Origin of the sequence: Aerococcus suis (assembly GCF_900176325.1) — a bacterium.
Classification (GTDB): Bacteria; Bacillota; Bacilli; order Lactobacillales; family Aerococcaceae; genus Aerococcus; species Aerococcus suis.
The window spans coordinates 93,770-324,455 of the sequence record NZ_FWXK01000001.1; the positions used below are offsets into that span (position 1 = coordinate 93,770).

At 36.7% G+C, this 230,686-nt stretch carries 216 protein-coding genes, 1 tRNA gene, 1 pseudogene, 1 riboswitch and 1 other annotated feature (1 of these 220 only partly in view); of the genes and pseudogenes, 48 read left to right on the forward strand and 170 right to left on the reverse strand.

Features of this window, described 5'->3' with window-relative positions; translation table 11 throughout:
- The coding region (locus B8955_RS00475; protein WP_143238335.1) for a glucosaminidase domain-containing protein at nucleotides 1-875 on the reverse strand (875 nt) is incomplete at its 3' end.
- Nucleotides 876-1,045: 170 nt separating this feature from the next.
- On the opposite strand from B8955_RS00475, the gene B8955_RS00480 reads away from it, so the two are divergent.
- Both B8955_RS00480 and B8955_RS00485 read left to right on the forward strand, forming a co-directional pair.
- Nucleotides 1,046-1,606 carry a tRNA 5-(aminomethyl)-2-thiouridylate-methyltransferase MnmM gene (locus tag B8955_RS00480; RefSeq protein ID WP_084097713.1) on the forward strand — a complete coding sequence of 187 codons (561 nt, stop codon included), beginning with the start codon at nucleotides 1,046-1,048 and terminating at the stop codon, nucleotides 1,604-1,606.
- Entirely contained in the window at nucleotides 1,606-2,292 is a 687-nt protein-coding gene (locus tag B8955_RS00485) for a hypothetical protein (RefSeq protein ID WP_084097714.1), read from the forward strand. Before B8955_RS00480 ends, B8955_RS00485 begins: the two co-directional genes overlap by 1 nt.
- A gap of 58 nt (nucleotides 2,293-2,350) precedes the next feature.
- On the opposite strand, the gene B8955_RS00490 is transcribed toward B8955_RS00485, so the two are convergent.
- The 11 genes from B8955_RS00490 to B8955_RS00540 form a co-directional block, all read right to left on the reverse strand.
- The gene (locus B8955_RS00490; RefSeq protein ID WP_084097715.1) at nucleotides 2,351-2,551 is read right to left on the reverse strand and encodes a cold-shock protein; all 201 of its coding nucleotides are present in this window, start codon (nucleotides 2,549-2,551) and stop codon (nucleotides 2,351-2,353) included.
- Between the two features lie 172 nt (nucleotides 2,552-2,723).
- Complete coding sequence (gene radC / locus B8955_RS00495; protein WP_084097716.1) at nucleotides 2,724-3,416, reverse strand: RadC family protein; 693 nt, start codon at nucleotides 3,414-3,416, stop codon at nucleotides 2,724-2,726.
- A gap of 45 nt (nucleotides 3,417-3,461) precedes the next feature.
- Nucleotides 3,462-4,697, reverse strand: coding sequence for a peptidoglycan bridge formation glycyltransferase FemA/FemB family protein (locus tag B8955_RS00500; protein WP_084097717.1), 1,236 nt, complete (start codon nucleotides 4,695-4,697; stop codon nucleotides 3,462-3,464).
- A gap of 40 nt (nucleotides 4,698-4,737) precedes the next feature.
- Nucleotides 4,738-5,382 carry an HAD family hydrolase gene (locus B8955_RS00505; protein ID WP_084097718.1) on the reverse strand — a complete coding sequence of 215 codons (645 nt, stop codon included), beginning with the start codon at nucleotides 5,380-5,382 and terminating at the stop codon, nucleotides 4,738-4,740.
- 141 nt (nucleotides 5,383-5,523) lie between these two features.
- Nucleotides 5,524-8,163 (reverse strand): valine--tRNA ligase, encoded by a 2,640-nt coding sequence (locus B8955_RS00510; protein WP_084097719.1) that lies wholly within the window; start codon nucleotides 8,161-8,163, stop codon nucleotides 5,524-5,526.
- 310 nt (nucleotides 8,164-8,473) lie between these two features.
- Complete coding sequence (locus B8955_RS00515; RefSeq protein WP_084097720.1) at nucleotides 8,474-8,887, reverse strand: rhodanese-like domain-containing protein; 414 nt, start codon at nucleotides 8,885-8,887, stop codon at nucleotides 8,474-8,476.
- Between the two features lie 17 nt (nucleotides 8,888-8,904).
- A complete protein-coding gene (locus B8955_RS00520) occupies nucleotides 8,905-9,870 on the reverse strand; it encodes an ROK family glucokinase (protein WP_084097721.1) in 966 nt (321 codons plus the stop codon).
- A gap of 21 nt (nucleotides 9,871-9,891) precedes the next feature.
- A complete protein-coding gene (locus B8955_RS00525) occupies nucleotides 9,892-10,455 on the reverse strand; it encodes a 5-formyltetrahydrofolate cyclo-ligase (RefSeq protein WP_084097722.1) in 564 nt (187 codons plus the stop codon).
- 12 nt (nucleotides 10,456-10,467) lie between these two features.
- Nucleotides 10,468-11,130, reverse strand: coding sequence for a rhomboid family intramembrane serine protease (locus B8955_RS00530; protein WP_084097723.1), 663 nt, complete (start codon nucleotides 11,128-11,130; stop codon nucleotides 10,468-10,470).
- Between the two features lie 87 nt (nucleotides 11,131-11,217).
- Nucleotides 11,218-11,370 carry a 50S ribosomal protein L33 gene (gene rpmG, locus B8955_RS00535; protein WP_084097724.1) on the reverse strand — a complete coding sequence of 51 codons (153 nt, stop codon included), beginning with the start codon at nucleotides 11,368-11,370 and terminating at the stop codon, nucleotides 11,218-11,220.
- A 126-nt stretch (nucleotides 11,371-11,496) separates the two neighbouring features.
- On the reverse strand, nucleotides 11,497-13,602 hold the full coding sequence (locus tag B8955_RS00540) for a penicillin-binding transpeptidase domain-containing protein (RefSeq protein ID WP_084097725.1): 2,106 nt from the start codon (nucleotides 13,600-13,602) through the stop codon (nucleotides 11,497-11,499).
- 180 nt (nucleotides 13,603-13,782) lie between these two features.
- Here B8955_RS00540 and B8955_RS00545 point away from each other — a divergent pair, with 180 nt between their 5' ends.
- Entirely contained in the window at nucleotides 13,783-16,476 is a 2,694-nt protein-coding gene (locus tag B8955_RS00545) for a YfhO family protein (protein ID WP_143238313.1), read from the forward strand.
- A gap of 14 nt (nucleotides 16,477-16,490) precedes the next feature.
- On the opposite strand, the gene B8955_RS00550 is transcribed toward B8955_RS00545, so the two are convergent.
- The 5 genes from B8955_RS00550 to B8955_RS00570 all read right to left on the reverse strand — a co-directional run bounded on the left by B8955_RS00550 (nucleotide 16,491) and on the right by B8955_RS00570 (nucleotide 20,651).
- Nucleotides 16,491-17,495 (reverse strand): LLM class flavin-dependent oxidoreductase, encoded by a 1,005-nt coding sequence (locus B8955_RS00550; protein ID WP_084097727.1) that lies wholly within the window; start codon nucleotides 17,493-17,495, stop codon nucleotides 16,491-16,493.
- A gap of 2 nt (nucleotides 17,496-17,497) precedes the next feature.
- Nucleotides 17,498-18,553, reverse strand: coding sequence for a lipoate--protein ligase (locus B8955_RS00555; protein ID WP_084097728.1), 1,056 nt, complete (start codon nucleotides 18,551-18,553; stop codon nucleotides 17,498-17,500).
- 2 nt (nucleotides 18,554-18,555) lie between these two features.
- Nucleotides 18,556-19,440, reverse strand: a complete 885-nt coding sequence (locus tag B8955_RS00560) for an SIR2 family NAD-dependent protein deacylase (RefSeq protein WP_084097729.1) — start codon at nucleotides 19,438-19,440, stop codon at nucleotides 18,556-18,558.
- 9 nt (nucleotides 19,441-19,449) lie between these two features.
- Entirely contained in the window at nucleotides 19,450-20,247 is a 798-nt protein-coding gene (locus B8955_RS00565; protein ID WP_084097730.1) for a protein-ADP-ribose hydrolase, read from the reverse strand.
- Between the two features lie 71 nt (nucleotides 20,248-20,318).
- The gene (locus tag B8955_RS00570; RefSeq protein WP_084097731.1) at nucleotides 20,319-20,651 is read right to left on the reverse strand and encodes a glycine cleavage system H family protein; all 333 of its coding nucleotides are present in this window, start codon (nucleotides 20,649-20,651) and stop codon (nucleotides 20,319-20,321) included.
- 130 nt (nucleotides 20,652-20,781) lie between these two features.
- On the opposite strand from B8955_RS00570, the gene B8955_RS00575 reads away from it, so the two are divergent.
- On the forward strand, nucleotides 20,782-22,002 hold the full coding sequence (locus B8955_RS00575; protein ID WP_084097732.1) for an NADH-dependent flavin oxidoreductase: 1,221 nt from the start codon (nucleotides 20,782-20,784) through the stop codon (nucleotides 22,000-22,002).
- Between the two features lie 32 nt (nucleotides 22,003-22,034).
- Here B8955_RS00575 and B8955_RS00580 read toward each other — a convergent pair whose 3' ends face one another.
- Nucleotides 22,035-22,637: a superoxide dismutase gene (locus B8955_RS00580; protein ID WP_084097733.1), complete on the reverse strand. Its 603-nt coding sequence runs from the start codon at nucleotides 22,635-22,637 to the stop codon at nucleotides 22,035-22,037.
- Between the two features lie 157 nt (nucleotides 22,638-22,794).
- Between B8955_RS00580 and B8955_RS00585 the strand changes: the two genes are divergently transcribed.
- Nucleotides 22,795-23,556 (forward strand): DUF1189 family protein, encoded by a 762-nt coding sequence (locus B8955_RS00585; protein ID WP_084097734.1) that lies wholly within the window; start codon nucleotides 22,795-22,797, stop codon nucleotides 23,554-23,556.
- A gap of 293 nt (nucleotides 23,557-23,849) precedes the next feature.
- Here the strand turns inward: B8955_RS00585 and B8955_RS00590 are convergent, their stop codons facing one another.
- A complete protein-coding gene (locus tag B8955_RS00590) occupies nucleotides 23,850-25,202 on the reverse strand; it encodes a DEAD/DEAH box helicase (protein ID WP_084097735.1) in 1,353 nt (450 codons plus the stop codon).
- A gap of 169 nt (nucleotides 25,203-25,371) precedes the next feature.
- Between B8955_RS00590 and zwf the strand changes: the two genes are divergently transcribed.
- On the forward strand, nucleotides 25,372-26,841 hold the full coding sequence (gene zwf / locus B8955_RS00595; protein WP_234983491.1) for a glucose-6-phosphate dehydrogenase: 1,470 nt from the start codon (nucleotides 25,372-25,374) through the stop codon (nucleotides 26,839-26,841).
- Between the two features lie 52 nt (nucleotides 26,842-26,893).
- Here zwf and B8955_RS00600 read toward each other — a convergent pair whose 3' ends face one another.
- The 11 genes from B8955_RS00600 to nagA form a co-directional block, all read right to left on the reverse strand.
- Complete coding sequence (locus B8955_RS00600; RefSeq protein ID WP_084097737.1) at nucleotides 26,894-27,829, reverse strand: DHH family phosphoesterase; 936 nt, start codon at nucleotides 27,827-27,829, stop codon at nucleotides 26,894-26,896.
- 11 nt (nucleotides 27,830-27,840) lie between these two features.
- Nucleotides 27,841-29,163, reverse strand: coding sequence for a DRTGG domain-containing protein (locus B8955_RS00605; RefSeq protein ID WP_084097738.1), 1,323 nt, complete (start codon nucleotides 29,161-29,163; stop codon nucleotides 27,841-27,843).
- Nucleotides 29,153-30,313 carry a DNA polymerase IV gene (gene dinB, locus B8955_RS00610; RefSeq protein WP_084097739.1) on the reverse strand — a complete coding sequence of 387 codons (1,161 nt, stop codon included), beginning with the start codon at nucleotides 30,311-30,313 and terminating at the stop codon, nucleotides 29,153-29,155. The genes B8955_RS00605 and dinB overlap by 11 nt, the downstream gene beginning before the upstream one ends.
- An 11-nt stretch (nucleotides 30,314-30,324) precedes the next feature.
- Nucleotides 30,325-30,972, reverse strand: a complete 648-nt coding sequence (locus B8955_RS00615) for a metal-dependent transcriptional regulator (RefSeq protein WP_084097740.1) — start codon at nucleotides 30,970-30,972, stop codon at nucleotides 30,325-30,327.
- A gap of 113 nt (nucleotides 30,973-31,085) precedes the next feature.
- Entirely contained in the window at nucleotides 31,086-31,364 is a 279-nt protein-coding gene (locus tag B8955_RS00620) for a post-transcriptional regulator (RefSeq protein WP_084097741.1), read from the reverse strand.
- A 25-nt stretch (nucleotides 31,365-31,389) separates the two neighbouring features.
- Complete coding sequence (gene yajC, locus B8955_RS00625; protein WP_084097742.1) at nucleotides 31,390-31,809, reverse strand: preprotein translocase subunit YajC; 420 nt, start codon at nucleotides 31,807-31,809, stop codon at nucleotides 31,390-31,392.
- 59 nt (nucleotides 31,810-31,868) lie between these two features.
- A complete protein-coding gene (gene tgt, locus B8955_RS00630) occupies nucleotides 31,869-33,014 on the reverse strand; it encodes a tRNA guanosine(34) transglycosylase Tgt (protein ID WP_084097743.1) in 1,146 nt (381 codons plus the stop codon).
- A 145-nt stretch (nucleotides 33,015-33,159) separates the two neighbouring features.
- Nucleotides 33,160-33,744 carry a hypothetical protein gene (locus B8955_RS00635; protein ID WP_084097744.1) on the reverse strand — a complete coding sequence of 195 codons (585 nt, stop codon included), beginning with the start codon at nucleotides 33,742-33,744 and terminating at the stop codon, nucleotides 33,160-33,162.
- Nucleotides 33,737-34,711, reverse strand: coding sequence for a flotillin-like protein FloA (gene floA / locus B8955_RS00640; RefSeq protein WP_084097745.1), 975 nt, complete (start codon nucleotides 34,709-34,711; stop codon nucleotides 33,737-33,739). The genes B8955_RS00635 and floA overlap by 8 nt, the downstream gene beginning before the upstream one ends.
- 3 nt (nucleotides 34,712-34,714) lie before the next feature.
- Nucleotides 34,715-35,314, reverse strand: coding sequence for an NfeD family protein (locus tag B8955_RS00645; protein WP_084097746.1), 600 nt, complete (start codon nucleotides 35,312-35,314; stop codon nucleotides 34,715-34,717).
- 142 nt (nucleotides 35,315-35,456) lie between these two features.
- Nucleotides 35,457-36,602 (reverse strand): N-acetylglucosamine-6-phosphate deacetylase, encoded by a 1,146-nt coding sequence (gene nagA / locus B8955_RS00650; protein WP_084097747.1) that lies wholly within the window; start codon nucleotides 36,600-36,602, stop codon nucleotides 35,457-35,459.
- 204 nt (nucleotides 36,603-36,806) lie between these two features.
- Between nagA and B8955_RS00655 the strand changes: the two genes are divergently transcribed.
- Both B8955_RS00655 and B8955_RS00660 read left to right on the forward strand, forming a co-directional pair.
- Nucleotides 36,807-37,070, forward strand: coding sequence for an ACT domain-containing protein (locus B8955_RS00655; RefSeq protein ID WP_084097748.1), 264 nt, complete (start codon nucleotides 36,807-36,809; stop codon nucleotides 37,068-37,070).
- A 12-nt stretch (nucleotides 37,071-37,082) separates the two neighbouring features.
- A complete protein-coding gene (locus tag B8955_RS00660; protein WP_407639088.1) occupies nucleotides 37,083-38,438 on the forward strand; it encodes a PFL family protein in 1,356 nt (451 codons plus the stop codon).
- 352 nt (nucleotides 38,439-38,790) lie between these two features.
- Here the strand turns inward: B8955_RS00660 and clpB are convergent, their stop codons facing one another.
- The 18 genes from clpB to B8955_RS00750 all read right to left on the reverse strand — a co-directional run bounded on the left by clpB (nucleotide 38,791) and on the right by B8955_RS00750 (nucleotide 54,878).
- Nucleotides 38,791-41,406, reverse strand: a complete 2,616-nt coding sequence (gene clpB, locus B8955_RS00665; protein WP_084097750.1) for an ATP-dependent chaperone ClpB — start codon at nucleotides 41,404-41,406, stop codon at nucleotides 38,791-38,793.
- Between the two features lie 164 nt (nucleotides 41,407-41,570).
- Entirely contained in the window at nucleotides 41,571-41,825 is a 255-nt protein-coding gene (locus B8955_RS00670; RefSeq protein ID WP_084097751.1) for a SemiSWEET transporter, read from the reverse strand.
- A 94-nt stretch (nucleotides 41,826-41,919) separates the two neighbouring features.
- On the reverse strand, nucleotides 41,920-42,318 hold the full coding sequence (locus B8955_RS00675; RefSeq protein ID WP_159444402.1) for a hypothetical protein: 399 nt from the start codon (nucleotides 42,316-42,318) through the stop codon (nucleotides 41,920-41,922).
- Nucleotides 42,311-43,669, reverse strand: coding sequence for a Y-family DNA polymerase (locus tag B8955_RS00680; protein WP_084097753.1), 1,359 nt, complete (start codon nucleotides 43,667-43,669; stop codon nucleotides 42,311-42,313). The genes B8955_RS00675 and B8955_RS00680 overlap by 8 nt, the downstream gene beginning before the upstream one ends.
- Nucleotides 43,670-43,805: 136 nt before the next feature.
- Nucleotides 43,806-44,405 (reverse strand): nitroreductase family protein, encoded by a 600-nt coding sequence (locus B8955_RS00685; protein ID WP_084097754.1) that lies wholly within the window; start codon nucleotides 44,403-44,405, stop codon nucleotides 43,806-43,808.
- Between the two features lie 143 nt (nucleotides 44,406-44,548).
- Complete coding sequence (locus B8955_RS00690) at nucleotides 44,549-45,022, reverse strand: hypothetical protein (protein WP_084097755.1); 474 nt, start codon at nucleotides 45,020-45,022, stop codon at nucleotides 44,549-44,551.
- Nucleotides 45,023-45,158: 136 nt separating this feature from the next.
- On the reverse strand, nucleotides 45,159-45,509 hold the full coding sequence (gene rplS / locus B8955_RS00695; protein ID WP_084097756.1) for a 50S ribosomal protein L19: 351 nt from the start codon (nucleotides 45,507-45,509) through the stop codon (nucleotides 45,159-45,161).
- Nucleotides 45,510-45,638: 129 nt separating this feature from the next.
- Complete coding sequence (locus B8955_RS00700; RefSeq protein ID WP_084097757.1) at nucleotides 45,639-46,838, reverse strand: hypothetical protein; 1,200 nt, start codon at nucleotides 46,836-46,838, stop codon at nucleotides 45,639-45,641.
- Between the two features lie 38 nt (nucleotides 46,839-46,876).
- Nucleotides 46,877-47,620: a tRNA (guanosine(37)-N1)-methyltransferase TrmD gene (gene trmD / locus B8955_RS00705; protein WP_084097758.1), complete on the reverse strand. Its 744-nt coding sequence runs from the start codon at nucleotides 47,618-47,620 to the stop codon at nucleotides 46,877-46,879.
- Nucleotides 47,620-48,147: a ribosome maturation factor RimM gene (gene rimM / locus B8955_RS00710; RefSeq protein WP_084097759.1), complete on the reverse strand. Its 528-nt coding sequence runs from the start codon at nucleotides 48,145-48,147 to the stop codon at nucleotides 47,620-47,622. Before rimM ends, trmD begins: the two co-directional genes overlap by 1 nt.
- Nucleotides 48,148-48,283: 136 nt before the next feature.
- Nucleotides 48,284-48,535 carry a KH domain-containing protein gene (locus B8955_RS00715; protein WP_084097953.1) on the reverse strand — a complete coding sequence of 84 codons (252 nt, stop codon included), beginning with the start codon at nucleotides 48,533-48,535 and terminating at the stop codon, nucleotides 48,284-48,286.
- Nucleotides 48,536-48,551: 16 nt separating this feature from the next.
- The gene (gene rpsP, locus B8955_RS00720; RefSeq protein WP_084097760.1) at nucleotides 48,552-48,824 is read right to left on the reverse strand and encodes a 30S ribosomal protein S16; all 273 of its coding nucleotides are present in this window, start codon (nucleotides 48,822-48,824) and stop codon (nucleotides 48,552-48,554) included.
- Nucleotides 48,825-48,932: 108 nt separating this feature from the next.
- Complete coding sequence (gene ffh, locus B8955_RS00725; protein ID WP_084097761.1) at nucleotides 48,933-50,375, reverse strand: signal recognition particle protein; 1,443 nt, start codon at nucleotides 50,373-50,375, stop codon at nucleotides 48,933-48,935.
- A 3-nt stretch (nucleotides 50,376-50,378) separates the two neighbouring features.
- Nucleotides 50,379-50,741: a putative DNA-binding protein gene (locus tag B8955_RS00730; protein WP_084097762.1), complete on the reverse strand. Its 363-nt coding sequence runs from the start codon at nucleotides 50,739-50,741 to the stop codon at nucleotides 50,379-50,381.
- A 135-nt stretch (nucleotides 50,742-50,876) separates the two neighbouring features.
- Nucleotides 50,877-51,917, reverse strand: a complete 1,041-nt coding sequence (locus B8955_RS00735; RefSeq protein ID WP_084097763.1) for a hypothetical protein — start codon at nucleotides 51,915-51,917, stop codon at nucleotides 50,877-50,879.
- 160 nt (nucleotides 51,918-52,077) lie between these two features.
- The gene (locus B8955_RS00740) at nucleotides 52,078-53,337 is read right to left on the reverse strand and encodes an NAD(P)H-dependent oxidoreductase (RefSeq protein ID WP_084097764.1); all 1,260 of its coding nucleotides are present in this window, start codon (nucleotides 53,335-53,337) and stop codon (nucleotides 52,078-52,080) included.
- A 12-nt stretch (nucleotides 53,338-53,349) separates the two neighbouring features.
- A complete protein-coding gene (locus tag B8955_RS00745; protein WP_084097765.1) occupies nucleotides 53,350-53,964 on the reverse strand; it encodes an NADPH-dependent FMN reductase in 615 nt (204 codons plus the stop codon).
- A gap of 14 nt (nucleotides 53,965-53,978) precedes the next feature.
- Nucleotides 53,979-54,878: an FAD:protein FMN transferase gene (locus B8955_RS00750; RefSeq protein WP_084097954.1), complete on the reverse strand. Its 900-nt coding sequence runs from the start codon at nucleotides 54,876-54,878 to the stop codon at nucleotides 53,979-53,981.
- A 440-nt stretch (nucleotides 54,879-55,318) separates the two neighbouring features.
- Between B8955_RS00750 and pyrB the strand changes: the two genes are divergently transcribed.
- Genes pyrB through B8955_RS00770 form a run of 4 tightly spaced genes read left to right on the forward strand, consistent with a single transcriptional unit; the run spans nucleotide 55,319 to nucleotide 58,793 of the window.
- Nucleotides 55,319-56,242: an aspartate carbamoyltransferase gene (gene pyrB, locus B8955_RS00755; RefSeq protein WP_084097766.1), complete on the forward strand. Its 924-nt coding sequence runs from the start codon at nucleotides 55,319-55,321 to the stop codon at nucleotides 56,240-56,242.
- 1 nt (nucleotide 56,243) lies between these two features.
- Nucleotides 56,244-56,675, forward strand: coding sequence for an aspartate carbamoyltransferase regulatory subunit (locus tag B8955_RS00760; protein WP_084097767.1), 432 nt, complete (start codon nucleotides 56,244-56,246; stop codon nucleotides 56,673-56,675).
- Complete coding sequence (locus B8955_RS00765; protein WP_084097768.1) at nucleotides 56,675-57,880, forward strand: dihydroorotase; 1,206 nt, start codon at nucleotides 56,675-56,677, stop codon at nucleotides 57,878-57,880. Before B8955_RS00760 ends, B8955_RS00765 begins: the two co-directional genes overlap by 1 nt.
- A complete protein-coding gene (locus tag B8955_RS00770) occupies nucleotides 57,861-58,793 on the forward strand; it encodes a dihydroorotate oxidase (RefSeq protein ID WP_084097769.1) in 933 nt (310 codons plus the stop codon). The genes B8955_RS00765 and B8955_RS00770 overlap by 20 nt, the downstream gene beginning before the upstream one ends.
- A gap of 96 nt (nucleotides 58,794-58,889) precedes the next feature.
- Here B8955_RS00770 and efp read toward each other — a convergent pair whose 3' ends face one another.
- From efp to B8955_RS00835, 13 genes are all read right to left on the reverse strand, one after another.
- Complete coding sequence (gene efp, locus B8955_RS00775) at nucleotides 58,890-59,453, reverse strand: elongation factor P (protein WP_084097770.1); 564 nt, start codon at nucleotides 59,451-59,453, stop codon at nucleotides 58,890-58,892.
- A gap of 78 nt (nucleotides 59,454-59,531) precedes the next feature.
- Nucleotides 59,532-60,230 carry an HAD family hydrolase gene (locus B8955_RS00780; protein ID WP_084097771.1) on the reverse strand — a complete coding sequence of 233 codons (699 nt, stop codon included), beginning with the start codon at nucleotides 60,228-60,230 and terminating at the stop codon, nucleotides 59,532-59,534.
- 20 nt (nucleotides 60,231-60,250) lie between these two features.
- Nucleotides 60,251-61,279, reverse strand: coding sequence for a signal recognition particle-docking protein FtsY (gene ftsY, locus B8955_RS00785; RefSeq protein ID WP_084097772.1), 1,029 nt, complete (start codon nucleotides 61,277-61,279; stop codon nucleotides 60,251-60,253).
- 15 nt (nucleotides 61,280-61,294) lie between these two features.
- Nucleotides 61,295-62,104: a Cof-type HAD-IIB family hydrolase gene (locus tag B8955_RS00790; RefSeq protein WP_084097773.1), complete on the reverse strand. Its 810-nt coding sequence runs from the start codon at nucleotides 62,102-62,104 to the stop codon at nucleotides 61,295-61,297.
- Nucleotides 62,105-62,128: 24 nt separating this feature from the next.
- Entirely contained in the window at nucleotides 62,129-65,704 is a 3,576-nt protein-coding gene (smc, locus tag B8955_RS00795) for a chromosome segregation protein SMC (protein WP_084097774.1), read from the reverse strand.
- A gap of 14 nt (nucleotides 65,705-65,718) precedes the next feature.
- Complete coding sequence (gene rnc, locus B8955_RS00800) at nucleotides 65,719-66,435, reverse strand: ribonuclease III (RefSeq protein WP_084097775.1); 717 nt, start codon at nucleotides 66,433-66,435, stop codon at nucleotides 65,719-65,721.
- 117 nt (nucleotides 66,436-66,552) lie between these two features.
- Nucleotides 66,553-66,792, reverse strand: coding sequence for an acyl carrier protein (acpP, locus tag B8955_RS00805; RefSeq protein WP_084097776.1), 240 nt, complete (start codon nucleotides 66,790-66,792; stop codon nucleotides 66,553-66,555).
- A gap of 140 nt (nucleotides 66,793-66,932) precedes the next feature.
- Nucleotides 66,933-67,970: a phosphate acyltransferase PlsX gene (gene plsX / locus B8955_RS00810; protein WP_084097955.1), complete on the reverse strand. Its 1,038-nt coding sequence runs from the start codon at nucleotides 67,968-67,970 to the stop codon at nucleotides 66,933-66,935.
- 101 nt (nucleotides 67,971-68,071) lie between these two features.
- Complete coding sequence (recG, locus tag B8955_RS00815) at nucleotides 68,072-70,108, reverse strand: ATP-dependent DNA helicase RecG (protein ID WP_084097777.1); 2,037 nt, start codon at nucleotides 70,106-70,108, stop codon at nucleotides 68,072-68,074.
- Nucleotides 70,109-70,225: 117 nt separating this feature from the next.
- On the reverse strand, nucleotides 70,226-71,236 hold the full coding sequence (locus tag B8955_RS00820) for an MsnO8 family LLM class oxidoreductase (protein WP_084097778.1): 1,011 nt from the start codon (nucleotides 71,234-71,236) through the stop codon (nucleotides 70,226-70,228).
- Nucleotides 71,237-71,688: 452 nt separating this feature from the next.
- On the reverse strand, nucleotides 71,689-74,097 hold the full coding sequence (locus B8955_RS00825) for a metallophosphoesterase (protein ID WP_084097779.1): 2,409 nt from the start codon (nucleotides 74,095-74,097) through the stop codon (nucleotides 71,689-71,691).
- A gap of 151 nt (nucleotides 74,098-74,248) precedes the next feature.
- Nucleotides 74,249-74,812: an N-acetylmuramoyl-L-alanine amidase gene (locus B8955_RS00830; RefSeq protein ID WP_084097780.1), complete on the reverse strand. Its 564-nt coding sequence runs from the start codon at nucleotides 74,810-74,812 to the stop codon at nucleotides 74,249-74,251.
- On the reverse strand, nucleotides 74,806-75,351 hold the full coding sequence (locus B8955_RS00835) for a sigma factor (RefSeq protein ID WP_084097781.1): 546 nt from the start codon (nucleotides 75,349-75,351) through the stop codon (nucleotides 74,806-74,808). Before B8955_RS00835 ends, B8955_RS00830 begins: the two co-directional genes overlap by 7 nt.
- A gap of 304 nt (nucleotides 75,352-75,655) precedes the next feature.
- On the opposite strand from B8955_RS00835, the gene B8955_RS00840 reads away from it, so the two are divergent.
- The gene (locus B8955_RS00840; protein WP_143238315.1) at nucleotides 75,656-76,390 is read left to right on the forward strand and encodes a competence protein ComK; all 735 of its coding nucleotides are present in this window, start codon (nucleotides 75,656-75,658) and stop codon (nucleotides 76,388-76,390) included.
- Nucleotides 76,391-76,436: 46 nt separating this feature from the next.
- On the opposite strand, the gene B8955_RS00845 is transcribed toward B8955_RS00840, so the two are convergent.
- The 3 genes from B8955_RS00845 to B8955_RS00855 form a co-directional block, all read right to left on the reverse strand.
- Nucleotides 76,437-77,021, reverse strand: coding sequence for a YdcF family protein (locus tag B8955_RS00845; protein ID WP_084097783.1), 585 nt, complete (start codon nucleotides 77,019-77,021; stop codon nucleotides 76,437-76,439).
- 336 nt (nucleotides 77,022-77,357) lie between these two features.
- Nucleotides 77,358-79,052: a DAK2 domain-containing protein gene (locus B8955_RS00850; protein ID WP_084097784.1), complete on the reverse strand. Its 1,695-nt coding sequence runs from the start codon at nucleotides 79,050-79,052 to the stop codon at nucleotides 77,358-77,360.
- Nucleotides 79,053-79,085: 33 nt separating this feature from the next.
- Nucleotides 79,086-79,451, reverse strand: a complete 366-nt coding sequence (locus B8955_RS00855; RefSeq protein WP_084097785.1) for an Asp23/Gls24 family envelope stress response protein — start codon at nucleotides 79,449-79,451, stop codon at nucleotides 79,086-79,088.
- 356 nt (nucleotides 79,452-79,807) lie between these two features.
- Between B8955_RS00855 and nrdI the strand changes: the two genes are divergently transcribed.
- Nucleotides 79,808-80,185, forward strand: a complete 378-nt coding sequence (gene nrdI, locus B8955_RS00860) for a class Ib ribonucleoside-diphosphate reductase assembly flavoprotein NrdI (RefSeq protein WP_084097786.1) — start codon at nucleotides 79,808-79,810, stop codon at nucleotides 80,183-80,185.
- Nucleotides 80,166-82,352, forward strand: coding sequence for a class 1b ribonucleoside-diphosphate reductase subunit alpha (gene nrdE, locus B8955_RS00865; protein ID WP_084097787.1), 2,187 nt, complete (start codon nucleotides 80,166-80,168; stop codon nucleotides 82,350-82,352). The genes nrdI and nrdE overlap by 20 nt, the downstream gene beginning before the upstream one ends.
- Before the next feature lie 135 nt (nucleotides 82,353-82,487).
- Here the strand turns inward: nrdE and B8955_RS00870 are convergent, their stop codons facing one another.
- From B8955_RS00870 to gmk, 16 genes are all read right to left on the reverse strand, one after another.
- On the reverse strand, nucleotides 82,488-85,298 hold the full coding sequence (locus B8955_RS00870) for an LPXTG cell wall anchor domain-containing protein (RefSeq protein ID WP_084097956.1): 2,811 nt from the start codon (nucleotides 85,296-85,298) through the stop codon (nucleotides 82,488-82,490).
- A gap of 229 nt (nucleotides 85,299-85,527) precedes the next feature.
- Nucleotides 85,528-87,885: a CAMP factor family pore-forming toxin gene (locus B8955_RS00875; RefSeq protein ID WP_084097788.1), complete on the reverse strand. Its 2,358-nt coding sequence runs from the start codon at nucleotides 87,883-87,885 to the stop codon at nucleotides 85,528-85,530.
- Between the two features lie 554 nt (nucleotides 87,886-88,439).
- Nucleotides 88,440-89,450 carry a class 1b ribonucleoside-diphosphate reductase subunit beta gene (nrdF, locus tag B8955_RS00880; RefSeq protein WP_084097789.1) on the reverse strand — a complete coding sequence of 337 codons (1,011 nt, stop codon included), beginning with the start codon at nucleotides 89,448-89,450 and terminating at the stop codon, nucleotides 88,440-88,442.
- Between the two features lie 220 nt (nucleotides 89,451-89,670).
- Nucleotides 89,671-89,988, reverse strand: a complete 318-nt coding sequence (locus B8955_RS00885) for a hypothetical protein (protein WP_084097790.1) — start codon at nucleotides 89,986-89,988, stop codon at nucleotides 89,671-89,673.
- Between the two features lie 345 nt (nucleotides 89,989-90,333).
- Nucleotides 90,334-90,522, reverse strand: a complete 189-nt coding sequence (rpmB, locus tag B8955_RS00890) for a 50S ribosomal protein L28 (protein ID WP_084097791.1) — start codon at nucleotides 90,520-90,522, stop codon at nucleotides 90,334-90,336.
- Between the two features lie 78 nt (nucleotides 90,523-90,600).
- The gene (locus B8955_RS00895) at nucleotides 90,601-91,269 is read right to left on the reverse strand and encodes a thiamine diphosphokinase (RefSeq protein WP_084097792.1); all 669 of its coding nucleotides are present in this window, start codon (nucleotides 91,267-91,269) and stop codon (nucleotides 90,601-90,603) included.
- Between the two features lie 9 nt (nucleotides 91,270-91,278).
- Entirely contained in the window at nucleotides 91,279-91,929 is a 651-nt protein-coding gene (gene rpe, locus B8955_RS00900; protein ID WP_084097793.1) for a ribulose-phosphate 3-epimerase, read from the reverse strand.
- A 94-nt stretch (nucleotides 91,930-92,023) separates the two neighbouring features.
- The gene (rsgA, locus tag B8955_RS00905; protein ID WP_084097794.1) at nucleotides 92,024-92,926 is read right to left on the reverse strand and encodes a ribosome small subunit-dependent GTPase A; all 903 of its coding nucleotides are present in this window, start codon (nucleotides 92,924-92,926) and stop codon (nucleotides 92,024-92,026) included.
- Nucleotides 92,926-95,025, reverse strand: a complete 2,100-nt coding sequence (gene pknB / locus B8955_RS00910) for a Stk1 family PASTA domain-containing Ser/Thr kinase (RefSeq protein WP_084097795.1) — start codon at nucleotides 95,023-95,025, stop codon at nucleotides 92,926-92,928. Before pknB ends, rsgA begins: the two co-directional genes overlap by 1 nt.
- Nucleotides 95,022-95,768: a Stp1/IreP family PP2C-type Ser/Thr phosphatase gene (locus tag B8955_RS00915; protein WP_084097796.1), complete on the reverse strand. Its 747-nt coding sequence runs from the start codon at nucleotides 95,766-95,768 to the stop codon at nucleotides 95,022-95,024. The genes pknB and B8955_RS00915 overlap by 4 nt, the downstream gene beginning before the upstream one ends.
- Before the next feature lie 12 nt (nucleotides 95,769-95,780).
- Entirely contained in the window at nucleotides 95,781-97,184 is a 1,404-nt protein-coding gene (rsmB, locus tag B8955_RS00920; RefSeq protein ID WP_159444403.1) for a 16S rRNA (cytosine(967)-C(5))-methyltransferase RsmB, read from the reverse strand.
- Nucleotides 97,147-98,112 (reverse strand): methionyl-tRNA formyltransferase, encoded by a 966-nt coding sequence (fmt, locus tag B8955_RS00925; RefSeq protein WP_084097798.1) that lies wholly within the window; start codon nucleotides 98,110-98,112, stop codon nucleotides 97,147-97,149. The genes rsmB and fmt overlap by 38 nt, the downstream gene beginning before the upstream one ends.
- A gap of 53 nt (nucleotides 98,113-98,165) precedes the next feature.
- On the reverse strand, nucleotides 98,166-100,583 hold the full coding sequence (priA, locus tag B8955_RS00930; protein WP_084097799.1) for a primosomal protein N': 2,418 nt from the start codon (nucleotides 100,581-100,583) through the stop codon (nucleotides 98,166-98,168).
- A 130-nt stretch (nucleotides 100,584-100,713) separates the two neighbouring features.
- Nucleotides 100,714-101,154: a hypothetical protein gene (locus B8955_RS00935; protein ID WP_084097800.1), complete on the reverse strand. Its 441-nt coding sequence runs from the start codon at nucleotides 101,152-101,154 to the stop codon at nucleotides 100,714-100,716.
- A gap of 124 nt (nucleotides 101,155-101,278) precedes the next feature.
- Nucleotides 101,279-101,488: a DNA-directed RNA polymerase subunit omega gene (gene rpoZ, locus B8955_RS00940; RefSeq protein ID WP_084097801.1), complete on the reverse strand. Its 210-nt coding sequence runs from the start codon at nucleotides 101,486-101,488 to the stop codon at nucleotides 101,279-101,281.
- A gap of 2 nt (nucleotides 101,489-101,490) precedes the next feature.
- A complete protein-coding gene (gmk, locus tag B8955_RS00945) occupies nucleotides 101,491-102,120 on the reverse strand; it encodes a guanylate kinase (protein ID WP_084097802.1) in 630 nt (209 codons plus the stop codon).
- A gap of 261 nt (nucleotides 102,121-102,381) precedes the next feature.
- On the opposite strand from gmk, the gene B8955_RS00950 reads away from it, so the two are divergent.
- Entirely contained in the window at nucleotides 102,382-102,735 is a 354-nt protein-coding gene (locus tag B8955_RS00950; protein ID WP_084097803.1) for a hypothetical protein, read from the forward strand.
- 60 nt (nucleotides 102,736-102,795) lie between these two features.
- On the opposite strand, the gene cls is transcribed toward B8955_RS00950, so the two are convergent.
- The 9 genes from cls to rpsO all read right to left on the reverse strand — a co-directional run bounded on the left by cls (nucleotide 102,796) and on the right by rpsO (nucleotide 112,452).
- Complete coding sequence (gene cls, locus B8955_RS00955; RefSeq protein WP_084097804.1) at nucleotides 102,796-104,241, reverse strand: cardiolipin synthase; 1,446 nt, start codon at nucleotides 104,239-104,241, stop codon at nucleotides 102,796-102,798.
- A 75-nt stretch (nucleotides 104,242-104,316) separates the two neighbouring features.
- Complete coding sequence (locus B8955_RS00960) at nucleotides 104,317-104,922, reverse strand: energy-coupled thiamine transporter ThiT (RefSeq protein ID WP_084097805.1); 606 nt, start codon at nucleotides 104,920-104,922, stop codon at nucleotides 104,317-104,319.
- A 12-nt stretch (nucleotides 104,923-104,934) separates the two neighbouring features.
- Entirely contained in the window at nucleotides 104,935-106,620 is a 1,686-nt protein-coding gene (locus tag B8955_RS00965) for a ribonuclease J (protein ID WP_084097806.1), read from the reverse strand.
- Nucleotides 106,621-106,897: 277 nt separating this feature from the next.
- Complete coding sequence (locus tag B8955_RS06865; RefSeq protein WP_159444404.1) at nucleotides 106,898-107,071, reverse strand: hypothetical protein; 174 nt, start codon at nucleotides 107,069-107,071, stop codon at nucleotides 106,898-106,900.
- 1 nt (nucleotide 107,072) lies between these two features.
- Nucleotides 107,073-107,903: a Cof-type HAD-IIB family hydrolase gene (locus B8955_RS00970; RefSeq protein ID WP_084097807.1), complete on the reverse strand. Its 831-nt coding sequence runs from the start codon at nucleotides 107,901-107,903 to the stop codon at nucleotides 107,073-107,075.
- Between the two features lie 209 nt (nucleotides 107,904-108,112).
- Nucleotides 108,113-109,516, reverse strand: coding sequence for an aldehyde dehydrogenase family protein (locus B8955_RS00975; protein WP_084097808.1), 1,404 nt, complete (start codon nucleotides 109,514-109,516; stop codon nucleotides 108,113-108,115).
- A 139-nt stretch (nucleotides 109,517-109,655) separates the two neighbouring features.
- Nucleotides 109,656-109,847, reverse strand: coding sequence for a hypothetical protein (locus B8955_RS00980; RefSeq protein WP_084097809.1), 192 nt, complete (start codon nucleotides 109,845-109,847; stop codon nucleotides 109,656-109,658).
- 19 nt (nucleotides 109,848-109,866) lie between these two features.
- Nucleotides 109,867-111,981 carry a polyribonucleotide nucleotidyltransferase gene (gene pnp / locus B8955_RS00985; protein WP_234983492.1) on the reverse strand — a complete coding sequence of 705 codons (2,115 nt, stop codon included), beginning with the start codon at nucleotides 111,979-111,981 and terminating at the stop codon, nucleotides 109,867-109,869.
- Nucleotides 111,982-112,182: 201 nt separating this feature from the next.
- Nucleotides 112,183-112,452: a 30S ribosomal protein S15 gene (gene rpsO, locus B8955_RS00990; RefSeq protein WP_084097810.1), complete on the reverse strand. Its 270-nt coding sequence runs from the start codon at nucleotides 112,450-112,452 to the stop codon at nucleotides 112,183-112,185.
- Between the two features lie 233 nt (nucleotides 112,453-112,685).
- Here rpsO and B8955_RS00995 point away from each other — a divergent pair, with 233 nt between their 5' ends.
- Complete coding sequence (locus B8955_RS00995; RefSeq protein ID WP_084097811.1) at nucleotides 112,686-113,384, forward strand: phosphatase PAP2 family protein; 699 nt, start codon at nucleotides 112,686-112,688, stop codon at nucleotides 113,382-113,384.
- Nucleotides 113,385-113,440: 56 nt separating this feature from the next.
- The gene (locus B8955_RS01000; protein WP_084097812.1) at nucleotides 113,441-114,046 is read left to right on the forward strand and encodes a CadD family cadmium resistance transporter; all 606 of its coding nucleotides are present in this window, start codon (nucleotides 113,441-113,443) and stop codon (nucleotides 114,044-114,046) included.
- A 42-nt stretch (nucleotides 114,047-114,088) separates the two neighbouring features.
- On the opposite strand, the gene uvrB is transcribed toward B8955_RS01000, so the two are convergent.
- A complete protein-coding gene (uvrB, locus tag B8955_RS01005; RefSeq protein ID WP_084097813.1) occupies nucleotides 114,089-116,104 on the reverse strand; it encodes an excinuclease ABC subunit UvrB in 2,016 nt (671 codons plus the stop codon).
- A gap of 185 nt (nucleotides 116,105-116,289) precedes the next feature.
- Between uvrB and rpsT the strand changes: the two genes are divergently transcribed.
- Complete coding sequence (gene rpsT, locus B8955_RS01010) at nucleotides 116,290-116,544, forward strand: 30S ribosomal protein S20 (RefSeq protein ID WP_084097814.1); 255 nt, start codon at nucleotides 116,290-116,292, stop codon at nucleotides 116,542-116,544.
- 56 nt (nucleotides 116,545-116,600) lie between these two features.
- Here rpsT and holA read toward each other — a convergent pair whose 3' ends face one another.
- The 17 genes from holA to pdhA form a co-directional block, all read right to left on the reverse strand.
- Complete coding sequence (gene holA / locus B8955_RS01015; protein ID WP_084097815.1) at nucleotides 116,601-117,629, reverse strand: DNA polymerase III subunit delta; 1,029 nt, start codon at nucleotides 117,627-117,629, stop codon at nucleotides 116,601-116,603.
- 7 nt (nucleotides 117,630-117,636) lie between these two features.
- Entirely contained in the window at nucleotides 117,637-119,961 is a 2,325-nt protein-coding gene (locus B8955_RS01020; protein WP_084097816.1) for a DNA internalization-related competence protein ComEC/Rec2, read from the reverse strand.
- Nucleotides 119,962-119,973: 12 nt separating this feature from the next.
- Entirely contained in the window at nucleotides 119,974-120,720 is a 747-nt protein-coding gene (locus B8955_RS01025; protein ID WP_084097817.1) for a helix-hairpin-helix domain-containing protein, read from the reverse strand.
- Nucleotides 120,721-120,798: 78 nt separating this feature from the next.
- On the reverse strand, nucleotides 120,799-121,281 hold the full coding sequence (coaD, locus tag B8955_RS01030) for a pantetheine-phosphate adenylyltransferase (protein WP_084097818.1): 483 nt from the start codon (nucleotides 121,279-121,281) through the stop codon (nucleotides 120,799-120,801).
- On the reverse strand, nucleotides 121,282-121,854 hold the full coding sequence (gene rsmD, locus B8955_RS01035) for a 16S rRNA (guanine(966)-N(2))-methyltransferase RsmD (protein WP_084097819.1): 573 nt from the start codon (nucleotides 121,852-121,854) through the stop codon (nucleotides 121,282-121,284). It lies immediately after the preceding gene.
- Between the two features lie 34 nt (nucleotides 121,855-121,888).
- On the reverse strand, nucleotides 121,889-123,484 hold the full coding sequence (locus B8955_RS01040; protein ID WP_084097820.1) for a hypothetical protein: 1,596 nt from the start codon (nucleotides 123,482-123,484) through the stop codon (nucleotides 121,889-121,891).
- Complete coding sequence (locus tag B8955_RS01045) at nucleotides 123,481-124,257, reverse strand: ABC transporter ATP-binding protein (protein ID WP_084097821.1); 777 nt, start codon at nucleotides 124,255-124,257, stop codon at nucleotides 123,481-123,483. Before B8955_RS01045 ends, B8955_RS01040 begins: the two co-directional genes overlap by 4 nt.
- Before the next feature lie 168 nt (nucleotides 124,258-124,425).
- The gene (locus B8955_RS01050; protein ID WP_084097822.1) at nucleotides 124,426-124,716 is read right to left on the reverse strand and encodes a YlbG family protein; all 291 of its coding nucleotides are present in this window, start codon (nucleotides 124,714-124,716) and stop codon (nucleotides 124,426-124,428) included.
- 15 nt (nucleotides 124,717-124,731) lie between these two features.
- Complete coding sequence (locus B8955_RS01055) at nucleotides 124,732-128,166, reverse strand: pyruvate carboxylase (RefSeq protein ID WP_084097958.1); 3,435 nt, start codon at nucleotides 128,164-128,166, stop codon at nucleotides 124,732-124,734.
- A 157-nt stretch (nucleotides 128,167-128,323) separates the two neighbouring features.
- Nucleotides 128,324-129,583 carry an FtsW/RodA/SpoVE family cell cycle protein gene (locus tag B8955_RS01060; RefSeq protein WP_084097823.1) on the reverse strand — a complete coding sequence of 420 codons (1,260 nt, stop codon included), beginning with the start codon at nucleotides 129,581-129,583 and terminating at the stop codon, nucleotides 128,324-128,326.
- 141 nt (nucleotides 129,584-129,724) lie between these two features.
- Nucleotides 129,725-131,557: a translational GTPase TypA gene (gene typA, locus B8955_RS01065; RefSeq protein WP_084097824.1), complete on the reverse strand. Its 1,833-nt coding sequence runs from the start codon at nucleotides 131,555-131,557 to the stop codon at nucleotides 129,725-129,727.
- A gap of 103 nt (nucleotides 131,558-131,660) precedes the next feature.
- Nucleotides 131,661-132,452, reverse strand: coding sequence for an inositol monophosphatase family protein (locus B8955_RS01070; protein ID WP_084097825.1), 792 nt, complete (start codon nucleotides 132,450-132,452; stop codon nucleotides 131,661-131,663).
- A gap of 16 nt (nucleotides 132,453-132,468) precedes the next feature.
- Nucleotides 132,469-132,744: a UPF0223 family protein gene (locus B8955_RS01075; protein WP_084097826.1), complete on the reverse strand. Its 276-nt coding sequence runs from the start codon at nucleotides 132,742-132,744 to the stop codon at nucleotides 132,469-132,471.
- Nucleotides 132,745-132,885: 141 nt separating this feature from the next.
- The gene (lpdA, locus tag B8955_RS01080) at nucleotides 132,886-134,298 is read right to left on the reverse strand and encodes a dihydrolipoyl dehydrogenase (RefSeq protein WP_084097827.1); all 1,413 of its coding nucleotides are present in this window, start codon (nucleotides 134,296-134,298) and stop codon (nucleotides 132,886-132,888) included.
- Nucleotides 134,299-134,305: 7 nt separating this feature from the next.
- On the reverse strand, nucleotides 134,306-135,907 hold the full coding sequence (locus B8955_RS01085) for a 2-oxo acid dehydrogenase subunit E2 (protein ID WP_084097828.1): 1,602 nt from the start codon (nucleotides 135,905-135,907) through the stop codon (nucleotides 134,306-134,308).
- A gap of 104 nt (nucleotides 135,908-136,011) precedes the next feature.
- Entirely contained in the window at nucleotides 136,012-136,983 is a 972-nt protein-coding gene (locus B8955_RS01090; RefSeq protein ID WP_084097829.1) for an alpha-ketoacid dehydrogenase subunit beta, read from the reverse strand.
- Nucleotides 136,984-136,985: 2 nt separating this feature from the next.
- Complete coding sequence (gene pdhA, locus B8955_RS01095; protein ID WP_084097830.1) at nucleotides 136,986-138,089, reverse strand: pyruvate dehydrogenase (acetyl-transferring) E1 component subunit alpha; 1,104 nt, start codon at nucleotides 138,087-138,089, stop codon at nucleotides 136,986-136,988.
- A gap of 367 nt (nucleotides 138,090-138,456) precedes the next feature.
- On the opposite strand from pdhA, the gene def reads away from it, so the two are divergent.
- The gene (gene def / locus B8955_RS01100) at nucleotides 138,457-139,014 is read left to right on the forward strand and encodes a peptide deformylase (protein ID WP_084097831.1); all 558 of its coding nucleotides are present in this window, start codon (nucleotides 138,457-138,459) and stop codon (nucleotides 139,012-139,014) included.
- 41 nt (nucleotides 139,015-139,055) lie between these two features.
- On the opposite strand, the gene coaBC is transcribed toward def, so the two are convergent.
- The gene (coaBC, locus tag B8955_RS01105; RefSeq protein WP_084097832.1) at nucleotides 139,056-140,270 is read right to left on the reverse strand and encodes a bifunctional phosphopantothenoylcysteine decarboxylase/phosphopantothenate--cysteine ligase CoaBC; all 1,215 of its coding nucleotides are present in this window, start codon (nucleotides 140,268-140,270) and stop codon (nucleotides 139,056-139,058) included.
- 215 nt (nucleotides 140,271-140,485) lie between these two features.
- Between coaBC and B8955_RS01110 the strand changes: the two genes are divergently transcribed.
- On the forward strand, nucleotides 140,486-141,121 hold the full coding sequence (locus tag B8955_RS01110) for a 50S ribosomal protein L25 (RefSeq protein WP_084097833.1): 636 nt from the start codon (nucleotides 140,486-140,488) through the stop codon (nucleotides 141,119-141,121).
- An 88-nt stretch (nucleotides 141,122-141,209) separates the two neighbouring features.
- Here the strand turns inward: B8955_RS01110 and thiT are convergent, their stop codons facing one another.
- Together thiT and pyrR are read right to left on the reverse strand one after the other, a co-directional pair.
- Nucleotides 141,210-141,776 (reverse strand): energy-coupled thiamine transporter ThiT, encoded by a 567-nt coding sequence (gene thiT / locus B8955_RS01115; protein WP_084097834.1) that lies wholly within the window; start codon nucleotides 141,774-141,776, stop codon nucleotides 141,210-141,212.
- Nucleotides 141,777-141,927: 151 nt separating this feature from the next.
- Nucleotides 141,928-142,026, reverse strand: a riboswitch (TPP riboswitch).
- Nucleotides 142,027-142,089: 63 nt separating this feature from the next.
- Entirely contained in the window at nucleotides 142,090-142,623 is a 534-nt protein-coding gene (gene pyrR / locus B8955_RS01120) for a bifunctional pyr operon transcriptional regulator/uracil phosphoribosyltransferase PyrR (RefSeq protein ID WP_084097835.1), read from the reverse strand.
- Between the two features lie 101 nt (nucleotides 142,624-142,724).
- Here pyrR and B8955_RS01125 point away from each other — a divergent pair, with 101 nt between their 5' ends.
- Both B8955_RS01125 and B8955_RS01130 read left to right on the forward strand, forming a co-directional pair.
- Nucleotides 142,725-143,063: an iron-sulfur cluster biosynthesis family protein gene (locus tag B8955_RS01125; RefSeq protein ID WP_159444406.1), complete on the forward strand. Its 339-nt coding sequence runs from the start codon at nucleotides 142,725-142,727 to the stop codon at nucleotides 143,061-143,063.
- Nucleotides 143,064-143,090: 27 nt separating this feature from the next.
- On the forward strand, nucleotides 143,091-144,413 hold the full coding sequence (locus tag B8955_RS01130) for a hydroxymethylglutaryl-CoA reductase, degradative (protein ID WP_084097837.1): 1,323 nt from the start codon (nucleotides 143,091-143,093) through the stop codon (nucleotides 144,411-144,413).
- Between the two features lie 41 nt (nucleotides 144,414-144,454).
- Here the strand turns inward: B8955_RS01130 and B8955_RS01135 are convergent, their stop codons facing one another.
- The gene (locus B8955_RS01135; RefSeq protein WP_084097838.1) at nucleotides 144,455-145,621 is read right to left on the reverse strand and encodes a hydroxymethylglutaryl-CoA synthase; all 1,167 of its coding nucleotides are present in this window, start codon (nucleotides 145,619-145,621) and stop codon (nucleotides 144,455-144,457) included.
- Between the two features lie 255 nt (nucleotides 145,622-145,876).
- On the opposite strand from B8955_RS01135, the gene B8955_RS01140 reads away from it, so the two are divergent.
- Nucleotides 145,877-146,554 carry an RluA family pseudouridine synthase gene (locus B8955_RS01140; RefSeq protein ID WP_084097839.1) on the forward strand — a complete coding sequence of 226 codons (678 nt, stop codon included), beginning with the start codon at nucleotides 145,877-145,879 and terminating at the stop codon, nucleotides 146,552-146,554.
- A gap of 35 nt (nucleotides 146,555-146,589) precedes the next feature.
- Here B8955_RS01140 and rpiA read toward each other — a convergent pair whose 3' ends face one another.
- On the reverse strand, nucleotides 146,590-147,264 hold the full coding sequence (gene rpiA / locus B8955_RS01145; protein WP_084097840.1) for a ribose-5-phosphate isomerase RpiA: 675 nt from the start codon (nucleotides 147,262-147,264) through the stop codon (nucleotides 146,590-146,592).
- Nucleotides 147,265-147,458: 194 nt separating this feature from the next.
- On the opposite strand from rpiA, the gene B8955_RS01150 reads away from it, so the two are divergent.
- Together B8955_RS01150 and B8955_RS01155 are read left to right on the forward strand one after the other, a co-directional pair.
- Nucleotides 147,459-148,214: a beta/alpha barrel domain-containing protein gene (locus B8955_RS01150; protein ID WP_084097841.1), complete on the forward strand. Its 756-nt coding sequence runs from the start codon at nucleotides 147,459-147,461 to the stop codon at nucleotides 148,212-148,214.
- A gap of 21 nt (nucleotides 148,215-148,235) precedes the next feature.
- A complete protein-coding gene (locus B8955_RS01155; RefSeq protein WP_084097842.1) occupies nucleotides 148,236-149,351 on the forward strand; it encodes a M24 family metallopeptidase in 1,116 nt (371 codons plus the stop codon).
- A 44-nt stretch (nucleotides 149,352-149,395) separates the two neighbouring features.
- Here B8955_RS01155 and B8955_RS01160 read toward each other — a convergent pair whose 3' ends face one another.
- The 3 genes from B8955_RS01160 to B8955_RS01170 form a co-directional block, all read right to left on the reverse strand.
- Nucleotides 149,396-150,337, reverse strand: a complete 942-nt coding sequence (locus tag B8955_RS01160) for an ABC transporter ATP-binding protein (protein ID WP_143238321.1) — start codon at nucleotides 150,335-150,337, stop codon at nucleotides 149,396-149,398.
- 2 nt (nucleotides 150,338-150,339) lie between these two features.
- Nucleotides 150,340-151,878 (reverse strand): ABC transporter permease/substrate-binding protein, encoded by a 1,539-nt coding sequence (locus tag B8955_RS01165; protein ID WP_084097843.1) that lies wholly within the window; start codon nucleotides 151,876-151,878, stop codon nucleotides 150,340-150,342.
- 154 nt (nucleotides 151,879-152,032) lie between these two features.
- Complete coding sequence (locus tag B8955_RS01170; protein WP_084097844.1) at nucleotides 152,033-152,344, reverse strand: hypothetical protein; 312 nt, start codon at nucleotides 152,342-152,344, stop codon at nucleotides 152,033-152,035.
- 244 nt (nucleotides 152,345-152,588) lie between these two features.
- On the opposite strand from B8955_RS01170, the gene metK reads away from it, so the two are divergent.
- From metK to B8955_RS01185, 3 genes are all read left to right on the forward strand, one after another.
- Nucleotides 152,589-153,797, forward strand: coding sequence for a methionine adenosyltransferase (gene metK / locus B8955_RS01175; protein ID WP_084097845.1), 1,209 nt, complete (start codon nucleotides 152,589-152,591; stop codon nucleotides 153,795-153,797).
- A 132-nt stretch (nucleotides 153,798-153,929) separates the two neighbouring features.
- Nucleotides 153,930-155,069 (forward strand): alanine racemase, encoded by a 1,140-nt coding sequence (gene alr, locus B8955_RS01180; RefSeq protein WP_084097846.1) that lies wholly within the window; start codon nucleotides 153,930-153,932, stop codon nucleotides 155,067-155,069.
- Between the two features lie 30 nt (nucleotides 155,070-155,099).
- A complete protein-coding gene (locus B8955_RS01185; RefSeq protein ID WP_084097847.1) occupies nucleotides 155,100-155,936 on the forward strand; it encodes an AraC family transcriptional regulator in 837 nt (278 codons plus the stop codon).
- 31 nt (nucleotides 155,937-155,967) lie between these two features.
- Here the strand turns inward: B8955_RS01185 and galT are convergent, their stop codons facing one another.
- The 7 genes from galT to B8955_RS01220 form a co-directional block, all read right to left on the reverse strand.
- Nucleotides 155,968-157,473: a UDP-glucose--hexose-1-phosphate uridylyltransferase gene (gene galT, locus B8955_RS01190; RefSeq protein WP_084097848.1), complete on the reverse strand. Its 1,506-nt coding sequence runs from the start codon at nucleotides 157,471-157,473 to the stop codon at nucleotides 155,968-155,970.
- Between the two features lie 18 nt (nucleotides 157,474-157,491).
- Nucleotides 157,492-158,673 (reverse strand): galactokinase, encoded by a 1,182-nt coding sequence (locus B8955_RS01195; protein ID WP_084097849.1) that lies wholly within the window; start codon nucleotides 158,671-158,673, stop codon nucleotides 157,492-157,494.
- A 105-nt stretch (nucleotides 158,674-158,778) separates the two neighbouring features.
- The gene (locus B8955_RS01200) at nucleotides 158,779-159,183 is read right to left on the reverse strand and encodes a PTS sugar transporter subunit IIA (protein WP_084097850.1); all 405 of its coding nucleotides are present in this window, start codon (nucleotides 159,181-159,183) and stop codon (nucleotides 158,779-158,781) included.
- A gap of 16 nt (nucleotides 159,184-159,199) precedes the next feature.
- A complete protein-coding gene (locus B8955_RS01205; protein WP_084097851.1) occupies nucleotides 159,200-160,006 on the reverse strand; it encodes a PTS system mannose/fructose/sorbose family transporter subunit IID in 807 nt (268 codons plus the stop codon).
- On the reverse strand, nucleotides 159,993-160,892 hold the full coding sequence (locus B8955_RS01210) for a PTS mannose/fructose/sorbose/N-acetylgalactosamine transporter subunit IIC (protein ID WP_084097852.1): 900 nt from the start codon (nucleotides 160,890-160,892) through the stop codon (nucleotides 159,993-159,995). The genes B8955_RS01205 and B8955_RS01210 overlap by 14 nt, the downstream gene beginning before the upstream one ends.
- A gap of 19 nt (nucleotides 160,893-160,911) precedes the next feature.
- Nucleotides 160,912-161,394: a PTS sugar transporter subunit IIB gene (locus B8955_RS01215; RefSeq protein ID WP_084097853.1), complete on the reverse strand. Its 483-nt coding sequence runs from the start codon at nucleotides 161,392-161,394 to the stop codon at nucleotides 160,912-160,914.
- Between the two features lie 22 nt (nucleotides 161,395-161,416).
- A complete protein-coding gene (locus tag B8955_RS01220) occupies nucleotides 161,417-163,195 on the reverse strand; it encodes a glycoside hydrolase family 35 protein (protein WP_084097854.1) in 1,779 nt (592 codons plus the stop codon).
- 111 nt (nucleotides 163,196-163,306) lie between these two features.
- Here B8955_RS01220 and B8955_RS01225 point away from each other — a divergent pair, with 111 nt between their 5' ends.
- The gene (locus B8955_RS01225; protein ID WP_084097855.1) at nucleotides 163,307-164,023 is read left to right on the forward strand and encodes a GntR family transcriptional regulator; all 717 of its coding nucleotides are present in this window, start codon (nucleotides 163,307-163,309) and stop codon (nucleotides 164,021-164,023) included.
- A gap of 59 nt (nucleotides 164,024-164,082) precedes the next feature.
- On the opposite strand, the gene lacD is transcribed toward B8955_RS01225, so the two are convergent.
- From lacD to B8955_RS01245, 4 genes are all read right to left on the reverse strand, one after another.
- Nucleotides 164,083-165,075: a tagatose-bisphosphate aldolase gene (lacD, locus tag B8955_RS01230; RefSeq protein ID WP_084097856.1), complete on the reverse strand. Its 993-nt coding sequence runs from the start codon at nucleotides 165,073-165,075 to the stop codon at nucleotides 164,083-164,085.
- Between the two features lie 49 nt (nucleotides 165,076-165,124).
- Entirely contained in the window at nucleotides 165,125-166,303 is a 1,179-nt protein-coding gene (locus B8955_RS01235) for an SIS domain-containing protein (protein WP_084097857.1), read from the reverse strand.
- A gap of 76 nt (nucleotides 166,304-166,379) precedes the next feature.
- Complete coding sequence (locus B8955_RS01240) at nucleotides 166,380-167,423, reverse strand: aldose epimerase family protein (RefSeq protein WP_084097858.1); 1,044 nt, start codon at nucleotides 167,421-167,423, stop codon at nucleotides 166,380-166,382.
- A gap of 125 nt (nucleotides 167,424-167,548) precedes the next feature.
- Entirely contained in the window at nucleotides 167,549-168,535 is a 987-nt protein-coding gene (locus B8955_RS01245) for a tetratricopeptide repeat protein (RefSeq protein ID WP_084097859.1), read from the reverse strand.
- Between the two features lie 301 nt (nucleotides 168,536-168,836).
- Between B8955_RS01245 and B8955_RS01250 the strand changes: the two genes are divergently transcribed.
- Nucleotides 168,837-169,727: an AraC family transcriptional regulator gene (locus B8955_RS01250; protein WP_159444407.1), complete on the forward strand. Its 891-nt coding sequence runs from the start codon at nucleotides 168,837-168,839 to the stop codon at nucleotides 169,725-169,727.
- A gap of 36 nt (nucleotides 169,728-169,763) precedes the next feature.
- Here B8955_RS01250 and B8955_RS01255 read toward each other — a convergent pair whose 3' ends face one another.
- Complete coding sequence (locus tag B8955_RS01255; protein ID WP_084097861.1) at nucleotides 169,764-170,366, reverse strand: hypothetical protein; 603 nt, start codon at nucleotides 170,364-170,366, stop codon at nucleotides 169,764-169,766.
- 44 nt (nucleotides 170,367-170,410) lie between these two features.
- Nucleotides 170,411-171,349, reverse strand: a complete 939-nt coding sequence (locus tag B8955_RS01260) for a YitT family protein (RefSeq protein WP_084097862.1) — start codon at nucleotides 171,347-171,349, stop codon at nucleotides 170,411-170,413.
- A 271-nt stretch (nucleotides 171,350-171,620) separates the two neighbouring features.
- Between B8955_RS01260 and trhO the strand changes: the two genes are divergently transcribed.
- The 3 genes from trhO (at nucleotide 171,621) to B8955_RS01275 (ending at nucleotide 174,823) form a co-directional block, all read left to right on the forward strand.
- Nucleotides 171,621-172,595: an oxygen-dependent tRNA uridine(34) hydroxylase TrhO gene (gene trhO, locus B8955_RS01265; RefSeq protein WP_084097863.1), complete on the forward strand. Its 975-nt coding sequence runs from the start codon at nucleotides 171,621-171,623 to the stop codon at nucleotides 172,593-172,595.
- Nucleotides 172,596-172,748: 153 nt separating this feature from the next.
- Nucleotides 172,749-173,564 (forward strand): glutamate 5-kinase, encoded by an 816-nt coding sequence (proB, locus tag B8955_RS01270; protein WP_084097864.1) that lies wholly within the window; start codon nucleotides 172,749-172,751, stop codon nucleotides 173,562-173,564.
- 2 nt (nucleotides 173,565-173,566) lie between these two features.
- Complete coding sequence (locus tag B8955_RS01275; RefSeq protein WP_084097865.1) at nucleotides 173,567-174,823, forward strand: glutamate-5-semialdehyde dehydrogenase; 1,257 nt, start codon at nucleotides 173,567-173,569, stop codon at nucleotides 174,821-174,823.
- 61 nt (nucleotides 174,824-174,884) lie between these two features.
- On the opposite strand, the gene B8955_RS01280 is transcribed toward B8955_RS01275, so the two are convergent.
- From B8955_RS01280 to brnQ, 7 genes and pseudogenes are all read right to left on the reverse strand, one after another.
- Nucleotides 174,885-175,601, reverse strand: a complete 717-nt coding sequence (locus B8955_RS01280; RefSeq protein WP_084097866.1) for a CpsD/CapB family tyrosine-protein kinase — start codon at nucleotides 175,599-175,601, stop codon at nucleotides 174,885-174,887.
- A 14-nt stretch (nucleotides 175,602-175,615) separates the two neighbouring features.
- Nucleotides 175,616-176,359, reverse strand: coding sequence for a YveK family protein (locus B8955_RS01285; RefSeq protein ID WP_084097867.1), 744 nt, complete (start codon nucleotides 176,357-176,359; stop codon nucleotides 175,616-175,618).
- A 69-nt stretch (nucleotides 176,360-176,428) separates the two neighbouring features.
- Nucleotides 176,429-177,625, reverse strand: a pseudogene (locus tag B8955_RS01290) (UDP-N-acetylglucosamine 4,6-dehydratase family protein); the annotation flags it as partial.
- A gap of 203 nt (nucleotides 177,626-177,828) precedes the next feature.
- The gene (locus tag B8955_RS01295) at nucleotides 177,829-178,599 is read right to left on the reverse strand and encodes a tyrosine-protein phosphatase (protein WP_084097868.1); all 771 of its coding nucleotides are present in this window, start codon (nucleotides 178,597-178,599) and stop codon (nucleotides 177,829-177,831) included.
- Between the two features lie 43 nt (nucleotides 178,600-178,642).
- Nucleotides 178,643-179,107 carry an NUDIX hydrolase gene (locus B8955_RS01300; RefSeq protein ID WP_084097869.1) on the reverse strand — a complete coding sequence of 155 codons (465 nt, stop codon included), beginning with the start codon at nucleotides 179,105-179,107 and terminating at the stop codon, nucleotides 178,643-178,645.
- Between the two features lie 10 nt (nucleotides 179,108-179,117).
- Nucleotides 179,118-179,990, reverse strand: a complete 873-nt coding sequence (locus tag B8955_RS01305; RefSeq protein WP_159444408.1) for a DegV family protein — start codon at nucleotides 179,988-179,990, stop codon at nucleotides 179,118-179,120.
- A 218-nt stretch (nucleotides 179,991-180,208) separates the two neighbouring features.
- The gene (gene brnQ / locus B8955_RS01310) at nucleotides 180,209-181,546 is read right to left on the reverse strand and encodes a branched-chain amino acid transport system II carrier protein (RefSeq protein WP_084097871.1); all 1,338 of its coding nucleotides are present in this window, start codon (nucleotides 181,544-181,546) and stop codon (nucleotides 180,209-180,211) included.
- Nucleotides 181,547-181,703: 157 nt separating this feature from the next.
- Between brnQ and B8955_RS01315 the strand changes: the two genes are divergently transcribed.
- Nucleotides 181,704-183,206 carry an FAD/NAD(P)-binding protein gene (locus tag B8955_RS01315; protein WP_084097872.1) on the forward strand — a complete coding sequence of 501 codons (1,503 nt, stop codon included), beginning with the start codon at nucleotides 181,704-181,706 and terminating at the stop codon, nucleotides 183,204-183,206.
- Between the two features lie 81 nt (nucleotides 183,207-183,287).
- Here B8955_RS01315 and B8955_RS01320 read toward each other — a convergent pair whose 3' ends face one another.
- The 6 genes from B8955_RS01320 to map form a co-directional block, all read right to left on the reverse strand.
- Nucleotides 183,288-184,184, reverse strand: a complete 897-nt coding sequence (locus B8955_RS01320; RefSeq protein ID WP_234983493.1) for a DNA/RNA non-specific endonuclease — start codon at nucleotides 184,182-184,184, stop codon at nucleotides 183,288-183,290.
- A gap of 109 nt (nucleotides 184,185-184,293) precedes the next feature.
- Nucleotides 184,294-185,265, reverse strand: a complete 972-nt coding sequence (locus tag B8955_RS01325) for a GMP reductase (RefSeq protein ID WP_084097874.1) — start codon at nucleotides 185,263-185,265, stop codon at nucleotides 184,294-184,296.
- 109 nt (nucleotides 185,266-185,374) lie between these two features.
- Nucleotides 185,375-186,622: a thiolase family protein gene (locus B8955_RS01330; RefSeq protein WP_084097875.1), complete on the reverse strand. Its 1,248-nt coding sequence runs from the start codon at nucleotides 186,620-186,622 to the stop codon at nucleotides 185,375-185,377.
- A gap of 159 nt (nucleotides 186,623-186,781) precedes the next feature.
- Entirely contained in the window at nucleotides 186,782-187,720 is a 939-nt protein-coding gene (locus tag B8955_RS01335) for an LCP family protein (RefSeq protein WP_084097876.1), read from the reverse strand.
- A gap of 48 nt (nucleotides 187,721-187,768) precedes the next feature.
- Nucleotides 187,769-189,109, reverse strand: a complete 1,341-nt coding sequence (locus B8955_RS01340; RefSeq protein WP_084097877.1) for an LCP family glycopolymer transferase — start codon at nucleotides 189,107-189,109, stop codon at nucleotides 187,769-187,771.
- A 121-nt stretch (nucleotides 189,110-189,230) separates the two neighbouring features.
- Nucleotides 189,231-189,989, reverse strand: a complete 759-nt coding sequence (gene map / locus B8955_RS01345; protein ID WP_084097878.1) for a type I methionyl aminopeptidase — start codon at nucleotides 189,987-189,989, stop codon at nucleotides 189,231-189,233.
- 197 nt (nucleotides 189,990-190,186) lie between these two features.
- On the opposite strand from map, the gene B8955_RS01350 reads away from it, so the two are divergent.
- The 4 genes from B8955_RS01350 to B8955_RS01365 all read left to right on the forward strand — a co-directional run bounded on the left by B8955_RS01350 (nucleotide 190,187) and on the right by B8955_RS01365 (nucleotide 193,053).
- Nucleotides 190,187-190,888, forward strand: a complete 702-nt coding sequence (locus B8955_RS01350) for a GntR family transcriptional regulator (RefSeq protein WP_084097879.1) — start codon at nucleotides 190,187-190,189, stop codon at nucleotides 190,886-190,888.
- Nucleotides 190,889-191,009: 121 nt separating this feature from the next.
- Nucleotides 191,010-191,456: a flavodoxin gene (locus B8955_RS01355; RefSeq protein WP_084097880.1), complete on the forward strand. Its 447-nt coding sequence runs from the start codon at nucleotides 191,010-191,012 to the stop codon at nucleotides 191,454-191,456.
- Nucleotides 191,457-191,486: 30 nt separating this feature from the next.
- Nucleotides 191,487-192,728: an aminopeptidase gene (locus tag B8955_RS01360; RefSeq protein ID WP_084097881.1), complete on the forward strand. Its 1,242-nt coding sequence runs from the start codon at nucleotides 191,487-191,489 to the stop codon at nucleotides 192,726-192,728.
- A 22-nt stretch (nucleotides 192,729-192,750) separates the two neighbouring features.
- The gene (locus tag B8955_RS01365; protein ID WP_084097882.1) at nucleotides 192,751-193,053 is read left to right on the forward strand and encodes a hypothetical protein; all 303 of its coding nucleotides are present in this window, start codon (nucleotides 192,751-192,753) and stop codon (nucleotides 193,051-193,053) included.
- Between the two features lie 36 nt (nucleotides 193,054-193,089).
- Here B8955_RS01365 and B8955_RS01370 read toward each other — a convergent pair whose 3' ends face one another.
- From B8955_RS01370 to B8955_RS01400, 7 genes are all read right to left on the reverse strand, one after another.
- Nucleotides 193,090-194,451, reverse strand: coding sequence for an oligosaccharide flippase family protein (locus B8955_RS01370; protein ID WP_084097883.1), 1,362 nt, complete (start codon nucleotides 194,449-194,451; stop codon nucleotides 193,090-193,092).
- 21 nt (nucleotides 194,452-194,472) lie between these two features.
- Nucleotides 194,473-194,545 (reverse strand) — tRNA-Arg (locus B8955_RS01375).
- 12 nt (nucleotides 194,546-194,557) lie between these two features.
- Nucleotides 194,558-195,994 carry a hypothetical protein gene (locus tag B8955_RS01380; protein ID WP_159444409.1) on the reverse strand — a complete coding sequence of 479 codons (1,437 nt, stop codon included), beginning with the start codon at nucleotides 195,992-195,994 and terminating at the stop codon, nucleotides 194,558-194,560.
- Nucleotides 195,995-196,012: 18 nt separating this feature from the next.
- Entirely contained in the window at nucleotides 196,013-196,774 is a 762-nt protein-coding gene (locus tag B8955_RS01385; RefSeq protein WP_084097885.1) for a glycosyltransferase family 2 protein, read from the reverse strand.
- Nucleotides 196,775-196,785: 11 nt separating this feature from the next.
- Entirely contained in the window at nucleotides 196,786-197,865 is a 1,080-nt protein-coding gene (locus tag B8955_RS01390) for a hypothetical protein (protein ID WP_084097886.1), read from the reverse strand.
- On the reverse strand, nucleotides 197,862-199,145 hold the full coding sequence (locus tag B8955_RS01395; protein WP_234983494.1) for an O-antigen ligase family protein: 1,284 nt from the start codon (nucleotides 199,143-199,145) through the stop codon (nucleotides 197,862-197,864). The genes B8955_RS01390 and B8955_RS01395 overlap by 4 nt, the downstream gene beginning before the upstream one ends.
- Complete coding sequence (locus B8955_RS01400; protein ID WP_084097887.1) at nucleotides 199,142-200,302, reverse strand: glycosyltransferase; 1,161 nt, start codon at nucleotides 200,300-200,302, stop codon at nucleotides 199,142-199,144. Before B8955_RS01400 ends, B8955_RS01395 begins: the two co-directional genes overlap by 4 nt.
- A gap of 126 nt (nucleotides 200,303-200,428) precedes the next feature.
- Between B8955_RS01400 and B8955_RS01405 the strand changes: the two genes are divergently transcribed.
- Together B8955_RS01405 and B8955_RS01410 are read left to right on the forward strand one after the other, a co-directional pair.
- Nucleotides 200,429-201,538, forward strand: a complete 1,110-nt coding sequence (locus tag B8955_RS01405; RefSeq protein WP_084097888.1) for a glycosyltransferase family 4 protein — start codon at nucleotides 200,429-200,431, stop codon at nucleotides 201,536-201,538.
- 123 nt (nucleotides 201,539-201,661) lie between these two features.
- Nucleotides 201,662-202,828: a nucleotide sugar dehydrogenase gene (locus B8955_RS01410; RefSeq protein ID WP_084097889.1), complete on the forward strand. Its 1,167-nt coding sequence runs from the start codon at nucleotides 201,662-201,664 to the stop codon at nucleotides 202,826-202,828.
- Between the two features lie 54 nt (nucleotides 202,829-202,882).
- Here B8955_RS01410 and purR read toward each other — a convergent pair whose 3' ends face one another.
- From purR to B8955_RS01425, 3 genes are all read right to left on the reverse strand, one after another.
- A complete protein-coding gene (purR, locus tag B8955_RS01415; RefSeq protein ID WP_084097890.1) occupies nucleotides 202,883-203,713 on the reverse strand; it encodes a pur operon repressor in 831 nt (276 codons plus the stop codon).
- 150 nt (nucleotides 203,714-203,863) lie between these two features.
- Entirely contained in the window at nucleotides 203,864-204,661 is a 798-nt protein-coding gene (locus B8955_RS01420) for a metal ABC transporter permease (RefSeq protein ID WP_084097891.1), read from the reverse strand.
- On the reverse strand, nucleotides 204,619-205,314 hold the full coding sequence (locus B8955_RS01425) for a metal ABC transporter ATP-binding protein (protein ID WP_084097892.1): 696 nt from the start codon (nucleotides 205,312-205,314) through the stop codon (nucleotides 204,619-204,621). Before B8955_RS01425 ends, B8955_RS01420 begins: the two co-directional genes overlap by 43 nt.
- Before the next feature lie 229 nt (nucleotides 205,315-205,543).
- Here B8955_RS01425 and B8955_RS01430 point away from each other — a divergent pair, with 229 nt between their 5' ends.
- Nucleotides 205,544-206,410, forward strand: a complete 867-nt coding sequence (locus B8955_RS01430) for an ArgE/DapE family deacylase (RefSeq protein WP_234983495.1) — start codon at nucleotides 205,544-205,546, stop codon at nucleotides 206,408-206,410.
- A 566-nt stretch (nucleotides 206,411-206,976) separates the two neighbouring features.
- On the opposite strand, the gene B8955_RS01435 is transcribed toward B8955_RS01430, so the two are convergent.
- From B8955_RS01435 to metG, 9 genes are all read right to left on the reverse strand, one after another.
- The gene (locus B8955_RS01435) at nucleotides 206,977-207,234 is read right to left on the reverse strand and encodes a hypothetical protein (RefSeq protein ID WP_084097893.1); all 258 of its coding nucleotides are present in this window, start codon (nucleotides 207,232-207,234) and stop codon (nucleotides 206,977-206,979) included.
- A 47-nt stretch (nucleotides 207,235-207,281) separates the two neighbouring features.
- A complete protein-coding gene (locus B8955_RS01440) occupies nucleotides 207,282-208,433 on the reverse strand; it encodes a hypothetical protein (RefSeq protein ID WP_084097894.1) in 1,152 nt (383 codons plus the stop codon).
- Nucleotides 208,434-208,545: 112 nt separating this feature from the next.
- Complete coding sequence (locus B8955_RS01445; protein WP_084097895.1) at nucleotides 208,546-208,965, reverse strand: GtrA family protein; 420 nt, start codon at nucleotides 208,963-208,965, stop codon at nucleotides 208,546-208,548.
- Nucleotides 208,952-209,830, reverse strand: coding sequence for a 4-(cytidine 5'-diphospho)-2-C-methyl-D-erythritol kinase (gene ispE, locus B8955_RS01450; protein WP_084097896.1), 879 nt, complete (start codon nucleotides 209,828-209,830; stop codon nucleotides 208,952-208,954). Before ispE ends, B8955_RS01445 begins: the two co-directional genes overlap by 14 nt.
- 1,105 nt (nucleotides 209,831-210,935) lie before the next feature.
- Nucleotides 210,936-211,169 (reverse strand): Veg family protein, encoded by a 234-nt coding sequence (locus B8955_RS01455; RefSeq protein ID WP_084097897.1) that lies wholly within the window; start codon nucleotides 211,167-211,169, stop codon nucleotides 210,936-210,938.
- A 169-nt stretch (nucleotides 211,170-211,338) separates the two neighbouring features.
- A complete protein-coding gene (gene rsmA / locus B8955_RS01460) occupies nucleotides 211,339-212,238 on the reverse strand; it encodes a 16S rRNA (adenine(1518)-N(6)/adenine(1519)-N(6))-dimethyltransferase RsmA (protein WP_084097898.1) in 900 nt (299 codons plus the stop codon).
- A 1-nt stretch (nucleotide 212,239) separates the two neighbouring features.
- On the reverse strand, nucleotides 212,240-212,800 hold the full coding sequence (gene rnmV / locus B8955_RS01465; RefSeq protein WP_084097899.1) for a ribonuclease M5: 561 nt from the start codon (nucleotides 212,798-212,800) through the stop codon (nucleotides 212,240-212,242).
- Nucleotides 212,801-212,807: 7 nt separating this feature from the next.
- On the reverse strand, nucleotides 212,808-213,599 hold the full coding sequence (locus tag B8955_RS01470; RefSeq protein ID WP_084097900.1) for a TatD family hydrolase: 792 nt from the start codon (nucleotides 213,597-213,599) through the stop codon (nucleotides 212,808-212,810).
- Between the two features lie 71 nt (nucleotides 213,600-213,670).
- A complete protein-coding gene (gene metG, locus B8955_RS01475) occupies nucleotides 213,671-215,674 on the reverse strand; it encodes a methionine--tRNA ligase (RefSeq protein ID WP_084097901.1) in 2,004 nt (667 codons plus the stop codon).
- A gap of 141 nt (nucleotides 215,675-215,815) precedes the next feature.
- Between metG and B8955_RS01480 the strand changes: the two genes are divergently transcribed.
- Nucleotides 215,816-216,760, forward strand: coding sequence for a glycosyltransferase family 2 protein (locus tag B8955_RS01480; RefSeq protein WP_084097902.1), 945 nt, complete (start codon nucleotides 215,816-215,818; stop codon nucleotides 216,758-216,760).
- A gap of 68 nt (nucleotides 216,761-216,828) precedes the next feature.
- Here the strand turns inward: B8955_RS01480 and B8955_RS01485 are convergent, their stop codons facing one another.
- The 5 genes from B8955_RS01485 to B8955_RS01500 form a co-directional block, all read right to left on the reverse strand.
- Nucleotides 216,829-217,386: a C40 family peptidase gene (locus tag B8955_RS01485; RefSeq protein WP_234983496.1), complete on the reverse strand. Its 558-nt coding sequence runs from the start codon at nucleotides 217,384-217,386 to the stop codon at nucleotides 216,829-216,831.
- A gap of 95 nt (nucleotides 217,387-217,481) precedes the next feature.
- Entirely contained in the window at nucleotides 217,482-218,741 is a 1,260-nt protein-coding gene (gene tyrS, locus B8955_RS01490) for a tyrosine--tRNA ligase (RefSeq protein WP_084097904.1), read from the reverse strand.
- 45 nt (nucleotides 218,742-218,786) lie between these two features.
- Nucleotides 218,787-218,978: a binding site (T-box leader), on the reverse strand.
- Between the two features lie 63 nt (nucleotides 218,979-219,041).
- A complete protein-coding gene (locus B8955_RS01495; RefSeq protein ID WP_159444410.1) occupies nucleotides 219,042-220,217 on the reverse strand; it encodes a M20 metallopeptidase family protein in 1,176 nt (391 codons plus the stop codon).
- A 1-nt stretch (nucleotide 220,218) separates the two neighbouring features.
- Nucleotides 220,219-220,392, reverse strand: a complete 174-nt coding sequence (locus B8955_RS06920; RefSeq protein WP_200804247.1) for a hypothetical protein — start codon at nucleotides 220,390-220,392, stop codon at nucleotides 220,219-220,221.
- A gap of 32 nt (nucleotides 220,393-220,424) precedes the next feature.
- Nucleotides 220,425-221,108, reverse strand: coding sequence for an NAD(P)H-dependent oxidoreductase (locus tag B8955_RS01500; protein WP_084097906.1), 684 nt, complete (start codon nucleotides 221,106-221,108; stop codon nucleotides 220,425-220,427).
- A 252-nt stretch (nucleotides 221,109-221,360) separates the two neighbouring features.
- On the opposite strand from B8955_RS01500, the gene glnA reads away from it, so the two are divergent.
- Nucleotides 221,361-222,698: a type I glutamate--ammonia ligase gene (gene glnA / locus B8955_RS01505; protein ID WP_084097907.1), complete on the forward strand. Its 1,338-nt coding sequence runs from the start codon at nucleotides 221,361-221,363 to the stop codon at nucleotides 222,696-222,698.
- A 124-nt stretch (nucleotides 222,699-222,822) separates the two neighbouring features.
- Here the strand turns inward: glnA and B8955_RS01510 are convergent, their stop codons facing one another.
- From B8955_RS01510 to B8955_RS01520, 3 genes are all read right to left on the reverse strand, one after another.
- Nucleotides 222,823-223,587, reverse strand: a complete 765-nt coding sequence (locus B8955_RS01510; RefSeq protein ID WP_084097908.1) for a DUF975 family protein — start codon at nucleotides 223,585-223,587, stop codon at nucleotides 222,823-222,825.
- Between the two features lie 134 nt (nucleotides 223,588-223,721).
- Nucleotides 223,722-224,411, reverse strand: a complete 690-nt coding sequence (locus tag B8955_RS01515) for a zinc metallopeptidase (protein ID WP_200804251.1) — start codon at nucleotides 224,409-224,411, stop codon at nucleotides 223,722-223,724.
- Between the two features lie 43 nt (nucleotides 224,412-224,454).
- Nucleotides 224,455-225,423, reverse strand: a complete 969-nt coding sequence (locus B8955_RS01520) for an alpha/beta hydrolase (protein ID WP_084097910.1) — start codon at nucleotides 225,421-225,423, stop codon at nucleotides 224,455-224,457.
- 270 nt (nucleotides 225,424-225,693) lie between these two features.
- Here B8955_RS01520 and B8955_RS01525 point away from each other — a divergent pair, with 270 nt between their 5' ends.
- Together B8955_RS01525 and B8955_RS01530 are read left to right on the forward strand one after the other, a co-directional pair.
- Entirely contained in the window at nucleotides 225,694-226,296 is a 603-nt protein-coding gene (locus B8955_RS01525; RefSeq protein ID WP_084097911.1) for a YkyA family protein, read from the forward strand.
- On the forward strand, nucleotides 226,289-227,566 hold the full coding sequence (locus B8955_RS01530) for a putative glycoside hydrolase (protein ID WP_084097912.1): 1,278 nt from the start codon (nucleotides 226,289-226,291) through the stop codon (nucleotides 227,564-227,566). The genes B8955_RS01525 and B8955_RS01530 overlap by 8 nt, the downstream gene beginning before the upstream one ends.
- Nucleotides 227,567-227,624: 58 nt before the next feature.
- On the opposite strand, the gene rpsN is transcribed toward B8955_RS01530, so the two are convergent.
- On the reverse strand, nucleotides 227,625-227,894 hold the full coding sequence (gene rpsN, locus B8955_RS01535; protein WP_084097913.1) for a 30S ribosomal protein S14: 270 nt from the start codon (nucleotides 227,892-227,894) through the stop codon (nucleotides 227,625-227,627).
- A gap of 112 nt (nucleotides 227,895-228,006) precedes the next feature.
- Here rpsN and B8955_RS06870 point away from each other — a divergent pair, with 112 nt between their 5' ends.
- Together B8955_RS06870 and B8955_RS01540 are read left to right on the forward strand one after the other, a co-directional pair.
- Nucleotides 228,007-228,120, forward strand: a complete 114-nt coding sequence (locus B8955_RS06870) for a putative metal homeostasis protein (RefSeq protein ID WP_159444411.1) — start codon at nucleotides 228,007-228,009, stop codon at nucleotides 228,118-228,120.
- 140 nt (nucleotides 228,121-228,260) lie between these two features.
- Nucleotides 228,261-229,220, forward strand: a complete 960-nt coding sequence (locus B8955_RS01540) for a DUF1002 domain-containing protein (protein ID WP_084097914.1) — start codon at nucleotides 228,261-228,263, stop codon at nucleotides 229,218-229,220.
- Nucleotides 229,221-229,265: 45 nt separating this feature from the next.
- On the opposite strand, the gene B8955_RS01545 is transcribed toward B8955_RS01540, so the two are convergent.
- Nucleotides 229,266-230,686: the 3' portion of a carbon starvation CstA family protein gene (locus B8955_RS01545; protein WP_084097915.1), read on the reverse strand. 64 nt of this gene lie beyond the right edge of the window; the window shows 1,421 of its 1,485 coding nt (coding positions 65-1,485); its start codon lies off the right edge, out of view — the gene reads right to left on this strand; the stop codon is at nucleotides 229,266-229,268.

Here is a 230,686-nt window from a genome sequence, read left to right on the forward strand (position 1 = left end):
GTTGGTTTCGTTGCTGGTTTTTGACTCGCTTGTTTTTTAGCTGTTGTAAATTGTTGACCCGGATAAATGAAGTCTGATCCTCCATTTAAGCGACGTGCTTCGTTCACAGTAATTCCTAAACGATTGGCAACAGTAAACAAGCCATCGCCTGGTTGGACAGTATAAGATTGTCTTCCTGTTGATTGTGACCCATGATTTCCTGTTAAGGTTGCATTGGAATGTTTTCCACTACCAGCAGGCGTATCATATTTAGTTAAATCATTTGCTTCGATAATTTGATTTAACTTCGTCCCATAACTTGTATCTGTCGCATAGCGTCCAGTTAACCAAGCAGTAGCATCTTGATAAGAATTCGTATTAGATTTCCATGTTCCAGCATAGAAATATGGCGCTCCAGAAATACCATGACGTAATATATCTGCATAATCTTCTAATGACTCATGGAAGCTTGGGTATACTCGGAAGCCATCTTTAATACCGTAATAATTACCCGTTCCATCATCTTCCAATGTATCAAATACTGCAGATTGCCCGTTATAATTTCCTTTAATTCCGAACAAATTGTTATACGGTGGAAGTGACAAGCCACTTTGTCCCCATCCAGATTCTAGAATTGCTTGAGCCATCATAACTGAGGCATATAAATCATTATCATTGGCTATTTCGTAAGCATGAGGAATTAATTGATTTAAAAAAGGATTACTAGTGGCAGCAAAATGTACTGTGTTTTCTTTTGCTGAAACTGTTTCAACATGGTGATAAGCATCTAGAGCTGCGATTGATAATGCAGACCCTAAGATAATTGACCCCATTTTTAACGATTTATGCGCCATCTCGCGCATATGTTTGGATTGTTTTTTTCGTCCCGCTGTCATTTATTATTGGCCTCCTATATTACTGAATAATCTCTATTCTATTATAAGCGATAGATACCCAAACCTTAAACCTCTTTTAATAATTTACCAATTATTAACATATGTAATCTTTTTGTAATATCATAGATGGTATAATTTTCCATACAAGATTATGTAAAGAGGAAGAGTATATGATTGCAAATATCGTCCAAATGACTCACTTATTATTAAAAAACCATTTGTCACCAGGAAGTAACGTTTTAGATGGGACGGTTGGAATGGGAAATGATACTGAATTTCTCGCTCAACTTGTAGGTAAATCAGGAACGATATGGGGATTTGATATTCAAGAAGAAGCCATTATTAGTACCAAACATAAATTAGCTAATTTCCAAGGTACGTTACATCTTAATCAAACAAGTCATGCTAACATTGACCAGTTTATCCCCAACATGCCTTGCTTAGATGCTGCAATCTTTAATTTAGGTTATCTTCCCAAAGGAGATAAGGCTATTATTACAACTGCTCAATCAACGATTCCTGCTTTAGAACAAACCTTAATTCGCTTGAAAGTCGGTGGAATATTATTAATTGCAGCTTATATTGGACATGAAGGTGGGTATGAAGAATACCAAGCAATAAAACATTTCTTAGCAACTTGTCCGCAAAAAGAATATCATATTGCTGAAACACAACATATCAACCAAAAACACCAACCTCCACGTTTATTTATTATTGAAAGGAGAGCATAGTGAAAGTATTCCATAAACATTCTATAAAAGGTATCGCTTTTATCATCAGTAGTTTACTTATCGTACTCACTTTAGTTCCGAGTTTTACTTTTTTGATGACTCATGACCTTATTAATTGGCCCGTTAGTTCTTACTTACTGATCATCCAGTTATTGCTAAGTCAAATTTACTTTTTATTTACTCAGCACGATAAACCTTGTGCCATACCTAATGCGATTATTTTAGGTCTATTTGAAATATTCATTCTTATTTGCTGTCTTCTCATTCGTGATTCTCTCACTTTATTTACTTGGGGATTACTCTTTATTCAATGGTTTCTCGTCCATTGGGTCATTATTACCAATCAATTAGCTGTCATTTTACCCATTATTACTTTGGCTAGTCAGTTGTTGATGATGCAAAATGTCTTTGAATTTACTCAAACACAGCTTTTTCTCACGTCTTTTCATATTGTCCCTATTCTATTTAATTTGAGCATTGCTTGTTTCCTTGCCCTTTTATTTTATGAGGATAAACAAGGGCATTCAGCGTTACTATGGATTAGTTCTTGGGGATTGTTTCTTCTTTGGTTAATTTCGTCATTATTTTTCAATTATCAATCCTTAAAATTAACCATCACTATGGCTATCTGCCTCGTATTGATTTTAGTGATTTATCAAATCACTCAGCGAAAGATAAACAAATAGCCAAAATAAAAAAACTTCCCTTGAAGATATCTTCAAAGGGAAGTCTTTTTTATTGTTATTAATGTTTTTCAACGTTTGCGGCTTGAGGACCACGTTCACCATCTTCAATTTCGAATGTGACGTTTTGTCCTTCTTCTAAAGTTTTGAATCCTTCACCTTGGATAGCTGAGAAGTGAACGAACACATCTGAGTCGCCTTCACGTTCGATGAATCCAAATCCTTTGTCAGCATTAAACCATTTCACTGTACCTTGTTCCATTAATAAAATCCTCCTCGTGCAATGCACAAATGTTTTGTTGATATTCTTGCATGGTGCAAAGTAAACAGTGGTGATTGTCTTCCAAATGCCAGACTTATTACCAATCCAAAAATACTAGTACGAGTATACCATTTATAGAATATGAATGCAATCATTTAATTTACTTGAGAGGTTATAAAAATGCCCCATATTCTCTAAGGCTTAAATAGTGATCTTCTCCAACAATAATATGGTCCAAAACATCAATCCCAATTAATTCTCCACAAGCATCTAAACGTTTAGTGAATTCAACATCTGCTTCTGAAGGCTCGATGTTTCCTGAGGGATGATTGTGACCGACAATTATACGAGCAGCCGAACAACGGACAGCAGAGCGAAAAATTTCTCTTGGATGTGCCACACTCGTATTTAGTGACCCCACAAAAATAGTTTCTTGTCGAATAATCTCATTCTTAGTATTTAAAAAATAAACCAGCACGTTTTCTTGTTGTAAGTCTTTCAACGCTTCAATAAAGTATTGACCGGCATCAGAACTCGATTGAATACAGCCTTTCTTAGTAATAAATGTCGAATTTAATCGATTGCCAAATTCAATTGCTGCCTGAATCTCTACAGCTTTAGCCGGACCAATTCCAGAAATTGCCATAAAATCAGCATGGGAAGCAGTTTTCATATCATAGAGTGATTCAAAATGATTCATCACATGCATCCCCAGTTGCAAGGCATTCATACTTTTTGTTCCAGTTCGTAAAAGAATCGCCAATAATTCATAAGTCGCTAAAGACTTAGGTCCATTAAGTAATAAGCGCTCACGCGGTCGACTATCGGTAGGTAGTTCATGAATCGTTAATAATGATGAGGTCATATAAAAACTCCTTTCCTTAATAATTACGGAAAGGAGTTCACAAAATTAGCGACCAGTCATTTTTTTCAACATTTGATACATTTTATATTTATACGGATGAGGCGCCCAATCAAAGGCTCCTATCATTTGAGCAGCATAACCTTTAAATGATTTTTTAAATTGGAAGACGCCATCACTACCATCGAATACCCCATCAATACCTAAGAAATTATAATGTGGAATACTAGATTCAAGGGCATAATTCATCATATATTCTTGAATTAAATATGGCGCATGTAGTTTTTTAAAGCGTTCATCTGATCCAGCAAATACATACGTCACGATTTGTGGTGAAACAAAGAATTGAGCCGCAGCAACTAATATTTCTTTATCGCCATATGTAGCCACCCAATCTTCCGCTTCATCTTTTCGTTTCTGCATACTCATTAATTGAGACTGTAATTCTTGGCGTTGATTATTCTTTTTACGCGAATCTGGATTTTTCTCTAAATGGGCATTAACTTTGGCTAATTGTCGTTTTAATTTTTCTTCTTGGGTAGTAATTTGTTCTAAATAATTAGCAAAGTTAATTTTTGCACCAATAAATTTGACGCGATCGCCATAAGTATCATAGACAGTTTGATAATATTCTAGAGTTTTATCTTGATACCCTTGTCTATCGGCGGTTTCTGCGGTGATTTCTTTAAATCGAGGGAGTTCATCGCGAGTCAATTCTACAATTTCTGTCCCGAATTTACGCGCCTGTTTAATCGAATATTGCCCCGTTTTTTTATCGAACGATTGGAATAAAGCTTTAGGAGAGTCAAATGTGAGATCTTTTAAATATATCCAATTGAGTTCTGTTGTTGACATTTTACTATCATATATTTGGTGACTAAAGCCTTTTTGTTGATACAAGTCAACCACTTCAGCGTTTACTACTCGTTCATTCTGTCCTTCCCAATCAGTAATTTTTCGTGGCACCATGGGAGTTATGGTTAAATATAACCCATTCAAATCTTTAGTGAATTGTTTAATGCCTTCGAGTAACAATAGACCACTTTCAGTCGTTTTAGCAAGCAAACCGCCATTAACGGTGACTGCTTTTCCCATACGTAGAGGAGAAACGGTAATTAAAGCGCCTGCTAGTATTTGATCCCCTTCTTTAACACCTAAGAGATGAGGAGACCCTCCTCTAGCTTCCTGTAATTTTTTCATTTCTAATGTTTGCATATGATTGCCATATTCCATTTCATCGGCAAACAATCCAAATTCTTCATCTGTCAAAATTGCGACTTGCATGCTTTTTCATTTCTCCTTAGCTTTTAAAATTTCATAATGATTAATCGATAAACGGGATAACATCCCAAATATGACCGACAACAGCTAATGCTTTATCAAATACCTCATCATCGGGTGCAATTAAGTCAGGAACCATGACGACATCAATATGAGCCGCATAACTTGCTCTGACCCCATTTAAAGAATCTTCGATAACAATAGCATCTTCTGGACGATAGCCTGATACTTCTAAAGCTTTTAAGAAAATATCAGGTTGTGGTTTGGCTTCAGTCACGTCATCTCCACCGACATAATGAGTGAAGTATTCAGACAGGCCTTTTCGTTGCATTAAATCGACAACTTCTTCGTGTTTCGAAGAAGAAGCAACCATACATTCTACCTGTTTACTTTGTAAATAATTCAATAAATCACGCACTCGTGGCTTCAAGTCTGGAGCCTCGCGTGAGATCAAGTCAATAAAAATTTCACTTGAACGATTCGCTAATTGATTTCCTAATTCTTCATCACCAAGCAATTTTTGAAATCCTAACCGAACACTTTCTTCACTAGCTCCTACAAATTGTAAGTAATCTTCTTTAGGAAATTTCCGACCAAATTCATGAAACGCCATTTGATTTGCCTTCATATACATCGCTTCTGTATCTAATAGCGTCCCATCCATATCAAAAATAACAATCTTTTTCATAATATACCTCCGCTTTATCTTAATTTAATAATAACAGGATTGACTTTCCTTTTTCCATAAAAAAGCCATAATTATGAAAAGTCAGTAGATATAGAAAGACCACAACAGATTGCTGTGGTCTTTTTTAGCGAAGTCTAGTAATTATAGTTGTTTCAATTCTTGTAATCGTTGTTCCGTGCTAGCTAATTTTTGTTTATAATCTGCCCCTTTGTCTCTTTCACCTTGGACAACTTTTTCTGGCGCATTAGCCACAAATTTTTCATTGGCTAATTTTTTCTCAACACGGTCAACTTCACTTTGCCATTTAGCCAGTTCATCTTCTAAACGTTTGATTTCATCATCAATATTGATGAAGCCTTTTAATGGCAAGTAAATTTCACCACGATTGAAGAAAGTTGTTAATGCTTGATCAGGCGCTTCCATAGTTGTGGTGATTTCAATACTTTCTGGATGACAGAACCGTTCAATATAAGATAAGTTATCTTCTAAGATTGCTTGTGTTTCCTCATCATTTGCTTTCACTAAGATATTAATTGGTTTTGAAAGTGGAACGTTTTGTTCATTTCGTGCATTACGGATAGCACGGATAAAACTAATTAATACTTCCATATGATCCACAGCTTCTGGATGATTCAAAGCATTATCGACTTCTGGATAAGCTGCTTGTACTAATGAATCGCCTTCATGAGGAACATGTTGCCAAATTTCTTCCGTCACAAATGGCATAATTGGATGTAATAGACGCAATGTTTGATCTAAAACATAAGCTAAAACAGAACGTGTCGTTTGTTTATCTTCTTCATCATCACCATTTAGAACTTCTTTACTCATTTCAATATACCAGTTACAGAAATCATCCCAAATAAAGTGATATAGATGACGACCAGCTTCTCCGAATTCGAATTTGTCGAAATTCATATTGACAACGGAGATTGTTTCATTCAACCGAGATAGAATCCATTGGTCAACCATTGAATTGACGTTTGATAAATCGCGAGCTTCAATCGTTAATCCGTCTAAATTCATAAGCGCATAGCGACTAGCATTCCAAATTTTATTAATAAAGTTCCAAGCGGCTTCTAATTTTTCGGTATTATATCGAATGTCTTGTCCTGGAGTTGAACCAGTCGCTAGGAACCAACGTAGAGCGTCAGCACCAAATTCATCCACAACATCCATTGGGTCAACACCATTACCTAATGATTTAGACATTTTTCGTCCATCTTTATCACGAATTAATCCATGGATTAACACATTTTTAAACGGAGCTTTACCCGTAAATTCAAGTGATTGGAAAATCATTCGGCTAACCCAGAAGAAAATAATATCGTAACCTGTCACTAAAGTATTTGTAGGGAAATAGCGTTGATAATCTTCAGCTGATTCATCTGGCCAACCCATTGATGAAAATGGCCATAATGCGGAACTGAACCAAGTATCTAAAACGTCAGGATCTTGTGTCCAATTTTCAGGATCGCTAGGTTCTTCCATACCAACATATAATTGTCCTGTTTCGTTATGATACCAAGCTGGAATTTGGTGTCCCCACCATAATTGACGAGAAATTACCCAGTCATGAACATTTTCCATCCAAGTTAAATAAGTATGTTCAAAGCGTGGAGGATAGAAGTCCACACGATCATCAGTGTCTTGGTTATCAATTGCTTGTTTAGCTAATTTCTCCATTGAAACAAACCATTGTGTTGATAAGCGTGGTTCAACGACAACGCCGGAACGTTCTGAATGTCCCACACTATGAACTTTTTCTTCAATATCAATTAAGACACCTTCAGCTTTTAAATCAGCTACAATTGCTTTACGCGCTTCTTCACGTGTCATACCAGCATATTTGCCGGCTTTGTCATTCATAGTCGCATCTTCATTCATAATATTAATACGTTCTAAATCGTGTCGGTTACCAACTGCAAAGTCATTAGGATCGTGGGCAGGCGTAATTTTAACCACACCTGTTCCAAATTCCATATCCACATAATGGTCAGCAACAATTGGAATTTCACGACCAACTAACGGTAGAGTCACCGTTTTACCGACTAAATCTTTATATCTATCGTCATCTGGATGAACAGCTACTGCCGTATCTCCAAGCATTGTTTCTGGACGTGTCGTTGCTAATCGTACAGAACCACTTCCATCAGTTAATGGGTACTCAAGATGATAAAAAGCACCGGGATCATCTTGATAAATAACTTCCATATCTGATAAAGCAGTCCGAGCTTTTGGATCCCAATTGATAATATATTCGCCACGATAAATAATGCCTTTTTCATATAATTCAACGAAAACTTTACGAACGGCTTGTGATAACCCGTCATCTAGAGTAAAACGTTCGCGGTTATAGTCAACAGAAATTCCCATTTTAGCCCATTGCGCACGAATCGTTTTGGCGAAATCTTCTTTCCATTCCCACGTTTTATCGAGAAATTTCTCTCTTCCTAAATCGTAACGAGACACACCGTCTTCAGCTAATTTGGCTTCAACTTTAGCTTGGGTAGCAATTCCAGCATGATCCATACCAGGTAACCATAATGTATCATATCCTTGCATCCGTTTATGACGAATAATCATATCTTGTAACGTCACATCCCAAGCATGACCAAGATGAAGTTTCCCTGTAACATTTGGAGGTGGAATCACAATTGAATAAGGTTCAACATTGCGATCACCATTTGGTTCAAAGCGTTTTTCATTTAACCATTGCTCATAACGGCCGTCTTCGACAGCGTTAGGATTATATTTTGTCGGCATATCTATTTCTTTCATACTCATCTTCCTTTCTAAACAAAAAGCCCTATACAACAAAATGCTGTATAGGGCGTTAACTTCATTTAAACACGGTACCACCTAAAATTGGGTCTCAATGGATAACGGCAGTAGCCGAAGTAATGACGTTTAAGCAACCATAACTAAGTTTTTCATGAACTCTCACCAACCGTCCACTCGCTGAATCCTTCCTTAGTTAACCTCTTAAACATTACTTTATTTGTAATTCTTAAATATTTTAGCATGATAGTATTTAAAATGCAATAAACGCTAAATCCTCGCAATGATACTTACTTCATATTAACAGGAATTACTCCTCTTCTTCTCGACGTTTGGTTTTACCTGTCCAGTCCGCGAAACCACCTTTTAAGATATAAATATTATCATAACCAGCAGCTTTTAATTTGTTAGCAAAACGTCCTGCCATTGTCACACCATTATCATATAGATAGATTGGTTGTTTTTTGTTTAATCCAGGAACACCACCTTGACTCACTGTTGAGTAAGGAATATTTCGAGCCCCAACAATATGAGCAGAATGGTAGTCATTACTTTCCCGTACATCAATCACTTGGGCTTGACGTTTAGTTTGGTCAAACTCTGCTTGTGATAACATCGTTGCAGCGTCTTTTCGCTTCATCCAATTATATAACCAAAAAATCGCATAACCAATTAAAATAATAAATAGTAACGCCCATAAAACTGTTCCAAATGTAATTCTCATATTAAGTCCTTTCTTTTTTATTGTTGTTTCAAAACTAGTGATGCTGAACCGATAACGCCGGCTGTATTCCCAAGCGATGCTAAACGAATATCTGTCGTTTCACGAATACTTGGATAAACATGAGGCAGGAAGTGGGATTTAACTTTACTAATTAAATACTCACCTGCATTAGCTACCCCACCACCAATAACGATAGCTTCAGGATTTAAAACCGAAGCAATTTGGCCAAGTGCATGTCCTAAATAACTCATCGTTTCATCAATGATTTCTTCAGCAAATATATCTTCATTTTGAGCCGCATCAAAAATATCTTTCGTGGTTACTTCTTTTCCTGATTGAATGTTTGTTACTAGTTCCGAATCAATAGTCGTTTCTTTGGCTCTTTTTTCAGCAGTCCAAACAATTCCTGAGGCACTAGCAACGGTTTCTAAACATCCTTGATTGCCACATGTACATTGAAAACCATCATCAGGATTAGCTAACATATGGCCAATTTCACCAGCCGCCCCAGCACCAATGACTAACTGGTCATTGACAATCACACCGCCACCAACGCCAGTACCTAATGTGACTAACACCATATTAGGCGCTTTGTCACCCGCACCTAACCATTGCTCTCCTAAGGCTGCAACATTGGCATCATTTTCAATATAAACTGGAAGATCCCCGTAGTGGTCGATAAACGCTTGTCGGATAAACTGCTCTTGTTTCCAATTTAAATTATAAGCACCTGTCACTGTGCCAGCATCGCGATTAATAGCTCCTGGCGTTCCAATACCAACACCTAAGAAATTGTCAATTGCTAGATCACGTTCTGCTAAAAATTGATCCATAGATGCTATAATATCCGGAACAATTTGACTTCCATTATCCTCACTACGAGTAGGAATACTCCACTGCGAAAGAATATTTCCACTAGTGGTTAATGCCGCTAATTTAACAGAGGTCCCTCCAACATCAATTCCCATCACATATTTTTCCATATCTTCTCCTCCATAAATGCTTTATTTAATTTCATCTTCTTTGGCCACTAAAACTTTATTAACAGGTAAATCGTAAGTCGTTACTTCCCAATCTGGTTCGTCAACAAACATTTCAGGAAAGGCTAGGCTCACTGTTTGACCAGTAAAGTCTACTAAGTAACGATCATAGTATCCACCACCATGACCTAAACGCTGACCGTTTCTTGCAAATCTTAACCCAGGAACAACCAATAAATCGATAGTCTCTTTTGCTACCCACTGAGCATCCTCCCCAGGTTCCAAAATACCATAAGCCGATTTTTTTAATGCTTTTTTATCAGTCAATATGCCAAAAACCATTTGTTTACCAGGTAATGTCTTCGGAATAACAATCACTTTATTCGATGATTTAGCAGCATCGATAATAGGCTGCGTGTCAATCTCTCCTCCAATTGGCAACGTAATGGCTATCACTTTAGCTTCTTGCCACTCCGGTAGTGCTAGCAATTGTGCCATTAAATCCTTTTGATAAGCTTGTCGTTGCTTAAATGATAAATGTTTCCAATACTTTTTGGTATTTTGGCGTAATTGTTTCTTAGCTATCATTATAATCCACTCCTATAATAAGGTGTTATAGATTCCATGATTTAATAAAATAAAGCCCACAATTCCAATATAAACAACTAATGCTAACACGCGATTAATCAAAGAGTTTCCTCTTTCTTGTCCTGACATTATCATAAACGTCGCAATGAACCCACCTAGAATACCACCTAAATGTCCCCATAAGTCGACACTATGACTAAATAAACTCATGACAATGTTAACAATAATTAATGTCCGATATTGCCGCCCTAGAGCACTAATATAGTGATTATCTGGATATAAAACAGCAAGTGCTATAAACACAGCGAATAATCCAAATAATGACGTACTAGCTCCGGCTGATATCGATTCACTAAACTGATAGCTTAAGGCGTTTCCCATAATGCCACCAGCTAAATAGAGCCACGTAAATTTAAAATGGCCGAGTGTTTGTTCTACCATACTTCCTAAAAAATATAGCGTCACCGAATTAACTAACAAATGAGTAAACCCAATATGGAGAAAAATTGGCGTAATTAGTCGCCACCATTCTCCTAGAGCAATTGCCGGTGCAAATTTTGCTCCATACTGAATCAGTACAGGAGTATATTGGCTCCCTCCCTGTAATTCCATCAGTAAAAACACAATAATTTGGATTAGTAAAAATAGCCATGTCATGATGAGCTTTTTGTTCATTAGAAACCTCCGTTATAGTAAAAAGGCCAGTATGTTGATATCCGAAAGCATATCTAACATACTGACCTGTGAGTCATTGTTCACGATTTATTTAACTTCGCGGAACAAGCATACTTTTTTTAATTTTGGACTATATTTTTTTAACTCTAAACGGTCTGGGTTGTTACGACGGTTTTTTTCAGTTAAGTAAACGCGTTCCCCTTTTAGTTCAGTGTTTTCTAAAGTAATGTTTACACGCATGTTATTCCCTCCAATACCTTATGGTTTCGTTGATTCAAAATCATACTTACCAAGTATAGCATATGACAATCTGCAATTGCAAAATCTTTTCGCCTTTCTAGCAACAGTTTTCGCTATTTTTTAATATTACTCTGCAACACTGTCATCTGTAGTTTGGTCAGTATCAGTCGTTGCTGAATCATTATTGTCATCGTTGTCTTGGTCGTTGCTTTGATTATTTAATCCTAACACGATTTCAAAGACATCTCGTCCAATATCTTGAACATTTGAACTTTGAGCGTCTTGATTAATACCTGGTGTCACTATAGAAACCGCATATTTCGGATTGTCATAAGGCGCATAACCAACCCATGAATGGTTCTCACCTTCGTTAGTTTCGGCAGTCCCTGATTTACCGGCTATTTTAATTGGGAAACCTTCGAAAGAGTCATACCCTAACCCTTCGCTGTTATTAATTTGTTGATAAAATCCTTCTTGAATTCGTTGAATTTGTTCTGGCGTATTTTTCACTTTATTTAACACTTTAGGTTCTTTAGAATATACGACCCGTCCGTGATCTTTAGAATCTTCGCCTTCGCGAACTTCTTTTAATACGTGAGGCGCAATACGTTTTCCACCATTAGCGATGGTTGCAACATATTGATTTAAACTAATTGGTGTAAAAGTATCAAACTGTCCAAAGGCTAAGTCAAGAGCATTCCCTGGATTATCCGGAATACCACCATTAATCCCTGGAGATTCATTTTCTAAATCAATCCCTGTTTTAACACCAAGTCCATATTGATTATAAACGGCACGTAATTTAGGAGATGTTTCATCAGATAATCCACTTAAATCCATACCGCTATAGTAATTATTTAATCCACCAATCGCCATTGCTAATTTAATCATATAAACGTTAGATGAACGAGTAAGGGCCATCTCATCACTCAATGTTTTTGGTGAAGAGTCTTTATTAACGGTGTACCACCAAGACGCTTTCGTTGGGGTACCAGCAAAGTTTAACGGTTCATCAACCAGCGTATTATTTTCTGGAGTAATAATACCATATTGATAACCAGCAGCTACGGTCGCCCCTTTAATAGCTGAACCCATAATAAAGGATGAATTAATCGTTCCTAGGGCATCATCAATAATATTGCCATCTTCATCACGGCGTTTTCCAACTAAGGCAATAACATCACCTGTATTAGGATCTGTAACGACCATATACATTTGATTATTCGTTGATACAGTTCGTGAATTCAAATAGTCTTCGGCATATTTTTCTAACTTCTCTTGAATTTCAGAATCAATAGTTAAAACAAGTGTATCGCCAATTTCTCCTGGGTATGTTTGTTCTTGACGTACAACTTCACCATTTTGATTCACTTCTGTTTCGTAAATGGCTTTTGATCCACGTAAAATATCTTCGTATTGTAATTCTAAATAAGAATCGCCGACACGATCATTTCGTGCATAGCCTTTTGCCAAATACTTATCGGCATCTTCTTGAGGTAAGCCCTCTTCAGTTGTTGTGACATTACCAAGAACACTACGTAATAAGTCATTTTTAGGATATGTCCGTTTCCAATCCATAGAAGCAGTCACACCTAGTAAATCCCCATTATGTTCACTAATTTTGGCTACTTCTTCTGAAGTCACTTCTTGATTTTTTATTAACGTAGGAGTAAACGCATAAGCACTATTCATTTTTTTGAAAATTGCTGCTGCTTCTTTTTCTTCATCACTAAAATCTAATTCATCATCTGAAATATGCTTAATTTGTGCGTCATAAACTTCATCTTCAGATAATTTCTTTTCGTCTTTGCTTAAGCGATCATTTAACTCATCCATATGTTTCGCCGCAAAGTAATCTTTTTTGTCCCGATCGGTTAAATTTTCGGTATCCATTTCAATAAATGTTGCTAACTTATCAGCGGTCTTGGCCATATCAGTCGCAGAAACATCTTGACCACGGGTATAACTAATCGCCTGTAAACCTTCATTGTCTACTAATAATTTGCCATTACGATCAGTAATATAACCACGAGGAACCCCAACTTTGGCAATATTGGTATCAGTCATCTGGACGAGATGAGTAAAAGCGTCTCCTCGTACCAATTGAACATAACCCAAACGCATAATTAGTACCGCAAAAAGCGCAAAAACAATCACTAACAAGATATTTAGTCGATTTAAAAATTTACCCCAATGTGGTGCACGTCTATTTTTTTGTTTGAATTCACCCATTGTGCAACCTTACCCCTTCATTAATAGTTATTGAATCTCTATCATATCATACAGTAAATTATAACTTAAATTCTTTCAACATTCCTATAATAATTTTATAAACTTTCACTTGTCATTTCCTATTTTCTGATGGACACGTTAAAATAGAAGATAATATTTTTTAAGTGGAGACTGATAGTTTTGAATTGGATAACAAAAATAACGCAACAATATCATCGACACCCCAAACGATGGCTGTTAACTCTCGCCTTTCTTATTCCCATCATCTTAATGGGTGGCTTATTTATCGGTATGAAAGTCTTTCCATTTGGTGACAATACCCTGTTAACAGTAGACCTTGGCCAACAATATTTAGACTTTTATCAATATTATCGTCATTTTATCTTATCTGGATTTGAGGGTGGCTTCTACTCATTCAGTAAAAGTATTGGTGGCGAGATGCTAGGAACCTGGGCGTATTATTTAATGAGTCCATTTATGTTAGTGACTTTACTATTCCCAGGTAGTTGGTTATCAGTCGCTATTGCCGTGATGATTTTACTAAAACTAGGTACCGCAGCTTGGAGCTTCCAATGGATGTTAGGAAAAATTTATGATGATTATAATTGTCGCTCATTAACTTTTTCTCTTATGTATGCTTTTATTGGCTATTTAAGTGCCAATCAGTTAAATATTATGTGGTTAGATGGGGTGATTTTTCTTCCTCTGGTGATTTGGGGAATCGATGAGATATTTACTCACCAACGTTGGTGGATATATACACTCAGTTTAGCTCTCGTTTTATGGACAAACTACTACATCGGCTACATGGTATGTCTTTTTTCCATTCTCTTTTTTATTTATCGATTCGTCGTTTCAATTCCTAAATCACTAGCTAAAATTAAAAAACAAGCCTTTAATGTCCTTCAACCAGTTGGACATTTCATCATCGGATCACTATTAGCAGGAGGACTAGCAGCTATCCTCTTAGTTCCCACCTTCCAATCCTTGTTGGCCAGTAAAGGGGCACACGAAACGGCATCACTTGATTGGAGTCTAGCTTATCCATTTCAAGAACTACTAAGCAAATGGGTGATTGGATCCTTTAATTTCAATCAAATGCCAGATGGTCTCCCTAACTTATTTGTTGGCTCTTTAGGAATCGTTATGTTACTTACTTTTTTAATGAATCGTCGCTTTCATTGGAGCGAACGGTTCACTGCATTAAGTATTATTAGTGTGTTATTAGTCTCAATGAATACCAACGCATTGAATACCATTTGGCATGGCTGGCAAGATCCCATCTGGTATCCTTATCGTTTCTCATTTGTGTGGAGCTTTTTTGTTCTATATATTGGTTATCGTCAGTACCGCCAATTATCACTCCCTAAACTTCGCCAAAATGTAATGGTTTTATTATTGGGGACAATAGCAACCCTCTATCTACTAATGCATGTCGATCAGTTTGACGAAATTAACGCGTTAAAAATTTGCATTAGTTTTGGCTTATTCACTATTGTCTTACTCCTCACTTTATTAATATCTGAATATCCTAGAAGTATTGTTTGGCTTCTACTTGCCTTAACACTCGGTGAAGGATTTGCGAATAGTGCATTAAATGTGACGTCTCTTGGTTATCTTGATTATGAAGATGTTGTTGACCCTATTATTGCGACTCAACCTACCATCAACACGTTACGTCCTAACGATCAAGAGTTTTATCGAATCACTAAAGATTACCAACGAACCAAAAATGATGGCCTACATATGGGGTATTATGATTTAAATCAATTTAATTCAACTTTAGAAAAAGGAACAACTGAATTATTTAAATCACTTGGCTTTCCAAGTAGCGAAGTTTTCACCAACTACACGACAGGTACGCTATTTACTGACGATTTCTTTGGGGTTCGCTATATGCTCGTTCAAGATCAGCTATTACCTAATCCTATCAATGGTAAATTAATTAGCACCCGATACGATTGGCTAAGTCAGCCAATAACACAATCTAACGACAGTGAAATTGTCACCGAAAACGAAGATGCTTTAGGTCTTGGATTTAGCGTTAACGAGGATTTTGCTAAACTAAAAACGGAAGATATTTATCCAATCTATTTACAGGATCAAATGTTACAAGCCCTCGATAATAAGGCAGAAATGTCGTCAGAAAATAGTCAAACACAATATTTCTCATTAGAAAATTTTCAAAGCTTAGACTTGGAAAATGTCGCCACTGACGATCCGAATCACGTAGCAGCAACTTATAGTCGGGAAAAAGATAATGAAAGAAGTCTGATTACCGTAACGTTTACTCCTGATACAGATGACGCCTACTACTTAACCGTGCCACAATATTTAAATGATGATGACGTTACTTTTTTCCTTAATGGTCAAGAATTAGCATATGATGATACGTTTAGAAGTACGCAAATTTACAATTTAGCCAATAATGATGTTGGACAAACGAAAACATTTCAAATCGAAATTTTAGCAGATGCGGTTACCTTACAAGATTTTAACCTGTATCGCCTCGATAAAAAACGAGTAGCTAATGTGGCGACTCAATTGAAAGACCATTCCCTACAACTTGATCATTTTAGTAATAGCCGTTTTTCAGGAAAAATCACAACGACTCACTCTAATGACTATTTATTGCTTACATTCCCTTATAGTAAAGGATGGCATTTTAAAGTTGATGGAAATCCGGTGACAGCTAAACCACATTTTAGTGGTGGCCTCACCTTACTTCCGTTATCAAAACCAGGAACTCATGAAGTAACGGCATATTATCGTCCCCCTGGATTAATACTTGGGGGCCTCATTACCATTAGTTCAATCGTTATCATAGGTGGCCATTCCTATTATTACCGTAAGCATCAAAAAAGCTGGAGATAATCTCCAGCTTTTTCTTATCTATTCTTGCCAAATGCTTCTGCTAAAATTTCCACAGCATGCTTTCTAGCTGCAAAGCTAGGCATAAGGGGAATGAGTAGTAACTCGTCGGCTAGAGCATCTTCAGCTAGCGTCTGTAATTGAGTAGCCACATCATCCGTCTGCCCGACAATCATCCGTGTCCGATTACGTTCTATTTTTTCTCTATCACTAGCGGATACTTCATAGGCATTAGCTGTTGATACGGATGGAAAACGATTAAATTCTTCAAAATTATCTTTTCCTAATAACCAAATATCTAAGGCTTTCGCATAATCTTTAGCCTCTTCTTCATCATCTGATACCGTTAAAAATGGAGCGATTGTCACTTGGGGCTCACTGAGAAACTCAGATGGTTTAAAGTTTTCACGATAAACCCGACAAGCGGAACGACAAACTTGTAACTTGTCATCACTAGCATAAGGGAATAAGCCAAAAGTATAGCCAATCCCTAATTCAGCAGCCATTCGTGCTGATTTTACACTCGATGATAGCACAAACAATTCAGGCTGAGCAGCCGTCTGAGGGTTAGCTACAACTCCTTGGTTATCCCCTTGGCCTAGTAGATAGTTTTGAATCGCTTCAATTTGAGATTGATAATCAAAGGACGCCTTATCAGCCGTATTTAATGCCCGCTGAACGGGACGAATGCCAAATGTATTTCCCATACCTAAGTCAACTCGACCAGGATGTATAGCTGATAACATCCGGAAATTTTCAGCGACTTTAAGAGGCGCATAGTGCGGAAGCATCACTCCACCAGATCCAATACGCAAGTTTTCAGTTTGGTTTAACAATTCACTAATTAAAATTTCAGGAGTTGATGAGGCGAATGCTGGAACATTATGGTGTTCAGCGACCCAAAAGCGTTTGAATCCATTTTGATCACAAACTTTTGCTAATTCAATGGTTTCTTGAATCGCTTCGTCAGCATTACGTCCCTCATTAATTTGAGCATAATCTAAAATACTTAACTCAACCATTATTATTCCTCACTCTCTTGGGAAGGAATCGCTAGAATAAAACGAATAAGGTCTTCAGCATCTAAGCCACTAATATACTCATCAACAGTCGTATCAGCTAAGGCTTCGCGTAATGCACTCGCTTCTAATTTGGTGCCAATCAATTTATCTTCTAATTCTGCTTTTGGTTTAACACCGAAGAAATCCCCATTAATTTGAATAGCTTCAATCCGTGCATGTGTAATCGTTAACCCAATATGTAGTGTTCCAACACCATCAAATCGTTGTTGCACTTGATAATCAAAGGTTTCAAAGTGACCATAAGTCCAATCCCAATTATTGTACATATTATTTGCTATCTCATCGATTGCTTGCCAATCTTCATCTGTTAATACATAACGTTTGGCATCGTCTAAGTCATCAACTTCTAACAATTCTTTTAAAATAAATTCTGTAAATTTCCATACTGAAATATCTTGATATTCAGGATCTAGAGCATCGCGTAATGTACCGACACGTTGACGAACCGATTTCACACCGTGTGAAGAAATCTTCTTTTGATTTGGTTTTAATACGGTATTCATCACTTCATAATCAGGATCAAGCAATAAAGAATAACCAGCATAAACACGATCATGGACGATGGTCATTGCAGCACCAGAGATTTTTTTATCATTTAACGTTAAATCGTTACGACCTTTTTGCTCTAATCCTTCCACACCCATCTTTTCTAATACACGAATAATAGGTGCATATAATTTGTCATATTGGCCAAAGATATTGGTATCCCCATCATTTGGCACTAAGTAACAAAAACTCATATTTTTGTCATCAAGATAAACAGCGCCACCGCCCGTTTCACGGCGAACTAAACCAATATTATGTTCATCCATATAAGGTTGGTTTACTTCTTCATAAGCATTTTGATTCAATCCAATTTGAACAGAGGGATTGACCATATAAGGGAAAATGATTTTATCATCTAAAAAAATATTATCGCGAACATAGGCTTGAATCGCCATAGTTGTTCCTTGGTCGTATACCCATTCACCATTACGTATTGGTTCAATTAAATACATGATTATCCTTCTTTCATTTGTTTCACTGTTGCTAATGTTTCGGCAATATCTTCAGTAATGCGAATTGCTTGTGATTTGGCATCTGCTGAAATACGATAAGGCTTTTGATTCATCGTCACATAAAGTGCTTGAGGGTTATTAGCCGTCCATTTTTGGAACGGATGACGAATGAATTGAGGTGTAGTCATACCAACTCCAATTTCTAAATATAAAATTTTATCGGCTTCATGAGCGTTTAAAAAATCTTGATACCGTTTATTTTGGGCATGCCAATCTGCATCTTCCACCATCCCACGCTCGGCATCGCGTTTATTTACTTCTAATGGAGCGCCACATTTAGGGCAATGTGGGACTAATTCACTCGGCACTTTCATATTCTCTTGTTCAGCAACCATTTGACGAACGAGTGCTTCATCTTGATACGTTTGTTGATGACAAAATTGCGAGCATTGCCATAATCCATACTCTCCTTGAATACGGAAAACTTTGTTCATATCATAATTAGCTGCATAAAAAGCATTATCAGCGTTGGTGGTAATCACATGATACGTCTTATCTCGTAGAATAGATTTCAAATCAAGATAGGCTTGTCCTACCGGTTGATCAAAGTAATTTAATAAAGCAAATCGACTTTGAAAAGCCCAATACTCTTCCCAATCTTCAAAATCAGATAAAAATGCTTGCAGCATATCATAATAGTGATATTTCTCAATAAAATCTGGAAACGCCTCTTCAAAACGAGGGCCAGCATAAGTAAAACCGGTTGCAGCTGACATACCAGCCCCAATACCAACAACAATCGTTTCTGCTTCATCAATTGCTTGTTTTAATATTTCTGGTTGGCTAGCTTTCATATCAATAGCCCAATCGATTGCTAAATTCGTCATAATTACTCCTTAATCATCTAATAACTTTTCATAAATTTCTCTATCTTTATCTAAAAAGACATTGAAAACTACTTTCAAATCGCTACCTGTCGTTCTTAAGTACTCTTCAACAGTTTCAATCGCAACTTTCGCCGCCTCTTCATTTGGATAATGAAACTCACCTGTTGAAATACAACAAAAAGCCAGACTATCTAATTGATGGTCATCTGCTACTTTTAAACAAGAGCGGTACGCAGAACGAAGTAAATCTTCCTTGATTGGAGTGACACCCCTGGAGTCGATATAAGGGCCAACCGTATGTAAGACATATTGACTAGGTAAATTGTATCCTGAGGTAATCCGTGCTTTCCCCATTGGTTCTTTATGTCCTAATTTCATCATAAATTCATGACAAGCTAACCGTAATTGAATACCCGCACGTGTATGAATAGCATTATCGATACAATCATGATTAGCTTGTGTACACCCAAGCATATCTGAATTAGCTGCATTCACAATACCATCAGTCGCTAACAGTGTAATATCGCCTTGCCACAAATATAATTGAGATTTAACCGGTGAAAGCTCTGAGAAGTTAACCACGTTTCGTCGCGTCAATAATTCTTGTAATACAGCATCTTGTCTCATTAAAAAGTCATCAGAGACCGGTTTTGGCGGACGGATATTACAATACCCACGAAAGATTTCATATTTATCATCAATTGTTTCATTCGGATATGAACTAAAGAACTCTCTATGTTCAGGCATTTCAGCTGACAAATCAGTCATTAGATGGTCAAGTTCTCTTAATAGCGTTTGGTCATTCATAATGTTCTCCTTAATAAAAGAAGGATTATAGCGACAGTTATCCCGTCACCATAATCCTTACTTGTGATTCATTATGCGTCTTCTAAGCCAGCAAAAGCTTCTTCATCAACATCTGTTAGTTTAACTAACCAATTTTCTTCTTGTTTAGCAGAGTTTAATAAGCTAGGTTCAGAAACAGCTGCTTCATTACGAGCAGAAACTGTACCATTTAATGGGCTTAAAATTTCCATTACTGTTTTAGAAGCTTCGATACTTGCTAATGAGTCATCTTTTTTAACACTTTCTTCATCAGAAAAGTCTACATAACCCACTGTTCCAATATCGTCTTGTAATTCGGGAGTCATACTTACAATATATTCATTATCTTGTTTATCAATAAATAAGTAATTTGCGCGTTTTGTCATTAAAAAAACTCCTTTCTTTAAACTACCGGTCCTCATTCTAACAAATTTCTTTACAGTTGGCTACTGTATTAGTTTGAAAATTTCTGTGTTATATTTAATATAAGAATATAATAGTTAAAGGAGAATTTTTATGTCGGAATTAAATCCTAAATATAAGCCATTATTCGAACCTATCACACTGGCTAACGGTGTCCAATTACCTAATCGTTATTCCTTAAATCCAATTACAACGAACGCTTCTTCTAATGAAGGATATGTAACAGAAGAAGAAACCAGATACGCTGAAAGACGTGCAAACTCTGCTCCATTCCAAGTGACAACAGCTGCTTATATCGAAGATTATGGTCAGTTGTTTGAATTTGGCCCTAGCATACGTGATGATTCCTATATTTACGGTCTATCACAACTCGCCAAAGCGATGAAGAAAGATGGGGCTAAAGCGATTATTCAATTAACCCATGCTGGTCGTTTTGCTAAAATTGCTTTAAAAGATTACGGAGCCGTTTATGGCCCTAGTGCAATGCATCTTAATACACCAATAGAACATGATGTGATTGCTATGTCTAAACGAAAAATTAAACATGTGATTGAACAATATGCTCAAGCAACTCGTCGAGCAATTCAAGCTGGATTTGATGGTGTTGAAATTTCCAATGCCCAACGTTTACTACCACAACAATTCTTCTCTCCATTCTCTAACCAACGTGATGATGAATACGGTCCTCAATCCGTTGAAAATCGTTCACGTTTTGGTGTAGAGGTGATGGCAGCTGTCCAAAAAACGATTGATGAATACGCCAATGATGACTTTATTCTTGGTTTTAGAGGAACACCTGAAGAAACACGTGGTAATAATATTGGTTATACTGTTGATGAATTTAACGAATATTTTGACCGCATGATGGAAGTTTGTACAATTGACTACTATGCTATTGCTTCATGGGGACATGATATTTATCTAGAAACCGTACGTGGTGACAAACATCATGGAGAACTCGTTAATAAAGTGGTAACAGATCATGTCAATGGTCGTTGTCCAGTCATTGCTACTGGTGGAATCAATTCCCCTGAAAAAGCATTAGAGGCTTTGGAAAACGCAGATATGGTAGGAATGTCTTCTGTATTCGTAACGGAACCTGATTTTGTCACTAAATTAGCAGCTGGAGAAGAAAATCAAATTAATTTAGATGTCACGTTAGAAGAATTACCTCAATTAAATATTCCTCAACGTGCTTTCAAAGATTTAGTTGAATTTATGGATTTAGGTGGCTCTTTACCAAAAGAAGCACGGGATGAATTTAGACGATTAGCTGACCAAGACCCTACCAGCTACTTTAAAGAATTCAAATAATTAAAAAAGCTGGTTTACACCAGCTTTTTTATTTACAATGCTTTTTCATATAATTCACTGACTTTATCCCAATTAACTATTTTCCAAATGGCCTTAATATAATCTGGGCGAACATTGCGATAATTTAAATAATAAGCATGTTCCCACACATCAACGCCAAAAATAGGAATTAATCCATCCATTAGCGGACTGTCTTGATTAGGAGTTGATACTAACTCTAACTCCCCATTATTAACGACTAACCAAGCCCAACCAGAACCAAAGCGACCAGTCGCCACAGACAAGAATTGCTGTTGGAATTCAGAAAATGAACCAAATGTTTGTTCAATTGCTTGTAACAACTGGCCATTAGGTTCTCCACCTTCGCCACCTAAAATTTGCCAATATAATGAATGGTTATAATGACCACCAACATTTTGTCGAACTAGGGGGCGTATCTCCTCGGGAAGTTCATTAAAAATTCGTAATAATCCTTCAGCAGAATGATTTTTGAATTCAGTATTTTCTAAACCTTTATTTGCATTATTGACGTATGTTTGGTGATGTTTATCATGGTGTAAATGCATCGTTTCTTCATCAATAATCGGCTCAAGGGCATCATAGCTATAAGGCAAATCTGGTAATGTAAAAGTCATCGGACTCCCTCCTTAATTTTGTTAGCACTATCATAGCAATATTTATCCTTATAAAGCAAAGATAATGCCTATTATATAAGATTATTCTTCATTGTTCATCACCGTGCCGTTTTCTGATATAATAGTCTTTATGACAAACAATTAGAAAGAGGATAATATGCAAGTATTTAAAATATTTAAGGATGCGGTATTAAATAAATCTGATGCCGTACGTGGTATTTTCTTAAAAGGTGGCCAGGTCTTCCTTTATTTAGTTATTTTAGCTACTCTAATGGCTATCCCCCAAACCATTATCGCTGGAAAATTAGTCTCAACTTTAACCACTAACTTTGAGACGGTTGCTAATAATATACCTGAATATACACTAACAGATAATCAACTAGATAAAGATTCCGGCGAAGCTAAGGTTGTTAATACGGATTTTATTGTCTATAGTTTTGATCCAAATGATGACGTTTCAACCAGCGAATTGAAAGATTTAAATACCAATGGTTTAATCATTGAAAACCAAAAGGATCAGCTGTACCTTGCTGTTAATAATCAAGACTATCATATTAAATATAGTGATGGACTTAACGCTTCCGTTCAAAAATCATTATTCAACAATATGGGTCAATTCCAGTTTCTAACTTATCCGATTACTTTTATCGGAATAATGATTGGTCAGCTAGTCATGTTGAGCTTTCTTCAATTAATGATTGCTTTACTATGTGGCTTTTCAAAACATAGTCAACGTTTGAAGCTAACATTGAGTAATCGTTTTAGATTAGGTATTTTACAAAATACGCTACCAATACTAGTGATTACAGTAATTAACTTGCTGCCTTTAAATCTTCCATTTCAATTTGAAATTTTACTAATTGCTGGTGTTATTCGAACTGTCAAAGTAATGAAAAACATTAAGGTGATTAAATATTAAAAAAAGCGGCTGATACCAGCCGCTTTTTTATGCGTCGTAGTATTTTTTTGAATGATAACATCCGTTTTAAAAAGCGAAACTTGGTGCTTTTTCTCACACCCTGTAGTCGAGCTTGCAGAGAGGCGTCACTTTTAGGTCCAACGACCGTGGTTAAACGTGCTTTATCGCATCCTTTTTAGTCGGGTTCGTATCGCCAGACTTAACGTTCTTTCGCATTTACCCTCTGTTTGTTTCACAAACTCCGGCTAAATGTCTCCAAGAAGTCAAGCCTAAACGGCGCTCCTCACACCCTTTTAGTAATCGACGTGATTTTTTTCTTTATTATATTGACGTTGGCGTTTACGTTTTTGACGTTGGTCTTGTAACCGTTGATTTTTCTTATGTTGTTTAATGTTACGTTTTAATTTCCGTTTGTATCCTGGTTTTACTTTTTGGCGTTTGTTACGCTCAACCATTCCTTTAACGGTATGATCGGTTTCTTCTTGTTTTTTCCGATTTCTACGTTGCGAATGATCTTTTGCGTCTATCCATTCACTATCTTGAATATCTTTAAATTCAAAGCGAATACCTTTATCTTCGAGCCATTCAATATCTTTTTGATCATCAGGTTCATAGAGTGTCACTGCTAAACCAGGAAGTCCTTGACGACCAGTACGCCCTACACGATGAATAAAGAATTCTAACTCGCCAGGAACCTCATAATTAAACACATGAGAGACCCCTTCAATATCAATTCCACGTGCTGCTAAATCTGTTGCGACAACGTATTGATATTCCAGATTTTGAATTTGTTTCATCATCCGACGACGTTCTCTAGAATCTAAATCTCCATGAATCATACCAACTGACAATCCTTTTGCTTTTAAAAATTGATACAATTCTTTAACTGTTTCAATTGTATTCGCAAAAATTAACGCTAAATAAGGTTGTCCAATCGTTAATCCTTCATATAATAGTTCTTTCGCATCTCGACCACGAACAGGTAATAAATAATTATCAATTGTTTCTGAAATCAAATGTTCACTTTGCAGTTGAATCCATTCTGGTGATTGCATATATTTACGTAAAAACGGACGTAGTTTAGTTGGAATAGTTGCTGAAAAGACATACATATTTAAGTCATTTGGCATTCGACCAGCAATTTGGTCAACGTCTTGCAAGAAGCCCATGTCTAAGGTCATGTCCGCTTCATCCACTACAAAACTATGTACTTGGTGAACAGATAATGCTTGTCGTTCAATTAAGTCTAATAGGCGTCCGGGCGTACCAACTACAATTTGCGGCACTTGATGCTCTAAACGTTCTGATTGGCGCATCGTATCTGTCCCACCAAAGGCACGCTCAATCATAATCTCTTCGGGATGATGATCACTCAATTGTTTCGCTGCCTGATATAATTGTTCTCCTAGCTCCCGACTAGGTGCTGTAATAACGATTTGAGTTTCAGGTTTTGCTTCTACTTGATTCATTAATGGTAGGAGAAATGCGTGAGATTTTCCGGTTCCAGTTTGACTTTGGGCCACTAAACTTTTTTCTGCTTGAATAATTGGAATAACCGCTTCTTGAATGGGTGACGGTTCTGTAAAATGTAATTCTTCTAATGCGTCATAAATAAAAGGTTTAAAATTGAAGGTTTTAAATGTCATTATGAAGCCACCTTTCTAATTATATAATAAGCATACCATGTGGAGGTTTTGCTTCTCAATTTAAATATTCATTATACTTAAAAGCGTCTTCTACGCCTACCCTAAATCAAAATAAATTGTCAGATTGATAAATCATCTATATAATGAATGAGACGAGAGGATGAGAGGCATGTCAAATTCAAAAGTAAAAGGTTTAATTGTTTTATTTGGAGCAACAGGCGATTTAGCGAGTCGAAAATTGTATCCTGCACTTTACCGTTTATATAAACGTCATCTATTATCAGACAATTTTGCTGTAATTGGCACAGCTCGTCGTGAATGGAGCAATGATTATTATCGTCAAGTCGTCGCTGGTGCCGTCAATAATCTTGTTGATGACCAAGCGGAATGTCAACAATTTGTTAGTCATTTTCACTATGTTTCGCATGATGCCACTGATTTAGCCCATTATAATATTCTCAAAGCGAAAATGGATGAATTGGAAGCTACCTATGAAACTGGCGAAAATCATTTATACTATCTATCAACAGCTCCAAGTATTTTTCCAAAAATTACCAAATATTTAAAAGAAGCAAATATCGTGACTAAACAATCGAATCATCGAGTGATTCTCGAAAAACCATTCGGGAGCGATTTGGCTTCAGCTCAAAAATTAAATGACTCGTTGAGTGATACCTTTAAAGATAACGATATTTACCGAATTGATCACTATTTAGGGAAAGAAATGGTCCAAAATATTTTAGCACTTCGTTATTTTAATCCTTTTATTGAAGCTATTTGGAATCATCACTATATTGATAATATCCAAATTACATTATCAGAAGACATGCCTGTTGGAACACGTGGCGGATACTATGATAAATCAGGTGCCATTCGCGATATGTTCCAAAATCATATTTTACAAATTATGGCATTAGTCGGAATGACACTTCCTGAACACTATTCTCCTGAAAGTGTCCATGAAGCCAAAATCGATTTCTTAAAATCAATTCCTTCCTTTACGACTCAACAAGCCGAACAGTGCACTGTCCGTGGCCAATACCAAACTAACGATAATAATGTTGTGGATTATTTAAAAGAACCTGAAGTAGACGCCAATAGTACCACAGAAACATTTTTAGCTGGTCGAATTCGCGTCAACAATGAACGTTGGCAAGGAGTTCCTTTTTATTTCCGAACTGGAAAAGCGTTAGGTGAAAAATATACCACTGTACAAATCATCTTAAATCCGCGTGTTTATAAAGATGAAGAAACAGAAGTTGTTCCAGACAGTGAAAAACCACGGTTAACCTTTTTTATTCAACCAGAATGTGGGGTTCAACTTTACCTTAATGAAAAACAAGCCGGCCAAGATTTACGTCCTCAAATTCAATTATTAGACCATGATTGGCGAAAATCAGCTCAATACGTCGAAGAACCTTACGAAAAACTTATCTATAATACGCTACTTGGCGATCCTACTTATTTCACGACTTGGAATGAGTTACGTGAACAATGGCGAATTGTGGACAGCATTATTGCTGGTTGGCATGAAATAAATCACTCTAAATTAGACCAGTATCCAGCCGGTACTCACGGTCCAAAACAAGCTTATAATTTATTAGAACGTTATCATAATGAATGGATAGACTTAGATTAGTGAAGTCATAAATAAAACCCCTGAATCATTTTTGATTCGGGGGTTTTATTGTTTATTGACTGACGGCATCTAATTCTTCAATAATTGCTTGCATTTCATCTTTAGAGTATGCATTGGCACCACTAGCTTTAGGATGTCCGCCACCATCATGTTTCTGCGCAATTTCATTAATTACTGGCCCTTTTGAACGAATACGACAACGAATGACACCCGATGGTAATTCAATAAAGTTTACCCAGGCTTGCACCCCTTCAATCATCCCGGCCAATTGTACAATATGATAGGTTTCAGAGTCTGTTAATCCATAATGTTTTAACGTTTCTTGGGAAATAAAAACAGAAGCGACTTTTCCACTATCCGTTAACTGAATATTTTCTAATACATAACCTTGGATGCGTGCTTGGGCTAATGACTGCGTATTTGATGCTTGCATTAACTCAGTAGCTGGAAAATCATAAGCTAATAACTCACCAGCAATTTTATGAGTATGTGGTGTTGTATTATCAAATAAAAAGCGACCCGTGTCACCGACAATTCCTAAATAAAAACATTTGGCTGCCTCATCCGTCATATCTAATCCGGATTGTTCGTCTAAAATAATACTTGCCCAAATTTCTGAAGTAGAACTCATCTCTGGTTTCACAATGGAATAATCGCCATAAGGTTCGTTATCTGGGTGATGATCAATCTTAATCAACTTAATTCCCATATCATAGCGGTCATCATCTACCCGAGGCAAATTAGCCGTATCATTAATAATCACTAAAGCTTCGTCATAATCATCATCTGACACATCATCCATCTCACCAAAATGACTCATTGAATCATCCGTTTCTCCAGTAGCTAAAACGGTTTTTTCAGGATAAGTTGCCTTTAATGCTGCTTTTAATCCCATTTGTGACCCTAAGGCATCTGGATCAGGCCGAACATGCCGATGAATAATAATTGTTTCATAAGCTTGAATGGTTTCTAAAATTTCGTGTAACATATAAACTCCTTCTACTGTATATTCAAACTATTGGCTGTGACGATAGCCTTGGTCATGATTGTTTGACCATGATAGATGGTAACCTCGACTTTTAAGTTTCGCCGTCCAGCTTCTAAATATTCTGCATGGACATCTAATGTGCTTTGAAGAGGAATCAATTTCATAAAATACGTACTAATATTATCAACAACGACCGTTTGATACTTCGTTTCGCGAACAAATTGCTCAACAGTTAATTGAATGATAGCACTTAACAAACTATTAGATAATCCACCAACATGATCCGTTAATGTAACATCTGATACGAATCGATAACGTCCATGTCGTTTATTCTTATCTAAAGAAATAGGTTTTAACTTTTGAGCTAACAGGTGCTCAATGCGATTATCACTTTGTTCTTCTTGACGCGTATACTGTAACGTTCGTAAAACATCTTGTCTTGACAGAATCCCAATCAAATGTTGAGTATCATCAACTACAGGTAGTAATTCTAGACCATCCCAAATCATCATATGTGTGACGCTTGCCACACTCATTTGTTTGGTGGCAACAATTGGATGGGAGGTCATTCCAGCGGTCACCAAATCATTCGCTTGATAATCAAATAAATCTTTTGCGGTAACAATTCCTATAATACGTCCTGATTGATTAATCACTGGGAATCGCGTATGTCCTGTTTGTTCATTTAATCGTCTGTAATCTTTCTTCACACTTTGATCAGTGAGATAATGTGTCCCATCAATCGGAATGTATATATCTTCTACTAATAAGATATCCTTCTGCATAGCACGTTCAATCATTGCTTTATTAATTAAAGTGGCCGTCCCATAAGTATCAAAATTAACACTCATTAAAGGCACATTTTTCTCATTAGCATAGGCTATATTTTCTGGAGATGGTGTAAATCCCCCAGTAATTAAAACCGAAACGTCATGTTCAATTGCAATTCGTTGAGCTTCTTCTCGATTTCCGATAATAATTAATGACTGTGGTGACATATATTGAATCATATCATCTTCTTGCATCGCTCCGATGATAAATCGTTTCACTTCATGGTCTAATCCGTCACGTCCACCATGAACGATACAATTGGTAACATTCACAATTTCTTCTACCGTTAAATGTTTCAACCGTCGCACATCATACGATTCAATTCGTACTGTTCCTACCCGTTCCTTAGTCGCTACCAATTGGCGATTTTCCGCCTCTTTAATCGCGCGATAAGCGGTTCCTTCTGATACTCCTAAATTACGAGCGATGCTGCGGACCGAAATTTTATGATTAATCGGAAGTTTCTCAATATATTCAATAATCTGTTCATGTTTAGTTGTCATCGATTTTTTCCTCATTTTTGTCATTTTTTTTAGCATATAATGAAAGCCGCACATTTTCGAATAAGACATCGGATAAGTCACTTACCGTAATTCCTAATAAACGTACCCCTTGATCACTTTGCCCATACTCACGATATAAGTCAACGGCATAGAAATAAATTTCGTCAGCCGCTTTAATCGGATCAATCAATGATTTTTGCCGTGTTAAAGTCGTAAAATCAGCATACCGAATTTTTATTGTGACGACTTTCCCATGTAACGCTTTTTTTGCTAATGCTTCACTCACTTTCTGAGCAATTAATCGCAACGTACTCTCAATATCATCATCATGATATAAGAACGGGTAAAATGTCCGTTCTTTTCCAATCGATTTTCGTTGGCGTTGCGTTTTTACCGGCCGATTATCCACACCACGTACGCGTTCATAAATCGCTAACCCGGTTTTACCAAACAATTTCAAACAATCGTCCTGACTTAATGCTTTCAAATCGGCGCCATTAAAAATATGATGATCATGGAGCTTAGCAACCGATTGCTTGCCAATACCATAAAAATCTTCAATAGGTAACTGCTCTAAAAAAGCTTCCGCTCGTTTAGGTGTAATAATCGTCATTCCAAAAGGTTTATTAATATCAGATGCTAATTTAGCAATGAATTTGTTATAAGACACTCCGATACTACACGTTAGATGAAGTTCCTTATAAATGGCTTGTTGAATATCTTTTGCGACATCCATCGCATACGGAATATTAGCTTTATTGTGTGTCACGTCTAGAAATGCTTCATCGATTGATAAAGGTTCAACAATATCAGTATAGCGGTGAAAAATAGCTCGGACTTGTTCGGAAACTTCCACATAATAAGGGTGGCGAGCAGGAACAAAAATTCCCTGTGGACATAGACGATACGCTTCCTGAGCAGACATGGCCGAATGCACCCCATATTTTCGAGCTTCATAACTCGCAGTTGATACGACGCCTTTTCCAGAATTTTCACGTGGATGTTTCGCAATGATAATCGGTTTTCCACGATATTCTGGATGATCACGCTGCTCGATTGAAGCATAAAACGCATCCATATCGACATGTAATATTTTACGAGATCCGTCAATTTCTGGATCAGCAAATTCTAACATGCCAATGGTCCGCATGGTATCACCTACTATTCTTTCTCGACATAAATATGTTGCGCAGCTTCTCGATTAACAACAATTTCATTTCCTTTTTTCGTTAGAATCACGTTATTAGTGAAGGCTTCAACACCTGCAATTGTATATTTTTTCCCAATTTTTAGCCCTAACTGGTCAAAATACATAAGAAATTCTTTCTCATCGGTTACTCGTTGAATCCGAATATCATCACCAATTTCAAAGTCAACCAATATCGTTTCAACTTCTTCTGCCATCTCACCATCAACCGTTGGAATGGCTCCTCCATGAGGACAAAACTCTGGATTCCCTAAAAAATCAGCGAGTTTTTCCACAAAAAAGTCAGACGCATTATGCTCTAACATTTCCGCTTCGTCATGAACATTTTCCCAAGTATAATTTAATTTATCATACAAAAAAACTTCCCATAAACGATGACGACGTACTAAATTAGCCCCTTGTAAGATGCCTTCTTCACTTAATTTCGTACCTCGATAAGGGGTATATGTTACCATATTGTCTTTTGCCATTTTACTAATCATTTCTGTTACTGAAGCAGGAGATAATCCTAAAGCTTCGCTAATGGCTTTATTAGAAACAGATTGTTTTGCTCCACCAAGCTCGAATATCACCTTTAAATAATCTTCGCGATTTACAGACATTGACGCAGTCATCCTTTCTTTATCTAATGATAGTATAGCAAAAAAGGGGCTCGGATAGCACTCCAAGCCCACTATTTTCACCTTTAAAAATCATTTTAACCAGCAATTACTATCTACAGTAAATTCTCGATATCCATCTCTTCTAAGGGACTCACATCGTAAACTGTAGCTCGTAATTTTTCATAATCAAAATATTGATTGGCCGTTAAAGCACGTACAGACTTAATTTGTTTTCCAACTGATCGTGGTTTATCTTCTTTCCAAGCATAATCGAAAAAATATGCTTGAATATCTTTTTCACCAACATGCCCATAGCCTTCTTCGGCAAATTCTTGAGCTTTGGATTGGAAAGCTGACTGCAAACGCTTCATACGAAACTTCGATAATCCCATGACGCTCTCCCTAAAATTTACGACATTACTTATCTAAGTCATCAGATGAATCGACTGAATCATCATACATTTCAACATTTTGGTCATCTTCACTAGGATGTTGTTGGTTAGCTTCAGCATTTTTAGATTGTTTTTCAGCTGCATCACTCATCACATCATTAGCTGCTTTTGACCCATGAGGATCCGTTTTTTCTGTACGCGCAATTGCTCGACGGTCGAAGACTAATACGATACCTTCGCAGTCTAACGTAATCGTATTTGCTGTTTCGTTAATTTCAGCAATTTCTCCATGTAAACCACCGATAGTTACCGCATGATCACCGACTTGCATACCAGCCATCATATCTTGTTGCGCTTTTTGGCGTTTCTTTTGCGGACGGATAATTAAAAAGTATAGTAACGCAAAAATAATCACCATATACAAAATAGTTCCTAAATAAGGCATAGATAAATTCCTCCTAACAGTTTCTTAATAATGATAACATAAATTTGACGTTTTGACGTTTAAAAATTCTTTGTTGGTAAACCTTTTGTACCATAATAACGCATAAAGAAGTCATCACGAAATTCCATTAATTGATCTTGACGAATGGCTTCACGAATATCTGCCATTAAATGGGTTAAGAAATGTAAATTATGAATACTTGTTAAACGTAATCCAAATGTCTCATCTGTTTTCAATAAATGACGGACATAAGCTCTCGTATAATTTCGACAAGTATAACAGTCACAATGTTCATCAATTGGGCGGAAATCCCGTGCATACTTCGCATTTTTCACTACTAATCGTCCGTTACTTGTCATTGTGGTTCCATTTCGCGCGATTCGCGTTGGTAGAACACAATCAAACATATCAACACCACGAATGACACCTTCGATTAACGCATCAGGACTGCCAACTCCCATTAGGTAACGAGGTTTATTTTCAGGCATAACCGGTAATAAATAATCCATAACACCGTACATTTCTTCTTTAGACTCACCAACGGATAATCCACCAATTGAATAACCTGGGAAATCTAAACTAATCATATCTTTTGCATGTTGGAGTCGTAAATCTTTGTATCCTGCCCCTTGTAAAATACCAAATAGTGCCTGCTCATCAGGACGTTTATGGGCTTTTAATCCTCTTTCCGCCCAACGAGTGGTGCGTGCGATACTTTTTTTCACATAATCATAATCATGGTTATAATCTGGGCATTCATCAAAGCTCATAATAATATCTGCCCCAAGATTATTTTCAATCCCAATTGCTTCTTCTGGACCTAAGAATAGTTTACGTCCATCTAAATGAGACCGAAAATGAACGCCTTCTTCTTTAATTTGACGAAGTTTAGCTAAAGAAAATACTTGGAAACCACCAGAATCTGTTAAAATGGGACGATCCCAATTCATGAATTGATGTAATCCTCCAGCTTCTTTGACTAAATCATCTCCAGGACGTAACCATAGATGGTAAGTATTACTTAAGATAATTTCCGCTGACATAGCTTTTAATTCTTCTGGAGAAACTGCTTTAACGGTTGCTTGAGTTCCAACTGGCATAAATACTGGGGTTTGAATTTTCCCATGTGGCGTCTCAATCTCCCCTAACCGCGCGCCAGTATGTTTTTCTTTCTTATGTAAAGTATATTTTAATGCTTTGCTCATGAGTCGTTCCTCTCATCATCTGCTACATGTATCAAACTAACCTCTTCAGTTTATCATGAATATTCATTCCTTAACAAGACATACTCTTATCAATTCATTTTGTACCATAAAAAAATACCGACAAATTTTGCCGGTATTCATCACATTATTTATTTTTTATAGAGACACGTTTTATTTGATGAGGGCGTTCTAGAATTTCTTTAGCTAAGATAGCTTTGCGAATATCCTCTCTATTATCATACCCTACTACTGAACGTTTTTCTTTATTTGAACGATTCACTTGCGATTCTGTATGAATCGGTTGATAAGTCTCCATATTCTCAAATGTCGTTGCTAATTCTTGATTAAGTTGGTTAATCCGATCATCAAGTGAATCAACATCATTAGGAGATGAAAGGGATTCAACGACTGATTCTTGTGCCAATTCAGAAGTGTGTGATTCATCTGAAGTTTCTTTCTGATGAGATTCATCATTATCCTGTTCAGACTCATTCGTTTCTGTATTCACTGTCTCCAACCATTGTTTTACCCGTTCACTAAACGATGAATCATTATTTTTAGGAGTTTCTGATTGTTGAGATTCCTTGGCTTTTTCTTTGGCTTTCTGCTTTTGATACTCATCTTTGAACTCAGAAATAATATCTGCCCCACTGCTAATGAGATAAGCGATAGGAACTAGCACCCAAAGATAGTCGAATATCCAATCGATAATCGCGCTTAATCTATTCATTTGGCTCACCAGGTGCTGACTCATTACCTGCTAGCGATTGTCGCATATCTGTATCAGCTTTAACGTTTTCTAAATTATAGTAATCTAGTGCTCCTAAGTGTCCTTCACGAAAAGCTTGTGCTAAGGCATGAGGAACTTCTGACTGTGCTTCAACCACTTTAGCACGCATCTCTTGTGTTTTTGCAATATTTTCTTGTTCTTTAGCAACAGCCATTGCCCGCCGCTCTTCTGCTTTCGCTTGAGCAATTCGTTTATCTGCCTCTGCTTGTTCCGCTTGTAACTTCGCTCCAATGTTTCGGCCAACGTCAACGTCCGCAATATCAATTGAAAGAATTTCATATGCCGTTCCGGAATCCAATCCTTTACGTAAAATCGTTTGCGATATCGAGTCAGGATTTTCTAACACAGCGGTATGTGTTTGTGAAGACCCCACTGTGGTCACAATTCCTTCTCCGACACGAGCAATAATCGTTGATTCACCAGCCCCACCAATTAATCGCTCAATATTAGCACGAACTGTTACTTTTGCTTTTGCACGAACTTCGATGCCATCAATTGCTACCCCAGCAATAATTGGCGTTTCAATCACCTTAGGATTGACTGAAAATTGAACAGCTTCAAATACGTCACGACCAGCTAAATCAATAGCTGCCGCTTTTTCAAAAGGCAAATCGATATTAGCTCGTTGGGCAGCAATCAAAGCATCCACTACTTTATTAACATTTCCTCCTGCTAATAAGTGTGCTTCCAATTCATCAATTGCTAAATCTAAGCCCGCTTTAGTGGCTTTAATCATTGGCGATATAATTTGTCTCGGATTCACTCTTCTTAATCGCATACCAATCAAGGTACTTAAACTCACACGTACCCCAGAAAAGAATGCTGTTACCCATAAACCAACTGGGACAAAAGTAAAGAATAAACCCAGTATTATAAGAACTATAATGGCAATAATGACAATGCCCATTAATTATTTCCTCCTAACTAGTAGTTGATTATTTTTAATCTTAGTGACAATTATTTCCTCATCTGTTTGAATCACTTCATACTCACTAACCACTTCCATAATGTCATCATTTTTAAATACGGCTTTACCTGTAGGACGTAATGGCGTTGTCGTTACCGCTTCTTGATGTAAATATTTTTCTAAGTTTTGTTTAGCAAATTCACTACCAGAAGCGGTTATCGATCGTTGGAGTATCATATGTTGACTCACTGGTAATCGATATCCTAAGCGTAGTAACAAGTAGAATACGATCACAGCTATTAATAATCCCATACTCAAATCCACGATTCCTGTTGCCAAGCTTCCTGTACTAATAGATAATCCCCAACCAGAGATAATGATTCCAATAATCCCGACAATTCCAAATGCGGGTAAAAAGATTTCAGCAAGTAACAATAACATTCCAACAGCAAATAGTCCCATTGTTTGCCAATTACCTGCTGGTTGTAAATAAAAATAATAACAGATACATGCTAAACTCATTGTCCCCAAAATAAATGAATGACGAGTCATCAGACTTAAAACGAGTAGTACGATTCCAATAATTAATATTAAACTTGCCATCACATGCCTCCTTTTGGTTCATTATACGTAAGTTTATCTAGAGATGAAAGCGGTATTTAATATCAAATTTAAAATCACTAAAAAAAAGCTGCAACTCAATGAGTTACAGCTTGAAATTCAATCATTTAAAAAGTACCTTTAATTAGGCATCATAAACTTTTTCACCATTAATATAGGTTGCTTTAACGTCGAAATCTTTATTCATAACAACAAAGTCAGCATCTCGACCCGCAGCAATTTGTCCATATTGGTCACCTAAACCAACACTATTTGCTGGAACTTCTGAAGCCATTTTAATCGCTTCAGCTGGAGTAGCAACGCCCCAGTCAACAATATTTTTAACGGCTTGATTCAAGTTCAAGACACTACCTGCTAAGCTACCATCAGATGCTAAACGAGCGGCACCATCTTTAATTTCAACTTCGAATTCACCTAATGATGATTTACCTTCTGGTAGACCACCACCACGCATACAGTCAGTAATTAATAGTACTTCATCTGTGCCACGTGCTTGTTTAATTAATTTGGCAATGGCAGGGTGAATATGGTAACCATCACAAATCATTTCTGCAAATACATCTTCGATGGTTAATGCTGCACCGGCAGTACCAGGTTCACGATGGTGGATACCACGCATACCATTAAATGTATGGATAAAGATATTAGCACCATGTTTAACCGCTTCAACACATTGATCATATTTTGCATCTGTATGTGCCAAAGCAACATAAATGCCATGTTCTTTCGCATAGTCAATGAATTCTAAAGCCCCATCACGTTCAGGAGCAATCGCAATTTTACGTACTAATCCTTTAGCAAGTTCTTGCCAGTGAGCTAAATAATCAATTTTAGGGTCTGACATATAAGCTGGGTTTTGTGCCCCTTTATGTAATTCACTAAAGAAAGGTCCTTCTAAGAAAATACCAGCAATTTTAGCGCCAGGTAATTTATCCGCATTTTCACCAATAATACGGCAAGCTTCATCTAGTGACTCTTTTGATGACGTTAGTGTTGTTGCTAAGTAAGATGTTACCCCATTACTTGTAATACCTTTTGAAATTGTTTCAACAGCATCAACATCTAAGTCCATAATATCCGCACCGCCAAAACCGTGGATATGAGTATCCACAAATCCAGGTGCCACTTGATAACCTGAGTAATCAATAATGTCACCGTCAGAAGGTTTTTCAGTTTGGAATTCGCCAAATTTTTCACCATCTACAGCTAAATAACCTGCTTCAGTTTCTTCTGTAGGTAGATAAAATTTATCAGCGTAAATATAAGTCATCCATCTCATCTCCATTTAATTTATTACTTACATTATAGTTGAAAACGCATTTAATTGCACGTTTCTTCTCAATCTTTGGGAGTACTTGCAAATTTATTATATTAACTTAATAATTTGCTTTCCAGAAATACTGAAATTAAATTGCTTTCTTCCTTATTACACGGTATGATAGTGCCAATCAACTACTTGATAAGGAGAAAATTAATGAAAGCATTTATTTCTGTATCAGGCAAAGACCGCGTAGGTATTTTAGCCAGTGTTAGTACCCTTTGCCAACAGTATAACGCCAATATCTTAGATGTCTCACAAACCATTCTCGATGATTATTTTACGATGGGTATGCTTGTTTCAATCGATCAACTATCAGCATCATTCAGTGATTTCCAAGATGCTTTGCAAACAAAAATTTCAGATATGCAAATTCATGTCATGCATGAAGATAGTTTCACTGCTATGCAACGTATATAGGAGGCCATTATGATTCACTTAAATGAAGCGCAACAAACGATTGACATGATAGCCGAAGAAAATCTCGATATTCGAACGATTACTATGGGTATTTCATTACTTGATTGTTGTGATACGAATATTGATAAAGCTTGCGAGAAAGTTTACCAAAAAATTACACATTACGCTAAAGACTTAGTCGCGACTGCTAATCAAATTGAAAAAGATTTGGGCATACCAATTGTTAATAAACGAATCTCTGTAACGCCTATTGCTCACCTCGTCGCTGTTTCAGGAGGCAATCCAGTCAAATATGCTAAAGCATTAGACCGAGCAGCTAAAGCGGTTCAAGTTGACTTTATTGGTGGCTTTACGGCACTCGTCCATAAAGGTATGGCCCCTGGTGATGAAGAATTAATTCAAGCCATTCCTGAAGCCCTTCAACAAACCGAACGTGTCTGTAGTTCAGTGAATATAGGTTCTACTCGAGCAGGCATCAATTTAGATGCCGTTAAACAAATGGGAAATATTGTAAGAGAAGCAGCTGAATTAACGAAAGATAATAATTCTTTAGGTGCTAGTAAACTAGTCATTTTTTGTAATGCTGTTGAAGATAATCCATTCATGGCTGGCTCTTTTCTTGGCGCCGGAGAAGCTGATGTCGTATTAAATGTTGGGGTATCAGGACCTGGAGTGGTAAACTCTGCTGTTCGCAAATTGTCAACGACGGCTCCTATCAATGAAGTCGCTGAATGCGTGAAAAAATTGGCCTTTAAAATTACACGTATGGGACAATTAGTTGGAAAAAAAGCTAGTGAGCAATTACACATTCCATTTGGTATTGTCGACATTTCGCTTGCGCCAACCCCCGCTCCTGGCGATTCCGTTGCCCGTATACTAGAAGCAATGGGACTTGAACAGGTAGGCACGCATGGAACGGTAGCCGCCCTAGCCTTATTAAATGACGCTGTCAAAAAAGGTGGCGCTATGGCTGCTGAGAATGTTGGTGGCCTTTCAGGTGCATTTATTCCTGTAAGTGAAGACGAAGGCATGATTGCTGGTGTCGAATCTGGTTCACTTTCCTTTGATATGCTGACTTCTATGACGTCTGTATGTTCTGTCGGGTTAGATATGATTGTAGTGCCTGGAGATACCCCAGCCGAAACCATTAGTGCAATGATTGCTGACGAAGCTGCTATTGGTATGATTAATCATAAAGCGACCGCCGTCCGAGTCATTCCAGCAATTGGCAAAACCAATGACGAAGCATTAGACTTTGGTGGACTTTTCGGATACGCCAAACCCATTCCAATCCATTCAAAAAGCTCCGCCGACTTTATCAACCGAGGCGGACATATCCCCGCACCAATCAACAGCCTAAAAAACTAAAGGGTGTGAGAAAAAGCGCTTAGCCATGGAGCGTTGGACCAAAACCGGAGATTTCTGCTAAGAAATTGGAGGCTTTTGGGAAACGCACGCCATGGCTGCTTTTTCGAACCCGACTACAAAGGATGCGATAAAGCACGGGTAACCACGGTCGTTGGACCTAAAAGCGACGCCTCTCTGCAAGAGAGAAGGAGCTCTTTAGGGAAACGCAGCCGTGGTTGTGCTTTAAAGCTCAACTAAAACAGGGTGTGAACATTTGCGCTTAGCCATGGAGCATTGGACCAAAACCATCTCCCTACCATATAATCTTATTCAAATAAAAAATCGATTGGCTCAACACCAATCGATTTTTTTATTATTCTTCAACTGTATCTGTTTCAAATTGAATCTCTTCATTATCATCGATATCAATATGAACATGTTGACCTGGAGCGACATCACCACTAATAATGGCTTTAGCGATAGGAGTTTCGACATAGTTCGTAATAAACCGATTTAATGGACGAGCACCAAATTGTGGTTCATAAGCACTATCGCCAATCCAGTGAATCAATTCATCTGAATAATCAACAGTAATATTTTGTTCTGCGAGACGAGCCGTTAATTGTTTCAACATTTTATGAACAATACCTGTCATATGTTCACGACTTAGTGGTGTGAAAAGAATCGTATCGTCAATCCGATTTAGAAATTCTGGTTTAAAGTGCGTATTTAAACGTTCTTTAATTTCAAATTTCGTATCTTCATCAATTTCACCGTTGTCATCGACACCTTCAAGTAATAAATCTGATCCAATATTACTTGTCATAATAATAATAGTGTTTTTAAAGTCAACGACATGTCCTTGAGAATCGGTTAGACGACCATCGTCTAATAATTGTAATAAAATATTGAAAACATCTGGATGAGCTTTTTCGATTTCATCTAATAAGATAACAGTATATGGGCGACGGCGAACAGCTTCTGTTAATTGTCCCCCTTCTTCATAACCAACATATCCTGGTGCAGCACCAACTAACCGAGAAACAGCATATTTTTCCATATACTCACTCATATCGATACGAACCATATTTTCCTCAGAATCAAAAAGATGTTCAGCTAATGCTTTTGCAAGCTCTGTTTTACCAACACCAGTTGGTCCTAAGAATAGGAAAGATCCGAGTGGACGGTTAGGGTTTTGAATTCCTGCACGTGACCGTAATACAGCATTCGTCACACTTTCAACGGCTTCGTCTTGACCAATCACTCGTTCATGCAACGTATCATCTAAGTGTAATAGTTTTTCTCGTTCACCTTCGACTAATTTAGCCACTGGAATACCTGTTAAGCGAGCAACGACTTCAGCAATAGAATCCTCAGTCACTGATTCTTCCATTAAGCTTGGTTGATTGTCCATATGTTCATGGTATTTTGCTTCCATTTCTTGTAATTCTTTTTCTAAAGCCGGAATTTTACCATGTTGTAAGGTTGCTGCTTTTTCTAAGTCATAATCAGATTCTGCTTGCTCTAAATCATGTTTCGCTTGATCAATTTCTTGACGTTTATCATTAATTTTATTCAAGCCATCTTTTTCAATTTCCCATTGTTGCGTTAATTCATTCGTTTTTTCTCGAACTTCGGCTAATTCTTTTTGCAGTTCTTCTAAACGATTTTGACTATTTTGATCGTCTTCTTCTTTTAAGGCTTGTTCTTCAATTTCTAATTGAATTTGACGCCGGCGATACATATCTAGTTCAGTTGGCAATGAATTCATTTGTACTCGAATTTCAGCACTTGCTTCATCGACTAAGTCAATCGCTTTGTCTGGTAAGAATCGATCAGTAATATAACGATTAGATAACTCAACAGCAGCTACTAACGCTTGGTCATGAATCGATACTTGATGGTGAATTTCAAACCGTTCTTTCAATCCACGTAAAATACTAATCGCATCTTCTACACTTGGTTCTTTGACTAAAACTTTTTGGAAACGACGTTCTAAAGCTTTATCTGTTTCCATATATTTGCGATATTCATCTAATGTTGTTGCCCCAATACAATGGAGTTCACCACGAGCTAACATAGGTTTCAAGAGGTTTCCTGCATCCATTGATCCTTCTGTTTTACCAGCACCAACAATAGTATGAATTTCATCGATAAATAGTAAAATTTGACCTTCTGATTTTTTAACTTCATTTAAAACAGCTTTCAACCGTTCTTCAAATTCTCCACGATATTTTGCCCCAGAGATGAGGGCTCCCATATCAAGTGAAAAAATCGTTTTATCTTTTAAGTTGTCAGGAACATCGCCTTTGACAATTCGTTGAGCTAACCCTTCAACAATCGCTGTTTTACCAACACCAGGATCCCCAATTAATACTGGATTGTTTTTCGTTTTCCGTGACAAGATACGAACGACATCACGAATTTCTTCATCCCGACCAATAATTGGGTCCATTTTACCTGTTTTTACTTGATCGATAAGATCTGTCCCGTATTTTTCTAAAGCATCGTACGTTTCTTCTTGTTGTTTAGAAGTCACACGATCACCCTTTCTTAAGTCTTTAATTTTAGCTTCGGTTTTAGCTTTGGTAACACCTTGTTGTTTTAACCATTTTGTCGTTTCACTATAAGAAATGTCCCATAAAGCTAATAAAATCATTTCTGTGGCTAGATAGTCATCTTCATAACTTTCTGCTTTGGCTTGTGCTTTTTGAATCAATTCCATTAGTCCACGAGATAACTGTTGACCATATTGAACACCTGAACCAGAAACCACTGCAATTTTATCCAATTGGCGATCTAATTCTTGTTCAAAAGCATTCATATCAACGTCTAAATCAGCATAAAAATTGTAAGCAAAGTTCCCTGGTTGTACCAAGGCTTTCATTAAATGTGAGATTGTAATTTCTTGATGGTGTCTTGTTTGTGCAATTTGTTGCGCATTGGCAACTGCTTCTTGTAAGGTAGTAGTCATTTCCATGTTTGACATCTAATCAACTCCTTTACAATTCTTATTATACGACTTTGGTCAATAAAGGTCAAACATTAGTTGACTATTTTTTGACTTTTTTTGACCTTCTTTATTATAAACACTTTCTCATAGGTGATAGCAAATAAAAAAGGCCAAAACGAATCCCGTTTTAGCCTCATTGTTTACTTATGTTGTTGACGTTGGTATTTGATAATCAAGAAAAAGATAATGCCATTAATAATCAGAGAAATAGTATTTGATAAAATAAGTCCCCAATCCACGATAATTGTTCCATGAATTAACCATAAAATCTGTCCTGTCACCAATGTCAGATACATCCAAAATGATAAGCCACTGACATCTCGCGTTTTAATCGTTTTTAAGGCTTGAGGCATTGCTGAAATTGTCGTTAGAATCCCCGCTAAAATTCCAATCATTTCAAAACTCCATTCTTTCTTTCCTTTTGATACTTTATATAAAAGTTAACCTTCATTATCATAACATGAAATGTCAATCATTGGGTTCTTTTTATCATGAGTCCTCAATCTGACTCCACTTTTGTTTAGGTAACAAACGAATATGACGAATCGACTGCCAAGCAATCCACTGTTGATTTAAACGTATCCCATAAGGCAACGTTTCACCAGTAAAATAACCACAAATTTCATTAACGATGTGTCCGTTTTTATCGCTCTCATTGACTTGTATAGCGACTGGTATTTGTCGATTAAAGGATTGATAAAGTATCTGATCAATTTCCCTAGTCGTCATCTGTGGATACTTTTTGTTGACTTGAATAGCAACTTGATGATTTTGTTCAATGCCTTGTGTTAATTCCTCCATAGCAAAAGCAGTTGCCCATTTTATATTAAATGATCGATCCTTGTAGCCATTATAAGGTGTAAATTCTTTACGTGTTCGTCTAACCATCAAAATCATTATGGATACCAGCCATTCCTCCTGCATGCCCACCGACCAACTGTGAACGGGCAATCGCTCGTCCACCATTTAATAATGAAGCCGCGTGGACTATGCTTTTAAACCCATATTTTTCTCGAATTTTATCCACAATGTGATCAATTTTTATTTCCTTTTCTTGACTCTTACTATCTGTGAATAAATTTAATTGAATAGCGCCGTCCGTATTTAATTGTCCAGTAGTCAAGCCAATACTTCGAACCATTTGACCAGTATACCGTTCTCGAAAGAGTCGCAAGGCATTATCAGCTAACTCTTTACTTTGATTTGTTGGATACATAGCGGCTCGTTGCTTAAAGGCAGTTTTCCCTTGCGAATCAATAAAGCCTTTCGAATAGCCAATAAACAACGATAAATGTTGGGCGGTATAACCTTGTTTGCGCAAACGCATGCCTACTTGATCAGCCATTTCTTTAATGACCAGTTCAATCTCTTGTGGATTAGTATAATCATACGGCAAAATTTGACTATTACCGATTGTTTTTTCTCGAGGTCGATACGTATCCCCCAGAAATGAGCGATCAATCCCCCAACTATGGGCATATAATTGTGTTCCCATAATGCCAAATAAATCTTTGAGTTGATAGTAACTGGTATGAGCTAAATCATAAACTGTTTCAATACCCATTCCGTGTAATTTTCGAGCGGTTCGCTTACCTATCCCCCACATATCGGTTAATTCTGCTACCTGCCATAACGTATTCGGAACGTCTTCATAACGCCACTCAGCAATCATATCCGGAGATTTTTTCGCCGCATTGTCCAATGCTACTTTGGCTAATAATGGATTATCACCAATTCCAATCGTGGTAACAATTCCTAATTTTTCACGGACAGATTGTTGGATTTGCTGAGCCAGTTCATAGGCAGATTCAGCATGAAATGATTTCAGAGAATCTGTCACATCTAAAAAACTTTCATCAACTGAATAGACATGATGATTCGCTTCATCAACATATGTCTGATAAATTTGATTAACTTCTCGATTCTTTTGCATATACCGACGCATGCGCGGAGGATAAATATATAAATCCTGTGGGTATGGGAAAGGTAAATCTCGTGCTCTCGATACATTACTAATTCCATAAGCTTTTTTAGCTGCTGGTGATGCGGCCAAAATTAATCCCGATCCTCTTTCAGTACGCGCGCCACTTGGATAAGACATCACAACCAACTTAGCTGCCAGCGGATCTAACCCATGGTCTACAGCCTCTACTGACGCATAAAATGATTTACAATCAATACATAAGATATCACGACTCGGCTCCCTGTTATAATCGAATATCGGATTATTGAAAAACATTTTAGTCACCTCGTTAGAACATATGTTCGTATTTATCATAAAATGTTTCCCTTAAAAAAGCAACCGAACAAAAACATAAAAAGGCATATCTCATTAAGAGACATGCCTAAAAAATGTTAATTATCAGTAGTTTACATTATTCACCGAAAACAAAGACGCGTTCTTCTAAAGGCGCAAAGTCTTTGTCACCAGCTGGCGCTTCAATAGAACCAAATGGCATTTGGGCAACCATTTCATAAGAGTCTGGTAAATCAAACATTTGTCGTGTTTCTTTATCGAAACCTTGTTCATAACCAAGATTAAAGTGTTGTAAAGAAGCACCCAAACCTAAATCAGCCATGGTTAACCATGTACCATATTGAACATTGGCATTTGCCGTATGTTTATAAACATGGGTTCTTTCTGGATTGGTTGGTAATTGATCAGCAGTTGCATTATCTTCAAAGAATAATACGGTTCCTAGCGCTTCATCACGTGCACCTGTAATCGTTGCAGACATTTGTTCCCAAGCATCATCATCTAAGACGTCTTTTTGAACGTCGTAAATATGTTGCCAGAATTTTTCTTTTTGGTCACCAAATAAAATAACGACCCGTGTCGATTGATTATTAAATGCAGAAGGAGCATGTTTGACGACATTTGAAATGGCATCAACAATTTCTTGTTTAGATAAATCGGTATTTTTTCCTAAAACATAGTGTGTTCGACGTGTTTCTAAAGCTTTTTTTAATTCCATAATTGAAAACTCCTTTGACTTTTTTGATTTATCACTTACAAAAGTAAATACTAACTCAATATAGCACCTTTTATTTAAATGTTCAAGTATAAACTTACAAAAAATAAGTAAAAAAGACTAACCGTTTCCGATTAGTCTTCCTATTAAGAGTGATGTTGATTGTGGTTAATAACTTCTACTTCGTGATTATTAATAGCTTTCTCTAGTTTAGGATAAACAACACGAGCAGTAGCTGAACCAAAAACAAGCAATTCATATAAAATTTGGACATCAATCGTCGTCCGTGAGAGTAAACGTAAATAAATTTCGCCATCGCCTGCTAACACAATTGTATAATACCCTGACAATTGGCGATTTAAGTCGTTAATGACTTCTAAAGCTTTAGGCGTTTGGCTATAATCTTTCACTTGCGTAATGTTCCGATAAGAAATTTGGTATTCTGTCACTTTAGAATCATCTTTAAATTCTCGAATAACAATATCAAAAGGAATGGTATGATCTTCAGCTAAACGATAAGCACCATTATAAACGTATTGATGGTTATCTAATTCCTGTTTTTGCATCGGCATACCTTTTTCTTTAAATAGCTGTTCTAAGGCTGTCGTTATAGTTGCCATCTTCTCACCTCTATTACATATTTCTTCTATTATAGCACACTCTTATTTCGCAATTGCTGACTACGCATTAGGAAACAAAAAAAAGAGATTAGACATGACGTCTAATCTCTTTTCTATTATTTGGTTATTCAGTCGCTTATTTACGACGACGTTCAGGAATACGTGCAGCTTTACCATGTAAGTCACGTAAGTAGAATAATTTCGCACGACGAACTTTACCTTGACGTAACACTTCGATTTTAGCAACGCGAGGAGTATGTACTGGGAAAGTACGTTCTACCCCAACACCACTTGACATTTTACGAACAGTATAAGTTTCGCTAATACCAGCACCACGACGTTGAATAACAACACCATCGAATAACTGAATACGTTCACGGTCACCTTCAACAACTTTCGCATGAACACGAACAGTGTCACCAGGACGGAAGTCTGGGATATCGCTACGTAATTGTTCTTGTGTAATTTCATCAATTAATTTACTCATGTTTTTTCTCCTTCCAACTAATATTCATATGGGCCTCCACAGTGGAATATCGTTTTTATGCGAGTTGAAACTCACCTAATCAATGTTATCAAAATAAGGATTATTTGTAAAGGAATTTTCCTATAAATATTAATCGGTTACTGATTTCTCTTTAAAACTTACCCCATTAGTCTGTAACTTATCTACTGTTTGCTGATTTAAACCGGTTATTGCTTTAAATTCATCAATCGTTTGATTTTGGAAGGCTACACTATCAATGAAGCCATACTGAGCTAACGTTTGCTTTTCTTTTTCCGTTAACTGATCTTGTAACGACTGATAATCATGTATTAACCCTTCAAAGAAATCATCACAAAAGGTAGAATCCGCAACTGACTCTTCTCTAAAATCATACGTAATAATATTGTCCTCATTAATAACTTGTGGATCAGCTAATATGGCGACTAATAATTGTTGAAGATATTCTGAGCGTTCCCAGAAAGGTTGTGTCATTTGAAAAACCATATCCACCATATCACTAGAACCTGGTGTGGTATTTAACATATCGTCAGCAGTATAAGGCGTCAATACCTGATGATAAAAGGCATCTTCTCTTACTTTTTCACCAAAGTGTGAATTTAATTCTAGCAGATGCGTAGCCAATGATTGTGCCCAATCGTAATCTCTAGCCATCAAAGCCCCAATTAAAGCATAAAAAACGGGCTGTTCCATCTCATTAAAAAATGGATTCATTTCATGAAATGCTTTGAGATCTTTATATTGGTGTAACCCTAGCATAATCACCATTAAATCAATCGATACTCCCAAATGATCGCTCGGATCAATTTGTAACAATTCTCGAGCATGTTTGTCAGCTTCTGTGTACAATTGATTTTCAATAAATAGTAGCATTAATTGTTGTTTCATTAAAAGATAAGAATGATGATCTAAAGTATTAAATCCTTGGCTTAACAACTCTTGCTGATGTTTTTTGAAATAATAATGCTCCATGCGTTCTAATCTAGGGAAGACTTCATAGAAATGATGGGGGTCTCTTATTTTTTGACGAACGATTTCTAATTCAAACTGAAATAAAAGATTCCCTGGATACGTTTGTAAGGCTTGATACGTGGCAATGCCTCGCTGCTCTAAGCTAGGAATAGTAATAATTTCATGATAAATACTATCAATTTTTGTCGCTTTAGACATCCCTTCATCATATTCTTCTTCACTTAAAAAGTTTTCCAAGAAGGCTTCAAAAGCTGCATCTAATGATTGAAACTGAGTGGTATCGACTTTTTTTAACCATGCGGTAAACTCTTTTAATAAACGTTCATCCTCATTACGCATGCCGTCATCTCCTTTATTTCATTCTTTTAATCATGTCTTTATCCATCACTTTCTTCACGTTTAATGTCATCTAACCACTGCTTCTGTTGCTCACTTAATGGATAATTAATCAATAAATCGGGACGTCGTTGCCATGTTCGTCGCAGTGATTCTTTTGCTTTCCAATCAGCAATTTTCGCATGATCGCCACTAAATAGCACTTCTGGTACAGTCATCCCTTGATATTCACGAGGACGAGTATATTGCGGGTATTCTAGTAGACCTGTTGAGAATGAGTCGCCGATAATCGAATCTTGGTTACCCACTGTTTCTTCCAATAATCGCACAGTTGCATCAATCACTACCATGGCGCCCAATTCGCCACCAGTCAAAACATAATCCCCGATTGAAATTTCGTCTGTCACATATTCGCGAATACGTTCATCATAGCCTTCATAATGACCACAAATAAATACTAAGTGCTCAGCTTTAACCAATTCTTCTGCCTTAGATTGCGAAAAGGTTTCCCCTGCAGGATCCATCAATACCACACGTTTTTTAGTATGCGGATGCTTCTCTTTCACTTCATCTAATGCTTCAGCAATGGGCTGAACTTGCAGTAGCATTCCGGCACCACCACCATATGGATAATCATCGACATGACCATGTTTATTATGGGCAAAGCGACGAAAATCGGTGACATCAATTTTAGCAATGCCTTTTTCTTGTGCTTTACCAATAATGGAAGATTGCATCGGTCCCGCAAACATTTCCGGAAACAAACTTAGGATATCAATCTGCATTATTCAATCAAACCTTCCATTTCTTCAATCACTATTTTACCTTGTTCAACATCAATCACTTTTACAACATCTTCTATATAAGGAATGAGAATATCTTTTTTTCCATTAACAGGTTGTTGGACAACAAACACGTCATTAGCTGGTAACTCCATAATCTCACGAATTTTCCCTAAGTAATCGTCATCTATCGTGTAAACAGCCAAACCAACAATATCGTCATAATAAAATTCATTGGCAGATAGCTCTTCATTCCGTTCAGATTCAGCTACCATCAAACTCATGCCTTTGTAACCTTCCACATCATTAATCGTGGGATGATTTTTAAAATGCAATAAATGAAAGTTTTTATGCCGACGATGCCCATCCACTTCTACTTCTTCCGTTAAATTTCCTTTATCAAAAATAGCGAGGCGACTCCCTATCTTAAATCGCTCATCAGGAAAATCAGTAATAGCCATTACTCTTACTTCACCTTTTAAGGCTTGAGTATTTACAATATCGCCAACTTTATAATACTTTTCAGACATATAGAACTCCTTTAATTCGTCTATAATTTCCTTCTATTGTAATATAATTTTGACAATGACGCACGTTAAAATGACTTCTCTAGTTACCTCAAACATAAAAAAAACTGGTAAAGCCTATTGCCTTACCAGTTAATTATTATATTTCTTCTTTATTATCGATAATTAAGCGAACACGTTTAGGGCCATCCACTCGTACACTATATAAAATTGTCCGAATCGCATTAGCCACACGTCCACCTTTACCAATAACACGTCCAACATCATCAGGATGCAAGACCAGATGATACTCTAGAAAATGATCACCATCAACAATATTTAAGGTCATTTCATCTTCATGTTCAATTAATGGAATAACCATTGTTAATAGTAATTGTTTAATATCCGGCATCATTTAATCATCTACCTTATTTACCGTATTTATCTTCGTGAAGTTGTTGTAAGATCCCTTCACCTGATAAGATATCACGAACAGTATCTGTTGGTTGAGCACCGTCTTTTAACCATTGTAAGGCTAATTCATTGTCTAAAACAATTTCAGAAGGTGTTACAACTGGGTTGTAAGTTCCGATTTGTTCAATAATACGTCCATCACGTGGTGAACGTGCATCTGCTACAACGATACGGTAGAATGGGTTACGTTTTGATCCCATACGTTTTAAGCGCATTTTAACTGCCATAAATAAATTCCTCCTATTATGTCTTTGTTTAAAGTATGATTTCTTTTATCACAATTATATATACTAACAAGGTCTATTAAAGCCGTCAAGTATTTTTTCTTTACAGGACTATTTTTTTCCTTTACGTTTTTTCATTTTTTTCATTCGCCGTGCTAATTTTTGGGCTTCGATTTGATCACGTTTATTCATTTTACCGCCACCCATGTTTGGCATGCCTCCGCCACCAAATATATTTTGTAACTGTCCGAAGTTTCCATTCGTCATGCTACTCATCATATCACGCGTTTGCTTAAACTGTTTAATTAACCGATTAACCATCGTTAAATCAGTGGCAGACCCCTTCGCAATCCGGCGACGACGAGATTGTGAAATATCATCTGGATTTTCCCGTTCATATGGCGTCATAGAGAGAATAATCGCTTTAGTTCGCGCCATTTCTTTAGGGTCGATATTCAATTGATCAAGACCCCCTAGTTTATTCAAACCAGGAATCATTTTCATAATATCTTCAAGTGGCCCTAATTTATTCATTTGATCCATTTGTTTCAAGAAATCATTAAAGTCAAACGTATTAGCTTTCATTTTTTCTGCCATACGTTCTGCTTCTTGCTCATCAAATTCTGCTTGAGCTTTCTCGATAAGGGTCATCATATCTCCCATACCGAGAATACGATTGGCCATACGATCTGGATAGAATTTCTCTATTTCGCTAAGTTTTTCTCCAGTACCAGTAAATTTAATTGGTTGTCCAGTCACACTAACAATAGATAGTGCCGCACCTCCACGACTATCCCCATCAATTTTCGTTAGGACAACCCCAGTAATATCTAAATCTTCATTAAATGTTTTAGCAACATTGGCCGCTTCTTGTCCACTCATCGCATCAACAGTTAAGAGAATTTCATCAGGATTGACCGTTTGTTTAATATTTTTTAACTCAGTCATCAAGGCTTCATCAATTTGTAAACGACCTGCCGTATCAATAAAGACCGTATCATAACCCTCAGCTTCTGCCTTAGCTACAGCTTGTTTGGCAATTTCAACTGGATTCGCATCGGTTCCTAATGAAAAGACAGGTAAATCTAATTGTTGACCGATTGTTTGCAACTGATTAATAGCAGCCGGACGGTAAACGTCACCAGCAACTAATAATGGTTTCCGCTTATCTTGTTCACGAATTAAGTTGGCTAGCTTCCCAACAGTAGTTGTTTTACCAGCACCTTGTAAACCAGCCATCATAATAACCGTCACACCATTATCGGCATAGTTTAGTCCAACTTGTTCGCCACCCATCAAATCCGTTAATTCATCATTAACAATCTTAACAACTTGTTGGGCTGGAGATAGTGATTGCAAGACTTCACTATTTAATGCACGTTCATTGACTCTTTTTACAAAATCTTTGACGACTTTAAAGTTAACATCTGCTTCAAGTAAAGCGAGACGAACTTCACGCATCATTTCTTTTAAGTCTGCTTCTTGTATTTTACCTTTTTTACCCATTTTTTCGACTGCGCCTTGGAGACGGTCGGATAAACTTTCAAAAGCCATTAATTAAGACACCTCTTCGTTTGGATTTTCATCGTCAATAACCAATAATTCTTGAATCATTGACTGTAATTGCTCATCATCAGGATAATGAGACAAACTATAATCTAATAATTTTTGACCGACTGTTGTTCGTTTTTCATATTGGTAAATCATATGTAAATGCTCTTCATAATTTAAGAGAATTTTCTCAGTCCGTCGAATATTGTCGTAAACTGCCTGACGACTCACGTGATAATTTTCAGCGATTTCTCCTAACGAATAATCTTCGGCATAATATAAATCCAAATACGTCCGTTGTTTATCCGTTAATAAATCCGCATAAAAATCAAATAAGCGATTCATTTCATTCGTTTTTTCAATTTCCATAATTTCTCACCTTTTTGTCAAGCAGATTTCCTTTACATCCCTTAAGAATACCGAATGCCACTGTAAAAGTCAATTCCTTCTATATAATAGCAAAAAGCAATTGACTCTTGCCAATTGCTTTTTATCTGCTATCTACTATTTATCTTGTTCAACAAATGTCGCTTGATCTAACATTTGACCTAATTCATGATTGTAATCCATTTCCCCGTCTTGGACAGCGATAATCATATAGGAGACCATTAACCCATCTTTTTCAGAAATGACAATTGCTCCCTTACCAGGGACTCCTTGAGCGGTAAAATCAGCATCATAACGATAGGCTTTCTCACCATCAATTTTTGTTTCAGACTCTTTTTGAATATCCATTGAACCGATATTTGTTCCTAATTTATCGACAAAATCGCGACGGGCATCTTTGTCGCTAATATCAAAATTAGCTTTCCACATATCAACCGTTGCTAATGAGCCATTTTTACTATAAGAATAACTAATAGTTGGTTCTTCTGAATGGTGCTCTTCTACCCAACCACTCGGCATATCGAAGTCGAGACGATAGTCTACTCCATTCAATGGATCAGCATATTGATCAATCGCCTTTTTATCATCATCTGTTAATTCTGATAAGGATGCGGATTTTATAAATTTATCCATAATTTTTGCTGATAAATCTTCATTACCTTTAACAATGGAACTCACATAAGCAATAAAGGAATCATCGTTATTTGGCAGTAAAATCACATCAATAATAAAAGAGTCTTTGTCGGTATCCATAGTTCCTTGAATTCGATAACCATCTTTTCCAGCTACGGTCACTTCTGTCTCCGACTCTGGCGCATACATTCCTTGATCACCAACAACACTTTGCTGAACAAAACCTTGTCGAACCTCTTTCTGACTAACATCTAGAGGTGTCACTCCATACATCGCAAAGACAGACCCTTCTTCTCCATGAAAAGATTGAACAGGTTGGTCTTCCTCATCATCTTCTTGGAAAAAGTCAGGAGCTTCATAAGATAAGTTAACTAATTCTTTTTCTTGATACATCTCTTTATTTTTTTGAGTATCTTGAAGCACATTAACTTGTTCGCTTGATTCTGACTCAGCTTTTGACTCGTCATCATTACCACATGCTGCTAATAAACAGACGGCAGATAATAGGACTAATGCTTTTTTCATCGTAACCTCCGGCATTTATCTTTTTTCTAACTGTTACTTATATTATCTACATTATCATAATTCAGTCAAAATAAATAGATACTCTATAAACAATAAAAGCTTCCCTTTAATGGGAAGCTTTTGATTATTTAATTAATAGTTTATTCTTAATAATTAGTTTTTAACTTTGTGATGCTCCAGTATCAGCATCTGTTTCACTCGTTGATTCTATACTTGCTGAAGCACTAGTATCCGCATCAGTTGGGTTAGCTGTTTCAACCGTCATATTAGAGTCTTGACGTTCTTTAGCTGTAGCACTTGTTGCCGCATCAGGTTGACCGCCGATGAGTTCTTGGCCTGTTTGTTTTAAGTACCAATTAATCGTTGGCATTAAATCCATGACATACTCATTGATTCCGCGATAATTACCGTCTTTATCCGTAATTCGTTGATAAGAATGAACGACATATTTATCAGGTCCGTGTGTCGGAACAGGCATCCGGAAACAATCCGTTTTGCCACTACGTAAAAGATGAACCACTTTTTTAACGTTTTCACGCGCACGTGGTGGATGGCAAGTAGCTAAAGGATTCCCAACCTGACTTGGTTTACGTTTCGCAAACATTGCTTCAGTTGGTGTATTATAGTTGTAATATAAGAACTGATTATTTTCATCAGCAAAAGTCACTTCAAACGGCATAGAATTCAATAATTCAGAAATTTGGTTAACGGTTAAGATTCCGTGATCAAGTAACACATAATCATCCCCTTGAGCAGGGTTTACTTTTTCAGTGGCCTCTTCTACCCAGTGGTCACTATTTTTATCCACATCAATCGTCGTCGCAATAGTTCCTGTGGCTTCTAAGTCTTCATCTTCAGGATCTCCTGCTTCCACTTCATTGATAATTCGTACAAAACGTTGGAATTTTTTCAAAAAACCTTTTAATACCTTAACGGTCGCTTCATCTTTTAAGTTTCCTTCATCATCGAAGGCTTCTCGCGCTTCGCCCAATAAAAATTCATTGCCTGGGAAAACATAAGCGCCAACTTCTGGTGCTTCTAATACTTGTCTTAGATGTAATTGAGAACTAGAGGTTCCTTGGTCTAAGTATGAAGCGCCAATCACCATTAACGGTTTATTTTCTAACGGATGAACTTGGTATGATACCCATTCTAAATAACTTTTTAACACCGGTGGAATGGAACGACTATGTTCACCTGTCGAAATAATCACACCATCTGCTCCAGAAAGTTTACTTAGATGCGCTTTCATCTCTGATGTCGACGTTATATCATTGTGCGGATCAAATAGTGGAAATTGGCTAATATCAACGATTTCTAAATCAAACATTGACGAAAAATGTGTGCGAATAAAGTTTAATAATTGTTCATTATATGATTTTTGTTCATCTAAAGACCCAATAATACCAATAATTTTCATCGTGTTTCCTCCTTAACGACGTATAAAACGTTTATCATAATTTGCAGCAACTTCTTTGGCTTGTAAAATTTGTACATCCGTTCGTTTATTATGGTCTACAAATTCAATAAAACGATTGATATAAGTTTCCAAATCTGTCCTGTCAATCGCCCGAGCAAACTCGCTATCATCCGTAAACGCTCGCAAGGCATGTGATAATAGATAACCATCACCAGACATCATATTAGCCGCTAATTGAGGGGCATTTAACATTTGGCGTAAGTGAAATTGTGCACGAGATGACCCTAAACGTCCATAAGAAGTCCCAAGAATTAATGTTGGTTTATCCACCATTGGATATTGACCATAAGATAACCAAGCTAACGCATTAGATAAAACTGCTGGAACAGAATGATCGTATTCAGCTGTTGAAATTAAGACCCCATCTGCCGTGTCAATCTTATCGACAACTGTTTGAATTTTAGCAGGCAACTCTAACGAAATAGGTTTATTAAACATTGGCCAATCACGAACAGAAATTAATTCTAATTCAAATTCTGATTGGAAAGCATGCTTGATTAAAGATAAGAGTTTTTCATTCGTCGTCTCAATCGATGGTGACCCGATAATACCGATAAATTTCTTCATTCGTTTACCACTCCTTATAGTAAAAATTGCATAATATGTTGCGACGTTAATATGTCGCCCGACTGTTTAATTACAATCGCTTCAATACCAGGTTCTTTATTGACAGTGGCAATGATATCATCAGCTGGTAATCCAAATAATCGCGTTGTCCAAATTTCCCCATCTACTGATTGTTTGGAGATAATCGTCATACTAGCAATATCAGTAGCCATAGGATAGCCAGTATCACTATCAAAAATATGGTGATACGTCTGTCCATCAATTTTCAATACCCGTTCATAAATTCCAGATGTCACAATAGATCCTGGACCCATTTTTATAACAAACTTATTTTGCCCTCGTGGTTGCATAGGGTCTTGGACACCAACCCGCCACTTTTTATCGTCACGATGACTAGGTGCTCCTAATGTCACTAAATTACCACCTAAATTGAGCAAAGCATTTTGCACATTTTTTTGCTCTAAATAAGCCATAATACGATCAGCGATATAGCCTTTTGCCAATGCCCCTAAGTCAATTTCCATCCCTTTTTTACGTAGAAAAACACTACTGTTTACAGGATTAATAATAATATCCTCAGGATTAATATATTGCAGTGCATAATCAATATCCTCTTGACTCGGTTTATGGGCATCTGAGAAACCTATTCGCCACGCTTTAATTAATGGGCCAATCGCAATATTCAAATACGATGGTTGCGCAAGGGAATGCTGTTTCCCGATTGCAATCAATTCAAATAACTCGGGATGTACGGTGACCGGTTGAATCCCTGCTTGTTGATTAATTTGACTGAGTTCCGATGTCGAATCATTAGCAGAAAATCGTTGATTATATTGCTTTAACAATGTGACGACATCTTGGCACAACTCTTTGGCCAATGGATGGGTAATCGCAATATCAATAATAGTTCCCATTAATCGAACGGTACGTTTAGCGTAAGACACATTTCTCCCTCATTCTATTTCTAAAATTAGGCAAAATTTTTTTGTCCACAAACAGATTTTGGTTTGTGAACGTTATCACCAGAAGTAAGCTTAGCTAACTTTTCATCCTATTTCAAGACTTTTTTATAATTTCAATAATTTCTATCACCACTTAAATTTGATCAATAAATTCACAAAGATATGACTTCAAGGCAGCAACTTATAACTTTTAAATCATGAATATAGTTTCATTCTTACATAAACAAATGTGCAAATTCATTATGACAAAACCACCAGATTCCTAATGATACAAGGATATCAATTACTACCATTCGGTTTTTAGCAAAAAAATAACTAAAATCATTTGACAACCTTCGGGGATGTGTGTAGAATAGCTCTCAGAATAAAAAATGAATTGGAGATGGTAGGCAATGAAACCTAGAAACTTAATTAACATTACTGATTTCACACCAAAAGATATCGAAGCTATTTTATCGTTAGCTGAAAAAATCATAAAGAGTCCTGAAGATTTTTCGCATTCCTGTGATGGAAAAATTCTTGGGACTCTTTTTTTTGAGCCTTCTACGCGAACACGCTTAAGTTTTGAATCAGCAATGAATCGTTTAGGTGGTTCTGTTATTGGTATTTCCGAAAGTGGTAGTTCATCAACGACTAAAGGGGAATCACTTGGTGACACTATTCACACCGTGTCACACTACACAGACATCATTGCAATGCGTCACCCATTAGAAGGTAGTGCTACATTAGCTAGTCAACATGCTGAAGTGCCATTAATTAATGCTGGTGATGGTGGTCATCAACATCCAACTCAAACATTAACGGACTTATTAACCATTCATCAAACAAAACATGATCTTGATAATCATGTCATCGGCTTATGTGGTGACCTAAAATTTGGACGAACGGTTCACTCTTTAATCACAGCAATGTCCGCTTATCCAAATAACCGCTTTATCCTCATTTCACCAGAAGAATTACAAGTTCCAGATTATGTGAAACATTTCTTAGATTCTAAAAATATTGCATACGAAGAAGTCGAACGTATTGAAGAAGTCATTGACCGCTTAGATATTCTATATATGACACGTGTTCAACGTGAACGTTTCTTCAATGAAGCCGACTATGTTCGTCTAAAAGATAGTTATATCTTAGACAATGAAAAATTAAAAAATGCCAAAGAAGATTTAGCCATTTTACATCCACTACCACGTGTTAATGAAATTCAACCAGAAGTTGACGATGATCCACGTGCTGTTTACTTCGACCAAGTAGGCTATGGCGTTATTGTCAGAATGTCATTAATCTTATCATTACTAGGAATGGGGGAATTATAAGATGCTAGAAATTACATCAATTAAACAAGGAATCGTTATCGACCATATTAAAGCTGGCCAAGGGGTTAAATTATTCAACTTACTAAACTTAGACAAAGCTGATTTCACAGTGGCTTTAATTATGAATGCTGAAAGTGAAAAAATGGGTAAAAAAGACATTATCAAAATCGAAAAAAATATTGATGTGAACTTAGATGTCTTAGCACTATTCGGAAAACAAATTACAGCAAACATCATTAAAGATGAAGAAATCGTTGAAAAAGTTGAAATCAAATTACCACAAACCATCGAAAATGCTTTAACATGCAAAAACCCTCGTTGTATTTCTAACCACGAACGTCATGTTAAAACAGAATTCCAATTAATTAATGAAGAAAAACAACAATATACTTGTGTCTATTGTGACCACTTATATGACTTGGAGGAAATTTAATGTTAGTCATTAAAAACGGTCGTCTTGTTGATGCCAAAAATGATTTTTATGCAGATATCCTTATTGATAATGGAAAAATTATCGCTATTGGTGAGGATTTAACAGCTGATGAAACAATCGATGCAGCGGGTAAAATTGTAATGCCCGCTTTCGTCGATACGCATGTCCATTTTAGAGATCCTGGTTTTACCCAAAAAGAAGACTTAGAAACGGGAGCTCATTCTGCTCTGCGAGGAGGTTATGGATCTGTCAATTTAATGGCCAACACTAATCCTGTCGTAGATACGCCTGAAGTGTATAACGATATTATGCAACGAGCAAAAGACTTAGACTTAGTCAATATGAGTCAATGCTACGCGGTTTCTAAAGACTTAGCCGGTGAAGAATGGGTAGACTTTGATACTATTCCATCTTCCGTAAAATTCTTATCCGATGATGGTCACGGCTTACATCGCACTGATCAAACATATCGTTTATTCAAAGAGTTAGCAGCTCGTGACTTAAAAGTCATGATTCATGAAGAAGATAATGAAATCTCTCCTGTTGATTATCGGATTGCTGAAGATGTCGATACGATTCGTGATACTTACTTGTCAGGCAAAACTGGTGCACGAATTCATTTTTGCCACATATCAACGATTGATTCTATGCGCGCTGTTCAATTTGGTAAGTCTCAAGGCTACCCTGTTTCAGCAGAAGTCACTCCTCATCATATTTATATGGCAGATAGTGACTTCCGTGTTAACCCACCTATTCGAACTCAAGCGGACGTCGACTATTTAGTCCAAGCGATTATTAATGGTGATGTAGATGCAATCGCTACTGACCATGCCCCTCACACTGCTGAGGAAAAAGCTGCCGGTTCTCCAGGTCTTATTGGTTTAGAAACGGCCTTCCAAATTGTTTATAAAGTATTAGTTGAACAACATCAACAATCTTTATCATTGGTTTCTCAAATGATGAGTTATGGTCCCGCTCAAGTCCTTGACTACCATAAAGGATTATTATCTATTGGTTATGATGCCGATATCGTTATCGTTGACTTAGATAAACAAGAAACCATTAAAGAAGAAAACATCGCTTCTCGTTCCCACAACACACCATTTTTAGGGGAAACGTTTACGGGACAAATCGAAAAAACAATTGTAAATGGTCACATTAAATATGATCGTTTAGAGGAGGAAAATAATGGCATTAAAGACTAAAGTGGCAGGTTTTGAATTTGATAACTGTATTATGAATGCCTCTGGGGTATTATGTAGTGATGTCACATCATTAGAAAAATTAGATCAATCAGCTGCTGGTACATTTATTACCAAAACAGCAACTATCGAATATCGCGAAGGAAATGTCAAACCACGTTACTATAAATATAATATTGGTTCGATTAACTCCTTTGGCTTACCAAATATGAGCATTGACTATTATTTAGATGCTGTTAAACAATTTCAAGAGAAGAATCCTAACAAAACTTATTTCTTATCAGTAACCGAAATGGGCGAAGACAAAATTTACGACATTCTCAAAATCGTCAATGACTCCGATTTTGAGGGTTTGGTCGAGTTGAACCTTTCTTGTCCAAATGTAGAAGGCAAACCTCAAGTCGCTTATGATTTCGAAACCACTGAACGGATTTTAACTGAAATTTTCAAATGGTTTAAAAAACCATTAGGTATTAAATTGCCACCATTCTTTGATATGTCTCATTTTGATCAAATGGCAGATATTATAAATCAATTTCCAATTGCCTATGTTAATGCGATTAATTCAATTGGGAATGGCCTTATCGTTCACGATGAATCAGTAGCCATTAAACCTAAACAAGGTTTTGGTGGTCTTGGTGGATCCATTATTAAACCAACAGCGTTAGCAAATGTTCACGCATGGTACCAACGCTTAAATCCAGAAATTAGTATTATTGGAACAGGTGGTATCTCTACTGGCCAAGATGCTTTCGAACATATTTTATGTGGAGCTTCTATGGTACAAGTCGGAACGGCACTCGGTCATAACGGACCCCAATTATTTGAACGGATTACTCAAGAATTAGAAGCTATTATGACCCAAAAAGGTTACTCTGAAATTGATGATTTCCGCGGTCAATTACAGTACTTATAATAAAATCACTATTAAACAAAAAGTGCTCAGCTGTTAATTGCTGAGCACTTTTTTATCTCAAAATAGAAGCAAAACCCTTCTATCTTCATTCATTATTTATTTAGCACGTGATTTGTAGCTACCACCATCAGTTGTGTTGATGATTAAAACTTCGCCTGATTCAATAAAGTCAGGAACAGTAACAACAAGACCTGTTTCCATTGTTGCTGGTTTACCAGAACCAGTTACTGTTGCCCCTTTAATTGATGGTTGTGTTTCTTTCACTTCTAATTCAACAGTGTTAGGAACTTTAACACCAATAACTTCTTCACCAAAGAATTCAATTTTAGCTTCCATGTTTTCTTTTAAGAATAACATTTCTTGCTCAACTGTTTCATGAGGGATTTCGTATTGTTCGAATGTTTCTAAGTCCATGAATACTTCAGAATCACCATTGTTGTATAAGTATTGAACGTCTTTATCTTCTAAGAATGCACGTTCAAATTTTTCATCCGGACGGAAAGTTGTGTCATATGTCGCACCAGAACGAATATCACGTAATTTCATACGCATAACGGTATTTCCTTTACCTGGTTTGTGGTGACTAGCTTCTAATACTTTAATTAATTTGTCGCCTTCAACAAATGCCATACCAGCACGTAAGTCAACTGCAGAAATCATAATTAACAAAACTCCTTTATCTTGGTAATGTCATACCATAACATTATAACACAAGTCGCCTAATGCCACCAAAATATATTAACAATTTGCTTGTAACCAGTCATAAAATTCGGAAATAATCGTAACAGTTGTGGTATCTATCTTTTCTTGCGTTGGTTTCAATTGGAGCCAAACGGGCGTTACGCCAGCATTTTGAGCTCCGATAACATCCATTGTATAATTGTCGCCAATATAAGCCATTTCAGATAAATTAACATTTAATTGTTGGCTAATATATTGAAAGATTTCCACGTCCGGCTTCGCACAATTTAAATCGCCGGACACAAAAATATGTTCTGGAGAAAAGCATTCTGTTAACTGTAGTCGTTCCGCTTTTTTCCATTGCCCTTCGCTCGACCCATTTGTCAGCACGAAGGGAATCACTTGCTTAGACTTTAAGAATGATAAACATTCTTCAACCCCTGGACGTAAGGTAATATTCGCCTGTTCACTATGATACACATCATTAAAATAAGCCCCATCTTCGGGTTGAATTTCAAATCCTAATTCCGAATAGGTTTCAACGACGCGATCAATTGAATACTGTTCCCGTGTTTTTTCACCACGATTAAACTTTTGAAATTCTAATTGCGAATATTTCTCAAATATCGGCTCAAACTGATTAAATGGGATACCAGTAGCGACGATATTATCTTCCATCTGTTGATATGTCCGTTCATAAATGGCTAAGCGACTATACAATGTATCATCTAAATCAAAACCAACTGCCTTAAGCATATACGCGCTCCTTTTCTCTACTATTTTTGAATTTCAACAACATCTTTAACTAATTGATAAATAAATTTCTCTGCTTCAAATGGTTGTAAGTCATCGATACCTTCCCCTAATCCGATAAACTTAACGGGCAAGTCCAGTTCATAACGGATGGCAAAAATGACGCCACCTTTTGATGTTCCATCTAATTTGGTTAACACTAAACCAGAAATATCAACAGATTGGTTAAATTCTTTAGCTTGAATAAGAGCATTTTGTCCAGTTGTCGCATCTAAAACCAATAACGTTTCATGCGGAGCATCTGGAATTTCGCGCGTAATAATTCGTTTCATTTTTTCAAGCTCATTCATTAAATTCACTTTATTTTGTAAACGGCCAGCGGTATCAACAAGTAAGTAATCATAGTCGCCATCTGTGGCTTCTTTTACAGCATCAAAGGCAACCGAAGCTGGATCTCCATGCGCTTTTCCTGTAATAACAGGAACTTCCACTCGTTTGCCCCATTCTTCTAACTGTTCAATAGCCCCTGCTCTAAACGTATCTCCAGCAGCCATTAACACTTTATTACCTTCTGATTTTAACTGATAAGCCATTTTACCAATTGTGGTCGTTTTACCAACACCATTAACCCCAACAAATAAAATAACAGTTGGACCATTAGGATTCCGCTTAATTTCGACATCTGGTTCGCCACCTTGGTCATAAATATCGACCATTTTTTCGACAATTAAATTTTTAACTTGTTCCCCATTACGAGCCCCTTTTAATTGAATTTCTTCGCGTAAGGCATCAGATAAGGCAATTGTCATATCAAAACCAACATCAGAGGTAATTAATGTTTCTTCTAAATCGTCGAAAAACTCTTCATCCACTTCACGGAATCCGGCAAATAATTCATTCAACCGTTCCGAAAAGCTTTTCCGTGTTTTTTCGACACCTTTATCATACTTATCAAGAACAATCTTCTCTTCTTGTTCTTCTTGCTTATTCTGTTCTTCAACAATTGGATCTTCACCAGTAAAGGCCTTTTTAATTCGATCGAATAAACCCATTTCGCACTCTCCTTCTTAAGCTTTAACAAAGTGATAAATCGCTTGAGCGACACCGTCATCCATATTTGAGGCTGTAATATAATCGGCTAGTTCTTTAATATCTTCACGACCGTTACCCATCACTACAGCTGTTCCTGCCCATTGTAACATAGCGCTATCATTTTCTTCATCCCCAATTGCCATCACTTCAGATTGTTGAATGTTTAATATATTCGCCATTTGACTGAGACCGTAACCTTTATCCACACCCGTAGGCATAAGCTCTAATTGATGAGGATGCGAACGCATAACTTCATAGCGTTCAGTAATAGCAGCTGGTATACTTGGGAGTTTCGCTTCTAAGTGTTCTTTTTCAGTTGCTATGACAAATTTAAAAATATCTGGCCAATGACCATCAGCATCTCGTTCAATCGATTGATAAGGTAAAAAGGTCATTTGTTGTTTATAGTAACTTGGATGACCATCTGGATATGGAAACTCGTATACGGCAGTATCGCCGACAGCTGAAACTGGTAAATCTAATGAAAGAAAGGTATTCGCTACTTTTTCCACTTCATTATCATAAAGTGTCTTAGTATGCATGACTTTCTGCGTTTGATTTTGAATAATTAATCCGCCATTATACGTAATACTATAATGCTCAGCAGTATTTAAATCGAGTTGATCAAGGATATGATTAATTGCTGCTAAGGGACGTCCTGTCGTAATAACCACTTCAACACCATGGTCTAAAGCAAAATGGATGGCTTCAATATTTTTCTCACTAATCGATTTATCATCTCGTAATAACGTGCCATCTAAATCTAATGCAATAAGTTTTATCATAAGTTCCTCCTTAGGAAAATCACACTAAGATGTGACCATATCATCGACTTCTTCAATGTCTTCTAAACGAACACTCGCCAGTTTGGATACACCCGATTGTTGCATCGTCACACCGTATAAAATATTGGCAGCTTCCATTGTTCCTTTACGATGAGTAATTACAATAAACTGGGTAGACTCTGCAAACTCGCGTAAATAACGACCATAACGCGCCACATTCGCTTCATCCAACGCCGCTTCCACTTCATCTAAAATACTAAATGGAATATCTTTCTTCACATCTAAAATAGCAAATAATAAGGCAATAGCAGTTAAAGCTTTCTCACCACCGGATAATAAACTCAACTGTTGCAATCTTTTTCCTGGTGGTTGTGCCATAATATCAACTCCAGAATGTAAGAGGTCATCTGGATCTGTTAAGGATAGGCTCGCCTTACCACCACCAAATAGTTGCGGAAAAATGCGTTCAAAAGCTTCGCGAACTGCTAAGAAAGTTTCTTTAAAGCGATGAATCACTTCTTTGTCTAGCGCATCCATCGTCTGTAATAAATTATCCTTAGCAGCCATAACATCATCACGTTGCTCCGTCATAAATGTCCACCGTTGATGAACGTCATCATATTCATCAATTGCCGCAATATTGACAGGTCCTAATTGATCAATTTCACGCTTCAAATCACGAACGCGTTCTGAAGCTGCTTCAATAGACATCGTTAATTCAGATTCAGCCCGTGCTTTTTCGAAGGTTAATCCATACTCTTCACGTAAATGATCTAAATGATTATCGATGGAAACCTCATAACGAGAAACCGTACCTTCTAATTTGGCTTGTTTATAATACAAGTCTTCGAGATGAGTCGTTAAGTCATCTAAGGTTTTATTCATTTTATCGGCTTGCTGTTTCGCCACTTCACGTTGAGAGCGGGATTGTTTTAGCGCTTTTTCCGTTGTTTTCTGTTCCTCAAGTAAGTCTTTATAGTTAGCTTCTAACTCTGCGGTTTCTTCAGAATGATTATCCAACTGAGAGGACATTGATTGAACAGCCTTTTGGAGTTCAACAAGCGTGTCTTTTTGTTCCGTTAACTGTTGTTCCTTATGATTCAATTGATTGTTTTGTTGAGCTAATTTTTCTTTTGAAACAGCATAATCGGTTTCAATCGTTTGAATGTCATGTTGTAATTGGTCACGATGACTTGCTTTTTCGTTAGCAGACAAGTTCAATGCCTGAATCGTTTGTTGAAGGGAATCGACCCTTTCTCCTTGGGTAACTATCGCTTCTCGTTTCTCCTCTAATTGACTTTCCATTTCTTGCAACTTATCAGCCATGTCTTGACGATGTTGGTTATTTTGCTCTTCTTGGAGCGTTAATTCATCCAATTGTTTCGTCAATTGCTCGATTTCTGCAATTAAGGTACGTTCTTGGAACCTTTTCTCATCGCCAGTTGTTTTCATTGTTTCTAATTTCTGAGTAGCTTCGTCAATTTCTGTTTGCAGGTGCTCTACTTGCTGATTAGTAGTTTGCGTTTTCTTCGTTAAAGTCGCAATCGAAGCTTTCAATGTCTCGATATCACGTTTACGTGCTAAGACGCTGTCCCCTTTTTGGTTTCTAGCGCCTCCAGACATTGACCCACCAGCGTGGATAACATCTGATTCCAACGTTACAATCCGCGACCGATGATGGATGGCTTGAGCAACATCTTGAGCATGAGACAAGTTATCAACGACTAACGTTTGTCCCATTAAATTCGCCATAATTGATTGGTATTGATCATTAAAGTCTATTAAATCAACCATCACCCCGATAAATCCCGGCATTGCTTGAGCAATTTGATAAGTACCGTTGGGAATTTCTCTTGGTTTAATCACATCCATCGGTAAGAAAGTCGCTCGCCCGCCCCGATTTTTTTTCAAGGTTTGAATGACTTGAGCAGCCACTTGTCGATTTGATGTAACAATATTTTGCATGGCACCACCTAATGCCGTTTCAACCGCGCCAACATATTCACTAGGAACTTGCATCAAATCAGCAACAGCTCCGTGGATACCATTCATTTGCGATTGTAACTTCAATGCTGAACGGACACCATAATAAAAACCGTTATGCTCTTTCGCCAGCTTCTCTAAACTCTCTTGTCTTGTTTTGGCGTCGACTAATTGACGTTGCTGTTGTTGCCATTGGCGATTAAGTTGTTGGGCTGTTTGTTGTTTGTCTTTGACGGATTGAGCAAGTTGTTTGTAGTCCGCGAGCAAATCAGAAAGCGACGTCGATAAGTTATCTTTATCTGCTTTCTTAGTGGCTAAAGTCGTCTCTAACTCAGTCACTGATTGTTGGAAATCGTCTTGCGACTGCACATCTTGTTGAGATTGCTGGCGTAATTGCTCAATATCTTTCTCCAATTCAGCAATCGTATGCTGTAATTGGGACTGTTGTTGAATGGCCGCAATATATTCTTCACGTTTCTCTTCAATATCATGTTCATCCGTCGTGTCAAGGGCAGCTAATGCTTGTAACTTATCGTCACGTTGCACCTTTTTTTGCTCAAACGCTAGTTGAGCATCGTGCACATCGGCTTTTAACATTCCCACATCACGCGTTAATTGATCAATAGACGATTGATAATCCGCTAACGTTTTTTCTTGAGCCGCTTTATCGCGTTGATTAAAGGCTTTTTGTTGTTCAGCTAAGTCAATTTGGCGTTTAATCGTTTCAGCTTCGCGGACAAGTTGAATATACGTCTCATTTAATTCGGTTGCTTTTTGTTCAGCGGTATGTTCTTGTTGACGGATAGCATTTAATTGCTCGGTAAACTCGGTTTGTTTTTCCTTCTGTTGCTGTATGGTTTGAACATATTGGTTCAAATCATTCTTCGCATTTTCCCATTGCTCATTCAACGTTTCAATTTGAACAGTTGTTAAAGCAATTTCAATATCACTTAATTCTGCTCGTTTTTCTTGGTAATTTAGCGCAGCATGTCGTTGTTTTGCTAACGGTTCTAAACGACTTTCAACTTCTTTTAGAATATCGAAAATGCGGTCTAAATTTTCTTGGGTATGCTCGAGCTTATTAGAGGCTTCTTTCTTGCGGTTTTTATATTTCATGACACCGGCAGCCTCTTCAAAAATCGCACGTCGATCTTCTGGTTTTTGCATAAAAATTGCTTCAACCTGACCTTGGGAAATAATAGAGAAGGAGTCACGACCAATTCCGGTATCCATCATTAATTCCGTCATATCTTTTAAACGGCAATTTTTGCGATTAATCATATACGTACTTTCGCCAGCTCGCGTATAGCGCCGCGTCATACCCACTTCATCCGTATCAATATTAAGTAAATGATCCGAATTATCAAAAACTAAGGTAACTTCTGCATATTGGGCTTTGCTACGATTACTTGCTCCTCCAAAAATCACATCATCCATCTTACGACCGCGTAGAGATTTGGCAGATTGCTCACCTAACACCCATTTAATGGCCTCAGTAATATTCGATTTCCCACTACCATTAGGCCCTACAATAGCAGTAAACCCACTATCAAACTCAATTGTTGTCTTATTGGCAAAACTTTTAAAGCCAATCATCTCAACTTTTTTTAAATGCAAGGTGTCACCACTTTCTAGTGTTTGTCATCTGCTTGGTTAGCTCGCTGCGCATCTAAAGCAGACTGAGCAGCGGCTTGTTCGGCTGCTTTTTTAGAGCGACCTTTTCCTTCACCGATAATATCCCCATCTAATTCAACTGCTACTTTAAAGCGTTTATCATGGGCTGGGCCTTCTTCACCAATCAATTGATAATCTAATTGGATATTCCCATTTTTTTGTAATTCTTCTTGTAACGCCGTTTTGGCATCTACTTGACGGTTAAAGTAACCGCTCTTAATCTTAGGATAAATGGTTATTTCTAAAAAGTGTTCAACAGCATCTATACCAAGATCAAGATAAATAGCCCCTAATACGGATTCAAACAAGTCGCACAACAAGGACTCACGTGTTCGACCTCCGCTAGACTCTTCGCCATGTCCTAAACGTAAAAATTGGTCGAAGCCACATTCTTTACAACGTTTGGCTAAACTTTCTTCACGAACAATTAATGCCCGTAAACGTGACATATCCCCTTCAGGCATATCTGTATAATGTAAGTAAAGATAGCGTGAGACTTGCAAATCAAGCACCGCATCCCCTAAAAACTCAATTCGTTCATTATCAACCAAATGTTTCCGCCGATTTTCATTTTTGTAGCTCGAATGCGTAAATGCTTCAACATAATGATTTTGATTTTGCATATGTAAATCAAATTTATCAGCTAATAATTGTTTAATTGCTTGAATATCCATGATTAAACTCCTTTCCTACCATTAATTATAAAAAACAAAACACAGCTTCGATAGCAAGCGAACATCTTCCTCTGCCTACTATCGAAGCTGTAGTCACTTATTATTTCACTCGCTCAATTATTGGTGAGCTTTGATATATTTGACAATATCGTCAATTGTGACGATTGTTTCAATATCTTCATCAGCAATTTGAACGCCAAAATTATCTTCTAGTTCCATTACTAATTCGACAACATCTAATGAGTCGGCACCTAAATCGCCTTGAAATGTCATTTCACGAGTGACACGGTCTTCTTCAACACCAAAACGATCGGTTACAAGTTCTTTAATTTTGTTGAAAATTTCTTCTTCAGTCATCTGTTATGCTCCTTAATTAATCATTTTATTTCTATGTTATAGCTAACCAGCCTAAAGATATTTTAACAGATTTTCCCATTTTTGAGGACCATAATACTTAGGTTAAGTAATGTCGTCAAGGTTAGCTCTTCATAACGTCATTAATCGTTTCGTTGTTTCTTTTCTGCCGCCTGTTGAGCAAAAATATCAGCTAACTCTGGAACAATTCCTGCATCTAGGACATCAATCGCTTGTTTAATGGCATAATGAATATTATTAGCATCAGCAGTCCCATGACATTTAATGACTGGCGCTTTGACTCCAAATAATAAGGCGCCTCCTGCTTTATCGTAATCGATATCTTTGAGCAGATTTTTTAATTCGCCTTTAATCATTAATCCACCTAATTTGGTACTAGGTCCGCCATTTTTTAACGTCTCTTTGATTAAATTCATTAACTGTTTAGCTGTACCTTCTAACGATTTCAATAATGTATTACCAGTGAAACCATCAGCCACAATGACGTCAGCCATATCACTTAGTACATCTCTCGCTTCAACATTTCCAATAAAATGAATATCTTCCGCTTCTGTTAATAACTGATGTGTTTGTTTCGTAAGCGGATTTCCTTTAGACGCTTCCGCTCCATTATTCAATAATCCTACTCGTCCAAAGTTAACGTTAAATACAGACTCAACGTACGCTTGGCCCATACGCGCATATTGGACTAAGTGTTGGGGTTTGCTTTCCGCATTGGCACCAGAATCCATTAATAACCATTGTTTTCCAGGAGTAGTTAGACTAGGTAAGGCTGCCATAAATGCTGGACGTTCAATTCCTTTCATGCGACCAACAATTAATAAACCACTTGCTAACAATGCCCCACTGTTTCCAGCTGAAATAAAAGCATCTGCCGCGTCTTTTTTGACAGCTTTCGCACCGAGTACCATAGAAGAATCTTTTTTATGACGAATCGCTTTGACCGGTTCATCATCTGTCGCAATTTTTTCACTCGCATGGACAATGGCCAGATTTTGAGGAATATCAGTTGGCAAGGCTGCTTTAATCGCTTCTTCATCTCCATAAAGTTGAATTTCAACGTCTGAGAATGCTTGTGCTGATAATACAGCTCCTTTGACAATTTCTTCAGGAGCGTTATCTCCGCCCATTACATCGACTGCAATACACCATTTTTTCATATCTGTCATCATGTGACTCCTTTTTTCATTTGTTTATTGATTCTATTGCTACTATTGTAATAAATATTTGCCTGGTTGTTAAGCTAAAGTCATGCCTACATTTACGCAGAAAAATCAGCTCTCATTGTCGCTAACCAGCTACTTAATTGTGGATAGTCATCTGCATGATCTAGTAAGATAGGAAGAAATTGTTGAGCATCTTGCCTTGCCGTTTCTAAAATGACTTGATCAGCAATAGGGTCCGCTAATTTAAACTCAGGAAGACCGGACTGCTTCGTTCCGAAATAATCCCCTGCCCCACGTAAGACCAAATCTTGCTGACTTAAATAAAAACCATCTGTTGAAGAGGCCATAATACGCATCCGTTCGCGTCCATTATCGGTTTTAGGGTCCGCAACTAAGACACAATAACTTTGATGTTCGCCACGACCAACTCGACCTCGCAATTGGTGAAGCTGCGCTAATCCAAAACGGTCAGCGTCTAAAATAATCATAAATGTCGCATTTGGGACATTGACACCCACTTCAATAACAGTCGTTGACACTAAAATCTGCGTCTCATTATCTTTAAATTGATTCATAGCCGCATCTTTGTCTTCATTACTCATCTTGCCATGTAAAATTCCCACGTGATACTCGTGGCCATACTTCTCTAAGTATTCTTGATAAATATATTCTGCATTTTGTGCTTCTAGAGCTTCTGATTCTCCAATGAGTGGACAAATCACATAAGCTTGTCGCCCAGATGCTAATTGCTCTCTTAATAGCTCATCAATCATGGCTTGTTGATTTTTACGCATCCAAGCGGTTTTAATCGGTAATCGTCCATTCGGCATTTCTTGGAGCTTAGAGACTTCCATATCCCCCATTATCGTGATTTCTAACGTTCTAGGAATTGGTGTAGCGGTCATATATAAAATATTAGGCGCATAATGCTCCCCTTTAGCGGCTAATTGTTGCCGCTGTTTAACGCCAAACCGATGTTGTTCGTCAACAACCACTAATCCTAAGTTATCAAACGCGACATCAGCTTGAATAAGAGCATGGGTTCCGATTACGATATGACAATCCCCATTTTTTAAATCCGCTAGTATTTGACGCCGTTGCTTAGTTGCCGTACTCCCTGTTAGCAATGCTAGGTTTATCGAAGTATCCGCAAAAAATTCACTTAATGAGGCAAAATGTTGTTCCGCTAAAATCTCAGTTGGTACCATTAGCGCCCCTTGGAAACCAGCTAAATAAGTCGCCATTAATGCAATCAGGGCCACAACCGTTTTCCCTGAGCCAACATCTCCTTGGAGTAAACGATTCATTTGATAATCTTGGCGTAAATCCGCGCATATTTCATTGACCACCTGTTTTTGTCCTTTTGTCAGTTCAAAAGGAATGGTTTCAATAAATTGTTTTAATTGCTGATTGTCATATATGATAGGCGCCCCGTTTCCTACTTGACGACGCAGATGATTTTGCCATTGGAGCCGTAAAGCATATAGAAAGAACTCTTCATATTTAATCTGTCGTCTAGCTTCGACACCTTTTTCCTCGGATTCGGGAAAATGCATGTTTTTAATGGCATCACTATGTGAAATTAAATGATACTTCGCTCTTAAATCATATGGCAGTCGCTCAGGAATGGCTAATTGATAAGTTGCGAGTGCATTTGCAATATAAGTCATTAACGTTTTTTGCGATAACCCTTGGGTAACGTGATAAATAGCTTCAACATCATTATCATCCGCTTGTTGATTGAAAATTTTGAACCCATTGAGTTGGCCTTTCCCCATGTCATATCGACCATACACAACTAGTTCTTCTTCCATATGAATTTTCTTCTTCAAATATGGTTGGTTAAAAAATACGACCGATAAGACTGCTTGATCGACACGTAAGCGAAATGATAAGCGATTTCGTTTGCGACCATAGTATTGAACGACAGGTTGGGTTACCACTTGGCCAGCAATCGTTGCTTTCTGACCATCTTCCAACTCATCCAACGATTTAATAGACACATCTTCATAACGAAAAGGAAAATGCGTGAGCAAATCAGCAACGGTATGAATCCCTAACTTAGCTAATAATTCTGCTTTTTTATGACCGACACCTTTAACAGCTGTCACTGAATCCATCACATTAGGCATATCTTCTCTCCTTATCGCTTTATTTCTTTCTTATTATAGCGCATTCTAAACCGGACAACCAACACGTTCATTAACAAAAAAAAGGTGAGAGGAAAATCCTCTCACCTAATAGCCGGTTTAGTATAACGATACGTCCCCTAATATTTCAATAAAATCGCGTCGTTGTTTAAATCCTGATAGTTGGTTAATCATTAAGAAGTCATCACATTTTAATGATTTTTGCATCCGCCGCATTTCTGCTTGAACTTGACGAGGTGTTCCTGACACTTTGTAATCACGATAAGGATCTTCCCAGTCCTTACCAACTAATTCTGCCTCATCATATGCCTGTGACAAACTCATGAGTTGTAACATATTTCGTTTATCACTAGGAAAAATTTTAATCCATTCATTGAGCGCAATATTTAATGGTTTAATATCTTTGCGGTCATAAGCACTGACACCATAGACTGCAACGGTTGCTTCTGGCTTCCGCCGATGTTCATTAGGCACAAAGTTTTCATGATAGACACGAATAACTTCTTCACATTCTTTGCGGTCTCCAGTAATAAACAAGCCATAGACTAAGCCCCAGCCATTTTCTGCGATAAATTTTACATTATTTAAGCTAGATACCATAATTGTTAGAGGGGGCGCTTGTGAGAAATCTAATGGTAGCGCGTGTAATTTTCGCCGAGGATCTTCCCCATCAAATCGACCATTCATAAAACGGTAAGTATCTAATAACTCTTCGCGATAGTCCATTTTATGAGCCATATCAAGACCACTATCCACTTGGAAATTAACTTCTGATTCTAAAGTATGTCCAATACCTGCTTCAATTCGATTGGGATATAGCGCATGAAGCACACGGAAATTCTCTGAAATTTGGAACGGTGATAAGTTATTCATAATTACCGCACCCGTACCAATTTTAATATTTTCCGTATTGGCCGCTAAATGGGTCACAGATATGAATGGTGAATTACTAATAACAGCTGGTGTGCTATGATGTTCAGACACCCAATAACGTTGAAGACCAACTTTATCGGCGACCTGTGCTAACCGGGTAGAATTATTAAACCCTTCCCTTACAGATGATGCGTAATCACGCGGTATCATATCTAGGATGCCAATTTTAGATGCCATAATTCCCTCACATTCTATGCTTACTTAATCTCTAATATCATCATTTCGATGCCAACTCTAAGTATGCATTGTTTATTTCAATCGTTTTTGTCCTTTACCGCTTATAAAGCGTAAGAATTTCGACTCTCATCAGTATACCACTACTCTAAGTAAAATTAAATATACTACAAAGAGATAAACCGCAAGATTCGTACGATTTCTTTAATTATTATTAAGAAAGCAGGTTTTCATTAGCGTTATTATAACTATAAAATAAGTAAATAAACATTTTTGTACTTCAACAAATTATAACTATATTGCGTTTCCGTATTTTAATGAGTTTCTAAAAGTATCCTCTTCTTCTCATTTTATTAGCTGCTATCTCTCATTTCATCAAATACAATTGTTGTTTCTAATAAAAAAAGACCTTGATAGTTAGTCACTACCAAGGTCTAAAAGTGGAGGTGTGATTTCTATTTCATAGTAGATTGACGTTTACGGTGTAAACTAAATCCTAATCCAGATAGTATTAATCCTAACCAGGTCATCAGATGCCCTTGTCCCGTTTGTGGGAGTCCTTGTTCTGACTCTTTAGCTGGCTGACTCATCATATGAGAATCATTCATATCATCACTCATCAACTCACCCGTTGTTTCTCGAGTAGAAGTATCAGCGACTGATTCATTTGTCATCGTTTGATTGGCTGAAGATTGCGTCGTTAATTGATCAGTATGACTAACAACCTCAGGCGTCACTACGTTTGAATGCTTCATTTCAGATGGTTGTGTCATTTCTTTATCTGGATGAGCAACTTGTTCTTCGTGATTTGGCGTATCGACTTGAGATTCTGTTGTCTTATCGTCATCATGACCTGTAGACTCTTCTAATGTTCCCTCAGAATTTGCTTCGCCGTCGCTTGGTTTTTCACTTTCGTCAGGAGTTTCATCCCGTTTAAATTGATCATTAATTAATGAATAACTAGCAATCAATTGTGGTTCACGTAACTCGTCATCTCCCATTTCTAAAACATTGCCATGTACTTTGTAAATATTGATTTTAATTTCATCAGGAGACACTTCAAACACACCAAAGTTTTGGGTTGAGCCTTCCCGTTTATTTGAATGGGAATTTAAGAAGAACTTAGAATCTTCTGGTTGTTCAGCACGGTCAAACAACGTGCGATAGTGATCTAAATCTTCTTGAGTCATATGGCTTAATTTAGGACGCACTTTATGAATATGTTCTAACGGTGCATTGTAAATATCATCGTATAGTTTCGTACCGGCAGCATTCGGAATAATAAACATTGTTCCATCAGTGGCAATATGTTTAATCCCGTTTTTCATACCTTCAATAATTTCGGTTTTATCATCTACTTCCCCATCAGCAAAAACATCCATATTAGCAACTAATGGTTTTGTAGCTGTTAGCACATGATCGTGCCCATTGAAGACTAAATCCACATCATATTTATCAATTAACGTCATTAACCGTTCACGAACAGCTTGGACATCTTCATCTTGTAATGAATGATAAGATGAGGAATAAAGCGGCTTATGATAACTCAAAATCAACCAATTAACCCCGCGTTCTCTTGCTTCACGTAAGTCATTTTCTAACCATGATAGTTGTTCATGACTCATTGCGGCCCCTTCTGGATTATCCGCATCTTTTTTATTATCATTCGTATTTAACACTGCCATATGAGCACCATTATAATCAAAAGAATAATAAGAGCCGCCATCAATCGAATGATTAATTGGCACATTCAAATGATCATTAAAACTGGTTTCATAAGTATCATGATTTCCGGGAACCATCACATGTGGAACAGATAAGAAACCATCTTGTGCTCGATTTAAAATATCTTTCCATTCATCTTCCACTGAAGAGGTTTCGAGGACATCACCGGTATGTAATGCAAAATTGACATCTTTCCCAGCTTTATGTAATGCTTCTGCTAACGTTTTTGCTCCAAACGCCGCTTCATTACGAACGTGTTCATTCCAATAGGCATTTTGCGTATCCGTATAATGAATAAAAGTAAATGGAGCTGCCCCAGCAGAAGCGGTTTTGAATGTTCCAATTGGCGATAAGAAGCCAGGTGCTCCTACTCGGTAGAAATAACGCGTATTCGGTTTTAATCTTTTAGCGATGGCTTTATTAATTGTTTCTTGGACAAGGCGTGTATTGATATTATCTTCATGAGAGCCGTCTGTCCAATCATGATTATCCGCGCTAATTTGTTTATCCGTAAAATAAACTGATTTTCCACTTTCATTAAAGTCTGGTAGTTCATAAATAACATTACCATCTTTGTCTCGTTCTAAATAGTTGGTTTGTGTCCCTTTATGAGTAGCTTTAATCACTTGTGCATTCGATAAATCTTCATTTTCAGAGAGATAAACACTCGCATCCTCTAGTGCGTCTTTGGTATACCAGTTAAATACCATTTCACTATCCGGATGTTCAGTCATCGTTGTTGCAATACGGTCCGGTTGGTTGAATTGTTCAACAGGCGCCACTTCCGGTTTCTCATAATCGACAGCGACTTCTTGATTTCCTACTTCAGCTGTTCCAGCTGTCCCAACTTTTGGCTCTTCAGGTTTTGACGTTTCACTTTCAGACACTTTATCTTCTGTTCCGGATTGAGCCGTGTTATTTGTCGATGATTCCACTTTTTCTTCAGATGATACTTTGTCATCTTCGTTTGATGAATGAGTGGATACCTGATTGTGTTCTGCAACTTGTTCAGTGTTATCAATAGGTGACGGTTGAGTATCTACCTCTGCCGCAAATGCTTGATTTGAATAGGCACCTAATAAAGTTGCTGTCATTAAACTTGATAATACTAATTGCTTATAGCCAAAATGTTTCGCCATTTGGTCTCCTCCTTGAATAATATGTAAGATTTATGACATATTAAGCATACACAACCGATGTTAATTTCTAATCAACTTTGCGTAAAACACTGTAAAAAGGATGTAAAAAAACTTTACAAAAAAACTGGAGGATATCTCCTCCAGCCATAACTTAATCAACACAACGACAGTCTTTTTGTCCACTGATTGCTTGTACAATTGTTTTAGCGATATCATCTAAATGATTGAGATAATACATTCTATCTTGTTTATCTGCGAGAAAAAATAACTCCACTAAACGATAATTGATGCCATACTGAGCTGCTATATTACAGTTTTTCAAATCCTTTCGACAACTTAATCCTTTTGAGGTGCGTGTGACCAAACTAAAATGTTGATCGATAACTGTGATTAAATTTTTATCAATCGCATCTGGTTTAAACCATTGATGAATAATCACGTGCCCACCTTTACCGGGAATACGAGCCGCATCCAAATGTAACTCCACTACAATCCAGTCCTGGTATTCTTTTAAATCATTGGCATGATAATATAAATTCCGTGGATAACATGTTACTGGAACAGCTAACGTTTTCCCCCACTTTATTAAATGTGGTTTTAAGCGACGAATCATTTCAGCTTCCGTCTCCTTTTGATACACACATCCAGGATCTCCTTCTCCATGGCCAAAAACAAATAATACTCCTTTATATTGTTGATAGTTTGTCACTAACATCCAACTTCCCCCCATTCTAACAAAGCTTTTATTGGTAATAGTTTCTTTGCTAATCGTTTTTTCCGTTGATGAATCGCTTGTTTACTTACACCATATTTATTCGTAAAATATCTCACGTCACCTTGATGGTTCAGTAAATCACATAAAAAGATATATTCACTAGCTGTTAAGCGTTTTTTAGCTTCTAACATAAATGCTTGCGCACATCTGCCACTACTCATTCGCTGAGATGTTGCCATCATTCCTAATGGTGTTGTATCTTGTTGTTCAAATTGATGTTGACGATTTAACTGACGCAGGTCATCAACTAAACGCCAACGAATCATTTTTCTGGCATATGCAGTAAATGCATAGTGCTGTTCTTGTTCCAAAGGATTTTTAGCGAACGTTTGGGCACATTGATAGAGATGGAGCTGGGCCTTTTGGAAGAAATCATCAAAATAATCTGTATGGGGATAAATATGCAAGTCCCATAAGACTCGATAAAGCAGTTTCTCATACTGGTTAAATAACTTAGGATAGTCAGTTTGTTTAAACATTTGTCTCACCTCTTATAAGTATTGCCGGCACCTATAAGATATCGTGAAACGGATAATCACGCGAAAAGAGGAATGGCTCATTTATGGGAGCATTTTTAGTTTTCTTCTAGTAAATCCACTAAAAAAGACCTAATCTAACCATTCCACTACCATTTTGCCCGGTTAAATGTGATTTTAAGCACAAACATCTTATTTCAATAGAATTATTTTCTTTTTCATTGTACTTTCATAAAAGAGACCGTTTACAAAATAGTCAATATAGAGTATATTATGTTTAAAATATAAAAAATTATAGGAGACACTAATGATGAAAACTGTAACGACTTTTTCCCTTAAGGATTTATCAGTTAACAATGTTCAGTCTTTAACTAATGCCACCTATCCCAATATGTTTCTCTGTAATCGCGACGTCTTATGCGTATTAGATCTCACGCATCTTAACGAGGAATACTCGACACTCGTCATGTTGAAGGACGGCCAACTGTTTACGATTCAAGAAACGGTCCAAAAAGTGATGGCACGATGGATTAAAGAGGTTAAACAATTTCATCACTTTATCACTTTTGACTATTTCCTTTCTTCTCGGCAATATAAACAGCCACTCACTCGAGGAAATTTAAGTTTTGCACCATTTACTACCCCATATTCCTCGAATAATTGGTTAGCATTGCATCATATCAAAGAAATTACGCGTTACAATAAAGAAACCGTAATCTTAACCGATAATCATTTGTCGTTAATCTTAGATACTAACTTTCATACATTAAAACGTCACTTACAAACAGCAAGAGAACACTCTCGTCTCCAGCATGAAATTCTCTACGAATGTTTGGCCTTCTTCATTGAAGAAACAACCCTAAATCATTATGATGATTACTTTTTCAAACGGGGGCATTTAAACCATCCAAATTATTTAAAAACCATTATCGATAATCATATTCACAAATTTCTATCAACTATTAATGAAGAAGATCTCATTTCAGATAAGGAAATCAATTTCATGAAACGGATGAATCGCCAAAGACAATTAGAAAAATAACAAAAAACCGGATGAGCTGTCATTTGACAACTCATCCGGTTTAGCTTTATATGAATTTGTATAACCCTAACCAGTAGCCAATGGTTTTCCAGTATTCATTACGCGCGATATCTTGAATATATTCTGGTGCTTCTGGCCAGGCGACTAATTGACCATCTACCTGATAAAACGCAGCAACATACGTTAAATCAAAATGGTAATCCTTATTCACCCGTTCATAAATCATACGTGTTCGATTCATATGATAATCAGAAGAAGTGACAATCGCCGATTTAAGTCCCATTTTCGCCATCAATTTCAACGTATTTTGGGCATTCTCATAAGTGGTATCAGCAGCTGGATCATTGATCAGTTGATCACTCGTTGCTCCCCCTTCATAATAATATTCGCTATTTATTGCATCTAGTGGAGATACAATAATTTTATTGGTTTTGCTATACCCTTCATCCAATAATTGAACTGCTCGATTAGCCCGTTCCTGCGTTACCTGTCCTTCAGGTACAATAATAATATCTGATTCTTTAGGAACTTCATTCACAATTAAATGCCCCATAATTAAATAATAACTCAACAAAACGAGCAAAATAAATATTCCTAAAATCATAGCAATAACTAATAGTACTTTTTTCATAATATCCTAACTATCTTAGATGTTGTTTTATTACTGACATCCTACTAATGCATTCTCTGTTATAGAAAATACCACGACTCACTAACCATAATATTAAACAAATAACAGCTTTTATCATAGCATAAAGTGCCTAATGTAAGGAATTATTAATATTTAGATTACCCACTAAATGAATCCACTCAATTATATATCTCTTTATCAAGATTATTTTGAGCTATTAATCACATATAATCATTGAACAACTGGGTAGTCCCTATTAATCGCACGACTTCTGTTTAAGACAGCAAAAATAAGGAGTGATAAGATCACTCCTTATTCTTCAAATTTAAATCATTATTATTCAGCTGAAATTAAGTAGTGATAAACAGGTTGTTTACCATTAACAACTTCAACTTCGATTTCGTCGTGTTGATCTTCGATAGCTTCAGCAATAGCATTGGCTTGATCTTCTGTAACATCTTCACCATAAATTAGCGTCACAATTTCGCTATCATCGGCTAACATCTCATTAATGGTTTCAATAGTTGCTGTTTCTAAATCAGCATTCGCTACTTTAATATCTTTTTCGATGATTCCCATGTAGTCACCGTCTTTAATCGTGACACCATCGATACTCGTATCACGAATCGCATTGGTAATAGATCCAGACACCACATTATCTAATTCTTCAGTCATTGCGGCTTTATTTTCTTCTAACGTCGCATTTTCATTGAAGCCTAATAACGATGCAAGACCTTGGTTAATTGAACGGGTTTCTACTACGCAAGCTGGTGTTTCTGAAACAGCAGCCGCTTGATTAGCCGCCATAAAGATATTAGAGTTATTTGGTAGAATAATAATATTTTCAGCATGCGCTTTTTCAATCGCCTCTAAAATATCTTGAGTCGATGGGTTCATTGTTTGTCCACCATTAATAATTTGTGTTACGCCTAAACTACGGAATAACTCATGGACTCCTTCACCAGCAGCCACAGAAATAATAGCGAATTTGGCTTTTTTCGTTGGTTGTTTTGGTTGTTCTTCGTGTTCTTTGCCAGACCCTTTACCGGTCAAGATATCATCATGTTGACGACGCATATTGTCTACTTTGATTTTAATCAGTTCACCAAATTTTTGGCCATAATTCATGACTTCACCTGGTGTTTCGGTATGGACATGAACTTTAACCACTTCATCATCAGCAACAACTAATAATGAGTCACCTAATCCGTCTAAATAATTCCGGAATGTATCATAGTCAAATTCATCAGTTACGGTTTTACCAGCACCTAGTTTCACCATGATTTCAGTACAATAGCCGTACTTAATATCTTCGGTATCCACAGAGTGAGACGCATTGAAGAAATTATCATTATGTGCAAGTTCTGTGATATCTGTTGATTCAGGATCTAACGTATTAACTGGAACTGCTTCACCTGTTAATGATTCTAAGAAACCAGTATAGATAAATAATAGACCTTGTCCACCACTATCAACCACTCCAACTTCTTTTAAGACAGGAAGTTGTTCTGGCGTATTGTCTAATGCTTTTTGTGCGGCTTCTTGGACGGCACGCATCACTTCAATCACATCATCTGAGTGTTCAGCAACGGCTACCCCTGCTTCAGCAGATTCACGTGCTACCGTTAGAATCGTCCCTTCAACTGGTTTCATTACTGCTTTATATGCTGTATCTACACCAGATTGGAAGGCAGCGGCTAAGGTTTGAGCAGTAATTTCCGTCTCAACGTTTTCTAGTTCTTTAGAGAAGCCACGGAATAATTGGGATAAAATAACCCCTGAGTTTCCACGAGCACCCATTAATAGACCTTTTGCTAAGGCTTTGGCAATATCGTGAATGGTCTCTTCTTCCGTATTCTTCACATGTTCCATGCCTGACGTAAACGACAGATTCATATTTGTTCCGGTGTCACCGTCAGGAACAGGGAATACGTTTAATGAGTTAACATATTCAGCGTTCTCATTCAGGTTGTTGCCACCGACTTCAATCATGTCACGAAAAGCTGTGACACTAATGCTTGTATTTTCCAATGCTATAATCCTCCTCAATTAACGACGAATGGTTTAGTCTTCCACCACACGTACATCTTGAACAAAGACATTAATGACGTTTGCTGATAGTCCTAGTTGTGTCTCTAATGCATATTTCACTGAACGTTGCACATTACGGCAAATCTCAGAAATTTTTGTTCCATAATTAACCACAATATAAACATTCACTACAACTAATCCATCATCATCGGTTGTCACAACAACCCCACGTGAATAATTGTCTCTTTTTAGAATTTCTTGTATACCATCACGAATTTGGTGTTTACTAGCCATCCCAACAACCCCATAGTTTTGAGTTGTCGCATGGCCAACTACCGTCGCGATTGTTTCATTGGTCATTTCAATATCACCAAATTTTGATTGCATAATAAATGCCATAATTGATAACCTCCTCAAAGGATCAAATACTTCTATGTGCAACTAAGTGTTTTAGGTACACTTATTTATTCATTTTAACACACACTTGACTATTATAGAATATCTCCCGTTAAAAGGAAAGTCACTTGAAATAAGGACCTATTCCTAGACACTTACGGCTAAAATTTCAAAAAAATATTTTATCATTGGGAAACCTTGATACGTCGCTTTCTTCCTCCAATGCTCACTACTCTACAAAGTATTTTAACTTGCCAACCAGCTGTAAATCACTTACAATCATATAGGAATTCACCACTTTATATTGTTTGGATAACCACCTTATACACAATATCTAGTGGTGTCTAAGGAGGGAAAGAATGCTTGTTTATATGTCTGTTGTGGGAAATACGCGGGCGTTTGTCAACAAAGTAGACCACCCACATTTTGAAGTTACTGAGAAGAATTGCCAAGAAGCAACCATCCAAGAGCCTTTTATAGCCATTATTCCAACATATGACGAAGGAACCACAGAAATCATGTGGCGTTTTATGGAAACTGGCGATAACGCCTCTTATTGTCGTGGGGTTATGGGTGGCGGTAACCGTAACTTCGCTCAACTTTTTTGTTATTCAGCTAAGGATTTCGCGGAAGATTTCGATGTTCCCCTACTCCATATGTTTGAATTCCAAGGTAGCGATTATGACGTCAAACTGTTAGAAAAGGAGATTGAAAAAATTGACAACTCAACCAACTAGAGTCGATAAACCACATGCTATTACTTATTTTGAATTAAATAACCGGGTCAATATTCCTGTCGATGGTAAAATTCCGTTAGAAAAAGATAAAGAAGCTGTTCGGGCATATTTCTTAGAACACGTCAATCCAAATACCGTCTTCTTCTATACCCTACATGAAAAAATCCATTACCTCATTGATAATGGATATATTGAAGAAGATTTCATTAATATGTACGATTTTGATTTTATTAAGAAATTATTCCGACATTTATATGATCAAAAATTCCGTTTTATGAGTTTTATGGGGGCGTTTAAATTCTATAATCAATATGCGCTCAAAACCCGTGATGGAAAACGTTACTTAGAACGTTATGAAGACCGTATCGCCTTCACTGCTCTTTATTTAGCTCAAGGTGATGAAGACTTAGCAATGAATATCGCTAACGAACATATTAACCATCGCATTCAAATGGCAACACCTACTTTCCTTAACTCAGGTAAAAAAGCGCGTGGTGAAATGGTGTCATGCTTCCTAGTCGACGTCCAAGACAATATGGAAAGTATCGGTCGTACAGTTAACTCTGCTCTACAATTATCTAAACGTGGCGGTGGTGTTGGTATCAACCTAAGTAACTTACGTGAAGCCGGTGCTCCAATCAAAGGCATCGAAAATGCGGGCTCTGGTGTTGTTCCTGTTATGAAACTATTTGAAGACTCATTCAGTTACGCAAACCAATTAGGTGCTCGTCAAGGAGCTGGCGTTACTTATCTAAACGTCTTCCACCCAGACATTTTTGCTTTCTTATCAACCAAAAAAGAAAACGCTGATGAAAAAGTTCGTGTTAAAACCTTATCATTAGGTGTGGTGGTTCCTGATAAATATTATGACTTACTAAAATCAAACGAGCCGATGTTCTTATTCAGTCCTTACGATGTGGAACGTGAATATGGTCGTCCATTCTCTTATGTCAATATCACCGAAAACTATGATGACATGGTTAAAAACGACAATATCCGTAAATACCGTACTAACGCTCGTGAATTAGAACAAGAATTGTCTAAATTACAACAAGAATCCGGTTACCCTTACATTATTAATGTAGATACTGCTAACCGTGAAAATCCTATTTACGGTGACATTATTATGAGTAATCTATGCTCAGAAATTATGCAAGTCCAAACACCGTCTGAAATTAATGAAGACTTATCTTATGCTAAAGTCGGTTTAGATGTTAGTTGTAACTTAGCTTCAACTAATATTCTCGAAATGGTACGTGGGGATGACTTCGCTAAATCAGTCGATACAGCGATTCGTGCGTTAACTCAAGTATCAGACCTAACCAGTATTAATGCTGTTCCTACCGTTCAAAATGGTAACGCTAAGTACAATTCTATCGGTTTAGGTGCTATGGGATTACATACTGCTTTTGCAGTCCACCACATGCACTATGGCTCTCCTGAGTCATTAGAATTTACGGATGCTTACTTCCGTACCTTACGCTTCTGGGCATTAAAAACAAGTAATGCCATCGCGAAAGAACGTAATGAAACGTTCTACGAATTTGAAAAATCAGCATATGCTGATGGTTCTTGGTTACAAAGCCACTATATTGACGGCCCAGAATTCACCTTTGAATTTGACAAAAACGCGGAAATTTTCAAAAATATTCCCGTACCAACTAATGACGACTGGAAAACTTTAAATGAAGATATTCAAGAATATGGTCTCTACCATTCTTACTTATTAGCTGTTGCACCAACTGGCTCTATTTCTTACATTAATGAAACGTCAAGTTCCCTACACCCAATTGTATGGCGTGTGGAACACCGTCAAGAAGGTAGCGTAGGTGCTGTTTACTATCCAACACCATATTTATCAAACGATACGATGCCTTATTTCGAATCTGCTTATGATATGGACCAACGTAAAGTTATTGATGTTTATGCTGCGGCACAAAAACACGTTGATCAAGGGATGTCATTAACCTTATTCATGCGTTCTGAAATTCCAGAAGGTCTCTATGAATGGAAAAATGGCAAAACCAATAAAATGACTACTCGTGATTTGAACAAACTAAGAAACTATGCTTATTCTAAAGGTATCAAATCGCTTTACTACATTCGGACATATACAGATGATGGCGATATTATTGGTGCTAACATGTGTGAAAGCTGTGTCATCTAATTCGACTAATAATCACTATACAAAAAGCTTAGGACATCATCGCCCTAAGCTTTTTTATTGCCTTCATATATAAGCAATAAAAAAAGGAAGTGCATATGCACTTCCTTTTTAAATCGTATGAACAATCAAAATTAATTATTTTTTACGTTTACGTGAACTGATACCAGCACCTGCTACTAAAGCACCTAAACCAGCAACAGCTGTACCAACTGCAGTACCTGTTTGAGGTAATGCACCTTCAATAGTTTCAGCAGCTTCAACAGTTCCTTCTTTGTTACCTTCAACGAATGGGTTTTCAACATGAAGACCATTTTCGTCTTGAGTAACAACGTCTTCGCCTTCTACGGCTGCGTCATCGAAGTAAACGCCGCCTTGACCTTTAGCAACGATTTCTTCACCTTCTACATAAGGATCTTTAACATATTCGCTACCTGCTTCGCCTTTAGCGTTAGCATTTGTTAAGTCTTTAGCTACGATTTCTTCGCCATCTGCATATGGATCGTCTACCCATTCAGAACCAACGGTGCCATCGTTAACTTCTTCTTCAATGACGCCTGGGGCAATGTCTTCTACCCATTCAGAACCGTCTTCGCCTTCTGCGTTTTTAGGAGTTTCTTCGTTTACTGCAATAAAGTCAGTGTAATGACCAGTGTTTTCTACAGCAATTTCACTTGTACGATAAGCGTTATATTCATAACCTTCAGGTACAGCAGCTAATGCAGCTGTATAAGTTTGATCAGCTAATACATCAGTGAAGTTTGCGTTACCGAATTCGTCAGTTTGAACTTGACGTCCTTCACCTGTTTCCATGTTTAATAATTCAACAGTTGCACCTTCAATAGGGTTGCTTGCACTGTCAACTACACGAATTTGAACTGAACCGTGTCCAGCGAATTCTTCTTCAACAGGAGCTTCTTCTTCAGCTTCATTTACTGCAATAAAGTCAGTGTAATGACCAGTGTTTTCTACAGCAATTTCACTTGTACGATAAGCGTTATATTCATAACCTTCAGGTACAGCAGCTAATGCAGCTGTATAAGTTTGATCAGCTAATACATCAGTGAAGTTTGCGTTACCGAATTCGTCAGTTTGAACTTGACGTCCTTCACCTGTTTCCATGTTTAATAATTCAACAGTTGCACCTTCAATAGGGTTGCTTGCACTGTCAACTACACGAATTTGAACTGAACCGTATCCAGCGAATTCTTCTTCAATAACGCCTGGGGCAATATCTTCTACAGTAAATGCTAGCAAGGCACCGTAAGCGTCCGTCCCCGGAATCAATCCACCGTCACTCGTAGAGAAGTAGGTAGTGATCGGCAATAATAACTGACCATCATTAACTTTAAATGCTAAGTTTCCCTCTTCATTTTTGCCGATGAGGTTCGACACATCCTGATTTAATGGCAAGACGGCACGAATAATCGATGGGTTCTGTGCACCATTAATATTTAATATTTCGTCTGCAAATCGCCCCGTCCCTTGGTAGCCAGCAAGCCCTTGATCATTGAATTCAATGGCTGTCCGGTAATTTTCTGGAAGGTATTCATAATTTACTCCGCCGGTAAAACTGTAAGGGAGAAAATGCAATTCACCATGATCAATATATTGAACTAACCGTGGATCAATTTTTATATTAAATTTTGACTTGTTCATTAATGATGGTCTAGGCACACCAGTAGCTTTATTCATCATGTGGTCAATAATGAACCCACCGTGTGTGCCAATTGACGGGTTAAAGATAATTTGTGATGCTGAATTACGATAGAGTTTTTGATATTGTGTATCTGTCGTAGGCTCAGCAACTTTCTGATCTCTATTTACAACGAAGACCCCTGTTTGATTAGCGTCTTCAACAATTTTCTTTTGGTTAGAATCAAATACAAACGCACGGTACCCATATATCGGTGTATTTTCTTGTTCCAGTTTAAATACATCCTTAACCGCTTGTTTAAAAGTAATGGTTCCTGACATTTCCTTAACACCCAGCGTCCCGTCGTGTGTTTGTCGAATTGGCAATTCCCAGATATTAGTTAACTGCCCTTCATTATCAGAAACGCGGCTGAATGTTTGTGGAGAACTTGTATTCCCATTCTTATTTATAATAATGGTGTCTACTTGGTTCGCAATCTCATCATCTAAAACGATGCGTACCTTCATAACACTTCTTGGTATGGCAGCATTATAATACGTGAGTTTATAGTCTAAAGTCTTCGCTGTATTTTTCTCAGGGTCTAAAATATCATCGAAGGTTAACGCAATATTCTGCGTATTGTATTCCTGCTTGGTTCCTTCATCAGCTGTTTCTAAAGATTTAGCACCAAGTGAAACATTACCAGTAGCTAAGCTTTCTGACTCCAGAGCTGGCGTTGGCGAAGCTGGTGCGGATGATGCGTATGCTTTCGTTATCGTAGCTGAGCTTTCTGACTCCAGAGCTGACGTTTTATCTTCAGATGATGAATCAGCAGTAGCATGTTCTTCATTTGCTAATGATTCCTCTGATGAGTCATTTTCTACTGATGCTTCATTTGTAGAATTTGAATCATTAGATACAGATTCTTTCGTTGCTTCTTTGTCTTCTACAGCTTCTGTTGTATTACTTTCCACTGTTTCTGAAGATTCTTCAGAAACCGCTGGAGCTTCTTCTACAGCTTCAGTTTCTACTGATGCTTCTGTTACAGAAGGTGCAGCTGCCTCTTCTGTATTCTCAACGGATTCTGTTTCAGATACAGGTGTCTCTTTCTCTGCGGAAGGTTCAACGACTTCTGCCGTATCTGTTGCATTGTCTTCAACCGCTGCTTGAGCAACAGTTGCTTGGGTGCTAAATAATAATCCCGCTGCAACAGCAACCGACGCTACCCCAACGGATAACCGTTTGACTGCGTAACGGTAAACTTTGTTAGCGGATTTTTCTAATAAAACTTGTTTATTATTTTTACTAACCATTTTTCGCTCCTCCAAAAATTAAAAAACATAATAAGTTACTAAAGTTGAACTTTTTATACTAGAAAAAAATCAAAAAGCTATACTAAAAAGCCTCAGAAATTGCCAATATGAACACTATCATATCAATTGATTATTTAACATATTATTTATTCTCTCCAGATTATAATCAGACTAAAAAAGCACCCTATAATTAGAGTGCTTCTAAATCAAATATACAATATTGTTCATGCTATGCCGTTACAGTCGCTACTTTGGCACTAGCGATTTCTTTCGCTTTGGCTAAAGCATTTTTCAAGCTATCCATGGCTTGAGTTACTTCGCCGTTTGTAGCATTCACGGCTAACTGAACGCCAACAGCTGCCGTTATTACTTTATTTAAATTAGTGTAAACGTCACTAGGTACTTTACCTAGAACAAATTGATCACGTTCACGACGCGTTTGCCAAATTAAGTCAGCTAATTCACGTTTGAAGGAGAATGATGCTTTATTAGCTTGAACGTCTTCGGCTTGAGCTTTGGCATCAGCTAATGTCGTTTTTAACTCGTCCATAACAGCTTCGACGTCCACTGTTTTACTTTTGACTTTTAATTGTAATCCCACTGCTTTAGTGATGACTTTATTCAAGTTCGTATAAACTTCAGTTGGGACTTTGCCTAAGACATATTTGTCACGATCAAAACGCGTTTGCCAAATTAAATCTTTTAAGTCACGTTTCAATTGGTTAGATGCGATTTGTTCTTCTTTAGGGATTGAATTTAGATAGTCAATTGCTTTTTGATAAGCCCCTTTTAAATTAGCAATGGCATTATCAATTTCAAATACTAATGTTTCTGGATTTAATTGGACCCCTACTGCTTTAGTAATAGCTTTATTGAGTTCATGGTACACTTCAAATGGGACTTTAGATAAGATATATTCGTCACGGTCAAAACGCGTTTGCCAAATTGTATCAGCAAGTGCACGTTTCACGTAAGTTGTGGCAATATCTAATGGTGTAATGTCACGGAAATTATTCCCATAAGCCACTAAACCTTGCATATCTTTAATTCGTTTCGTTAAACGTTCGACATTAGAGAATGGGTCAACCACGGCCATAAAGGCATGGGTAATTTCCAATCCAGCTTTAGAGTGAACAATTTGAGGTTTACGTGTCCAATCGTGTGTTGCTGTATGAATTGCTTTAGCTGCTTCAACAAACAATTGCGCGCGTAAACGCCATGTATTGACATTGTAGAAATTACCGGGTTCGAAGAATGACACCATTCCTTTGATCACAGATTGTCCAATGTCTTGTGCCATTGAGCCTAGTTTGTCAATCACATAACGGACAGGTGTTCCATTTAAAGTCACTTCAGTTGGAACGAGTTCCGCAATAACACCAACAATTTCAGTGCCTTTTAGAACATCTTCACGTTTAGCGTTGGCATGAAGGTAAGCCACTCGTTCAATTAAGGCGCCAATGTCATGGAATAATGAGCCAGTTGGTGTCACGGTATCAATAATTGAACCAATTTCAGCGGTAGATACTTTACCGTTTAATCGACTATCAATGACTGTCATTACCGCATCAGAGACGCTCATTCCTTTTTTCACGAGGTCTTCGATATTGATTTCTTTGTCGTCACCAATCGTCCAGTCTTCCAATTTAGGTGTATTACCTGGAGGTGTTAATGATTCAAATAATGGATTTTCTTCGTAACGACTACCATCTAATGCTCCCGGTGTTAAAGTTACATCTTTATAATCTGGGAATTGGGTAATAAAGGCTGCCACATCATATAAGACTTCTGAATCAATGGAATCATCCATAATAATTTGACCTAGTTCAATAATTCTTTCTGAACTTGTCACTTCGTCTTTACCTAATGTCGCCACTTCAGAACCGATTTCAATCAATTTATTGAACGTTTGACGATGATTTTTCATAAAATCAGCTAGACGTTCATAATTAATGTCACGTTTAGAAGGAACCACATAGTCTAGTTTTTCACTGACTAATGGATCACCTTTAGCTGTTTCGACCTCTTTATCAGATGCTTTAGCGTTTGCTTGTGCTTTGTCGATATTGGCAATGGCTTCTTCCCCACGACTAATCGCAGTTTCTAAGCTTTCATCAGAAGCTGCTTTATCATTTTTAATTTCATCTACTTTATTAACGATTTCATCATGAGAAGGTCCGTTAAGCGTTTCAGGGTCGCCTTCATCAGCAGGGATTTCGACGTTATCAGTTGCCGTATCGTCTGCCACTTCTTTTGAATCTGTTTCAGTTGGACGATCTGGCGTCACAATATCGGTATCTGTTTGATCACTAGTAGCTTCGTCTACATTGACAGTTGTTTCTGTTTCAGTAGTATTTTCGTCAGATGTTGGTAAGGCTTCGGCAACATCTTCTGCTGTGACTTCAGGAACTTCTTTTGTGTCAACAGGGACAGAGATATCCGCAACTGGTTGAATGGCTTCAGTATCAACTGGTTTCTCTGTGTCAACTTCTGCAGCTGATACAGTCGATGTACTGACAGCAAGTAACCCTGATAACACTAAAGCAGATGATGTTAGCATCATTTTTTTATTCATCTCTAATGGCATAGTTACCCCTCCATAAAATATTTATTTGCTTGTGGTAAAAATATTTTATGTAGCTACATAAGCGGAAAACGAAACGACAAAATATGAAGTGATAAGCCCCGTCGGACAGCTGTTTGTTTTCCTTGATTTCACTTTACACCCGGATAATAAAACATTATATTACATGTAGGTTACATAAAGGTTACATAATATTACATTAGAATTGTAACGCTTATATTTTAATTAAATGAGATTTTTTCAATTTGAAATTAGATAGTTTAAGCGATTTCATAAATGTGAATTTTACACTATTAAATTGTTTCGATATTGTTTTAATTTAAAAATATTCAACAATTCGTCACACAAAGTTCAAATAAATGCACAATTGTATTTTTATTTTAGACAGGTTATTTAAAGTAAGTTATTCTGTTTTTTATTATCGCCTTGTAAAGCCTATTTTTAATATATTAAATCTCTCATTTAACTTGATTTTTCCTCATATTCGATAGTGATAGCATACGAAAAAACGACTGATAACTTATTATCAGTCGTTTTATTCCTTGATTTACAGATTATTAGAAGTCATAGTCATCGTCGTCCATCGCTTCCGCTTCTCCCATTAAGTAGCCAGAGCCGACTTGAGAGAAGAAGTCATGGTTCGTTGTATCAGTTGATAGACCATTCATAACGATTGGGTTAACATTTTCTGCTGTTCCTTCGTCATATAACGCTGGGAATCCTAAATTTTGTAACGCTTTATTCGCATTGTAACGAATGAAGACTTTTACTTCTTCTGTCCATCCCACTTGGTCATAGACTTCTTCCGCATATTTATCTTCATTATCCATTAGTTTTTCAAGTAAATCATACATCCACATTGTCAATTCATATTGTTCATCTTCAGATAATTCTTGATATGCTAATTGGAATTTATACCCAATATAGGTACCGTGAACAGATTCGTCACGAATAATCAATTTAATGATTTCCGCCACGTTAACTAAACGATCGTTTCCTAAATACCATAGAGGTGTGAAGAAACCACTATAGAATAGATACGTTTCTAAAAAGACACTAGCGATTTTCATTTGTAACGCATTTCCGTTTTGATAAATATCGTTAATGACTTCTGCTTTATATTGTAAGCGTTCGTTAGTATCTCCCCACTCAAAAATTTCATCAATTTCTTGAGATTCATTTAATGAAATGAAGATAGTAGAATAAGATTTCGCATGGACACTTTCCATAAACAGAATATTATTTAGGACCGCTTCTTCATGTTGCGTACGAACATGATCACGCATTACGTTAGCCCCTTCTTCAGATTGTAAGGTATCTAACATAGTCAAGCCAACAAACGCTTTATTAACGACATCGCGTTCTTCTGGCGTTAATTGACGCCAGTCTTTCCGGTCATTAGATACCGGAACACGCGTATCTAACCAAAATTGACTCGTTAATTTTTCCCACGTTTGTTTATCAATCGCATCTTCGACACGGTTCCAGTCAACCGCTTTGTAGTATTTCACGTCTTTGTCAGTCGCATCACCATGGACAATTTGATTAAAGTAATTTTTATCCGTCATATGATCCTCCCTTTTTTCATTACTGTCTATTCTAGCATGATTCACTCAATCACGGAATGAAATTAAAGTATTATTTAGAAAGAATTCCATAAAATGAATACACACAAAAATAATCGGACTTATTTCCAAATAAAAAATCATAATAGTCTGTCTATTATTACAAATTGCTTATTAAAGCAAGTAAAATTTTTTCGCGCCAATTGATAAGCGCGTGAAAAAATTATGAATTCGTATCTGACAATTCATCGTCATAACAATCATATTCGATGGAATCAAATGTTTTACGAATAAAAGCTTGTAATGTCTCTTCAGTTAAGACATCATCCTCACAAGCAATTAAGTAAGCATTCATTCCTTCGATAACGATGACATACACTTCAGGGGCGAAATCTTCTTGCTTAACCATCACTCGCCAGCAGTCTAGGTCGCGATATCGCATAAAATACTGACAGTCATCATCACTGACTAACTCTGAATCGGCAATCCATTGCGCGATATCAAAATCAAAACCAACATTGCGAATATACTTTATACGCATCCCTACACCTAACCTTCCTCTTTTTAGTCATCAAAATGACTTTCCTCAAATATAACATATCCCAAATGCGGACTAAAGGTATATTTTTCAGTTTAATAAAACCGATTCCATATTGATAGCATCACTGTTACTTACTATTAATTAGATTAGTATGTTTTTAGCAATTATTTGATGATAAACCCTATCAAGTCAACACTTTAGATACAAAGATAGTATATTAGGCTAGGCTGTGTTCGAAATACTCTTTATTTGCGGTAACGAAAAATTTTTTTGATATGCACAAAAAAAGACCACGTCATGACAATGTCATCACGTGGTTTTAATATCTATTGAATAGTGGATGAATTAAACACGTTGTACTTTACCTGATTTTAGGGCACGTGCTGAAACCCAAACACGTTTAGGTTTTCCATCAACCATTACACGAACTTTTTGTAAGTTAGCACCGAAAGTACGTTTTGTTGCTTTTACTGAGTGAGAACGGTTGTTACCACTTTTTGCTTTACGTCCTGTGTAGTAGCATTCTTTTGCCATTTCATTACCCTCCTCTGACATTTTTCATATACTAGACTAGTCTATCAGAATTTTATTTAATACACAAGTATTATTTTGTTAATCACGAGATTGAATCACAGCAATCAAGCCGGTTTTAAACGAACCAGACATTTGCGTATGATTCGCTAGAAATTCATTACTAATTAAAGCCATTGGATAGCGATACGTTGCGCGATCAAGTGGATAGACCACATCTGTTAATGTGAGTTCTTGGACTGGCGTCATTAAAATAAATGAGAGATACGTCATCTCAGAAACTTTATTTACCTGAAATTGGCCAGGTGATAAGAAGTTCACCCAATTTTTAGGATGGATAAGATGAATGTGTTCTAATACGCGTTGATATTCGGGCATAAATATCATCCATAAATTACATAATGAATGGTCGACTCGACCGCCTAATGCACCAAGTAAATGATACTCAGCATTAGGGTAATGGTCAATCACCCAATTAAGACCTGCTTGCATATCCGTTTCATCCTTCATCGGATTTAAACGAATGACGTCATTCGCATTGTCAACAATATGTTGGTAATCTGTCTCGGAGACAGAATCAAAATCTCCTAAGGCAAACACCATCGTTTCGTCCATTTCTACGAATCGTTTCGCCCCTAAATCAATGCCGACATAAACTGCTTCGCCGTGCTTGTTATCCATAACATCTTCTACATATTGTTTAAAATAAGCCTCATCAAATGGCCCGCTACCTATCATAAAGACTTGCACAGTATCCCTCTATTTCTCTAAATGTCTTAACATCGCAATTGGTCGTTCAACTTCCTTCGCCCCATAAATATATGAGCCTGCGACGAAAGCATTGACACCTTGGTCTAAACATTGTTTCGCCGTATCATCATTAATACCACCGTCGACTTCAATTAAGTAATGGTAATCATTTTCTTGGCGATAGGTATTTAAAGCTGCCATTTTATCTAGCGTTTGTTCAATAAATTTTTGACCACCAAATCCTGGATTCACGGTCATTACTAATACTAAATCAACGTCTGATAATATCGGTTCAATAAAGCTGACTGGAGTTCCTGGATTAATCGCCACTCCCGCTTTCATTCCAGCTTGTTTAATCCGTTGAACAAGGGAATGGATATGAGGTGTTGCTTCAGCATGTACTGTCATAATATCAGCACCTGCTTGTTGATAGGTGTCAACATAGTCTTCAGGGTTAGCAACCATTAAATGACAATCAAGCGTTAGTTTAGTTTGACCACGTAGAGCCTTAACCACATTAGCACCAAATGTTAAATTCGGAACAAAATGTCCATCCATAACATCAATATGTACCCAATCAGCACCGGCACGTTCAATTTTTTCGACATCACGTCCAAGTTGTGTAATATCTGCACTAAGAATTGACGGAGCAATATACATTGATATAACCTCTTTTCTCTCAATTTTATCTTATGTCAAGCTTACTGGATAATGAAAAACTGGTCAACGCCAATTTGCGTTGACCAGTTCATTACTAGCATTTTTTTCGTTTATAGTGCGGTTTCGCATCGGCTATTTCGTGATACATTTGAACGTAAGAATCATAACGTTGTTGACTAATATGGCCAGTCTCGACAGCTGCTTTAACCACACATTGAGGTTCATGTTGGTGTGTACACTGTCTAAACTTACATTGGCCTTTGAGTGCCAACATCTCAGGAAAATAGCTATCCAAGTCTTCTTTAGGGATATAATCAATAGCGATATTTGAAAAACCTGGGGTATCGGCAACTTTCCCACCAAACACATCATGTAATTCAGTATGCCGTGTCGTATGTTTGCCACGTCCCAACGATTGTGACACTTCAGCGGTTTCAATCACACGTTCAGGTAATAGTTCATTCAATAACGTACTCTTTCCGACTCCTGACTGACCAACTGCAACTACCGTTTTATTTTGAATGAGAGTCGCCAATTGTTCTGCCTTGCCAGTTAATTCTGTATTTAAGAAAACGGTATAGCCAATTTGTTGATAAAGACTAATTAAATCAACTAACTCTTCGCGTTCTTGAGCCGATAATAAATCGACTTTTGATAAGTATAAAATGGGTTGAATCCCAAGACTTTCTAAATAAACTAAGTAACGATCAATTAATTTCGGTGAAATTTTAGGTTCAGCCACTGATGCGACTAAGAACGCCAAATCGACATTCGCAACAGGCGGACGAATCATATCATTTTTGCGTGGATTAATGGCTGTTAAAATGCCTTCGTCAGGATTAGTTGTCGTAAAATTGACCCAATCCCCAACGAGTGGGGTCGTATCCGTGTTACGAAATTGACCACGCCCTCTCGTTTGATAGACATGGTGCGTTTCAGATTCTTCGACATAATAAAACCCACTTAATGCTTTCACAATTTGACCGGTTAATTCCATTATTCACTCACCTGCGTTTCATCAATGACTTCACCATCTCGAACCACTTTATAACGCGCACTATCGCCTTCACGCGTTGTAAATTCTAAATTATATTCCCGATTTTTTGAAATCGTGAATGTATCAACCGGACTCGAATAATCATTATTTAAATCTTGAACAAAGATTTCAATCGTATTTTCTTTCGATTGACTTGATGAGGAGGAAGATTCGGACTCATCATCTTCGTCATCGTTGGTATCTTCATCATTATTTTCCGGCTCTTTATATTCAATTTGGATGGATTTATTGAACGTCGTTGTTTTTGGTCCGCTAGATAAGACAACATTTAATTTATCACCGACAATAAAAGTATCTCCCGCATTAATGCTTTGTGATAAGACGCCGCCTTGGGGAACCGAATCGTTGTTTTCTTCAGAGAAACTAACAGTAACTCCTGCATTCGCTGCCCATTGTTCAATTCCAGCACGATTTAAATCACTTAAATCAGGCATAGTAAAGCGTTCAACCCCTAAACTGACGGTAAAGGTCATCGTGGATTCTTTGGGAATCACTTCTTCTTCGGGAGCGATACTTTGAGCGATAATTTGACCTTCCGGAACCGAATCGCTATATTCTTCGACTTTTTCAACGGTAAAGCCTTTATCAGCGAGTTCTTTTTGCGCATTTTTATATTCTTTACCTGTATAGTCTTTGATTTGATAAGGCTCTGGTCCCTTACTTAATTCTAAATCAATTTCAGCATTTTTTCTGGTTTTACTATTCGGATGCGGATTGGTATCCACAATACGGCCATCGTCCACATCATCTGAAAAGACTTCTTCAACGTCCCCCACCGTTAACCCTGCTTGTTGCAAGGTGAGTTCTGCTTCTCGCTGCGTCATATTTCTTAAGTCAGGCAAGTCAACTTGACGACTCCGATTAAACAAGAAAGCACCAACAACCAATAACACAATCAGAAGGGGTAATAAAATCATGATCCACTTCTTACGTTTGCGTTTCTTCTCAGCTGGTGTATCGCTAATATGGATGCCCTCTTTTAACGGTTTCTCCTCTTCTGGCTCCACTTCCGCCGCTTCAGCTGTTGTTTCTTTCATCGGAATCGGGGCAACTGGCGTCACTTGCGTTTCTTCTTCGCTTTTAGCATCGCGTTCCTTACCAGCAGCCATTGCCTGATATTCATCCGTATATTTTAATTTTTCTTCAATTTCATCTTTAGCCATTGCGATGGTCGCATGTTGCATCCCCATCGGAATAAATTCTGGTTCTGACTGCCGTTTCTCATCAAAAACTGTGGCTAAATCATCATACATTTCATTACAATCATCATAACGGTCTTTCGCATCTTTGGCAGTCGCTTTTTTGACGACATTAATTAATGGCTGACTCGCATCCTCACGATAAGTTGAAATATCCGGTAGCGGTTCTTGAAAATGTTTTAGCGCAATACTAACAGCGGACTCCCCATCAAAAGGCACACGTCCAGTTATCATTTCATATAACACAATCCCTAAGGAATAAATATCCGATTGATTGGTTGCGAGACTTCCACGTGCTTGTTCAGGAGATAAATAGTGCACCGAACCAATAATCGTATTAGTTTGTGTAATCGCCGTTTCGGTACTCACTACCGCAATCCCAAAGTCCATAATAATGACGGTATCATCAGGTTTGACCATAATATTTTGTGGTTTTAAATCGCGATGAATAATACCTACTTCATGAGCTGTCTGCATACCAGAAATAATTTGTAGCATAATATGTTGAATTTCATGTAGGGGAATCGGATGATTTTGTTTAATGTATTCTTTTAAGTCAATCCCTTCAACATATTCCATGACAATAAACTTGCCTTCAATATCCTCACCAATGTCATAAATAGCTACAATATTGGGATGATTTAACTCAGAAATTGATAATGCTTCGCGTTCAAAACGACGTACCGCATCACTTTGATTATTATTTCCAAGACTTAAAAATTTAATGGCTACTTGGCGTTCCAATATTGGATCGTACGCTAAGTAAACATTAGCCATTCCTCCTGAACCAATATGACGAATGATTTCATAACGTTCATCAATAATTTGGCCCGTTCTCATCCAATATCGCTCCCTTCTATTTGTGCAAGGATAACCGAAATATTATCTTTGCCACCAGAAGCATTAGCCGCTGAAATCAAAGCTTCAGCCGCCTCTTCCAAGGTCGTTGCTTGGTTAAACACCTCTATCGCTTCTGTCGCTGGAATCATATCGGTTAACCCATCGGAACAAATTAGTAAAACATCTTCTAACTCTAGTGGTAAAATTTGAGTTTCAATATTTACCGTTTGATCAGTTCCAATCGCACGAGTCACAATGTTTCGTTGCGGGTGGGTTTGAGCTTCTTCTTCAGTAATGACTTGGGAATCCACCAATTCTTGAACGAATGAATGGTCTTTGGTTACTTGTTCAATCAAGCGATTTTTTATTTGATAAACACGACTATCGCCAACGTGAGCAATCAATGCTTGTCCGTCTAAAACAACCACAGCAATCAAAGTCGTTCCCATACCTTGCAAGCCTAGATATTGTTGCCCTTTTTCATACACACGCGTATTCGCTTGCGATATCATATCAACCATCCAGTCCATCACGAACTGGCTATCGGTCATTGCTTCGGTTTGCTCCCACGCATGCCCAATATGGAATAATGCCATCTCGGATGCGACATCACCCGCATTATGGCCTCCCATACCATCACATAGAACTAATAATTGTAACTGATCTTGATTATTGAATACACCCACTTGGTCTTGATTCGTTTGTCTTTTTGCTCCTACATCTGTCAACTGAGCTATTTTCATTTTATCACATCCTTAGTTTTCTTTCTCGAACCGTGCAATGAAAAAGCCATCACTTTGAAACATATCGGGAAGAATCTCAATAGTTCCTTGTGAGGTTTGCGCTTGATCGAGTAATTGTTGTCGACCACTTATCGACGTTATCATTAATTCTGGATGATTGTCGAGTAGTTGTTCTACGACCGCTTGATTTTCCTCATTCGTAATCGTACAAGTTGAGTATACCAATACCCCACCTGGTTTTAAAACAGAAACCGCATCATTCAAAATGTCTTTTTGAATCGCTTGTAAAGACGTTAAATCTTGTAACGATTTATGATATTTCGTATCCGGCTTCCGTCTAAACAGGCCAACACCAGAGCATGGGGCATCAATTAAAATACGATCAAAGGTTTCTTTGGCGTAGGTTTGACTAAGCTTCGTGGCATCCCCGACTTTAACCGTTACTTGTTTAGCAACATTCATCCGGTCAATATTATCATTTATTTTGTTTAATTTGTTTTCCTGAATATCTTGACTAATGACGTGGCCATTAGGAGCCACTTTTTCGGCTAATTGGACGGTTTTTCCTCCTGGAGCAGCACAAGCATCTAACACTTTATCGCCTGGTTGCGCATCTAAGGCAACTGCCGCTAATTGTGCTGAAGCATCCTGAATCGTTAACTCGCCATTTTTAAACGCTTGGGTATGAACAGGGGTCCCATTTGTCACTTGATACGCGTGAGGAGTTATCGAACTTGCCTCTACATTAAGCCCTTCTGCTGTTAACGCTCCAACAATCTCTGTTTCTCTATCAATCGCATGGTCACTGATACGAATAGTCATTGACGCCCGCTGATTAAAAGACTGAGCGAGTTTTTCTGTTCGCTCTTTGCCAAATCGTTGATTGAAATAAGTTACCCATACTTTAGGCAGACTATATTGCTGGCTAATTCGCTCTTCCCATGGGAGAGATTGAAACTGTTGATATAACGCATCTAAATTAGGAACTTCTCGTAAAACATTTCGCAACACACCATTCGTGAAGCGACTGAGTGACTGATTTCCTCTTTTTTTAGTAATGCGAACGGCTTCGTCAACTAGGGCATAATCAGGAATTTGAGATAAATAATAATGTTGGTATAAACTCACCAATAATAATGCCCATAACCATTTTTTTACCCGATTAGCTCTTTTGACATGTTGGCGTAGCAAGGCATCAATCGTTAAATAATGTTGAACCGTCCCATAAATTAATTCGGTTAACAATTTACGGTCAGCTTCACTCAATGAGTGAGTGGTTAACACGTCACTCACTGTCTCATGAATGAATGCTTCTTTAAAAAGAATGCGTTGAACACTTTCCATCGCTAACCAGCGAACGGATTCCTTTAATGGTCGATTATTTGGCTGCTTGGTTGCTGAATTGGTCCCCGACATGAACTCCCCCACTTCCTCCATTAATAAAGCTTGCAACATCCATCGCTTTCTTACCAGCGGGTTGAAGTTCCGTTAACGCTAATACAGTCCCTTCACCACATGCGACTTGGAATTGCGCTGGTTTCTTTTGAATAGTAATCACTGTCCCTGGTGCTTTATCAGTCGTAGCATCCATCACTTGGCTCCGCCATAATTTCCAACGATCACCATTCATAAACGTGTGAGCAACTGGCCAGCTATTCATGGCACGAATATGATTATGAATTTGAGTAGCTGATTGGGTCCAATCAATTTGTTCTTGCTCACGAGTAATATTAGGAGAAACAATGGCTAAGTGATGGTCTTGAGGAATTTCTTCAATCGTACCAGCAAAAAATTCAGGTAGTGTATCAATCAGTAAATCTCTACCTAATTGACTTAAATCAGCGAATAATTCTTCCACAATCGCTTCGGTACTAATTGGAAATTCGCGAACGGCAATAATATCTCCGGCATCCATTTCTTTGACCATGCGCATAATCGTCACCCCTGTTTTTTGGTCACCATTCCAAAGGGCATAATGGACGGGTGCGCCACCACGATATTTAGGTAATAAGCTTGCATGAACATTAATCGCCCCATAAGTCGGCAGTTGCAGTAGCCGCTCTGGTAAAAATTGACCATACGCAGCTGTAATAATTAAGTCAATGTCTTCAGCTAATAAGTCAGCCACTTCTTTATCTTTTCCAATGACTTCCGGTTGATAAACGGGAAGATCATGGGCTAGTGCTACCTCTTTAACTGGTGTCGGTTTTAACCGTCTTTTACGACCGACTGGGCGATCGGGTTGTGTAACCACTCCAACGATTTGATAATCTTCCTGATTAATTAATGCTTCTAAAATAGGAACAGCAAAATCTGGTGTCCCCATGAAAACAATTTTTTTCATGTTAAAACTCCTCTATTCTAACTTCCTTATCAGTCAACTGAGCACTTATCACATCACATAAAGCTCATTGGCTCAACATCCATCATGACATGAATATGGTCTCTGTCCCATTCTTGCGCTTTGTTTTTGATTGTTTCTAAAATAGGTTGAATCGCATGACGATTTCGATAATGATAGAGCACTTGGAAATAATACTGATTGTTAATTCGTGCAATGGCACTTTGACTAGGCCCTAAAATTCGTGTTTGCGGCACATCCGCTTCTTGTAACAATCGTCGAATCTTAAATGCGGTTCGTAGTCCCGTTTTCTCATCAAAATGCGACACTGTCAATCGAATAGTAAAGACATACGGTGAATAGTGATTCAATTTTCGATAGCGCATTTCATACGCATAAAATTTCTCATAATCATGTGCCTTAGCAAATTGGAGAGCATAGTGCTCCGGATTAAACGTTTGAACAAAAACTTGACCAGGTAAATCTCCTCGACCTGCTCGACCGCTCATTTGTGTAATTAATTGAAAGGTTTGTTCCGACGCACGAAAGTTAGGAAGATACAATGATGTATCTGCATTAATAATACCAACGAGCGTAATATTAGGGAAATCTAACCCTTTCGCAATCATCTGTGTTCCTAATAGAATATCTGCTTCGTGATTGGCTACCTTATTAAGAATTTTTTGGTGACTTCCTTTACGTCTAGTGGTGTCATTATCCATACGGACCACATTCGCCTCAGGAAACAGTTCCATAATTTCTTGTTCAACTTTTTCTGTTCCCGTCCCAAATGATTGTAGGTGATGCCCACGACATTCCGGACAAAATTGCGGAAGAGCTTCTGTATGACCACAATAGTGACATTTTAAGGTTTTATCTTCATTATGTCTGGTTAGAGACACGTCACAATTGGGGCATTGAAAGACATGCCCGCAATCCATACATTGAATATAGTTAGCATAGCCACGCCGGTTAAGCATCAACGCGACTTGTTCATGACGAGCCAATGTCTCGGTAATCGCATCACGTAATTTTCGTGAAAATTGATAATAATTTTTATGTTTAAATTCTTCTCGCATATCGACAATTTGAACATCTGGTAATTCATGATGATTGGTTCGTTTTGTTAGTGTTAATCGTTCATAGACCCCATTTTGCGCACGGGCTCGTGTTTCTAACGATGGTGTCGCAGAGCCTAAGACGACCGGACATTGGTGATAATTTCCTCGCCATTTAGCTACTTCTCTGGCATGATAACGTGGTGCATTATTTTGTTTATATGTCGTTTCATGTTCTTCATCAATAATGATAATACCTAAATTATCTAGTGGAGCAAAAATAGATGAACGCGCACCAACCGCAATATGTGCTTCACCATGTTTTAATTTTCGCCACTCATCAAATCGCTCCCCTGCTGTTAATTGACTGTGCAAGACAGCGACATCGTTACCAAATCGACCCTTCAATTGATTAACCATTTGTGGCGTTAACCCAATTTCTGGAACTAATAATAACGCCGTTTTATCTAAGTCACGCGCTGCTTGAATTAACTGCAAGTAAACTTCTGTCTTACCGCTCCCAGTGACACCTTGTAATAAAAAGACTTCATGACGATGAGTATGAATATCTGGGAGAATACGATTAAAGGCTTGTTGTTGTTCTGGAAATAAGGTTTTAGGTTCTACCGTTTCTGTAACTAAGTCCGCATACGGATCGCGTTTTTCTTCTTTTTCGAAAACAGTTAACCAACCTTTTCGCTCACCACTACGTATTGTTTGCATCGATAGATTAAACGATGCTTTTAATTGTTTAGCAGAGATGTTTTCGCCATCTAAATCCATTAATACCGCTACTAAATCTTGTTGTTTTGTAGCTTGGGGCCGTAGCTGACTCTCCACCTCTTGTAATTCTTCATAATCGAGCAATGGTTGAATCCAATAAGCTTTTTTGATTTTTTTCTTATCTTTCAATCGATATTCAACTGCGACTTCCCCAGCTGATTTCAATTGCATAAGAGTGGCTAATTGTTGGTTTTGATTAGCTGCATCCCAGCTCACTTCTTTTTGCGATGAGAAAAATTGTTGCTGATGTTCCCAAGAAATCGTTGGCAAAGGGACAAATACTTTAGTGTAATCCACTTTTAAGAGGTTAGGAATCATTGTTTGAAAACATAAAATTTGAAAGGTAAATAACTGGGTAGCTAACTCTTTTCCAAGTTGTAACATCTCAGACGTTAAGACGGGTTCATCATCTAATACGGCAGAAATGGATTTTAATTCACGATCAATATTCGATTCATCAGAAACCTCGACAACGAATCCGAGGACTTCTCGAACGCCAAAAGGCACTTGTACACGCATTCCAGGAGTGACAAAATTAGCCCACTGTGATGGAATAATATAATCAAAAGGATGATTCACTTGCATAGTAGGAACATCGACAATAACTTGTGCATATCGTTGATTATTAGCCATTTTGTCCCTCCTTTCCTGTCTCTCTATTTTAAACAAGTTTAAAACAATTGTAAATTCACGCTCTCTAAACTTATGATTCTAATAAGAAATAAAAATAGGACTAGAAACATACCTAGTCCTATTGCCCTGATTATTTCGTTAATTTATCCACGGGAATGCCTTCTTCATTGTAACTATAAGAGCGGGCTTTCTCACTATCTCCCATAGCTGTAATGAGTCGATCGCGATAAGGCTCACCTAATTCATCAAATAAATAGAGGTGATCGTCTAAATTTAATTGTTGACGTTTGCTTTCAATCTCACCTGGTTTTTTGAGTTTATATTGCGTTTGAGGTAAACGATCCTCTGTTTCATGTTTTTCGATACGATAGAAATAGTTATCGTCAATATAAGCAATCTCTAATGCCCCTGTATTGGTCCGATACTCTTTCGTGTCGTAGGATTCGCCTTTAAGTTCCCACCAAGCCTTAATTGCTTCTAACGCTTCTTCCTCTGTACGATACGTTCCGTGTTCTTTACGAACATCGTCCCGTTTACTAATCCAATAATTAGTATAAACTGTATTCGTCATACAATCCCACCTTTCATTAACCTTAAGTATACCGTGAAAGCGCCATCGTTTCCACCAGTTACATTCGAAAGCAGAGATTTCTTAGAAATAAAAAAGCTATGTCCTATGACATAGCTAATAGATATTATTGGTTTAATGATTCTGGGTCAATCACTAAATCATTAGAAGCAATTTCTTCTAGAGCTTTACCGACTTCTTTTGGTGAATGATAATCATCTAAAATCATATCTTTATCGGTATGAATTTGTTTTGCTCGTTTAGAAGCAATTGTACATAATGAATATTTTGAATCGATTTTGTCTAATAATTTATCAATAGATGGATAAATAATCATCGTTATTCCTCCCCTTCTTGTAAATAACTTTCCACGATGTTGTCAATAAAACGATCCGTTTTCAGATGTTCAGCATCTAAGATCGTTTGAATCCGTTTAACCGCTTTATCCACGCTGTCATTTTCGACCACGTAATCATATTGCGTCATCAATTGAAGTTCTTCGCGTGCTTGTTGCATCCGTTTCGCAATCACTTCTTCAGAATCTGTTCCGCGATTTACAATTCGTGATTCTAACTCACGTAAGTTAGGTGGTGCTAGGAAAATAAACACGCCATCAGGCATCCGCCGTTTGACCTGTAGAGCCCCTTGAACTTCAATTTCAAGGAAAACATCTTTTCCTTGCTCAGTCATTTCTTGAACATACTCTAAAGGTGTTCCGTAATAATTTCCGACATATTCTGCATATTCAAGAAGCTTTTCTTCTTCAATCATCTGTTCAAATTCAGACCGTTTTAAAAAGAAATAGTCTTCTCCATCCACTTCACCTGGACGTGGTTGTCGAGTGGTTGCAGAAACTGAATATAAAAATTGATGCTTGTCGTGGTCAGTAGCAAACAATGCTTGCCTTACTGTTCCTTTCCCTACACCTGAAGGCCCAGATAAGACCACCAATAATCCTTTCGATTTCATAGAACACCTTTCATCCTTCTTCAATTTATAGCTATTATAGTACCATAAAAACCAGCATTTTAGGATAAAAAGGTATAAAAAATCCCTGACTTTGGATTAGAATTCTATGAGTGATACCTTATAATTTTCTTAAATAATTATTTTTGAGAACAAATGTTCGAAAACGACTTGCATTAAGAACAAACGTTCGCTATAATAATGAATAGAAAGGCGAACACCTGTTCTTGATAGGCGGTCGCTTATTTGTAAGGAGGAGATGTCATGCAAAACCCATTAAACTTTCATTCGCTTCGTTCACTATTCACACCACAGGAAGTTACTTATTCAAGTGAAGTTGTCCCTGTTACTGTGAATGGAGATGATTCGAATGATTTGACCGCTGTTATGCCAATTGATCAGGTGGTGCATGCCATTGACAATGCTTATTACAGTGACCGTCCTATCTATATTACGGTTTCAAGACGGAATGCAAACTTATACACTAAAGATATTTTCTTTGGTTTTTTCCGTACCCCTTACCGTAAAGGACAAGCAATTGCTTTTCATGATGTCGATCAAGACATCACGCGTCTATTTGACGTCAATGATATATTAGCGACTCGTCTCCCTGAATAATCGGTAGTTATCATTAAAAAAGACCAGCATAGGCAGGAACCTACGCTGGTCTTTTTGCTCTTATAGTATTGGTGAAAATAACCGAGAAAATTCTTGTCGGAATTTTTTCCAACGTGATTGGTTATTAAAGTATTCGGCAGTTAATAAGGTGCTGTCTTCCATATCGCGATGGTAAATAGCCTCTAATTGAGAAACAAGTTCATCATCATAAATAAACGCATTCACTTCAAAATTTAGAGCAAAACTCCGAACATCCATATTAGCTGTCCCAACACTCGCATATTTGCCATCAACCATAATGGTTTTAGCATGTAAGAACCCTTTATCATAGCGATGAATTTTGGCCCCTAATTGTTCCATTTGTTTCACGAAATACTCTGTCGCCCGATAAACAAACGGATGGTCAGGTTTCGGTGGAATCATAATATGCATATCTACGCCCGAAACAATAGCCATTATAACGGCTGAATACATCGCTTCATCGGGAATAAAATAAGGCGTTTGAATATACACATGATCTTTGGCCATAGAAATCATCTTCGCATAGCCCATTTTAATTTGGTCCTTATCTTCATCTGGTCCACTAGAAACGATTTGCATAGCTGTATTCCCACGATGAACAGGTTCTGGGAAATATTCCCGTTCGAAATTTTTAACTTTTTCTTTACGAGTCGCATACCAATCCATTAAGAAACGTGATTCTAAGGTTTTGACTGCATCTCCTTGAATACGAAGATGTGTATCTCGCCAATAACCTAAATCACCTTTGCCAATATATTCCTTAGCGACATTGAAACCACCAACATAACCTACTTGCCCATCAATAGCGACAATTTTACGGTGATTTCTAAAATTCAAACGAAAGTTAACAATCCAGAACGGTGATTTAGAGAAGAAACTCGCTGTTCTCCCTCCCGCTTCTTCTAACGGTTTCAAGTGACGTTTTTTTAATTTTCGTCCCCCGACTGCATCATATAAGAAGCGTACTTCAACGCCTTCTCTAGCTTTACGTTCTAATGCTTTTAAGATCGGCCCCCCGACTTCATCATTATTGAAAATATAATATTGAATATGAATAAACTCTTTCGCATTTTCAATATCTTTTAATAAATCAGCAAATTTTTCTTTCCCATCAGTATAGATTTTTACATCATTACGTTGCGTTAAAATGGAAAAATCTGAACGAAATAGGAGTGTCATCATTTGTTGAGTCGAGTGAGAATAACCTCCAATATTTGTTTGTCGGTGATTTTCATCGGTGTGGCTCTTTATAAGGCCTTGCATCCCATACACTTCTTGGGTTTGTAAATGAAATATATTTTTTTGTGAGATTTTTCGTCCAACAAAATAATAAATGATAAAACCAATACCAGGCAATAGGTTTAAAACCAGTAACCATGCCCAAATGGATGTTACGGGACGGGATTCTTTAAATACAGTAATGACGGCTAAGATAGTATTGACTAATAGAAAAATACCAATAGCAATCAAAATATAGTCACGCATGGGACACCTCAATTCCTTAATTTAAAAGGGACTGGACCTCCGTCCAGCCCCGATAGTTATTATAAATACTTATATTTAATCGTTCAATAGTCGTGAGCGTTCTTTACGGGAAATATATGGGGTATGTTTAGGAATAAATGATTTTGCTTGGACATTAAGCAATAAAATTAAAATAATTAAAATCGTTGCAAAATTAATGCCGAAATCTAAACCAAATGCTGCCCATCCAGGTTGGAAATGACTCACTGGTTCACTCACTACCCATTGATTCACAATATGACGCAGCCCAAAGTAAGCCCCTGTTGACAAGAATGTGCCTGTCACTAAATTAAGATACACTGATTTCATCCGATGATTATGTAATGTCCGTTGTAAATTACGTGCAAACAAACTGGCAATTCCTAACGTTAGACTAATCAATGTTACCCAAAGCAAATTCATTCCACTGTTTAACGGTTCAGGTAAGATGAGCCAAGCATTCAGCAAGCCAAAAATACCACTAGCGATAAACCCTGGAACAGGGCCACGACGAAAACCATAAAGGAGTAGTAGGACGAAGCCAATGCGTAAAATCACTTCATGACCAGTAATAACATCTGGAAAGACAGTTTGAATAAGTAAGGCTAAGGCTATAAAGAGTAAGCCTTCAATAATGATGACTAAACGTTGAGAACTTTTCACCTAAATTCCTCCTTATTTTCTCTTTTTCGGTTGATAGTTAGAGGCTTCCATAATGACAGGAAGAATCATTGGACGACGACTCGTCTCTTCAAATAATTTTTTACTTAATTTTTCACGAATATCGCCTTTTAATTTTGACCATTCAAAATCTTTGCCTGATAAATTATCATTAACCACATCTGTTACTAATGATTTCGTTTCTTCCAGTAATTCTTCACTAGCTTTCATATAAACAAAACCACGTGAAATAATTTCTGGACCAGATAAGATTTTACCTAAACGACGTGAAATCGTTAGAACGACAACGAAAATCCCATCTTCAGATAAAATGCGACGGTCGCGTAAAACAATATTCCCAATATCGCCCACACCAGATCCGTCAATTAACACATTGCCAGCATGAACTCTGTCGCTTAAGCGCATTTGGCCTTTTTCTTCTTTTAGGACATCCCCTTTATCTAGTAAGAAAATATTTTCCGCTGGGAATCCTGTTTGAATTGCTAAATCAGCATGCGCATGCATCAAACGATACTCTCCAGAAATAGGGATGAAATATTTCGGTTTTAATAATTGTAGTAACATTTGAAGATCTTTTGGTGAGGCATGACCACTTGATTTATATTCTTCTGTCAATTCAACAACAGTGCCACCGGCTTGATAAACTTTATTCTTAGTATCAGCTACCACTGTCTCCATATCGATTGATGGTGACGTTGCAATAATAATATGGTCTCCATCTTGAATCGTCACTGGGAAGCGGTGATTCATCGCCATTTTTTGTAAGGTAAATAATGGTTCCCCTGTTTTTCCTGTTTCCAGAATCACTACTTCATTATCCGCAAATTTATCCATATCTTTTAATTTTTTAATTAAATCAGAAGACGCGATATCTAACTTACCTAAACGAATAGCGACATCAATAATTTCTTCTACATCATCATTCATTAGGAAAACATGACGACCGACTGCTTTAGCAGCATCAAAAATTTGTTGTAATCGTTGTAAGTTATTTGCCACAGCAGCCATAATAACACGGCCATCAGCACGGCGCATTTCGGAAATTAATCCGTTAGCAATCATCACTTCAGATTCATTTTCAAATTGTGCTTCAGCTTGAGTGGAATCACTTAGCAAAGCAAACACACCATTTTTACTGATTTCCGTGATGCGATTAAAATCCGTCGCATATTCTGGGCGCACGGTCATATCAAATTTAAAATCCCCAGTATATACAATGCTTCCTTCTTTAGTCACTAAGTCAATTCCGACTGAATCCGGAACGGAATGCGTCGTTCTAAAGAATTTCACTACCACATCGCCAAAATCAATTTCATTATCGGCATCAATAATATGAAAATCTTGGTAATTTTTTAATCCAATTTTTTTCGCTTGGATTTTAGCCAATTCAATTGTTAATTCTGTCCCAAAAACAGGAATTGGAATTTCTTTTAGTAAATAAGCTAATGCACCAATGGCATCTGCATGGCCATGAGTTAAAAAGATTCCTGCAATACGATCTTTATTTTCCTCTAAGTAAGTGAAGTCAGGAATCATAATATCAATCCCTAACATCTCCTCTGGCGGATAAACTACACCACAATCTAGTATATAAATCATGTCATCTACTTCAACGAGATACATGTTTTTACCCATTTCTCTAACGCCACCTAGAGAAATGATTTTAATATTATTACTCATAAGAGCCTCCTTAAAACAATGATAAGTCTGTTATAGCTGTCCCTTATCATATCATCTAGTCTCGGATTGTTTCATAATCATTGATTTTTAGGTTTTTCCTTAAACGTCTACGATTAAGACAAACTTGAAAGTCACTGCTTTCATTTTAGCAAATAAACACTGAATGAACAATATAAACGAAGTCATACAAAAAGGAGGTAGGACCATTCTCCTACCTCCTATAGGTGAGCTAATCAAACCACTAAATCGTTAGTTCACAGCCATGCTGTTGATATCGCTAAGCTATTTTTCTAGCTGATGAGTCATCATCATCTGATAAAATATTACTAATAATCACAACAGCAATAATGCCTGCTGCCACAAACATTAAACTCGTTAGTTGGAATGTCATAGCGAGTAATAGTAAAACAAAAGTTACAATTAGTAGTGTCGTCCGTGTTTTCGTACGCATATTAATCGTCCTTTCTGATCACATATTTCTGAATGGCAGATGATGCTCCTTGATTCTCATTTGTCTCTGTTACAGCATCAGCCACTCGTTTCACATCATCCTTGGCATGTCCCATTGCCACACCAAATCCCGCTACATCAAGCATTGAACTATCATTTTGATTGTCTCCAATAGTAAACGTCTGTCCTAAATCAATACCTAATTTATTCGCAATGACTTCAACGGCATGTCCTTTAGACACGTCACTATGAGTCACTTCGAGATAATTCGGTTTCGCACGATACAATATCGTGTGCGGAAGCAACTGGCTATCCACTGACTGAGTCAATTCATCTAACTGTTTGGCGTCTCCAATTAACAACAATTTATGAATCGCGCGATTCTTGTCAGCTAACACATCTTCTAGCGGGGTAACAGTCGGCTGAATCCCTGTCCGCGCAATTTCTATTTCGATATTATCGGTTACTGCTTCCACATACCAATTCGTTGTCGCATATAAATTAATCGCTAATCCAGGAAATTGTTCTTGCACAATAGCTAATAAATAGTCTAAATCCTCTCTATCGACTGGTAAACTATACATCACTTCAGGATTTTCTTTGGCATAACGTGCCAAAATCAATGCGCCATTGAAACAAGAAATCGGACTATCGTAAGCTTGCAATTGATCAATGATTGCTAACATGCCTTCAGGTGAGCGTGCCGAATTTAAAGCGAATGAAATACCGCTCTGTGAAAGTGCTGCTACCGTTGCCGGCATCCCTTCATCAAGTGTGTAATCATTGCTTAAAATCGTGCCATCAATATCGCTAACAACCAATTGAAATTCCATAGCGTTTCCTCTTTCTGTGACAACTTTTTTAAAACATTCTCGTTTTTCTATTAGAGGCACTCGCTTTAAATAGTACCAACCTCTCTACACCCTTAACGTAACATATCATATGGGTAATTGAAAGCGTTCCCCATTGATTTTATCAAAAAAAGCACTAGTTTTTTCTAGTGCTTTTCAAACGTTGTATTTAACGTGTTAAATCGTTTGTTTTACCGATAAATCGCTTTAATTTCTAAATAATCTTCGATACCGTAACTGCCACGTTCACGGCCGTATCCTGATTGTTTATAACCACCAAATGGAGCATTGTGTGGTTGGTCAGCTCCATTAACAATAATCGCTCCCGTCCGTAATTGACGAGCAACATCAATCGCTTTATCTTTAGGTCCAACAACTGCACCACTTAATCCATAATCTGTATCATTTGCTAATTCAATCGCTTCTTCAACATTATGATATGTAATAACAGATAATACAGGACCAAAAATTTCTTCGCGGGCAATGGTCATATCATTAGAAACATTGACGAAAACAGTTGGTTCAACGAAGAATCCTTTTCCTTCAATCGCATGACCACCAACTAAGAGTTCAGCCCCATCTGCTTTTCCTTTTTCAATGTAATCAAGAACGGTTTGTTGTTGTTTTTCAGAAACCATTGGCCCAATATCTGTTTCACCGTCAGTTGGGTCCCCTTGTTTAATGGTTTTAAGATATGCTTTGATTTCATCTTTAACAGCAGGTAGTTCATTTTCAGGAACGAGTAACCGTGTCAATGCGGTACAAACTTGCCCAGAATTATTAATAATCGTATCGACACTTGATTTAACCGCTAATGATAAATCGCCCTCAGGTAAGTAAATTAATGGGGATTTCCCTCCTAATTCAAGGACTAATTTTTTCACTGTTGTTTTGGCTTGTTCGTATAACCCTTTACCGACTTCTGTTGACCCAGTGAAAGAAATGACACTGACATCAGGATGGCCAGTTAAATAATTTCCTAATTCTGAACCTGATCCTGTCACTAGGTTAAAGACGCCTTTAGGGAGACCGGCTTCTTCAACAATTCGTGCTAAAATAACAGCCGTTAATGGCGTTTCTGTAGCTGGTTTAACAACCATCGTATTACCAGCAAGTAATGCTGGAGTTAGTTTCCGTTGAATTTGATTTAATGGGAAATTCCATGGTGTAACTGCTGCTACCACTCCAAAACCTTCTTTGATAACTAATGCGTTATCAATTTCGCTTTCAAAATCTATCGTATCTAATGATTCAATGCTAGCTTCCATTTCATCAGCTGAACGTTCAACTTGTCCGTAATCTGTTGACGATTTTGGAGATCCTAATTCAGCTACCACAGCTTGTGTTAATTCCGCTTTATGTTCACGAATACCATCAGCAATTTTTTGTACATATTGAGCACGTTCTTTTGGTGATTTTGCGTTCCATGCTGGGAATGCTTCCTTAGCAGCTGCCACCGCGTCATCCACATCTGCTTCATTTCCTAAGGCAACTTGCGCAATTTCTTCTTCAGTCGCAGGATTTAAAACAGGTTTCGTTTCTTGGCTATGGCTGGATACCCATTCACCATTAATAAAAAATTGTGTTGCATCCATATGAGAGCCTCCTATCGCTTTATCTGTCTTAAAAGGTTTTTTATATATTTCAACTAAATTTAGCGTAACACGATTAAAATAAAAAGGCACGCCATATACATAGCGTGCCTGTTACTAAACTAACGGAATGAGTGATCTGTTATTTTTTTAATTGTTCTAAGAAACCTTTTGAATCTTCACTACGATCTTCTTTAAAGAATTTAGGGGCAAAAACAATCGCACCTAATAGTAATAAAAATAATCCAAATTTTATACCACTATTATCGACAAAGATGATACTAATGAGTAACAGTATAAAGAGAATGATGGTTAGAATATTCGCTTTTTTCATCATTGTCCCCCTTCTTAGACTAGTCTTCGTCACTTTCAGTTAAAGCTTTCATAGATAAATTAATTCGTCCACGATTATCAATTTCTAAAACTTTAACTTTTACCGTATCACCAATAGAAACCACATCTTCTACGCGATTAGTTCGTTTATGTTGTAATTCAGAGATATGAACTAAACCATCTTTACCTTTTGCGATATTGACAAAGGCACCGAATTTTTCAATCCGTTTAACAGTTCCTTCATAAACTTGGCCTGGTTCAACTTCTAACGTTAATTCTTCAATGATTTCTTTAGCACGAGCAATAGCGTCAGCATCACTTGATGCAATATTTACTCGGCCATCTTCATCAATATCAATCTTAACGCCTGTTTCGTCAATAATTTTATTGATGGTGTCTCCACCTTTACCAATAACGACTTTAATTTGATCCGGTTTAATTTGGATTTGTTCAATTTTTGGCGCATATTGACTCAATTCAGGACGTGTTTCAGCAATCGTTTCACTCATATGGTCTAAGATTTGCATACGTGCTGTTTGCGCTTGTTCTAACGCTTCTTTAAGGATTTCTTCTGTAATTCCTTGAATTTTAATATCCATTTGTAAAGCCGTAATTCCTGCTCGTGTTCCGGCTACTTTAAAGTCCATATCACCTAAGTGGTCTTCTAGTCCTTGGATATCAGTTAAAATAGTATAATTTTCTTCATTTTCATCCATAATCAATCCCATGGCAATTCCAGCTACAGGTGCTTTAATTGGCACACCACCATCCATTAATGCCAAAGTGCCGGCACAAATAGAGGCTTGTGAAGAGGAACCATTGGATTCTAATACTTCAGCCACTAGACGAATGGCATATGGAAACTCTTCTTCACTAGGCATTACGCGATCAAGTGCTCGATGTCCTAATGCACCGTGACCAATTTCACGACGACCTGGTGATCCGTAACGACCAGTTGACCCAACACAATATTGCGGGAAATTATAATGGTGCATAAAACGACGAGAGTCTTCTTCATTTAATCCGTCTAAACGTTGTTCCTCAGAAATAGGAGCCAAAGTTAACGCTGATAAGACTTGCGTTTGACCACGTGTAAATAATCCTGACCCGTGAGCTCGTGGTAATAAGCCAACTTCAGAATCTAATGGACGAATTTCATCAATTTCACGACCATCTGGACGTACTTTATCTTCTGTGATTAAACGACGAACTTCTTTATATTCCATTTGGTCCGCAATTGCTACCGCTTGATTATGAATCGCAATAAAGTCTTCATCATCGACATATTTTTCATCAAAATGCGCAATGATTTCTTCTTTCACTTGTTCAATAGCCTCTTCGCGTTCTAACTTATCATACACTTTAATCGCATCGGCCATTTTAGTATAGAATTGTGCTGTTGCTTCGGCTTCTAACTCTGCATCAACCGTATCTAATGGCACATCCATTTTTTCTTGGCCAACTGCTTCTTTAATTTCTTCTTGGAAATAACATAATTCTTTAATAGCAGTGAAACCAAACATTAGTGCTTCTAACATTTCTGCTTCTGATAATTCAGCAGCAGAACTCTCCACCATATTAATCGCATTACCAGAACCAGCTACTGTCAATTCTAAATCTGAATTTTCTTGTTGTTCAATGGTTGGGTTAATCACTAAATCGCCATTCACTCGACCAACATTGACACCAGCGATTGGCCCATAAAACGGAATATCAGAAATTGTTAAAGCAATTGATGATCCTAACATCGCTGCCATTTCTGGTGTACAATCTGGATCTACTGATAACACTGTATTAATGACTTGAACATCATTTTTGAAACCTTCTGGGAACATTGGACGGATAGGACGGTCAATTAAACGCGCAGTTAATGTGGCATGTTCACTTGGACGTCCTTCTCTTTTAATGTATCCACCAGGAATTTTACCAACTGCGTACATTTTTTCTTCATATAATACTTGTAGTGGGAAGAAGTCTTGGCCTTCTTTTGGTTCTTTTTCACCAACAACTGCTGATAAGACGACGGTATCTCCATAACGAATGAGTGCACTCGCACTGGCTTGTTTCGCTAATTGACCAACTTCGACCGTTAAGGGACGACCTGCCCAATTCATTGTAAATACTTGTTTATCCATAATAACTCCTTTTGGCAACTCCCTGGCTACTAATCAAAGGTTTACTTAGAAAGTCTTTCTAGGCAAAACTTTGGTTAGTAGAAACGAGCAGAGTTGCATTTTATTTTTTTATTTAGAAAAAGCGAGATCCACCAATATGAATCTCGCTTTTAGTACATGCATTAATCATTGTTGTCCAACTTTTTGGACATCTTAAGTTTATTAACGACGTAAACCTAAGCTTTGGATTAAGTCACGGTAACGTTGAACATCTTTATTACGTAAGTAAGCTAATAAGTTACGACGATGACCAACTTTTTTCATTAATCCACGGTAAGAATGGTAGTCTTTTTTATGTTCACGAGCGTGTTCGTTAAGTGCGTTAATTTCAGCAGTTAATAACGCGATTTGCACTTCTGGACTACCTGTATCTCCATCGTGACGTGCGTATTTATTAATGATTTCTTGCTTTTGTGATTGTGTAATTGCCATTTAGCAACACCTCTTTCTATAATATTTGCCTTTTACCTTGTAGAACGTTGGTGATTCGTCGAACCAAGTAAAAGGTAGCCGTGTTTTCACACGTAACATTATTATATCGACTATTATTAAGTAATGCAAATTTTCTCGTAGGATTTCTATAAAAAATTTAGATAACTTTTTGAGTAGACTTTTCGCCTACAATTATTGGATAATAAAAATAATATAGAATCGGTGGCTATAAAATGATTCATCAATTTTTTCAAGGACATTACACTTATTTAAAACATTATATATCACGTGCTGTCATTGCCTTTATTCCTTTTATATTCATTGTTTGTTGTTTTCTATTTCGCCCTGACTGGATACAACATTTCGATGAACGAGTTCTTAGTCAATTATATGGTTACGGAAATCCAGTATTTCATCAATTTATTGGTCAATATACGCGTTTAGCTGATGGCATCATGGTGGTGGCCATTATTATTTTCTGTGCCCTTAATTTCAATTATTATACAAAACAGCGTCGCATTATGCGTTGGTTTCTTGTGACGATAGGTATTGGTGCTGGGATTTTAAATCCACTCATGAAATTTATTATTCAACGGCAACGTCCTTCCGTTGTTTCCCACCTAATTAATCAAGGGGGATTTTCATTCCCTAGTGGTCATTCTGCTGGCTCAATGATTTTATATGGTACCATTGCGATTCTCGTTTATGAACGATTTAAACATCATCGCTGGGGAAGTTGGTTAGCGTATTTTATTCTTTTCTTTTTCCCTACTACGATTGCACTTAGTCGTATTTATTTAGGCGTTCATTATCCAAGCGATACTATTGCTGGACTTTCACTAGGGTTAGCCGTCATTATTTTAGCTGCTGGTTATTTACGTGCTTTTATCATCGATAATGCCTATTGGGAAGAATTTTCCTCTAAAAAGTAGCTCTGCTCTAACCAATTTTGTCATATGACATCACGCATAAAAAATAAGGAGGTATTATGTTTCAAACCATCCTATCAGCCATCACAGTTTATCTATCAACTAGCATTGATTATCTTTTCTTATTAGTGCTTTTATTCTCAACGTTTAATCATAAAGGATTAAAAGCACAAATCTATGCTGGACAATACTTAGGAACTGCATTGTTAGTACTCACTAGCTTAATAGCTGTTTACGTCATTCACTTTATCCCTTCAGATTGGGTGATTGGTTTATTAGGACTCATTCCCTTATTTTTAGGGATTCGTTTTGCAATTGTCGGTGAAGATGATGATGAAGAGGAAGTCTCTTCACAATTAAAAAAGCGGCAAAAACAACAACTTTTTTGGAGTGTTACATTACTAACTATTGCCTCTGGTGGTGACAATCTTGGAATTTATATTCCCTATTTTGCTACCCTTGCTACGTCAGAAATTGTTATTACCCTTATTATTTTCATCTTTGGTGTGGTTATTCTCTGTGAAGTCAGTGAACGGATTGCCAAAGTTCCTACCATTATGGAAACCATTGAAACTTATGAACGAATAATCGTTCCGACTGTGTTTATATTATTGGGACTCTATATTATGTATGAAAACGGCATTTTTAGCTTGTTATTCAATTAATAAAAAGGACGTCAATCGACGTCCTTTTCACTATCAATGGTACTATTGCATTTTAAATTCTGCTTTTAATTCCATCACAATATCGCGCAATTCCGCGGCTTTCTCAAAGTTTAAGTCTTTAGCTGCTTGCTTCATTTCCATTTCAATGTTATGAACAGCTTCTTCCTTATCGTCACGTTTAAGATCACGAATAGAATCTAATAATGATGCCGATTCATCAGCCGTATTAACGTCATGAGTAATCCGAATAAGTTCTGGAATTTCTTTCTTAATTGTTTGTGGTTCAATATTATATTTGTCATTATATGCTTCTTGAATTTTCCGTCGACGATTCGTTTCATCCATCGCTTTTTGCATTGATTGGGTGATTTCATCAGCATACATAATAACATGTCCGTTAGCATTCCGAGCTGAACGCCCGATTGTCTGCATCAATGAGCGTTCATTACGTAAAAAGCCTTCTTTATCAGCATCTAAAATAGCTACTAATGAGACTTCAGGAACATCAATTCCTTCCCGTAATAAGTTAATTCCAATGAGAACATCAAACACACCTAAACGTAAGTCACGAATAATCTCTGACCGTTCTAACGTTTTAATATCGCTGTGTAAATATTTTACTTTAATACCGACTTCTTCTAAATAATCGGTTAAATCTTCAGACATTCGCTTCGTTAACGTCGTAATAAAGACGCGTTCATGTTTAGCAACGCGTTCATTAATTTCACTAATCAAATCATCAATCTGCCCACTTGTTGGACGAACTTCTACAATCGGATCTAATAATCCAGTTGGTCGAATAATTTGTTCCACGACATCGCCATCTACTTTATCAAGCTCATAATCTCCAGGTGTTGCGGAAACATATAAGGCTTGGTTTAACCGTTCTTCAAACTCGTCTAATTTCAATGGCCGGTTATCTAAGGCACTTGGTAAGCGGAATCCGTGATTAATCAACATCTCTTTTCGCGCTTTATCACCGTTATACATTCCACGCACTTGTGGCATCGTCATATGGGATTCGTCTACCATAATTAGCCAATCATCTGGGAAGAAGTCTAATAATGTATATGGTGGTTCACCAGGGGCACGTCCATCCATATGGCGAGAATAGTTTTCAATACCGTTGCAGTAACCCATTTCCAGTAACATTTCCATATCATAGCGAGTGCGTTGTTCTAATCGTTGTGCTTCTAGTAATTTTCCTTCATCCCGGAATTTTTGTAATTGTTCTTCTAATTCTGATTCAATACTATCAACTGCGCGTTGAATCTGATCATTGTTAGCGACAAAGTGAGTCGCAGGGAAAATTGGATAGTGTTCCACATCATTTTTTACTTCTCCCGTTAATACATCAACTTCACGAATACGGTCAATTTCATCGCCAAAGAATTCTACGCGAATAGCTGAACTATCTCGAGAAGCTAGGAAAACTTCGACTGAATCCCCTCTTACACGAAAGGTTCCGCGTGTAAAATCAATATCATTACGCTCAAACTGCATATCAACTAAACGACGCATAAAATCATCGCGTTCCATTTCTTGGCCTTCACGAATAGACAACACATGTTCTGCATAGTCTTTAGGATTTACTAATCCGTAAATACAAGAAACAGAAGCGACAATCACCACATCCGAACGCTCTAAAAGTGCACTGGTGGCAGAGTGACGTAGTTTATCAATTTCATCATTCACACTTGCAGATTTTTCGATGTAGCTGTCACTAGAAGGAACATACGCTTCTGGTTGATAATAATCATAATAAGATACAAAATATTCAACCGCGTTGTTAGGGAAAAATTCTTTTAACTCGCCATATAATTGTCCAGCTAATGTTTTATTATGAGCCAGTACTAACGTTGGTCGATTGGTTTGCGCAATCACATTGGCCATCGTAAATGTTTTCCCCGTACCAGTTCCTCCCAATAATACTTGAGACGTTTGCCCACTATTAATCTTATCCACTAATTCAGAAATGGCTTCTGGTTGGTCCCCATTAGGCTGATACTTGGACACTAAATCAAATGTATTTTGCTTTCTTTCAATATCTAAAGACATCCCATCACTCCATTCTTCCCTATTGTATCATGAGTTACTGATAATCCTAGCATCAGCTATTGAACACCTGAATTAAGAATTTAACTCTTACGTTTTGAAAAGACTTGCGTAACTTTTAAAATTTCAGTATAATACCTCTGTTAGTGACTTTTCACTTAAATTTGTAAGAAAGTGGGTGTATGAACATGGCAAACATTCAATCAGCAATCAAACGCGCACGTCAAAATGACGCTCGTAACGCACACAACGCTAAACTAGTTAGCGAAATGCGTACCGCTAAAAAACGTTTTGAAACTGCAGTAGCTGAAGGTGCAGATAATCAACAAGAATTATTCAACCAAGCAGCTAAAGCAATTGACCAAGCGGCAAGCAAAAACTTAATTCATAACAATAAAGCTGCTCGTGATAAATCACGTTTAGCACAAAAATTAAACAAATAACAAAAAACAGCTGAGTCTTTCCATTAGGAAGTGACTCAGCTTTTTTGTTATCTTTTTTAAGCTTCTCTAGCACAAAATTGGAGAATAAACCATTCTAGACCTTGTTTTTGGTCCACTTTCCCCGTTTTCATCTCATGTTCTAGTTCCACTAACTGCATATATCCTCTCATTAAACGATTCGCAGAGTAAGCTGCCATCTGTTTAGCCGTCATTTTGATTCGATAAGGATGAACCCCTAATTCCTTAGCCATACTTCCTTGATTGTAACCAAGACGTTTCAACTGCGCAATTTGCGTATAAAGGCGAAAATTTGATTGAATTAACGCTAAAATACCAATAGGTTGTTCATTATGACCTAGCAATTCACGATACAATTGAATCGCTTGCTCAACTTGTCCAGTCATAATATAGTCCGTCAAATGAAAGACATCATCATCTAAAGTTGGCGTCACTAATATTTCAACATCATGTTGGGTAATTTCTGAACTATCTCCAATAAAGAGCAGTAATTTTTCTAATTCATTCAAAGCAGGTGATAACTCGTAATTCACACGTTCTAAGAAATACTGAAGGGTTGCTGGCGAAATGTCTACCCCAGCCTGGGTAATCGTCTGCTCGACGTAAGTCTTTACTGCTGGTCCTTGCATCTCACTCACATCAATAGTTGTGACATTATCAGGTAATTTTTTGATGACTTTTTTACGTTTATCGAGTTTCTCATACGGAACCTCAATGACAACAACAACATCTGGAGCAGGATGATTGAAGTAATCCGCTAATTGGTCAATATCATGATCCACGCGTGTCTTTTTCTTAGCACCAGTTAAAAAATAAGCATCCTTTATTCGCACAATTTTACGCTCTGAGAAAAAAGAAAATGAATTTGCTTCGATTACGGCTGATTGAACAGGGGTATTCTCCATATCAAACGCTAAGTGATTCATTTCATTCGCATCATCACCTAGATAAGTAGCCATTAACGCTTCTTCAAAACGTTCCATTAACCGTTTCTCTGTTCCTACTAATAAGTAAACTGGGGAAAACACTTGTTGTTTTAACGATTGTAATGCACGTTGTAAATCCATGGATTAGTTAACTCTCCTCCCAATTTTGGGCTGTTGTTTCTATTTTAGCGAATCCCTTCCGAAAATGATAGTAAATCCCGCCCATTTTATCGGTTCGATAAATTTCAGCACCTGATTGTTGTAATGATTTTAAGACTTCTTGATTTGGATGACCGTAGCGATTGTTTTCTCCTACTGAAATCCACGCCTGCTTAGGTTTGATAGTTTCCACAAATTCACTAGGTGTTGAGTGCCCGGACCCATGATGAGCAACCTTTAATATATCAATCTTTAATCCTAAACGTTGAATCATTTGTTGAACCCTTTGTTCATTTTTATCTTCGACATCTCCAGTAAACAAAAACCGACGTGGCCCTATTTCAGCATAAAGGACGAGCGAATCTTCATTCTCTCCTGTTCCTTTCTCATGTGGATTTAACACATGAAAACTCGTCTCCGTTGACGCTCGTATCGTATCGCCAGTTTTTAACCAATGAATATGTGACTGCTGACCTGCCTGTTGTAAACTATCCGCTAAGGTTGCCAGCTGCGTCGTATCAGCTTGCATTCCAATTGGCAAATAAACATTATCAATGGGATAATGTTGGCTTAACTCATCAAATCCTCCCATATGATCATAATCGCCATGCGTTATAAACACGCCGTTTATCTTTCGAATTCCCTGAGCTTTTAAGCTCGGAATCAGTTGGCGACTCACCATACTAGACGTCTCCCGCTCTTCCCAATTTTCTTTGGCAAAATGAGGTTTTTCCGCCACATCAATGAGATAAACTTTCTTCATATGCGGTAACTTTATCAAAAAGGTATCTCCTTGACCAATATCAACCATTTGGACCACGCCATTAGGATTAAGATAAGGATATGCCCATAATATCATTAATACACTTCCTATTATGATAGTCATCACTTTTAAATGTTTTTGACTTTCAAAGGCTAAGAAATAACTAATGAAAACAATAACAATGATTCCCATTAGCCAAGCTGGGATTTGACCAGTCACCCAATGAAAAATATCCCATTCGACAACTTCTAAACTTAATCGCTCCAACTGCCTAATCACCCATGCTAGTAACGCTTGAAACCATTCCAAATAATTAGCTAAATCGACAAGATGAAGTCCCATTAATAGTAATAGACCTGGAAAAAGAAACACGGTAAAAATAAAAGAATAAAAAACATTTAATATTAAAGCTAGCCATGAAAATTGATAAAAGTGACTAACTAGTATTGGCACAATAGCCATTAAACACCCAAAACTCATCATCAGTTCCTTCATCCAATTGGGCCAAGAATAAGTTGTTAAACTTTGATTCATAAACAGAACAACAGCAGCTAATAAATATGTCAATTGCCAACTTAGTGAGAATAAAGCATACGGTTGCCACCATAGACAAATCATTAAGGTTAGACACGTCCCATTTAATGTTGATGGCGGATTACCTCGTCTTCGTTGCCACCAATTATATAAGTAAGCCCCAAACGCTCGAATTAAGCCATAAGGAAAATTGAGTAATAAGCAGTAAGCAAATAATAGTCCTAAGACGACTAAATCAACCACCTCAACAGTGAGACCCAAAGGTAATAATAATCGTTTCATCTGTTTCACTAAATAAGTTACGTGAAAGCCTGAAATACTAAATAGATGAATCATTCCTATCGTTTGGTAAGCAGCTAATACGTTACTATCTATCACCTCTAATTCATTAAAGAATAACGACAAAATATAGGCCCGAATTTGAGGATTAGCAATTGTTTCGAATCGCCGTAAAAAGGCATATTTAAAGTTTGCGATTTGATACTTCCATTGACGTAATGGTTGGATAAAAATAATCTGTTTGGCGTTTAATATCCAAAATTCTTGGCGTCGCCAAAGAAACTGACGATAATTAAAACTGCCTAAATTTCTTTCTTCATCTGGTTGATTTAATTCCCCAAAAATTTTTACTTGAAAGCTTTCTGTTTGTGCCAACCATTCTTTTTTCTCCGTTTCTGACGATAAATAATAAAAGACTTCGACCTTTTCCGCTGATTTTTCAGATAACACAACATTACCAGTAAAATGCACTTGATTTCCTTCAATTTCAACGTCAGTCATCGAAACATTCACAATCCACTCATTCTTATTGCTATCTAAATTCGTCTGTTTTTGGGATTGGTGGTATAACGTGTTTCCAGCCGTCACTATTAAAATAATAATAAATCCCCACCATAATTTTCGCTGATCTAAATACCAAACACGGCAAACAATCAACAAAAAACATATGATGGTCCAAAAATTACAATTGAGTAAAACTACAGTAACGCTTATCACGCCTAAAGTTAGCCAAATCATCGTCAATTCCTATTATTCAACGGTTATTTGGCTACGAATATTTTCTAATGTCTTTTCACCAATCCCATTGACATTTGTTAGTTCATCGACTGTTTGAAAACTTCCATTATTTTCACGGTATTGAATAATTTCAGTGGCTTTTTTCTCGCCAATTCCTGTAATTTCTTGGAGTTGACTACTATCCGCCGTATTAATATTGATTAACGCACTTGACTGTTGGCTACTTTCAGATGTCTCACTATTCGCCACTGTTTCTGGAGTATTAATTGTCGTTAAATCAGGTGCCTGTTCCCCTTTTTTAGGAATATAAATCACCATCTGGTCACTCACACGCTGTGCTAAATTAATTTGCGTTTGATCCGCTTCGGACGTTAATCCCCCTGCTAAATCAATCACATCATAAATTCGCATTTCTTGATCAACGGGATAAATACTTGGTTTCTTTACAGCTCCTTTAATATCAACATATCCTTTTTGGACAACTTTCTCTTCACTAGCCGTTGACGACGGTGTGCTTTCTTCATTTAAAGCTGTTGGCTCGCTATCATCCAAATAATATTCTCGGTCGTCAGCCATTAGATAAGACTCTGACTGATTCACTTCTTCATTAGAATAAATGGTTTGATACACTTTAATCGCAATAAATAAGCATAGTAAAAAGCCACCGAAATACAATACTAATCGTCGGCCATAATCTTGCCATAACCCGATTAGTGATTTTGTCTTCAGTGACTTTAACCATTGTTGCCATCTATTCATCGCCGACCTCTCCTCTCATCTTCTTTTTTATAAATACGAAGAAAAGAAGTCGTTAACCTTACTTACAAAGCGGATTTTTTATTTAAATTTATTGATGATGGCGCGATTAACATTTTCAGGAACGACAGCACTAATGTCGCCACCAAATTGAGCAATTTCCTTGATGATTGAACTCGACACAAATCGATACTTTTCATCCGATAATAGAAAGACTGTTTCAACCCCACTATCTTGGAGTTTATTCATCAACGCGATATTCGTTTCATATTCAAAGTCTGTTGTATTACGTAGACCACGAATTAAGACACTCGCTCCTAATTCGCGAGCAAAATCAACTGTAAGACCGGCTTTTAATGCCACGACCTTGACATTATCAAGATGAGCAGTAGCTTCCTTAGCCAAAGCCATTTTTTCTTCTCCAGTAAATAACGCTTTTTTACTCGTATTTGTTGCCACCGCCACATAAAGTTCATCGTATAATTTAGCTGCTCGCTCAATCATATCAACATGTCCCATTGTTAACGGATCAAAGCTTCCAGCATATAAGGCTTTTTGACTCATCTAATCCTCCTTATTCATACCAGTATAAATAACAATTCGCGTAATCCCATAAGTGACATCTTTTATTTTTCCGAGCCCAGCTACCTCATCTGGTAACTCATCTGTTTTTTCCATCTCACAAATCACTCGACTGGTTTGTTTTAACCAATTATCATTCACTAACATCGTTAAGGTTTTAACGAGTTGTTGCTTTTTATAAGGAGGATCTAAAAAAACTAAATCAAAGTTTAACGTCGGATGTTGCTCACGTAACTGGGCTAATGCTCGTAAATTATTTCCACCTAATACCTCTGCCCGGTTTTCTAAGCCTAAAGTGGTGATATTCTCCCGGATGGTGGTCAACGCTTGCCGATTTCGCTCACAAAAATAAGCATAGTGGGCGCCTCGAGATAAGGCCTCAATTCCAAGAGCGCCAGACCCAGCATAAAAATCTAAGACAGTCGTTTCTTCATCGAAATACGGGCCAATCATATTGAAGACAGATTCTTTAATCTTATCAGTTGTTGGACGGGTATTTTTACCAGGAACCGCCTTTAGTTTTCTTTTCCCATGTTCACCAGCAATCACACGCATCTAATCGCTCCTTTTTCTTGTACTATATTAAATATTACTTAATTTTAGACCAAAAGGGTTTTACTGCTAGCCAATAATATAACCCAACAAACAATACTACCACTAAAACCCATAAACAAGAAAGAATTATTAGGTTATCCACTAAATAATAAGAGAAGAAAACTCCTCCAACCAATATCATAACACCAAAAAAACCAACAAAGAATTTCAGCAATGTTAACCATTGACTACTACGGGTGAATAAATCTTGAAAGTTACCCCAATCTAATCTGAGATGTTTATAGTCATATTTAAATCCATTAAATGCCATCACCCCTGCTCCTATTATTGTCCCTACTAGCATCAATGGAATTAAATAAAAGGGAATGCCTAAACTAATCGCCACGAGGATAGAAATTATCGAGGAGACGACACTCTCAATTACCCAAACCGCTTTGAGTTTGGTCGCTAAGTATTGATGTCGATTAATGGGCAGTGTTTTCATAAATGGGTAATCCTGTTTTTCAATTGATAAAGCTATCCGTCCAAAAGAGGCATTAATTTGTAAGACATAGGCAATAGCCACTCCTAATATTATCAGCAAGCCGAAGTGATGCCATTGTAAATAAGCTAACGGTTTCTGAATGTCATCCCCGATAATAAATCCAATAAATGTCACTCCAACAAATAAGACCTCTGAAAGAATGATTTGTCCCGCTAATGACCGATTAAACAATGACCGAAAATGATACTTCCATAAAATAGATTGAAGGTTTTGTGGCGTCTGGTTTTGTCTACTTTTGACTGTACGTGGTGCCTTCGATGCCTCAGCTCTAAAATGATGCGCTTCATAATGAATTACCCAATATAAAATGCCAATCGCCAAAACAAATAAAACCAGAATGATTAATGAATGTTGCCATTGAGTAGGTTCAGATAATATATAATAAAAATGTTTAAATACTGGTAACTCCGACATATCAATCAGTGGTTGTTGTTCCAATGGCGCATTGACACTTAATAAGATAAAGCGGAGATAACTCATAAACCAAGCAACCGCAATTGCCCCATAAAAAGTATACATAAACCCTTTTCGATGACGTTGGATAATAGGAATTTTTAATCCTAAAGCAAGAAATCCGAGACCAATGGCCATCATCGCCGTACATAAGATAATCGTTAAAAGAAGTCCGGCGATAATACCAAACCATAGTTGATGAGGAATCCACCACATTGTCAACCAAATCGTTAGCGCAATGGGAAACGCGAATGTAAGAATGCTCAATAATTTACTAAAAAATATTTCTGAGGGGGTAAAAGGTAACGGATAAAATTCATTCTGGTCGTCGGCATTAATTACCACATTTAAAAAACTTTGACCGTTTGTTACTAATAAAAATAAACCAAAAATCAGCAAAAAGTGAGAATAGATTCCTGGATAATCTCGTAAAGAAATATTTCCCACCATAACACCAACAATGACTAAACCAGCTAATAACTGTTGCCCTAATGCTAGGAGAAGTCTTGGTGTTAAATTAATGAAAGAATCCGTTGATTTTTGCGCATTTTTTTGGCGGATTTTCGTTAATTGTGGCGCCATCCCACGAATCATATGTACTTTTAGTAAAGTTGATATCGCCGAAAATCTCATGACTCCTCACCTACTTCATTATCCTTATTGCTTTTTTCATTCGTTATGGAATCATCTACACATTTGACCATGTTTAAATAAATATCTTCTAGACTGGCATTCTGATGTTGAGCTCGTAAGTCTTTTAATGTTCCATCATATGAGATTTCGCCATGCTTTAAGATAACAATATGATCACATAATTCTTGCGCCGTATTTAAATCATGACTGGAAAAAATCACAATATTTCCAGCTGCAGCATGCTGTTTAATTTGTTGTTTCAAATCAAAAATGGCTTGTGGATCCAGCCCCGTCATTGGCTCATCCATCACCCAAATCTTTGGATGGCTAAGTAGCGCTCCAATCAACAGCACTTTTTGTCGCATCCCATGAGAAAACGATTGAATTAAATGATTGCGTTTGCCTTCTAGTTGATAGAAAGCCATTAATTCTTGAATTTTAGCTTCCGCTTCATCGTTCGGGATATTATAAGCTGCTCGAATTAAATCCCAATATTCACCTGCTGATAAATTCAAAAATAAATCAGGAGAATCTGGAACATAAGCTATCTTGGATTTCAATTCTAAGTCATTAACCGATAATGGCTTTCCATCAATGGTAATCGTTCCTGAAGTTGGTTCTATCACGCTCACTAATGATTTGATAGTCGTCGACTTGCCGGCTCCATTATGGCCAATCAATCCGAAAACCTCACCATCTGCAATTTCAAATGAGACATTATTTAAAGCTACCGTCGTTTCATATTCTTTTGTCACATGATCAAAAGTAATCATTGTATCGCCTCCAGAAAAGGTTTTCTTCAGTTTAGCATAGATTCTATATGTGACCAATAAATGATAAGTCATATTGAACTTATCTCAACAAAATGAGAAAAATGCATAATCATAAGACAAAATAACCCTATGTCTGTCATTTTTGTCGACAAACATAGGGTTATATAGCTAGTTATTATCAGTAGAAGTTGCTCGAGCAGCAACAACTGATAACACATCATCAAAATTCATCGAAAGGTCTTGTCTTGGTGATGGGTCAACTTGGCGAACACATTTTATTTTTTGTAATTTCTTAGTGAGTTCCTCCTGTTGATCCGCATCAATATACACGATAGCATATTTCATTCGTTTAGATACGTAATAAATATAACTATATTTCTTTAATTGATTAATTCCTTTCGTATGATGAAGCCAAACTACCAGCTCTTGACGTTCTGTTAATTGAGGAGGAGTTGACATCTTTCTTCCAACTTTCTATTCTTTTTCAATTTCAATTAATAAATCTCCAGACTCTACTTGATCACCAGCAGCGACGAGAACTTCTTTTACGACCCCACTTGTTGGTGATTTAATCGTCGTTTCCATTTTCATCGCTTCAGAAATTAATAGGACTTGTCCTGGTTTGACCACATCTCCTGTTTTAACTTGGACATCCAAAATATTTCCTGGCATGGTAGAGCCCACATGGTTTGGATTAGATTTATCTACTTTGCGTCGTGTGGCTTTTTTATTTGTCGCATGAGCATCTTGGACAATAATCTCTCGACGTTGTCCATTTAATTCGAAGAACATAATTCGATTACCGTTATGATCAGGTTCTCCAATTTCAATCAAACGAATAAATAGGACTTTCCCTTTTTGAATTTCTATTGTTACTGATTCCCCTGGTTTCATACCATAGAAGAAGGTTGGTGTATCAATTAAACTTAAATCAGAGTATTTTTCGAGTTTTTGACGATAATCAATAAAGATATCTGGATACATCAAATAACTTAAGACATCTTTATCATCAACGTCATCATCATCTAATTTAGCAATGATTTCTTCACGAACAGCTTCGAAGTCGACGGGTTCAAGCAATGCCCCAGGTCTTTCAGTCGTAGATGGCGCATCTTTTAAGATAATATTTTTGACGTCTTCTGGGAATCCACCAACTGGTTGACCTAGTTTTCCTTGGAAGAAGTTAATCACTGATTCTGGGAAGTCAATTTGTTGCCCTTTTTCATAGAAATCTTTAATGGATAAGTCATTTTGAACCATAAATAACGCCATATCCCCAACCACTTTTGAAGATGGTGTTACCTTGATGATATCACCAAATAACAAGTTCACTTCATGGTACATGGCTTTAATTTCATTCCAACGATCACCTAAGTTAACGGCTTGAGCTTGTTGTTGTAAATTAGTATATTGTCCACCTGGCATCTCAGTTAAATAAATTTCGGTTTCGGGAACTTTTAATCCTGAACTGAAGGCATTGTAATATTCACGAATATCTGACCAATATTGGTTCAAACGTTGCGCATTTTTAGGGTTAAGTGCTGGTGTGCGTTCACCGTGTTCAAGTGCGTAGTATAAGCTAGTCATACTTGGCTGGCTAGTTGTTGAACTAAAGGCTGCTGTCGCCACATCAACAATATCGACACCAGCTTCACTCGCTTTGACATACGTCATAATACCATTACCTGCCGTATCATGAGTATGTAAATGAATTGGCACGTCAACATGTGCTTTTAATTCAGAAATCAATTCATAAGCCGCTTGCGGTTTCAATAAACCTGCCATATCTTTTACAGCAATAATATCTGCACCAAGCGCTTGTAATTCTTTTGCCAAGTCTACATAATATTTCAAAGTATATTTAGAACGGTCTGTATCTAAAATATCCCCTGTATAACACATTGTTGCCTCAGCGACTTTACCTGCATCTTTTACGGCACGAATTGATTTTTCCATTTGTGCTGTCCAGTTTAAACTATCGAAAATCCGGAAAACATCGATACCTGATTTCGCTGCTTGCTTAATAAAGGCTTCTAGCACATTATCTGGATAAGATGTGTATCCAACTGCATTTGAACCACGGAATAGCATTTGTAATAACGTATTTGGCATCGCTTCTCGCAATTGTTCTAATCGTTTCCATGGATCTTCGGTTAGGAAGCGTAAGGCAGAATCAAATGTTGCCCCACCCCAAACTTCCATTGAGAAGAAGTTTGGATTCGCTTTTTCCATTACTTTAGCTGGTTTTAACATGTCACGTGTCCGCATCCGCGTAGCAATTAAACTTTGGTGCGCATCACGCATTGTGGTATCCGTTAATAATAAATCTTTACGTCCTAAAATATATTGACGTAATCCTTCCGTCCCCTCTGTTTCTAAAACTTGTTTAGCCGTTTTACCCATTGGTTCTTGCGGTTCAAAATTAGGAATCGTTGCCCGATTAAAGTAAGGTTTATCTGTATCTTTTAATCCTGGGAAACCATTTACTGTCGTATCAGCAATATATTGCAAAGCTTTATTTCCCCGGTCACGATTTCTATTTTTAGGGAAATCAAATAATTCATCGGTATTATCGATAAATGTTGTGGTTGCTTGTCCAGATTTAAACGTTGGATGATTAATCACATTACGAACAAATGGTAGGTTTGTTTCTACTCCTCGAATCCGATATTCACGTAATGACCGGTTCATTTTAGCAACGGTATCATCAAAAGTTCTCGCTTTTGTAATCAGTTTCGTTAACATTGAATCGAAATATGGTGTGATTACAGTGTTTGTAAAGCCATTACCAGCATCCAAACGAACCCCAAAACCACCTGGTGACCGATAAGTATTCACTTTACCAGTCGCTGGGAAGAAATCATTATTAGGATCTTCTGTCGTAATTCGACATTGAATCGCATAGCCATTTAATGGTAGCTCTTCTTGGCTAGGAACTCCGGCTTCAGCTAACGTTTCGCCATTAGCAATTTTAATTTGGGTTTGAACAATATCGACTCCGGTAATTTCTTCGGTAATGGTATGTTCTACTTGAACCCGAGGATTGACCTCAATAAAGTAGAAATCTTTACCATCTAATAAGAACTCAACCGTTCCTGCATTAGTATAACCTACTTGGTCTAAAAATTGACGGGCAGATTCACAAACCGCATGGCGTGTTTCCATATCCATCGAAACAGTTGGTGCGACTTCAACAACTTTTTGATGACGCCGTTGGACGGAACAGTCACGTTCCCATAAGTGCATCGTATGTCCATGTTTATCAGCAATCACTTGCACTTCAATATGTTTTGGATTTTCAATGTATTTCTCAACATACATTTCATCAGAACCAAACGCTTTTAAGGCTTCGCTCTTAGCAGTGTTAAACATTTCTTCAACATCATCACGAGAACGAACAACGCGCATTCCGCGTCCTCCACCACCGAGAGCAGCTTTTACCATAATGGGATAGCCCGCTTCTTCACCAAAAGCATATACTTCATCTAAACCACTGACTGGTCCATCTGATCCTGGAATTAATGGAATATCAGCATCCATTGCCGCTTGACGGGCTTTGACTTTATCGCCAAACATATCTAGGATATCACTTGACGGTCCAATAAATTGAATGCCTTCTTCTTCACAACGGCGGGCAAACTGAACATTTTCAGATAAAAAACCATAACCCGGATGAATAGCATCAGCACCTGTATCTTTGGCGATAGCAATAATACCTTCAATATCAAGATAAGCTTCGACAGGCTTTTTACCCACTCCAACAACATAAGATTCATCCGCTTTAAACCGGTGAACAGAAGCTTCATCTTCTTTCGCAAAAATTGCAACGGTTTTAATGCCTAATTCATAACACGCTCGAAAAACACGAATCGCAATTTCTCCACGATTAGCTACTAATACTTTTTTTATCATTATTGACTTCCTTCCACATAACTTTCTATCCATTGTTGTACATCATTTTAGCACAAAAACCATTCGTTCACCATTTTTCAAGGCTATTTCTTAATATTAATCACATAAAACGAAATAAAAAAGGCAAAACACGCACGATGTCTTGCCTTTCTAATTATTTGTTTGGATTTAAGGTTGGATTATAAGCGGTCATTACTGGACGCTTATGTTTCATTTGAAAATCACGTCTGAGGGCTGATAATGCTAACCCTAACATCATACTGGTCGCTAATAATGACGATCCACCATAACTTAGGAATGGCAGTGTAACACCAGTAATTGGAATCAAACCAGTAATTCCACCTAAGTTAATAAAGAGTTGCATAAAGAAATAGCTTGCCACACCAATTAGAATCATTTGATGATAAATCGAACGGGTTTTCGCGGCTTTTAAATATAAATAAACAATTAACGCAAAATACAACATTAAAATCAATAAGACAACAATAAAGCCAAATTCTTCACCTATAATCGCCATAATAAAGTCGTTGTGCGCTTCTGGTAAATAACCTGTCTTTTGGATACTATTGCCTGGTCCTTGACCAAAAAATCCTCCTACTGCTAACGCATAATAAGAGTTGACTAGTTGCAACCCATCGCTTTGTGCATATGCAAATGGATTAGCAAATGACACAAACCGTCGAATTTGGTAATTATCAATATGAGATAAATCAATTAGATTTAACGTCACGAGCATAACAATATAACCAATCACAGCAATAAGTAAGAAGCGTTTAAACCATTTGGATGAAATGCCACTTCCCAAAATCATCAATAACATGATTGAGGCTACTAACGTCATCCCCCCAAAGTCAGGAAACAAGAAAGTAATGATTAAAATGCCTAATAAACTAAAGACTAAAAAGCGTTCTTTTTTTATTAATGCTTTATAACCATTCGCGGTAATTTCACGTTGATGCTGTGCAATTAACGTTGCCAATACAATAACCACTAATGGTTTAGCTAACTCAATGGGTTGCAGTGATACTGGTCCTAGTGATAGCCAACCTCTTGCCCCATTACGAGCTTCTCCAATAAACAATACAATAAGTAAGAGAATAAACATTATACTAACCATAATATTGATTGTTTTTCGCTTTTGTAGTTTATCAATATTCATAAAATAAAACCCAAAAAAGGGAAGAAATCCAATCAATACAAAAATAAATTGACGAATTAAGTAAGAGTTTGCTGGTAAATCTTGACTAATCGCTAAATAAGAACTTGCCGTATATACCATCATCAATCCGACAATAAGTAAAATAATGGTAATAATTAATACCGGTTTATCAATAATTTTTAATTGCTGAATCGCTCGTTTCAATTGTCTTTTTCCGAACGATTCTGGCACTTTTTTATCTGTTTGAGTGCTCATAATAACCTCCAATAGCCACTATAAAACAATCATTATTATAGCATAAACCCAAAGTTGAAGGAACGTGTCTTCCTTTGAAGAAAAGGTAAAGAAAAAGCCTTGAGCTTGACTCAAGGCTTAGGATATCAATCCACATTATCATTAATGATTTTTGCGTTTATTCGCTTTTGCACGTTCGGCTTTATTTAAAATTTGTTTCCGTAAGCGAATGTTTTCTGGCGTTACTTCACAATATTCATCATCACCCATAAATTCTAAAGATTCTTCTAAGTTTAAAATTCTAGGTGCTTTAATAACCGCTGTTTGGTCTTTAGTTGCTGAACGAACGTTGGTTAAGTTTTTCGCTTTAACAATATTAACTGCTAAGTCTTCTGAACGAGAGTTTTCCCCAACAATCATTCCCTCATAAACTTCTGTACCTGGTTCAATAAAGATTGTTCCCCGGTCTTCTAAGTTCATAATAGAATAAGTGGTTGCTTTCCCATTTTCCATTGAAACAAGTGCACCACGATTACGTGACCCAATTGTTTCTTGAATATATGGTTGGTAACTATCAAACATATGGTTAATAATACCGTAGCCACGAGTCATAGACATAAATTCAGTCGTGTAACCAATCAATCCACGGGCAGGAACTAAATATTCTAAACGAGTGGTTCCTCGTCCAGTATTTTCCATATTTAACATTTGACCTTTACGTGTATTTAATGAGTCAATAATCGTTCCTTGATACTCTTCTGGCGTATCTACTTGAACATGTTCAAATGGTTCGCATTTAACGCCATCAATTTCACGAATAATAACTTCAGGACGAGAAACTTGTAGTTCATAGCCTTCACGACGCATGTTTTCAATCAAGATAGAAAGATGTAATTCGCCACGTCCAGAAACAATCCAAGCATCAGGCGAATCTGTATCTTCTACACGTAAAGAAACATCGGTATGTAATTCATATTTTAACCGTTCTTCTAATTTACGTGCTGTTACATGTTGTCCTTCGCGTCCTGCTAACGGTGAATTATTCGTTAAGAAAGTCATTTGTAATGTTGGCTCATCAATACGTAATGGTTCAAGTGCTTCTTGAACTTCCGTATCTGTAATTGTTTCACCAACATAAATATCTTCCATACCAGAAATAGCAATTAAATCGCCGGCTTTAGCTTCATCAATTTCAACACGGTCTAACCCTAAGAAGCCAAATAATTTAGTCACGCGGAATTTTTTCACGGTACCATCTAATTTATTTAATGCCACTTGGTCTCCAACTTTAATTTGACCACGGAAAATACGGCCAACTCCAATACGGCCAACGTAATCATTATAGTCAAGCATTGAAACTTGGAATTGTAATGGTTCGTCAGAGTTATCTTGAGGAGCAGGAATATACTCTAGAATAGATTCAAAGACAGGATCCATTGTTTCGTCTTGTTTTTCTGGTTCAGGTGCATAACTTGATGTTCCATTAAGTGCTGAGGCATAAACCACTGGGAATTCTAATTGGTCTTCGTCTCCACCTAATTCAATGATTAAGTCAATTACTTCATCAACAACTTCTAATGGACGTGCAGATGGTTTATCAATTTTATTAACGACTACGATTGGTACGACGCCTGCTTCTAATGCTTTTTTCAATACAAAACGCGTTTGTGGCATTGTTCCTTCATAGGCATCAACAACTAGTAATACTCCGTCAACCATTGACATAATCCGTTCAACTTCGCCACCAAAGTCCGCGTGTCCTGGAGTATCTAAAATATTAATCCGTTTACCTTTATAGTTGACAGCGGTATTTTTAGATAAAATCGTAATTCCGCGTTCTTTTTCAATGGCATTTGAATCCATTGCCCGCTCATCTAACTTGGCTCTTTCATCCAAAGTTTCTGATTGTTCTAATAATTGGTCAACTAGGGTTGTTTTCCCGTGGTCAACGTGAGCGATAATTGCAATGTTACGAATGTCGTCTCTTTTTGCCATTCTGCTAATTCCTCCATTTTTGTTTGATACTAGTTCAAAGGGCATCCCCTTATAACATAAACTGCTGTTCTATTCTATCACTAAGATCAATGAATAGCTAGTTTTAATTCATTGTTTTATAAGTTTCATATTGCTTTCTAAACCGTTTATAAACCGATGGATAACCAACAAATACAGGGTTAGGATTCATAAAGTCGATAGGCTCTCCTGACATTTGAGTCAAACATAATCCTAGTTCGTTAATGGCCACACTACCCGCTGCAATATCCCATGGTTGTAAATGTGGTGACGTATACCCTAATGTTTCTCCTTTAACAACGGAAATCAGTTCTAATCCTGCTGAACCATAAAGACGTAACCCCATGGCCTCTTGAACCATTTCCTGCATATGATAGGTATTGTCTAATAATAATGAACTATTAATGGCAATCAGTCCATCACTAATTGGTTTATCTCTAAATGGTAAAGTATAAGATTGCCCATTTATTTTGACACCGTTATCTTTAATCGCTTCTAGCATAGTATCTGCCATCACATCATAAACAAAACCGATTTGGCCCACACCATCTTCAAAATAAGCAATCATAATGGCAAAATGATTATGTTGCAAAACAAAGTTAGCTGTGCCATCAATCGGATCGATAATCCAGACTGGGCCGTCTAAACTTGTAATGGTTTCTCCCATATGCTCCTCACCTAAGATTCCTTCACCAGGAAAATGGTGTTCGATTTGTTCACGGAAAAACATTTCAGTTTCTTTATCTAAATTGGTCACCAAATCTTTACGGTTAGATTTTTCTTCAACCGTCATTTGGGATGCCATATTTTCTTTTAAATGATTGGCAGCTGTATAAATCCAATCTTTAATGATTTCAGCACGTTTCTCTAATTGCATTAGTATTCCCCTTTAGTTATTTAGTCATTTTAATCGTTTTAGCTGTTTCTTCCTTTGCTTTTTTAATCGTTGGATAAATAGCATATCCAGAAACTTTACTAAATTGCTTATCAAGTTGTTTCTCTTCCATTTTACTAGGAACAATTTCTTTAAACTCGCGATAAGCAGCTAACAATGCTTCACGATTCACACCACGTTCATACGCTTGTTCAATTTTACTAAAAAAAGTGACGACAGTACTAATTTCTTCGGTTGTCCATGCCTCATCGATTGGGTAAGTGTAGTTTGGCATAATAATCCCCCTAAAATTTACTTATTTTCATTATAACAAAACGACTGCTAAAGCGATAAAATCTTCGATTATGCCAAAAAAGAGGTCGGGCTTAACCCGACCTCTTCATCATCGTCTGAATACTAGAATTTTAGAGATTAATTACATATGAATTGGTTGTCCAAGTAATGCTTCAGCTGTATCCATTACGGCTTCAGATAATGTTGGGTGACCATGAATTGTTAAGGCAATATCTTCAGCGTTCATACCAGCTTCAATTGCTAAACCAACTTCAGCCATAACATCAGAAGCATTTGCTCCTACCATTTGAGCACCCACTAAAACATTGTCTTCTTTAGTAGCTACTAAACGTAAGAATCCTTCTTTTTGGTCAAGAGATAATGCACGACCATTACCTGCTAATGGGAATTTAGAAGCGTGAACATCTAATCCTTGTTCTTTAGCTTCTTTTTGTGTTAATCCATATGAAGCTAATTCAGGATCTGTGTAAGCAACTGAAGGCATTACTTTATAGTCAACAGCTGCTGGTTCACCTGCGATGGCTTCAGCAGCAACTTTACCTTCGTAAGAAGCTTTATGTGCTAAAGCAGCACCAGGAACAATATCACCAATAGCAAAGAAGTTTTTAACATTCGTACGTCCTTGGTTATCTACTTCGATTAAACCGCGGTCGTTTGTTTTAATGCCAACACCTTCAAGACCAATTTCTTCAGTGTTTGGACGACGACCAACAGATACTAAAACATAATCAGCTTCGATTTCTTTAGCTTCTCCGTTAACTTCATATTTAACAGTTACAGAATCGCCGTTATCAACAGCTTCTTTAGCCATTGCTTTAGTATGAACTGTCATGCCACGGTCTTTCATTTTTTTCTCAACAACTTTAACCATATCTTTTTCGAAAGTTGGTAAAATTTGTGGAGAACCTTCTAAAATAGTGACATCAGCACCTAGGTTAGCATAAGCCATACCTAATTCAGAACCAACAATACCGCCACCAATGACAACAAATTTTTTCGGAACTTCTTTTAAGTTTAATGCGCCTGTTGAGTCAAGTACGCGTCCGCCAAATTTGAAGCCTGGGATTTCAATTGGTGTAGATCCAGTCGCAATAATGGCATTATTGAATGAATACAATTGATGAGAATCATCTTCACCAACCACTGTTAATTCGCGTTCGTTATTGAAGAAAGCTTCACCGCGGATAATTTCCACTTTATTTTTTTTCAATAACATTTCAACGCCGCCAGTTAATGTTTTAACGACTTCATTGTCTTTCCATTCTTGTGTTTTTTGGAAGTCTAATTCTGCGCCAGTTGATTTGACACCGAATACTTCACTACCACCTTTAGCATTATGGTATGCATGTCCAGCAGAAATTAAGGCTTTTGATGGAATACATCCAACGTTTAAACAAACACCACCAATAAATTCACGTTCAATAACGGCTACTTTTTGGCCCATTTGTGCCGCCCGGATGGCAGCAACATAGCCACCAGGTCCAGAACCGACAACAACTGTATCTAATTCAACTGCGAAAGCTCCAACTACCATTCTTTTATCATCCTTCCATTAATAACAATTCAGGGTCAGCTAATAGACGAGTAATTTCGTTTAAAGCACGTTGTCCAGTCGCACCATCGACAATACGGTGGTCGAAAGTTAATGAAAGTTTCAATACGCGACCAACAGTAACTTCACCTTCATCATTTACGATTGGTTGTTGAACGATAGCACCAAATCCTAAAATAGCGACCTCTGGGTAGTTTAAGATTGGTGTAAAGAATTCGCCACCTACTGAACCAATGTTTGAGATTGAGATTGTACCATCAGCCATTTCAGATGCAGAAAGTTTTCCTTCATGTGCTTTTGCTGCTTTATCATTGATTTCGTCAGCAATATCAAACATAGATTTCATATTAGCATCTTTAATTGTTGGAACATATAATCCTTGGTCTGTATCAGTTGCGATACCTACATTGTAGTAATGTTTATGAATGAATTCATGAGCGTCTTCATCCACAGAAGCGTTAAGTGCTGGGTATTTTTTAACTGCAGCAACTAATGCTTTAACAACATAAGGTAAGAATGTTAATTTAGTATCGCGTTCAGCAGCAATTGCTTTGAATTTTTTACGGTGATCCCATAATTTAGAAACTTCAACATCTTTGAATAATGTAACTTGTGGTGCAGTAAATTTAGATGTTGACATTGATTTAGCAATTGCTTTACGCATTGGTGTCATTTTAACGTGTTCTACGCGGTCATCATCTTGAGCGCTTGCTTGTTGTGCAGGTGCGTCATTTTGAGCAGCTGGTTGTTCGCTTGCTTGAGCAGTTGCTGCTTGACCATCGAAGTTATCAATATCTTCACGTAATACACGACCATTTTTACCAGTACCACTAACAGCAGAAATATCGACACCTTTTTCACGTGCATATTTACGTACGGAAGGCATTGCTAAAACGCGTTTATTTGGATCAGAAATTTCTGGAACATTGCCACTAGCTGCTGAAGTATCAGTAGAAGCGTCTTGTGCAGGATCATCTGCTTTAGCTTCTTTTGCTGGTGAATCTGGCGTTGAGGCAGGTTCTTCACCTTCACCATTATGTTCTGGTGAGTCAATTTCAGCAAGTACGTCACCAACGTTAGCTACTGTACCAGCTTCAACAACAATACGTTTAATAGTACCAGCAACTGGAGAAGCAACTTCTTCAACAGATTTATCGTTTTGAATTTCAACTAATGAATCTTCTTCATCAACAGTATCGCCTTCACTAACTAACCATGAAGCGATTTCTCCTTCTGCCATTCCTTCACCAACATCTGGTAAAGTGAATTTGTAATATGAAGTGCTTCCTGATGCAGCAGGTACTTCAGATTCAGCTGCTCCACTGTCAGTAGCACCTTCATTATCTTCAAGACCTTCCCCTTCAAAGGTAATTAATGGAGTACCAACTGTTGCAACGTCTCCTTCATCATAATGTAATTCTTTTACTGTACCATCGACTGGTGAAAAGATTTCTTCAACAGATTTATCGTTTTGGATTTCAACAATTGGATCTTCTTCACTTACAGTGTCACCAACAGCAACTAACCAAGATACGATTTCTCCTTCTGCCATTCCTTCACCGACATCAGGTAAGTTAAATACGTATGCCATTTACTTTTTCATCCCTTCTTTGTTTGAAATTAGTATCAATTGTTTATGTGTATAAACTAGGCAAGAGCCCGGCATTTCGAGCTCTTCTAGTTTTAATTTATTTATTATTTAATTTCGTTAACTGCGTCAACAATATCGTCTGCGCCTGGAATCCAGTCATTTTCAGCTAAACCGAATGGGAATACTGTGTCTGGAGCAGCAACGACTTTAATCGGTTCTTCTAATGATAAGATAGAACGTTGTGAAACTTCTGAAGCGACTTTATCAGCGACACCCGCTTGACGTTGTGCTTCTTGAACAACAACTAGACGACCTGTTTTTTCAACAGATGCTGTAATTGTTTCCATATCTAATGGAGAAACGGTACGTAAGTCAACGATTTCTACAGAAACACCGTCTTTTTCAAGTTGATCAGCAGCTTTGATTGCTTCACGAACCATGTAACCATATGTTACGACTGTGACATCTGAACCTTCTTTAACGATATTAGCTTTACCTAATTCAATTTCGTACTGATCTTCAGGAACTTCTTCACGGAATGAACGATAAAGTTTCATATGTTCTAAGAAAACAACTGGGTCGTTATCACGAATTGATGCTGTAAGTAATCCTTTAGCTTCTGAAGGACTTGAAGGAATAACCACTTTAAGTCCTGGAGTTTGAGCCATAAGACCTTCTAATGAGTCAGCATGCATTTCTGGTGTATGAACCCCACCACCAAATGGTGAACGAACAGTAATTGGTAAGTGACGAGTTTGTCCCATACGGTAACGTGTACGACTCATTTGACCTGAAATAGAGTCCATTACTTCATATACGAAACCAAAGAATTGAATTTCCATTACAGGGCGGAAACCGTGTAAAGCCATACCAATGGCCATACCACCAATACCTGATTCAGAAAGTGGTGTATCGCTGATTCGTTCATCACCATATTTTGCATGTAAGCCTTTTGTCGCACGGAATACACCGCCGTTTTTACCGACATCTTCACCAAAAATGACGACTTTTTCATCACGAGCTAATTCTTGGTCTAGAGCTTCTGTGATGGCTTGAATCATGGTTAAGTTAGCCATGCTTATTCACTCTCCTTCGCACTGTAAAATTCAATTTGTTCTTTAACGTTTTGTCCTGGATTTTCAAACATGTTATCCAAGAATTCTGAAATTTTTTGTTTAGGTGTTGCGTCAGCTTTTTTAACCGCTTCTTTAATTTCAGCTTTTACTTCTTCAACATATTCTGTTTCAATTTCTTCTGACCATAATCCTTTTTCTTCAAGGAAGACACGCATACGGATTAATGGATCACGTTTTGTCCATTCATCAATATCTTCTTGTGTACGATAAATTGAAGGGTCGTCACCTGATGTTGAGTGAGCACCTAAACGGTTAGTAATTGTTTCAACTAATACCGGACCATTTCCTTCTAAAGCCCATTCGCGTGCTTGTTTAGCAACAGCATACATTGCTAACGCATCGTTACCATCTACTTGAACACCAGGAATACCAACTGCTACTGCTTTTTGTGCTAATGATTTAGCAGCTGTTTGTTTAAAGCGTGGTGTTGAAATAGCATAACCATTATTTTGAATAAAGAATACGATTGGTGCTTGGTAACGTGAGGCATAGTTTAATCCTTCATATGTATCACCTTGTGATGAACCACCATCACCTGTATAAGCGAATGTGACAGCTTTATCCCCATTTAATTTTTGAGCAACAGCTGAACCCATTGCTTGGATGTATTGAGCACCGATAATGATTTGAGGTGGCATTGCATGTAAGTCTTCTGGATAGTCGTTTCCTTCAACATGTCCACGTGACCATAGGAATCCTTTATAAATTGGTAATCCATGAGCGATTAATTGAGGGACATCACGGTAACCAGGGAATAACCAGTCTTCTTTAGTAAATGCATAAGAGCTTGCCATTTGTGAAGCTTCTTGTCCTAAAGTTGGTGCATAGAAACCTAAACGTCCTTGTTTTGCTAAAGCCATTGAACGTTCATGTAACGTACGTGAGAAAACCATACGTTTCATTAATTCAACAAGTTCATCGTCAGATAAGTCTGGCATAATGTCTTCATTAACGACATTCCCTTTCTCATCTAAGATTTGAACCATCTGAAATTGCTCATCAATTGCATCCAATTGAGTCGCGTAATCAACTGGTAATTTAGCCATTTGTAACACATTCCTCTCTGTTAAACATTTTACACAGTAATAACTGTATTATATTTATAATCTTTACTGTCATAATTTATCATCATTTTTTATGATTTGCAAGTTTATCGATGTCGAGATAATAAATTTCTATTATAGTACAGTTCGACTTATCTATAACCGCTTTCTTTATTGGTTTCATTGAGTTAACTGTCTTCAGTTATTTTCTGCTTTCATTCCTGTTTTCTCTCTAATGATAAAACCCTATTACCTATCCATCTGTTTCACTAAAACTAGTACAACTGTTATAATATCTTTAAGGCTTTTGACTTTAATAATGACGCGTGAGAAAATATAGAATGCAAAAAGGATAAAAGGACGTGATGAAATGATAACAATGAAAGATATTGTTCGTGAAGGTCATCCCGCATTACGTGAAGAAGCCGATAAAGTTTCCTTCCCACTCGACGACGAGACACGCAAATTAGCAGATGACATGTTAGAATTCTTGATTAATAGTCAAGACCCCAAAAAAGCAGAAAAATATAACTTACGTGCTGGAGTTGGATTAGCAGCAACGCAATTGGCAGTTTCTAAACAAATGTTAGCTGTTCATATTCCCGGAGAATATGAAGATGATGACCCAGAATTAAGTGGTGTCTTCTTCAACCCTCGCATTATCAGCCATTCAGTTGAAAATGCTTGTCTACGGGGTGGTGAAGGCTGTCTATCTGTTGACCGTGAAGTTCCAGGTTATGTGCCTCGACATGCACGAATTACTTTACGTTATATGGATAGCGACGGCGAAACACATAAAAAACGTTTTTCTGGCTACCCTGCCATTGTATTACAACATGAGATTGATCATTTACATGGCATTCTCTTTTTTGATCATATCAACGAAAAAGATATTTTTGCTTTAGATGATAATACAACATTACTATAGAAAATACTGACAGCAAAAAGAAGCTCCTAGGAGCTTCTTTTTTAGTTATCCAATTGTTGTGCTACTTCATTCAAAATAGCTGCAGCAATTTTTATTTTACTTTGTTGTTCCACTAATCGATGTCCTGTTTCACTGACTAAATAAACCGCATTCTCATCGCTACCAAATCCAACTTCTTTCTGGCTCACATCATTAGCCACAATCAAGTTAACGCCTTTACGTTTCCGTTTATCTTGAGCATATTCAAGGACATGTTGTGTTTCGGCAGCAAAACCAACAACATAATGATTATCTTTTGGTAAGCCGGCCAAGATATCAGGATTTTCAATCAAATCAAGCGTTAAATGTCCATTGGCTTCTTTTGTTTTTTTCATTTTTTGATCAGATGGCGTCGCAATCCGATAATCACTTACTGCCGCTGCCATAATAATAACATCAGCCTCCGCTTCATGAGCTAACATCTTTTGATTCAATTCAACGGCTGATTGAACAACTGACTGTTTTATTTGTGGAAGCACAGGTAGTGACAAGGTACTTTCTGTCCGAATAAGATGGACATCCATTCCTAACAAGGCGGCCACATGGGCAATCGCAATCCCCATCTTCCCAGATGAACGATTCGTTAAATAACGTACCGGATCCAGTGGTTCAGCAGTACCACCAGCACTAATTAAGAGTTTCTTCTCAGCTAATGTTTTCGACCAGTCAGTCATTTCATTAATTGCAATCAATGCCCAAACTGCTTGTAAAATAGCATCTGGTGCTGGCATTCTTCCATCTCCTTCATACCCTTCTGCTAAAAAGCCAGAATCCGGTGAAATAATGGTATACCCATCTAATTTCAAACGCTCAATATTACGTTGTGTGCTCGGTTTATGCCACATATTATGGTTCATGGCTGGTACAAATAATATCGGAGAGTGACTAGCCATCAACATACTAACGGCTTCTTTATTTGCTTCACCATTTGCGAAACTAGCCAACGTATTAGCTGTTGCTGGCATAACAACAATGATATCCGACCAATCCGCTAAAGCGACATGCCCAATCGCTTCTGGGTAAGTTTCCCCTTCAACCAACACAGGATACTTAGTCAACACTTCTAACGTTTTCGTTGTTACAAACTCTTTAGCTCCAGGCGTCATTGCTACTCGAACATCAGCGCCTGCTTTAATTAATGACCGTACAAAATCGGGAACTTTATACGCAGCAATCCCTCCTGTGATAACAACGGTAATATTGTGCTTGTTGCGCATACTCTCTCTCCTTTAACTCTTTTTATGATGTAACCGCTACATGATACGTTCATTATACCTTGATTCGTTAGACATGTGTAGTCAAGTCTTTCCCTGCATAGTTACCATAAGAAATCAACAATAGTGTCGGATATATTTGACAAATCAAGGGATTATAGGTATTATAAAGTGTATTTCTGAATAAATCAGGAAATGAATACTCAGGAGGTAGAATAATGAAATTTACTGCAAATAAACGTGAAGCTGCAGGTACAAATGCTTCAAAACAATTGCGTAAACAAGATCTAGTGCCTGGTGTTGTGTACTCTAGTGACATGGAACCAGTTAATATTACGATGAATCGAGCTGACGTTGATCAAATCAAACGTGAATTAGGGATTAACTCTGTTTTCACATTAGATTTAGATGGCGAAACAAAAACTGTTTTCGTACGTGAAATCGACAGCGCTGCTATTAAACCAATTGTTTATAACATTAGCTTGCAAGCAATCAAAAAAGGTCAAAAACTTGAAATGCCAATTTCAATTACTGTTGTTAACGAAGAAGAATTGGGCGACGCTGATGGTGTAGCTGCAGTTAACACATTCGAAATTGATGTTGTTGCTGACCCTTCAGTAGCACCTGAAGTTATCGAAATCGATGTTACTGGTATGCACATTGGGGATACAGTAACAGCTGGTGATATTAAATTACCAGAAGGCGTTGAATTAAACCAAGACGCTGAAGAATCTATCGTTTCTATCACGGTTCCAGATGAAGAACCTGAAGAAGACGCTAACGAAACTGAAGAAGAAGCAGAACCAGAAGTTATCAACGAAAAACCTGGTGAAATTGTCGAAGAAGACGACTAATTCATTTCTTAGCTAAACACAAAAAGACAGGGTGAGGAAAATTCACCCTGTCTTTTTTGATTCTTTTTTATTAGTTTAGCATTTCACTCTAAGCGCGTCGACTAGTGATTAATTGTGGAGCTACTTTAATTAATAAGAAAGTAATTAGCCATCCAAAAATCCATGTAGCAATCCCGCTTAAGCTATTCATAACAAAAGAATAATATACTGCACTCATGCCTTCAGGAGCAAATTGATTCCAGAAAAAAACACCCGCAATAAAATGAATAAAGTATTGACATAGCATTGCTATAAAGGTCCCTACCCCAGTATAAAGTAATAACTGAGCAGATTGATTGGCTTTAATCGCCGTTTTTACTTGATTTGCCCAAAAACCAGCTAAACCACCAAATCCGAATGCAAACATATATTCCAAAAATCCTTGAAACGGTGTTAAAACATCTGCCGTTCCCGTTAACAATTTTAATATTCCCCATAGAAATCCAGCCAATATCCCAGCTTTATAATCTCTACGAAAAGCAATAATAAAAATCCCAATAACCCCTAAGTTCACTCCAAAACTAGGTCCTAGCTCAATAGGGATAAACGAAACGAGTAAACTAACGACAGCTGCTAAAGCCGCCTCAATCCATACATATAGCCGTTTTTGCGTCATCCAATCGCTCCTTTAAAATATCTTTTTGTCAATATATACACATAAGGAGCTATTCAGCCTGGCATAAACGAGTCTTAAGATTATAAATAAAAAAGGATGTAGATTGTCTACATCCTCAAAACATGAACTGATTAGAAAATGACACAGTTAAACTGAGCCACTGTCACTTCCTTACGCTAGCATTAACTAGTTCAAGTCTTGAGGGTCTGTTTGTTACATCTCAGCCGAATAGGCTCCCCTAGTGTATAAATTATCTGACAATTTATAGTATAGTCCTGAGACTTTTAAAAGTCAAAATCAAACGCTCAAAATTCTATTTACTTAACATCACTAAATCCTGTCCATCGACTTCCTCTAATTGAACCGTTACTTTTTCGGTTTTTGCAGTTGGAATATTTTTCCCAATAATATCTGGTCTAATTGGTAATTCTCGATGGCCACGATCTACGAGCACAACTAATGAAATCCGATTGGGACGCCCACGATCCATTAAAGCATCCATCGCTGCACGGATAGTTCGCCCAGTATATAAAACATCATCAATTAAAAAGATATGTTTGCCTGTAATATCTACCGAACTCTTCGCCTGATTTAACTGAGGTTCACTAACCCCACTTTCGCGGTCATCACGATAATCGGCAGTATCCAATTCAATAAAAGGAACCGTTATCCCTTCCAATTCTTGTAATCGTTCCACCATTCGTTTTCCAATCACTGCTCCGCGAGTTTTAATGCCAACAATCACGACATCATCTAGTCCCTTATTACGTTCAATCAATTCATATGTCATACGCATTAATGCTCTACGCATCGCTTGAGCATCCACAATTTCTACTTGATTTGCCATCGTTATTCTCCTTTTTTGATATTATTTTATTGAAATTCTAGCTCATTAGCAACTGTCTAGGTGAAATGTGGTATGATTTTATAAAAGGAGAGAAACAATTTATGAAACTTAGATTTAGCGAAAAGGCATTGGAGCAATTAAAAGCTAAAAACCAATGGACTAACCTATGCTTTAATACGATTGAACGTTTAGGCTTAGATGATCGAGGCGTCAATCGTTTTATTATGCTAGCCAATGTCAAAAACATTTCGGATTACGATCATGCTATTGATACACCAATTGGTAAAGTACATTATCAAGAAGAAGTGAGTCGCATCCTGGATAAAGACAATGAAATCGACTATGATGACTATCGTCACGCCTTTATTTTATTAGTCAATGGTCAAGTCGTTGAAGATGATATTCCAGTGATGAACGAGCTCAAAAAAATCGACAAGTAAGCAAATAGATGATAAGGGAGAGGAATCATGTCAATTTGGAAGCAGTTTTATAAACAATCATTAACTGAGCGTCTGAACCGTTTAGTCAACGGGCGCTATCTCAATGAAAAAACCGCCACTTGGTTAGCAAATAATCAATCACTTCCTCTCGAAATTGCTGATCATATGAGTGAAAATGTCATTGGTACCTATGGACTTCCTTTTGGAGTTGCCTTAAATTTTATGATTAATCAGAAAGATTACTTGATACCAATGGTCATCGAAGAACCCAGTGTCATTGCTGCTGCTAGCTATGGTGCAAAATTAGTTCGTAAAAATGGTGGCTTTACTGCTCACGTTTCCAAACGATTAATGACTGGTGAAATTGCCTTATTGAATGTTCAAACTCAAAATGAGGCTAATGAACTAACAACATGGATTAACGCTCATAAAAATGATTTGCTAGATGTCGCAAGAAGTGCACATCCAAGTATTGTTAAGCGCGGTGGTGGCCCAATCGACATTCGTACGCATTATTATCCACAAACTGAGCAAACAGCTGCTTTCTTCGTTCTCTATCTTACAGTAGATACAAAAGAAGCTATGGGTGCCAATATGATGAATACCATGCTTGAAGCCATCGATCACTATTTGAATCATTACTTTCATGAACACAATCTACCTTATGAAACATTATTAGCTATTCTCTCAAATTATACGACCGATTGTTTAGTCACCGTTTCAACGACAATTTCAGCTGATACGCTCACAAAGCAACACTTATCCGGTCAATGGGTAGCTAAGCGTATTGCGCTAGCCAGTCAATTCGCTAAAACCGATACTTATCGAGCAGCCACACACAATAAGGGCATGATGAATGGTATCGATGCCATTGTTTTGGCTACAGGTAATGATTGGCGAGCCATCGAAGCAAGTATCCATGCTTATGCAACAAAAACTGGACAATATCAAGGGCTTACGACATGGACTTACGATGAAACCAACCAACGACTACACGGGGAACTCACAATCTCTATGCCAATCGGAACCGTTGGGGGTTCAATCGGTATTCATCCTAGTGCCAAACTTGCTCATCAACTCTTAGGACATCCTGACGCCAAAACTTTAATGACAATCATTGCTAGTGTTGGGTTAGCTCAAAACTTTGCCGCACTTAGAGCGCTCGTTAGTGAAGGCATCCAAACGGGACATATGCGCTTACAGGCAAAATCGTTAGCCATTCAAGTTGGTGCTCAAAGTGATGAAGTGGAAAGTGTGACCGAAAAACTCCTACAACAACCTCAGTTAAATCAGGAAACGGCGAAACAAGTCCTCCTTAATTGGCGAAATAATCATTCCACACATAACTAACAAAAAGCGAGTCTCGTTTTTTCACGGGACTCGCTCTATTATTAATTATTTTTCTGATATAATCGTTTATGCTCTTCGATTCCACCAACTTGATAAACGACATTTGGTTCTTCAGATAGATACTGTGAGCTACCGTCAGTCGGCAATGTTTCTTGGAACATCTCTTCATATGCTGATAAACTCAATGATTGGCGATTTGTCAGTAATTTTTGCTGAATTTCTGGAAGTAACGCCTCTTTATAATTGGCTTGTAAGGTTAGTGAGAAGAATTCTCCAACAGCACCTGAGCCATAACTAAACATTCCAATACGATCCCCACTCGTTAAAGTCTCGTCTTGTTCTAACAGACTTAATAAGCTTAGATATAAGGACCCTGTATAAATATTACCTACTTGTCGATTATATTCTCGACTATTCTCAAAATGTTCCAATAACTCGTTGGCTTTTGTTTCACTCACTTCAGGCAACAATTGACGTAACCCTTTTAAGCCCATCTTAGTATATGGGAGATGGAAACAGATTGCTTCAAAATCGTCTAATGTCAACTCGGTTCTTTCTTTATATTTAGACCACACTTGATCTAAAAATTCCAAATATTTTTCTGTTGAATATTTTCCAACAACTTTTGCAGTATCAGAATAATTAGGGCGCCAAAAGTCCATGATATCTCCTGAGAAATATACGGAATCATCATTGACAGTAGCAATACGTGGATTAGCCGTAATTAACATAGCGACTGAGCCAGCTCCCTGAGTGGCTTCGCCTGATGAAGCTAGACCATAACGCGCAATGTCAGCAGCTATTACTAACGCTTTACGTTCAGGATGACGGGTCACATGATCGACCGCTGCTTGTAAGCCAGCCGTAGCACCATAACAAGCTTCCTTAATTTCTATTGCCCGAGCAAATGGATTAATAGTTAACAAATCATGAACATAGACCGCCATTGCTTTTGATTGATCCACTCCACTTTCTGAACCAACAATCACATAATCAATAGCTGCTCTATCTTCATCCGTTAAAATATTATTTGCCGCATTACAGGCTAAAGTCACAGGATCTTGAGTAATCGGAGCTACCGCCATTTTCGACTGTCCTAGACCTTTCAAAAATTTACCTGGTGCTTCATGACGGGCTTCAGCTAAATCCGCCATATCCATATAATATTGAGGAGTATAGAAACCTAACTTATCAATACCTACTTCCATTAAAAAACCTCCTAGATAACATCTATTCTCTTTATTTTATCATAACTCATCCAACGACTCTATAAAGATACTATTAAGTTATGAATAATTAGTCTCTTCTTTCAATCGATTGCTACGATAACACCGCTTCTAAACATTAGCGCAATGAGTATAAATGAGATTCGTCGCTTTATATATGGTTCTATGTTATACTAATTGAGACTTTGACAAATTAGACAATTTAGATAACTGTATATTTTGATAGAAAGGATTTATATGAAACCCCAAGTCGTCTTTGAAGACAACCACCTACTCGTTGTTAATAAGCCTGTTAATATGCCAGTACAAGCAGACGCGTCAGGTGATTTAGATTTATTAACGATTTGTAAACAATATATAAAAGAAGAATATAACAAGCCTGGAAATGTTTATCTCGGTTTAGTTCATCGCCTTGACCGCCCTACTGGAGGCGCTTTGGTGTTTGCTCGAACATCAAAAGCAGCTTCTCGCCTCGCTAAACAACTTCAACGTCATAAAATGGATCGCGAATATATGGCAGTCGTTCATGGACATATTAAACAGATGTCAGGTAAATTGGAAAATTATTTGATTAAAGACCATCAAAAAAATATTGTTTCTGTCGTCGACAAGAAAACAAAAGGTGCTAAAAAAGCTATTTTAACTTATGAAGTGATTGGCTATGCCGAGGAGTTTACGCTAGTTAATGTTCGCTTACATACTGGTCGCTCGCATCAAATCCGTGTACAATTTAGTCATCTAGGACATCCCCTTTATGGCGACCAAAAATATGGGGCTAAAATCAACAAACCGGGACAACAGTTAGCCTTATGGGGATCTAAATTAGCTTTTAAACATCCCACACTAAAAGATTTAATGACCTTCCATTCAGAGCCACCTTTGACTTATCCTTGGTCATTATTTAATAACGAATAAATAGATAAACGTCAGGATTAATCCTGGCGTTTTGCTTATTTGGTGATAATTTGAGCGGCATCATCTTCAGCGATAATGACTTTATTTGCTCGATTAAGGAATAATCCATGTTCAACAACACCGACTAAATGAATCAATTCTTCGGCTAGGTCATATGGATGTGTAATTTTTTCTAGATGTAAATCGATAATATAATGTTTATGATCCGTTACATAAGGATTTCCTTCTGAATCTAGTCGTAATGTTGGATGATAACCTTTTTCTTCAAAATAACGTAACAATTGTTGGCTACCTTCTGTTATTACTTCTACTGGTAGAGGGAAAGCGCCCAATTGGTCCACTTTCTTCGTATGGTCAGCAATCCAAATAATCTCTTGACTATTGTTAGCAACAATTTTTTCAATAAGCAAGGCGCCGCCACCACCTTTGATTCCATTTAAGTCATCATCAAACTCATCTGTTCCATCCACTGTAATGTCTAATTGTTCAACCTCATCAATCGAGCGAATGGTGATTCCTTGTTCTTGTGCTAATTCAGCTGTCGCAATTGATGTTGGCACTCCAACAATTTTAAGTCCTTCATTTTTTATCCGTTCAGCTAAAGCCAACACAAAATAATAAGCTGTTGACCCCGTTCCTAATCCGACAGTCATCCCATCCTGAATAAACTCAGCTGCCTTTTCTCCTACTAATTGCTTCTCGTTAGTCACGTTAATCGTCCTCCTACTATCTTTAGTCCTTCACAATACTGCCTTAATCATACGGAAGTTTTAATTTAAAGTCTAGTCAGTCTAGACATTTCCTCCAATAATAAGTAAGATTTAACCCGTGAGATTATTCGCAGCCCTTTTTTTACCGTATAATAGAATCAATCATAATAAAACTATCATTAAGGAGTCTTTTTATGTCTAGATCAACACCAAATGTTACCTCTCATTTTCGAAAAGATATGATTATGGTCCCTGAAGCGATTAACGAAGCTTCAGGAATTCGCGTTTTCGGTCGTACGTTAAAATCGTTTGTTTTTACAACTGATGTCGCTACAATTACTTATTGTAATGCCGATGCCGTTTTAGCGGTTTATCCCTTCTCTCCTCATCCATCGATTATCCAAGCTATCAGTTCACTAGCACAACGCCCCGTATTTGCAGGCGTTGGTGGGGGACAAACCCAAGGACGTCGGAGCGTTGATGTGTCTCTATTTGCTGAAGCTGCGGGTGTTTCTGGTATTGTCGTTAATGCCCCTATGCCAACCGATCACATTTTAGAAATTGAAAAAACAGTCGATTCCCCTATTATTGGTACCGTCGTCTCTGCTTATAACGATATTTCCGCTCGCTTAGCTGCTGGTGTCGATATTGTTAACGTTTCTGGTGGAAAAGATACACCGGATATTGTCGCACGAATTAGAGAACAATATCCCGATTTACCGATTATTGCTACTGGAGGCAAAAGCGATGATACCATCCGTGCTGCCATAAAAGCTGGAGCAAATGCCATTTCATGGACGCCACCGACAACGGGGGACATTTTTAAAGAAAAAATGGCGACTTATCGTAAAGACAGAAGAAATGAATTCATAGAATCTCATGATGGTATGACGCTTAACGAGTATGAAGAGTTTCTTGAAGAGAAAACAGATAATCATTCCTCATTATAGAAAGGTTTAGGCCCATTAATTATGACAGAATATACTCAACGTTTAACTCACTTGCAAAATACACTTAATCAACAGTCAATTGATGCGATGATTATTTCAAGTCCCGACGCAATTACCTATTATACCGGTGTTTCTAATGATCCAATGGAAAGACTTTGGTTATTAATTGTTCAACCTCAGCAACCTTCTCAATTAATTGCTAATACTCTGTTTTCCGTTCCTGATTCTGATGATTACGACATTATTTGGATTGATGATACAACCGAGATAACAGATGCTTTTAACCGATTAACCTATCCATTAGCTGATGAACAAGCCTTACATATTGGTATCGATAAGACGTGGTCTGTCGGTCAATTTTTCCCTATTGCTAAAGCTCATCCTAATTGGCAATTTGATGTGACTAGTGACTTAGTCGACCAACAAATTGCTACGAAATCTCCTGCAGAACAAGAAGCGATGCGTGAAGCCTCAGCAATTAATGACCGCGTAATGGCACGCATGATTTCTGAAGTGATTCCCTTAGGCATCTCTGAACTTGAGGCTATCGAACATTTAAAACGCCTTTATCTTGAAGAAGACGCTGATGGAGGATTTAGTTTTGACCCTATTGTCGCTTATGGTGCTAATGGCGCTGATCCTCATCATGTCCCCGACAACACGCTTCCTCAAATTGGGGATGCTGTTGTCATCGATATTGGTTGCCGACACAATGGCTACTGTTCTGATATGACACGAACCGTTTATTATGGGGAGGTTTCTCAACTAAATCGTTCGCTTTACCAAATTGTGAAAAGAGCCAACGAAAAAGGAATTTCTGCAGTTACAGAAGGCGACCCAATAGCTAATGTTGACCAGGCCAGTCGTGACTTTATTACAGAAGAAGGTTATGGTGAATATTTTACTCATCGTACCGGTCACTTTATTGGACAATCCGTTCACGAATCTGGAGATGTTAGCAGTTCAAATCATCAGCCAATAGCAGTCGGTAATATTTTCTCTGTAGAACCCGGTATCTATTTACCGAATCAAACCGCTGTACGAATTGAAGATTTAATTATTGTGACAGAAGATGGCCCAGAAGTTATTAATCATTATTCTAAAGATCTACTCGTTATTGAGCCACTACATCGTTAGTCACATTCAAAAAAGACCGTCAATTTTTATGACGGTCTTTTTATTTACTCTTTAGCTAAAAAGTGTAAGATATCCTGCCGATTAATGCGACCAATATATTGGTCATGGTGGTAAACATTCACCTGTTCATTAGACGCTAATACCGAATATAATTCCGATAATAACGTGTCTGTTTGAAGTGATGGATGACTGTCTTCAGCCACATCCTGATTATAATAGCCATTATCAATTAGTCGACTAACCGTTTGATGATTTTGCTCAGGATTACTGAAAAACTGTTTCACAAAGGCTGTCTCAGGATTATTCACTAATGACTGCGGCGTTCCTACCTGTTCTAAGATGCCATCATTAATAATACCGATTCGATCTCCAATACGTAATGCCTCTTTCATATCATGAGTGACAAAGACAATGGTCGTCTTAAATTCGTCATGTAAACTGACGACTAAGTCTTGCAACGATTCTCGAATAATCGGATCTAATGCACTAAATGGTTCATCCATTAGAATGATTTCTGGTTGGGCAATTATCGCACGTATAATACCAATTCGTTGTTGCTCGCCACCTGACAATTCACTTGGATATCGCGATAAATACGTTTCTGGATCCAAATCAACACGCTTTAATAATCGTTTCGTCTCCTTGACAATTTTTTGTTTTGGCCAGCCAAGCATTTCCGGAATAACAGCGATATTTCGTTGGACAGTCATATTAGGAAATAAGGCAATTTGTTGTAGAACATACCCAATTTTCCATCGCAGTTTTTGTAAATCGTACGATTGAATATTTTCCCCTTCAAAAAGAATATCACCTTCACTTTGTTGGATTAAACCATTAATCATTTTTAAGCTAGTCGATTTTCCGCTTCCCGACGGACCAACTAAAACAAAAATTTCACCGCGAGGAATCGTTAAATTAAAATCTTTTAACACCAATTGATCCCCAAATGCTTTTGAGACATGGTTAAATGTAATCATGGGTTCCAATTTTAATCCCCTTCCTCTACTAATCCGTGCGCAACCAAGTAATCGTGAGCTACCTCTTGTGCATCTTTTTCTTCTACATTTACAGCATAATTCATTTTGGCCATCTCTTCTTCAGTAATTTGACCGGCTAGTTGATTTAATGCTTCCACAATTTTAGGATGGTCATCATAAAATTCCTGACGCATTAATGGTGCTCCTTGATAAGAGGCAAATAGTTGTTGATCGTCCTCTAACAATTTTAAATGATACTCTTCTAACTGACTATCAGTCGAATAAGCATCTGTAATATCAATATCACCGTTGCCAATGGCTTCATAACGGAGTGACGGTTCCATACTAGCAACGTCACCAAATTGTAAATCATATAATGATTGAATACCTTTATACCCATCATCACGATCAATAAACTCTAAGGTAAAGCCTGCTTGCACTTGTTGGCTAATTGCCTTTAAATCTGAAATTGTTGTTAATTGATGATCTTTAGCATAATCGTCTCTCACAGCTAACGCATAAGTGTTTTGATAGGCCATTGGTTTTAACAATGTCATATCAAATTGCTCTTTTAATCGCTTGTCGGCTTCTTGGTATGTTTCTTCAGGTGATAGTTGGCTCGCATCTAACGATTCAGGAACGGACACCAAACTGTCTAGAACAGTTCCTGTGAATTCTGGGTAAATATCAACTTCATCACTTTTTAACGCATTAAACACAAAACTTGTTTTCCCAAAATTTGATTTTAATTCAACAGTCATATTGGGATCTGCCTCTTCAATTAATTCTTTATACATATTAATCAAGATATCTGGCTCAGACCCTAACTTACCAGCAATTCGAACCGTTTCTTCTCGGTTTTGATACTGTTCATATATTGTTCCCCCTACAATCATTAAGCACAGCGTCAAAATAATCCCTAATGACCATTTGGGTTTCATATATTGCAGCATACGAATAAGTCCACTGAAAATAACCGCCAATAATGCCGAAGCAATAGCTCCGATTAACGTAAGCGCTAAATTATTTCGGTCAATCCCTAATAAAATAAAGTTCCCGAGACCACCACCACCTACCAAAGCAGCTAAGGTTGCGGTCCCAATAATCAATACAAGCGCACTACGAATACCAGAAATAATAATAGGCATCGCAATCGGTAAGTCAACTTTAAATAGTCGCCGTAACCTTGACATTCCAAAGGCGGTAGCAGCTTCTTCTAAAGCGGGATCAATTTCCGACAGTCCCACATACGTATTTTGAAAAATGGGCAACAGAGCATAAATAACTAACGCAATTAATGCTGGGGTTGACCCTATGCCAACAAAAGGAATTAATAATCCTAGTAACGCTAACGACGGAATCGTTTGTAACACACTGGTTATTTGTAAAACCACTTCGCCAACTTTTCGATGATTAACTAACCAAATCGCTAACGGAACCGTAATCACAATCGCAATTAATAAAGCGGTCAGTGAAATACCGATATGTGTTAATGTCGCTGATAACAGTTCATCTTTACGTTCTATGAACGTTTCTAACAAGGCATTCATAATTTCCCCCTAGCTTACTTATTTTCACACAAGGTATCTTAATCATATATTTTTGTGAATATTGGCGCAAGAAAAACGCTTGCGTAGTGAAAAAATAAATTTTACAAAAAAAGCGTCCCATTCTCTAGAGAACAGAACGCTTACACAAAACGATTCAGCGTAAATATGTGATGACTGTATGTCCAAATACGACTAAAAGAATAATAGCAATGATAACTAAAATGACACCTATAACTAATCGCCAAGGGTGTTTAGGGTTGGACCATTGCCACTGCTTATCTTTTTGCTCTTTAAAATAGATTTCATTGGTATCTAGTAAATTAATATTTTGGTTAACAGAATCGATGTCACGAAACTCAGCCTTAGAATACTCTGTGGTATCTTGATTTGCTAAATGTGAGGAAGTATGACGTTTGTCAGTTGCTTCCATATATTTTTTCCATTCACGATAGGTTCGTCGTTTCATTCTAAGGCCTCCTTATGTTACTGATGACGTTATTTACAGTATAAAGGAATTTCATTTGGATTTGAACTAAAGTTCACATTTATCAACAAAATCCGTCGCTAGTTTGATATTTAAACTAAAATATTATTTTCTCATAACTTATTCTCTTTTTAAAGCAAAATTCATTTGACACTCCTTAGAAAATAAGGGAAAATTTACATAATACATCCGTGGCCACAAGCGGAAAATAAATGGAGGAAACTTAATGGTAAGTGAAAAAATATTATTTACAAGTGAAAGTGTCACTGAAGGACATCCTGATAAAATTGCTGATCAAATTAGTGATGCCATTTTAGACGCTGCTTTGGCTCAGGATCCTTATAGTCGTGTGGCTTGTGAAACAGTAGTTAACACAGGTCTAGTGGTTCTTGTTGGAGAAATCTCTTCACAAGCGCAAATTGATTATCAAGATATTGTGAGAAAAACGGTAGACAACATTGGCTATAACCGTGGGAAATATGGCTTCGATGCTGAAAATTTAGCCGTTCTTGTTGCCTTAGACCAACAATCTCCCGATATTGCGCAAGGGGTTGACCACTCTTTAGAATCAAAATCCGCACCTGCCGATAATAATAGTGAACGGGATGCTGCATTAGGAGCTGGTGACCAAGGTTTAATGTTCGGTTACGCAACTGACGAAACGCCTGAATATATGCCTTTACCACTCACATTAGCGCATCGTTTAACCAAACAATTAGCCACTTTACGTCATCAAAATGTCTTACCTTATTTACGTCCAGATGGTAAAGCTCAAGTGACGATTGAATACAACAACGATAACGAGCCACAACGGGTGGATACAGTCGTTCTAAGTACTCAACATGACGATAATATTGATCAAGAAACGTTACATCATGACATCATTGAACATGTCATCAAACCAATGATTCCCGCTCATTTGTTAGATGACGACACACATTTTTTGATTAATCCTACCGGTCGCTTTGTTATCGGTGGACCAAAAGGCGATTCCGGTTTAACCGGTCGTAAAATTATTGTCGATACTTATGGTGGAATGGCTCGTCATGGCGGTGGTGCTTTCTCTGGAAAAGATGCCTCAAAAGTTGACCGTAGCGCTAGTTACATGGCCCGCTATATCGCTAAAAATATTGTAGCGGCTGGTTTAGCCAAACGTTGTGAAGTCCAATTAGCTTACGCTATTGGAGTTGCCGAACCGGTCTCTATTCGTGTTGATACGTTTGAAACAGGAACCGTTGGCTATGAAGCGTTGATTGAAGCGGTACGAGACTTATTTGATCTTTCCCCAAGTGGTATTATCAATTCTTTAGAATTGCGTCGCCCAATCTATGAAGCCACTGCTTCATATGGTCACTTTGGTCGCAAACCAGAGAACGGTATTTTCCCTTGGGAAGCAACTGACAAAGTAGACGCTTTAAAAGCTTACTTTAACTAATTATACTAACGATTTAATAAAAACAGCTAAGGTTAATCTTAGCTGTTTTATTATCTATTAAGCATTATTGGTGAAAAGGGAAAATCGTGGTAAACTATATGATAACGAAAAAAAGATAGGATCTGATGATTTATGGTAAGTGGTACACATCGCCCTTCATATATACATATTTCAACACAAGCAATTGTCAATAATTACTTAAAAATTAAAGGGCAACTACCTAAAGGAACCCAAGTTCATGCAGTGATTAAGGCCAACGCTTACGGTCACGGTGCATTACCTGTTGCCAAAGCACTCTGCGAAGCCGATGTGGACGGTTTTTGTGTCGCTATTTCAGATGAAGCATTAGAATTACGCGCAAATGATATTTCTCGTCCCATTCTAATACTCGGTGTCACGCCGGTTGAGGACGCCCCATTACTTGCTCAAAAGCAAGTATCGGTCACTGTTTCCTCCCTACACTATCTCAAAGAAGCTTATAATCGACTAGGTGATTCACCTACTCACCCGTTAAACGTCCACTTAAAAGTCGATACGGGAATGGGACGAATTGGTCTTCGCCATGCAGAAGATTTACAGCCATTGGTTAATTTCATTGCTAGTCACCCGTCTGCCTTTAAATTAGAAGGTATCTTTACTCATTTTGCAACGGCAGACAATCTCTCTAATTGGGAAACAGATGTTTTTGAAAGTCAGGCTCATCGTTTCCAAAATATTGTGACAGCCCTTGACTTTAGTCAATTGCCAAATCAACCTGTTTGTCATTATTCAAACTCAGCCATGTGCTTATGGCATCCCGAAATGACATTAGATTGGGCACGATTAGGAATCGCCATGTATGGTTTAAATACGACGAATGATGCCATGGCATTACCTTACGATCTAGAACCTGCACTAAGTTTAACATCAACGATTATCTACGTTAAAAAACTTTCTGCCCATGAAACAATTAGTTATGGTGCAACATACACAACTTCTCAAGAAGAATGGATTGCAACATTACCTATTGGTTATGCTGATGGCTGTCCACGCCAATTAACAGGATACACAGTCCTTGTTGACGGTCACGAGTGTCCTATTGTCGGTCGTGTTTGCATGGATCAATTGATGATTCGCTTACCTAAATATTATCCTGAGGGAACACCTGTCACTTTTATTGGCCGTAGCAAAGATAAAGTGAACCGAGTAGAAGATATGGCAAAACATTGCGATACTATTCCGCATGAAATAACATGTGGTTTCTCTAATCGTTTACCCCTTTACTATTACTAAAAATGAACTTAATACTGGAGGTCAAGACGCATGTTGTCTTCAATCCCATTTCGAATTAAAGTCCGTCCGATTACTGCCCAAGCGATTGGGCAATATAATCAAACATCATTTCATCGCCATGAATTAGTCTTTGCTAAGAAGCCGATTCAACTCTTATTTGATGATGATGCCAAGGTCCCATTAAATATGTACCATATTGCTGTCCTACCTAGTTCAGTAGCGCGTCGGTTAGAATTACCTAAAGCTAAAAATAATCAACCAGCTGGAGACTATGGTTTTTTCGTTTCAATTAGTGATAACTTTTTAAAATCAATTTCTGAAAGTTTTATTGACACACCTGAAACCCTATCCTTATTTAATGAACCCCACATTTTACATTATTCATTTAAAACGTGGCGGCATCTCTTACATATTGTCGATAAATTAGACTATCGTTTGAATGAAGAACCAACAGATATCTCACGGAAAATTTCCTTTGCCCTAGCTTCCCAATTATTTTTGGAAATTTATGAATTATTAAAAAATCCAAATGCCGAAAAACTCAAGGTTGATGAGCGGGAACAATTAGCTTTTCAAATAAAAACTTACGTAGAAGCACATTATTCAGAAGACATTACGATTACAGAAATTGCTGATTTATTCCAAGTGAGCACTTCAACTATTAATCGCTTTTTCCATGATTATTTCGAATCGACTCTCTATCGATTTATTTTATTCCTTCGCCTACAAGCTGCCCATGACTATATCGAACAAGGGTATTCGGTCACAGAAAGTTGGCAAAAAGCTGGTTTTAATGATTATAGTAATTTCTATCGTGCTTTTATGAAACACTTTCACTATCGCCCTCATGAAACTGTAAAAAAATAAAGTGGACTGATAAAATCAGCCCACTTTTTAGTTATTGTTGATTAAAGTAAGAAATAAATTGTTCGAATCCTGTACGTCCATCGTCATCTGTTTTGAAGACACCCGCATCTTCAAGAATCCGAGTAAAGATATCTCCTAAACTTTTTTCGACAATTTCTTGTGCTTCTGTTTCAGTTGTTGGGTGATAATTGGCTTTTAAATCCTCCGCCCAAGCTTGATGCATCGTTTCTACTTGAGATAATTCTTCTTTATCAAGTAAGAAAGCTCTAACATCAGCTAATTCTGTTTTTAGACGTGGCGGTAAAATCGCCAATCCCATCACTTCAATCAATCCAATATTTTCTTTCTTAATATGTTGGACATCAGCATGAGGATGGAAAATACCATCTGGATGTTCTTCATTTGCACGATTATTCCGTAAGACTAGGTCCATTTCATATTGTCCATCTTTCATACGTGCAATTGGCGTAATCGTGTTATGCCGTTCATCGTCAGTATAAGCTAAAATATCACGCGCTTCATCAGAATAACCAATCCATGCTTGTAATATATCATCAGCACATTGAACTAACTGTTCTTTATCACTCGTACGTAAACGAATGACTGACATTGGCCAGTCGACTAAACCGGCTTCAATCATTGGATAGTTATCCAGTGAAATGTGTTGATAAATAGGGGCTTTTTCCATTGGGAAAGTATGGTGGCCACCTTGATAATGATCATGGCTTAATACAGACCCACCCACTCCAGGTAAGTCAGCATTTGATCCCACAAAATAATGTGGTAAATGATCAATAATCGCTAATAAGTTTTTAAACGTTTGTTTATGCACTTTCATTGGTTCATGATGTTCATTAATAAAGATAGAATGTTCATTATAGTAAACGTATGGAGAATATTGGAAACCATATGTTTTGCCATCTAAATCTAATCGAACAATCCGATGATTTTGACGTGCCGCATGAGATTTATCGCCTTTAAATCCTTCATTTTCGAAGCATAGCGCACATAATGGATAGTTGCTACTTGGATTATTTTTAGCAGCTGCGATTTCTTTCGGTGATTTTTCTGGTTTAGACAGATTAATGGTAATTTCCATTTCACCGTATTGACTTTGACTAGTAAATAAAATATTTTTGGCAATATTACGTGTTTTAATATAATCATTTTGTTGGGCTAAATGATAGAAGTAATCCGTTGCTGCTTCAGGACTCTCATTATGGTATTTATCCCAGAAAATATGATTAACGACTGATGGCTGTGGAGTTATTAAATCCATCAACTTCGCTTCAAAAATTTCTTGATCAGCGTGTGACTCATCAATCATTCCTTTTTCGCGTGCGAATTCTACCAATTGGTCCATGGCACTCAATAAATCACCTGATTGATTGGTATCCTCTAATTCGTCGATACTGTTCAAATCAAAGATTGCCAATAGCCGGTTCGTCACATAGTTTTTATCAATTGCCGAGATGGCTTCTGATTCAATAGCAGCATGAACAAATTGTTGAATAGCTGCTTCGATTGTTCCTTTCATTATTTCTCCCTTTCCTTATTAATCTGAAACTTTTTCAGCACCTGGTCCAATTTCAGCAACATAGAAGCTAGCAGCATAACCAATTTTTTCTTTGTATGCCTTATTAATGACATCAATAACGTGATCTACGTTATCTTTATTGACTAAAGCAATAGCGCAACCGCCCATACCTGCTCCTGTCATACGAGCACCTAGGACACCGTCACATTCCCAAGCTTCTTGAACCAACGTATCTAATTCAACACCAGTCACTTCATAATCATCACGTAAACTAATATGTGATTCATTTAGTAATTGACCGAATTTTTCTAAGTCACCGGCTGCTAATACCTCTTTAGCTGCTTTGGTCCGATTATTTTCAGATACAGCATGTTTTGCTCGTTTATACAAAATAGGATCAGTTAATAAATCACTATTAGCTTCAAATGTTTCGTTCGTTAAATCACCTAACGTTTGAATATCTAATTTCTCTTGTAAGCGTGCTAACGCTGCATCACTTTCTTGGCGACGTTGGTTATATTTAGAATCTGCCAATTCGCGACGTTTATTCGTATTCATGATTAAAATGACATTGTCTTTAAAATCAACTGGAACTTTTTCGTAGTCTAGTGTATTAACATCTAAATATAATGCCGTGTCAGTTTCACCAAAACCAACAGCAAATTGGTCCATAATTCCTGAATTAACACCAATAAAATGATTTTCCACTTGTTGGCCAATTTTCACTAAGTCTAAACGAGAAATATTCAATTGGTCCAAATCATCAACAATAACACCAATCAATAATTCTAATGAAGCTGAAGAGGATAAACCTGCACCATTAGGGATATCACCGTAAATCAATAAATCGAACCCTTGAGTCACCTCATGACCTGCTTTTTTGATAAAGTGAACGACACCTTTCACAAAGTTAACCCATTCATCATCGTCATCGTAGGTCAAGTCATCATCAATATTAAAAACTTTAGTGCCTAAATCAGCAAAGTTTTCAGAGTAAGCGTGAACTTCCTTATCATCACGCAACCCCACTAATGCCATTGTTCCTTTTGTAATAGCACAAGGGAAAACATGTCCTCCACTATAATCGATATGTTCACCGATTAAATTCACACGACCAGGTGAAAAATACGTTTTATCGTGTTTATAACCAAAAATATCGTTAAATTTAGCAGCTAATTCTTCTGTATGTTTTAAATCCATAATTGTCACCTCTTCTATCTCTAATTAATAAATGTCTAGATAGATAGAAAGGCTGGGACACATGTCCCAGCCTCCTATCGCTTATTAGCTGGAAAGCTTTACAACTTATTCGTCATCGTCATCATTCATCATTGCTTGTAATTTTTCATTAACGTTAGCAATGTTTTCTTGACTTGATGCCACATAGTCTTCGTCTGTACCAACTAGCTCTCCATTAATAAATGATATGATCATTGGTAAGTTCATACCTGCATATAATTCAATGTTTTTACCAGCAAGAACTAATTTAGAAACCACATTACATGGTGTTCCACCCATTAAATCCGCAAAGACAACCATTTCATCCATAGATTCAGTTGTTTCTAAGAATTTTTTTTGGAAATCTTCAGGACCTTCTTCTGGTTCTAAAATGACTGTATGAATGTTTTCTTGTTCTCCCATAATCATTTCAGCACTTTGTTTAATACCTTCTGCAAAATGACCATGACTAACTAAAACCAATGTTTTCACTCTTTAAAATCTCCTTCTATTGAATAACTCCTAATGCTGAAAGTGCAACACAGACAACTAATACAATAAAGATTGCTTTTGTAGATGTCATACGTTTTCTACCTAGTAACCAGTAAACACCACCAACGATTGCTGCTGGTAATAATCCTGGCATAATTTGGTCAGCAATGTTTTGAACGTCAACAGTAACATCACCAAAGTGTGGTGTAATCGCAAATTGAACACGTACCATTGTCGCACATAGGGCACCTACCATGAATACCCCCATTAAAGTAGCAGCATCAGTTAAAGCTGTTAATTTGTCTGACATTGTTGTAACGAATGCTGAACCTTCACGGTAAGCAACATCAATAGATTTCCAACGGAAGAACATAACGAAGATGTTCGCTACAATCCAAATAAATAGACCAGTTGGGTTACCTTGGCTTGCCATGTTTGCTGCAATCGCACCGAAGATGGTTGGTAATAACGCACCAAAGATTGAGTCACCAATCGCAGCGAATGGTCCCATTAAACCAGCTTTTAAACCAGCAACCGTTTCTTTAGCTGCGTAACCTTCTTCTTCTTCGACCGCTAAGTCAATACCTGTAACAATCGTATTTAAGAAGTTTGACGTATTGAAGAATTGTGCATGAGTTTTCATCATGTCTTTTAATTCATCAGTATTGTCTCCGTACATTTTACGTAATTGTGGAAGGATAGTATATAGATATCCTGATCCTTGCATTCTTTCATAGTTCCAACCAGATTGGAAACCGAATAAGCTACGACGGTTAATTTGATTGAAGTCTTTTTTCGTTAATTTATAATTAGATTTCGTCATCCTCAATTTCTCCTTCCATATCTGCGTCTACTTGGTTAGCGTTATTAACCGGTTGTTGTTGTGGTTTGGCATTGTTGTTTTTGAATGAAATAGCTGCTAGAGCAAAACCAATTAATGCAATTGTTAACATTGGTAGGCCATTGAATGTTGCACCAAGATCTTCAACAACAGATGCTACGCCTGTTCCTAATACTTGAACATTTGAGAATAGAGTTGAGAATAATACAGTAATAATGAAACCTAAGATTAAGTAAGGGAAGTGTTTTTTCACTGGTAAATATCTTAATAAAATTGCAAAACCTACAGCAGGTAATACTGCACCAGCAACTGTTAATCCGTTACCTAACCATGCTAATTGATTATTTAAAACATCAACAACTGCTTCAACAACGCCACTACCAAATACTAATGCTAAAAATACTGGAAGTGCACGAGAAAGTGTCCATGATAAGTTACCTAATAAGAAGTTACGTTCGATTCCTTTGTAGTTATGATTTTCAATATTTGTATCTACACGGTGTGCAAAGAAAGTATTTGCGAAACGTGCAAGAACGTCTAATTGAATCATTAAGGCTGCTACCGGAACCGCTAAAACTGCGATTGCTTGTTGTGGGTCCATGTCAATTGCGATTGAGAATGCTGTTGCTAAAACTGAACCTGAGTTAGCATCGATACGTGAAGCACCACCGAAAGTACCAACACCTAAAATCGTTAATTGCATACCACCACCGATAATTAAACCAGTTGTTACATCACCCATTACTAACCCAGTGAAGAATCCTGCGAATACAGCAGAACCTGCTGATGAATAGATATGTAATTCATCCCAGATTTGGTACCCTGCATATAAGGTTAGTAGTAAAATTTGCCACCATTGAAATTCCATTATTCTTCCTCCACAATAATTATGCTTCTTTTAAAAGTTTCATTAAGTCTTGTTCTGGATCATTAGGTACCATTTGTGCTTTTAAGTAGACACCTTTGTTATCCAATTCTTTAAAGACTTCAACGTCTTCGTCAACCACATTGATTGAGTTTGTAATTGAACGTGTTTCGTCTGTTTGTGACATGTTACCAACGTTAATAGTATCTAATGGCACACCTGCTTCAATTAAGCGTAAGTATGTTTTTGGACGACGAGCCACAATGAAGACACGTTGTGAATCATATTTACCAGCTAAAATGTTTTTAGCGGCTTTTTCAACAGGTAGTACACTTAATTTAACACCTGCTGGAGTAGCAAGTTTCAATCCAGATTTTTCAATTGGATCTTCACTTACTCTATCGTCCACTACCATGATACGACTAACATTTAATTTAGTACTCCATAAGTTAGCGACTTGTCCGTGAATTAAACGACCGTCAATACGTGCTGCAACAATTGTCATAAATAACTCCCTCTTTCTTTTTTTATTCTTTTATATCCATTACTTTTGGCGAATCAACTAGGTTGATATGGTCTTGATATTTGCCTTCAGTTTCAAATACAACGATTTCATTTTCGCCACTATGTAAGAAACCTTTAGCCACATATAATGTTAAGTAAGGACCCACTTCCCAGTAACGTCCAACATTGTGGTTATTAACGAAGACCACACCTTTACCAAATCCTTCCATATCAATGAAAGTATCTTTCGGTTGATCAATATCCACAGTAAATTTATAAAAGCCTGGTTGATTATTATGATGGTCTTTAGTGTAGTCAATTGCAGAAACATCTTCTAAACTCAATGGATATTGAACCCAATCAGTCGCAAAGTGTAAGTCAATTGCTACGCCATTACGAATTCCTTTTCGTTGTGTCGGAGCGACAAATTTATGTCCATAATTGACACGTCCCATGTTTTCAACAAGTACTGTCAAGTCAGTAACTTCAGTATTTAACTTCACATTAATGTCTTCCCCAATTTCTTCTTGATATTGGGTTTTAACATGATTGCCATTGGTGTAGACGTGTACTCGGTCACGAGCGTCAACCACACGAATTCGTTCTGGATCATCTGTATCTTTTTCAATTTGTGTTTGGTAAAGTGTATATCCTGTATTTTGTCCTAAAGCTTCCATTGTTTTTGGATATTTAGTCCGTTGTGGGGTTACTAAATCATCCGCCACTTCAAATAATGAAACTTTATCTGTTAATGGGATATCACTAACTGCCATACTTTCTTTAACTAACGGTTCTTTGGTTTCGTATTCTGGGAAATATTCATTCATCATTTTTTGTAATGCATAATATTTCTCAGTTGGATTACCTTGCTCATCTAACGGAGCTCCATAATCATAAGACGTCACTTGTGGTAGATCATGTTGCAACCGTGCAGAACATCCATTCATAAATCCAAAGTTTGTTCCTCCGTGGAACATATAAAGGTTAATTGATCCTAATTCCATAGCTTCTTTAACGGCATCTACTAATTCATCAGTTTCCCGAGTTACAATTGGTTCATTATAACGATTAAACCAACCATCCCAGAATTCCATTGTCATTAGTGGCCATTTTTTACCATGTTCATCGAAGAATGATTGCATAGAATCAAAGTTTTTCTTCGCTTTAGAACCGAAGTTTCCGGTTGTAAAAATATCTTCATCAATTAATGAACCGGCTCTTAAAGTTGCACGCCATGGGCCATCTGATGTAAATAGTGGTTGTTTAATTCCACGTTCAAGCATCATATGACTTAATTGTTTTAAGTATTCTTTATCTTCGCCATATGAGCCATATTCATTTTCTACTTGGAACATTAAGACGTTGCCACCTTCACTTAATTGGTGAGGTAATAGTTTAGGAATTAAGTGATCGTAGTAACGGCCAACATATTCTAAGTAGCGAGAATCTGAAGAACGTAAGCGCACATCTTTCTCAAGTAACCACGCTGGCATGCCACCAAATTCCCATTCTGCACAAATATATGGCGATGGTCGAACAATTGCATATAAACCTAGTTCTTGAGCGATATTTAAAAATCGTTCAATATCTAGCATACCATCAAAATGATACTCGCCTTCATAAGGCTCATGCATATTCCAAGGAACATATGTCTCTACTGTATTAAATCCTAATGCTTTTAAGTTATACAAAGAATGGTACCAATCATCTGGATGTACACGGAAATAATGAATAGCTCCTGACAGAATTTTCATTGGTTCGCCATTTAGTATAAAATCTTCTTTTATTTCAAACTGTGCCATGCTTTCCTCCCTTTCATCATAGTGTTTATCGATTTAGTTGCAAAAAATAATTTAATATATTAATATAAGGTTTCAAAATAGTTATCAATTGAAAGGCAGGCCGTTAGAATTATGAAAAAACCAAAATACGAAATGATTAAAGATGCATTACGTAAAGAAATCACGTCAAGTCATCATTTTAATCCCGGAGATAAATTTTACACAGAAGCTGAACTCGCTAAGAAATTTAACGTGTCTTCCATTACTGTTATCCGGTCTTTAAACGAACTTGTTAACGAAGGTTATCTCGTTCGCTTTCAAGGAAAAGGAACATTTATCTCTCGTGCTCGTAAAGATCAGCCCATTAAATTCTCCGATGAAGAAGTATTCCCCATCAAAAATGATCACGTCAAAGTGTTAACCTTAGAACCAGGAAACAATCCTGAAATCCTTAAAAAGTTAAACTTAGCAAAAGATGATACCTATTACATCATCGAACGTGTCCGCTATAATGTAGACGATCCCTATATTTTCCAAAAATCATATATCCCAAGCGCTTACATTGACAAGAGCGATTTAAATCCAGTGTACTACACCTCAATCTATCGGCGCTTCCATGAAGATTTTAATATCGATATGTCCCAACAATATTTTCGGGAAACTAACGATGTTCGTTTAGACATTCCTGAGAAAGTCCATCAAGAACTAGAACTTAACCCTCATGAACCCTGTGTCTATCAAAACCGGCTAACGGTTGGTAGAGATAGCGGGAATACGCTGGAAATTGTTCACTCTTACAAAAAATGGAACTATTTTAAAATTAAAATACAGTCCAATGATTGGGAATAAGGGGGGAAGCCCCCTCGCTACCCTTTCATTAATAACTATCGATTGTTTAGGTCAACTAATTAATCGATTTTTTTGTTCCAAGGAGTTGCTGTTTCTTTTAAGACAGCATTTAATGCTTCAATATTTGCTTTACCTTCTGTACGTAACCATTCTAATGTTGTTTCTTCGCGGTCACCTTCAGCAGTTGCGTAAACTTCTACACTATTTTTCCATGTAGACCGTCCACATAATACACCATTAAATGTTGAACCTGCTTCTTTAGCAAATTTCAATGTGTCTTTGAATAAGTCCATTGAAACACCTGCACTTAAGAAGATGTATGGTAAATTAGTTGCTTCAGCTTGTTCTTTGAATGCTTGTTTTGCTTCTTCTTGTGTATAAACAACTTCACCATCGCCGTAACCTTCAACAAAGTTCATATTAACAGGAACTTCCATTTTTAGTACGTCAACTTGGTAACGTGGGTCTGAGAAGACTTTCATCATTTCGTTAACTTTGTGAGGTTTTACTTTAGCAAATTCAGCAGATTTAGCATCTTCAATATTAGCGTCGTAAGAAACTAATTCTAGGAAGAATGGAATATCTTCAGCTGCTGCTTCACTACCTACACGTTCAACGAAAGCTTTTTTCTGATCGTTAATTTCGTCGCCTTCATCAACATCATAGTAAACTAAGATTTTAACAGCGTCGGCACCAGCTTCTTTAATACGTTTAGCTGACCACACATTTAATAAGTCTGGTAAACGTCCAGGTGTATCAGCGTCATAACCTGTTTTTTCATAAGCTAGTAATAAACCAGCTGAGTCATCTCTTACTTTAGTTGCTGGTAAACCATATTCTGGGTCTAATAAAATTGAAGAGGCATATTTTGTCAATTCTTTAGACACAAGGCTTTTGAATTCTTCAATTGTTTCTTGGTCTGTGTCAGCACCAAAACCATCTAACATACGGCGTAATGCACCACGTTGGTCAATCGCTAATGCAGCGATGACATCATCTTCATTAGATAATTGTTTTAAAGCAGCTTTTTTGTTTTCTGATAAATGTAACATAACATTTTCCTTCCTTTTTATTTTTTATAATTTTGAAACCATTATGAAATTAAAATTCGTGGATAGTAACGCCTTTAACCACCCGATTGACTGTACCTGTTGCTGAAGGAGTATCTGGTGTGTTATCCACTTTTACTGAGGTTAATAGTGCAAATGTTTGTGCCACCATAATATAAGGTAAGGCTAAGTATCCTGCTGGTAATAGAATAGCATCACTTGAGAAAGTGAAGCGAGAACCTTCAAACTCTTTACCTGAGTCTTGAGATTGTTGTTCGATACCTACAGTTGCTTGCGCAATATCATCAGTAGCTACTTCAGTTAAAATATCGTAATCATATTGACTTGTATATGTATCGTTAGCGACAAAGTCAAACACGATTGTTTTCTCGTTGATAAATGATTTTGGTCCATGACGGAAGCCCATAGAAGAATCAAACACTGTAGCAACTTGGCCAGCTGTTAATTCTAATAATTTTAATTGTGCTTCACGAGCTAGTCCAGATAAAGCACCTGAACCTAGATAAACCACACGATCATAATCTAAGTCGACCCATTTTTGAATATCTTCTTCACGGCTAACAACTTCTTCACCTAAAGTAGCAGCTGCTTTAACATATTCTGCTTTTTCACTATCAGCTGTTGTATCAAATACTAACATGGCAGATAATGTCATACATGTGAATGATCCTGTCATAGCAAAACCAGCATCGTTAGATTTTTCAGGCATTGATAATAGAAATTCATTCTCTTTGCCTTCACTTTCAGTTGCTAATTTTCCTTCTGGTGCACATGTAATCAACAAGTGATAAATATTGTTAACATATTTATTCGCAATTTCTTTGGCTGCTAAGCTTTCAGGACTATTCCCGCTACGTGCGAATGAAACTAAAATCGTTGTTTCATCTGGGAATAAGTAAGATTGCGGATGTGCCACAATATCAGTTGTAGCATAAGATTCAAAAACGAATTGGCTTGTATCCCCTGTTTGGTTTAAATGTGGGGTAACCGTATCACCAACATATTGAGAGGTTCCAGCACCAGTAAAAATCACACGTACGCGTTTGCCTTGACTATCTGCGGTAACTTTAGCTAAGAAATCTTTAATTTCTTGTTTTTTACCTTCATAAATATCAAGCGCTTCTTGCCATAATTTTGGCTGTTGCTTAATTTCTTCAGTTGTTATGCGAGCCCCTAATGTGTCTAATTTTTCTTCACTATAGGTAAACATAAGTGCCTCCTTATAAATTTAATATATCAACTTTTCAAATTTAGCATATTAAATTTCGACGAAAAAGTCAAGCGCTTCAGATATTTTCATCATTTAATTGGTAAACAGTACGGCTATGAAAGGCCTTTCCTGGATTAATTATCAACTCTTCAGGAACATTTGAAAAATTCATAGCATTCGGTAAAAATTGTGTTTCAATCGCAATCGCTTGATGAGGTTGACGTTCGCGGTCATTAGGATCATTCCCATTCATCGTATAAATAATCACACTAGGAGCAGTCGTATAAATATCAACGGCTAGTTTGTTATCCGGTTGTGATAAAGATAAGGAAGGGGCTTGATTGTCATCTAAGATAAATGGATGATCTAATCCGCCTTTTGCTTTTATCTGCTCATCATCACTATTAATGATATCTGTTAATAAACGTCCGTTTCTTAAATCAAAAATAGAGTTCGTCACATCTTTTCCTTCCTCATTGATAGGAAGACCTGAATCATCGACAGGCATATAGCGAGACGCTTGAATTTGTAATTGATGATTTAAAATGGTTTCATGGTTAGCATTTAAATTAAAGTATACATGGTTGGTTGGATTGACGATGGTTTCCTTATCCGTCTCAACATCGTAATCAATTATCCAAGCATTATTATTTGTTAAACGATGCGTTACCTTAAATGTTACATTGCCAGGATAACCATTACGTCCATCAGGATCTGTCCATTCAAATGTCACAAAGACACTCTCGTCATCTTCTCCAATAGTATAATTCCATTGGTCCAAGTCTATTGAAATCTCACCGCCATGTAGGTGATTTTTTCCTTCATTTTGGTCCAAGTAAACAGTTTCTCCATTTAATGAAAATTGTCCATCAGCAATACGACCAGCTACTCGTCCGACAGTTGCTCCTAAATAATAACTATGTAAATCAAAAACTTCTTTGGCATCTTGATGCCCTTCGACGATATTTACCATTTCCCCTGATGCCAACGGGACATTGAATCCAACTATTCGTGCACCTAAGTCTGTCACTTCGATACTCACTTGATGATCATTTTCTAAAATTATTTTATGATAGGTCATTTCTTGATATTGACCAAATATCGTTTCCTCTATATTCATTCTTTCACCTACTTAAAAAATCTCTTCTTTATTTTACCATACTATGTAACCGTTTCCTACATTCAATATATTAAATCTAATCCTAAAAAAGGAGAATGATGCTACCATCACTCTCCTTATCTTATTTATTTCATTTTTGATAATTCACCAATAATATGTTGATAAGTCTCTATCAATTTTTCTTTATCTTCATCAGACAACTCTGCCTCATTGATATAATTTTCTAAAGCTGCTAATTTTTCCGCATCAGGATACATCGATAAGTTAACAGCAGCTAACACTTCTGGCGCTGTCAAATCCACTCGCATCTGTTCAGGCATTTGTTCCATCAGCTCGTAAAAGGCTTTTTTTGCCTCTTCTGATTCATCCCATAATAAACTTAAGTGGAATAACTCATAAGCTGACATTGTGTCGCCTTTAGATAAATAAAATTGACCTAATAGATAGAAACCTTGCGCTAAACAATGTGGGAAGTAAGCATGTTTCAATCCCGATAAAATCGTTGGATATGACATCCCATATTGCCCCATATTTTGATAAAGTTCAGCCAATTCTAAATAAGCTGGCGCATCATATGGGTTCCACAAAGTCGCCTGTTGATACATTTCAGTGGCCTCACGCCATTCATTACTTGTGACTAAGATTCTAGCATAATCTTTATATAAATTCGCATAATCTCTTTTTGTTGGCTTCAAGATCATTTCACTACCATTTTCCAACCAAGATTCAAATTGATCAATCGGACTATAGATACTTAAATTTTTCTCATACATTCGAGGGCGAATTTCTGAAAAATCTTCTTCCATTTTCCGAATAAATAAGGACGTTTCAAATTGTGCTCGGGTAGGATTATCTTGTGACATTTTCTTCATATTGCTCATAAACTCTTCATCATCTGTCTGTTTAATATCTGTTAAGATGGTTTCAAGACTATCTGCTTTATCAGTATAAGCCTCAACTAAATATTGGTCCAACGCTTTAATAAACGCTTCATCCTCAATATAATCGAAGTTGTCTCGAAGGTTTTGAGCAATGTGTCGTAAATCTGTCTCAAAATCTCCTGTTTTTTGAATAACAATCTGGTTTAACAAGTCCTCTTTTTTCTCACTCATAATTTCCGCTCCTTAAGCGTTAAACGATTTTAACACTAATATAGCTATTTCTATCTTATCTACTCGTTTGCAAAACGACAGCATAACATACCATTGTTTATTTTACCGATATTTATCTGTTTATCAAGTGATTTGACCATTTAACATCGTTAGCTATCGCTTATTTTCTCTACATTGCACCTATTTATTTTACCATAGAAATCATCAATAATTATTAAGAAAGTGCTATTATCATCTCGCCCATTTTGTTATATACTAGATGGGGCTGTGAGCTAATTTATTAACTAAGGAGCCTATGATGATGACAACTGCTCAATTTAATCTTACTCCAAGCTTGTTTCATTTTGCTTATTATGACACATTAAAACAATCCTTAAATGATAAGCCACACTCAATAACTACTGATTTGCCTGATGCTTCATGGCATACTCATGATGAGATAGAATGCATCCTCTACTTGGGAAACTTATGTCACTATAAAATTGATAATCAAACATTCACATTATATAAAGGCGATGTGCTAGTAATCCCTGCCCATACCCCGCATCAAGCGATTTATGAGGAAAAAATTAATCATGCTCGTTACGTCATTCGTCTATCTTCTGAACTATACCAACAGTTTGTATTGTCTAACCCTACATATACCCAAGGCCTTAACGATTTAATCACTAAAGCTAAAATTTATCGATTGAACACTGGCGATTTAGATTACATTCTACAAGAATTCCAATGCATCGTTCCGCTCGTTTCCAAGGCAAATGACATTTATCCATTTGCCATCGCTTATCACTTATTCCAAGCGATGATTCATTTAGTCCAAAGTTCACAATCAAATCGTTTACCTGGCAACTATCACGAAGACCATCACTTTAGTCATATTATCTATTATATTGACCATCATTTTCGTGACCCCAATCTTCAATTACAGCGGATAACGGAAGAATTTGGTCTATCACCCTATTATTTTTCGAAATTGTTTCGCCGTGAAATGAATTTAAATTTCCATGACTATTTAATTCAAAAACGAGCAAATTATGCAGCAAATTTAATGCGGAGTTTCCCGCAACACTCATTATCTCTACAAGAGGTTGCTAGTCAATCTGGATTTGGAGATTATTCAACCTTCTATCGTAGTTTTAAAAAAACATTTACACAATCACCCAAAGACTTTATGCGTTCACTCGCAAAATAAAAAAACTCAATGTGGAATATCACATTGAGTTTTTTATTAATCATCATTTTTCGATTCATCGTCTGCTTGTAACGACAAATCCACGATTTCTTCATCATTATTCGATTGAAAACGATCGTACAAGTCTTGGCGAAACTCCTCAATTGGCGTCACCTTAACAAACGAATCAGGAGTAAAGCGTGGGCGATAATCGGCAGGAAAATCTTCAAATTCTGTCGACGTAAACAAATATTTTTCCATCTGTTCATCTGACATCGTTGAAAAATATGCGAACGGAATCATATCATCTGTTAACCGGCGATTTCGCAACCGTTTGATAAAATGCGGAATATTATTTAAATCGTAATAATAAGCAAAGTACATCTCACTTCGCCGTTTTTCAACTGGTGTTCGACTATATTCAATTAAAATCTTTAATAATGCTTGCTGCTCAAGGATATTACGATGCTCAAAGCCACTATAAGTTGTTCTTAACATATAAGGCGTATCAATATTAACCTCAGCTAACTTGGCATCATCATCATAAATTTTTAAGGTACGATACTGTTCTTCTGTTTCCGAAGCTTTCGAACGTGCAACATAATAATTTTCGACGAAAGATAATTGATTTAATTGACTATACAGTTCTTCTGTCCGCATAGATTACAGTCCCCTCTTTGCTTTTCTTCAGTATACCTTACCTCTTAAGAGTTTGCACTTGATTCATCTGTAGAGACTGTTTTCGTTGATATTTTTTTCTTTGGTTTTTTCAAAATAGGTTTTTGTTTCACATTAAATGTGAAGCCTTCCCCACTAACCTCAGAGACAGTGGAAATATATAGGAAAGCTCTCGTATCGACTTCATGTAAATGGCGTTTCAATGCAATCATATCTGAACGGTTAATAACAGTTATAATCACGACGCGTGGTGTTTTCGTATATCCACCTTTAGCATTATAAATCGTTGTTGCCCGGTGTAAATCATTTAAGATAAAGTCATTAATTGCACTACCATGTTCCGATATAATCGTAACTTGGAATTTTACATTACCCCCAGACATAATTTTATCAACAATCTGAGAGTTTAATAAAATACCGATGCTTGCATACAGACCACGATCAATTCCAAACATCAACATCACAAACATCAGAACAATTAAATCGACAATCATGACAGACATTGCGAATGGAATTGGGGTATACATATTAATAATTTTACCGAGAATATCTGTACCACCAGTTGAAGCTCCGGCATTATACACGGTTCCCATGCCAACAGCCATAATTGTAATTCCTAATATTAGGTTCACAATACTATCTTCAGCTACCGGACCATCAATAGGAATTAATCGTTCATACATTCCATAAAAAATGGAATATAAAAAGATAGATACTAATGTTGTCCCACCAAAGTCTTTCCCAACAAAAATGATTCCTAATGCTAGCAACGTCATGTTAACAATAAATAAAATAACTGAGTAAGGTAGTCCAATAAGTGCATCTAAAACAATTGTAATTCCTGCAGTACCTCCCCCAGCTAATTCGTCAGGTACAATAAAGAAATATAAACCTGTTGTCATTAAAAATGTTCCTAACGCCACAAGTAATAATTGTCTTACATTAATGTTTTTTAAGCTTTCCATTTTCCCACTCCTTTTTCTTGAATTTTGAACACACTTGACTATAGCAAATATACGGTATAGACGCAATCAGTTATTTGAAAAAATCTGGCTTTTTATAAGCTTTCATTACTGTTTTCATGTTTATAATTGAGCAAAGTTAAACCATCTATAATAAAGGAAAATGTATCCGATTCCACCTCGTAGTGAATCTTGAATAGGTAGCCATAATTCGCTATAATTAAGGGACGTAGTGTTAAAAACAAACGACTAACTTTACTTTGGAGGTAATGATATGTCAAAAGATTACGAAGTATTACTTTATTATAAATATGTTCCGATTGAAGATCCTGAACAATTTACGAAAGATGAACTGATGTATTGTAAATCAATTGGTTTACGTGGTCGTATCTTAATTAGTTCAGAAGGAATTAACGGAACCGTTAGTGGTCCTAAAGAAGTCACTAAAAAATATATGGATCATATGCACAGTATGGATAAATTCTCTGACTTATGGTTTAAAATTGATGAAGCAGATGACTACGCACATAAAAAAATGTTCGTTCGTCACCGTGATGAAATCGTGTCATTAAAACTTGAAGATGATGTTGACCCATTAGAAACAACTGGTCATCATCTTGAACCTGAACAATTCCGTGAAGCAATGCAAGATGACGATACCGTCATCATTGATACTCGTAACGACTATGAATATGAACTAGGACATTTCAAAAATGCTATCAATCCAGATATTCATGCTTTCCGCGAATTACCACAATGGTTACAAGATAATAAAGAAAAATTCATGGATAAAAAAGTTCTTGTCTATTGTACTGGTGGTGTTCGTTGCGAAAAACTTTCTGGCTACTTAGTCCGTGAAGGTATCGGTAAAGAAATCGGCCAACTATATGGTGGAATTGAAAACTATAGCCAAAATGAAGAAACAAAAGGCGACTTATGGGAAGGAAAAATGTATGTCTTTGACGAACGGATTTCTGTCCCAATCAATCGCGTAAACCCTACAGTTATTGGTGTTGATCATTTCGATGGTACGCCATGCGAACGTTACATTAATTGTGGTAACCCAGAATGTAACCGTCAAATTTTAGCATCTGAAGAAAACCAAGAAAAATACTTAGGCGGCTGCTGTCACGAATGCCGTGTTCATCCACGTAATCGTTACGTTAAAGCACGTGGTTGGTCTACTGAAGAAGTTAAAGAACGCTTAGCTGCTATCGGTGAAGAATTACCAGATGGCGTTGAAGCATAATAGTTTATAGTAGTAAGTTAGCGGAAGAGGCGTGCCTCTTCCGCTTTTTGCTGCCATTTTTTAATTCTTCCTTTGTTTCATAGTTCACTATGCTATAATACACTCTAAGTTCTTACGCTAAACGATTAAAGATTAAAGATTGGAGTGTCATTTGTGTCACGTCAAACAATTAAACAATCAAAACGGATTGTCGTCAAAATTGGAACCAACTCCCTTCTTGATGACAATAACCAATTAAATTATCGACGAATTGATCGCCTAGCCTATGTTTTAAGTACGCTAGTGCAATATAAAAAAGAAGTGATTCTCGTCACTTCGGGAGCTATCGGAGTTGGATGTGCCCAATTAAATATTGCTGAACGCCCTGTTGCAATTCCTAAACAACAAGCCATCGCTTCAGTTGGACAGGTCGCTTTGATGACAGTTTACGATCGGTTCTTTGGTTACTACAATCAACCTGTTGGTCAAGTCCTATTAACAAAAGACATTATTGATTTCCCTGAAAGTTATATTAACTATCAGAATAGTATGAATGCCTTACTAAATAATCAAATTATTCCAATTATTAATGAAAATGACGCCGTAGCAGTTGAAGAAATGGACCACCATACTCGCTTTGGAGATAATGATACTTTATCCGGAATGGTTGCACGAACAACAGCGGCTGACTTACTTATTTTATTAACCGATGTTGATGGTTTTTATTCAGGGAATCCTCAATCAGATGCTTCGGCCAAACGTTTCAAAGTTCTGTATGAAGTAACTGACGAATTAATGGAAATGGCTGGAGATAAAGGATCAACCTTTAGTACTGGGGGTATGCAAACCAAATTAAGAGCGGCTAAGCAATTACTTATTGATCAAATCTCAACCGCTATTATGAGTTCACATGACCCTAGTGATATTTTCTCTTTATTAGATGGATATGATATTGGAACTGTATTTATTCCAGAAACGAAGGAGGACTAATAATGATTAATGAAAAATCTCTCATTACCTTAGCTAAAAATGCTAAGAAGACAGCCCATCATTTAGCACAATTAACGACTACAGAAAAAAATATGGCGTTACGTACCATGGCAAAACATCTTAGATCAGCAGCAGCCGATATTTTAGCTGTTAATGCTAAAGATATCAGTGAAGCTAAGCAAAATGGGCGCTCAGATAGCTTTATAGAACGTCTGACTTTAACACCAGAACGTGTCGAAGCGATGGCAAATGGTCTCGAACAAGTGGCTACTTTACCAGATATTATTGGCCAAACGGATTCTCAATGGTTAACTGACACCGACTTACAAATCAGTAAAGTTCGAGTGCCTTTAGGCGTTATCGGTATCATCTACGAATCTCGTCCTAATGTCACAACTGATGCCTCAGCCTTAGCTTTCAAATCAGGGAATGCGGTTATTCTTCGTGGTGGCAAAGAAACGATTCATAGCAATACAGAAATTGTTCAAGTGTTACAAGCAGCCCTTAAAGAAGTGAACTTGCCAATAACAGCAATTAACTATATTGATAATCCAGACCGTGAGCTTGCAAAACAGTTCATGCATTTGAATGAATATGTTGATTGTTTAATCCCTCGTGGTAGTGCTGGCTTAATTCAAAACGTGATTCAACAAGCAACAATTCCAACTATAGAGACTGGAACCGGTAATAATCATTTGTATATTCATAAAGATGCTGATATCGAAAAAGCATTAGCCATCTTAGAAAATGCTAAAACACAACGCGTATCTGTCTGCAATGCCATTGAAACTTTATTGGTCGATAAAGAGATTGCTGAGGAATTTCTCTCTCTAGCAGCCTCACTACTCGCAAAATATCATGTTAAAATTCATGCTGACAATATCGCAAGCAACTATTTTCAAAATAGCATCGCTATTACTCCTGACGATGATGCGACGGAATATTTAGATTATGAATTAGCGATTCGGGTTGTTGAAGACGTCAACACTGCTATTGAACACATTATGACCTATTCTACACATCATACGGAAACAATTGTTACCGAAAATTATTCTACCGCTCGTTTATTTACCCAAGCTATCGATTCAGCTGTCGTTATGGTTAATGCCTCATCTCGCTTTTCTGATGGTGAACAATTTGGTTTTGGTGGCGAAATTGGGATTAGTACTCAAAAATTACACGCACGTGGTCCAATGGGATTAGCCGCGTTAACTTCTTATAAATACATCGTTTTAGGTGATGGACAAACTCGTGATTAGATGACTTCATTAAAAAAGGTCGTTGGCTATGCCAGCGACCTTTTTCGATATTAATTACTTTTTATTTAATAGCTTTAGATTCTTTTTTGTCTTCTGAACCATTATAAATAGCCCCAATGACATTCGCATTAACAGCATCTAGTCGTTCTTTAGCTTGATAAATACTATTTTTTTCAGTAACTCCTTCACGAATCGTAATGATGATACCATCTACTTTAGTAGCCATCACTTGAGCATCATCACCTGTTAATAATGCAGAGGAATCAAAAATAACTGTATCAAAAACATCATTGAATTCTTCAATAAGAGCTTCCATTCGTTTAGAATCTAATAATTCTGAAGGATTAGGAGGCATTGGCCCAGCTGATAATACATAAAGATTAGCGTCTTTAACTTTGATAATAGCATCCATAATAGTCAAACTATCATCTGTCAATAATGTCGTTAACCCTGGATGATGTTCGTTTAAATTAAATGTTTTATAAATAGAAGGTTTACGCAAATTGGTATCAACTAACAAAACCCGTTTCCCTTGTTCAGCCATTACCGCAGCTAAATTGGCTGCCATTGTCGATTTTCCTTCTGAATCATCGGCTGAAGTCACCAACAACGTTTGAATTTTTTTATCTGCAGCAGAAAATTGAATATTTTCCTTTATAGATCGAAATTGTTCCGCAACCGTATCACTTGGTCGTGTCACTGTTACTAAGCTTGCCCCTAATTGCTGTTCTTGATTATCTTTATCACTTTTTTTTCGCTTATTTGTTTTAAACACCATTACAATCCTCCTTATTAAACTCGACGACGACGATTAACAGTTTCTCCAGACAATGTTTTTTTGAAGCGCGTGTCTTTAACATCATCGCGTGACATCTGTGAAACAGCTCCTAATGGTGTCCAACCGATTTCTTTAATAATCTCTTGAGAATGGATTGTCCGATCAAAAACTGAATGTAATAACACCCAAAGAAAACCAACTAGAGCCCCTATTACTGTCCCAACTACTAAATTTACCGCAATATGTGGAGATGAAGGCGTTTCGTTTGGTTTTGCTTCAGTTACCACTGATACTTTTTGGACATGTAAGATATCTGTTGCTTGATTAGAAAACTGATTGACAACTGCATTAGCAATATCTGCTGCTTGGTAAGGAGAATTATCTTCAACATTAATTGATAAAATTAATGAATCCGATTCATTATCAATTGTAATCTTATCCGCCAGTTCGTCCACAGATTGATTTAAATCTAAGTCATTAATGACTGGATCTAACACTGCAGGTTTTTTAATCAATGATTGATAGGTATTTAATAAAATTTCATTTCCTTCTGACGTTAATTGTTGACTATTTTCAACAGAATCTTGTTCTCTATTTACTACAATATCTGCAGTTGATGAGTAAGTCGGTTTAATCAGTACAAAAGTAATTAACGCCGATAAAACTAACCCAATAATCGTTGTCAATATTATTTTCCCACTATTATCTTTTATTGCTCTACTGATATTGGTTGATGATCTTTTTTGTTTACTTTTCATATTTCCTCCTAAAGCATTAGCTACTCACACATTTTACCACAAAATATTAGGAAACTATGATGATTCAAATTAAGAATCTTGAAGGTTACGGTGAACATATTCAACCAAACGTTTTCTTAGTTCACTATTATTAGTTCCTGATATATCTAAACGATTAATAAATGATAAAATATTTTCTAATGGCATATTTTGAATACGACCAACAAAAATTTTATCATCAACTTTCTCCCCAATCGTTTCATCGGTTAATAACAATTCTTCATAAAGTTTTTCACCTGGACGAATTCCCATTTCTTTAATCTCAATTTCATCTTCAGTAAATCCACTTAATTTAATCATTTTTTTAGCTAAATCTACAATATAAACTTCTTCTCCCATATCTAAAATAAAGATTTCGCCACCTTTGGCATAAGCTCCAGCTTGAATAACTAAACGACTAGCTTCTGGAATCGTCATAAAGAAACGTCGCATATTAAAATCCGTCACTGTCACTGGCCCGCCAGCTTGAATTTGGCGTTTAAATAGTGGAATAACTGAGCCGCGACTCCCTAAAACATTACCAAAACGAACAGCAGTAAAAATCGTATGACCTTCTTCATTCAGTCCCGTAACAATCATCTCAGCAATTCGTTTGGTAGCCCCCATAACACCAGAAGGATTATTTGCCTTATCTGTTGATAACATAACAAATACACCAACATTAGCTTTTTTAGCTGCCATAGCCACATTTAAAGTACCAAACACATTATTTTTTACTGCTTCAGTGGGATTTGCTTCCATTAATGGAACATGCTTATGCGCCGCTGCATGATAAACAATATCTGGTTGATATTTTAGCATTAATGTTTCAATATATTCTTTATTTTGCACATCAGCAATGACAGGAATAATCTCAGTATGTTGCAAATTTAAATTCCGCAACTCTTGATAAATAAGATAGATTGAATTCTCACCATGTCCCAATAAATAAAGATACCTTGGAGAAAATTTAATAATCTGACGGCATATCTCAGAACCAATAGAACCTCCAGCTCCCGTCACTAATACGCTCTGGTCGCTAATTTGATTTAATGCTTTCTCATCATCTAATTCAACTTCCTCTCGACCTAATAAATCAGCAATATCGATTTCATGTGAGATTTGTTTTGAATTAAATGAATAATTTTCAGTAAATATCCCTTCACCTGGTGACATTTGCGTCATTTTTATTCCCATTGAATGACCAAAATCTAATATCCATTCCATTTTATCAATCGATAAAAACGGTGCTATAAAGAAAAAGCCTAACATAATATGAACGATAAAATAAATACTTGGTATCCCTATCATTGTTTGAACGGGCAAACTAATAGAATCGTTTAACAAGAGGTAAACCATCGGGATTCCAATAACCATACTTACTAAATCAGCTAATATAATAGCTTCCCATTTGAAATGTTTTGAAATTTTCACTACCTTCCTCCATCATTCTAAAATAACCGCCACCGTTTTTGGCGTTTTTTCTCTACGTGAAAATCAGTAATTAAGGGATCGCCATTGATTAAACTTTTGGCATTTTGTTTTAAATCAAAAACCGTCGTTTCCCCGTATTTTTTTTCAACCTTTTTCAAAGCTTCGGTCATTAAATACCTCTGGTTTCCTTCAGGCCGATGCGCATCAGAAGCTATTAAATGCACAAGCCCTTGATCTAGCATCTGCTCAGCAGCATGCTGTACTTCTTCCCCAAATTTACCGAGATAACTCGCTGCTGTTAACTGTCCATAACAGCCACGTTTAATATATTCTGCTAATAATGACGGATTTTTCATTAATATTTCATGACGCTCGGGGTGAACAATGACTGGTTGAATATCGTTTACTCGCAAATCAAAAAGCAACTGATCAAAATAAATAGGAATACTATCAGAAGGAAGTTCAAGTAGTAAATATGTTTGATTTAAATCAGCAAATAAAATCTCGCCTTTTTTTATATGATCTAATAAATCGATATGAACGCGTACTTCTTGTGACGGAAAAAGAATGACATTAATTCCTCTTCTATCAAGTTCCTCTTGTACAATAGCCACTTGTTGTTCGATGTCACTTGCATAGTTTAAGTATCTACCATCATAATGATGGGGAGTTGCTAAGATATGGGTAATTCCATCACTTTTTGCTTGATTAACCATATCTATGGTCATCTCTAAACTTTCTGATCCATCATCAATTTCTGGTAATATATGGCAATGACTATCAATCATTGACTCTCACCTCCCCCAATTTAAGGTAAGAACAGCTAGCAGATTAGTTTTTACTACGATCTTCTACTTTCACCAATTCTCTTTGAGCGTTATAGTAAAATTTTAAATCAAATAATCCTTCTTGTTCTAAAATTGCAGTAATAAATAAACGATCGCCTTCCCATAACTCCAAATCTAATACTCGTGATTTAGGAATCCAGTGCATTTCGCCTTCGTCATTCGGTCTAACTTCTCGGTTTGCAATCGTTCCCGTATAAACAATAATTAAAATTGGTTCAGATTGAGTATAATGAAAAGTGACAAATCCTTGAAATTGCGCATTTTTTAATGGCTGTCCAGTTTCTTCATATACTTCGCGTGCTGCACATTCCAAAGGGGATTCACCAAATTCAAATTTTCCACCCACACCTAACCATTTATCATGATTAATATCTTGAGATTTTTTATTTCTCAAAAGCATTAACCAATCTTCTTGATCTTCTAAATAAATTAATGTGGTTAATTTCAAATAAGTTCACCTAGATTCTCGCTTTAACGGCTGTTGCCATCCCGATACAACCTTTTCCACCATGTACACCAATCACTGGTGTTAAATAACGCATCCAAGAAGACACATCTGAATAATCAGCGAGTATCTGGTCACGAATTTTAATTGTCTCTTCTTCAGCATCTCCATGGGCAAAGAGAATAAGCGACTGATCTTCACCATATTTTGCAATATGGTCATCAGCAATTTTCTTATATGCCCGTTGTACTTTTTTCAAGGAACGGACTTTATCATAAATCCCTAATCCACCATCTTGTTTAAAATATAAAATAGGCCATACTTTAAGCATTGTACCAATAAATGCTTGTCTATTATTCAAGCGTCCACCTTTAACAAGATTATTTAAGTCTTTAATCGCTACATAAATGGTCGAATGATCGATAATCCAGCGACTTTCTGCAGCAATATCTTCTGCTGACATACCTGCCTCAATCATTCTTAAGGCTTCTAAAACAACATGTTCGGTATAAATAGAAACTCCTTTTGAATCGATAGGAAAAATTGATAGTTTTTCATCATATTCACTAGCTGCTAATACTGCCGTTTGATAGGTTCCACTTAATTGACTGGACATCAAAAACATAAACACAGTATCAAAATCAGCTTCAATAATTTGATCAAAAATTTTCATATATTCGCCAAGTTCAGGCTGAGAAGTCGTTGGTAACTCATCACTCTCAACTAATTTTTTATAGAATTTCTTGGTAGGTTCTGGCTCATTAGTATCCGTAATGATTTCTCCATCTTTAAAATTAATTGTTAAATCGACCTGAAAAATGTTAGGTTGCTCGAGTAAAGCGGGATCGATTCCTGCTGTACTATCGACAACAATTGCTGAACGCATATATAACATCCTTTCTCTTTATTTTTTTCACTACTAATCTTTTGATAACTATTATTTTTATTAGTAGTTACGAATGCTATAACGCATTACTTTAATTACTATTAAGTTTATCATAATTTTCCTATTTTGGGATGACTTCCTACTATTTAATTTGAAGTCTTCTCATCAAAAAAGTCAAGTCTTCACTTGGCTTCTTCTAATATATTTAAAATTATTATTTATTTTTGCTTAGTCATGAATAATCCGACTATTAATCCAATGATAGCTGGTAAAATCCAACCAAATCCATAGGTAAAAAATGGGAAAATTGTCTCTCCAACAGCGACCCAACCATTACCACCTAGCCATGAATAGACCGGTTCAGGTAGTGATTTAACAAAATCAAATATTGCTGGAACGAAAGTAAATATTGTCACCCATTTATATAACCGTTTATCTTTGATGTAACTATCAAATAATGCTAATAAAATAAGCACAATCGCTAGTGGATATAATAGCATGAGGACAGGTTGTGAATAAGCGATAATATTATTTAATCCAATGTTTGCGGCCAAAAAGGCAATAACCGTTGAAACGATTGTCCATGTTTTTACCGAAATTTTATGTTGACTAAGAGATTCAAACGTTTCTGCACAAGCAACTATTAAACCAACTGCTGTTTTTAAACATGCAATAAACATAATGATAGCTAACAATACTGTTCCGAATGCTCCAAAGTAATGCGTCGTAATTTGTGAGATAGCAATACCACCATTTTCAGCAATAGCAAAGCCACCTCGACTTTGAGCACCTAATAAAGTTAGACAGAAGTAAATCAACGCCATCGCTAATAAAGCAAATAGCCCACTTTTAACAGTTTCCATACCAATACGTTTTGGTTCATCAACCCCTAATTGCCGTACGGATTGGACCACAATAATACCAAACGCTAGACTGGCTAACGCATCCATCGTATCGTATCCGGCTAACAACCCACCAAAAATTGGAGCACTAGCATATTCCCCAGTTGGTGTCACATCTTTAACCGCGGACAAAGGAGAGATAAATGCTACTATGAAAATGATAGCTAACATAATGAGAAAAGCAGGATTTAAATATTTGCCCACATAATCTAAAATTTTCCCAGGTTTTAGCGCAAGAATTAAGGCTAAGCCAAAAAAGATAAAGGAATAAATCCATAATCCAAAACCTAAATGTGTCTCACTCATAAAGTTAGCTAATCCAACTTCAAACGATACACTAGCTGTTCTGGGAATTGCAAAAAATGGACCAATTGTTAGATATAATGCTAGTGTAAAGAAATAGCTATAGCCTTTTGAAACATGGCGACTCATATCTTGTACACCATCACTATGAGAGACACCCATAGCTGCGACTCCAAGTAATGGTAATCCAATAGCGGTTAACACAAACCCTAATCCTGCCAACCACATATTGGCACCTGCCATTTGCCCCATCGATACCGGGAAAATAATGTTACCGGCACCAAAAAATAGCCCAAATAATGTGGAGGCTACTAGAAATAATTCGCTGACGGTTAACTGTTGTTTTTTCATAGTCATCCTCTTTTCCTTTTTATCCGAATTTTCTGAACAATTAGAAAATCATTAAATTGTTATATAATTTATCATACTTTTCTTAAAATCGCTACTCGATTGGCTATTTTTTTTAAATATGATATAATTGACGCAAATTTTAGTAGGAGGTTCTATTATGCGTATTGCAATCGTGGGACTCGGGCTGACAGGAAGTGGCGCTCTACATCGTCTACTTGAAGCCAACCATGACTCCCCTCTCCAAATTGATATTTTCGAATCCAAACGACATCTGGCCCATGGTTTTCCGTATACTCCAGATGCCCACGAAATTTTGATGAACTCCTCACCTCAAGATTTAAGTATCAATCCGGAGAACCCTAATGAATTTATTGAATGGGTAGAAACTCATCATCCAGACATTGCTAAAACTCACCGTTTTATGCCACGACCTATTTATGGTGAATATTTGACTGCTAAAATTAGCCCTGACTTAGACGCTAATAATGTTCAAGTGATCCATAAACAAGTCGTACGCGTATTACCCAAACAATACGAATCCAATATTCCAGCTAGTTATCCTGCAAATGCGCCTTTTCAATATCAAATTGTAACGGATGACGATAATAAATATGGAAAATATGATGCCGTTATTCTAGCCATTGGTCATCCCCCTTACGCTGATCACTATAATTTATTAGGAAACAAAGGATATATTCATAATCCTTATCCAGTCCTAGATAAGTTAACTGATTTAGATCAAAGCAAAAAGGTTGGTATTATTGGCAGTGGGTTATCAAGTATTGATGTGATGCGGTTCTTACAACTACACTATCCAAACGATTGGCAGCAACCCATTACATTTTATATTCGAAACTTGCCTTTTACCGTCGTTCGCAAGCCAAACTTTAATCGGGAAAGTCCTTTCTCATTATCGACAGAATGGATTGCTAATGAAAAACAACACCATAATGGTTACCTCCCTTTAGATCATTTAATAAAACAAATTCAAGATGACTTTAAAGCTGGCGATATCGATTGGCATAAAATGTTAGATCAATATGGTAAAGGAACTGTCGAAGAAATTCGGTACGAAGTTTCACATGATGATATGATGCTGGAAAGATTACAAGGTTATATCGATCGTATGAAGCCATTATTAGCTGAAATCAATGTTTCTCTATCTCGTCAAGATAAAGAAAGACTACAACGTGATTATTTAGACGATTTTGAACATTTCCGGAATCAATTAGCCGAACCAGCAATGAAAGATATTTTATCTTGGTTGGATGAAGGTAAAGCAACGATTGTTTCTGGTTTAACCGACATTTCTGCTACAGAAAGTGGTTTTGATCTCACGGTAAATGGTGAAACTGAGCATGTCGATATTTTAATTAACACAGCTGGTTTTGAAAAACACCCTAAAAAAGCTTTAGCACAAAATCCATTAATCGCTAATTTATATAATGATAATTTAATCACTTTAGATGATGGTGACCGTTTTATTCAAGTCACTTGGCCAACTAGTCAACTATTTAATCAATATTATGGCGTCTTTGATCATCTCTATCTACTAGGTTATTGGATATTTAATACCCAATTTGGTAATAATAATGCCGGAATATCTTATCGTTCTGGGCAAAAAGTTGCTCAACATATTTTAGATACATTAGTCCAATAAAAAAAATGCGGAGAGTAATCTTCCGCATTTTTATTTTGGACTATTTTTATAATAATCACTCTTCTTGGCCTTAAAAAATTGTTAACTAGCCTTTTTACTACTACCATCTTGATAATCAATGTCGATATCAGGTTGTTTATTGGGCACAAAAATATGAAAGGCTAATTTACCATCATCTTCAATAGAATATCCTTCCATAAATACCCCTCGAGCTAGTTTTTCATTTTTTAAAAATAAGGGGGTTATCCGATATCTTACATGAACGTCATGATTTTCAATGTAATTCGCCACATAGTTTTCGAATGGCAACATCCCTTCGACATTAAGGAATCGCGTTCCAGTCATTAAATTTAACACATTATCTTGTTGTCCCGTTAATTGATAACCAATTAAGTGCGAACGATTATATAACCAAGAACCATCAACCAATCCTGTGTACCGTTTTTGTTGCCAGCCTGTGGGTTTCACATGCGATAAACTCTCTCTCTCATCGACTTCACTTGGCATCATATCACGATATAACATCGCATTTGCTTCTCCAACCCGATTTTTATCATCTAACGGAGAATATTCTTCCCATTCACCAACGTCTTCTAAATCTGCATTGGAAAACATCGGGATATTATCATTAATTTCAACATATGCCTCATCTTTAGGAACATCTGGTAATTGCTGATGAATATTACGAGCTTGCTTCTCAACCTCTTCATCCGCTAATGATGGCTTTGGAGTCGTTTTGTTTGGATCTTTTTGTGTCGGCTTATCGGTATAGGGAACGTCATTGGTTTTATCGAAATCAAACGGTAATTTCGCAATAATGTCATCATATGCTTTATTAATCGCTTGTTGATTAGAATATGGCTCGTCCTCTGGATACATATTTGCTAACGTAGATCCAACTGCTATAAATAAAAAGACACCAATTGCCACAATCGTTGCGCTTATTTTTTTCGCTGGATGCGCCTTTTTCTTTGCCATAATAACGTCCCTTTCCATCAAAAAAAGGCTGAAAAATTTTAGCCTTTAGTATTTATTTCTATTTTAGCGTGTCAGACACCATTTGTGAAGCGATTTTCAACTTCAATTCTTAACGATCACCATTAAAAATGCTTGGAACGACCATATAGTCTACTGTTCGAATGGCTTTTAAATCCTTACCGCCAGCATACGAAATACTACTTTGTAAATCTTCTTTCATTTCATTTAAGGTATCAAAAACACTGCCTCGACTTTCAATTAGCATTTTTTTACCTTCAACATTTTTATGGATGCCTTTTTGATATTCACTAGCAGAACCAAAGTATTCTTTAAATGTGACACCGTCTTCATCGACTTGTTCACCAGGCGATTCTTCATGGGCTGCAAGTAATGATCCAATCATTACCATAGAAGCCCCAAAGCGAATACTTTTTGCGATATCGCCATTAGTACGAATACCACCGTCTGCAATAATTGGTTTTCTAGCTGCTTTGGCACATAAACGAATCGCATCTAATTGCCAACCCGCTGTTCCAAATCCTGTTTTAATTTTAGTAATGCATACCCGGCCAGGTCCTACGCCAACTTTAGTGGCATCTGCTCCAGCATTTTCTAAATCACGAACGGCTTCTGGAGTTGCGATATTACCAGCAATAACAAAAGTTTCAGGGAGAGCTTCTTTAATATATTTAATCATTTGAATCACGGATTCTGCATGTCCGTGTGCAATATCAATCGTAATATACTCTACTTTTTCTCCGCTTGCTTTTAGTTCATCAATAAAATCATATTCTTCTGGTTTTACACCAACAGAAATAGAAGCATATAAGCCTCGTTGATTCATATCCTTCACAAAATCAAGTCGTTTTTCTGGATTAAAACGATGCATAATGTAGAAGTAGCCATTTTCAGCTAATTGAATCGCTAATGCTTCATTTAGCACAGTCTGCATATTCGCAGGAACAACAGGAATATTGAACTCACGGGGTCCAAATTTAATGGTCGTGTCACATTCACTCCGACTATTAACGACACATTTTGCTGGAATTAATTGGACTTGTTCATAATCAAACGTTTGCACTGACAACTCGCCTTTCTGTAATTCAAACTTATTTGTAAAAAACACCAAGCTCTATTCTAAGGTGTTCGGAATACTTTTGCAATCTTTTTCAATCGTTAATTGTATGCATTTATTCTTTCTTATAATGAGGATTTTCAAGTAAGACAGCAATGCCTTGGCCACCACCAATACAAGCACTTGCTACAGCATAACGTTTATTTGGATATTTTTTAAACTCATACAGAACAGAAGTAATGATTCTAGCACCTGTCATTCCCAATGGATGACCTATCGCAATTGCTCCGCCATTAGGATTGAAGCGTTCATGATAATATTTTGAGTCTGTTGAAATCCCTAATTCTCTAAGACAACCTAAAACTTGACCCGCAAACGCTTCATTAATTTCTAAAACATCTAAATCTTCGAGAGAAAGGTTCGTTTTATTAAGAACTGATTGAATCGCTTGAACGGGGCCTAATCCCATCGTTCGAGGGTCACATCCCGTAATCGCATATGCTTTTAAAATACCTAGTGGTGTTAATTGATGCTTCATCGCGTAATCTTGTGTCGTCATGACTTCAAAGGCAGCTCCATCATTGAAACCTGATGCATTTCCAGGAGTCACGGAGCCTTTACCATCAAAACGGAAAGCCGGTTTTAAATGCTGCAATTTTTCCATAGTAATTTGTGGTCTTGGATGTTCATCTTTATCAACAATTGTTTGGCGTCCTTTTCTATCTGTAATCGTTACTGGCGTGATTTCTTCTGCCATTCGACCGGATTGTTGAGCAATCGCCATTTTTTGTTGGCTCGTATAAGCAAATTCATCCTGTTCTTCACGGGTAATATGAAACTTAGAAACGATATTTTCCGCAGTTAGTCCCATATTTAATAAATCATCATTCTTTTGTCCAGAAGCACTGTGTAATCCAGCAGCATTCGCATCAATTAAATTTAAATCGCGAGGACTAAGTCCTTCATACCGAGCAGACTCCGGTAAATAAAACGGCGCTCGCGACATTGATTCCATTCCACCAGCTACGACGACATCAGCATCTCCTAAAAGTAAGGATTGTGCACCTGAAATAGCTGACTGCATTCCTGAACCACAAATGCGATTAATAGTCATTCCTGTTGTCGAATTTGGGAATCCAGCATCAATACCAATCACCCGACCTAAGTTATTACTCGTTTGACTGCCAATAACGTTACCGACAATAATCTCATCAACGACTTCTTTATCGAGACCACTTCTTTGCATGGCTGCCTCGATAGCGGTAATCCCTAATTGTTCCACAGGGACTGTTTTCAAACTTCCTAGGTAAGTACCTACAGGCGTTCTAGCAGCTCCAACAAAAACAATCTGATTTTCTTGCATACTTAATCTCCTCTTCTTTTATTACTCGCTTATTAAGTATAACTAAAAAGATAATTTAGAACTAGATTTTCCCCTTTTCTTTACTAATTATTAAGCGGTTAGCTCGCTTACAGAATCAAAAAAGAGGATTGATCATCTTATCAATCCTCTTAGTTAAAATTAATTATTGATTTCTAAGTTTTCTCTTAACGCTTGAGAAACATTATTGATTTGTTCATCACTAACAAAGTTTAAAGATGCCCCACTAACACCCGTACCGGCTTGACCAGCTAAATCTAGAGCCTCGACATCATCGCTACTTAAACGATAATGTAAGCCTAATTGAACCATCTCATCACCAGTAATATTCGTATTGACATAATTTTGAACCGTATCAAATAAAGTTCCTGCTTGCATGATAGCAGTTGGTGAACTAAATTTATCTAATATCGCTAATAGTAAAATACGTTGTCGGCGATTGCGTCCAAAGTCTCCTTCAGGGTCATTTTTACGATTTCGAACAAATGCTAAAGCTTGTTCCCCAGTCGTAATTTCAGTCGTTCCTTGTGGAAAATCATAGCCATCTTGACTAAAAGCAAGTGGACTATCGACAGTGACTCCTCCAAGACTATCAACCACTCCAATTAGTCCTTCCATATCCACAGTGGCGTAATAATCAATTGGGACATTTAATAAATCTTGCACAGCATTAATTGCTCCAGATGTCCCATTATTTGCATAGGCTGAATTAATTTTGGTCTCTGTTCCAGGAAGTGGCGTATCACGTGGAATACTTACCATTTTAGCTTCTTTTGTGTCAGGATTAACGGTTACTAAAATCATGACATCTGAATTTTGTTCTGTTCGTTCTGAATTATGATCGACTCCTAATAATAAAATAGAAACCGGATCTTTATCCTCAATTTTTGCACTATCTCTACGTACTTGTTCCACTTGATTGTTATCAACTGGTTGATAAATAGCCTTTTGAGTTTGATGTACTTTTGAATAACCCCAAACTCCTAAGCCAGCAACAATAATTAATAAGATAACAACAATAATTGGCCAAACACGCCGTTTTTTATGACGATTTTTAGCACGTCGTGAGTTTTCTTCCATTTTTTTCCTCCATCACTATAGTTAAACATTTCCCCAGCTTATCATTTTCTAATAGCCATTTATGATCTGATTTTCACTTGGTTGCTGATATGGCATATTAGGAGGAATTAACGCATTTCCCTCATTATTAGAGAAACCTGGGCCCTCTGTTTGAGGAATTTCTTGAATACCTGATTGTTGATTAACTTCATTTTCTGACGGAGTCTCATTGACTTGGCTGGATGACTGACTAGAATTTTTGCCATTTTTCTGTTCCCATTTCATCAATTGGGAATCTAAATCATCTTTTTTGTAAACTCCAGGCTTAACTGGTAAATCATCACTATCAAGAATAAGATTCCCATTGTTATCTACTATCGGGAAATATTCTTCTGGTGTTTGGTATTCAGCTGGATAAACAATGGCCGAATTGGTTTTACCGAGACCTAAAGACGCACGAATCTGATTACTTAACCGAATACGTTCAGATTCTGGAATATATAAATAATAGCCAAAAGGTAAGTTTAAATCTTGGTAATTATTCGCTGTTTGTTTATCAAGATGTTGTAAAGCATCAAGATAGTTTTGTTGTAAAGTAAACATATCTTCAACTTTAAAATCAGTTTTTATATTATCTTCCAGTTTGTTTAAAATCTCTTTATAATTTGGTACTGATTCAATTGAGGCTACCTTATCTATGACCGCTTCAACAATCTCTTGTTGCCGTTTTTCACGACCTAGATCTCCCTCTGGATCTGACTTACGCATTCGGGCATAATGAATAGCTTCTTCACCGGATAATTTTTTAGTTTCGCCTTCTTTGAAATCAACACCATTTTGAGTAAACGTTAAGCTTGGTGTCACTTCAATACCACCAAGAATATCAATCACATCAATAAATCCTTGCATATTAACGGAGACATAATAATCAATCGGTATATCCAAATACCGTTGCAATGAATCAATCGTCCAATTCAAGTCATGATCCATATACGCATGATTTAATTTATCAAAATCATCGGTTTGCCCTATTGGTCCTAATGCATCTCTAGGAATAGAGGTGACTTGAGCGCTATTGTCTTCAGGATTAATTGTAATAACCATCATGACATCAGTACGGCCATCTTCGACGTCTTCGTAAAAAAGTGCCCCATTATCAATTCCTGTTAATAGAATAGATATCGGTTTCTTATTTTTTAAAACTTTGTCAGCATCACGCAACTTATTGCTACGGTTACCTTCATAAATTTCATGTGCAAAGCCTAATAATTCGCTGCTCACTTTATAGACACCAAAACCGAGTATAAAAAGGACAGGCAGTATTAACAACCATAGCCATCGCTTTTTACCACGGGATGACTTATTTTGTTTTTTTTTTTGACTTTGACGTTCTTTATTACTTGTCGTCATAACTAACCTTCTTTATTTTTAGATACTTCCTCTATTATGACACGATTATAAACGGAAAAGATTAAAATTTTCTTTAAATCCGTTCATATAATGCGTCAAGACTAGCTAATAAGTAAACGACTTATTCTCCTTTTTGTTTAGTGAAAATACGTGGTCCTTCTTTAGTAATCGCCAAGGTATGTTCAAATTGACAACTTAGTCCGCCATCAATCGTACGAGCAGTCCAACCATTATCATCCATTTGTGATTGCCATTTACCAGTATTTACCATGGGTTCAATTGTAATTGTCATACCATCACGCAAGCGTTGTCCACGCCCTTTTTCACCGTAATGTGGAACAGAAGGTCCTTCATGCATGGTTGGTTGAATACCATGACCAACAAATTCACGTACAACAGATAACCCTTCACCTTCTACATATTCTTGGATAGCATGTCCAATATCGCCAATACGATTACCGACGACTGCTTGTTCAATTCCTTTATATAACGCATTTTTAGTTACTTCCATAAGATGATCTAATGTTTCATTAGATTCACCAACAATATAAGACCAGCAAGAATCTGCCATATAGCCGTTTAAAGAAAGTACGGTATCAACACCAATTAAGTCACCTGATTTTAAAATATCTTTACTGGAAGGGAATCCATGACAAATTTCATCATTGACAGATGTACATGTTGCATACTCGAAACCTTCATAACCGATTTGTTCAGGAATTGCCCCTGCATCTCGAATTTCTTTTTCCACAAATTGATCAATATCTGCAGTTGAAATGCCTGGCTTAATAAAGTCACGTAATTTTTCATGAATGCTCGCTAACAATGCACCTGCTTCTGCCATCCCATCTTGTTCACGTTTAGATTTTAAACTAATCATTAACTTAATCATCCCTTCTATAAGAATGTCCCTATTATACTACAGATTTGATTGATTATAAATCGATGCTTTTATTTGCAATTTCCTTACAAAAAAGCACCAATTTTCTTTTATTTTTTGCTTAAAATTCACCTTTTCATCTAAAAAATATGATAAAATATAAGTCGCATTTTGGATGATAAGATTGGAGCGTCGTTATGGGAAAAATACAAAAATTTGAGCAACTTGCTTACCTATATATCAAAAACAAAATCCTAACTAATGAATGGAAACCTGGCTACCATATTATTGAATTAAATATTTCAAACGATTTAGATATGAGTCGTAGTCCCGTCCGATCTGCTTTAGCTGTACTTGAGAAGGAGAACATTGTAGAAGTGATTCCTTATCGTGGCTATTTTGTCCTTAACAAACCAAGCTCAGAACAATTAACTGGACATAAATTACGCTATTTTAAAATTATTTGCTATCGCTTAGTGGATCGATTAAGTAAAACCGATTTTGAAAATCAGCGGGTTTCAACCATTTTATATCAAACGGTTCGTGACTTAAAACAAGCCGTTAAAAACCAAGATGACTCATTCTTCCTTAAAATATTACTCACCTATTGGGAAGAACTTTTCATTCCTGCTGATCATCCTTTCTTAGTAAAAGAAGCTAAAATCGCTATAAAACATATTATACGACATATTCAAGACGAGGTAACAACCGAACAATTTCAACACTTACAAACTATTTTAACGATTTATCTTGAGGATTTAGCCTTCGCAATTGCTCATCAACAATATCAAAACTGTCACACGATTATTCAACTACTCTCTGTACGTTTACTTCAATATGTCTCTAAAGATAATCAAACCACTTATTTAGTGACTGATCATTACCCGACTCGTCCGTAATTTATTACTATAAATTTATAATTCTTAAACGGCTGATTGATTCAGTCGTTTTTTTATCGCATGACTATAGATTGTTTGCTATACTTTATAAAACGTTACCTTATCGAAAGGAGTGACTACTGTGACTAAAGCTTTAGTAAGCTTTGCTAGTTTAACTGGAAATACTGAAGAAATGGCAGAAATCTTAGCCGATGAGCTCTCTTCATTAGGAGTTGACACTCGTTTAGAAGAATGTTCGACAGTCTTAGGCTCTGATTTCGAAGCGGTTGATATTTGTGTGGTTGCCACCTATACGTATGGTGTAGACGCAGAAATTCCTGACGAAATGTTAGATTTATATGAAGATTTAGAAACCATGAATCTAAACGGGAAAGTCTTTGCCACGTTAGGTTCTGGCGATCATTACTATCCTAAATTTTGTCAATCCGTTGATGATTTTACTGAACGTTTCTTAGCTATCGGTGCTAAACAAGTGGGTGACCCTATCAAAGCTGAGTTATCTCCTGAACCTGAAGATATTGAGGCCATTAAGGAGTTAGCACAAAAACTTGTGAACGCCGTCTCATAGTATTATAGTAGTAAAAAAGGAGGAAATATAATGAAAGATTTCGATCAATTATTAGATAAATACGCCCGTTTATTAATTGAAAAAGGGGTTAATGTTGAAGATGGAGACAATTTAATGGTTTACATCGAAACCCAAAACGCTCCCTTAGGTCGCTTATTAGCAAAACATGCTTATGCCAACGGTGCGCGTCGTGTTTATTTCACTTGGCGCGATGATTATATTGAACGACTAGAATATGATCACATGAGTACAGAAGACTTAGCTCATGTTGAAGACTATGAAAAAGCTCGTCAAGAAGACTTAATTAAAAACAAAAAAATGAGTCGTCTATCTGTTGTTTCTGGTGATCCTGATTTATTAAATGGTATCTCAAATGAAAAAATTGATACGGTACAATCTGCTCGCAGTAAAGCGTTAAAAGTTGTCCGTCAAGCAACGATGAATGACGATGTGAAATGGACCGTAGCAGCTGCTGCAGACTATGGCTGGGCCAAACACGTCTTTCCTGATTTGGCTGATGATAAACAAGCTGCTGTTGATGCACTATGGGATCAAATTTTCAAAACATGCCGTGTGTATGATGACGATCCTGTTGCAAGTTGGAACAAACACCGCGATACTTTAGAATCTAAAGCGGACTATATGAACAACAAACAGTTTGCTAAGTTACATTACACGGCTCCTGGTACAGATTTAACGATTGGTTTACCTGAAGGACACATTTGGGTAAGTGCTGAAAGCTTCAACCCTGAAGGACGTCCTTTCATTGCTAATATGCCAACTGAAGAAATCTTCACTGCTCCAGATAGTCGTGTCATTGAAGGTCATGTCACTTCAACAAAACCTTTAGCATATGCTGGATCAACCATCGAAAATATTCGCGTTAGCTTTGCAGATGGTCAAATCACAGATATTTCAGCTGATAAAAATGATCAAATTATTAAAGATTTAGTTGCTAATAATGATGGCGCTACTAGTTTAGGTGAAGTAGCATTAGTTCCTCACTCATCTCCTATTTCTCAAAGTAATTTAATCTTCTTCAATACATTATTCGATGAAAATGCATCAAATCACTTAGCTATTGGAGCTGCTTATCCAACCACTCTTAAAGGTGGTAATAAATTATCTGAAGAAGAATTAAAAGCACGTGGCCTTAACCGTAGTGATGTACACGAAGACTTCATGGTAGGTTCTGGTGAAATGGATATTGATGGAATTACTGCTGATGGTGAAACTTTCCCTATTTTCCGTAATGGCGAATGGGCTTTCTAATGTCTATTAAAAAAGGATAAACATGAATAATCGATCTCAAAAAAGACCAACAATTGAAGAACTTAATCAGCGGATTAAAAACTTAGAAAATTTAAATGTGGAAGAAACTTTAGAAACCTTAGATAAAGGTTCTCCCAAACTTAATTGGATTTACATTATCTTAGCTATGATTGGTATTTTCATCCTCGTATGGGTTGCCTTAACGCTAAGTCCTAATAATGATAATCCTGAAGAATATCCAGAAATCAATGGTGAAAAAATTGAACAACTGGAAAAGAAAATTGATCGTCTCGAAAAACGGGTCGATGAATTAGAAGAATCATAACAAAAACTCCAACCAATTTTGGTTGGAGTTTTTTCATTATGAAACTTTTAATTGTTGAATAATATGGACTAACTCTTTTCTCAATGCAAATAAAATAGCCACAATGTAAACGAGGTAAACAAGCAATCCGATACTAGTCGATAACCAATTAGCACAAATATAAAATACTAACATATGACTACCAATTAAAATAAATTCTTTAGCATTTGATCTCATAAATGTAAATTGTTTATGAGAAGCATATAAATACCACATTAAGTAGCAAACCGTTGTTGCCCAAGCAATTGCAGGAACTGATTTCGTTAAGAAGGATACCCCACTTACAAACGCTAGAGATAATCCAGCATAAGCAATACTATCACGAATATATTCTTTCTCACTTCGTTGTGTTTTATATAAATTAGCCACTAAAATTTTAGAAATAATGATATATGGAATGGCGATAAAAGTAATGGATAATAATTCGATGGCCGGCGTGTATTTATTAATAAAGAAAATAATAATAATTTTAAAAATAAAGAAAGCTAAACCACTAGCAATTCCGATTAGCATACTCATTTTTTTAATCATTGCAATCATTTTTTTATTTTGATTTTTAGATAGTAAATTATAAAAGACCATTCCGACCGCATTAACGACCAACAAAATCACATTTAATATTGAATTTTGGAACGAATACTGAGCAAAGACTTCATTTTCAAAGCCAAATTTAACGACCCAGTTACCAATTAAACCAACAAAATTCAATGACATGTTCGCAATTAAAATGAGAAAGCCCACTCGGAAAAGAGATGCTTTACCAGCTAAATCAAAGTTAAAGTGGAAACCTTCCTCTTTATAAAAATGATATTCAAAGAAGAAAAATAGAACAACTGCACTAAGAACGTTAAGTGCAATATATAATACATAATTGTCAGATTTCAGAATAAAAACCGCAAATAATAAAAATAACACATAGACAACTGATTTAGTAATACTACCAAATGAATATGTTTTAAATTGACCAATAGCTTGTAAAAAGTTTTGGTGATAAGTATTCATTGTCATAAAGAAAGTGACAATTGAAAATAAAACTAAAATAATATCTTGTCTAATCAAACTGATAATTAACATAACAGCGAAAACCAGTAGTTGAAAGATTAAGCTAAACGTATGCTCACTATGAACCTCTTGATGGTCGAGATCTGATTCTTCTAATCCACCATATTTAATATAAATGCCATCAGAAAAACCAAAATGAAATAAGTAAACGATACTTAAATATAATGTATACGTTCGATAGTTTCCATAATCCCCTACCGTTAATATTGTGGGTAGAATGAAACCAATAATAAAACTGGTCCCAAAGTTTACAATATTCGACATTGCAACACTAATGATATTCTTTAGTAATTTCATAACTTCCCCTTATCATACAAACGACCCCAAGAAGACTCGAACTTCCGACACCTCGTTTAGGAAACGAGTGCTCTATCCACTGAGCTATGGGGCCATAATATATTTTTTACTTACGATATTTATTAATATAATGCTTGGCGAAACTACCAAAATAATACACCCATTGATTATCTGAAAGCTGACTAAGTCTTCCTTCATTTGGATTAATCGGAATATCTAATAATTCCGGCCAATTTTTATCAATAATCTGCTTGTGGATTGCTTTCTTCACACGAACAGATCTTGGAATACTCAACCATAGTTCAATTAAATAGCGAGAATTAAAAATATACAATGGATGGGTATAATAGTCATAATTCACAGCATTGTTCGTAAACCAACGTCCCCATCGATTTTCCCAGAAAAACAGGTCAAATAGTGACAGATTATTTTGAGACGTTGCTTTGGCATCGCGAACCCAAGATTTAATCGCTTGTTTACTTTCTACCGAATAATTATGACTTTTAGTTACAAAATATTGAGGCGTTGCCAATTTTTCAGGTAAATTTTGACCAAAGTTACTTTTAGCTAAAGGAATAATATCCCCAGTAATAAATGCCCGATTTTTTAGTTCGCTATGCTTAAATGTGTAGGCATTTTCTAAAATACGTTGATTCACTTGTCCAGGCAATATTGCTTCAATTTTTTTCAATTCTTCAGCAGGCAAATGTTTTCTTGGCAATTTATAGTATGGCATATCATATTTTTCACTTACCATTTGTGGAACATAGACATCAGGTGTTTCATCAGTAAAACTTTCATGAATATACGTGTACAAAGCAACATTTTCTCGATTTTTGAAGAACGATAACACTAGCCGGCTATCCAATCCTGAAGTTAACGCTAAGGCTAAGTCATATTGCTCTTCCATTTGATCAATCACTCGGTTAACAATCGTAATGGTTTCATCGACCACTTCTGAAAGTTGACGCTTCGGTAAATCTTGAGAAGGAAAGTAACGGATACTCCCTTGCTTATCCCAATCTAAATAATGATTAGGAATAACAACTTTCACTTTGTCATACATCGTCATATCATACGGCATTGGTTGCTGTTGTTCCATCGCTTGTTCCCGCACTTTTTGGGCAATATTTGAAATAGGTAAATTTAATCTTTTTCCCAATTCAGAAGCACTTGAGGCAGCCATGGGTTGATTTTTAACAATACTATAATAAATAGGGATTGTCCCCGTTGCATCACCAATAAGCCGTATCCCTTCATCCGATGTATAACTGATGACAAGATAACGTCCAACTAAATATTGTAATTCAGATAACAGCTTATCAAAAGTTTCTTGTTTCGCTAAATTTCTAACAAGATTTTCTAATGATTGACTAGGTTGTCTAAAATCTAAATACTCCCCAAATAGAATAATTTCACGCCCATCTTGTTTATCATCAGAGTAACAGGATTGATTCGTTTGAAAATAACAATTACCGATGTTTACTTGATGACGAAAGCCGCTCCCTTCTCTTCTACTCAGAATATACGTCGTGTCCATCATTCCAACTCCTCATATTATTTATAGCCGTCGTTTGATTGCATGGAAAACATATTGCGTAAAATAATAACTAGCTTCCCATAATGGTAACTCTTCAATTTGATGATAAGTATGCCAAGTGCGTTTTAACGCCCCCAACCGATTGCTTGAAATGGATCCTGGCACTTGGCGATAAAAATTCAACACTTCTTTTAATCCATAAGCTTTAATCTGATACTTCCGCATTAGCATTAACCATGTGGCGGTATCTTGTCCTTTTCGAACTAAAGGCATATGGAAATTTCCTATTTGTTTACGATCAATCATCACCGTTGAACAAGCAATAGCCGTATTTTTTAATAACCCATGATAATCAAGTGACAATGGAATATTGGCACTTGGTTTTATCAATTCTCCAGAAAGATTAATAAACGCAAAGTCAGTATATGAAAAGGCTAATTGTGCAGTTTGCATGAATTCTACTTGTTTGGCTAATTTAGTGATTGCCCAAACATCATCACTATCGATAAAAGCAATGTAGTCACCATTTGCTTTATCTAATCCCACATTTCGAGCGACTGCTGCTCCCCTATTTTCACTTAACGAGATTAATTTAATTCGTGGGTCATTTTTTGAGAAATCTTTAATCACTTCAGCACTATTATCTGAAGAACAATCATCAATCAATAAATGTTCCCAATTAGTATATGTCTGTTCCAATACTGATTGCATTGTTTCAACAATCAATTTTTCCGCATTATATACAGGGGTAATTATTGAAACAACTGGTTGCTGCTCTGTCATACTATCGCTCCTTAATAGATATGAATAATTTTAACTGTTAAATGATAAAGTTTAGCAAGTTGATGTTGTTTTTTAAACCATTTTTTAGATGTTTGCCCTGATTGAATAAATAATGTGACCTCATCTGGATGTTCACTAACTTCAGCCAATGTGGATTCTTTAATTGATAATTTCGCATCATCACTATTAAAGGCTTCTTCACTCAATAAGACACGGTTAAGTTCTTGTGGATAGTTAGCAATCTCAGCAATTTCTGCTGTTGATTCTTTTTTACGATTTAATAAGTAATGATAATCCTCAAAATCCCAAGCATAATCAAACGCGTAAGTAATTTTTGAGCTAAATAGATGAATAACAAATAAAATCGCAATGACAATAAACGTACCAAGAATAAAACCTAGCACACCGTACATCACGTAACTTGATAAACTAGGAGCTAATTGGAACGTTCCTAACGTCGCTTGTGTTGGTACTTTATCTAATGAATCTTCAGGAAGGTTTTCGCCAATCTCCACTTCTGTTAACGGCGTTAATTGGAAGGTTTCCAAGAAAGGCACATCATTATTTTCTAAAATTTCTAAATAAGCTTTAGCTACCTTTAAATTATCTTCGGCTGTTTTTCCAACCATAACACGTAACGTAATTTCATCAGTTGATGTATTACGGAGAGCCGCTACTCCACCTCTGAAATCTGATGTTTTTTCGAAACCAATATTTTCTTCTGCATCTAAAGTATCTGAGATTTCAACACCTGTTTTATCTTCTACTTCTTTAACAATATCATCTCTTGTTAAATATTCATCAATAACAAATGAATTGTCCAGTAAATCACTATCTTTTTCACTCATAGCAATAAACGAAAATTCGGCAGGTTCTTGCTCATAAACTTCTGATAATAAATCATAGCTTTCTTGAACTTTTTCCTTCGTGATTTCTTCATTTGTTTTAAAATAGACATCTTCAACACGTTGATTTAATAAAAAACGAATGCCAATGGTCACTAAAGCCATAGCTAAAGCACCAATTAATATTTTCCAAATATTATCTTTAATAAATCGCCATAATTCTGCAATTAATGTGACCAAACTCATGCTTTGTCTCCTTTTAAAATAAACCGATCTTCCATAATATTAATATAAGCAAATATTAAGCCAAAAAATACCCAATGCCATTCAATTAGCATATTATTTGCGCTCGTTAAACTAGCAGCAATAAATATAAGCATAAATGCGATTAACGCATTTGTTGTCCCTAGAAATTGCTTATCTTCAACTTTTCGCAATTGAAATAAGCGATAAATACTCATAATATAAGCTGAAATATACGCAATAAAAACAAATATACCATAATTAACTAACACTTCTAACCACCAATTATGTAAGTTGAAGACATAGTTCAGAGGTAACTGGGCAAAATTTTCCAACCAATATTGTGACTGGCCAGCACCAATTCCAATCCCAAATGTTTGGGCACTAAATCCTAAACCTAAACGAATCATATTGACGCGTGCAATGTCACCGGAGATACGCTCTGTTTTATCGATGATTAATAATTGATCAAATTTTCCTAAAAAGCCCGGTTGAATAATAGCTAATGCGCAGATGCCAAGGACCCCTAATCCTATCAGGGTATAGATATGGGGTTTACGTAAATCAATTTTAAAACGCAAAACAAATATTAAGGCAAAAAATACAACTAGCATCAATAATGAGAGCCTTGAATCCGTCATATAGATTTGGAATCCTGCTCCTAAGCTCGCTAGTATAACAATTCCTTTAAAGAGAACATGACGGGTACGCGTATACAGAATAGAATTAACTGCCAAATAGGCTAGTAACATAGTGGCATAATCATTTTGATTTTCAAAAATCGTAACCGGCATTCGTGTTAACGGTTGGCTAGCAAATGTTCCGTACCTATCTAATTTCCCAACATCTGCAAATAAGTAATGATTCGTCAACAACTCACTAAATCCTAAAAGTAAGAGCAGTGTCATCATTACCCAGACACCTTTAACTAAAATTTGCCAATCATCCATCGTACGTGTTCCCATAAAAATGGCGATAATAGCCAAAATTCCAACAGTTAGCAAGAAAAGCCCACGTATCCAGGAAATCAAATCAATCGCCCATAAAATAGAGATAGCTCCCCAAAATAACCAAAAGATAAACACACCAATAATGACATGAGCATATTTATGTCGATTGAAAATTACAGGCGAATTCCCCTGTCTTAAAAGGTACGCTAAGATAGGAATCATTGCAAGAACCATCACACGATACAAACTCAACTGAAAAGCGGGAGTCGGTATAGCCAAAAATTCAGTCCCCAAAAAAACTGACATAACCAGTAACAATAACACGTTTCTCATTGTCGAGCGACTCCCGGTATGCCCAATTCTTTAGTGAAGAAATCAACATATATTTCCCCAGCCGCAGTGTTAGTGTAACCAACCTTTTCAAGAATCGCTAACCTTTCTTGTTGCTTTGGAATCGTCTTTTGAGATAGTGACAATAAGGCTTTAGCCCAAATATCATTCTCTTCATCTAATGACAAGGCCTCGACCAACCCCATTCCAAAATCAACTTCAGTTGTAATAGTATCTGCCATTAAAATAGGAATACCTGCTGCTTGTGTTTCAACGACTGTAGTCGGTAACCCTTCTGCTAATGATGGTAATATGGCAATGTCTAACACCGGTAATATAGAGACAATAGGCGCTACTCGTCCAGTAAAAATGACATTATCTTCTAAATCTAATTCAGCCACTTTATTCTTTAATTCCTCTTCTAAAGGACCGGAACCAATTATCAAACACTTAAACGCTGCATTTAAGCGTTTCAACTCTGCTAACACATGCAATGTTTTCTGATGATTTTTGATGATATTAAGACGACCGATATGTCCGATAACCAAATCTCCAGGTTGAATATTGTAATCTGCTTTTATTTTTTGGGATATTGCTTGAGCTTCTTGATTGGACCAATTATAGAGCGTCTCATCGATACTATTGGGTAAAATTTTACCAGTTGTTCCTTTGCCAAATATTGCTTGAATCGCTTCCCGACCACATCCGATAGGTTTAGTCGACGCATAGGTATTTATTTTTTGATTCATTTTTTGCTGCGTTTTAACAAAATGATGCATCCCACCTTCTTTTATATAATGAGCATGAACATAGAATTTTGCATCAGTATATTTTTTCGCTAAACGATAAAAAGGCATCATCCGATACCCTTGAATATGGCAATGAACGATTTCATATGCCTCTGATTGCATAGCAAACTTCACTTCTTGTTGGAATGTTTCCCAGCCATATTTTTTCGGATTAGACATCGAATAAATATGGCCCCCTGTTTGCTCTATTGCTGAGGTAAATTCGTCATTACACTCATCAAATGTTAAAATATCAAATTGAACATTAAAACGTGGCATTTCTTTCGCTTTGTTCATAATAAACGAAGAAATCCCACCACCAAATCCACTCATAATATGTAATATTTGAAGTGGTTTATTTAAGGTACTCATAATCTAACCCCTAACCATTTTATATTGAAAAATTTCATCCAATATTATAGCATACAAGGTACAATATGAGTACCTAAGAAAGTCTTAAGTCATAAGGACTCAACTCTAGAGGAAGAAGGAAGCTTCATGAAAGTTTTACATATTTGTTCTTATTTTTCGACATCACCAATTTTTAAACAATTATTTGATCGCCAAATTGATCACGATATAGATATCGATGTCTATGTTCCAATTGCGCACGAATACCCTAGTGACCGGATTGCTGCTAGTGGAAACTATACAACGATGGCGCGAACTCATCATCAAAATGACCGTTTGTTCTTTCATTATAAACATCATAAAATTTTTCATCATCTCAAAAAACAATTTAATTTTTCTGAGTACGACTTAATCCACGCCCACTCGTTATTTTCGAATGGTTGGTTAGCTTATCGTCTGCATAAAATGTATGGTATTCCTTATATGGTAGCCGTTCGTAGTGCCGATATTGAAACATTCTTCAAAAAAGCCAAATGGTTATGGCCAATTGGAATGAACATTTTACGTCATGCAGAGAAAGTTATCTTTATTTCACAAAATTCATATAATGAAACGTTCCAAAAATATATTCCACCTCGTATGCAAAAGACATTAAAAGCAAAAACAGAGGTTATCGCCAATGGAATTGATAACTTCTGGCATGAGCATCGGGTAGACCAACCACATCGTGAACCGCATCGTCCATTACGTTTAATTGCAACAGGTAAATTGATTAAAGCCAAACGATTAGAAACATTAGCCCAAAATGTTGAACAATTGAATCAGACCATTCCAGCCAAATTAGAAATTGTCGGACCAAATTGGGAAGATAGTATTGAAGAAAACTTAAAAAGCTATCCTCATACAACTTATTTAGGAGCTAAAAATAAAGAAGAACTCGTTGATTTATATCGTCAAGCAGATATTTTTACTTTACTTTCCTACCCTGAGACGTTCGGTTTAGTTTATGTTGAAGCCATGAGTCAAGGATTGCCAGTTGTTTATACTCAAAATGAAGGATTCGATAGTTTCTTCCCTGACTATACTGTGGGCATTGGTATTCCAAGAAATGACACTGCTGCTTTCATTTCTGGTATTCAACATATTCTAACGGATTACTCTCATATTAGTGAAACAGCTATTGTTAAGAGCCAACTTTTCCAATGGGATGATATCGTTAAAAAATATCTTGCCATTTATGATACTATCGTTAACTAATCAAACTTTGCTCAATTTTTAACAAATCTTAAGATGAATTTCGTGAGCTTTCACTAATTCTTAATGATTATATGGTATGATACTATTAATCATCAAGAATATATTTTTAAAGGAGTTAGAGAAATGAAAATTGCAGTTTTAGGTGCAGGATACGTTGGTCTATCTAACGCTATTTTACTTGCCCAACATCATAATGTCGTTCTAAATGAAATTATCGCTGAAAAAGTAGACATGATTAATGATAAGAAATCTCCTATCGTTGACAAAGAAATTTCTGACTACTTAGCAAATAAAAACTTGGAATTAGTAGCGACAACTGATAAAGAAAAAACTTATGATGGCGTTGAATTTGTAATCATTGCGACGCCAACTAACTATGATGAAAAAACTAATTATTTTGATACCTCATCTGTTGAAGATGTTATCGAAGATGCACTAAAATATGCACCAAATGCGACAATTATTATCAAATCAACCATTCCTGTCGGCTTTACAGAAGAGATGCAAGCGAAATATGATGCTGATAATATCATCTTCTCACCAGAATTCTTACGAGAAGGGCATGCATTATACGATAATTTACATCCAAGTCGGATTATTGTCGGTGCAAAAAATGAAGCCGCTCAAACATTTGCTAATTTAATGGTTGAAGGGGCTTTAGATGAAAATCCACCCGTATTATTAATGGATTCTACAGAAGCCGAAGCCACTAAATTATTTGCGAATACTTATTTAGCTGTTCGCGTATCATATTTCAATGAACTTGATACTTTTGCTGAATCAAAAGGTTTAGATACGAAATCAATTATCGACGGTGTGGGACTTGATCCACGAATCGGTAATCACTACAATAACCCATCTTTTGGTTATGGTGGTTACTGCTTACCGAAAGATACCAAACAATTAGCTGCTAACTATAAAGATGTTCCCAATAATTTGATTCGTGCTGTAGTTAAATCAAATGCAACACGTAAAAATTATATTGCAAATAAAATTATGGAAGATCACCCTGAAACGGTTGGAATTTATCGAATTACTATGAAATCTGGATCAGATAACTTCCGTCAATCGGCTGTTATTGACATCATGAAAATTTTACGTGGTGAAGGTGTCAATGTATTAGTTTACGAACCAACATTAAAAGATGATAGTATTGAAGGATTCCAAGTCGAACACGACTTTAATACGTTCACAGAAAATAGTGATATTATTCTAGCTAATCGCCTAGAAGACGATTTATTATCCGTAAAAGATAAAGTATATACTCGTGATTTATACCGGAATAACTAATGAATAAACCAAAAAGGAGCACTGATTTTTTCAGTGCTCCCTTTTTATTTTATATTAATCATCTGACATATGCGCTAAAATACTTCCTGGTGCTAACTCAACAATTTCAGTATTATCTGCGCTTTTTTCGAGACGCATCAATGAATCAATTGGAAAATCCATTTCATGATTTTCCTGATGGACTTCACATAGAACACTTACACCGACGCATTCACTATTAAATTCTTTTAGCATCGCTAGCATTCCTGAAATCGTTCCACCGCCATTCATAAAGTCATCAATCAATAACACTTTAGAATGTTCGGCTAATGAACTTTTTGTTAATTCCATTTTTTCGACTCGCGGATTCCCTTTAGTGGCATAATTAATAGATACCGTTGACCCTTCTGTCACTTTAGAATCTCGCCGTACCATAACAAACGGCACATTGAGATATAGAGCAGCCATCTGAGCAAGCGGAACCCCTTTAGTCGCCACGGTCATAATAGCATCTACTTCTTGATCAGCAAAGCGCGTCGCAATCACTTGTCCAATCAAACGTAAATACGTTGGATTCCCGATAATATCCGTTAAATAAAAATAGCCCCCTGGAAGCATACGCTCGGGGTTTTTTAAATAATCACATAAGTTTTGAATATGATTATAAGCGACTTGTTTAGACATTTTCGGAATAAAACGAACGCCACCGGATACTCCCGCTACGGTTTCAATTAATCCTAAATCAGATTGAAGGAATTGACTTTTAATGATTCCTAAATCTTCTGAAATCGATGACTTCGCTGATTGATAACGTTCAACGAAATCGGTTAATGGTGTCAGTTTATATGGATGATTAATTAAGTATTGCGTCATGTCAATGAGACGCTGACTACGTTTATATTTCATATTTTAAAGGCTCCTTGTTCGATAGTGATTAAATTATAGCGTAATTTCCTAAATTAATAAACCTTATGCACAAAAATAATTCGTATTTAGGCAATAAAAACACCCTAAAGTTTATTTAACATCCGCTTTTATAAACTTTAGAGTGTTTCTTTATTTCACTATTTTTAATACGATACTTTCAAGAATAAAAATAACAATAAAGATAGCCGTAATCGTTGCTCCTGGTGGCGTGTCAAAGAAATAACTAGTGACTAGTCCACCCCACATACCAATAAGGCCTACAATCGTAGCAACAATAATCACACCATCGAAATTTTTCATTAAACGCATCGCTATCGCAGATGGCATAATCATAATAGCAGAAACCAATAATGATCCAGCAATTGGCATAATAACAGAAATCGCTACCCCTGTAATCACAGAGAAAATAACCGACATCATTTGTGTCGGTAATCCTGCTGTGTAAGCTGTATCCTCATCAAATGAGAGCACATACAAAGGTTTTTTGAAAATTATATAGGTTAAAACTAATCCCACTGCTAATATGACTAATACCCACAGTTGCAATGACGAGATAGTCACAATCGATCCAAATAAATAGGATTCAATTCCCGTTGAACTATTCACTTTAGTTAAAAGTAACAATGCTAGAGCCATTCCTCCAGACATCAACATCGCAACAGAAATATCGGAATAATCAGAATAAACTTTCCGTAAATATTCTAATAATACAGCGGCAATCGCCACAAATAAGATTGTTGATAACGTCGGATCTAAGCTAATTAAATAACCAAATGCGACACCAGCTAATGAAATATGAGCTAACGTATCCGCCATCAAAGATTGCTTACGCAAAATAAGAAATATACCTAGAATGGGAGCTAATACTGCGATGGCACCCCCAGCTATGAATGCCCGTTGCATGAACTCATACTGAAACATCGCCATGGCGAATCCTCCTTCCGTACTAAGTGAATTTGTTTGTCAAAATACCCTTCTAGCTGATTATCATCATGAGTCACCATTAATATGGCTTTCCCGTGATGACGCGTGTTATGCTTCAACAATTGATAAAAAGCTGCACGTGAATTTTTATCCATTCCTGAAGTCGGTTCATCAAGGATAAATAAATCTGGATCAGTAGCAAAAATACGAGCAATACCGACTCGTTGCTTCTGTCCGCCAGATAACTCGCCAATTTTATGATGACGCTGCTCCCACATACCAACTGAATTTAAAGCACGTTTCACATGTTCATAATCCATATCATCTAATTTTTTAAACCAGCGATGTTGTTGATAACGACCTGACTTCACAAATTCATAAACAGTACTTGGAAAACCAGCATTAAAGCTCGTTAATGTTTGCGGCACATAACCAATTTGCATTTTTTCTCCAGCCGCATTCTTATCACTAATAACGGCAGATCCTTGATCTGGATCAAGCAATCCTAAGATATTACGTAATAAGGTTGTTTTAGCAGCCCCATTTTCTCCAGTTAAAATGACAAACTCCCCTTGATCAACAGTAAAGCTAATGTCATCGAGTACGGGCTCATTATCCCAAGCAAAGCCTAGTTTATCGACTGTAATATAGTGCATCCCGGTACTCCTTTCTTTTTTTATTCTCTGATTCATTACGATTTTATTAACGTTAATCGTAATGACTACGACTACTAAATAAATTTAGCATACTCCTTTCATAACTGCAACTGTTTCCGTTTATACATCTGTTTTATAGAAAATTAAACACGTATCTCTTGCTATTTCTTATTTGACTACTTACAATAAGTTAGCTTTATTCTAATTCTTTTCGAGAGGAGTTTTTTCAATGAATAAGGAAGATAAGATTCGTATTTTACAAACAGTTACTCAAATAGAATCGATTAATTCTAATGAGGCTCAAGTTGCTGATTATTTGGCCAAAATCTTTGCTGATTATCACATTTATAATAAACAAGTTAAATATAGTGAAGGACGTCATAATCTCATCGCCGAAATGGGAACCAAAGGAGATAAAGTTTTAGCAGTAAGTGGGCATATGGATGTCGTCGCACCTGGTGATGATAACGAATGGACTTATCCACCTTTTTCAGGAGAAATTGTTGGCGATAAATTATACGGTCGTGGAACAACCGACATGAAAGCTGGCCTAGCTGCTCTAGTTGTCGCAATGTGTGAACTAAAAGAAGAAGAAGCTACTCTTAATGGGGTTGTTCGTTTTCTAGGTACAGTAGGAGAAGAAATAGGACGCGTAGGATCTAAGCAACTCGTTAACGAAGGATACGCCGATGACATTGATGGTTTACTTATTGGTGAACCAACTGGTAATACGATTGCTTATACTCACAAAGGATCAATGAATTTTACAGTCACTGCTAAGGGAAAATCCGCTCACTCATCAATGCCTGAAGAAGGAATCAATTCAATTACTCATATGGCAAAATTTATCCAATCCTTTAACCATGTCATGGAAGACATTACCAATAAATACGAAAATCCTGATTTAGGACGAACCGCGGCTAGTATTACGGTTATCACTGGTGGTGAACAAGTAAATTCTATTCCTGCTAAAACCACCGTGCAAGGCAACATTCGTACTATTCCAGAATTTCCCAATGATAAAATTAAACAAAGCTTGGCTTCTATTATTGAAACGTTTAATAAAGATGAACAGACATCGTTATCAATTACTTGAGAAGTAAACGATCATTCTGTCGCCAAAGCTCGCGACTCCAAACTGGTACAGATTTTTGACCATTTAACTACCGACAACATCACTCCAGGAGGCATTTCTCCGGTTACCGATTCAGAGCCTTTCTCGCAAATCCCTCACAACTTCGATTTAGTTATTTATGGACCAGGAGTAGCTCATCTCCCTCATCAAACTGATGAATACGTCAATATTTCTGACTATTTACATTTTATTGACTTATATAAAGAAGCCATAAAACAATATCTTAGTTAGTTTTTTCAAATAGTCCATTTAATATAGATTAATTGCTACATAAATAACAGATATTAAAAAGTTTTGTATCACCATTCAGAAAACTTCAAAACATTTTTCATAACTGATCCTACAATTACTAGTTAATAATTGTACATAGAAAACTCCCTCTAAGTAGCTCACTTATTAAGTAGCTACTTTAGAGGGAGTAATATTTAAGTCCTAATAGGATTTTTCTCATATTTATTTTATGATGATATATTGTCTTGCATTTTTAAATCTCGTCCACTTTTTATAATCTAACAATAAATTGGCAGTTAATCTTCAATATAAATTCTATATGCATTATTATGGTACAACAATCTATATTCACCTAAGACAAACTCTCTAAACTGATTATGAAATTCTCCTGCTTTTTGAACCTCAAAATCACTTCTAGTTACTATTAAACGCGGTTTTTTATTTCTCATGTCATACCAAAATTCTTCTTTTATTTTATTATTTTCATCAATATTGCCAGCAGGTAAATTAAAGTATTTAGTATTTGCTAGTCGATTAGATTCAATATAAAACAAACCAGACAACCTATGTGAATAGATTAAATCATCTTTATCAGTATTTTCTATAATTTTTTTACTGTTTCGACCTTATTTTGATTAATTGGATCAGTTAAATTAGAGGTATGATAAACATAATTGTAATTATATAAAGCTATAGGTGATAGTAAAACTCCTGTTGCTAATACACTTTTAATTACATTATTAATTTTCTTATCCTCTAATATTGAGCTTCTATAAAAAATTCCTATTAAATATATAGCAACTAATGGAATAAGCACTGTTAAATAATGAAGATATTCTCTTCTAGAAATGATTACTGATAATAAGGAAATAATAGTGCTTAAATGCAAGCCGAAATCAAAAAAACTTACCTCGGATTCATAAATATAAATAGAATATATAACAAAAAAAGAAACCAATACAGGATTCAAAAACAATTCACTGAATAACTCTCTAAATGGCAATGAAAAAGAATCAATATACGTAAAATTATATGTAATATTTTGATAAATTGCATCACCTAATGCATTATTAATTACTAAATAAATTATCGTCGGAACAATAATAATTAATGCTCCTAAAACAAAAAAAGAACCATCTATATATATTCTTTTGAAATCTTTTTTTATTAAGTACTCTATGAGTATTATGAGTATAAAACCAGCCCACACTGAAATCATGTTGACTCTGAGAAACAAAGTTAAAGCGAAAGTTATACCGATTATAGTTATTTCCCAATATTTCAAACCATGTATATAATATTTACTAAATAGATATAACGCTATAGAGATCGGTAATAAAGCATATTCCTCACTTAAATTTCCTCCCTCTAATAACACAGGTAAAAATAATGATATTGCTCCAGAAAGTAAAATTGAAAGAAAAACGTTAAGTTTTAGCAAAGACGTCTTATAGACAAAAAATAAAAAAAGAAAAAGAAAAAGAAATTCTACAATAAAGAGTCCATTATTTCCTATAATTTCAGCAATATAATTAATAAAAAATAAAAATGGTCCTTTATGATCAAAAATATCACGATAAATGACTCTTCCCTGATCCATCGCCATACCAAAGTATTGAAACATACTGGAATCATGTTTAGGAAGAGTCAAATACTGCGGTGAAGAATTTAAAGTATAGTAACTTGTTAAAAACGCAAACGCTAACGTAGAGAATATGCCATATAAATATTCTCTATATTTTTTTATTTTCATATTTTATTCCAAACTTTCTTTTTTCATTTAACTATTAGTTTATCATGGACATATAGTAAAATAAATAAATATTTTATTTACTTCAGAATATCCCATTATTTTTTATAAAAGTTTAGAAATCTAATTCATTCTGCTTAAAAACTAACCATTTACTTGCAATATAATTTATAATAATTACAATCACTTGAACAATAATCTTAGCAGTAAAGTCTGGAACTCCTAAATAAGTGATTAAAAGTAACATTAACAACATATCCATCAATCCACTTAGTGCACGCACTAAAACAAATGAGAAAAATTCACGCAGAATCTCCAACGGGGTTTCTCGCGAAGAATGAAATACCCATAGTTTATTTGTAACATAAGCAAATATAATGGATAGAATAATTGCCCATAAATTTGCCCATAGATAATGCCAACCTAAAACCGTATTCAATAAATAAAATACTGCAATATTAACAATAGTTGTTAATACTCCAAAAAAAACATACGCTATTATCTCTCTTAACCGAGAATAATTAATTTGTTTCATTAATAAATTTCACCTTTTGTACCCTAACTAAATAGACTTCATCACAAAATCCTTTTAGCGCATTATATATTCGTTGGCCTTTTTTATAATTTTTCGTAAATCCAATAATCGTCGGCCCTGATCCACTCATTGTGACCCCATCAGCCCCAAATTGTTTAAGTTTAGCTTTTAACGTGGCTAATTCAGGATGGGCATTAAATGTCACCGTTTCTAAACTATTTCCCGTCGCAGCCATGATTTGATTGTAGTTACCTGCTTTAATACCAGCAATGACGTCGTCAGCATTTAATGGCACATTAAGTTTCTGGACTTGTAATTGTTTAAAAATCTTACGTGTTGAAACACTAATCCCTGGTTTCGCTAAGATTGCCCAACAGTAGGGCATATCCGGTAACTGGGTAATTTGTTCTCCTCGTCCTTCTGCTAATGCCGTTCCAGCATTTAATGAGTAAGGAACATCTGACCCAATTTCATTCGCAATATGAATTAACTCTTGCCAAGAATAGTCTAGATGCCATAATTTATTCAACCCTCGAATAACTGCAGCTGCATCTGTACTGCCTCCGCCAAGGCCTGCTGCTACAGGAATTCGTTTTTCAATATAAATTTTAACCCCTCGTTTTTGAGGTAAACGTTCTTGCATTAGCTTAGCAGCTTGATACGCATGATTTCGACGATCTTCAGGTAAAAACGCGCGCGATGTCTCTACAATAATCTCCTCTCCAGAAACATCTGTTAGAGTCACCACATCCGATAAATCCACACTCGCCATGACCATCCGTACTTCATGATAGTCATCATCCCGCTTAAATAAAATATCCTGTGCTAAGTTTATTTTTGCAGGAGCTGTCTCTTGTATTTCCATCCAATCACCTCCACGTCATCATAAGTTATTTTTATTCTACCATTCCCTTACTTGATAGCAAAGAAAAAGCGTCATAAAGCATTTTTGAAACGCTACCCTAAAATAGAAACTAAAAAAGTAATCTACTTTAAAGAAATTTTTTATGTTCAAATAGTAAACTTTCTAATTCAGAAATTCTATAATCCAATACACATAATTGAAACCTGTTAGATCAGGAATTTCAAAAAGAAAAACCTCCGATAATGACTTTATAGAGGCAGAAATTTTTACTATACTTCTCATAATTATCTCCAAACACCAGTAGATACATAAGATATCCAAATTGGTAGATATAGTAATGATGATTTCATAGAGAATTATAAAAAATATATTTTGCTATTTTTTTATAATTCTGAAAGCCTATTGACCTTAAAATTTTAAATCTACTATTTTATCACTTTTTAATACTATGTTACGCTTCATAGAGATAACTATAAAACTTACACAGATTTAGAATAGATAGGTAATAGTTCAAATTATTATATTCCGCACGTGATAGTAAAATGAAATTAAGAATCTTAAACACCATCTTAACGATTGCTCTCTTTATCAGTCTATTTATCATTCCTAAAAATTACTTTTTTATAAAATTAGTGTTAATGATAAGCTTTATTGTATGGATTTGGTGGGGAGATAAAATAATAAAAGATTAATAGCGGACTATTATAAATTCATAACCTAAACACAAAAATATTATATAAATTATAAAGTATTTCTAATACTCAGTTAAGAAATTTTTTACTTAGCCAGAGTATATTTATTCACCAACATTCAAAGTTGTATTTATATCACTATAAAAAATTAAATTAGTATATATGGTTATATAGCAAAAATGTAGCAAAAACAGGAAATAAGCACCTGTTTTTGCTACATTTTTCAGTATCATTCAAGATACAAGAAGCCGATTTTTAAACATGAAACGCTCTTATCTTACTTGTTAAATTAAATCTTTCTTTACTCTAATAATGAGCAGTGATAATTTATTATACAACCCATTCGTTAACAGTAATAACAATACAGCGAGACATTCGTCATATCTTTAATTAAACTTCTTTCATCTTGTATATTATTGAAATTCAATGGCAACAGCTTCAGTCAACACATCTGTATAACTGTAGCACATTCTTTCAAATTGATTATCTTCTTGGTCAAGTTCAACAACAAAAACAGCTGGGAAAGTATCACTTAAAACACCAGACCGTTTCATAATACGTTTACGTCCGACTTGTTGAGTCAACTCAACGCGCGAACCGATTTTTGTATCTAAAGCACGCTTGATTTCCGCTAAATTACTTGGCATGCGCTCACCTCTTCTAAACACATTTTATCACAAAATCACAAACTTTGCAATACCATTTTTGTATTCAAAAGTCAATAATTTCATCAAATTCTCACGAGATTCTTATTCCCAATAAAAAATTGGTAAATGACGCGGATAAACCATTCACTCGCTATAATAGTCACGATTATCATTTCTTCGTTAAGAAGGTTAATGAGCGTTCACTACAACTATTGGCAAGATTTGCAAACTCATCAATCGTCAGCGTCTCAGCACGGCGTTTAGCATCAATTTGTGCGCTATTAAGTGCTTCGGTTAATTGATCAATCGTTTCAGGATTTTTACCGAAAGCTGTTCGCAGATTATTCCATAGCGTTTTGCGACGTTGAACGAAACTAGCTCGTACTAATCGGAAAAAATACGCTTCATCGTGAACAGTTACACGCGGAGTGGCTAAGCGAGTTAATTTTAAAATCGCCGAATCAACATTCGGTTGTGGTTTGAAAACTGTTTTTGGCACATTAAAGGCAATCTCACTATCACAATAATATTGAATAGCTACCGATAACGAACCATAGGCTTTGGTTCCCGGTTTTGCGGTTAAACGCTGAGCGACCTCTTTTTGCATCATTAAAATAAATACATCAAAGTCTAACTTAGCTTCCAATAACTGAAAAATAATTGGCGTCGTAATATAGTACGGTAAATTGGCTACGACGACTAAACGCTCTGACTCCGGTAACTCTTCAGGAATCAAGCTATTTAAGTCTGCTTCTAAAATGTCTTGGTGTTTAATTGTCACATTATCATAGTCTGCTAAACTATAATCCAAAGCTGGTAGTAAGCGTTGATCAATTTCAAAGGCCAAAACCCGTTTCGCATGAATCGCTAAAAATTCAGTCAACGCACCGATACCAGGTCCAATTTCAATCGCATCGGTTTGCTTATCAATCGCTGCAGAATTGACCATTCGGTCTAAAATTTGTGGCTCCATTAAAAAATTTTGCCCTAAACTTTTTTTCGCTGCTAAATTAAATCGTTGTAATATCTCATTAGTACGTGTTGGGGTCGCAATATACTTATGTGTCATCTCATTCCTCCTCTCTTGCTTCTAAACATGCTGCCACTTCTGACAGCGAAATCCCAAATAATTGTAATCTTTTCGCTAATTGTTTACCATTCACATGTCCCAAATGTAACTCTCTTGCTAAATAATCACGACGTTTTTTAGCTTCTCCAGCTCCAACTAAACCTAAATGTAATAAGGCACTCATCGGAATCTTTTCTTGTTGTGCCTTATCAGTAGTAGAATACACATCTTCTAGAGCGCGTCTTAAAGCAGAAAAGTCAGCATGCTCAACTCCCAAGCTTCCTTTATGCATCGGCTTAGCTTCATCTCGATTCAAAAATGCATGTTTCACATTCGGTAACACTCGTGTAATTTCTTGGCGAATTTTAGTACCTGATATATCAGGATCAGTAAACACAATCACACCACGTTCTTCATCAGCTTTAATAATTTCAGCCAGGGTTCGCTTATCTAGAGCTGATCCGTTTGTTTCAATCGTATAAACATCGAAATATTGTTGAAGATTTTGGGTATCTGATCGTCCTTCGACAACAATGACTTCTTGAATCTTAGCCTTCTCCATACTTCCCTCATTTTCTAAAACCATTATCAGTTGCTGTTAACTTAAATAATTGACAAGCGTTTTTAAATGTTTGTTCTTCAACTTGATTGAGTGACACTTGGCGCACTTTAGCAACACTTTCTGCAACATAGCGCACAAATCCTGTTTCATTACGTAACCCTCTTTTAGGATGTGGCGCTAAATACGGCGCATCTGTCTCAATAAGCAACCGGTCTTTCGGAACGAAACGACAAGCTTCTCTAATATCATCGGATTTATCATAGCTTACTGTGCCTGAAAAAGAAATATGCATCCCTAAATCAAGAAATTTTTTCGCCCAATCTTTTCCTTCGCTAAAACTATGCATAATACCTCCAAAGTCTTCGACATGCTCATCTTTCAAAATACGATAGCAGTCTGCCGTTGCTTCTCGATTATGGATGATAACCGGTAACTGATACTCACGGGCAATGGCTAGTTGTTTTCTTAATGCATCCTCTTGATTCGCTTTAGAACTAGAATCCCAATAATAGTCTAGTCCCGTTTCACCAAGCCCAACGACCCAAGGATTGAGTAATTCATGGCGCAAATATGTCTCAGCTGCTTCATCAAAAGTATCCGCATCAGTTGGATGCCAGCCGATGATACTAACCATATCATCATTTTGTTCACCTAAACGTTGAGCTTCCTTAATCGTAGGATAATCAAATCCCACGATAGCCATACCTTTGACCCCCATCAGACGTGCCCGTTCAATCACTTCTTGTTGGTCTCTTCTAAATTTATTTGCATTTAAGTGTGTATGCGTATCAAACAACATACCAAAACTCCTTTAACTAAAATAAGATTAGGCGCTAATTCAAATGATTAGCGCCTATTTCAAATACTATCTTATGCGACTTCACTACCATTAGGAGCATCATCTGGAGCAAAAACAATCGATAATTGTCCATCTTTTTCAGCAGATAAAATCATACCTTGTGAGATTTCTCCGCGCATTTTACGTGGTTTTAAGTTAGCGACAATAACGACTTTTTTACCGATTAAGGCTTTAGGATCATCATAAAACTCACGAATACCAGATAATATTTGACGATGGCCTTTATCGCCAGCATCCAGACGGAATTTCAATAACTTGTCAGCACCTTCGACAAAGTCACAGTCAATAATTTCCGCCACTTTTAATTCTACCCGTTCAAAAACATCAAATTTAATTTGTTTTTTCTTAGTAGATACTAATTCTGTTTCATTAGGATCAAATGGTTGATTACTATCTTTAGGGGCATTTGCCTGCATTTGTTCTTGAATGTATGCTACCTCTTCATCACGATCAAGACGTGGGAAAATAGGTTTTCCTTTAGCAATCACTTGAGCAGTTTTAGGATAAGCCCCAATTTCTAATTCATCCAACGTTCCTAAGTCATCTGGGTTTAACCCTAGCTGTGTAAAAATTTTAGCTGGTGTTTGCGTCATCACTGGTTGAATAAGCCGAGCCACAATACGTAAAGCATCCGCTAAGTGATACATTACAGAACGTAATTCCTCTTGTTTTGTATCATCTTTAGCTAAAATCCAAGGCATTGTTTCATCGATATACTTGTTAGTACGTGACACAATTTCCCAAACATTATCTAATACCACACTAAATTGTAAGTCATTAATATTGTCATGATATTTTTCAATATTTTCTTTGATTAAAGCTTCTAATGGCGCATCAAAATCAGTGACTTGACCTGGGTAGGCACCAACTTGACCATCTAAATATTTATTAATCATTGAAATGGTACGATTCAATAAGTTTCCTAAATCGTTGGCTAAGTCATAATTAATGCGATTAATGAAGTTTTCTGGTGTGAAGACACCATCAGAACCGAAACGAACTTCGCGCATTAAATAATAACGCAACGCATCTAATCCATAACGGTCAACTAACATATCAGGGTAAACAACGTTTCCTTTAGATTTAGACATTTTACCATCTTGCATTAATAGCCATCCATGACCGAATATTTGTTTTGGTAACGGTAAGTCTAAAGCCATTAACATAATCGGCCAATAAATGGTATGGAAACGAACAATTTCTTTACCTACCATATGGATATTAGCTGGCCAATATTTGGTAAAGTTTTCTGTGTTATTAGGATAACCTAATGCCGTAATATAGTTTGCTAACGCATCAATCCAAACATAAATCACATGTTTAGGATTAGATTTTACTTGTGCCCCCCAAGTAAATGACGTACGAGTCACTGCTAAATCTTCTAAGCCTGGTTTAATGAAATTATTAATCATCTCATTTTTACGAGATTCTGGTTGAATAAAGTCTGGATGCTCATCGTAATACTGTAATAAACGATCGGCATATTTACTCATTCTGAAGAAATAAGATTCTTCTTTGACTAATTCGACTTCATGACCTGAAGGAGCTTTACCACCAATCACATGACCTTCATCATCATGATAAACTTCTGCTAATTGCGTTTCAGTAAAATACTCTTCATCAGCAACTGAATACCAACCTTCGTATTCTCCTAAATAGATATCGCCTTGCGCTAATAATTTTTCAAAAATTGCTTGAATGGCTTCTTCATGATCTTTATCTGTTGTTCGAATAAACTTATCATTACTAATATCTAAACGTTGCCATAAATCTTGCATATCGCTAGCCATACCGTCAACATATTCTTGAGGAGAAATCCCTTGTTCTTCCGCTTTTTGTTGGATTTTCAATCCATGTTCATCAGCCCCAGTTAAATAAAAGACATCATAGCCCATAGCTCGTTTATACCGAGCCATAACATCGGCTGCAATGGTTGAATACGCATTTCCAATGTGTAATTTCCCACTTGGATAATAGATGGGAGTTGTAATATAAAAAGTTTCTTTGTTAGTCACGAATGAGTGCCTCCTTTAAAATTTTCCTAATAAGTATACCATAATACAGATAATATTTTTACATCAGTAGTACTCTTACTCTAGAAACATCTAGGATTATCCCTTATAATAATAAATAACTTTCACGAAAGGTGTTTATTTATGCAACCTCTACTATCAATCGTTGTCCCATGTTTTAATGAAGAAGAAATGATTCCAATTTTCTACGACTACTTAGAAAATATACCATTGCCTCTAAACCGCGAATATATTTTTGTCAATGATGGTTCCAAAGATAACTCTCTTCAACAGATGAAACGATTAAAACAGCTAGACCCTTCACATGTACACTACGTTTCTTTTTCAAGAAATTTTGGTAAAGAAGCAGGTATTTACGCAGGATTACAGTATGCGGCAGGAGACTTTGTCGTTTTAATGGACGTTGATCTTCAAGACCCTCCTGAATTATTACCAGAAATGTTTAATATCCTAACAACAACTGATTATGACTGTGTAGGAACTAGACGACTAACACGTGAAGGAGAACCACCAATCAGATCATTTTTTAGCAAAAAATTTTATCAAGTAATTAATAAAATTTCGCAAACTGAAATTGTTGATGGTGCACGTGACTATCGTATGATGACACGGCAAATGGTGGATGCTATCTTACAAATGACCGAATACAATCGCTTTTCAAAAGGAATATTTTCATGGGTTGGATTTAATACTAAATACCTTCCATATAATAATATTGAGAGAAAAGCTGGTGAAACGTCTTGGTCATTTTGGCAGTTACTCCTTTATGCCTTGGATGGAATCACTTCCTTTTCTACCGTTCCACTAACACTTTCCTCTGTTTTAGGGTTTATTCTTTTTATATTAGCAATTGTCCTTGGTATATTTTTCTTAATCAGGACTTTATTATTTGGTAACCCTACTTCAGGATGGACATCTTTAATTGTTATTATTTTATTTGTCAGCGGAAGTCAATTATTCTCTTTGGGAATATTAGGAAAATACTTAAGTCACATTTACTTAGAATCCAAAAAAAGACCGCTATTTATTGTAAAAGAATCCGATATTAGAAATAAAGATCGCCATTAATCGTTCTCTATGAGCTTATAAAAACAAAAGAGATAAGAATGCTGATAAAAACATTCCTATCTCTTTTTTTATGGCAAAATACGAATCATAAAACTTGGAGAAAAGTCATAAATATGTCCATTTCCTACATATTGCCCGGGACTTGGCGCATGCACATAACCGCCATCACCATTCGCTATAGCCACATGGTAAACATCTCCCCTATTATCTTCCCAGAAGTATAAGTCCCCTTTCTTAGCTTGTTGAATAGATTTCCTTTTACCTAATAATTGCTGTTCTTGAGTAATACGAGGCAATGCGATTCCATGTGCTCGAAAGACAACTTGAACTAATCCGGAGCAGTCAATTCCCGCTCGACTCGTCCCTCCCCAGACATAGGGCGTTCCGATATAACGCTGTGCTTCTTGATAAATTTTATCTCTCATTCCTTCACTTTTATCTTTTACTGTTGATAAATAAGGATTGAGATTTACAGTTTCTGCATTCGGATGATAATGGGTTAAATCTTCTCCATCTTTCATCGCTTCAACATCTTTATTTGTAATCCCAACCATTTGTGCATTAACCTCTGGGACCATCCCCGCTAAATAATTCAATAATATGAAACCTATTACCCATTTTTTCATTAAGTCATCCTCCATATCGTATAGTATCTATAAATACGGAGAGATTTCTGTATAAAAAAGCGAACAAGACATTATGCCTTATCCGCTATTAGTTATTATTCAAAAGTCATTAAAAAGTATTTTTTCTTACCACGTCTAACCACAACATATTTGTTTTCAATGGCAATATCTGGTGTGATTTCGTAATCAACATCTGTAATTTTTTCGCCGTTAATACGAATGGCACCGTTGTTAACATCTTCTCTCGCTTGACGACGAGATTTTTCAATGCCATTATCAACTAACCAAATCGCTAAAGTATTGGGTTCACGAGGGACAGTTTGTCCTGGCATATTTTGGAATCCTTGTTCAATTTGTTTACCCGTTAAATCGCGAATATTACCTGAGAATAATGCTTCTGTAATTTGTTTCGCATCTGCCAAACCAGCGTCACCATGAACGAAGCGAGTCACTTCTTCAGCTAAACGTTTTTGAGCGAGACGTTTTCCTGGGTCTTCTGCCACAGCTGTTTCTAATTCAGCAATTTCATCTTGATCTAAGAAAGTAAAGTATTTTAAATACTTAATAACATCTGCATCATCTTGATTAATCCAAAATTGATAAAATTCATATGGTGATGTTTTCTCTGGATCTAACCAAACAGCTCCTCCCGCTGTCTTACCAAATTTAGTACCGTCAGATTTTAACATTAATGGAATCGTTAGCCCGTAAGCTTCTGCTTCAGTTCCTTCTTCTTTACGAATTAACTCTAAACCAGCTGTAATATTTCCCCATTGGTCACCACCACCAACTTGAACTTGGACATCTGCTTCTTGATAAAGATGTAGGAAGTCAATTGATTGTAAGATTTGGTAAGCAAATTCTGTAAAAGAAATTCCTGTTTCTAAACGGCTACTTACAATATCTTTCGCTAGCATCGTATTAATATTGAATCGTTTCCCATAATGACGGAGAAAATCTAATAACGTTAATTCTTTCGCCCAATCAAAATTATTAAAAATTCTAAAATCGGCATCGTCATCTTTTAAGAATAACCGTTTCATCATTGCCGTTAATCGTTGCGCATTTTTTTCAACTTGTTCCATTGATTGCAGGTTTCGTTCTTCTGATTTACCAGATGGATCGCCGATAGTACCAGTCGCTCCACCAATAACAATCACTGGGCGATGTCCAGCTAATTGGAATCGTTTGAGTACCATAAACGGAATCAAGTGCCCAATATGAAGCGAATCTCCAGTTGGGTCAACACCGCAATAGACACCTACCGCTTTATCTGCTGTTAATTGTCGCAATCCTTCTTCATCAGTCATTTGATTAATGGCGCCTCGCCATTCTAACTCATCAATAATATTCATATATAACTCCTTCCTAACAAAAAAGCCCCTCTAGCCATCAACGACTAGAGGGACGATGTTTACCGTGTTACCACCCATATTGCTACCATCAGTAGCCACTCTTTGCTTAACGCGCATAACGTCTCATTGAGAAACACTCCTGATTGTAATTTCAAAGACAATAAGACACTAGTTTTCACCAACCACTAGCTCTCTTCAGTTCCTTATTGATTCTACTCGATCATTCATTGTGTCAATATGTGTTTTAACGTTAGTATAAATAGGTCCTATCAAACTGTCAAGCACAACTCAAAGACCTTCCTAACGTAAATCATTAAGCCAATCATGCATAGCCACTAATAAATATAATTGTGCTCCGCTCATAATAGCTGCTTCATCCATTTGATAATGAGGATTATACGCTGAAAAAGTGGTATCAATCTCATGATTACCCATACCAACAATCCCCATAAAACCAGGAACTTCCTGTAAATAAGCACCAAAATCTTCTGATTCTAGTGCTGGTTTTGCTTCAAACCAATTCACATCAGTCAGTTTAGACTGTAACTCTTCCTTAATATGGTTAACGATTTCTTCATCAATAACGACAGCTTCATTGATAGGGGTATAATCAAACGTTTGTAATCCCTCTTGCATAGTAGCGATACTTTTGGCTTGACGAGCTAAGGTTCGCGAGATTTCTTCATCAGCATACTCGTCAAAAGTTCGAACGACTCCTGATAACGTAGCTTTAGATGGAATACTATTCCATCTTTCACCTATTTCGGCAGTTCCTATCGTAATTAATGAAGGCGTTGATGGTCCGATAGTTCGCGTATTCACTGATTGACAAGCCAAAATAAATTGAGCGGCCATAATTGAGGTATCAACTCCTTGTTCAGGATGAGCAACTGCACTCGCATCACCGCCAAATGTTGCTTCAAACATAGCCGTTCTACCATATGTCAATCCTTTGGGAAGTGCCATTGCCCCAGTATTATGTGATGGGTCCCAATTCAACCCAAAAATGAGCTCCACATTTGATAAAACATTTTGATCAATCATCAATTGCGCTCCTCCAGCGGCTTCACTCGAAGGTTGAAATAGAAATCGAATATTCATTGCTAATTGCTCTTTGTATTCTAGTAATGTTTTTGCAACATACATTAAGGCAGCCATTTGAGCGTCATGACCATTCGCATGCATAGCCACTTGATCAACTGCCTGATAATCCAAATGATCATTAAGTTCTGTCATGTATACACCATCTATATTAGCTCTTAACAACAAGTATGGTTTTTTATCATCAATTTGGAGATCGACTACTAATCCAGTAGGTTCTAATAATTTTGGAGTTAGACCTAATTCTTCAAAAAAATCAGCAATATACTGGGTCGTTTGAAATTCTTCTAATGAGAGTTCAGGATATTGATGAAAATAACGGCGTAAATTAATCATTGGTTCCGCAAACTGAGTAAGTCGATCTAATGGAGACATATTATTCCCATCCTTCCTTATCCCAAGCCATACCATCTAATTGGCCTTTTGCTTGTTCTAAACGTTTATCGGTTTCTCGAATTGATTGTTTTACTGCTTCAAACAATGCTTTTTCTTCATAAGAAGTTGCTTGTGCATATGCCCGATCTAATATGTCATCTGTCCACTCATCCATTAAGCATTTCCTTTCCACATTTATTTAGTATTTTAACGCCACGAACTTTTAGGTAGATCACGCTCAATCATCGCTAAATCGTCTAGTCGTTCTTTCCATTCATCCGCAATCAACTGTAATGGTAATCCCGGATAATTATCTCCTTTTTCATTGGCAATACTTTGTAATTGCTGAACTAACCAATGAGATCGTTGTGAAAATGTTGGATTAGCTGGTAAATCTAAATGTTCCTTGAAGGCAATCAATTGATAACGCTTCATACGGTCGGTACTATACCCGTGTTGCTCTAAAATAAAAGGTGGTAAGTAAGTCATCCCCAAAGCATGGGCTAACGTTTTATATGGTGACAATAATTCTGATAATGTCACATCCTCACGGCCACCATCACGATAATGTTTCAAAGGAACACCAATTGAAATAAGCACCCCTAATTCTTTGCCTTGTAAATGATGATGATAGTTATCTAGAAAGTCATCTGTTAAAACCGCCGTGATCCAATTAGAAACTACCCCTGGCGCTTGATACCAATATAGAGGAAATTGTAAAAAAATCCGTTTCGCGGCTAATACCTGTTGTTGTGCTGCTTGTATCATTGCTGAATCCATATGTTCTGCCATTTCTATAAACGGAATTTCCTTAGGTACCGCTGCCTTCATAAATTGATGACTTCCTGATTCTGACAAATCAGGATGTCCACAAAAAATGACTGTTTGCATTCTCTCACCTCTCTACATCACTCTTATCGCTATTATAACAGTGTCTGAATATAATCACCCGTAAAACTACTTTTCTTCTCGTTAAATCGTTTCACACCCTCATTTATCCCCATAACCACACTTATGTTAGATTTTATTACATGAATTAGAGCTTTTGCTTGTAATTTCTACAAACATCCCTCATACTCAATTACATAATCTTGAAATAATACTTTGTAACGAATAAAAATGGTTTTAAGAAAGGAATTTATCATGTCAAAATGGACTGCTGAAGACATCCGCCGCGATGCTAAAGAAAAAAATGTACACTTTATTCGTCTAGCTTTTTCAGACGTTAATGGGATTTTAAAAAATGTCGAAATCCCAATTAGTCAATTAGATAAAGCATTAGATAATAAAATGATGTTTGACGGTTCTTCTATCGAAGGATTTGTTCGTATCGAAGAATCCGATATGTACTTATACCCTGATTTAGATACATGGTTAGTTTTTCCATGGGGAAGCGATAATAGTACCAAAATTGGAATGTTAATCTGTGATATTTATACTCCAGACCACAAACCGTTTAAAGGTGACCCACGTAGTAATTTAAAACGAATGGTGAATAAATTAAGCGATAAAGGCTTTACCGACTTTAACTTAGGTCCAGAAGCAGAGTTTTTCCTATTCAAATTAGACGAAAATAATGAAGCTACGACAAAAGTAAATGACTATGGGGCTTATTTCGACTTAGCTCCTGTCGATTTAGGAGAAAACTGCCGTCGCGAAATTGTTCTAGTATTAGAAGAACTTGGTTTCGAAGTTGAAGCTTCACATCACGAAACAGCTATCGGTCAACACGAAATTGACTTTAAATACGCAAGTGTTGTTGACGCTTGTGACAAAATCCAAATTTTTAAATTAATCGTTAAAAGTATCGCTCGTAAACATAATTTACATGCGACATTTATGCCAAAACCTATTTACGGTATTTCTGGTTCTGGTATGCACTGCAATATGTCACTATTCAATAAAGATGGCAATGCTTTTTATGATCCAGAAGCAGAATTAGAACTATCTAAAACAGCGCTTCACTTTATGACAGGGGTCTTAAATCACGCCAAAGCTATTACAGCTGTCGCTAACCCACTAGTCAACTCATACAAACGTCTCGTGTCTGGATACGAAGCACCTGTTTATATTGCATGGTCAGCTCATAACCGTTCACCACTTGTCCGCATCCCATCTTCACGTGGTGTATCTACTCGTATTGAATTACGTTCGGTTGACCCTTCAGCAAACCCATATTTAGCAATGGCAGCTATCATTGGCGCCGGTCTAGATGGAATCGAAAAAGCTGAACCAGTTCCTGAACCAACTGACCGCAATATCTATAATATGACTTCTGCTGAACTGGCTGAAATCGGCATCGAAAAATTACCAGGTTCTCTACACCGTGCAGTGAATGAATTAGAAAATGACGAAGTTGTCCAAGATGCGCTTGGTACCCATATTTCAGATAACTTCATTTCAAGCAAACGTGTTGAATATAAAGAATATACAATGCAAATTTCAGAATGGGAACTACAAAATTACTTAAAACAATATTAATTCATCTATCATCTGATAGACGTAAAAGGGGTAAGAAAAAGTTCTTACCCCTTTTTACTATACATTTTTTATCAGTAAACTTTTTTCAGCTAAAAAGGCAGCTCTGATAATCCTCTTTTAGCAATTAAAAATCATCCCACTCATAAGTGATATCTTCAGCTGACGAACGATTAGCACCTTCTGTAGATGAAGGATGGTCATTCGCTCCATCATCTGAAGAGAACGTCATGTTTGAATGTTTTTCCGTCTCCCATCGATGCTCATCAAATGAAGACATTTGTGGATATCCATTCTCTTCTAGACACATTTCATAAAAATCAATCATTGCTAATGTAAAGTATGGTTTAACGTAGAAATAAGCTAATCCAAAAGTTAACATAATGATGATATCCCATAAAATAAATCGACAATACAATCCAATTAATTGCCATTTATGCCCTCGCATTAATTGACGACTAGCCGTAATTGCTTCATTGTAACGAATTTGTGGGAAATCAATAATAATATACTCTACTAAAGCATAACTTAACCACTTATAAATACCAGGAATAATCAATAGACATGTCCAAAACGTTAAGTAAAGATATTTCAACCATAATGTAATCGTATATGATAGCGAATAGTTTAACAATGGTGCCACAAAATCACGTGAGAGCTCTGGATTTAATCCATTTTTAATAACCATTAATAATCGTTTATACGCTGTCTGTAAGCCAGTGACGAGTAAAGCGCTTACTATCGCTAAAATGATTCCCAAAGGAAATGTTAAAACAGGGGATAATGAGGCAATCGAAATGGCCATTGTAAAAACAATAGTCAAAACCACATACCACGGCCAATTACGGCGCATAAATTGTTTCGCAATCTTTTTATGTTGTCTTTCACTCACAGAACATCACCTCCATTACTAATAGTTTACGATAGTACACCAGCTAAGGCATCAGTCTTTAGGATGACATCTAGAATGACCATCATATAAAAAGGCCAAGCTTGATACTTGGCCTCATAGTTTACGTCATTCAATTAATCTCGATTTCCAGATAAAATAACGATTCGCAGTAGTGATAGTAATGACGCAACTGCAGCAGCAACATAAGTCAACGCAGCAGCACGTAAGGTTTTTTTAGCCATTGGAAATTCTTGGGCATTTAGCATATTATCTGCTTGAATAATTTCTAATGCACGTTTAGAAGCATCAAATTCTACTGGTAACGTCACTAGTTGGAAAACAAAGGTTAATGAGAACAAGAGAATCCCAATATTCACTAAAAATTCATTATATCCGAAAATTAATCCTAAAAGTAGTATTGGTAACGCTGCTTTACTTCCAAAATTAACAACAGGAACAATTCTTTGGCGTAATGTCATAAAGAAATAACCTTTTTGATCTTGTACAGCATGGCCACATTCATGGGCTGCTACACCGATAGCAGCAACCGAAGTCGAATCTGCTGTCGCATCAGATAGTCGTAACACTTTATGACTGGGATCGTAATGGTCTGTTAAGTTTCCTGAAATCCGTTCAACACTAACATCTGTTATCCCGCTCCGTTGCAATATCCGTTTAGCAACATCTGTTCCGGTTAACTGTTTAGAATTTCCATATTTATTATATTTATTGAACGTACTATTCACATTTGCACTTGCCCATCCGGAAATTAATAACCCGATGAGAATTAATATATATGTCCAGTCAAAAAAGATTGGCATGATATCACATCCTTTCGCCTATTATATCAAGAAATTCTATTAGAAACTATGTCTCTATCACATTTTTGATTTCTTGATAGATAATATCAATTGCCTCGTCAGCTTCAGGAAGTGAACGTAGAGCAAAATCATGCACCATACGGTCAAATTGATAATATCGTGTCGGTTTATTATGCGCTCGCAATCGTTTATATAATTGCATCATTCCATTCCGTAAACTATCATAGCTACCGCCAATAAATACAACTAATGGCATATCCGCAATTTGAATATGGTCAATAGGAATCACATCATTTTTTTCTTGCCATAATTCACTAATTAATTGATTTTCTGTCAAACGCGTATAATAGTCATTTTCACTAATTATTAATTGTGATGACGGTAAGCCAAACCACGCTGATAAAATAATCATTCGATTAAATAATTGCGGGGCGACTTCAGCTAAATTTAAAGCCAGTAAGGCACCAGAGTCATAACTTAAACTTATCCATTCCTTACCAGAATAACGTTGTTGAATGTTTTTGAATAAGCTATAGGTTTGCTCAATTTCACGTTCAAACGACCGAACAAATAACGGTTGTATCGGAATAATCGCAATAGGGAGACTCTGTTCCTTCCCTAAACGATGAACAAATCGCCATTCTTCAGGCTGCATAGGTTCTAATCGCTGTCCTCCATGAAAATAAACGAGCACATGATTCGTCATTTTTAATTGATGAAAATTAATCCATTGAACTTCTCCGCCTAAATATGATTCTGTTGTCACATCTTGAGCAAAAGGACAATTCAATAAATCACTTGAGGCCTTGTAAGCATTAATTCGGTGATTAATTCGTTTCACGGCCGCTTCTTCAGAATCGTCAGAAGCTAAATTTTGTTTTATTTTCCCAGCGTCTTCTCGTATCTTACTTCGAATACTACGATCTTGACTCAACGCATGAAAAGCATAACCTAATCCTGAAGCAATAGCTGCTAACCCTAAACGAACCCCCCGGTTACGATTCTCTCCACTCATACTAACCTCCTGCTAAGATACTATTTCTTTCATTATAATCAAAAAAGATAAAATCACTATCCATCTACAGACTGATTTCTCAATCATCCTTCTCATTACATCAGCTTAGAAAAGTCTGCTTATAAATAAAACTCAAGACAAATATTTTGCTTATAATTCTCTCTTCTTTTGACGTTAATTACAAGTATTTACTCATGTTACCTCACTTTACTTTAAAATAATGGAAAAATAATTTATAATGAACCAACACGCATAGAAAGAGGGATGGTAGTGAAACAATTAGTCAAACTAGGTCTAGTATCTACAGGAACGCTACTTTTAGTGGCTTGCCAACATAATCCGCAAGACATTGCAAATAGTGTTCATGAACAAGCCGATGCTAGTGAAGAAGCATTAGAAACAATTCAAGTTGCTGAGTCCAAACTTTCTGGTACATTCAGCGAAGCATTTAAAGAAGATGATATCTCTACTGACCAATTATCAGAAAATCGTTCAACGCGTCAAAAAGCAATTGATGACCTTGATAATATTAAAGACGATTTTTCTACTGATATTGATAAGATGAATGACGCTTTATCCAATGGCGATTTATCTGAAGAGGATGAAAAAGATTTCAAATCTTTATTAGAACCTAGTGAAACTGTTGTTAAACAGTTGAATAGCTATTTGGATTCCTACCACAATGTATTGTCTGAAGAAGAGACTTACTACAACCAATTAACCGAAAGTGATATGGATTTCGAAGGTTATCAAAACGGTTTAGATAAAGTAAATGAACAACATGAAGATGCCCAAAACCATCTGAAAGAATTAGAATCTGCTTTAAGTAAACTTCATGAGTTAGATAATCGGGAGGAGGATAACAATGAATAAAAAAGGTAAATTTCCATGGCCTATCATTACTCTGGCTATTGTAGCTGTTGTTGTCCTATTACTGATTATAGCTCGTCAATTTCCAGGAACGTTTAATTTCCCAGCTGGTTCCGGTAGCGATAACGAACCAATCGTTGCTGAAGATGATGTGAAGATTGATGGTAAAATTAACGTTAATAATGGTCAATTAATCGACTCTCCTAGTCCAACGCCTAGTCAATTCACTTATGATAGTGGTGTCGATATTGCCTACCCTGAAGACGGCGTTAAAGGAATTTATTTATCAGGCGGCGGTGCAGCTGACCCTGAAGTTGTTAAACATAATGTTGATATGATTGATCAAACTGGTTTGAACTCTGTTGTCGTTGATGTCAAAGATGACTATGGATCAATTACTATGCCAGTAAAAACAGATAATGACTTAATTAAAGATAACGAAACTAATGCTGTTGATATTAATCAATTAATGAAGACTTTTGAAGAGAAACAAATCTATCCAATCGCGCGGATTACAACGTTTAAAGATACTAAACTAGCAAAAGCCCATCCAGAGCGTTCATTTAGAACCTCATCTGGAGATGTTTGGACAAATGATATTGGCGATGCTTTCTTAAACCCATATGATAAAGAAAACTGGAAGTATATGGTCGAAGTAGCCAAAGGAGCAGCGAAATTAGGGTTTAAAGACATCCAATTCGATTATGTTCGTTTTCCAGAAGCCTTCGAAACATTTGGCGAAGACTTAGAATATGATATGGGCGATTATAGCGAATATGGTAAAGGCTCTACTGAAGCACGTGAAAAAACCATTACTGATTTCTTAGCCTATGCCCAAAAAGAGTTGCATCCTTATGGGGTCGAAGTAAGTGCTGATATCTTCGGTTATGTTACCGTTGTAGAAAGTACGCCAGGTATTGGTCAAAACTTCCGTGGTATTGCTGATAACGTCGATGTTATTTCATCAATGATTTATCCTTCTCATTGGGGTCCAGGTTACTTTGATTACCCTGCTCCAGATAAAGAACCTTATGGGGTTGTTGACCACTACGCTCAAAAAGAGCTAGCCTTATTAGATGATATTGATTCTAAAACAAAAACTCGTCCATGGTTACAAGACTTTACAGCTTCTTATCTAGGTGGCGGTATGTATATGGAATACGACGCGAATGCTGTCCAAGCACAAATCGATGCCTTAGCTGATCATGGAATTAACGAATACTTACTATGGAATGCCGGTAATGAATATACAACAGGTGTAGATTATAAATAACACCCATTAAATGACAAAGAGCAAGCCAAACTTAATCGTTTGGCTTGCTCTTTTTTCATTACCAGCTCGCTTTTTTAACACCTGGTATTTGACCTTTATGCGCTAATTCTCTAAATTTCACCCGACTCATCCCAAATTTACGCATATAACCATGGGGACGTCCATCAATACGGTCGCGATGATGAAGACGAGTTGGCGATGCATCACGTGGTAATTTTTGTAACCCTGCATAGTCCCCTGCTGCTTTCAAAGCCCGGCGTTTCTCAGCATATTTAGCGACCATTGCTTCACGTTGTTTCATTTTTTCAATTTTAGCTTTTTTGGCCATAAATGTATTCCTCCTATTGACAACTATTGAATTCCTTGATAAATTAGTTTTTGTAAATCGTAACGTTTACGATTTTAGTAAAAAAGAACCCACTTGTCAAGGAGGAACTCATATGTCAGAAAAAAATGATCGTTCTAGTGCTTTACGCCGTCTAAAAAGTCCTAACCGTAAAACACGCCAACGTGCGCAAAAAATATTAAAACAAGTCAGTCGTAAAACCAATTAAACATATAATCATTCGTGGTATTCTTAAGATTCTCTTATTATCTTATTTACGCTTTCCTTAAACATTCCCCCGCAAAGCATGATAAAATAATGTTAAGTAATCATCGCTTTCATTTGGAAAGCTGATATGGAGGAGTTTATATGCGTAAAAAAACAACGATTTTATTAACGAGTGCCACTATGGCTCTAGGATTAGCTGCTTTTGCCCCTAGTGTTTTAGCTGATAAAGTAGCTATCGAACCCAAATTCACTTATGGTGAAACGTTAACGCCTGAACAATTTGAAAAAACACGTGATGAACTGGGTGTTGATAATGATGCGGAAGAAATCCAAGTACGAGTTAATGAATTAAATGATTTGTTAAATGATGACTATCCTTATCAACAAGTTTATTCATCAGCTTATATCACCCCTGCGGATAATAATGGAGCTATTTCAGTCGAAATTTTAACTCCAGATACCATTACCGCCATTACTGAACGCCAATACGAAAATGCTGCGCTAACAGCTGGTGCAGTTGATGTTGATATTAAAGTCGCTTCTGCTGTCCCTGTCGATGGTTCTGGTGCGTTAGCTGGGGTATACAAAGCGTTTGACGCAAGTGGTGAAGGCTTAAATGATCAAGCGGTTTCAGTTGCTCAAGATGAGTTAAACGTGACTTCCCAAATCACCCAAGAAAATAAAGATAAAGAAGGCTATTCAGATGACTTATTAAATGCCGCTATCGCCGAAATCAAAACCACTATTGAAGATAAAAAAGAAGAAAATGGTGGGTCTATTTCTAGCGACGATATACAAGTCATCGTTAATAATGTTGTGAATAACTACAACTTAGAAAATGTTATCTCTGCTGAAAATATTACCGCTATTGAGAATCAAATGAATAAGTTTAGCGAGTTAGAACTATCCGATGAACAACGTGATCAAATCCGTAACTTCGGTGAACAGCTACAAAAAACCGGTGGCGATTTATTAAATAAAGCGAAAACCGCTTGGGAAAATACCGATCCTGAGCAAAAAGAAGAAATGAAAAATGAAGCCACCTCAATTTGGCAACAAATTAAGGACTTCTTTAATGATTTGTTTAATATGACCTTTTAACTAAAAAAGTCAGGACTCACATCCTGACTTTTTTATTATATATTGCTATTTAGCTAAATCTGGATCTCGGGTTAAAATTGGCCATTCATCATGAAGCAATTTTGCTTGTGGATCTAAGGATTCTTTTTGATGAACTCCTTGATACCAATACACAGCCACTAAAATGCCTGTAACAATTAACCCACCAATATAAGAGATAACACCCAATCCTAATCCTAATCCGATTGGTTCACTGAAGATATACACCACACAAGCATATAGCATAAAGATACCAGGAATAAATGTGACCCAATAGTTTTTACTTTTCAAGAATAAGTAACGCGTTGTCACTAGTAGCGCTAACACAGCTGTCACTTGGTTAGCCCAGTTAAAATACCGCCATAAGATATTAAAATCAACTTTCGTTAAAATAAATGAAATCACATAAACTGGTAACGTAATCGCCATAATTTTAGCTAGCGTGTCTTGTTTAATATTTAAATAATCGGCAATAATAATTCGTAAACTTCTAAATGCAGATAGTCCAGATGAAATTGGTAAAACAATAACACCTAAGATAGCAATAGTCCCGAAGACATTCCCTAGTAACATTTTTGATACCGCATCAACCACTACAGACGCTGTCCCGGCATCAATCATATCACTCAGTGTTTGGCCATCAAATAAACTCATAGCTGCTGCTGCCCAAATCATGGCAATAATCCCTTCACCAATCATCATGCCATAAAAAGTAAATCGACCTTCTCGTTCATTAGTAATTGTCCGTGAAACCATAGGCGCTTGAGTCGCATGGAATCCTGACATCGCGCCACAAGAAATAGTAAAGAACATTCCCGGGAAAATCGCTAACCCTTTAGGATGGAAATTTTGCATAGTCGCTGGGGTTAAATTAGGAATCGTAAAATCGCTAAAGATTAACGTTACTCCAATGGCAATTGTACTTAAAATGAGAATGGCTCCAAACCACGGGTAAACTTTCCCAATCGCTTTATCGATAGGTAAAACGGTTGAGACTAAATAATAGATAAAAATTAACACAATAATGACTTGTAAGTTAGAACCAAAAGGTAAAGCTTGTTGAATCAGATTTGCAGGTGATGTGACAAACACTGTTCCAACTAATAATAGTAATAAACATGCGAATAAGTTGACTAAATGTCGCGCCACTTTCCCGATATACTTACCTGCTAGCGATGGTAATTGGTCACCATTATTTCGTAGGGAAACCATCCCTAACATATAATCATGGACTCCTCCTGCAAAAATACATCCAAAGACAATCCAAATGTATGCTACTGGACCATATAACGCCCCCATAATTGGGCCAAAAATAGGACCCGTACCGGCAATATTTAATAGCTCAATAATGGCATTCTTCCATCTTGGCATTGGAACAAAGTCTAAATTATCTCGTAAAACTTCAGCTGGTGTTTCGCGATCAGTCGCTGGTTCAAATGTCCGATCAA

Bases quoted from the DNA above. Each gene is read 5' to 3' on its own strand.
- B8955_RS00480 (WP_084097713.1), top strand. From the start codon at position 1,046: ATGATTGCAAATATCGTCCAAATGACTCACTTATTATTAAAAAACCAT.
- B8955_RS00490 (WP_084097715.1), bottom strand. From the start codon at position 2,551: ATGGAACAAGGTACAGTGAAATGGTTTAATGCTGACAAAGGATTTGGA.
- radC (WP_084097716.1), bottom strand. From the start codon at position 3,416: ATGACCTCATCATTATTAACGATTCATGAACTACCTACCGATAGTCGA.
- B8955_RS00500 (WP_084097717.1), bottom strand. From the start codon at position 4,697: ATGCAAGTCGCAATTTTGACAGATGAAGAATTTGGATTGTTTGCCGAT.
- B8955_RS00505 (WP_084097718.1), bottom strand. From the start codon at position 5,382: ATGAAAAAGATTGTTATTTTTGATATGGATGGGACGCTATTAGATACA.
- B8955_RS00510 (WP_084097719.1), bottom strand. From the start codon at position 8,163: ATGAAAGAAATAGATATGCCGACAAAATATAATCCTAACGCTGTCGAA.
- B8955_RS00515 (WP_084097720.1), bottom strand. From the start codon at position 8,887: ATGAGAATTACATTTGGAACAGTTTTATGGGCGTTACTATTTATTATT.
- B8955_RS00520 (WP_084097721.1), bottom strand. From the start codon at position 9,870: ATGGAAAAATATGTGATGGGAATTGATGTTGGAGGGACCTCTGTTAAA.
- B8955_RS00525 (WP_084097722.1), bottom strand. From the start codon at position 10,455: ATGATAGCTAAGAAACAATTACGCCAAAATACCAAAAAGTATTGGAAA.
- B8955_RS00530 (WP_084097723.1), bottom strand. From the start codon at position 11,130: ATGAACAAAAAGCTCATCATGACATGGCTATTTTTACTAATCCAAATT.
- rpmG (WP_084097724.1), bottom strand. From the start codon at position 11,370: ATGCGTGTAAACATTACTTTAGAAAACACTGAACTAAAAGGGGAACGC.
- B8955_RS00540 (WP_084097725.1), bottom strand. From the start codon at position 13,602: ATGGGTGAATTCAAACAAAAAAATAGACGTGCACCACATTGGGGTAAA.
- B8955_RS00550 (WP_084097727.1), bottom strand. From the start codon at position 17,495: ATGGTTGAGTTAAGTATTTTAGATTATGCTCAAATTAATGAGGGACGT.
- B8955_RS00555 (WP_084097728.1), bottom strand. From the start codon at position 18,553: ATGTATTTAATTGAACCAATACGTAATGGTGAATGGGTATACGACCAA.
- B8955_RS00560 (WP_084097729.1), bottom strand. From the start codon at position 19,440: ATGACGAATTTAGCAATCGATTGGGCTATTGATATGAAAGCTAGCCAA.
- B8955_RS00565 (WP_084097730.1), bottom strand. From the start codon at position 20,247: ATGAATGACCAAACGCTATTAAGAGAACTTGACCATCTAATGACTGAT.
- B8955_RS00570 (WP_084097731.1), bottom strand. From the start codon at position 20,651: ATGACAAAACGCGCAAATTACTTATTTATTGATAAACAAGATAATGAA.
- B8955_RS00575 (WP_084097732.1), top strand. From the start codon at position 20,782: ATGTCGGAATTAAATCCTAAATATAAGCCATTATTCGAACCTATCACA.
- B8955_RS00580 (WP_084097733.1), bottom strand. From the start codon at position 22,637: ATGACTTTTACATTACCAGATTTGCCTTATAGCTATGATGCCCTTGAG.
- B8955_RS00585 (WP_084097734.1), top strand. From the start codon at position 22,795: ATGCAAGTATTTAAAATATTTAAGGATGCGGTATTAAATAAATCTGAT.
- B8955_RS00590 (WP_084097735.1), bottom strand. From the start codon at position 25,202: ATGACATTTAAAACCTTCAATTTTAAACCTTTTATTTATGACGCATTA.
- zwf (WP_234983491.1), top strand. From the start codon at position 25,372: ATGTCAAATTCAAAAGTAAAAGGTTTAATTGTTTTATTTGGAGCAACA.
- B8955_RS00600 (WP_084097737.1), bottom strand. From the start codon at position 27,829: ATGTTACACGAAATTTTAGAAACCATTCAAGCTTATGAAACAATTATT.
- B8955_RS00605 (WP_084097738.1), bottom strand. From the start codon at position 29,163: ATGACAACTAAACATGAACAGATTATTGAATATATTGAGAAACTTCCG.
- dinB (WP_084097739.1), bottom strand. From the start codon at position 30,313: ATGCGGACCATTGGCATGTTAGAATTTGCTGATCCAGAAATTGACGGA.
- B8955_RS00615 (WP_084097740.1), bottom strand. From the start codon at position 30,972: ATGTCTGTAAATCGCGAAGATTATTTAAAGGTGATATTCGAGCTTGGT.
- B8955_RS00620 (WP_084097741.1), bottom strand. From the start codon at position 31,364: ATGGGATTATCGAAGTTTCGTATGAAGCGTTTGCAGTCAGCTTTCCAA.
- yajC (WP_084097742.1), bottom strand. From the start codon at position 31,809: ATGCCTTATTTAGGAACTATTTTGTATATGGTGATTATTTTTGCGTTA.
- tgt (WP_084097743.1), bottom strand. From the start codon at position 33,014: ATGAGCAAAGCATTAAAATATACTTTACATAAGAAAGAAAAACATACT.
- B8955_RS00635 (WP_084097744.1), bottom strand. From the start codon at position 33,744: ATGAATAGATTAAGCGCGATTATCGATTGGATATTCGACTATCTTTGG.
- floA (WP_084097745.1), bottom strand. From the start codon at position 34,711: ATGGGCATTGTCATTATTGCCATTATAGTTCTTATAATACTGGGTTTA.
- B8955_RS00645 (WP_084097746.1), bottom strand. From the start codon at position 35,314: ATGGCAAGTTTAATATTAATTATTGGAATCGTACTACTCGTTTTAAGT.
- nagA (WP_084097747.1), bottom strand. From the start codon at position 36,602: ATGACTTATATTTACGCTGATAAATTTTATCTACCTACAGAAGAAACT.
- B8955_RS00655 (WP_084097748.1), top strand. From the start codon at position 36,807: ATGAAAGCATTTATTTCTGTATCAGGCAAAGACCGCGTAGGTATTTTA.
- clpB (WP_084097750.1), bottom strand. From the start codon at position 41,406: ATGTCAAACATGGAAATGACTACTACCTTACAAGAAGCAGTTGCCAAT.
- B8955_RS00670 (WP_084097751.1), bottom strand. From the start codon at position 41,825: ATGATTGGAATTTTAGCGGGGATTCTAACGACAATTTCAGCAATGCCT.
- B8955_RS00675 (WP_159444402.1), bottom strand. From the start codon at position 42,318: ATGGTTAGACGAACACGTAAAGAATTTACACCTTATAATGGCTACAAG.
- B8955_RS00680 (WP_084097753.1), bottom strand. From the start codon at position 43,669: ATGTTTTTCAATAATCCGATATTCGATTATAACAGGGAGCCGAGTCGT.
- B8955_RS00685 (WP_084097754.1), bottom strand. From the start codon at position 44,405: ATGGAATTAAAAAAAGCTTTAGAAACACGTCGAACACACTATGTTTTA.
- B8955_RS00690 (WP_084097755.1), bottom strand. From the start codon at position 45,022: ATGGCAACTATAACGACAGCCTTAGAACAGCTATTTAAAGAAAAAGGT.
- rplS (WP_084097756.1), bottom strand. From the start codon at position 45,509: ATGAGTAAATTAATTGATGAAATTACACAAGAACAATTACGTAGCGAT.
- B8955_RS00700 (WP_084097757.1), bottom strand. From the start codon at position 46,838: ATGCGTAATGAGGATGAACGTTTATTAAAAGAGTTTACCGCATGGTTA.
- trmD (WP_084097758.1), bottom strand. From the start codon at position 47,620: ATGCAGATTGATATCCTAAGTTTGTTTCCGGAAATGTTTGCGGGACCG.
- rimM (WP_084097759.1), bottom strand. From the start codon at position 48,147: ATGTCTGAAAAGTATTATAAAGTTGGCGATATTGTAAATACTCAAGCC.
- B8955_RS00715 (WP_084097953.1), bottom strand. From the start codon at position 48,535: ATGCCGGATATTAAACAATTACTATTAACAATGGTTATTCCATTAATT.
- rpsP (WP_084097760.1), bottom strand. From the start codon at position 48,824: ATGGCAGTTAAAATGCGCTTAAAACGTATGGGATCAAAACGTAACCCA.
- ffh (WP_084097761.1), bottom strand. From the start codon at position 50,375: ATGGCTTTTGAAAGTTTATCCGACCGTCTCCAAGGCGCAGTCGAAAAA.
- B8955_RS00730 (WP_084097762.1), bottom strand. From the start codon at position 50,741: ATGGAAATTGAAAAAACGAATGAAATGAATCGCTTATTTGATTTTTAT.
- B8955_RS00735 (WP_084097763.1), bottom strand. From the start codon at position 51,917: ATGAAAAAAGCATTAGTCCTATTATCTGCCGTCTGTTTATTAGCAGCA.
- B8955_RS00740 (WP_084097764.1), bottom strand. From the start codon at position 53,337: ATGAAAATTATTGGTATTATTGGGTCTTTAGATGAACAAAAATCATAT.
- B8955_RS00745 (WP_084097765.1), bottom strand. From the start codon at position 53,964: ATGAAGAAATTTATCGGTATTATCGGGTCACCATCGATTGAGACGACG.
- B8955_RS00750 (WP_084097954.1), bottom strand. From the start codon at position 54,878: ATGGGAACTATTATTGATATTGCGATTACCCATCCATTGGCCAAAGAG.
- pyrB (WP_084097766.1), top strand. From the start codon at position 55,319: ATGAAACCTAGAAACTTAATTAACATTACTGATTTCACACCAAAAGAT.
- B8955_RS00760 (WP_084097767.1), top strand. From the start codon at position 56,244: ATGCTAGAAATTACATCAATTAAACAAGGAATCGTTATCGACCATATT.
- B8955_RS00765 (WP_084097768.1), top strand. From the start codon at position 56,675: ATGTTAGTCATTAAAAACGGTCGTCTTGTTGATGCCAAAAATGATTTT.
- efp (WP_084097770.1), bottom strand. From the start codon at position 59,453: ATGATTTCTGCAGTTGACTTACGTGCTGGTATGGCATTTGTTGAAGGC.
- B8955_RS00780 (WP_084097771.1), bottom strand. From the start codon at position 60,230: ATGCTTAAGGCAGTTGGTTTTGATTTAGATGATACATTGTATAGTCGC.
- ftsY (WP_084097772.1), bottom strand. From the start codon at position 61,279: ATGGGTTTATTCGATCGAATTAAAAAGGCCTTTACTGGTGAAGATCCA.
- B8955_RS00790 (WP_084097773.1), bottom strand. From the start codon at position 62,104: ATGATAAAACTTATTGCATTAGATTTAGATGGCACGTTATTACGAGAT.
- rnc (WP_084097775.1), bottom strand. From the start codon at position 66,435: ATGGATATTCAAGCAATTAAACAATTATTAGCTGATAAATTTGATTTA.
- acpP (WP_084097776.1), bottom strand. From the start codon at position 66,792: ATGACTGAAGAAGAAATTTTCAACAAAATTAAAGAACTTGTAACCGAT.
- plsX (WP_084097955.1), bottom strand. From the start codon at position 67,970: ATGAAAAAATGGTGTATTGCAGTCGATGTAATGGGCGGAGATAACGCT.
- recG (WP_084097777.1), bottom strand. From the start codon at position 70,108: ATGCCTAATGTGATGGATTCAGTGACAGCTGTTAAAGGTGTCGGTCAT.
- B8955_RS00820 (WP_084097778.1), bottom strand. From the start codon at position 71,236: ATGGCATCTAAAATTGGCATCCTAGATATGATACCGCGTGATTACGCA.
- B8955_RS00825 (WP_084097779.1), bottom strand. From the start codon at position 74,097: ATGGCGAAACATTTTGGCTATAAGCAATTAGTATTATCAAGTTTAATG.
- B8955_RS00830 (WP_084097780.1), bottom strand. From the start codon at position 74,812: ATGTTAGTGACAAACTATCAACAATATAAAGGAGTATTATTTGTTTTT.
- B8955_RS00835 (WP_084097781.1), bottom strand. From the start codon at position 75,351: ATGTTTAAACAAACTGACTATCCTAAGTTATTTAACCAGTATGAGAAA.
- B8955_RS00840 (WP_143238315.1), top strand. From the start codon at position 75,656: ATGATGAAAACTGTAACGACTTTTTCCCTTAAGGATTTATCAGTTAAC.
- B8955_RS00845 (WP_084097783.1), bottom strand. From the start codon at position 77,021: ATGAAAAAAGTACTATTAGTTATTGCTATGATTTTAGGAATATTTATT.
- B8955_RS00855 (WP_084097785.1), bottom strand. From the start codon at position 79,451: ATGGCATTTATTATGCAATCAAAATTTGGTGATATTGAAATGACCAAT.
- nrdI (WP_084097786.1), top strand. From the start codon at position 79,808: ATGCTTGTTTATATGTCTGTTGTGGGAAATACGCGGGCGTTTGTCAAC.
- B8955_RS00870 (WP_084097956.1), bottom strand. From the start codon at position 85,298: ATGGTTAGTAAAAATAATAAACAAGTTTTATTAGAAAAATCCGCTAAC.
- B8955_RS00875 (WP_084097788.1), bottom strand. From the start codon at position 87,885: ATGCCATTAGAGATGAATAAAAAAATGATGCTAACATCATCTGCTTTA.
- nrdF (WP_084097789.1), bottom strand. From the start codon at position 89,450: ATGACGGATAAAAATTACTTTAATCAAATTGTCCATGGTGATGCGACT.
- B8955_RS00885 (WP_084097790.1), bottom strand. From the start codon at position 89,988: ATGCGTATAAAGTATATTCGCAATGTTGGTTTTGATTTTGATATCGCG.
- rpmB (WP_084097791.1), bottom strand. From the start codon at position 90,522: ATGGCAAAAGAATGCTACTACACAGGACGTAAAGCAAAAAGTGGTAAC.
- rpe (WP_084097793.1), bottom strand. From the start codon at position 91,929: ATGTATATTGCTCCGTCAATTCTTAGTGCAGATATTACACAACTTGGA.
- rsgA (WP_084097794.1), bottom strand. From the start codon at position 92,926: ATGGAATTAACCGGTCAAATTGTGAAAGCATTAAGTGGGTTTTATTAT.
- pknB (WP_084097795.1), bottom strand. From the start codon at position 95,025: ATGAGAACGGGCCAAATTATTGATGAACGTTATGAAATCATTCGTCAT.
- B8955_RS00915 (WP_084097796.1), bottom strand. From the start codon at position 95,768: ATGAAAATAGCTCAGTTGACAGATGTAGGAGCAAAAAGACAAACGAAT.
- rsmB (WP_159444403.1), bottom strand. From the start codon at position 97,184: ATGTCGGGGACCAATTCAGCAACCAAGCAGCCAAATAATCGACCATTA.
- fmt (WP_084097798.1), bottom strand. From the start codon at position 98,112: ATGAAAAAAATTGTTTTCATGGGGACACCAGATTTTGCTGTTCCTATT.
- priA (WP_084097799.1), bottom strand. From the start codon at position 100,583: ATGGCTAATAATCAACGATATGCACAAGTTATTGTCGATGTTCCTACT.
- B8955_RS00935 (WP_084097800.1), bottom strand. From the start codon at position 101,154: ATGACGAATACAGTTTATACTAATTATTGGATTAGTAAACGGGACGAT.
- rpoZ (WP_084097801.1), bottom strand. From the start codon at position 101,488: ATGATTATTTATCCATCTATTGATAAATTATTAGACAAAATCGATTCA.
- gmk (WP_084097802.1), bottom strand. From the start codon at position 102,120: ATGAAATCGAAAGGATTATTGGTGGTCTTATCTGGGCCTTCAGGTGTA.
- B8955_RS00950 (WP_084097803.1), top strand. From the start codon at position 102,382: ATGCAAAACCCATTAAACTTTCATTCGCTTCGTTCACTATTCACACCA.
- cls (WP_084097804.1), bottom strand. From the start codon at position 104,241: ATGCGTGACTATATTTTGATTGCTATTGGTATTTTTCTATTAGTCAAT.
- B8955_RS00965 (WP_084097806.1), bottom strand. From the start codon at position 106,620: ATGAGTAATAATATTAAAATCATTTCTCTAGGTGGCGTTAGAGAAATG.
- B8955_RS06865 (WP_159444404.1), bottom strand. From the start codon at position 107,071: ATGCGTACGAAAACACGGACGACACTACTAATTGTAACTTTTGTTTTA.
- B8955_RS00970 (WP_084097807.1), bottom strand. From the start codon at position 107,903: ATGGAATTTCAATTGGTTGTTAGCGATATTGATGGCACGATTTTAAGC.
- B8955_RS00975 (WP_084097808.1), bottom strand. From the start codon at position 109,516: ATGGATGCAACACAATTTTTTATTAATGGTGAATGGGTATCCAGCCAT.
- B8955_RS00980 (WP_084097809.1), bottom strand. From the start codon at position 109,847: ATGAAAAAAGCGAATATTCTAACCATCATTCTCTTTATACTGTTACTC.
- pnp (WP_234983492.1), bottom strand. From the start codon at position 111,981: ATGGATAAACAAGTATTTACAATGAATTGGGCAGGTCGTCCCTTAACG.
- rpsO (WP_084097810.1), bottom strand. From the start codon at position 112,452: ATGGCAATTACACAATCACAAAAGCAAGAAATCATTAATAAATACGCA.
- B8955_RS00995 (WP_084097811.1), top strand. From the start codon at position 112,686: ATGATTCATCAATTTTTTCAAGGACATTACACTTATTTAAAACATTAT.
- B8955_RS01000 (WP_084097812.1), top strand. From the start codon at position 113,441: ATGTTTCAAACCATCCTATCAGCCATCACAGTTTATCTATCAACTAGC.
- uvrB (WP_084097813.1), bottom strand. From the start codon at position 116,104: ATGTCTTTAGATATTGAAAGAAAGCAAAATACATTTGATTTAGTGTCC.
- rpsT (WP_084097814.1), top strand. From the start codon at position 116,290: ATGGCAAACATTCAATCAGCAATCAAACGCGCACGTCAAAATGACGCT.
- holA (WP_084097815.1), bottom strand. From the start codon at position 117,629: ATGGATTTACAACGTGCATTACAATCGTTAAAACAACAAGTGTTTTCC.
- B8955_RS01020 (WP_084097816.1), bottom strand. From the start codon at position 119,961: ATGATTTGGCTAACTTTAGGCGTGATAAGCGTTACTGTAGTTTTACTC.
- B8955_RS01025 (WP_084097817.1), bottom strand. From the start codon at position 120,720: ATGAATAGATGGCAACAATGGTTAAAGTCACTGAAGACAAAATCACTA.
- coaD (WP_084097818.1), bottom strand. From the start codon at position 121,281: ATGAGTCAAAAAGCCTTATATGCTGGAAGCTTTGATCCGTTAACAATG.
- rsmD (WP_084097819.1), bottom strand. From the start codon at position 121,854: ATGCGTGTGATTGCTGGTGAACATGGGAAAAGAAAACTAAAGGCGGTT.
- B8955_RS01040 (WP_084097820.1), bottom strand. From the start codon at position 123,484: ATGAGATTTTCGGCGATATCAACTTTACTAAAAGTACATATGATTCGT.
- B8955_RS01045 (WP_084097821.1), bottom strand. From the start codon at position 124,257: ATGATTACTTTTGATCATGTGACAAAAGAATATGAAACGACGGTAGCT.
- B8955_RS01050 (WP_084097822.1), bottom strand. From the start codon at position 124,716: ATGTCAACTCCTCCTCAATTAACAGAACGTCAAGAGCTGGTAGTTTGG.
- B8955_RS01060 (WP_084097823.1), bottom strand. From the start codon at position 129,583: ATGAGCACTCAAACAGATAAAAAAGTGCCAGAATCGTTCGGAAAAAGA.
- typA (WP_084097824.1), bottom strand. From the start codon at position 131,557: ATGGCAAAAAGAGACGACATTCGTAACATTGCAATTATCGCTCACGTT.
- B8955_RS01070 (WP_084097825.1), bottom strand. From the start codon at position 132,452: ATGCAATTAGAGAAACGTGCTGAAATCATTAAAGATTGGATTTATACA.
- B8955_RS01075 (WP_084097826.1), bottom strand. From the start codon at position 132,744: ATGCCAAACTACACTTACCCAATCGATGAGGCATGGACAACCGAAGAA.
- lpdA (WP_084097827.1), bottom strand. From the start codon at position 134,298: ATGGTAGTTGGAGCTTTCGCAGTTGAATTAGATACAGTTGTTGTCGGT.
- B8955_RS01085 (WP_084097828.1), bottom strand. From the start codon at position 135,907: ATGGCATACGTATTTAACTTACCTGATGTCGGTGAAGGAATGGCAGAA.
- B8955_RS01090 (WP_084097829.1), bottom strand. From the start codon at position 136,983: ATGGCTAACTTAACCATGATTCAAGCCATCACAGAAGCTCTAGACCAA.
- pdhA (WP_084097830.1), bottom strand. From the start codon at position 138,089: ATGGCTAAATTACCAGTTGATTACGCGACTCAATTGGATGCAATTGAT.
- def (WP_084097831.1), top strand. From the start codon at position 138,457: ATGATAACAATGAAAGATATTGTTCGTGAAGGTCATCCCGCATTACGT.
- coaBC (WP_084097832.1), bottom strand. From the start codon at position 140,270: ATGCGCAACAAGCACAATATTACCGTTGTTATCACAGGAGGGATTGCT.
- B8955_RS01110 (WP_084097833.1), top strand. From the start codon at position 140,486: ATGAAATTTACTGCAAATAAACGTGAAGCTGCAGGTACAAATGCTTCA.
- thiT (WP_084097834.1), bottom strand. From the start codon at position 141,776: ATGACGCAAAAACGGCTATATGTATGGATTGAGGCGGCTTTAGCAGCT.
- pyrR (WP_084097835.1), bottom strand. From the start codon at position 142,623: ATGGCAAATCAAGTAGAAATTGTGGATGCTCAAGCGATGCGTAGAGCA.
- B8955_RS01125 (WP_159444406.1), top strand. From the start codon at position 142,725: ATGAAACTTAGATTTAGCGAAAAGGCATTGGAGCAATTAAAAGCTAAA.
- B8955_RS01130 (WP_084097837.1), top strand. From the start codon at position 143,091: ATGTCAATTTGGAAGCAGTTTTATAAACAATCATTAACTGAGCGTCTG.
- B8955_RS01135 (WP_084097838.1), bottom strand. From the start codon at position 145,621: ATGGAAGTAGGTATTGATAAGTTAGGTTTCTATACTCCTCAATATTAT.
- B8955_RS01140 (WP_084097839.1), top strand. From the start codon at position 145,877: ATGAAACCCCAAGTCGTCTTTGAAGACAACCACCTACTCGTTGTTAAT.
- B8955_RS01150 (WP_084097841.1), top strand. From the start codon at position 147,459: ATGTCTAGATCAACACCAAATGTTACCTCTCATTTTCGAAAAGATATG.
- B8955_RS01155 (WP_084097842.1), top strand. From the start codon at position 148,236: ATGACAGAATATACTCAACGTTTAACTCACTTGCAAAATACACTTAAT.
- B8955_RS01165 (WP_084097843.1), bottom strand. From the start codon at position 151,878: ATGAATGCCTTGTTAGAAACGTTCATAGAACGTAAAGATGAACTGTTA.
- B8955_RS01170 (WP_084097844.1), bottom strand. From the start codon at position 152,344: ATGAAACGACGAACCTATCGTGAATGGAAAAAATATATGGAAGCAACT.
- metK (WP_084097845.1), top strand. From the start codon at position 152,589: ATGGTAAGTGAAAAAATATTATTTACAAGTGAAAGTGTCACTGAAGGA.
- alr (WP_084097846.1), top strand. From the start codon at position 153,930: ATGGTAAGTGGTACACATCGCCCTTCATATATACATATTTCAACACAA.
- B8955_RS01185 (WP_084097847.1), top strand. From the start codon at position 155,100: ATGTTGTCTTCAATCCCATTTCGAATTAAAGTCCGTCCGATTACTGCC.
- galT (WP_084097848.1), bottom strand. From the start codon at position 157,473: ATGAAAGGAACAATCGAAGCAGCTATTCAACAATTTGTTCATGCTGCT.
- B8955_RS01195 (WP_084097849.1), bottom strand. From the start codon at position 158,673: ATGGATTTAAAACATACAGAAGAATTAGCTGCTAAATTTAACGATATT.
- B8955_RS01205 (WP_084097851.1), bottom strand. From the start codon at position 160,006: ATGACGAAATCTAATTATAAATTAACGAAAAAAGACTTCAATCAAATT.
- B8955_RS01210 (WP_084097852.1), bottom strand. From the start codon at position 160,892: ATGGAATTTCAATGGTGGCAAATTTTACTACTAACCTTATATGCAGGG.
- B8955_RS01215 (WP_084097853.1), bottom strand. From the start codon at position 161,394: ATGACAATTGTTGCAGCACGTATTGACGGTCGTTTAATTCACGGACAA.
- B8955_RS01220 (WP_084097854.1), bottom strand. From the start codon at position 163,195: ATGGCACAGTTTGAAATAAAAGAAGATTTTATACTAAATGGCGAACCA.
- B8955_RS01225 (WP_084097855.1), top strand. From the start codon at position 163,307: ATGAAAAAACCAAAATACGAAATGATTAAAGATGCATTACGTAAAGAA.
- lacD (WP_084097856.1), bottom strand. From the start codon at position 165,075: ATGTTACATTTATCAGAAAACAAAAAAGCTGCTTTAAAACAATTATCT.
- B8955_RS01235 (WP_084097857.1), bottom strand. From the start codon at position 166,303: ATGTTTACCTATAGTGAAGAAAAATTAGACACATTAGGGGCTCGCATA.
- B8955_RS01240 (WP_084097858.1), bottom strand. From the start codon at position 167,423: ATGAATATAGAGGAAACGATATTTGGTCAATATCAAGAAATGACCTAT.
- B8955_RS01245 (WP_084097859.1), bottom strand. From the start codon at position 168,535: ATGAGTGAGAAAAAAGAGGACTTGTTAAACCAGATTGTTATTCAAAAA.
- B8955_RS01250 (WP_159444407.1), top strand. From the start codon at position 168,837: ATGACAACTGCTCAATTTAATCTTACTCCAAGCTTGTTTCATTTTGCT.
- B8955_RS01255 (WP_084097861.1), bottom strand. From the start codon at position 170,366: ATGCGGACAGAAGAACTGTATAGTCAATTAAATCAATTATCTTTCGTC.
- B8955_RS01260 (WP_084097862.1), bottom strand. From the start codon at position 171,349: ATGGAAAGCTTAAAAAACATTAATGTAAGACAATTATTACTTGTGGCG.
- trhO (WP_084097863.1), top strand. From the start codon at position 171,621: ATGTCAAAAGATTACGAAGTATTACTTTATTATAAATATGTTCCGATT.
- B8955_RS01275 (WP_084097865.1), top strand. From the start codon at position 173,567: ATGATTAATGAAAAATCTCTCATTACCTTAGCTAAAAATGCTAAGAAG.
- B8955_RS01280 (WP_084097866.1), bottom strand. From the start codon at position 175,601: ATGGTGTTTAAAACAAATAAGCGAAAAAAAAGTGATAAAGATAATCAA.
- B8955_RS01285 (WP_084097867.1), bottom strand. From the start codon at position 176,359: ATGAAAAGTAAACAAAAAAGATCATCAACCAATATCAGTAGAGCAATA.
- B8955_RS01295 (WP_084097868.1), bottom strand. From the start codon at position 178,599: ATGATTGATAGTCATTGCCATATATTACCAGAAATTGATGATGGATCA.
- B8955_RS01305 (WP_159444408.1), bottom strand. From the start codon at position 179,990: ATGCGTTCAGCAATTGTTGTCGATAGTACAGCAGGAATCGATCCCGCT.
- brnQ (WP_084097871.1), bottom strand. From the start codon at position 181,546: ATGAAAAAACAACAGTTAACCGTCAGCGAATTATTTCTAGTAGCCTCC.
- B8955_RS01315 (WP_084097872.1), top strand. From the start codon at position 181,704: ATGCGTATTGCAATCGTGGGACTCGGGCTGACAGGAAGTGGCGCTCTA.
- B8955_RS01320 (WP_234983493.1), bottom strand. From the start codon at position 184,184: ATGGCAAAGAAAAAGGCGCATCCAGCGAAAAAAATAAGCGCAACGATT.
- B8955_RS01330 (WP_084097875.1), bottom strand. From the start codon at position 186,622: ATGCAAGAAAATCAGATTGTTTTTGTTGGAGCTGCTAGAACGCCTGTA.
- B8955_RS01335 (WP_084097876.1), bottom strand. From the start codon at position 187,720: ATGGAAGAAAACTCACGACGTGCTAAAAATCGTCATAAAAAACGGCGT.
- B8955_RS01340 (WP_084097877.1), bottom strand. From the start codon at position 189,109: ATGACGACAAGTAATAAAGAACGTCAAAGTCAAAAAAAAAAACAAAAT.
- map (WP_084097878.1), bottom strand. From the start codon at position 189,989: ATGATTAGTTTAAAATCTAAACGTGAACAAGATGGGATGGCAGAAGCA.
- B8955_RS01350 (WP_084097879.1), top strand. From the start codon at position 190,187: ATGGGAAAAATACAAAAATTTGAGCAACTTGCTTACCTATATATCAAA.
- B8955_RS01360 (WP_084097881.1), top strand. From the start codon at position 191,487: ATGAAAGATTTCGATCAATTATTAGATAAATACGCCCGTTTATTAATT.
- B8955_RS01365 (WP_084097882.1), top strand. From the start codon at position 192,751: ATGAATAATCGATCTCAAAAAAGACCAACAATTGAAGAACTTAATCAG.
- B8955_RS01370 (WP_084097883.1), bottom strand. From the start codon at position 194,451: ATGAAATTACTAAAGAATATCATTAGTGTTGCAATGTCGAATATTGTA.
- B8955_RS01380 (WP_159444409.1), bottom strand. From the start codon at position 195,994: ATGATGGACACGACGTATATTCTGAGTAGAAGAGAAGGGAGCGGCTTT.
- B8955_RS01385 (WP_084097885.1), bottom strand. From the start codon at position 196,774: ATGACAGAGCAGCAACCAGTTGTTTCAATAATTACCCCTGTATATAAT.
- B8955_RS01390 (WP_084097886.1), bottom strand. From the start codon at position 197,865: ATGAGTTTGGTCACATTAATTGCAGAATTATGGCGATTTATTAAAGAT.
- B8955_RS01395 (WP_234983494.1), bottom strand. From the start codon at position 199,145: ATGAGAAACGTGTTATTGTTACTGGTTATGTCAGTTTTTTTGGGGACT.
- B8955_RS01400 (WP_084097887.1), bottom strand. From the start codon at position 200,302: ATGAGTACCTTAAATAAACCACTTCAAATATTACATATTATGAGTGGA.
- B8955_RS01405 (WP_084097888.1), top strand. From the start codon at position 200,429: ATGAAAGTTTTACATATTTGTTCTTATTTTTCGACATCACCAATTTTT.
- B8955_RS01410 (WP_084097889.1), top strand. From the start codon at position 201,662: ATGAAAATTGCAGTTTTAGGTGCAGGATACGTTGGTCTATCTAACGCT.
- purR (WP_084097890.1), bottom strand. From the start codon at position 203,713: ATGAAATATAAACGTAGTCAGCGTCTCATTGACATGACGCAATACTTA.
- B8955_RS01420 (WP_084097891.1), bottom strand. From the start codon at position 204,661: ATGGCGATGTTTCAGTATGAGTTCATGCAACGGGCATTCATAGCTGGG.
- B8955_RS01425 (WP_084097892.1), bottom strand. From the start codon at position 205,314: ATGCACTATATTACAGTCGATAAACTAGGCTTTGCTTGGGATAATGAG.
- B8955_RS01430 (WP_234983495.1), top strand. From the start codon at position 205,544: ATGAATAAGGAAGATAAGATTCGTATTTTACAAACAGTTACTCAAATA.
- B8955_RS01440 (WP_084097894.1), bottom strand. From the start codon at position 208,433: ATGAAAATAAAAAAATATAGAGAATATTTATATGGCATATTCTCTACG.
- B8955_RS01445 (WP_084097895.1), bottom strand. From the start codon at position 208,965: ATGAAACAAATTAATTATTCTCGGTTAAGAGAGATAATAGCGTATGTT.
- ispE (WP_084097896.1), bottom strand. From the start codon at position 209,830: ATGGAAATACAAGAGACAGCTCCTGCAAAAATAAACTTAGCACAGGAT.
- B8955_RS01455 (WP_084097897.1), bottom strand. From the start codon at position 211,169: ATGCCAAGTAATTTAGCGGAAATCAAGCGTGCTTTAGATACAAAAATC.
- rsmA (WP_084097898.1), bottom strand. From the start codon at position 212,238: ATGACACATAAGTATATTGCGACCCCAACACGTACTAATGAGATATTA.
- rnmV (WP_084097899.1), bottom strand. From the start codon at position 212,800: ATGGAGAAGGCTAAGATTCAAGAAGTCATTGTTGTCGAAGGACGATCA.
- B8955_RS01470 (WP_084097900.1), bottom strand. From the start codon at position 213,599: ATGTTGTTTGATACGCATACACACTTAAATGCAAATAAATTTAGAAGA.
- B8955_RS01480 (WP_084097902.1), top strand. From the start codon at position 215,816: ATGCAACCTCTACTATCAATCGTTGTCCCATGTTTTAATGAAGAAGAA.
- B8955_RS01485 (WP_234983496.1), bottom strand. From the start codon at position 217,386: ATGAAAAAATGGGTAATAGGTTTCATATTATTGAATTATTTAGCGGGG.
- tyrS (WP_084097904.1), bottom strand. From the start codon at position 218,741: ATGAATATTATTGATGAGTTAGAATGGCGAGGCGCCATTAATCAAATG.
- B8955_RS01495 (WP_159444410.1), bottom strand. From the start codon at position 220,217: ATGTCTCCATTAGATCGACTTACTCAGTTTGCGGAACCAATGATTAAT.
- B8955_RS06920 (WP_200804247.1), bottom strand. From the start codon at position 220,392: ATGGATGAGTGGACAGATGACATATTAGATCGGGCATATGCACAAGCA.
- B8955_RS01500 (WP_084097906.1), bottom strand. From the start codon at position 221,108: ATGCAAACAGTCATTTTTTGTGGACATCCTGATTTGTCAGAATCAGGA.
- glnA (WP_084097907.1), top strand. From the start codon at position 221,361: ATGTCAAAATGGACTGCTGAAGACATCCGCCGCGATGCTAAAGAAAAA.
- B8955_RS01520 (WP_084097910.1), bottom strand. From the start codon at position 225,423: ATGAGTGGAGAGAATCGTAACCGGGGGGTTCGTTTAGGGTTAGCAGCT.
- B8955_RS01530 (WP_084097912.1), top strand. From the start codon at position 226,289: ATGAATAAAAAAGGTAAATTTCCATGGCCTATCATTACTCTGGCTATT.
- rpsN (WP_084097913.1), bottom strand. From the start codon at position 227,894: ATGGCCAAAAAAGCTAAAATTGAAAAAATGAAACAACGTGAAGCAATG.
- B8955_RS06870 (WP_159444411.1), top strand. From the start codon at position 228,007: ATGTCAGAAAAAAATGATCGTTCTAGTGCTTTACGCCGTCTAAAAAGT.
- B8955_RS01540 (WP_084097914.1), top strand. From the start codon at position 228,261: ATGCGTAAAAAAACAACGATTTTATTAACGAGTGCCACTATGGCTCTA.